Source organism: Stenotrophomonas sp. SMYL41, assembly GCF_036319965.1.
GTDB classification, from domain to species: Bacteria; Pseudomonadota; Gammaproteobacteria; order Xanthomonadales; family Xanthomonadaceae; genus Stenotrophomonas; species Stenotrophomonas maltophilia_R.
Genome location: NZ_JAWIRX010000004.1, coordinates 164,650 through 331,609, shown reverse-complemented (window position 1 = coordinate 331,609; position 166,960 = coordinate 164,650). Strand labels below are relative to the sequence as shown.

Below are 166,960 nucleotides of genomic sequence, written 5' to 3'. Positions count from 1 at the left end.
GGCAACATCACCATCGGTGGCAAGCAGACGTCGGCGGCTGAGCTGGGCATCAATACCGACGCCAGTGGAGCGCATCGTGCGCTGGAGGCATTGCCGGATGCGAGCAAGCTGCTGGCGGACCAGCAGGCGATGGCGGCTGCGGCGGGGACGGTGATGGCCACCAGCCAGCAGATTGCCTGGGACGTTCAAGCCTATCAGAGCAAGAAGGCAACCCAGGCATACTACGATGGCCTGTCAACCGACGATAAAAAAGCATTTAATGCACTTAGCGCAGCGCAACGCGATAAGGTGCTGACGGCAAACAGCCAGGCCTACAACGATGCGAAGAAATGGGGTGATGGCGGTGAGTACGGCCGTGCCCTGAGCGCGGTGACCAGCGCGTTGGTCGGTGGTGTTGAAGGGCAGGGGCTGGGTCAGCTGGGCTCCAACGCGCTGGCGCCGTATGCGGCTGAACTGATCGGCAAGACGTTTGACCCGAACAAGCAGAGTGCTGCGCCTAGCGAGGCCATGCAGATGCTGTCGCACGCGCTGCTGGGCGCGCTGTTGGCAGAGGCCAATGGTGGGTCGGCGGGCAGTGGGGCGTTGGCGGCCGGTGGTGGTGAGTTGGCTGCCAAGGTCCTGACGGACAGTTTGTTCGGCGGCAACCCGGCGAATCTCAGCCCGCAGCAAAGGGAGGCGGTTCTGGCGCTTTCACAAGCGGTGGGAGCGCTGGCCGGTGGGCTGTCGGGGCAGGATCTGGCTGGGATCACGTTGAATGCGGGGATTGCCAAGAATTCGGTTGAGAACAACTTCCTTACAGAGGACCAGGCTCGTGTACTGAAGCAGCAGCTCGACGAGTGCGGCGGCGACACGTCATGCCAGAAGGCGGTGCGCGACGTTGCCAAGCAATTGTCGGAGAGAATGGATTACGAGCTGCTCTCGGTGTGCACTGCGAACTCAGCGAGCCCCGCGTGTCAGGCGTTTGTCAATGCGGCCGTCTCCTACAAGTATGGCTCGTGGCCCGGAGAGCTTGGCCTGTTCGATGATCTCGGCCGCAGTAGCGAGGCGCTTTCTTCGTTTGCCCACTCCATGAATGGACGTGCCTATCGTGAGCTGATATTTGAGAACGGGGGGATCCAGCCGGTCTATATCCTGCCCCAAGAACACACTGTAGCTGCACTGGCGGAGTGGACCGGGAATCTTGACAGGACGATTGATCAGTACGGCCTCTTCTCGAAGGAATCGTCAGCTGAGCTGGGGCTTGGACTTGCGAAGGTACTGCTTCGAAAATATGGCGCTGTTACCATAATCGAAGGGAGCGGAGGCTTCGGGAAGGGGGCGAAGGCGGGCAGTTCCGAAGCACTGCCGCGAGCGACGTCTGGGCCAGTCTATGCAACGAATAAGGAGGCGACTGCCGCTGCCACGGCTTTGGGCTTTAGGCGTGTAAAGGAGACTGCTCACGATGGTGAGCTTGTCTTTACTAATGGAAAGATATTTATTTCAAGGGATGTGGATGGCCATAATGGTGGTGCTTGGAAGGCAGCGAAATCGGTGAAGGCGCTAGGTAGCCGAGATGCCCGGCTTGGTACGTTTGATTCCAGTTTGAAAAGGATAGGGGGGTGAACTTTGAGTGGGTCTTCTTGGGTAGTTCGTGGTAAGACAATCAAGGATTTAATTGAGGAGCTTATGACTTTTGAGGATCAAGGTATGTATGTAGAGATTTCAGTTGATGGTGGTGATACCGTTCGGCCGATAAGCTTGGTTGGGAAAGATGGAGGGAAGTGCGTGCTGTTCTATTTCGGTGATGACGCTTAGTGCTAGGTATTTCCTCAGTATTTCTTTCTGGGCTGATTCTTGAGTGTCATTGCCTCTGACTGGTCTGCCGCCTCGACGCTGCTCAGAAAATGGTCTGTTGATCTGTGCTTCCGCCGCGCGTCGACGTATCGGGTGGACCGGAGACGTCGTGCTAAATGCGGTGTCGAACGGTGGCAATGGTCCATGGTGGCAATCTGTCCATGAACAGCACTCGCCTTCTGGTTTCCGAGCTGCGGGCGCTTGCCCCGATTGCTTTGCTATCGGGCGGGGGGACGGGGGCGATCCGTATGTACAGGTGTCGTCCGGCACCGCTGGGCGCGCTGTTGGCTGAGGCCAATGGTGGGTCGGCGGGGAGTGGGGCGTTGGCGGCCGGTGGTGGTGAGCTTGCGGCTAAAGTCCTGACGGACACGTTGTTCGGCGGTAACCCGGCGAATCTCAGCCCGCAGCAAAGGGAGGCGCTTCTGGCGCTTTCACAAGCGGTGGGAGCGCTGGCAGGTGGGCTGTCGGGGCAGGATCTGGCTGGGATCGCGTTGAATGCGGGGATTGCCAAGAATTCGGTTGAGAACAACTGGTTGAGCAGGCAGGAAATCGCACTCATGGAGTCCGAGCGGGCCGCGTGTGGTGGTAAGGGGGAGATGTCCAAGCCTGTAAGGACTCCGTGACACATGCGTATGACGAGCTGAACGCAGAGCGAGATCGTGAGCTGCTTGCGCACGGTGCCGCTGTTGAGCTGAGTATGCGGTCCTATCCAGCTACTTCAGAGGACGACTGGAAGCACGAGTGGGCGATTCGTGTCGATCGATACTGGGAACAGTACGGTGTTGCGGTTGAGGACAGGGTTGCTGGACCCACGCCGGGAGCGGACGCAGCATTTGCTTATCGTCAGCTTAAAAATGACGCTCTCGCTTCGGGTATGACAGCCGTCGGAGAGATCATGGACAAAGGTCTCGATCGATGGTTCATGGACAAGAGTCGGCGAAACCTCGAGGCAACTTTGGAGGGTCTCTCTTCGACGATGAGCTTGATGCGGGGCTATGTATCATCTCTTCACCCTGACATCTACATGCAGGGTGCTATCGATCAATCGTCGGTCATGACGAAGACCGAAGAGATGGCTGCTTACCTTGCGATCCTGTCACGAGGGGCAGATAAGGGATTGGGAGCATTGCGGGGCAGTTGGGGCATAAAAAGCCCCGGCATGGGCTCGGCCGTTTCTGGAACTAAGGGTGTAATCAAAGCGAGTGAGACCATTGGCCAGCCAGTTGAGGCTGTTATTGGTGGTCGAAAGAGGTTGTTACGGGTCGATATCGAGCCCAATGGTAAGCTTCAAATACAATCCGGCGGCGGTAAAGACTCAATCGTAGACTTCCGTCCAGACCTTTCATTGCCGCTAGCCCCGCAGATAGACAAGGCATTCAAACGGTTGCCGCAATCAGCGAGGGATCAGTTGGTTAAGAACGCCGAAAAGGGGCTGCGACGTCTTTAGGAAACGGGAAATATGTGATGGGAACTAAATACGTGGTTGTGCTGGTCGTTGGAAAGGGGCTTCCTGAGAGAAACTCCCTGGTCTATCAGGCTTGGGGTGAAGTTCCGGTTTCATACTTTCAAGATCATGAAAGTTTGAATGAAAGTAGTTTTCTTGATTTGAAGGTAAACAAGTGGGAAGTCAATGCTGAGTGGAGTCGGAAGTCGGAGGATGAGCCGTGGATCAGAATTGAAATATTGAGGGGTGGGGTAGTCACAGAGTACCTGGCGACCCAGGGGTTTTCATTGGTGGTAGGGGTAGGGGAGGCGTTGCTCAGTATTGAGATGGACGATGGTGGTGGTGAGATTGACGAGATTCTATTGGCCCATCTTGTGTCGGTTTTTATGCCGGGTAATAGAGTTTTCCGGTGGCGTGATGAGCTTTCTGAGATTGATGGTGAGTACATTTCACGTTTTCCCGCTCGGGAGGCGGTTCTTGAGCAACTACGCCGCTGTTGATGATTGCAGTCTGCGCGGGCTTGTTGAATCCGCCCAAACTGAACTGAATGTTCGCGCCGATAGTGTTGAGGCCGTGCTGCCTCGATTAATGCGCGCAGGTGTCATTCGGGACTATCGAGAATGCAGACGGCTTCGCCAGTGCAGTCAAGGCCAACCGCAGCTAGGGCGTTGGCCAGCAGAGCGGCTTGTTCGCTGACAATGGCGGCTACTGCATCGGTGCCGGCCACGTGAACCTGGTGGGCGGCGCGATTGCCAGCACCCATGCGGGCAACAGTGGACTGACTGCGGGCTCGCTGACGTTCGCTGACCTGCAGAACCACATGGACTACACGGCCAGCTCCGGCAGCATCAGTGGTGGTGCGGGCGGGGAGATGAACGGCTGGGACGCGAAAGAAGGCACAACTGCTCCGCGCGGTGGCCCAGGCATGTCGATGACGGAGAACGGCAGCGACAGCAGTTCAACGCTTGCGACGCTGACCGAAGGCAACATCACCATCGGTGGCAAGCAGACCACGGCGGCGGAGCTGGGTATCAATACCGATGCCAGTGCAGCGCATCGTGCGCTGGAGGCGATGCCTGATGCCACCAAGCTGCTGGCGGACCAGCAGGCGATGGCGGGAGCGATAGGGACGGTGGTGGCTACCAGCAGGCAGGTTGCCAATGACATCCAGACCCATCAGAGCAACAAGGCCACGCAGGACTATTACGACAGCCTTTCGCCCGAAGAGCAGGTTGCGTTCGACAAACTTGATGCCAAAGCGAGAGACAAGCGGCTGAGTGATAACAGCCAGGCCTACAAGGATGCGAAGAAGTGGGGCAGTGGTGGTGACTACAGCCGGGCACTGGATGCCGTGACTACCGCATTAGTGGGAAGTGCAGGCGGACAGGCTGTCGGCCAGCTTGCGTCCAATGCGCTTGCACCTTATGCAGCCTTCTTCATTGGTAGCACATTTGATCCGAACCATGGCAAGGACCCCAACGCAACCATGCAGTTGCTGTCGCATGCGCTCTTGGGCGCGGTGTTGGCCGAGGTCAATGGTGCCGGCGCAGGGGCAGGTGCGGCGGCCGCGGTAGGTGGTGAGGTGGCAGCCAAGTTCCTGACCGACACGCTATATGGGGGCAATGCGTCGAAGCTGAGCCCTCAGGAAAAGGAGACGATCCTGGCGCTGTCGCAGGCGGTGGGTGCGTTGGCCGGCGGATTGTCGGGGCAGGATCTGGCCGGGATAGCGTTGAATGCGGGAATAGAATTCGGCCGAGAACAACTTCCTGGGGCAGAACGATCACGCGCGAATGATTCACCTGCGCGAGAAGGCCAAGCGGCAAGGTGGGTTGGACAAGCAGGAATCCCTGGAGCTTGTACTGCTGGATGCAGGGGATCAGATGAGTGCAGGGCTGCTACGGAAGGCGTTGGCAGGCGAGAACCTGAGTGAGGTTCAAGCGGCTGACCTCGCGACCTACATCAGCCGATATGAGTCCCAGAACGGTCCTCTTGATCTGCCTGAGCTGCAAAAGCAGTTCCAGGAGCGCGCTGGAACGCTACGCCCGGGCGAATTGCAGGGAGTCAACCCGTCGCAGGTGTACGAGCGTCCATATGCTGGTCTGGGGGACGACCAGAAAGCGTACAAGGATGCCAATTACTCGTGGGTTGAGGATATTTTCTACCGCAAGAAGGGCGCGAATGAACGGCTGTTCGAGAACGCTCTGCGCAAGTCGGGCCTGGAGCCCAGTCGCACCGAGGACTTGCTCCCGTCGTCAATGCAGTTGCGGAATTACTTCGCAATCCAAGATGCACAGACGTCGAGTGCTATGGCCAGTATCGCCTTCGTGGCTGCGACCGTGGGAGACATGAGCGAGGACAACCGTCGTGCGTTGACGTTAACGATGGGGGGTATCGCAAATATCGCTGGGATAGCTATCTCAGGTAAGACGGGATTACTGCCGCAGACAGGCGGACTTGGCGTGACACGATCTCCTTCGAGAACGCGTGTAAGTGAGGCGCCTGCGACCAACGCATTGTCTGTAGAGCAGCCCAAAAATCAAGGCGGGGATTCGGGCGGAAGTAGTACGAAGAATTTCATTCCGCCAGGTCCAGTTCGCGTCAGTGATGCGCACGGCGTGGAAACAATTGGAGCGGGCACAAGATTTGGTGGCGGGAACAGGAATACTCTAAAATCAGTGTTGATGGGGGGGGTATGACATTGATGGTGACATCAGGGAGATAAATTCAGGCCAAGGGATTCTGCTGCCTGACGGTAATGTTGCCGTGTCTTCTGGTCGAGTATGGGGTGCGCATCCAGGGAGTGCCACCATGTTCCCACGGTCGGGGCCAGGTATCGTTCAACTCTCGCAGGCAGAGTTCCGTCTCTATAGAGATATGGTCCGTCAGAATGGTATGTCTTCATCTATTGAGAAGGCGTTGGATGGTATGATCTCAGTTGCTAACAATGGTGTTAGTTCGGAATCTCGTTCGAAACTGAATGAGCTATATAGGTCGCGAGATCTTGGTAAATGAGGGGCAGGGTGGAAGGTTTTGAATTTTCTGTGGGTCGAGTTGTTGAATTTTTGGAGTTGAAGCCAATTCTTGCAGCTAGGTTGGGCTTGGATGCGTCGTCGATTCTTACTGAAGATGATTATTGGGGGAGGTCGGATTCCTCTGCCTTTGCAGGGGTTTCTATTGAGTACGTGAACGGGGGGTTTCCGACATTTGCTAATGTTTATAGCGATGCGGAGTTCTATGGTGAAGCGCTAGGTGAATTGGCGGTAGGGCTCTCGGTCGATCTGGGTTCACCTATTCTTATAGGTGACTATATTAGTGAGATTGATGTTGCGTCAGGGCGTTTCATAGTGGTTCGGCCTGATGGTAAATTCGAGTTTGCTTATGAAGCCGAAGGCGGTGAAGTCGTGTTATTCGATCCGCCGAGGATAAATGATGTCGGCTAAATAGGGTGGCGTCGTCGAATATTTGAAAAGCTGGTCGCTATGCTTGCTTGTTGAGTGGTTAAAATTTTCTATGGACATAGTCTGTGGATTATTTGGGTCGGGTTGAAGTGGCTGCGCGGACCGGTATGTATTTATGTGCCGAGGCCGGCGCAGGCAGCAGCAAGAGACAGTAATGTCTGGCAGAACACCACGCTGACCGGCCAGAGCATCCCAGGGTGGCGGCAACGTCAACCTGACCAGCACGACGGACGACATCCACGTAGTGCAGGGCAACCTGAGCGCGGGCAACACGCTCAGCCTGGATTCGGCCGGGGACATCCTGCTGGCAGCGGGCAAGGCGCACGTGGCAGACCGCAGCAAGAGCAGCAATGCCGGCGCCGAAGTGGGCGTTGGCGTTGTCGTGGGCGCGCAGACGGGCGTGTATGTGTATGCCGAAGCCAGCGTGGGCAGCAGCAAGGCGAACTCGGACAGCAATACCTGGCAGAACACCACGCTGACCGGCCAGAACATCTCGCTGAAGGCCGAGGGTGACACCACGTTGCGCGGCGCGACCGCCACGGCCGACCGCATCGACGTCAAGACCGGCGGCACGCTGACCATCGAATCGCTGCAGGACATTGCCGAGAGCATGTCCAGGAACAGCCAGGTGGGTGGGCGCGTGCAGGTGGCCTTCGGCAACGCGTGGAACGCCGATGGCTATGTCAGTGCAGGCAAGGCCGAGGGCAGCTACCAGGGCGTGGGCCAGCAGAGTGGCTTGTTTGCCGGCAACGGTGGCTATCACGTGGATGCGGGACACGTGAACCTGATTGGCGGCGCGATTTCCAGCACCAACGCGGCCAACAGTGAACTGACTGCACAGACGCTGACCTTCAGCGACCTGTAGAACCAGATGGACTACTCGGCCAGCTCCGGCAGCATCAGCGGTGGTGCGGGCGGCACGATGAACGGCTGGGACGCGAAAGAAGGCACAACCGCTCCGCGCGGTGGCCCAGGCATGTCGATGACGGAGAACGGCAGCGACGGCAGTTCAACGTTTGCGACGCTGACCGAAGGCAACATCACCATCGGTGGCAAGCAGACGTCGGCGGCTGAGCTGGGCATCAATACCGACGCCAGTGGAGCGCATCGTGCGCTGGAGGCATTGCCGGATGCGAGCAAGCTGCTGGCGGACCAGCAGGCGATGGCGGCTGCGGCGGGGACGGTGATGGCCACCAGCCAGCAGATTGCCTGGGATATTGGCAGTGCAGATGCGAAGAAGATCACGGATAAATATCGGGAGCCGATGAGTCCCGAAGAGAGACGGGCGTTCGATGCGCTTCCTTCGGACGAGCAGTTCAAGCGCCTCGTCGCGTTCGATGCATCCTACCCCGATGCACTGGTGACCCAGCAGAAGTGGGCCCCTGATGGTGTCTATGGTCGCGCGCTCGGCGCAGTGACCAGCGCGTTGGTCGGTGGTGTTGAAGGGCAGGGGCTGGGTCAGCTGGGTTCCAGCGCGCTGGCGCCGTATGCGGCTGAACTGATCGGCAAGACGTTTGATCCGAACAAGCAGAGTGCTGTGCCTAGCGAGGCCATGCAGATGCTGTCGCACGCGCTGCTGGGCGCGCTGCTGGCTGAGGCCAATGGTGGCAAGGCGGGGAGCGGGGCGTTGGCGGCTGGTGGTGGTGAGTTGGCGGCGAAGGTCCTGGGCGACTACTACGCGCGCCAGAATGGAGGGCAGCTGAGTCCCGAGCAGGAACAGAAGATCAAAGTACTGGGGCAGGCCGTTGGAGCGATGGCTGGTGGAATCGGTGGGGATGGCGCGATGGGGGCGGCTTTGGGAGCCACCATTGCCAAGAACTCCGTCGAGAACAACTACCTGAATCATGCAGAGCGCATGCAGTTCCTGGACGCCATGCTGAGCTGCACGAAGAGCGGTGAACGCTGCGGCGAGAAGGAAGAACTCGCTGCGTTGTCCGACGCGAGGAATTCGGCCTTGATTGCCGCGTGCACGGGAGCGGCGAACTCGTCAGCGTGCCAGGCGGAGAAGTCCAAACTGGGAGACGCGTACTGGACGCTCGCACAGGGTGAATCCGTCTATACCCAATGGATCAAGGACAACGGGCTTGCCCTGGCTGAGGCGGCCCTGACGAAGGGGAATGGGGGCAAGATCGCGTCGGATCTGCTCACTCATACTTCTTCGATCGATGCTAAGTACAAGATCACCTGCGCCGCCGCCGGGCGATGCGATCCGTTCACTGCGGGTGCACTGGTCCTGGATGGACGAATGCAGGAGGCGATGACCAATTTCGCCATCAATCTGTTGTTTGACAAGGCTGGGGCTGCTGCGGGCGTTACGACCAACGCGGGCGGCATGGTGATGGACGTGGCCAAGATGAACCAGATCTATGCCACTGTGGAGAGTTTCAAGCAAGCCAAGCATGACTATGATCGTGCGCTGGAAATAGGTGGGTGGGGCCTCGTCAAGGAGAAGGGTATCGGCGCCTGGTCATCCATCACTGGCTACTTCGGAAATGGCTGGGATGCGGCGACCTACGAGCTCGGTCTGAACCAGAAGTGGAACCTTGCGGATGTTGCGGGCAACGGTTTCACCAAGGGCGATATGGGACTTGATGCAGCATTGGCCGTGGTCAGCCTGGGTGACATCACTGCAATCCGCGCTGCGGCCAAGGCGAGGACGCTGGCGGCGCTGGAGCGTGAGGCCGCATCTGGTGCTGGAAAACCGAAATCGCCTGTGGATATGGGTGAAAGACGCCCCAAGAACGACTATCTCAATGAAGTAGAGGCGTCAAAAACGCCCGCCGAACTGATCGAACAGCAAAGGGGGACGGCAGGCAGAACTGCGCCGGTAGATTATGAACACATTCTAGACGGGAACTTGAATGCGCGTGGTGATGGTGTTGGTGGTCATTATCTGCGATCAGATAATGTAAGGGTTGTTGAAGTGACCATGGGGCCGGATCGAAAGGGCATCACGCGGGGGATGGTCGAAATTCGTGATCCCGCAACTGGTAAGTGGGTGGCCAAGAGGGCCGAGACAACATTTTTCCCGAGAGAGTGGACCCGGCGCAGGGTGGAGATGGAGATCGAAAGCGCATTTGCGAAATCGTCAACGAAGTACAGGAATGGTCAGCCATATTGGGAGGGCACTTCTTCCAGTGGTGTTAAGATTGAAGGCTACTACACACGCCCGGATGGCGGAGCAGCCACGGCATATCCGGTTTATGGGGCTAAATAGAATGGTTATGGGTGCAATTTTGTTTCCTTATTGGAATGGTGATGAGTATGTTGTCTCGTCAGATGAGAGAATTGGTGATTCAGAGCCTGTCTTGTATGGTCAGGGGGATGGGGTCGGGGAGATTGCTGCATGGTTGGATGGTGACTTCGGTTTTCTTGGCACAGGCAGTGAGCGACGCGTTCGGAAATTATTCGAAACTGCGGCACCTGCTGCCAGTGGCGGAGAGTGCGTTCACTATGGGGAGGGGCATGCAGTCTTGCGCGTGGGGGACCTGTTCCTGATTTTTTCCAGATGGAATAAAAATAATGTTGCATTGTTGAAGCAGGCGCAGATTATCAGTGTCCTGGATATGTACTCTTCCTTCCGAGCAGTCAGCCCGCGAAAGAAGGATCGACCTCCAGCGGCGTTCGAGTTCGAGTATGAGGCTGAGGGTGAAGAGGCTGTCCGTCGATTCAAGGATGCAGGCGGGGATGTCTCCAGGCTTGAGGACGACTTCTGAGCATGACCTTCAGAAGTTCCTGTAGATCGCGGTTCGAGAGTGCCTTCTGGCAGAGGGGCCGTTGAGGCAATCACGTCAGCACATGGGAAGTGGACAAATGCGTGGCATATTGACGTGTTGAAGTGCGTGTATCTGTCCATCTGGTCGGCGTGCCTGATCGCGTGGCCGATTGTCTTCCTCAACTTCATATTTGGAATCAGATTCCGCTACTACCGCGACTGTCGAGATAAATAGTGCGCGAGTGAGTTCTTTGAATGCCAATAAGGCTAAGGATCAGATTTTGAAATTGAAGTTCCCTGTGAGAAGTGGGGTGCCATGAATTCGCATGAATTGATTGATATTGTCGAGGCGACTGAGTGGTACGTGTATTTGCTCAGTTTGGATGAGTGCTCGCCGCACGCGCTTTTGGGAGTGGGGGCGGTTAGTAACGATGCGAAATGGCAGTTTGCGGTTGATTTGATACTCAGGTGTCTTGTTTCAGGGGTGTGGATGTTCTCAGTCCCGAACATTCTTGATGAGCTTGGGTTGGCTAGTGATGAGGAGTTTTGTGCTCGACTGTCGCAGTTCGATCCGTTTGCGCTTTCCGAAGATGGGGAGAAGTATTGGCTTGATTCCTATATGGTTGGCTCCTCGGTATCCTCCAGCATGGTTTCAAGATGTTTGATTTCTGCAGAAGGGCCCGTGTTCGCGTCGGGATTTTTTGAGGAGATTGATAGATTGTTTTCTATGTCGGGAGTGGCGTGGCGTGAAGGTTCTCTTATATCGATTTCTTCTTGATTGAACTGGCGACAGCGGCTCTACCCTCTTGCCACGTTGACCGAGAGCAATGCCGCCATCGGAGGTAAACGGACGTCGGTGGCAGAGCTGGGTATCAATGCCGATACCATTGGAGTAAATTGCGCGCTGGATGTATAGAATTGTGGGCGTCGAGTTCAAATGATTTCTGACACGATCAGGAATGTTCTTCATTACTCTTATGGATGCTCCATGGGGGTTCTGTGGAGAAATATGAATATGGAGTTTGAGGGGGCGTTTGAGCGGCAGACGGAAGAGTTCTTTTCTATGCTTAGGATGCTGATGGAGGAAGGGAAGCTGAAACTTGCCTCGGACGGCGTCTTTGCCGATGGCGATATCGATGCGCAATTGGGTGTTCTGCGCCGTGCGTGGCCTAGCACAAGAGATCAGGAAGATCTCGATGAGGACGGACTTTGGTTTCTTACAGATGCTCCGTTTGGATTGGTTTGGATCGCGCCTGAGGGAGACGTCTGGACCTGATTTGAGCGTCTGCTTCATCGGGTGAGGCCTTCTGTTTGACTGGTGTGTTGGATTTCTGTCGAACCGCAGTGATCAAATCATCGCTGCATCGCCTTTGAATGCAGGCAGGCGTATCTCAATGGCCGGGATGCTACGTGGGAATCGGACTTGAGTGATTTCGTGGTGAGTTTGGATGGAAGATAATGAGAGTAAGGATTGAACCCACCTTCGGTGGCGCCGACGGTGAAGCAGTACAGCGCACAGATACAGCCTCCGATGGGCTGAGCGAGAAGGACGCACTGGCGATCGTGGTAGGCGACAGGTTCTCCACCTATCTCCACTACTGGAGGCTGTACGAAGCATGCGGCAGGGCGCCAAGGCGATGGAACTGGCCGGCATTCCTGTTCTCGTCACTCTGGTTCTTCTTCCGGCGCATGCATGCGTGGGGAGCGCTCTGGTTTATCCTTTCGCCGTTGATGATGACCACCTTCGCGCTGCTGGGGTTGCCATGGTTGTCCTTGCTCTCTTTCGTGGTGTTTCGCGTACTTGCAGGAATCCTGGCGAATCCGCTGTACCTGGCGCACTGTCGAAGGATTGTCCGCAAGGTTGATGCCGAGCATCGCGGGGCACATCGTCGGCACCTTGAACTGCAGAAGGCTGGCGGCGTCAGCTACACCGCTCTGGTGATCGCCTTGGCGGTAACGGCCTCACAGAACACCCTTATCAAACTGATCGTTGGTTCGATATCAGAGCCAACGCCCACGCAGTCCGCTGTGCACGTGGCGGCGAACCCGCCGTATCTGCCGGACCCGCAGATAGAGGAAGCGGAGCGGGTGGTGTACCAGGAGCAAATGCGTGCGATCGCAATGACGGCGTGGCCAGCGGGCGTTCCAACCGAGGGCAATGCCTGCATTGTCGAGCTGCGTCTGGCGCCCCCGGGGCGCGTGCTGGAGGCCACCGTTCTGGAGCCCTGCACGTTGAACGACGTCCAACGCGAGATGATGCTGGTCGAAATCAGGCGCACGGACTTCACGATCGAGGGGAAGATGCGGTTCTTCAACCGGCATACCCTCATTGGATTGTGATCGCTGACATCCGGCGAGGATGGTTTCGGAAATGGGGTCATGCAGGGAGATTATTGGTGAAAGAACAGCTCTTGACGATCGAGGAAGCCTATATGGCGATGTTCTACTTCCTCCAGATCGACTATTCCCGTGGCCCCAGCGATGAGATCGGGGGGCTGCTGGGTTCACTTGGCTGGAGTCTTAAGGAGGATCGAAGTCCCATGGATCCAGGCGCGTGGGAGGACTGGTTGGACGCGGTGAGAACGTCCATGGGGAACAGCGAGCAGGGCATAAAGGATATGAGCGCTACCTACACTGATCTGAAGCGGTAGTCGGATTATTGCGAGCTCCCATGGGTGAGGGGGGCAGGGGCAGTCCATATGAATCAGGAATTCTTCAGGACAGAAATGAAGCGGAAGACGAAAGCGGCCATGCCGAGTCATGAAACTGTCGGCTTCAGAATGATGGTTCGATAATGAGCATTTCGCTGTTTCTCGAAGCCGAAGCCGGCGCCGACCTGGATGCCGTGCTGCATGCCCTGGATTCGATCCAGGCCGAGTACTCCGACGGTACTGACGGTCTGCATGGGAATCTTCCAGTGTCCAACACCGGCTTCGGGTTCGGCATCGTCGACCCGCTGGAGGCGCTCGTAGCGGAAGGGATTGAAGCCGAGTGGCAGGTGGGCCTGCTCGGCTCGTTTCATTTCCGCGCGAGCGGGTTTGAAAGCGCCTGGGAGGAAATCTGCCGCTTCACAAAGCGCTACGCTGCGACGTGCGGGCACCGGTTTGTGCTCTCGTTCCAGTTCGAGAGCGTCTATGCGGCAAGGCTCGGGAAGGATCTGGTCTTCCCGGGGCCTGCTGCGCCGTAATGCCGGATAGCGGGGCGGCAGGCCCCGGTCTGATCCCATTCCGGCTACCCGTGGCGATATACCTTATGGATATAACGCCTTCGTGAGTCGTCTGATTTCACACCTGTCTGCACAGTTCCAGAGTTTTGGATCGATATAATAATATCGGCCCATAAAGTTTCCCCTGCCTGCGCCGCCATCGATCGTACGGCCATGATCAAGGGAATTGAGATGCTCGCCTTACGCAACCTCCGAGTGGGATCCCGGCTGGGTGCCGGGTTCGGTCTGCTGCTGCTGTTCATCCTGGCCATCGTCGGCCTGGTGCTGTACGGAAACCATCTGAAGTCCGCCCAGTTCGAGAAAGTGGTGGGCGTGAACATGGTCAAGATGCGGCTGTTGAACGACATGCTGGATACCAACAACGCGGTGTTGATGCACCGCCGGCTGATGGTGATCAAGCGCGGCGAAGAATTCGACAAGGATTATCAGAAGGCGCAGGAGCTGTCGCAGACCTACGACGGCATCTGGGCCAAGTACATCAAGATTCCGCGCGATGCCACCGGCGATGCCTTGGTGGCGAAAATCGACGCGGCACGCAAGGCGACCGACGCCTCGACCCAGCATCTGCACGAGCGCATGAAGGCGGGTGATTTCGACGGCGCGGCCAAGGAACTGCTCGCCGAGCATGGGCTGGCAACCGCATGGAACGAGGCGATCTCGACCCTGCTGCGGCACCAGGAAACCCTGACCGAACGCAGCCGTGAGGAATACCGCGCCACGGAAGCATGGACGGGAACCCTGTCCATCGCCTTCGGTGTGCTCAGCCTGATTCTCGGCGCACTGGCCGCGTGGGCGATCACCCGCAGCCTGACTCGTCCGCTGGAAGGGGCGGTGAAGCTGGCCGATGGCATCGCCAACGGTCGCTTGGACAACAGCATCGACGCGTCCGGCAACGATGAGGTGACGCAGCTGCTCAGGTCGATGCAGCGCATGCAGGCGCAGCTGCAGTCGGTGATGGCGGCGCAGGGCGAGTTGGCACGCCAGCACGATGCGGGCAGTCTCAGCTACCGCATGGACGAGAGTGCCTTCCCCGGCGACTACGGGCGCATGGTGCATGAGACCAATGCGCTGGTCGGTTCGCACGTGCAGGTGCAGAACCGGCTGATCGAGGTGATGAAGCATTACGCCCGCGGTGATCTGTCAGTGGACATGGATCCGCTACCGGGCGAGAAGGCGGCGATCACCCAGGCAATGGACGAGACCAAGACCAGCCTGTCGGCGATCAATGGTGAGATCCGCCGGCTGGCGACGGCAGCGGCGGCGGGGGACTTCAGCCTGCGCGGCGACGAAGACCGCTTCGCCTATGATTTCCGCGACATGGTGGCCGGGCTCAATCGCCTGATGCAGACCACCGACGACAACCTGGTGCAGGTGTCGACCCTGCTGCAGGCGATCTCGCGCGGAGACCTGACCGTGCGCATGCAGGGTGACTTCCACGGTGTGTTCGCCCGCATGCGCGATGACTGCAACGCCACTGTCGATCAGCTCAAGCAGATTGTCGGCCGCATCCAGTCCAGCGCATCCAGCATCAACCTGGCGGCAGGCGAGATCGCCTCGGGCAACACCGATCTGTCGCGGCGCACCGAGCAGCAGGCGGCGAACCTGGAAGAGACCGCGGCATCGATGGAGGAACTGACCTCCACCGTGAAACAGAATGCCGAGCATGCCCGCCAGGCCAACCAGCTCGCCATCGGCGCACATGGTGTTGCTTCGCAGGGCGGCGAGGTGGTCGGCCAGGTTGTCACCACCATGTCGGCCATCGAAGCCTCGTCGAAGAAGATCGCCGAGATCATCAGCGTCATCGACGGCATCGCCTTCCAGACCAACATCCTGGCCTTGAACGCGGCGGTGGAAGCCGCGCGTGCCGGTGAACAGGGCAGGGGCTTTGCGGTGGTGGCCAGTGAGGTGCGCACGCTGGCACAGCGCTCGGCCGGTGCGGCCAAGGAGATCAAGGGCCTGATCGAGGATTCGGTCGGCAAGGTCGCTGACGGCTCGGCGCTGGTCCGCCAGGCTGGCACCACGATGGGTGAGATCGTGGCGTCGGTGCAGCGCGTGACCGACATCATGGCCGATATCTCCGCCGCATCGCAGGAGCAGAGCTCGGGTATCGAGCAGGTGAACCAGGCGGTGGTGCAGATGGACGAGACCACGCAGCAGAATGCGGCGCTGGTGGAAGAGGCCAGTGCGGCGGCACGCTCGATGGAAGAGCAGGCCAACCTGCTGGCCGAGGCGGTTTCGGTGTTCCGCACGGGTGCGGCGACGGCAGCGGCGGTGGTACGCCCTGCATTGGCAGCGGTGGCTGCGACGGTCACCCCGGTGCGTCGGCCCGCTGTGCTCTCACACCGCATTGAACCGACACTGGCGGCCAACGCCGGTGGCTGGGAAGAGTTCTAGCAAGGCAGCACGCCGGTAGGGAGACGGCGCCCATCACGATGGCTGATCGTGATGGGCGCGGATTTTCTTCCTGAACGCGCGATGGCCAATGAGGCGGCGGACACGCGCATTTCACTTCCGGTTGCCAACCGCGGGAGGACACTTGCGCCATACCGGAACTCAGGAGATGGCCATGAAGACCTCGACCCGATTGCTTGTGCTGGGCACCCTGCTGGCGGCTTCGTCGGTGGCCGGCGCGCAGACCTATGGGCCGCGCGATGAGGGACGCAAGTTCAACGATGGCAGCCGCGTGGTCTGCAAGAACGTGGAAGTGCAGCGCAACTCGCGCGATCCGAACCGCATTGCCGGTACTGCGACCGGCGCGGTGATCGGCGGCCTGCTGGGCAACCAGGTGGGCGGCGGCAATGGCAAGAAGCTCGCTACCGTGGCAGGTGCTGTTGCCGGTGGTGCGGCCGGCCGCCAGATCCAGGGCAACAGCCAGCAGAAGAACGGCGACCGCGTGGTCGAGCGCCGCTGCGAACGTGTCTATCGCTGATCGATCGCCGGCAGCCCCGTTTTCCCCTTCCACACCGCAGTACTCGAACGCCGGCCCCGCGCCGGCGTTCTTCATTGCAGGAAAAGGGGACGGAGGGGATTAAGTCGCAATCCCCCAAACCGGCCGCTTACGACTTAATCCCCTCCGTCCCCTTTTCTGCGAGGAGGCGCCAGGTGGCGAGGCTGCCGTAGAGCAGCAGCAGGGCGGTGAGGGTGATCAGTTCATGGCCAACTTCGGCCAGGCTGGCGTCCATCTGGTTCAGGCGCACCATCAGGTTGATGCCTGAGGTGGTGGGTAGCAGCTGCGCCAGCCAGACCAGCGGTTGTGGCGTCATCACGGCCGGCCACGACAGGTTGGCCAAGAAGAACAGCGGGATCGAGGTGGCGATGATGTACTGGAAGGCGCGTTCGCGGGTGCGGAAAAAGCTGCCGACGAACAGGCCGAAGGCCACGGTGGCGGCGATGAACAAGGTGCCGCCCAGCAGCTGGCCCATCGGATTGCCGCCGCGCGGATAGTCCTGCACCCAGGCGGTGAATCCGGCGTAATAGAACAGGCCAAACAGGCCGATGAGGGCGAAGCCCAACGCCATGCCGGCCAGGGTCGGGAGGTCGAAGCGCAGGCGTCGGCCAAGTGCGAGACGACGGCCACCGAGCAGGACGCCGATACCCATCAGCAGCGTCTGGTGCACGATCAGCTCGGCCACGCCGGGCACGATGGCGCTGCCATAGCCTTCCTGGGTGTTGTACAGCGGGCGCTGCACCAGGGTGACCGGTGGTGCCTGCGGCGCGCCCATGAAGGCGGCCTGGCCGACTACCGCCTCACGCCCGAATGCGCCCAGTGCATCGGCCACGCTGCCCAGCACCCAACTGGCACGGCCCAGGTAGGCGCCGTTACCGAGCAGCACCAGCTTGGCCGGGTGGCCGCGCAGGATGTCGCGCTCCAGGTTGGCCGGGATCAGCACGATGCCTTCGGCGTGGCCGGCTTCCAGCTGCTGGCGGGCACTGTCGATGTCCGTCGGTTGCCCGACCACGCGCGCAACACGGAGTGCATCGAGCTTGCGCAGCAGCTCGCGGCTGGTCGCGCTGTGGTCTTCATCCACCACCAGCACCGGCAGGTTGCCGGCCACCTGGTGACGGTACGCGGCCGGGTAGAAGAACGAGTACAGGATCACCGCGCCGACCATCACCACGATCGCATAGCGGTCGCACAGCACCGCCATCAGGGTCTGCCGCAGGCTGCGCCAGAATGCGCTCATGCGTCGGCTCCTGCCGGTTGTGCGGCTTCGGGCGTGCGCGCGAAGGCGATCAGGCGCAGGCCGCCGATGCCACCGGCGATCACCGACATCAGCAGCAATGTGGCCAGCGGCCACACCGAAACCGGCAACGGCGAACCGATGAACTGCTGCTGGGTCTGCAGCTTGATGTAGGCGCTGAGCGGCAGCAGCTGATGCCAGATGCGGGTGAACAGAGGGCCGTCCAGCACCGGGAAGGTGGCGCTGGAGAACGCCAGTGCGGTGCCGATGCTGAGGCCGACTGCGGACAGCGCGGTACCCATGTCGCGGGTGACGCCGACGAAGAACAGCGCGTAGGCAGCCGTGGCCAGGTAGAACAGTGGCTGTGCAAGCAGCAGCAGGAGCACGCTGCCCGCCACGCCATCGCCGCGCAGCCAGGCCAGGTAGCCGATGCCGAGTGCGCCATACACCGAGAACAGCAGGATGTACGGTGCGACCTTGCCGGCAATCGCCGACCACGGCGTGCGGCCCAGCCAGGCGGGCAGGGTGCCGTCGCGGATCTCGCGGCCGAGGCTGCCGGCCACTGCCAGCGCCAGCACCAGCGACAGCACCGCAGGGAAGATCAGCGGCAGCAGGAACAGCTCGTAGCTGCGCGCCGGGTTGTAGAGGATGTCCGACTGCACCGCGATCGGTGCCGCGCGCAGCTTGGCCGGGCCGACCTGCAGGCCGATGCGCTCGCGCAGCAGGCGTGCGTTCCAGGCCGAGACCGCGTCGCCGATATCGCGCGCCGCGGACTGGCCGGTGGTCATGTAGGTGGCGTTGTAATAGGCGAACACCGTGCCCTGGCGCCCGCGCAGCGCCTGCCGGGTGACGTCGCGCGGCACCAACACGATGGCGAACACGTCCAGGCTGCGCAGCTGCGAACGTGCGTCTTCCAGGTCCACCGGCTGGCTGGCGACGCGCACGCCGGGGCTGGCGTCGAGCATGCGCAGCAGCAGGCGGCTGTCACTGCTGTGGTCGAGGTCGACCACGGCGATCGGAATGTCGCGCATCACCGAGGGCGTGAACATCCACGCCATCACCACCAGCATCAGCAGGGGCAGCAGGGTGACGAGAAGCAGGTCGGCGCGGTTGCCGCGCAGCGACCACAGCTCGCGCCGCCAGCTGGCGGCGAAGCCGCCGCGGCCAGGGCTCAGTGCTGGGGCCATGCGAACAGCACGCTCATGCCGGGGCGGAAGCCCTCGATGCGGCGTACCGGGCGCACCCGCACCTCGAAGCTGCGGACGTCGTAGCCGGACGACTGGCGGGTGGTACGCCAGGTTGCATAGTCGCCGGCCGGGTTGATGAAGTAGACCTCGAATTCGCCGTCCAGGCCGAGTGCCGGCACGCTGCCCTGCAGCTTGCTGCCGACCTTCAGGCCCTGCATCTGTGATTCGCGCAGGTTCATCGCCACCCACATGCGATCGATGTCGACCAGGGTGAACACCGGGTAGCCGGCCGGCACCAGTTCGCCCGGGTCGGCCATGCGCTTGTTGATCTCGCCAGCCACCGGCGCGCGCCCTTCCACTTCGATACGCGCGGCGTTGACCTCGGCCACCGCGCCCTGTGCCTGCTGCACCTGGCCCTGCGCGGCACGCTTGTCCTGCTCGCGTGCGCCGGCCAAGGCCATGTCGTACTGCGCGCGGGCGGCACGGGCCAGTTCGCGCGAACTGGTGGCCTGGGCATGTGCTTCATCGCGCTTCTGCCGGGTCATCACCCCTTCGTTGAACAGGTTCTGCACGCGCTGGTAGGTGGCTTCAGCCAGCGTCGCACCGGCTTCGGCCCGCTTCCAGTTCGCTTCGGCGGCGCGGATGTCCTCGCTGCGCGCGCCTTCGTCGGCCTTGTCGGCCACCGCCTGTGCGGCGGCCAATGCGCCGTGTGCCTGCTGTTCCTTGGCGGCCACTTCCGGGCTGTCGAGCAGGAACAGCACCTGCCCGGGCTGCACGCGGTCACCCTCGCGCACCTTCAGCTCGGCCACGCGCGCGGTGATCTTGGCGGCCACGTTGATCGTGTCCGCATCGGCCATGCCCTGGATCTGGTCGCCCGGGCTGCGCCAGGCCAGCCACAGGCCGAGCACCACCACGACCAGCAGCACCACTATCAGGATCGGTCCCAACCGGCGCTTGCCTGGGGGTGTCGTCGCATCGTCGTGCAGCACATCACTCATGGTCGATCACCTCGTCCGCACGCCGCCGGAACTCTTCGAAACGGTCCATCTGCCCACTGACCTCCAGCAACTGTGCCAGCGCAATATCGTATTGGTAGGCGGCCTGTGCGCGCTCGACGCGGGCGCCGCCGAGGCCGAGCCGCGCGTCGATCACATCCAGCGAGGTGGCCTGGCCTTCGCGGAACGCCAGCTCCTGCAGGCGCAGGTTTTCCTGTGCCTGGGCAATGCTGCTGTCGAGCAGCACGTACTGCTGGCGCGCGGTTTCCAGCTCGTTCCAGGCCTTGCGCACGCCCAGTGCGACCTGGTTCTCGGCCTCGCGCAGGCCCGCTTCGGCCTGGTCCTGCTGCGCACGCGCGGCGCTGATCTGCGCCGGCCGCGAGTTCGGCGACAGGAAGGTGTACTTCAGGCCGATGCCGAACGCCCAGTCCGGATCGGTCAGCATCTCGTCGCGGCGGCGGAAGTCGTACTGGCCGAAGGCGAAGATCTGCGGCTTCAGCTTGGCCTGCTGCACGCGCACGCCCTGTTCGGCCTGCGCCACCATCGCGCGCAGGCGTGCGATCTGCGGCTGGCGTGCCTGCGCGGTGCGCTCGAAGCTGGCCACCGGTTCCAGTGGCACGCGCTGCACGAACAGCGGTGACACCGGCTGCACCTCGCCGCCACTGCGCAGCAGCGTGGCCAACGCGGCCTTCAGCGTGGCCAGGTCGTTCACCGTCTTCTGGTATTCGCGCTCGGCCTTGTCACGGGCCACGGTGGCCTGCAGGCGCTGGGCGCGGGTGGCGAAGCCCTCGCGTTCCAGCTTCTCTGCGTCGGAGAGGTGGCGGTTGAGGCCATCGCGCACGTCGCGGCGCACGTCCACCGCTTGCTCGGCCAAGCGTTGGCCGAAATAGGCCTGGGCCAGCTGCACGGTCAACGATTGACGCTGGGCTTCGCGCTCGGCACTGGCCTGTTCGTGCGCGGCGCTGGCCGCACGTTGCGCGGCCGGAATCACGCCGCCGGTGTACAGCGGCAGCACCGCGGTCACCACCGGGCGGGTACGCCAGTCGCGTTCGGTGAACGACAGCGGCGAGTCGATGCCATAGGCCTCGGCCACCGGTGCCAGTGAACCCAGTGGCAGGGTGAGGGTCTTCTGGAACTGCAGTCGGCGCACTTCGCCGGTGATCTCCGGCAGGCGCAGCAGGCGGGTCGCGTCCTGCAGGTCCTGCTTGTTGCGCACGGCGGCGTCGGCGGCGGCCAGCGCATCGGAGACCTGCTCCAGGCGTTGCCGTGCCTGTTCCCAGTCCAATGCGGGTGCGTCGGTGTTGCTCTGCGCGGGCGCAGCGAATGGCAGGCAGGTTGCCAGCGCCAGCCCCAGCACGGCCTTCGCGCGGTGCGTCCTTGTACGTCGGCCGATCACGCCCATGCCGTCCCAGTGGTAATGAAGTGCGCAAACGGTAGTGCGCGCGGCGTGAAGCCCGGGTCTGCGATCATCGGTGTGTCCTCAACGAAGGGTGCCGCTGGCCGCAGTGCGCAGCGCCTGGGTGATGTGCTGCAGCGTGCTTGAGCGCACGGCGGCATGCTGCCAGTACAGCGGCACATCGAGCCAGCGACGGGGTTCCAGTACCACCACGCGTCCGGCGCGCACCGCGGGCGCGACCAGGGTTTCCGGGGCCATGCCCCAGCCGAGTCCGCACGCGGCGGCTTCGACGAAACCGGTGGAGGAGGGCAGGTAGTGTAACGGTGGCTGCAGCCGCGCGCGGGTCAGTCGCCGCACGAAACGCCACTGCAGTTCATCCTTGCGGTTGAACACCAGCATCGGCGCGCGCACCAGGGCCGCAGCCTGCATGCCGTCGCGGAAGTACTGGCGGGCGAAGCCGGGCGAGGCGATGGCGTGGTAGCGCATCGCGCCGAGTGGGTGCACGTTGCATCCCTTCACCGGTTGGCCTTCGGCAGTGACCGCGCCGAGCACGCTGCCATCGCGCAGCAGCTGCAGGGTGTGGTCCTGGTCGTCCATGCGCAGGTCGAACAGGTAACCGTGGCGCTGGTGCAGGTCGGCGATGGCCGGTACGAACCAGGTATCGAGCGAGTCGTCGTTGACCGCCAGCGGGATCGGCGTGCGCGCAGCGTCGCTGCCACGCTCGGGCAGCAGCTCGGCCAGCGCCTCGGCTTCCAGTGCCTGCATCGGTCGTACCCGCCGCAGCAGCGCTTCACCCGCCGCGGTCGGCCGGCACGGTGCCTGGCGCACTACCAGGACCTGCCCGAGCCTGTCCTCCAGCGCCTTGATCCGCTGCGACAGGGCCGACGGGCTGATCGACAGGCGGCGTGCCGCAGCCTCGAAGCTGCCTTCCTCCAGCACCGCGGCAAACGCGGCCAGTTGCGGATGTACCAGATCCATGCCGGAGCCTCTTCAGTTTTGCTGCACAGGATAAAGAAAAATCAGATTGTCTAAACAGGGGCGGCGGCCGCACCCTGCGCGTCCCCTTGCTGCCTGGCCTGTCCTGATGTGGATCGCCGCTACCGCCGCCGGCCTGTTCGCAGGTGCCGGCCTGATCATCGCCATCGGTGCGCAGAACGCCTTCGTGCTGCGCCAGGGCCTGCAGCAGCGCCATGTGGGCAGGGTGGTGCTGGCCTGTGCCGGCGCAGACATCGCGCTGATCCTGGCTGGCGTCGGCGGCATGGGCGCGCTGGTGCTGCAGTGGCCACTGCTGCTGCAGGTGCTGCGTTTCGGTGGCGCGGCGTTCCTGCTCTGGTACGGCCTGCAGGCCGGGCTGCGGGCGTGGCGCGGTGGCAGTGCGCTGTCTGCCGCCGAGGGGCAGGGCGGCACCGGACGCCAGGTACTGCTGACCTGCCTGGCCTTCACCCTGCTCAACCCGCATGTCTACCTGGATACCGTGGTGCTGCTGGGCAGCCTGTCCACGCGCTATCCCGGTGACCTGCGCTGGGCCTTCGCCGCCGGTGCCTGCGCCGCCAGCGTGGCCTGGTTCTGCACGCTGGGCTATGGCGCGCGCCTGTTGCAGCCGGTGTTCCGCAGGCCGGGCGCCTGGCGCGTGCTGGACGCCGGCGTGGCGATCTTCATGTTCTGCCTCGCCACGCTGCTGCTGTTGCGCCCGCTCTAGGCCGCGTCCATCGCGCACAACGGCGTTTCGCCGGGGCGCAGGGTCAGCACGCGCACGCCGCTGCGGGTAACTGCCACGGTGTGCTCGAACTGCGCCGACAGCTTGCCGTCGCGGGTGTAGACCGGCCATTCGTCCGGCTGTTGGCGGATGGCCGGCTTGCCTTGGTTGAGCATCGGCTCGATGGTGAACACCATGCCTTCTTCCAGCACCATGCCGGTGTTGGGATGGCCGTAGTGCAGGATCTGCGGTTCCTCGTGCATCTCCTGGCCGATGCCATGGCCGCAGTATTCCTTCACCACGCTATAACCCTGGCTGCGTGCATGGCGGGCGATGGCGTGGCCGATGTCGCCCAGGCGCGCGCCGGGGCGCACCGCAGCGATGCCTTTCCACATCGCCTGGTAGGTGGCCTGCACCAGCCTGCGCGCCGCGTAGTTGGCCTCGCCCACCAGGTAGGTGGTGCTGGAATCGGCGATGTAGCCGTTCTTCTCCAGGGTGATGTCGAGGTTGACGATCTGGCCGTTGCGCAGCACGTCGGTGGTGCTGGGTACGCCGTGGCAGATCACGTTGTCGATCGAGGTGTTGAGCACATACGGGAAGCCGTACTGCCCCTTGCTGGCCGGTCGCGCCTGCAACTCATCGACGATCATGCGTTCGACGAAATCGTTGATCTCCATGGTGCTGCGACCCTGCAGCGGTAGCCGGTCGAGTGCGGCGAACACCTGCGCCAGCAGGCGCCCGGATTCGGCCATCAGCGCGATCTCGTCGGGGCGCTTGATGATCGCCACGTCACGCCCGCCCGGGGGCCAGCGCCTGCGGCTGTACGCCGGCTGCCCGCAGTTCGCTGGCGACGATGTCCTGGAAGCTCAGCGTGGGGTTCATCTCGCACAGCATGCCGACCCGGATCCAGAAGTTGGCCTGGGCGTTGATCGAGCGGCTGGAGACGGTGCAGGCACGGCGCAGCTGGTCGTGCAGGGTGTCATCGATGTTGACGATGCCCATGGGCGGTCCTGGATCAGTGAGTATACGAAGCGTATATGTTTCGTATATCCAGCTCAAGGCCGCCCGGTTCAGCTGGCGTCGGTGGCGAAGCGCAGGCGGTTGCCGTCGGGGTCACGCAGCAGCATCTCGCGGCTGCCCCATTCGGTGTCATGCGGCGGCTGTTCGATGGGTACGCCCGCAGCGCTGAAGGCGCGATGCAGGGCGTCGACGTCCTCAACGATGAAGTACACCGCGCCGCCGACCTCGCAGTCGCCGCTGTGCTCGGTAAGGAAGATCGTCTGGCCGTCGCGCGTGAGCTGGGCGAACAGCGGGAAGCCAGGTTCGAAGCGGTGTTCCCAGTCGACCACGAAACCCAGCCCCTGCACGTAGAACGGTAGGGTGGTGTCGGCATGGCGCATGCGCAGTTGCGGGATGACGGTCTGGGGCATGACGAGAGCTCATGGGGCGGGCATCCAGTGTAGTGCCGGCTGTGGGCCGGCATCCTCGTGAGCCCGGGAACAGGAAGTTGCCGGGCCAATGGCCGGCACTACCGGAAGCGGTCAGCAGGCCGTCGGCACGGCGGCCATCGCCGCCAGCAGTTCACGGTTCACCTGCTGGTGCCGTGCCTGCCACACCGGCAGATCGTCGGCGCTGATGTCGGGCTGGCCATCCAGCGAGGACAGCCAGCGCTTGAAGCGGCTCCGGTAGTTGGCCAGCGACACTTCGCCGGTGATGTCACTGCCGACCAGGCCGCCGGCGCGCAGCGCTTCGATCACCACCAGTGCGTGTTCCAGCTGGAAGCGGCCCTGGTCCCAGTTGCTGCGGGCGACGTTCTCGGCGAACACGTCCTTGTCGATCGACAGGTAGGTCGGCTGTGGCGACTTCGCCTGCTCTGCGGCGAATGCGGCCACCAGCGCTTCGGGATGCTCGAAACGGCGGAAGGCGTGGCCCATGCCGAGGCGCTGACCCCAGCCCACGTCCACGTCCATGCACCAGTACGTCAACCGCCTGCCCATCAGCGGACGCCAGTGGTTCTCCCAGGCATGGCCGAGGCCGATGTCGCTGGAGGTGATGCCGAGCACGTGGATGTGCGAGATCTGCGGCAGCTTGCTGGCGGCGTTCACCCACGATCCGCAGTGCATGCCGAACGGGAAACGCATGTTGTCCGGATGGTTGTCCAGCACCACCAGCTGGAACGGTTCCTGCGCGCGCATGCGCTGCAGCAGCGGCAGGCTGAGGTGATGGAAGTCGCCACTTCCGAGCATCACCGTGCCGAGCTGGGCCGGCAGCGCTGCCAGCACTTCCGCCGCGAAACGGCCCAGCGTCGTATTGCTGCAGGCGAACCGCAGCGGATCGTGCCACTGCGGCAGGGCCAGGGTCTGCGCTTGGGGCAGCGGCAGCACGCCACCGTCCAGGTCCAGGATCAACGGGGAGCGCAATGGCATCGTTCAACCGCCTCCATCAGGTTCGCCCTGCAGATGCGGGGCCAGCTTGCGCAGGGCGGCGCGCAGCAGCGGCGAGCGTGCGTGGACCGCGTGCCGGGTGGAGGTGAAGCGGGCGCCCAGCTCGGCCTTGATCCGCGAGTCGGTCCAGCCGGCCACGTAGTGGCTCAGGCCGTGCTGCAGCGCGTACTCGAGGTTGTGCATCCAGCTGACCGCGTACAGGTTGTGCTCGCGCGACTGCGGATAAGCCAGGCCGATGTACTTGTCCACCAGCTTGCCGGCATGCACGTAGCACAGGTTCCAGCCGATCAGCTGGCCTTGGTTGCGGTACAGGAACATCCGTCCCTGGCCCAGGCTGTCGGCCAGCAGGTACTGGAAATAAGGCAGGTCGAGCTGGTCGAAATGCACGGCGCTCTGTGCGTACACGCCCAGGTACAGCGCATGCAGTTCGGCCTGCAGCTGCGGGTCGGCCAGGGCCGGATCACCGGTGGCGATGCACTCGACCTGCAGCTCGTCACGCGAGCGCAGCTTGCGCCGGATGTTCTTGCGGCGCGAGGACGACAGGCGTCCGAGATAGCCATCGAGTGAATCGAAATCGATCGCCACCCAGGCCAGCGGCATGCCTTCCAGTTCGACGAAGCCGCGTGCCAGCAGCGCCTGCAGGAAGGCACCGCTGTGTGCATTGGCGGCGTCGTCCAGCAGCGGCGAATCGATCGCCAGGTCCTTGACCACCAGCAGCCGGGTATCGCCGGTCGCGTGACGCGTCACGTCCTCGGCCAAAGCCTCTGGTGCGACGTGCGCGGGCAGCGGGGTGTACTCGGTGCTGGTGGCACCGACGAAGCGGGTCTTCCAGGTGATCCAGGGCCGCCACAGGCGCGACAGCGGCAGGCCAAGCAGCTTGCCGCGCAGGTCGTCATCCATCGTGGTGGTCAGGTCCAGCGGCGCACGGAAGGTCGGCAGGCCGCTGGGAAGGCGGCCCGCCTCGAACCCGTGCGGCGGGTGGGCCAGGAAGCCCTCCAGCAGCGCGGCCGGTTCCAGCGCGGTGCTGGACGCGCGTGACGTCATCTCCATCGGCACGGGAACCGGCAGCGCATCGACCTCAGCCCTTGGCCTTGGTCAGCGCCTGGTCGAGCAGGGTGATCGCCAGGTCGATCTCCTGGTAGCTGATGTCCAGCGACGGCGCGAAGGTGATCACGTTCTTGTACCAGCCACCCACGTCGAGTACGAGGCCCATGCGCTTGCCATCGTGCAGCAGGTCACCGGCCAGGCCGATGTCGACCATGCGGTCCAGCAGTTCCTTGTTCGGGGTGTAGCCGTCGGTCTGGCAGATCTCGGCGCGCAGGGCCAGGCCCAGGCCGTCGACGTCGCCGATTTCCGGGTGGCGCTTCTGCAGGCCACGCAGGCCGTCGAGGAAGTACGCGCCCTTTTCCGGCACGGTGCGCTCGTAATCCATTTCCTTGCCCAGCTTCAGCACTTCCAGGCCCATGCGGGTGCCCAGCGGGTTGGAGTTGAAGGTGGAGTGGGTGGAGCCCGGCGGGAACACGGTCGGGTTGATCAGCTCTTCGCGCGCCCACAGGCCCGACAGCGGGTTCAGGCCGTTGGTCAGCGCCTTGCCGAACACCAGCACGTCCGGGGTCACGCCGAAGTGCTCGATCGACCACAGCTTGCCGGTGCGCCAGAAGCCCATCTGGATCTCATCGACGACCATCAGGATGCCGTACTTGTCCAGCACGCGCTTGAGGCCGGTGAAGAAGTTGCGCGGCGGGATGACGTAGCCGCCGGTGCCCTGGATCGGCTCGACGTAGAACGCGGCGTATTCGGCCTGGCCGACCTTGGGATCCCACACGCCGTTGTATTCGCTTTCGAACAGGCGCTCGAACTGCCAGACGCAGTGGTCGGAGTACTCGTCCGGGGTCATGCCCTTCGGGCGACGGAAGGGGTACGGGAACGGAATGAACATCGCGCGCTCGCCGAAGTGGCCGTAGCGGCGGCGGTAGCGGTAGCTGGAGGTGATCGACGAGGCACCCAGGGTACGCCCGTGGTAGCCACCTTCGAAGGCGAACATCAGGCTCTTGCCGCCGCGGGCGTTGCGCACGATCTTCAGCGAGTCTTCAACGGCCTGCGCGCCGCCGACGTTGAAGTGCACGCGGCCGTCGAGGCCGAACTTTTCGTGCATGTCCACGGCAATGGTCTTGGCCAGCTGCACGCGGGTCGGGTGCAGGTACTGGCTGGCGACCTGCGGCAGGGTGTCGATCTGGTCCTTCAGCGCGTCGTTCAGGCGCTTGTTGCTGTAGCCGAAGTTGCAGGCCGAGTACCACATCTGCAGGTCGAGGTAGGGCACGCCCGCGCCGTCGAACATGTAGCTGCCTTCGCCACGCTGGAAGATCTTCGGCGGGTCGACGTAGTGGACGGTATCGCCGAAGGAGCTGTAGCGGGCTTCGTCTGCCAGCAGCTGCGCGTCGAGGGCAGCGGCGTCGGCGTTCTTGTCAAAAATGTTCATGCAGTTCGGTTCCGTGAAGGACGTTCGAAAGGGGGAAGGGGGGGGCGTGCTCAGGCGGTGGCCAGCAGCAGGGGCAGTCCGGCGGGCGGTGGGCTGGCGTCGAGGCGACGTGGCTGCAGCAGGCTGCCATCGAGCAAGCGCGGCAGCAGTGCGATTGCATCGTGGAAGGTGTCGATGGCGGCATGCTCGATGCCGGCGTTCGTGCAATGGGTGATGAGGCGACGCTTGGCGAACACGAAGTCGGCATCTTCGGACACGCAGAAGTCGGAACTGCCGTCGCCGATCATCAGCACGCGCGGTGCCTGGTTGGCACGTGCCTGCGCGGCGCAGGTGCACTTGCAGGTACCGCTGCGGCACCCTTCGGCCTGGTAGGGCGATTCCAGTTCCCAATGGTCTTCGCACCAGCGCAGGTGGTTGGCCACCACCGGCAACGGCGGCAGGCCGTGGTTGGCGAGGATGCGGTGGATCGCGTAGTCCAGGCCGTCGCTGACGATGCGCAGTGGCAGGCCCAGCTGCTCGGCGCGGGCGACGAAGGCAGCGAAGCCCGGGTCGATCTGTACCTGGTCCAGGTGTGCGTCGAGCGTGGCCGGGTCCAGTTCCAGCAGCCGAACCTGGCCCTGCATGCATTCACGCGAGCCGATCTTTCCCGACTTCCACTGGTCTTCCAGTTCCTGCCACCCCGGCTGGCCGTACTTCTCCAGCAGCGAGTCGATGACATCTTCGAGGCTGATGGTGCCGTCGAAGTCACACAGGATGCTCCAGTGCATGGCAGGTCCGTCGATGAGAAAGTCGTCCGGCACGGTGCCGGGGCAGGCTCAATGTAGGCAGGCAGCCTTTCTCGTTCCTTTCCTGTTGAAAGCCTGCACCGCAGGATGAGGAAAGTGTTCAGGAATCGAGTGCCCTGAACAGGCGCAATGCCCCGGAAATCGCGGTTTCAGGGCTGCGCTGCAGCCAGTGCGCGCAGGATCTGCGCGGTCTCTTCCTGGGTCTGCCAGGCGCTGTTGCCGAGGGTCAGCATGCGTGCAGCGAAGTCGCGCGCGTTCGGCATGTCGTCCTGCGGCACGATGCCACGCAGGTAGGCGTAGTCGGGCAGGGCATGGATGAACATGCGGCTGGCACCGAGGCCGCGCGGCCACAGTTCGTCCAACGCGGCATCGCGCGCGCGCTGGCTGGGCAGCAGCAGCATCAGCATCGGCCAGGTGCCGCCGGTGCCCGCCAGGCCATCGACCACCTCCACGGCCGGCAGCTGTGCCAGCTGCACACGCAGCTGCAATGCGCGCAGGCGCCCGGCCTGCAGGAACGCAGGCAGCCGCCGTGCAGCATGGGCGCCGATGTTCTGCCGCCATTGGCTGACCCGGTGCTGCGGGATGTCCAGCGGGAAGATGTCACCGACTGCTTCTTCCAGATCGCCACGCTGCAGTGCGCTACGCAGTGGATTGCCGTACACCAGCGACAGCAGCGAGGGGCGGTAGCAGGCGGCAAGGCCCAGCAGCTGCACGCTGCGAAGCAGCTCCCAGCGCAGGCTGAAACGCACCTGCTCGGCGGCATGTTCGGCCAGCGCGGCACGCAGCTCGTCATCGCGGCTGACCAGCAGGCCGCCTTCGTGCAGGCTCAGCCCCTTGCCGGCGGCCAGGCTGAAGAATCCGATATCGCCACGCAGGCCGACACTGCTGTTGCCGACCCGGGCGCCCAGCGCCTGCGCGGCATCTTCGATGACCCAGGCACCGGCGCCACGCGCGATGTCATTGGCCAGTTCGACATCGGCGATGCGCCCGCCCAGGTGCGTGGGCAGGATCGCCAACGTGCGTGCGTCGGCCAGGCGCGAGAGCTGTGCCGGATCAAAGTCGAAGTGGCCGCGGCGGGTATCACACAGTTGCACGCGCAGGCCGAGGCTGTGCACGGCAATCGGCACCAGCGGGCAGGTGTAGGCCGGCAGGATCACGGTATCGCGCTGGGGCGCACGCTTGCGCAAGGTGCGCAGCGCGATCAGCAGCGCGTGGGTGCCGGAACAGGTCAGCTGCAGCGGCGGTGTGCCGAGCTGGTGGGCCAGGATGTCGCGCAGGTCGCCGCCCCCCGGGAGGAAGTCGCTGGCCTGCATCGGCAGGCCGGCGGTCGGAGGCAGTTCGCGCGCGAACAGGTTCATCGCAGCCCGCTCACGAGGTGCTTTCGGCGGGGCTGTGCGGGTCATCCGCTTCGGCGCGGCCGAGGCAGACGATGCCGGCCACGATCAGTACCGCGCCCACCAGGTGGTGCAGGGTCAGTGGTTCGTTCAACAGCCACGCCGACAGCAGCAGCACGCTGATCACTTCCAGGTGCGAAGCCGCGAAAGCAGGGCCGATGGGTGCGTGGCGCAGCAGGCTCATCCAGGTGAAAAATGCACCGACGTAGCCAAGGATGGCACCGTACACCCAGGGCTGCGACAGCACGCGCAGCAGCCATGCCGTGTTGGCCTCGACCGGCAGCGCCGCATCACCGGCATACTTGAAGCACAGCTGGGCCAGCGTGTCGAAGGCCATCAGCAGAGGGAAGCCGATCACATACAGGCGCCTCATGAGCCGGCCCCCACCACCGCCACGCCCGCAGTGACCAGCAGCATGCCGGTTACCCGCAATGGCGTGAGTTTCTCGCGGAACAGGAAGCGGCCGGCGATCATCAGCGCCACGATGTTGATCGAGCCCAGCAGCACGCCCTTGGACAGCGGTACCAGTGACAGGAACGCGATCCAGGCGACGAACTCAAGTACATAGCAGGCGATGCCGATCCACAGCCAGGGGCGGCTGAGCATGTGTTTCCAGCGTTGCGATCCTTCGCCGTCCTGCGGGTCGCTGGCGGCGGCCTTGAAGGCGAGCTGGCCACCGGTATCGAGCACGACATTGGCCAGCCACAGCAGCGTGGCGAGTGCTCCCATTTCAGGCTACCGCCTTGAGGACGCCGCTGCGTTCACCGATTTCGGTGAAGAAGCGCGCGCTGCGGCGGATCACGTCGCGGCGTTCGCGGTCGATGGTGATCATGTGGTAGCTGTCTTCCAGTACCACCAGTTCCTTCGGGCCGCTGACCCGCGACATCACCAGCTCGGCGTTGCCCATGCTGGCCACGTCGTCTTCGCGGGCGTGCATCACCAGGCACGGTGCAGTGACCTGGTGCAGGTGGCGGCGGGTCCAGTTGCTCAGGGCGCGCATCTCGGCCAACGCGTGCCAGGGGTTGCCCGGAAGGCCGGCGGCAGCGCTGTCGCCGGACAGCATGGCGGCGCTGACCTGTGCGCGCAGGCGTTCGTCGCGCAGGCCGTACGGCGGTTCTTCCATGAACATGCGGTCGCGGCCGATGTTGAAGCGCTTGAACCACGGCAGCAGGAACGAGAAGCGGGCCACGGCGGGAATGTTCCAGCCGTCATAGCGGAAGGTGGCGCCGTAAACGCCGACGCCGGACACCCACTCGGGGCGGCGCGCGGCCAGCGCCAGCGACAGTACCGCACCCATCGACAGACCACCGACGAACAGCTGGTCGACCTTGCCACGCAGGCTCGCCGCCGCATCTTCCACACCCTGGTACCACTGTTCCCAGGTGGTCGCCAGCAGGTCATCCACGGTGCCGCAATGGCCGGGCAGCTGCACGCCGTGGACGGTGAAGCCGGCGTTGTTCAGGCCCTTTCCCAGCATGCGCATTTCCGCCGGGGTGCCGGTCAGGCCGTGGACCAGCAGCACGCCCTGCGGGCCACCGGGGAGGAAGAAGTCGTGCGATTCGGTCACCTGGCGGCTCCGGGACGGCAGTGGGGATGGTCAGGATCGCAAGCGCGATTTTCGCCAGCCTTTCAGCGCCCCGGTCCGGGTCAGGGGGCCTTCAGCAGCGGCAGCGTGATGGCAACCTTGAGGCCCCCGCCGGCACGATTGAGGAAGGTCAGGCGGCCGCCGAAGTGCTCCACCGCTTCGTGGGCGATGGCCAGGCCCAGGCCGGTGCCGCTGGCGGTGGTGCCGGGCGCGCGGAAGAAGCGCTCGCCCAGCCGCGGCATCACGTCCTCGGGTACGCCGGGTCCGTTGTCCTCCACATACAGCTCGACGTCATTGTCGTCCAGCGCGTGCACGCCGACCGTGACGGTCGCGCCGCGGCCGGCATAGCGCAGCGCATTGTCGATCAGGTTGTCCAGGGCCTCCTGCAGCTGGGCACCGTTGCCGAGCACGCGCAGCGGGCGAGGGCTGCCGCGGTAACCCAGATCAATGCCATCGCGGATGGCTTCGGGCACGCGCATCCGGACCCAGTGCGGCACCCGTTCGCACAGGTCCAGCGCTTCCACGGTTTCCGGGACGGTCTGCGCCCGGCTCAATGCCAGCAGCTGGGTGCTGACCCGCGCGGTGCGCTGGTTGAGCCGGCGGATGTGCTGCAGTGCTTCGCGCACCGTGTCCGGGTCACCATGCGCCAGCGCCTGATCCACGTGCAGGGCCATGCCGGCCAATGGCGAGCGCAGCTGGTGCGCGGCATCGGCGATGAAACGGTTCTGCAGCGTGATCATTTCCGCCTGGCGGGCAAACAGATCGTCGATGGTGCTGATCAGCGGCTGGATTTCCTCCGGTACGTCGGCATCGGAGATCGGCGCCAGTTCGCCGCGGCGCTGCGCCAGGCGGGTCCTCAGCGGGGTCAGGATGCGCAGGCCGTAGGTCACGCCGAACCAGACCAGGGCGGCGGTGCCCAGCGCCAGCATGGTCATCAGCGGAATGATGATCATCAGGATCTCGCGCGCACGCTGGCGGCGGTCGGCCATGCTTTCGGCCACGGTCACCGCCAGCTGGTCCTGCGGGTCGTTCATCGCCTGCGTGCAGACGGTGGCCATGCGCACCTGCTGGCCATTGAGGTTGCCGTCGTACAGCGCCGGATGCACACCGGTGCAGTCCTGCGAAGGGGCGTACGGGCTGAAGTCCGCGTTGCCGCTGAGCGTACCCATGCGGCTGCTGTCGACGTTGAAGTAGCGATGGCCGTCGGGGTCGTACTCGATCAGGAAGCGTGCCTGCGGAGACAGGTCGCTGGTCACCGGCATGGTGCTCAGCATCTGCGCGAACGAATGCGTGTCATCGATCAGGTTGCGGTCATGGATGCGGTTGGAATAGTCCAGCGCAACGTAATAGGCCAGGATCGTATTGAAGGTGAGCAGGCCCAGCATCGGCAACGCCAGGAAGGCGAGCAGGCGTCGGCGCAGGCTGGGGGGGCCACTGATCACGAGGCGCTTTCGTCCTGCGCGTCTTCCAGCATGTAGCCCAGCCCGCGCACGGTGCGGATGCCCATGCCACCGGGTTGCAGCTTGCGGCGCAGGCGGTGCAGGGCGATGTCCAGGCCGTTGTCGGTGAGGTCCTGGCCCCAGTCGCACAGTGCTTCCACCAGCTGCGCGCGCGAGACGATGCGCTCGGCGCGTACCGCCAGCGCCGACAGCAGGCCGAACTCGCGTGCGGTCAGTTCCAGCGGCTGGTCGTCGATCCATACGCGGTGCCCGGCCAGGTCCAGCCGCAGGCGGCCGATGCGCAGGTCCGGGTTGCCATTGCTGGTGACCCGGCGCAGCTGTGCGCGCACGCGTGCTTCGAATTCGTCCAGTGCGAACGGCTTCACCAGGTAGTCGTCGGCGCCGAGGTCGAGCACGCGCACGCGTTCGGCCAGGCCATCGCGGGCGGTCACCACCAGCACCGCCAGGCCATCACCGCGCTGGCGCAGGCGCTGCAGCACGTCGCGGCCGTCCAGCTGTGGCAGGCCCAGGTCCAGCACCAGCAATGCGTACTGGGTCGAGCCCAGTGCAGCGTCGGCGTGCGCACCGTTGTCGACGTGGTCAACCACGTGCCCCTGCCGGCGCAGCGAGGCGCACAGGCCGGAGGCGATATCCGGGTCGTCTTCAGCAATCAGAACGCGCATGCGCGGGGGGCTCCTGTGACGGTCAGGCCCACCGGAAGGACGGGGTGGGCCTCTCGGTTGCCGAGGGTAGCGGCAAACCGGCTGAAGGTGGAGCGCGGCGGCACCGCCGGCGGCCGTCGCGCTGTCCCGCCATTCAGTCCTGCAGGCCGGGCTTGCCTTGTGCCAGCGGCACCCGTGAGCCATCCAGCAGGCCACGGCTTAGCCTGCCTTCCTCGATGAACAGCAGTTCGCCGTTCTCGCCGTTCTTGATGCTGCTGTCGATGGCGATCACGTGGTCGCCATGGAAGCTGCTGACGTGGGGCATCGAGGTGTGGCCGACGACGATGCGCTTGAGCTGCAGGCGGTCAAGCACTGCCTGTACACCCGCCGCGTCGAGGCGTCCATCGAAGTAGCCGCGGTACCAGATCGGGCTGGTCTTGCCGTCATACAACGGCGCAGTGGCCGGGTCGGCCTTCACCTCGGCCTTGGGCAGGCCCAGTGACGCCTGGTAGGCCGCGTTGGTGCGCGCCGGGTCCAGCGCCAGTTCCACCGCCTCGGGCGAGATGCCGCCGTGCAGGAACAGGGTGTCGCCGATCTTCAGCAGCACCGGGCGGGTACGCAGCCACTGCCCGATCACCGAATCGGCACCGTACAGCTTCGGGTAGCTTTGGCCGAGCAGCTGGGCGCTGCGCAGGTACTTCGGGTTGACGTAGCGCAGGTCGTCGTACAGCACCATGGTCTCGTGGTTGCCGAGCACGAAGTGCACCGCGCCTCCGGCGGCTGCCGCCTGCTGCTGCAGGCCATACAGCAGCCAGAAGGCTTCGGTCACCTGCGGGCCACGATCGAACACATCGCCGGCAACGACCAGGGTGCTGGTGCCCAGCGCCCAGCGGTCCTGCGCATCGATCACCTTGTTGGCGCGCAGCAGGCGCACCAGCAGCCCGTACTGGCCGTGGATGTCGGACAGGGCGACGATGCGCGGCGTGGCCGGCAGTACGGAGATCGAAGGTGCATCCGGCGCGGCCACACGCACGGTGTGCCCGTAGCCGCAGCGTGGGGCGATATCGGTGCCTGCAGCCTGCGCGGCCAGCGTGTGCGACTCGACCTTGTCGTCGCAGATCCACTTGGCCTGCAACTGCGTGCCCTCGCGGAACACATAGGGACCATCGGCCTGCACGTGGCCGGCGGGCGCGACAACTTCGCGGGCCTGCATGGCTCCGGCGCCGCAGGCCAGCAGCGGCAGCAGCAGGGCGGTCATCAGGGAAGGGCGATAGCGCGGCATCGGCGGCGTCCGGCGGCGGAAACATCCGATGCTAACCGGCGCGGCCGGATCGTGGTGTGCGCGAATGGGCGGATCAGGCGCCGCGCCCGTCGTCCTTGAGCTTGCGCACGCGGGTCGCGGCGGCCTGCAGGGGCTGACCGTCGCGCCCGTGCGGTTGCATGTAGGGCAGCGGTCGCCGCGTGCTGGATTCGATCAGCTGCGAATGGGCTTCACCGGCCTCGAAGCGATGGCGCTCTCCCCACTGGCGCAGTGCGACCAGCAGCGGGAACAGTTCCTGGCCAGCGGCGGTGAGCACGTACTCCTGGTAGGCCGTTCCATCGGAGGCCGGCTGCAGCCGCAGGATGCCGGCCTCGACCAGCCGCCGCAGGCGGTCGCTGAGGATGTTGCGCGCCGCGCCGAGGCTGCGCTGGAAATCACCGAAGCGGGTGATGCCGTCGAACGCGTCGCGGATCACCAGCAATGCCCAGCGGTCACCGAGCAGATCGGCGCTGCGGGCGACGGGGCAGGGGCTGTCGGCGTGCATGCTGGGAATCTCCGAATGTGGTTGCAGTTTAAAACCAATGTCGGTAGCCTGCATCAAGTTTTAAATTGCAACCACATCATGAGTGCCACATCGCTTCCCCGCCCGCTGCAGGTCCTGCTTGCGGTTGCCGCCGGCGCCAGCGTCGCCAACGTTTATTACGCACAGCCACTGTTGGATCAGCTTGCATGTGCCTTTGCGCTGGACCGTGCCGTGGCCGGCGCGGTGCTGGCTGCTACCCAGGCCGGTAGCGTGCTGGCGTTGCTTGGCTTGCTGCCGCTGGCCGATCGTGGTGACCGGCGACGCCTGCTGCGGCTGCAGTTGATGGCGTTGGTGCTGGGCTTGCTGTGGTTGGCATCGGCACGCACGGCGGGCTGGCTGTTGTCGGGCATGCTGCTGGCCGGCCTGCTGGGCACGGCGCTGACCCAGGGCCTGATCGCCTACACCGCCATGCTGGCACCGCCCGAGCAGCGCGGTCGCGTGGTCGGTGTGGTGCAGGGCGGTGTGTTCATCGGCCTGCTGTTGGCGCGCGTGGTATCGGGTGCGGTCGCAGCCACCATCGGCTGGCGGGCGGTCTACCTGCTGTCGGCAGCGGTGATGGGGGCCTTGGCGTTACTGTTGTGGCGGCGCCTGCCGGCGGTGCCGGTACCGGTGCTACCACCGCGTTGGCGCGAACTGCTGGGTTCGATGCTGGGCATGCTGCGCCGGGACCGCACGCTGCGCGAGCGTGGGCCGCTGGCTCTGTTGTTGTTTGCTGGCCTCAACGTGTTCTGGGCGGCGGCGCCGCTGCCGTTGTCGGCGCCTCCTTTGCAGTGGTCCACCGCGGCCATCGGTGCGCTCGGCCTGGCCGGCGTAGTGGGCGCATTGATGGCGGCGCGGGTCGGGCACTGGATGGACCGCGGTTTCACTGGTCGGGTCAGCCTTGGCGCATTACTGCTGATGCTTGCCGCCTGGTGGCCGCTGCTGGGCCTGTCGCAGTCGCTGTCGTTGCTGCTGCTGGGCGTCATCGTGCTCGACCTCGGTGGGCAGGCACTGCACGTATCGAACCAGGCGCTGCTGCTGCGTGCACCGGCAGAACAGCATGGGCGCCTGGTGGCGCTGTACATGCTGTTCTATGCGGTGGGCAGTGGTGCTGGTGCGGCTGCCGGGCCCTGGATGCAGGCCCGGCATGGCTGGCCCGCGGTGTGCCTGCTGGGCGCCGGCATCGCGGCGCTGGCGTTGCTGTGGTGGGCGGGGGGGCGGGTGGTGGCGGTGACAGCAGCGGCTACCACCTGTATCGGTAGAGCCGGCTGTCGGTAGCGTCGGCATGCCGTCAACGCTGCAGTGCGCGCCGTCCCGGGGCTTCCTGCAGGTCCGCACTGGCCACCACCACGCGGTTGCGGCCGCTGCGCTTGGCCTCGTACATCGCCGCGTCGGCACGTGCCATCAGCCGCTCGTAGTCCGGGTGGCCATCGTGGCCGGCCACGCCGATGCTGGCGGTCAGTGACAGTACCTGGCCGTTGGCCAACGCCACCGGCGACTGCGCGATCTGCCGGCGCAGGCTTTCGGCGATCACCGCGGCCTGCGACTCGCTGGCCGCGACCAGCACCACCACGAACTCCTCGCCGCCATAGCGGAACAGGTAGTCGCTGCCGCGCGTGAGTTGGCCGAGCAGGCCGGCGACGTGCTGCAACGCGCGGTCGCCGGCATCGTGGCCGTGGCCGTCGTTGATCGCCTTGAAGTGATCCAGGTCGAGCAGCAGCAGCGAGAACGGTGTGCGGTTGCGCGTGGCCAGTTCGATCTCACGGCGTAGCACCGTTGGCAGGAAGCGGCGGTTGAGCAGGTTGGTCAGTGCATCGCTGCCGGCATCCAGTTCACCGATGCGCTCGAACAGCAGCGTCATCAGGGTGCGGATGGCGGCCAGGTCCTCGCGGATGGCCGGCAGCACCGCCAGTCGCTGCGCCGGGGCATCGTTGCTTGCTCGCTGCAGGTTGCTGTCGATGCGGGCCATCAGCTGGCCGACCTGCTGGGTCTCGCTGCTCTCGCCGAAACTGGGGATGCCCTTGTGGGTGAACCACAGGCCGAATTCCGAGGTGGCCAGGCTGGCGCTGTCGCTGGCCTGCACATGACCGGCCAACGCGTAGAGCAGGGCGTTCTCCCAGTCCAGCAGCAGTGCCCGCTGGCGCTCGCGCTCGGTGCCGACGTTCTGCACCAGTGAGAACAGCCGGTACGCAGCATCGGCACGGGTGGAGCGCTCGCGGGCATGGGTGTAGGCCAGGGTCATGCCTTCCATGGCGATGTCCATGATCGCGCTGAGGCAGTCGATGGCGGCGAACGCGGTAGCGCTGTCGGGCGCATCATCGCGCAGGCGCACGAACAGCTCGTGCTTGAGCACGCGCGCGCCACGGGTCACCAGATCGACCGGAATGCCGACCCGGGCATGCACATCGCCGATCAGCCGTTGCGAGGCGACGGTGGCGGCAATGCCGTTGGCATCGGTGGTCAGCAGCTGCACGAGCCAGCGCTGCATGGCTGGCTGCAGGCGCTGCTTGACCTGCTCATGGGACAGGAAACGGCGCGCGCGCGGGTCCTGCAGCAGGACGTCATAGAAGCGCTGGGCCAGTGTGGGGGGCGCGTCGTCGGCGGCCGCGTGCAACAGCGCAGTGGCGGCGGGGCCGGCCTGTTGCAGGCAGTGCTGCCAGGCCTCGGCCAGCGGCTGGCTGGCATCGTCCAGTTGGGGTGGTTCCACGTCGATCTCTGGCTGCGTACGACAAACCACGGGTATCGGCCGCGGTGGCGTGCGGTTGATGGCAGGTAAGCCGGCCAGTTTAAGCGCGATGCAGGGTTGCACGGTGCGCAAAGCACATCGGCGCCACTGCGGCAATGAGTGAACGCATTTGAGAATCACTCGCATTGATGGGAGAATGCGCGCACGGATCGGGCCGCAGGTGACTGCGGCGACGCTCCGACTCCCCCTCGTCGTTGCCTCAAGCCCTTTGCCAGAGGCCCCGTTGCCCTGCCAGAAGGTCCAGATCATGTCTCCTGCCGTTGTCCTTTCGCCGCGCCCGCTGGCGCTCGCCGTTGCCGCCCTGCTGGCGGGCAGCGCCCTGACCGCCCACGCCGAAACCGACGCCACCGATATCGACACGGTGCATGTCACTGCCTCGCAGATTGCCCGCCAGGCGTTGGGCACTTCGACCATCACCGCCGAGGACATTGCCAGGCGCCCGCCGGCCAACGACATCGCCGAACTGCTGCGCACCATGCCGGGCGTCAACCTCACCGGCAACAGCGCCTCGGGCCAGTACGGCAACAACCGCCAGATCGACCTGCGTGGCATGGGGCCGGAGAACACGCTGATCCTGGTCGATGGCAAGCGCATCGGTGCGCGGGATGCCGTGCGCATGGGCCGCAGCGGCGAACGCAATACGCGCGGCGATACCAACTGGGTGCCGGCGGAAATGATCGAGCGCATCGAAGTGCTGCGCGGCCCTGCAGCGGCGCGCTACGGCTCCGGTGCCTCCGGCGGCGTGGTCAACATCATCACCAAGCGCCCGACCGGCGACCTGACCGGTGCGGTCGACCTGTATGGGCTGGTGCCCGAGCACAGCGCCGAAGGCGGCAGCGAGCGCGTCGGCCTGCAGCTGAGCGGGCCAATGACCGACACCCTGTCGTTCCGCCTGTACGGCAATCTCAACAAGACCGACGCCGACTCACTGGACCTCAACCGCCAGTACGCGACCAACCCGAACGCGGTGCCGCCGGCTGGCCGCGAGGGCGTCAAGAACCGCGACGTCAACGCGCTGCTGCGCTGGGACGTGACCGCCGACCAGGTGGTGGAGTTCGAAGCCGGCACCAGCCGCCAGGGCAACATCTACGCCGGTGACCGCGCCGTCAGCACCACCGGTACCTCGACCGGAGTCGACCTGGCCGCCTTGGCCGAGGGCGAAGCGGAAACCAACCGCATGTACCGCAACACCGGCGTGATCACCCATCGCGGCCGCTGGGGGGACGTGACCTCGCGGGTAACGGCCGCAGTGGAAGCGGTGAACAACTCGCGCATCAACGAAGGCCTGGCCGGTGGCCCGGAGGGCAGCTTCAACGGCACCGACTGGTCGACCTCGCGCCTGCGCAACTACCAGCTGGATGGCGAAGTGAGTTTCCCGACCACGCTGGGGGGGGCCGAGAACATCTGGACGCTGGGCTTTGAATACCTCGACAGCCGCCTGACCGACCCGTATTCGATGAGCCAGTCCAGCAGCAGTGGCGGCGGCATCCCGGGGCTGTCGGCCGACCGTGCGCGCGGCAAGGCCGATGCGCAGACCACCGCCGTATTCGTGGAAGACAACATCTATCTGGGCGAGCGCTGGATCGTTACCCCGGGCCTGCGCTTCGACCACCACAGCCAGTTCGGCAACAACACCAGCCCCAGCCTCAATGCGCAGTTCCGCATCAACAGCGACTGGGTGGTGAAGGGCGGCATCGCGCGTGCGTTCAAGGCGCCGAACCTGTACCAGTCGAATCCGGACTATCTCTACTACACCCGTGGCAATGGTTGCCCGAATGCACTGCCGAGCCTCGGCGCCGGTTGCTACATGCGTGGCAACGCAGATCTGAAGGCGGAAACCAGCCTGAACAAGGAACTGGGCATCGAGTGGGCACCGCAGAGCGGCTGGCAGGCGTCGCTGACTTACTTCCACAACGACTACAAGGACAAGATCCAGGCCGGCTACGACCAGATCGGCCTGACTGCCGATGGCCGCGGCCGCATCTTCCGCTGGGAGAACGCGCCGAAGGCGATCGTGCAGGGGCTGGAAGGCAACCTGGTGATCCCGCTGCTGGGCGAGCAGGGCAACCGCCTGAAGTGGAGCAACAACTTCACCTACATGGTGGAGAACGAGAACAAGAGCACCGGCCAGCCGCTGTCGGTGATTCCGAAGTACACCGTCAACACGATGCTGGACTGGCAGGCCACCGACAAGCTGTCGCTGCTGCTGACCGGCACCTTCTATGGCAAGCAGAAGCCGGCCACCACCAACATCAACAACGATCCGCGCTGCACTGGCACGTGCGACCCGTCGATCGCGCTGCAGGATCGCGGTGCGTACAACATCTGGGGCGTGAGCGCGCGCTACAAGGTGACCGAGACGGTCAGCTTCGGCTTCGGCGTCAACAACCTGGCCGACAAGCGCCTGTTCCGCGAGGCCAACAGCAGCGATGCCGGCGCGGCGACCTACAACGAGCCGGGCCGCGCGTACTGGGCCAGCCTGCGCTTCGGGTTCTGACCGCACGCGGACGTCGATCCGCTGCGTTCGCCAGGCGCGGCCTGGCGCTACCGGCCACGCTCCGGTAGCGCCGGGCCATGTCCGGTGAGGGACCGCGTGGCCTGCAATGTTATAAACACCGTAATAGTCTCCCCCGCCAGCACGGCGTAGCCTGCACCGCATCGCAAAGGAGCTGTTGCCATGGGCCACGACCACGATCACCTGCCATCCGAGATCCGCCACGAGAAACCCTTGTGGTGGGCACTCGGCCTGACCTCCACCTTCCTCGTCGTCGAGGTGGTGGGCGCGTTCTGGACCAACAGCCTCGCACTGCTGTCAGACGCCGCGCACATGGCCACCGATGCGCTGGCGCTGATGATCGCGCTGGTCGCGGTGCGGCTGAGTCGGCGCCCGCCGGACGCACGCCGCACCTACGGCTATGCACGTCTGGAAGCGCTGGGCGCAATGATCAACGGCGCCATGCTGTTCGTGGTTGCCGCCTACATCCTGTGGGAGGCGGTCGGGCGCTTCCGCGAGCCGCAGGAGATCGCCTCCTCCGGCATGCTGGTGATCGCCGCCGCGGGCCTGGTCATCAACCTGATCGCGATGCGCCTGCTGCAGGCGGGCAGTGGCGAGAGCCTCAACGTGAAGGGCGCCTACCTGGAAGTGTGGGCGGACATGCTCGGCTCGGTGGCGGTGATTGCCGGTGCGTTGCTGATCAAGTGGACCGGCTGGAAGCCGATCGACCCGATCCTGGCGGTGCTGATTGGTTTGTGGGTACTGCCACGCACCTACGTGCTGATGCGTGAGGCGATCAACGTGCTGCTGGAAGGCGTGCCCAAGGGCATGGACGTGGCCAAGGTGCGCGACAGCCTGTCCGGCCATGCCGCCGTGCTGGACGTGCATGACCTGCACGTGTGGGCGCTGGCCTCCAGCACCCCGGCGCTGACCGCGCACATCGTGATGCGCGACGGCACCGATGCTGATGCGCTGCGTCGTGAGCTGGGCGGGCGCCTGCACGATGACTTCGGCATCGAGCACGTGACGCTGCAGATAGAGGCGGACCATTGCGGCGAAGCCTGTGGTGAGCCGGCGCCGGCCAAGGGCGGCGAGCACGAGGGCCATGAAGGCCACGACCATGGCGAGGACGCGCAGGGCCATCGCGGTCACGTGCATCGTTGATTGAATTTGAGGGTCGCGCCGGGTGGTGCCCGGCGTGGCTATTCGTCCCGCCGCGAGGCCAGCCGATCCGCCAGCCGGGTCGGCTCCGGCAGCCGGTAACCGCGCAGTGTGCGCTGTACCCAGTCCAGCGCGGTACCGGCACTGACCCGATGGCCGCCGGCCACGAACAGCGGCTTGCAGCGCACTTTGCTGCGCAGCACCCAGCCCAGTTGTTCATCGCCATCCAGCAGCGGCGTATGTGCACCGGCCTCGGCGCCCGGTTCGACGAACCGGCCCACCAGTTTCGACTTGGCCACGCCGATGCTTGGCAGGTCGGTGACCACGCCCAGATGCGCGGCCACGCCCAGCCTGCGCGGATGGCTGATGCCGTGGCCATCGACGAACACCAGGTCCGGCGTGCGCGGCAGCAGCGCCAGCGCGGCCAACAGCGCTGGCAACTCGCGGAAGCTGAGCAGGCCGGGGATGTAGGGCATCACCGTGGCGATGCGCGCGACTTCCTGAGCCACGGGCCGCAGCGTCTTCGCATCCAGCAGCACTGCCGCGGCACGGGTGACGGCGCCATTGTCCTCAAAGCCAACATCCAGCCCGGCCAGCCAGCGCACGTTGCGTGGCAGCCGGTCCTGGCGCTCCACGCGGCCAGCCAGCTGGATCTGCTGCGCGCGGGCAGCGGCGACGCTGCCTTCCCAGCGCCCGGGGTCGATCACCGTATTCATTGGTCACAGCATCGCATGCGCGGTGCCACGGCCCGGTGAGCGGCGGCCGGGGCTACAATGGCAGCCTGCCTTTCCTCGCGTTGGAGACCCTGCAGTGACCCGTAAACTCGTACTGTTGCGCCATGGCCAGAGCCAGTGGAACCTGGACAACCGCTTCACCGGCTGGGTCGATGTCGACCTGACCGAGCAGGGGCGCCGGGAAGCGGCCGCCGCCGGTCGGCTGATGCGCGAGGAAGGCCTGCAGTTCGACGTCGCCCACACCTCGGTGCTCAAGCGCGCCATCCACACCCTGCAGGGTGCGCTGGCCGAGCTGGAGCAGGACTGGCTGCCGGTGAACAAGTCCTGGCGCCTCAATGAACGCCATTACGGTGGCCTGCAGGGCCTGGACAAGGCCGAGACCGCTGCCAAGCATGGCGAGGAGCAGGTCAAGGTGTGGCGCCGTTCGTACGACATCCCGCCGCCGCCGATGGATCTGGAAGATCCGGGCCACCCGATCCATGACCGTCGCTACGCCGGCCTGGACCGCAACGCGCTGCCGGGTACCGAGTCGCTGGCGACCACGCTGGACCGCGTGCTGCCGTACTGGCACGACGCCATCGCGCCGCAGCTGAAGGACGGCAAGACCGTGCTGGTCACCGCCCACGGCAACTCGCTGCGCGCGCTGTACAAGTACCTCAACAACGTCTCGCGCGAGGAGATCCTCGAGCTGAACATCCCGACCGGCATTCCGCTGCTGTTTGAGCTGAACGACGATCTGACCGTGCAGTCGTTCCGCTACCTGGGCGACCCGGAAGCAGCGCGCAAGGCCGCTGAGGCTGTGGCCAACCAGGGCAAGGCGAAGTAAAGAAGCAGAAGGCCGGCGCAAGCCGGCCTTCCCTTTTGTGGAGTCGAGCCATGCTCGACTGACGCTGTCGCACCCCAGTAGAGCCACCCCCATGGGGGGCTGCAAAGGAACTTCGAACGGCTGTAGCGGCGGAACAGGTTGCCGCTCCAGGCTTCGGAGTCGTCCCGGCTCTGGCAGGACTCGTTGTGCACGGCGTAGCTGATGTAGTGATCCCAAACCAGCTCAAACTGCTGTGAGTGGGGCATTGCCTCTATCGCACGCACACCCTCGATTGAACGTCCATGGCCGAGGTCCACACGGTGAGGCTCTCCTGTCACCTGTCCCTCTTCGATCACCAGCCGCAGACAGTTGGCCTCCGGTTCGCCAATACCCGTCAGGAATAGATACTCGCAGGTGTCGATGGCCAGCAGCAGCGCAGCGTCGTCCATGGGCGCGAGATCCGGTGATCGTGAAGATAAGAATACCGGCATGCAGTTGGTTGGCGACTCCACGGGCTCGTGACCTTTGGCCGGTCCCCAGCTCCGTTCCCCCGGCTACCCTGTGAAATTACCCGCAGGAGAGCCTCATGAACGTCCGCAACCTGGTCCCGCTGGGCCTGACCATCGCCATCGCTGCCTCGCTGGCGGCCTGTGGCAAGAATGAAACCGCGCCGGCGGCCAGCGCCGACGCCAAGCCTGCCTTCGACCTGTCGCAGATCAAGACGCCGCTGATCTCGCTCAACAGCGCCGATCTGGATCCGGCCATTTCGGCCTGTACCGACCTCAATGGCTTCGTCAACAGCAAGTGGCTGAAGGCCAACCCGGTGCCGGGCGACCAGACCACCTGGGGCAGCTTCGAGATCCTGCGCGAGCGCTCGCTGGAAGTGCAGCACGTGCTGGTGCAGCAGGCCGCCGCCAGCCAGGCCAAGGCCGGCTCGGTGGAAGCCAAGATCGGTGACATCTGGAAGACCGGCAACGATGAAGCCAAGATCGAAGCCGCCGGCCTCGCTCCGCTGCAGCCGCAGCTGGACAAGATCACTGCGCTGAACGATACCGCCGCCATCACCCAGTACCTGCGCGACAGCCAGGCCGAGGGCAAGGGCGTGCTCTTCTCGCTGTTCGCCAATGCCGATTACAAGGATTCGGCCAACGTCATCGCCTACGTCGGCCAGGGTGGCCTCGGCCTGCCGGAGAAGGGCTACTACTTCGACGACGCCCAGGCCAAGATCCGCGACGCCTACGTGGCCTACATCGCACAGGTGCTGACCCTGTCCGGCGTGGACGCGGCGCAGGCCGCCGAGCAGGCCAAGGCCGTGATGGCCTTCGAAACCCGCCTGGCCAAGGCCTCGATGTCGCGCATCGAGATGCGTGACCCGGCCAAGCGCTACAACCCGCTCAGCGCGGCCGACGCCGACAAGCTGACCCCGAACTTCAGCTGGACCGCGCTGTTCGACACCCTGAAGGTGCCGGCCGCGCAGAAGTTCTCGCTGGCCCAGCCGGGCTTCTTCGGTGAAATGGACAAGATGCTGGCTGACGTGCCGGCTGCCACGTGGCAGGCCTACCTGCGCTTCCACACCATCGACGATGCTTCGCCGTACCTGAGCAGCCAGTTCGAGAAGGCCAACTTCGAGTTCTATGGCAAGACCTTGCGCGGCCAGCAGGAAATGCAGCCGCGCTGGAAGCGCGTGCTGGAGTCGGTCAACGGTGGCATGGGTGAGGCCCTGGGCCAGCTGTACGTCGACGCCGTGTTCCCGGCCGAATCCAAGGTGGCCATGCAGCACCTGGTGGAGAACCTCTCGGTGGCGCTGAAGGCGCGCCTGGAGCAGCTGCCGTGGATGGGCGAAGAAACCAAGAAGAAGGCGCTGGAAAAGTGGGCCAGCTTCACCCCGAAGATCGGTTACCCGGACAAGTGGCGTGACTGGGCAGGCCTGCAGACCAACGGCGACAGCTACCTGGGCAACATGCAGGCGGCGCGTGCGTTCAACTACCGCTACATGCTGGACAAGATCGGCAAGCCGGTGGACAAGACCGAGTGGGGCATGACCCCGCAGACCGTCAACGCGTACTACAACGCCACCAAGAACGAGATCGTGTTCCCGGCGGCAATCCTGCAGGCGCCGTTCTTCGACGCCAAGGCCGATCCGGCGCTAAACTACGGCGGCATCGGTGCGGTCATCGGCCACGAGATGATGCACGGCTACGACGACTCGGGCAGCCAGTTCGCCGCCAACGGCAACTTCGAAAACTGGTGGACCGACGCCGACCGCAAGGCTTTCACCGAGCGTACCGACCAGCTGGTCGCGCAGTTCGACGGCTATGAATCGGTGCCGGGCGTGTTCGTGAAGGGCAAGCTGACCCTGGGCGAGAACATCGGCGACCTGGGTGGCCTGACCGTGGCCTACGATGCGCTGCAGATGGCGCTGAAGGAAGATCCGAAGGCGAATGTCGAAGTCGATGGCCACAGCCAGGACCAGCGCTTCTTCATGAACTGGGCCACCGTGTGGCGCCGCAACTTCACCGATGGTGAGCTGCGCGTCCGCCTGAACACCGACCCGCATGCGCCGGCCAACTTCCGTGCCAACGGCGCGCCGTCGAACATGCCGTCCTATGCCGCTGCGTTCCAGTGCAAGGCCGGCGACGCGATGGTGCGCGCCGACGACAAGCGCGTGGTGATCTGGTAATCGATCGCACGTAATGCGTGATGCAGAAGGCCCGGCGAATGCCGGGCCTTTTGTTTGTGCCGCCGGTAGCACCGGGCCATGCCCGGTGGAAATCTCAGGCCAGCTCCGGCTCCCGCGCCAGCATGCGATGGAAGCGCTGCAACACGTAGGGGTCCACCAGCCCTCCAGATTGCGCTTCGATGATCCGCAACGCGGTTTCGCGTTCCATCGCGGCACGATACGGGCGCACGCTGGTCATCGCATCGTAGGCATCGGCAACGGTGACGATGCGCGCGCCCAGCGGGATGGATTCGCCGCGCAGCCCATCGGGATAACCGTTGCCATCGAAGGCTTCGTGGTGGGCGCGGATCAGCCGCGCGACCGGTGCCGCGTCGCTGCGGCCGGTGGTCAGGAAAATATGCTCGCCGCGCACCGGATGCTCGCGCATGATCGCGCGCTCCTCATCGGTGTGCCGACGCGGCGCCAACAGCACATCGTCGGGAATGCCGATCTTGCCGATGTCGTGGAAGCGCGCGGCCAGGCCGATCTGCGAACAGGCATCGTCATCGAGATCGCAGTGCGTGGCCAGGCGCTGCGCGAGTCGGCCGACGCGGTCGCAATGGTGGCGGGTGTAGGCGTCGCGCATCTGCAGCGACATCGAGAGGGCATCGATCAGGCAGGCCTGCGCGTGCAGCAGGTCGGGAGCGGGTACGGCGTCAGGAAGCATGGTCATCCGCCCGCACCGGGTGGGGACCGGTGCGGGGTGTTCAGGGGGCGATCAACCCGGGGCGAGGGTGGTCAGAAGAGCGCGGGCCGCATTGAAGCGGTCTTCCGGCAACGGCAACGGGTGCTTGATGCGCAGCTTGTCGGGCCCTTCCATGGCGTAGAGGTTCGGTTGTTTCTGGATCAGCTGGATCACCGCCATCGGGTCGATGTTCGGCTTGGACTCGAACACGATGCGGCCACCGTTCTCGCCCAGGTCCAGCTTGCGGATGCCGAGCGTGTTGGCCTTCAGCTTCAGCTCGGCGATGGCGAAGAGATGCTTGGCCGCATCCGGCAGCAGGCCGAAGCGGTCGATCATCTCCACCTGCAGCTCGCGCAGGGCATCGCTGTCGCGCGCGCTGGAAATGCGCTTGTACAGGGTCAGGCGGGTATGCACGTCCGGCAGGTAGTCTTCCGGTATCAGCGCCGGCACATGCAGTTCGACCTCGGCACCACGCACTTCTTCGCCCGCATCCAGGTCGGGCAGCTTGCCCTGCTTGATGCTGCGCACCGCGCGCTCCAGCAGCTCGGTGTACAGGCTGAAGCCGACCTCGGCCATCTGCCCGCTCTGGTCCTCGCCGAGCAGTTCACCTGCACCGCGGATCTCCAGATCGTGCGTGGCCAGCGTGAAGCCGGCGCCCAGCTCGTCCATCGAGGCGATCGCTTCCAGGCGCTTTTCCGCATCCGGGGTGATCGAACGGCGGTCGGGTGCCACCAGGTAGGCGTAGGCGCGGTGGTGCGAGCGACCGACGCGGCCACGCAGCTGGTGCAGCTGGGCCAGGCCGAAGCGGTCGGCGCGGTTGATGATGATGGTGTTGGCGTTGGGGATGTCGATGCCCGATTCGATGATCGTGGTCGACAGCAGCACGTTGAAGCGCTGCTTCTGGAAATCCAGCATCACCTTTTCCAGCTCGCGCTCGGGCATCTGCCCGTGGGCGATGCCGATGCGCGCCTCCGGCACCAGCTCGGACAGCTCGCGCTGCATGCGGCCGATGCTTTCCACGTCGTTGTGCAGGAAATACAGCTGGCCACCACGCGCGAGTTCGCGCTGGAACGCTTCGCGCAGCAGCGCGTTGTCCCACTGGGTGATGAAGGTCTGCACCGCCAGCCGGTTCGGCGGCGGCGTGGCGATGATCGACAGGTCGCGCAGGCCGGCCATGGCCATGTTCAGCGTGCGCGGAATCGGCGTGGCGGTCAGGGTCAGCAGGTGCACGTTGGCGCGCAGCGCCTTCAGCGCTTCCTTCTGGCGTACGCCGAAACGCTGCTCCTCGTCGACGATGACCATGCCCAGGTCCTTGAACTTCACGTCCGGCTGCAGCAGGCGATGGGTACCGACGATGACGTCGATGGTGCCGGCGGCGACCTTCTCCAGCTCGGCCTTGATTTCCTTGGTGGTCTTGAAGCGCGACAGCACCTCGACCTTCAGCGGGTAATCGGCGAAGCGGTCGCGGAAGTTGCGGTAATGCTGTTCGGCCAGCAGCGTGGTCGGCACCAGCACAGCCACCTGCTTGCCGGCACTGGCGGCGGCGAATGCAGCACGCACCGCCACCTCGGTCTTGCCGAAGCCGACGTCGCCGCAGACCACACGGTCCATCGGCTGGCTGCTGGCCAGGTCGCGCAGGGTGGCGTCGATCGCGGCCAGCTGGTCCGGCGTTTCCTCGAACGGGAAGCCGGCCGCGAACGGCTCGTACATCGCGCGGTCCACCTGCAGTGCCAGGCCGGCACGCGCCTGGCGGCGGGCCTGGATCTCCAGCAGCTCGGCGGCGACGTCGCGCACCTTCTCGGCGGCCTTGCGCTTGGCCTTGCTCCACTGCTCGCCACCGAGCGAATGCAGTGGTGCGGTTTCCGCCGAAGCGCCGGAGTAGCGGCTGATCAGGTGCAGCTGGGCGACCGGCACATACAGGCGGTCACCCTTGGCATATTCGATTTCAAGGAATTCGCCGGGCATGCCGCCGACGTCCATCGCGATCAGCCCGCGATAGCGGCCGACGCCATGGTCCTCGTGCACGATCGGTGCGCCCTCGGTCAGTTCACCGAGGTCGCGGATGATCGCTTCCGGCTCGCGGCCAGCGCGGCGCGTGCGACGGGTGCTGCCAGCGCGCTCGGGGAACAGCTGGCGCTCGGTCAGTACCGCGATGCGCGGATCGTCCAGCGCGAAGCCATCCTCCAGCGGCGCCACCGCGATCGCGAAGCGCGCATCGTCGGCGAGGAAGCTGGGCAGGTCGGCCACCACCGGCGGCTTCAGCTCGGCGGCCTGCAGCACTTCCAGCAACGCCTCGCGGCGGCCGGGCGAATCGGCGGCGATCAGCACCCGGCCCGGGTAGTGGCCGAGGAAGGATCTCAGCGCATCGCCGGCCGGTGCTTCGCGCGCGGCCACCGGCAGCGGCGGCAGCGGCTGGTCGCCCAGCGCGTGCGCGTCGGCGATGCGCGCGTGGTCGGCGGCCCATACCTCGATGCGCGGGGCATCGTTCAGCCGCTCGCGCAGCAGTTCCGGCGACAGGTACAGCGCCGACGGCGGCAGCAGCGGCCGTTCCACATCGTGGCGGCGCTGTTCGTAGCGCTCGCCGGTCTGCGCCCAGAACGCTTCGGCAGCCTCGCCGGCACCGGCGCAGACCACTGGCAGGCTGCCGTCGGGCAGGTAATCGAACAGGGTCGCGGTGCGTTCGAAGAACAGCGGCAGGTAGTACTCGACGCCGGCCGGCGCCAGCCCGGACTTCAGGTCCTGGTACAGCGCGCTGCGCCGGGTATCGACATCGAAGCGCTCGCGCAGCGTGGACAGCACGCGGGCGATGCTGGCCTCGTCCATCGGTACTTCGCGGCCCGGCAGCATGTGAACTGCCTCGACCTTGTCCAGCGAGCGCTGGCTTTCCGGGTCGAAGGCACGGATCGAGTCGATGTCCTCGTCCAGCAGCTCTACCCGCAGCGGCTCGTCGGCACCCATTGGGTACACGTCGAGCAGGCCACCGCGCACAGCGAAGTCACCCGGGTCCATCACCTGCGGCACGTTGCGGTAGCCGGCGCTTTCCAGGCGGCGCTTTTCGGCCTCCAGGTCCAGGCGCTGGCCGACTTTCAGGTCGAAGCTGCCACCGATCACGTAGCTGCGCGGGGCCAGCTGCTGCAGCAGGGTCTGCACCGGCACGATCACCAGGCCGCGCTTCAGCGTGGGCAGGCGGTGCAGGGCGGACAGGCGCTGCGAAATGATGTCCGGATGCGGGCTGAAGCGGTCGTAGGGCAGGGTTTCCCAGTCCGGGAAGGCGACCACCGGCAGGGCCGGATCGCCACCGAGCAGGGTATGCAGGTCGGCTTCGAGCTGGTTGGCGCCGTGGTTGTCACGGGCGATCACCAGCAGGGGCGCGTCGTGCGCACGCGCGGCCTGGGCCAGGTACCAGGCCAGGGCGGTCGGCGATGCGGGGGCGCGCCACCAGGCGCGGAGCTGGCCGGCGCGCGGCAGCGGCGGGGCGGGGTATGAGGTACGCGACATGGACCCCGGATTTTAGCAGAAGCCCGATCGAAGCCCGGCAGGTCGTGGCGGCCGCTGGCCGGCGGCCTCATGCGCCGTTGGGCCGGCGGAATGCCGGCCAGCGGCCGGCACTACAGGAATGCATCGCCGGGCATGTCCCGGCGCTATCGTCAGTTGTCCAGCTCCAGCACCATCCGTACCAGGCCCTCGGCACCGGTCGGGTGCGGCACCGGCTTGAAACCCAGCGACGCGGCCAGCTGCTTCATCGGCTCGTTCTCGGCGGCAACGTCGCCATACAGGCGGTCCAGGTACTTGCCGCGGCCCCACTTCACCAGCTTGCGCATCAGCTGCCGGCCCAGGCCCTGGCCAATGAGGAAACGGCTGATCAGGATCGCGTACTCGGCTTCACGGGTGCCGGGGATGATCGAGGCCCGGGCGACCGCGCCGACCACCGCCTCACCAGCGGGCAGGGATTCGGCGGCGACCAGGGTGATCTCGGTCTTGGGATTGGGGTGGGTCAGGCGCTGGGTGGTTTCCGGCGACAGCTCGGTCACCGCCTGCAGGAAACGATCACGGATTTCTTCCGGCCCGAACAGGCTGAACGCCGCTTGCAGCGGTGCGCCGTCTTCCGGGCGGATGGGGCGGATCAGCAGCTCGTGGCCGCTGGGAGCCTTGAAGATCTCATGCCAGGGCGGCATGCGGTTGCGAGTGGCCATACCGGGTGATTCCTTGGTGGTCCATCGATTGTGGCATCACCGGGGCTGCATTCCGTGAACGAAAGGCTCACGGCGGTACAGCCTCGTGAAGGCCGTCATTCGGGGGCTTTGAGCCAATCCAGGCGGGTGCTGGCCCCCGGTTCGCCCAGGTGCTGGCGCAGCGCCGGCAGGGCCGGGCCGACCACCCGGTCGAACTGCCAGGGCGGGTTGAGCAGCAGCATGCCGCTGCCGTTGAGCCGCAGCGGCGAGTCGTCCGGGCGCACCAGGAACTCGATCGTCATTGCCGATTTCACCGGCAGGGCGGTGGCCTTGCGCAGGAAGTGCAGGATGGTGCGGCGCTGCTTGATCGGGAACCAGACCGCGCAGGTGGCCTGCGGCCAGCGTGCCAGGGTTTCGGCAAGCGCGGCCAGGACGGCCTGGTATTCGGCGTCCTGGGCCTCGTAGGGCGGGTCGATCAGCACCAGGCCGCGGCCGATCTTGCTGCCGTTGAACTTCGGCGGCAGCAGCGAGCGCAGCAACGCGTAGCCATCGCCCGGGCGCACATCGACGCGGCTGTCATGGGCGAACAGGGCCTTCAGCGTGGCCGTTTCGGCCTCCTGCAGCTCACAGACCGCCATGCGGTCCTGCGCGCGCATCGCCTGCGCGCTCAGCAGCGGCGAGCCCGGGTAGTTGGTCAGCGCGCCCACCGGGTTGTCGGCCTGCACCGCCTTCAGGTAGCGCTCGACCACCTCCGGCAGCTTGGGCTGGGCCATCAGCCGCATGATTCCGGATTCGGCCTCCAGGGTCTTGCGGCTCTCTTCGCTGGCCAGCAGGTAGCGGCCGGCACCGCCGTGGGTGTCGAGCACGAAGAACGGGCTGTCCTTGCGCTTGAAGCTGTCGATCAGGGCCAGCTGCACGATGTGCTTGAGCACATCGGCGTGGTTGCCGGCATGGAAGGCGTGGCGATAGTTCATGGGCGGCAGTGTACGGGGCGGCGGCCGCAGCGGCTATGCTGCGCGCCATGACAGCTCCCGTTGCCCATGTCCTGGTGGTCGAGGACGAAGCCGCCATCGCCGAAACCGTGCTCTATGCGCTGCGCAGCGAAGGCTATGCCGCCAGCCACTGCCTGCTGGGCGGCGAGGCCCTGCAACGGCTGCAGGCCGGCGATATCGACGTGGTGGTGCTGGACGTGGGCCTGCCGGACCTGGGCGGTTTCGAGGTCTGCCGGCGGCTGCGCGCGCAGCCCGGGCCGGCGGCGCAGTTGCCGGTGATCTTCCTGACCGCCCGCAACGATGAAGTGGACCGCGTGCTTGGCCTGGAACTGGGCGCCGACGATTACATGACCAAGCCTTTCTCGCCGCGCGAGCTGGTGGCGCGGGTGCGTGCACGCCTGCGCCGTGCGGCACCGGTCGTCGCGGCGCCCAGCGCGGATGCCGGCTGGCAGGAACATGGTGCGTTCGCCATCGACCGCGAAGGCCGGCGCATCCGCTTCCGTGGCCAGGCACTGGACCTGACTCGTTACGAGTACGCGTTGCTGGAGGCATTGCTGCAGCGGCCGGGGGCGATTCTCAGCCGTGCCCAGCTGATGGATCGCGGCTGGGACAGCAGTGCCGACAGTGCCGACCGCACCGTCGATACCCATGTAAAGACGCTGCGTGCCAAGCTGCGTGCGGCCGGTGCCAGCGATGACCCGATCCGCACCCACCGTGGCCTCGGCTACGCGCTGGAGGTCTAGCTGATGCGCCTGGTACTGAAGCTGTTCCTCGGCTTCTTCCTGATCACCGGCATCGCCGCGTTCTTCGTGATGCGCGTGTTCGTCAACGAGGTGAAGCCGGGTGTGCGCCAGGCGATGGAATCGACCCTGGTCGATGCGGCCAACGTGCTGGCCGAGATGGCCGCCGCCGACGTCAAGGACGGCACCATCCGCAGCGGCAGCTTCACCCGCAACCTGGCCAAGGCGCGGCAGCGCGACCTGAAGGCGATGGTCTGGCGTTTTCCCAAGCGCTCGCTGGATTACCGGGTGACCATCACCGATGCCAAGGGCATCGTCATCTACGACTCGCTGGGCCGCGACCTGGGGCGTGACAATTCGCGCTGGAACGATGTCTACCGCACCCTGCGTGGCGAGTACGGCGCCCGCTCCAGCCCGGAAGTGCCAGGCGAAGAAGGCGATACGGTGATGCATGTGGCGGCGCCGGTGTACGACCCGGCCGATGGGCGCACCCTGATCGGCGTGCTCAGCCTGGCCCAGCCCAACCGCAGCATCGATCCGTTCATCGCCGCCAGCCAGCGCGCCATCATCGAGCGCGGCGCCTGGTTGATCGGGCTGTCGGCGCTGGTCGGCGTGCTGGTGACGATGTGGCTCACCACCGGCCTCGGCCAGCTCAGCCGCTATGCACGCGCGGTCAGCGCCGGCGAACCGGTGCCACCGCCACGGCGCCGCCGCGATGAGATCGGTGACCTCGGCCAGGCGCTGGAAACCATGCGCCGCAAGCTGGAAGGCAAGGCCTACGTTGAACAGTACGTACAGTCGCTGACGCACGAAATGAAGAGCCCGCTGGCGGCGATCCGCGGTGCCGCCGAGCTGCTGCAGGAGCCGCTGCCCGAGGCCGACCGCGTGCACTTCGCGCGCAGCATCGTCGATCAACAGGAGCGGCTGACCGAGACCATCGACAAACTGCTGGCGCTGGCCGACGTGGAACAGCACGGCTGGCTGCAGACCCGCGATCCGATCGCGCTGCCCACCTTGCTGGCCGACGCGGCAGCGGCGGCGCAGGTGCGTGCGCAGGCGGCCGGCGTGCAGGTCCTCATCGGCAGCGTGCCCGACCTGCGCGTGCAGGGGGATGCCTACCTGCTGCGGCAGGCGTTGCACAACCTGATCGACAACGCGATTGCTTTCTCACCGCCCGGCGCGGACATCGCGCTGCAGGCCGAGGTGGACGGGCAGGGCGTGCGCCTGCAGGTAGCGGATCGTGGTGCCGGCATTCCCGACTACGCGCGAGAACGGGTGTTCGAACGCTTCTATTCGCTGGCCCGCCCCGGCAGCGGCCGGCGCAGTTCCGGCCTGGGCCTGCCGTTCGTGCAGGAGGTCGCGCGCCTGCATGATGGTCGCGCCAGCCTCGACGCCCGCGATGGCGGCGGTACCGTGGCCAGCCTGTGGCTGCCGTTGGCAGTGCCGGGCCAGCGTCCGCGCCGCTGACTTCACACTCGCTTCAAATTCGCCACAAACCCTGCTCACCCCAGCGGTCCATCTTGCAGCCCTCTCCAACGAGGATGGACCATGAAATCCCTGAAGATGCTGCTGCGGTTCGCCATTGTCGGCGGGCTGATCCTGTTGCTGCTGGTGCCGCTGATGATGATCCGCGGGGTCATCACCGAGCGCAGCCAGTACCGCGACGAGGCCTTTGCCCGGGTGGCCGACAGCCGTGCCGGCACGCAGCAGCTGGTGGGCCCGGTACGGGTGGTGCCGTGGGTGGAACGCAAGGAAGTTGAACTGGTCGACCCGCTGGGCGTCAAGAAGACCGAGGTGCAGGTCACCGAGGGCCACTGGCTGCAGATGCCGGCGTCGCTGGAGGTGGGCGGCGAGATGCTGCCGAGCCAGCGCGAAGTCGGCTTGTTCAAGGTGCCGGTATACAGCTGGAACGGGCAGATGAAGGCGACCTTCGCCGCAGACGACTATCCGGTGAAGTCCGGCCGCAGTTACGGCCAGCCGTATGTGGCGGTGGGTGTGTCCGATGTGCGTGGCCTGGTCGGTACGCCGAACCTGCGCGTGGATGGCAAGCAGCTGCGGTTGCTGCCGGGCGTTGGTGCGGCCAGCGAGGTGGGGCGAGGCCTGCATGCGCCGGTGGCCGGTTTCGCTGCGGAACAGGGCGGCACGCTGGCTGCCAGCACCGTTGAACTCGAGCTGCGCCTGGACGGCAGCCGCATGCTGTCGGTGGTGCCGGTGGGCGATGACACCCGCATTGCGCTGCGTTCGAGCTGGCCGCACCCGTCGTTCAGCGGCGCCTTCCTGCCCAACGAGCGCCGCGTCGATGCACAGGGTTTCGATGCACGCTGGGCCGTGTCCTCGCTGGCCTCCGACGCACAGCGCCAGCTGCGCAGCGAGGGGCCGATCGATTCGCAGGCGGTGACGGTGTCGCTGGTTGATCCGGTCGATGCCTACACCCAGGCCGACCGTGCCTCGAAGTACGGCGTGTTGTTCGTGGTGCTGACCTTCGTCGGCTTCATCCTGTTCGAACTGATCAAGTCGTTGCGCATCCATCCGCTGCAGTACCTGATGGTCGGCCTTGCACTGGCGATCTTCTTCCTGCTGCTGATCAGCCTGTCCGAGCACATCGCGTTCTGGAAGGCCTACCTGGCCTCGGCGCTGGCCTGTATCGGCCTGCAGGCGGTGTACCTGGCCAACGTGCTGGGCCACTGGAAGCGCGGCCTCGGCTTCGCGGCGCTGCTGACTGTGCTCTACGGCGCGCTGTATGGCCTGCTGGTGTCGGAGAACAACGCGCTGCTGATGGGGTCGCTGCTGCTGTTCGTGATCCTGGCGCTGGCGATGTGGGTAACCCGCCGGGTGGACTGGTACGCGCTTGGCGCGGAACTGAAGTAAGGAGCACGCCATGAGCTGGCGCCAGGGCTTGCGGCAACGGGCACGGCAGGGCATTCCGGCCCTGCTGGAAGTGGATGCACTGCTGCAGGCACATGGCGTGCTGGCGGCCCTGCCGGGGGCACGGATCGCCCCCGGCCTGGTCCGCTTCCAGCTGGCGGCGGTGACCTGCGAGGGATTGCAGGGCAACGGGCTGGACTGGTTGCAGGGCGCGCGGCAGGGACGCGGCGCGCTGGCTGGGCGGGTGCCGCGCTACCGGCCATGGAAGGCCGGGGCGGAGGCACTGGCCGAGATCGGCATCGGTGGCCTGCCTGATGACTGGCCTGCACATGCGGCGGTGTACGGCTGCAGCAGCATCGACCGGCGGCACTGGTTGCTGCTGCTGCCGGAACGGGCGCAGTTGTGGCTGGGGTGGAGTGGGTGAGGTGGCGTGGCAGGTGCGAACCAACCACTCGCCTGTGGGTGCGAACCTTGGTTCGCACGCTTCCGCGCCGCCCATGACCGATGGGACGGTATCGGCGCGCCCCTGCTGGCTAGACTCGATGGGTTGATGAGCAGGCCGGAAGGCAGGGGTGCGATGTGATGAAGTGGGGCATGTTGGCGGTAGCGCTGGCGATGGGTGGCAATGCAGGCGCGCAGCAGCGCGAGACGGTGGACCTGGACATGGTCAGCCGCATCCGCCAGGAGGCCTTCCACCGGTCGCAGGTGATGGATACCTTCAGCTATCTCACCGAGCGCATCGGCCCGCGGCTGACCAACTCGCCGGCGATGGGCCGCGCCAACGCGTGGACCCGTGGCAAGTTCAACGAATGGAAGCTGGACAACGTCCACGACGAAGCCTTCGATGACTTCGGTCGTGGCTGGGAGTTCACCTCGGCCAGCGTGGAGATGCTGGGTGACCGGGTGCAGCCGCTTCACGCGCTGCCCAAGGCCTGGACGCCGGGTACCAACGGGCCGGTCGAAGGCGAACTGGTGCAGGTCGAGATCAAGAAGCCCGAGGACATCGAGAAGTACCGCGGCAAGCTGCGCGGCAAGATCCTGCTGCTGGGCGAGGCGCGCGAGTACAAGCGCGGCACCGAGGCGGATTCGCATCGCCACGATGCCACCTCGCTGGAAGGTCTGCAGGAGTTCACCCTGCCCAAGGACAAGGACGCCACTGCCGAACATGCCAAGCGGGTAAAGGAGTACCAGGAGCGCCAGCAACTGGCGGCCAAGGTCAATGCGTTCTTCGTGGAAGAGGGCGCGCTGGCCTCGATCAGCATCAGCAGCTGGGACAACGGCATCATCCGCGTTGCCGGTGGCGGTTCACGCAAGGCCGGTGAGTCGGTGGGCATTCCCGAGCTGGCGATGATCAGCGAGCACTTCAACCCGCTGGTGCGTGCGTTGGAGTCCAAGCAGGCGGTGCGCCTGCGCGTGGATGTGGCCGCGCGCTTCACCGACGAGGCCGACCAGCCGGGTTACAACACGCTGGCCGAGATCCGTGGCAGCAGCAAGCCTGATGAAGTGGTGATGATCGGTGCGCACCTGGATTCCTGGCACAGCGGTACCGGTGCGGCCGACAACGCGGCTGGCGTGGCGGTGATGATGGAGGCGATGCGCATCCTCAAGGCTACCGGTGCCAAGCCCAAGCGCACCATCCGCGTGGCGTTGTGGAGCGGCGAGGAGCAGGGCCTGGTCGGCTCGCAGTCCTATGTGGCCAAGCACTTCGGTCGTTTCCCGGAACCCACCGACCCGGCGCAGAAGGCGCTGCCGGCCTCGCTGCGCGAGCCAACCGGCGCGTTGCAGAAGACCCGCGATTACAGCAAGTTCCAGGTCTACTTCAACATGGACAACGGCTCCGGCCGATTCCGTGGCATCTATGCGCAGGAGAACCTGGCGGCGATGCCGATCTTCGAAGCCTGGCTGGCCCCGTTCCATGACGTCGGCGCTACCACCGTGGCGACCCGCAACACCGGCAGCACCGACCACATCAGCTTCGACCGCATCGGCCTGCCGGGCTTCCAGTTCATCCAGGACCGGCTGGACTACTTCACCAACGTCCACCACAGCCACCTGGACACCTGGGACCACGCGGAACCGGAAGACCTGAAGCAGGCCGCCGCCGTCGTCGCCTCCTTTGCCTACAACGCCGCGATGCGCGAGCAGTCCTTCCCGCGCAAGGTAGAACCGTAAAAGGGGACGGAGGGGATTAAGTCGTATCTCCCCTCCGTTTCCCGGTTGCAGGACCAGCGGCTGGGCAATCGCGACTTAATCCCCTCCGTCCCCTTTTTCCGTCGGGGGCGGAGGGCTGGTAAAATCGGGGGATTCCCGTTCCTCGAGCCGTCCATGACCTGCCGCACCCGCTTCGCCCCCAGTCCCACCGGCTACCTGCACATCGGTGGTGCCCGCACTGCGCTGTACTGCTGGCTGGAGGCCCGCCACCGTGGCGGCGAGTTCGTGCTGCGCATCGAGGACACCGACCGCGAACGCAGCACCCAGGGCGCGATCGACGCCATCCTGGAAGCGATGGAGTGGCTGGGGCTGGACTACGACGAGGGTCCCATCTACCAGACCGACCGTGTCGCCCGTTACCAGGAAGTGGCCGAGCAGCTGATCGCCGACGGCAAGGCGTACTACGCCTATGAAACCCGCGAAGAGCTGGACGCAATGCGTGAGGCTGCCATGGCCAGGCAGGAGAAGCCGCGTTACAACGGCGCGGCGCGCGAGCTGGGCCTGCCGTACAAGGACGACCCGAACCGCGTCATCCGCTTCAAGAATCCGCTGGAAGGCACGGTGGTGTTCGACGACCTGATCAAGGGCCGCATCGAGATCGCCAACAGCGAGCTGGATGACATGGTCATCTTCCGCCCGGACGGCTACCCCACCTACAACTTCGCGGTGGTGGTCGACGACTGGGACATGGGCATCACCGAGGTCATCCGCGGCGACGACCATATCAACAACACCCCGCGCCAGATCAACCTGTACGAAGGCATCGGCGCGCCGGTGCCGAAGTTCGGCCACATGCCGATGATCCTGGACGAGCAGGGCGCCAAGCTGTCCAAGCGCACCGGCGCAGCCGACGTGATGCAGTACAAGGACGCCGGCTACCTGCCCGACGCGCTGCTGAGCTACCTGGCCCGCCTCGGCTGGTCGCACGGCGACCAGGAGCTGTTCAGCCGCCAGGAGCTGATCGACCTGTTCGACGTGAAGGACTGCAACTCCAAGGCCTCGCGCCTGGACATGGCCAAGCTGGGCTGGGTCAACCAGCACTTCCTGAAGACCGAGGACGTGGCCGCGATCGTGCCGCACCTGGTCTACCAGCTGCAGAAGCTGGGCCTGGACGTGGCCGCCGGCCCCGCCCCGGAGGACGTGGTGGTCGCCCTGCGTGAGCGCGTGCAGACCCTGAAGGAAATGGCCGAGAAGGCGGTGGTCTGGTACCAGCCGTTGACCGAGTACGACGAAGCGGCGGTGGCCAAGCACTTCAAGGCCGGCGCCGAGGTGGCGCTGGGCAAGGCCCGCGAGCTGCTGGCAGCCCTGCCGGAATGGACCGCCGAATCGGTGGGCGTGGCCCTGCACGACGCGGCTGCGGCGCTGGAGATCGGCATGGGCAAGGTGGCCCAGCCGTTGCGCGTGGCCATCACTGGCACCCAGGTCAGTCCTGACATTTCCCATACCGTTTACCTGGCCGGCCGCGAGCAGGCCTTGAAACGCATTGATGTGGCCATCACCAAGGTAGCAACGGCCTGAGGCATCCTTGCCAGGCCCGAACCGGAGAACACGCATGCCCGCCAAGACCGCCACTGCCTGTACCGCCCCGCACCACCACGTCCACGACGCGTCGGATTTCGTGGCGGTGGTCGAGCGTGTCTCGCGCGAACGCGGGCTGCGCCTGACCCCGATCCGCGCCAATGTGCTGAAGCTGATCGCCGAGGCCGGCAAGCCGGTCAAGGCCTACGAGCTGCTGGAATGGGTTCGCAACGGCAAGGGCGTGGGCGCTGATGCCCCGCCCACCGTGTACCGCGCGCTGGACTTCCTGATGGCCAATGGCTTCGTGCACAAGCTGGAGTCGGTGAATGCGTTCGTGGCCTGCCACCATCCCAGCAGCGCCGCGCACTCGGTGCCGTTCCTGATCTGCAACAGCTGCCACAGCGCGGTGGAACTGGAAGACCGCGAGATCGTCACCCAGCTGGAAAAGCGCGCCAAGGAGCTGGGCTTCCAGCCGCAGGCACAGACCCTGGAAGTGCACGGCCTCTGCGCGCGCTGCGCAGGCTGAGGACGGGCGGGAGCGGGGTCAGATTCCTTTGCCATTGGCAAAGGAATCTGACCCCGTTTCATATCGGCGCAACCGGGCGTGCACCCTAATCCATCGGCTTGGTCGCAGTATCCACGCGCGCGATCACCGACATGCCCGGCCGTAGCCTTGCCGCCAGTTTCTGGCCGGGATCAATCGAGATCCGCACCGGTAGCCGCTGCACCACCTTGGTGAAGTTGCCGCTGGCATTGTCCGGGCGCAGTACGCTGAACTCCGACCCGGTGGCCGGTGCGATCTCTTCCACGCGGCCCCGCAGCACCTGGCCCTGGAACGCGTCCACCGAGAACGTGGCCGGCTGGCCGATCGCCATGCCCCAGGTCTGGCCTTCCTTGTAGTTGGCCACCACCCACAGCGCGTCAGGCACCAGGAACAGCAGCTGCGAACCGGCGGCGACGTACTGGCCCACGCGCACGCTGGCTTCGCTGATCTGGCCGTCGCGCGGTGCGTGGATCACCGTGTTGGCCAGGTCGATGCGCGCCAGTTCCAGCTGTGCCTGCGCGCTTTCGACCTGCGCCTCCAGGCTCTTGCGCGCGACCCGGGTCGACACCAGCGTTTCCTCGGCGATGCGGATCTGCGCCTGCGACTGCTGCACGCTGGCCTGTGCCGATGCCTGGGTGGTGCGGAACTTGTCGCGATCATTGATCGACACCAGCTGCTGCGCGGCCAGCTCCTCGTAGCGCTTGGCCTCGTTGCGCGAGCGCTGCAGCTCGGCCTGGCCGGCCGACAGCGTGGCCTGCGCGGAGGCGATCTGTGCGCGGTTCTGCGCCTGCGACTGGTCCGAGTTGGCCAGTGCCGCGCGTGCGCTGTCCAGCGTCGCCTGCGCCTGGGCCACACGCTGGGCATAGATGCGGTCATCGATGCGCAGCAGCGGCTCGCCCTGCTTCACATACTGGAAGTCCTTCACCAGCACTTCGGTGACGTAGCCGTTCACCTGTGGTGCCATCACCGTGATCTGCCCGCGCACATAGGCGTTGTCGGTCACCGTTACGGTGCTGGTGAACGGCCACAGGTGCCAGGCGCGCAGGATCAGCGCGATGCCCAGCAAGGCCACCACCACCATCACCACTACGCTGCGTGCGCTGGGCTTGAGGTACTTCGGCGCGACCGCGGGTTCTACCGGCGTTGGCGTGGGGGCCGCGTCGGTCGGAGGCGGCGGGGAAACGTTGTCGGCGTCGTCGGAGCGGGGCGGGACGGGAGGCATGGGGGGACTCAACGGGACGCGGCCGGCGTGGCCGCAGAGGGAAGGGTGGGATGGCGCTTGCGCCATTGCTTGAGCACAGCGGTGCGCAGCGAAAGCAGCAGCAACCAGCACAGGAAGCCGATCGCCAGCCAGCCGCTCAGGGTGAACACATCATTGAAGCCGCGCACGTTGGCTTCGCGGCGCGCGGTCTGCGCCAGCTGCGCGCTGCCCTGCGCGCTGCGCAGCACCGGGTCGGTGATCTGTGCACTGTAGAGCTGCTGCTGGATACGCAGGCGTTGTGCCACCACCGGGTCGGCCGGGTCGAGCTGGCTGGTCAATGCGCTGGAGTACAACTGCTCGCGATGCAGCTGGAAGGTGCCCAGCACCGCCGAGCCGGCCAGGCCGCCCAGCGTCTGCGTGATCGACAGCGTCACCAGGAAGGTGATCATGTGATCCACGCCCTGCTTCAGCGCGGCGGAAATGCCGAGCATGATCAACGGGCCCATGAACATGCCGGCGCCGACAGACGCCAGGAACTGGCTGACGTAGAAGTCGTGCGGCCGGTCCATGCTTGTGCGGTGCTGGTCGAAGAAGGCGGCAGCGCCGAGCAGCAGGATTGCCATCAACAGCTGCGCGATCAGCCGTTTCGGACCGAAGGTCAGCGAGGCACCGGCGATGCCAACGATCACCCCGGCCAGGATCACCACGAACAGCGGGCGCATCTGGTCCGGCCCCATGCCCAACGTGCGCATCAGGTTGACCACGCCGTAGGACTGCTCGGTGGTCAGGAAGCGGATCAGGAACGCGCCGACGATGAAGTGCAGCACCGGCAGCTTCGACAGCCAGCGGATCTGCAACAGCGGATTGCGCCGGTAGTGTTCGATGATGAAAGCGGTGGTGGACAGCGCGATCGAAGTGACCAGCGCCCAGCCCAGCCACGGTGTGTTGAGCCACCAGCGCGTGTAGCCCTGCGCCAGCACGATCACCAGCAGCGCGACGGCCGGCGCGAGCAGGGCGAAGGTGAGGAAGTCCAGCGGCTCGAAGGCCTTCACCTGGATGCCCGGCGGCAGCTTCAGCACCACCACCGCCGCGAACGCGCACAGGGCGAGGCCGGCTTCGAACGAATACAGCTGGTGCCACTGGCCGGTATCGACCAGCGTCGGCGAGACGATCCAGGCGATCGGCACCGCCAGCTGCGAGAGGCCCACGCCCACCACCAGCAGGTTGCCGGTGAACCGCCGTGGCAGCGCCTGCAGCATGTACAGCGTGCCCAGCGTTGAACAGGCCGCGCCAGCAAAGCCGCTGGCAGCACGGGTCAGCATCGTGGTCTCGAAGCTGCCGACGAACAGGTGCAGCACCGCCAGCGCCGCGTACAGGCCCAGGCCGATCTCGGCGAACAGGCGGATGCCGTATTGCTGGCGGAACTTGAAGGCCAGCAGGTTGGCGGTGACATTCACCATCGCATACGCGGCCACCAGCCAGCTGCCCTGGGTCGGGGTCAGGGCCAGCTGGCCCTGCAGGAACGGCAGGTTGGCGGTGACCAGCGCGTTGCCGAGGCCGCCGGTGATCGCCACCAGCAGCGACACCAGGGCATACGCCAACCGACGGTGCGGTGGGTGCCAGGGCATCGATGCCGAACCGGGCATGGTCGGCTTCTCGTGCTCCTCCCAATCCGGAACCGGCTTCAGATACGGCTGGACCATCAGCGGGCCTCGCTGGTTGCTCCCTGGAGACCCCCGCGCAGCAGCTGCAGGGCACGCCCGGCCAACTGGGCACGCTCGTCGCGGGTCTTGCCGCGCAGGGCCGCGCCCAGCATGCCCGAGATCAGTGAAATATCCGTCTTTTCCAGATCAGCCCGGCACAGGCCTGCCGCTTTGGCGCGGGCGATCGGCACTTCCAGCAGGTCGCGCACGGTTTCGCGCGCGGTACGCATGGCTGGCACATCCGAATCGACGGCGCGCCAGTAATCGGCCAGCGCCGGTGAATCGATGATGCGCTGGGCCATGCCCTCGAAAACTTCGAACAGGGCATCGTCGCGGTCGCCGAGCTGTTCAACCTGGCGCCGGATGCGGTCGACCGTGCGTTGCAGCAGCGCCTGGATCAGCGCGGTGCGGTCGGGGAAGTTGCGGTACAGGGTGGCGCGGCCCACCTGGGCGCGTTCGACCACCAGGTCCAGCGGGGCGGTGACGCCATGTTGGCCGAACACATGGTCGGCGGCGTCGAGGATGAGGGCACGGCGGGCAGCGGCATCGGCACGTTGGGCAGTCATGGAATTATTTTCGGACAAAAGTGTCCGTTTGGCGAGACATCGGGTGACGGGATTGTCCGGTTGTTGTCGTACGCACATCTTTGTGATGGGTGTGTGATGGCATCGGTTGAAATGAAAACGGGGGCCCGAAGGCCCCCGCTGCTGGGTACGTGTGGAAGGAGTGGCAGGTAGACCCACGTCCTGCGTGGATGCAGGAGGGGCCGGGCCCTTTCCAGTGGGAAAGGGATCCGACCCTGCCGTGAGCGATCAGAAGAACGCGCGGATGCCGAATGCGACACCACGGCCCGGCAGCGGCGAGTAGTCGCGCAGCAGCGAGGTATGCGGGCGCACTTCGCGGTTGGTCAGGTTGCTGCCATCCAGGAACACCTCGTAGCTGTTGCTCGCGTTGCGATCCCAGCGGTAGGCCAGATGCGCGTCGACCAGGGTGTAGCCATCGCTCGGGGCTTCGTTCTGGGCGACATCCTTCTGGCGGCTGTAACGCACCGCACCGACCGAGGCGCGCCAGCCATCCTTCGACCAGCGCAGGTCGGCACCGACACGGGCCGGAGCGATGCGCGGCAGGTAGCCGGTGTTGGCCAGCTCCACCGTGTAGTTGTGGTTGTGGTCGCCATGCGGCACGGCAATGTCCAGGTCGCGGCTGCCGCTGCCATCCAGCTTGGCCTTCACGTAGTCGCCGAACAGGCGCAGATCCCAGTCACCGGCGCCACCCTCGAACAGGTGCACCAGTGCTTCAGCCTCGGCACCGCGGAACACCGCGTCCTGCTGGGTCCAGGCGCGGACCGGCAGGCCCTCGGTGACGCCGGTGTCGGCCAGGTAGATGAAGTCCTTGAACCTGGTCTGGTAGATCGACGCGGAGAAGTCCAGGCGCTCGCTGTGGGTGTGGATACCCAGTTCCACGCGCTGGCCGCGCTCGGTCTTCAGGTTGGTGTCGCCGATTTCCAACGAGCGGGTGGCGATGTGCGCGCCAGCGGCGTACAGCTCTTCGTTGGTCGGTGCACGCTCGGAGCTGTCCACGCCGATGCGCAGGTCAACGGCATCGTTGAGCTTCCAGATACCGGCGGCAGACAGATTGGTGGCGCCGAACGTGCGGCGGCGGTAGTCGCCGGTCGGGTCCAGCTTGACCTGGTCGTGGCGGCCGCCGAGTTCCAGCTTGAAGGGGCCGAACTGCTTTTCCTGCAGCACGAACAGGCCGATGTTCTTCGTGCCGGTATCCGGTACGAACGCCTCTTCGCCCTTGGCACCGAAATCGCTGTTGCCGAACTGCAGGCCGAAGGCACCGTCCCAGCCGCCGATCTGCTGCTGCACGGCTTCCAGGCGCGCTTCGATGCCACGGTTGGTGAAGCGGGTGGACGGCGTGCCGGCCTCCAGCTCCACGTGCTCATAGTCGGTGTAGGCCACGCGTGCGTTGATGTTCTTCAGGAACGAGACCGGGTTGTAGATGCCGGCCTTGGTCTCGAAGCGGTTCTGCACCATGTCGATGCGCACGTCATGCTCGTCGCCGCCTTCCTCTTCATCGCCATGGTCGTGATCGTGATCGTGGTCATGGCCATGATCATCACCGTCGGCGTGCACGTGTGCACCATTGGGAATGCCGTAGTTGGTGCGGTAGGTGCTGGCCGACACACCGAAGTAGCCGCCTTCGCCCAGCCACGTTGCGCCGACGCCGCCGGCGCGGGTGCGGATCGAGCTGTTGTCCAGACGGCCCCGGCGCGGTTCTTCGCCCTCTGCCGCATCGTGATCATGGTCGTGATCGTGCTCATGATGATCTTCAAGGCTGTCGATCACCGCGTACCCGGGAATGCGGTAGTCGTCGCCGTTGCGGACCAGGCCATCCACATGCAGCACGACATTGCCGCTGACGCCGTCGAGGCGGAACATGCCGCTGCGCTCATTGTTCACCGAATTGCCGCGCAGCTCGGCGCGGCCGCTGAGTGGGCGCTCCGGCAGCTCGCGCGCGATGCGGCCATCGACCACATTGACCGCACCACCAATGGCGCCGCTGCCGAACAGCAGCGTGGCCGGACCCTTCAGCACTTCGATCTGGTCGGCCAGGAACGGCTCGATGCTGGTGGCGTGGTCGGCGCTGACCGTGGAGGCGTCCATGTTGCCCATGCCGTTGGACAGCACGGCCACGCGCGGGCCTTCCTGGCCGCGGATGATCGGGCGGCCGACGCCGGGGCCGAAGAAGGTGCTCTGCACGCCGGGCAGCTTGGCCACGGTATCGCCGAGGGTGCCGGCCTTCTGCTCGTCCAGGCGCTCACCGGCCAGCACGTCCACCGGGCGCGCCAGCGATTCGGCATCGCCCTGCAGCGGCGATGCGGTGACCTGCACCGACGACAGCTCGGTCAGGTGGCGGTCACGATGGGAGGTGTCCTGGCCGGCTGCAAGGGCGACGGATGGCAGCAGGGTGGCCAGGGCCAGTGCCAGGGAATGCGGCTTGAGCCGTGGGGTGTGGGCGGGCATGGACGGGTCCTTTGTTATAATGTATCAATCACGGGGCGCACGAATCCCGTCGATGGGACAGGGGGAGGGAAACCGTGCGGGTCGGAGAGGGATGTTATATTATTCCATAACGATTCGCCGACCCTGCTGGAAGTCATGTCCCTGTCCTCACGCCTGCGCCACCTGCTCGACCGTTTCGGTGCCACTGGTTCGATGCTGTGCGCCGTGCATTGCGCGGTGATCCCCGTGCTGCTGGCGGCGGCGCCGTCGCTGGGGCTGTCGTTCTGGCTGAGCGATGGCGTGGAACAGGCGCTGGTGGTGTTCGTGACCCTGCTTGGGCTGTTCAGCCTGGTGTGGGGCTACCGCCGTCACGGTGCGCTGCGCGCGCTGGGCTTCCTGATCCCCGGCCTAGTCGCGTTGTGGGCCGGTGTGCTGTACGACCCGCTGCATCACAACGCGGTGCCCCATGCGGTGGTGATGACCATCGGCGGCCTGCTGGTGGGCGTTGCCCATCTGGTCAACCTGCGCCTCAACCACGGCCACGTGCACGACGCCAGCTGCGCGCACTAGGTGCGCCGTGGTAGGATTTCCGATCGTGCGCGGGGGCGCCCAGCAAGGCGGCCCCGCCGAACCCGTGTCAGTACGGGGTAACCAGATTTCACACTTGAGGAGTTGAAGACATGGGTAAGGGTGACCGCAAGACCGCCAAGGGCAAGCGCTACAACGCCAGCTACGGCAACGCCCGTTCGCACACCGTGAGCAAGGTCGCCGTAGGCGCCGCCGCCCCGGTTGCCAAGAAGACCGTGGCCAAGGCTCCGGCGAAGAAGGCTGTGGCGAAGAAGACCGTCGCCAAGGCCTGATCGGGCTGACCGACCGGTCCAAGGAAAACGCGGCGCGTGGCGCCGCGTTTTTTTATGCCTGTCCGGCGCGCCGAGCGTGGGCCTGGCTCTACAAACGGATCAGCGCAGCGTCTTCTTCAGCGTCTCCGCATTGCCGTCGTTCGGCGCGGCCGGCACCTGCAGCAGGTGGGCCAGCAGCGGGTAGACGTCGACATTGTCGAATCCGTCGATCACCAGGCCCTGGCGGAACGACGGGCCGCTGGCCACGAATACTGCGCGCATCGACGGCAGGGCATTGTCATAACCGTGCGAGCCCCGGTCCTGATGGATGCGCTTGGCCAGCTTCTGCTGGTGCAGTGCGTCCCAGCCTTCATCCATGTTGCAGATGATGGCCGGAATGCGCGGATGGGTGCCGTAGTGCAAGCGAGCCGGCAGGTTTTCCTTCTTCCAGCACTCGTAGTGCGCGTGGCGGCCGAGCAGGGCACGTTCAGCCTCCGCCTCACGACCGGGCACTGGCGCGAAGCCCACCGACTGGCCTTGGCTGACAGTGCGTGCGATGGCCGGATCGACCATCGATTCGATGGAAATCACCTGGTTTTCCGGCACCGATGCCATGCCATGGTCGGAGACCACGATCACGTTGGTGGTGGCGGCCAGGCCGCGTTGCTGCAGCCCATCGAGCACCTGGCCGACGATAAGATCGGCGCGTGCGATCGCGTCGGCGTACTGCTTCGACTCGGGGCCATGGTTGTGCCCCGCCTTGTCCACGTGCTCCATGTACAGCGTGGTCAGGCGGGGGGCGTCGGCGTCGGTCTGTGCAAGCCAGTCCAGCACGATGCCCGCGCGTTGTTCCAGCGGTTCCTTGCCGTCGTAAACGCGCCACTGGCTCGGGCGCACGCCGCGGATTTCCGATTCGCTGCCCGGCCACGACGTAGTGGCGGTGCGCACCCCCGCGTTTTCCGCGCCGACCCAGATGGGTTCGCCGCCCCACCAGCGGCTGTCGGTCACCGCCTCACGGTTGCTCAGTTCGAACCGGCCGAGGGCGGCGTCGTCCATGCTGTTATTGACGATGCCGTGGTGGTCCGGACGCAGGCCGGTCACGATCGTGTAGTGGTTGGGGAAGGTCAGGGAAGGATAGGACGGCGTCATCCAGCGGGCGCGCACGCCGCCGTCGATCATCCGCTGCAGGTTCGGGGTCAGCCCACGGTCCAGCGCATCGGCGCGCAGGCCGTCGATGGAGATCAGCAGCAACTTCGGTGGTGCAGCCGCAGCGACGGACGTGGGAACGGAGGCGGTAGGGGCGGGCGCAGTGGTGCAGGCAGCCAATGGCAGCAGCAGCGCCAGCGCGCAGGTCAGGCGTACGGAAGTCATCTGCTTATGATAATCCGCTGCAATGACCAAGCCGAGACACTTTGCGCCGAAGGGCGCAGCGTGTCCGCGCGTTTTTCCTGATCCCCGCGCCTGTCCGCGCGCGCCCTTCATCAAGAAGGGGCTTTTCCCCGGACATGTTCCTGATGCTTCCATCCACGCATGGCGTGGACCCACCACGCCATCCCACGGAATGGTGCTGTTGTTTCGGCTGTTGTCGTTGCTGTTGCCTCTGCGGGTGCCGGGCGCCGCCCGGCCGGCCCTCTCAGGCGAACAGCGGGGCCTGGCGTTGTTCCAGCCGCAGCAGCGCAGCCTTGGTTTCCAGGCCGCCACCGAAGCCGGTCAGCGCGCCGTTGCTGCCGATCACGCGATGGCAGGGCAGGATGATCGGCAACGGATTGCGGCCGTTGGCTGCACCTACCGCGCGGGTTGCACTGGGTTGCCCCAGGTGCTGGGCCAGCTGCAGGTAGCTCCAGGTCTGGCCGAACGGAATCAGCGCCAGCGCCTGCCAGACGCGCAGCTGGAATGGCGTGCCACGGGGTACCAGCTCCAATTCAAAGTGGCTGCGCTCACCGTGCAGGAACTGCAGCAGCTGTTCGCGCGCCTGCGGCAATGCATCCGGTGCGTAGTGCCAGCCATCGCGCCCGCGCGCGGGGTGGCGGTTCTCGGGGAACAGCACATGCGAAAGACCATGCTCGTCACCGGCGATGGTCAACACGCCGATCGGGCTGTCGAAACGATCGAACAACAGGGTCATGTCGGTTCTCCAACGAAAGTGCCGGACAGGTGCCACAGGTGCAGCACGGCATAGGCGCGCCACGGGCGCCACGGTTGCGAGCGCGCTTCGGTTGCACGTTCGTTCAGGCGCTGGCCCTGCGCGTGGCCGAGGACTTGCTGCAGCACAAGATCGCCGGCCGGGAAGGCGTCGGGCTGGCCGAGTCCGCGCAGGGCGATGTACTGCGCGGTCCATGGGCCGATGCCGGGCAGTGCAACGCAGCGGGCAACAAATTCTTCCAGCGCCTGGCCGGGCCCGAAGTCGAGCTGGCCGTTGGCGCAGGCGGTGGCCAATGCACGCACGGTGGCGGCGCGGCTGCGCGGCAGGCCGATCGCTTCCAGGGGCGCCTCGGCCAATACCTCGGGTGCCGGGAACTGGCGATCGAAGTCGGACGGCATGCCCGGCAGGTGCGCGCCATAGGCATCGACCAGCCGTCGCGCGAAGGTGGTGGCTGCGGCAACAGTGACCTGCTGGCCGAGCACGGCGCGCACGCCGACCTCGAAGCCATCCCAGCCACCGGGCACGCGCAGCCCCGGGCGCTCGGCGATGCCACGCGCGAGCAATGGTTCTTCATGCAGCGCGGCGTGGACCTGCTGCAGGTCGGCATCCAGATCGAATACGCGACGCACGCGGCGCACGATGTCCGGGATCAGGCGCGGATCCACCGCGCCCAGCTGCAGGCGAAGCTCCGGTCGCTTCGGGTCCGCAGTGACGCGCAGCAGGGTGGGGCGCTCCGGCGTACCGAGCACGCGCTGGTAGCTGTCCTCGCCGATCAGTTCGATGCCGGGCAGGCTGCGCTTGCGCAGGAAAGCCAGCATGCGCGGGAAGTCCAGCGGTGGCCGGTAGCCCAGGCGCAGCACCAGGCCGCCATCGTCGGCGGCCAGCGGTTGATGCTGGCGGCGCAGTGCGGTGGGCGCCATGCCGCAGCCCTGCAGGAACGCGGTATTGAAACGGCGCAGGCTGTTGTAGCCGGCGGCCAGTGCGACGTCGGTCACCGCGAGGGTGGTTTCAGTCAGCAGCTGCTTGGCCAGCAGCAGGCGATGGGTGGCATGGATCTGCCCGGGCGTCGCGCCCAGGTGCTCGACGAACAGACGCTGCAGCTGGCGCGCACTGAGACCAAGCTTCGTTGCAAGAGCGGCTACCGGCTGCTCCTGCAGGAAGCCGCCGTGGATCAAGGCCAGGGCGCGCTGCACGGTCTGCCCGGCCAGTGCCTGTTGTGCCTGGGGTGCCAGTTCCGGGCGGCAGCGCAGGCACGGGCGATAGCCGGCGGCGGCGGCAGCGGCGGCGGTCGGGTAGTAGGTGATGTTGCGCGGCTTGGGTGGCGGCGCCGGGCACACCGGACGGCAATAGATGCCAGTGCTGCGCACGGCGGTGAAGAACACGCCGTCGAAGCGTGCGTCGCGGGCCAGGCGGGCGCGGTCACAGGCGGCGGTGTCGAGGGCGAGGGCGGTGTCCATGGCGCCAGTCTAGGCGGGTGCGGGTGGCAATACTCGCCACATTCGGACATGGATGCTGGAGAGGGTACTGGCAGGGCTTGCAGCCCTGCACCCGCAACGTCAACGTCACCGTCAACGTCTCAATCAAAAGCTGGCAGTCCGTGGGATGGCGGGGCGGTGTGGGCTGGCAGGACACGCCGTAAACCCGTCCATGGGGGCTCGATGGCGCCATCCATGGCGCCAACGGTCCTGCCAGCCCACATCGCCCCCACCTCTGACAGTTGGTCGCTGCAGTTGGTGGGTGCCGACCGTTGGTCGGCACGCTCTGGTGCTGGTGGGTGTCGTCCTTGGTCGACACGCTTCCCCATGGGTCAGAAGGGGTTCAGTGCCACGCGCTGAATGCGCGGCCTGGACGGGTAGACTGTGGGCCTTGCTCCCATCAATCCCGGTTGCCCGATGTCCGCCAAATTCCGCTGGTTGCCCCTGTTGTGCCTGGCCCTGGCGGGCTGCAGTCAGCTGGAGAATCCGGGCAATGTGACCGCTGCCGACAAGGCGGCGCGGGCGCCGGCCAGTGATGGCGAGAACATGGTCTCAATCAATGCCGCCGACGCGCCACCGCCGCCGGCACCGCCGCGCAGCCGGGCGGATCGGCCATGGCCGCAGGCGCAGCTGGAAAATGGTCGTGCGTGGATCAGCTGCAGCACGGAATATGCGGGCGATGCCGGCGACGGTGTCGAGCTGGAAGGCCTGCAGCGCGAGCAGATCAGCCAGGCCCTGGCACCGTGCGCCGAGCGTGGCCTGATGCGCGTGCGTTACGCCGGCAAGATCAACCCGGGCTTCGCCGAAATGATGTGGCGGCTGGCGGTGGTCGCCGATGAACAGAAGATCCACAAGCGCATCCTCGATCTGGATTCCAGCGGTGGCCAGGTGGAATCGGCGATCGTTGCCGGTGACAGCATCGGTGAATCGGGCTGGACCATCTGGGTGCGCGAGGGCGCGATCTGCCACAGCGCCTGCGTGTTCGTGCTGGCCGCAGGTGACAATCGACTGCTGTCGGGCAAGGTCGGCATCCACCGCATGATGCGCATCAGCTCCAAGGCCACTTCGCGCGCCGAGCTCAACCGCGAGCTGCACGAGGTCTACGACAACGTGAAGGACTACCTGCAGCGCAATGGCGTGGCGGTGGGCGTGGCCGATCTGATGATGACCGTGCCGAACCGCAGCCTGCGCCTGCTGACGCCGGACGAGTTGCGCCAGTACGGCCTGGATGGCACCAACGCGGTGCAGGACGATCTGGAACGGATCAAGCAGATGCGTGCCTGCGGTGATGATTTCGTGCAGCGCAAGGACGCTTTCCTGATCGCTTTCGACCAGCAGTGCAAGCGCGAAGGCGCCGATATGGAAGCGATCAACAGCTGCGGCCAGGCCCTGAAGCAGCGCTACGGTTTCCCGGATGCGGTGTGCCCGGAAGAAAGCCCGCTGTCGGAGATCGATGTGGCGACGCTGCCACCGGCTCCGTCCGAGCCGCCGCCGGTGGCCGAGCAGGCGCCGGCAGACACCGGCACGCCTTCTGCGCAGGCCGATGCCGCAGCGGTGGAAAGCAGCCCCAACGCGCGCTGACGAACGGCTCACGGCGCTGGCGTAGACTGCGGTTCTTTCCCTAGAACCGGCGGTGTCCATGAAGCGCGTGCTCCTGCTGCTGTCCCTGCTGCCCGTAACCGCATTGGCGCAGGCACCTGCCCCGGCCACGCCTGCACCGGCCCCGGCACGCCCGGCCCCCGCCTCGCCGGCGGCCGCGAAGCCCGCTACCGCCGGTACCCCCGCGTTGACCGCTGCACAGCAGGCCCAGGTGCAGAAGCAGGATGCGGAAATGGGCGCGGCCGCAATGAAGGCAGCGCAGCTGGTCGATGCCAACCGCGCCGGCGAATTGTGGGATGGCGCTTCGGCCGTCGCGCGCCGTGCGGTACCGAAGGCGGCCTTCGTCAGTCAGCTGGCCACCGAGCGCACGCGCCTGGGGGCACTTGCCGGGCGTGGCCAACCAACCATCACCCGGGTCAAGTACAGCGCCGGTGCCGCAGTGCCGGAAGGGCTGTACATCAACGTCAGCTTCCCGACCCGCTTCGCCAACAGTGCACAACCGGTACGCGAGCTGGTTTCGTTCCGTTTCGACGAGGACCAGGTGTGGCGCCTGGCCGGTTACAGCCTGCGTGCGTCGGCCCCCTGAGGAGAAGAACGATGGCAACTGAACTGACGATGCTGGCCTGGTCGGTGCTGCTGGGCTTCGCCTATATCTTCGCCACCTCCACCGTGGTCACCCGCGAGCGCGGGATGAAGTGGAATGCCTCGGCGCGTGATGGCGAGGCCAAGCCGCTCAGTCCACTGGCCGGTCGCCTGCAGCGGGCCCAGTCCAACTTCCTGGAAACCTTCCCGTTCTTCGCCGCCGCCGCCATCGCAGTGGTCGTGGCCGGGCGCAGCAACGACACCACAGCGCTGGCCGCGCAGGCCTACTTCTGGGCGCGCGTGGCCTATCTGCCACTGTATGCCGCAGGCGTGCCCTATGTGCGCAGCCTGGTATGGCTGGTGTCGCTGCTGTCGATCCTGGCGCTGGTGTTCGCGTTGTTGTGATCCGGGCCTGATCCAGATCAAGGCCGGTCAGGTGCGTGGCGCTATGCTGGCCCGGACTGAATCAACGGCAGGAGGCGCGCATGCGCAGGATGGACGTGGTGGTGGTCGGCGCCGGACCGGCAGGCCTGTGCTTCGCGCGCGCGCTGGCCGGCAGCGGGTTGCAGGTCGGGCTGGTCGAAGTTCAGCCGCGCCAGGCCCTGGCCGAGGCCGCCTTCGATGGCCGCGAGATCGCGCTGACCCATGCCTCGCGGCAGAGCATGGAACAGCTGGGGTTGTGGCAGCGCCTGCCGCAGGCAGAAGTCGCTGAGCTGCGCGATGCCAAGGTGATGAACGGCGGCTCGCCATTCGCGCTGACCTTCGCCAGCAGCCAGGTCGATGGCCAGCCACTGGGTTGGCTGGTGCCCAATCATCTGATCCGCCGCGCTGCCTGGGATGCCGTGCAGGGCCAGGACGGCCTGGAACTGTTCGACGGGCGCAAGGTGCTGGGCGTGCAGGATGCGCAGGGCCACGTGGTCAAGCTCGATGACGGCAGCCAACTGCACGCGCGGCTGCTGGTGGCTGCCGACAGCCGCTTCTCCGCCACCCGCCGCATGCTCGGCATCGGTGCGCAGATGCGCGACTTCGGCAAGTCGATGCTGGTGTGCCGCATGCAGGTCGAGCGCGACCATCATCACACCGCGTGGGAGTGGTTCGGCTACGGCCGCACGATGGCGCTGCTGCCGCTCAACGAGGGCCAGGCATCGGCGGTGATCACGCTGCCGCCGCGGCAGATCGAAGAACTGCTGGCGATGGACGAGGTGGCCTTCGGTGAAGCCATCAGTGCCTGCTTCGAGCACCGCCTGGGCCGGATGCAGCCGGTGGCCACGCCGCAGGCGTATCCGCTGGTGGGGGTGTACGCGCATCGTTTCGTCGGCGAGCGTTCGGCGCTGATCGGCGATGCCGCAGTGGGCATGCATCCGGTCACGGCGCATGGCTTCAATCTGGGCCTGGCCAGCGCACAGCGGCTGGCGCAGGGCATCGTCGCGCAACAGCGCCGTGGCGCCGACATTGCCGCCGCCGGCATGCTGGCCAGCTACCAGCGCGGTCATCGGCTGGCGTCGCGTCCGTTGTACGAAGCCACCAATGCGATCGCCAGCCTGTATACCGACGACCGCCGCCCGGCGCGCCTGCTGCGCGCGGCCGGCCTGCGCCTGGCGCAGGGCGTGGCACCGTTCAGGCAGCTGATTGCCTCGCACCTGACCCAGCGCGTGGCCTGAACAGCTTCAGATCAGCCGGCAGCCAGCACGCGGATCTGGCTGTCGGCGAATTCGACCACCTGGCCTGCGCGGATCTTGCAGGCCTTGCGCAGTTCGACTTCGCCGTCGACCCGCACCTGCCCCTCGCTGATGACCATCTTGGCCTCGCCGCCACTGGTGACCAGGTCGGCCAGCTTGAGCAGCTGCTTGAGTTCGACGTAGTCACCGTCGAGGTCGAATTCGAGAATCTGCATGGAGCGGGGTTCCTGGGAAGAGGGCAGGCCAGCGGCCGGACCGGAAAGAGGGCGCGTATTGTGCGCCAGCACGGGGCAGGACGGCACGCGCACGGAAAGCTGTATGCGTTGTTCAGGATCAATGCGGTATCATTCCGCTCTGAGCGAGTGAAATCTCCTCCGACCGAGCAGCGCCAGGGCACGCGATAAGAAGGGCGCCCAAAGCGCGGACCATCCCTTTTTTATCGCACTGCCAGGAAGACGGCAGTGCCTTCGGAGTTCCCCATGTCCCAAGATTCCCAAGCGCCGCTGCAGTTTGCGCAGCTCGGCCTGTCCGAGCCCGTGATGCAGGCGGTCACCGCCATTGGCTACGAAACTCCGTCGCCGATCCAGGCCGCCACCATCCCGGCGATGCTGGAAGGCCGCGACGTGCTGGGCCAGGCGCAGACCGGTACCGGCAAGACCGCTGCGTTTGCGCTGCCGGTACTGTCCAACATCGACCTGCAGCAGATCAAGCCCCAGGCTCTGATCCTGGCGCCGACCCGCGAACTGGCCATCCAGGTCGCCGAGGCGTTCCAGTCCTATTCGTCGAAGATCCCGGGCTTCCGCGTGCTCCCGGTGTACGGTGGCCAGCCCTACGGCCAGCAGCTGTCGGCGCTGCGCCGTGGCGTGCACATCGTGGTCGGTACTCCCGGCCGCGTGATCGATCACCTGGACCGCAGCACCCTGGACCTGTCCGAGCTGAAGACGCTGGTGCTGGACGAAGCCGATGAAATGCTGCGCATGGGCTTCATCGACGACGTCGAAGCCGTGCTGAAGAAGCTGCCGGAGCAGCGCCAGGTAGCCCTGTTCTCGGCCACCATGCCGCCGCAGATCCGCCGCATCGCGCAGACCTACCTGCAGGACCCGGTGGAAGTGACCATCGCGGCCAAGACCACCACCTCGGCCAACATCCGCCAGCGCTACTGGTGGGTGAGCGGCATGCACAAGCTGGACGCGCTGACCCGCATCCTGGAAGTCGAGCCGTTCGACGCGATGATCATCTTCGCGCGCACCAAGGCCGGCACCGAAGAACTGGCCAGCAAGCTGCAGGCCCGTGGCCTGGCCGCTGCCGCCATCAACGGCGACATGCAGCAGGCCCAGCGTGAGCGCACCATCGCCATGCTGAAGGAAGGCAAGCTGGACATCCTGGTTGCCACCGACGTGGCCGCCCGCGGCCTGGACGTGGAGCGCATCAGCCACGTGCTGAACTACGACATCCCGTACGACACCGAAAGCTACGTGCACCGCATCGGCCGTACCGGCCGTGCCGGCCGCAGCGGCGAGGCGATCCTGTTCGCCACCCCGCGCGAGAAGGGCATGCTGCGCCAGATCGAGCGCGCCACCCGCCAGCCGATCGAAGAGATGCAGCTGCCGAGCGTGGAAGCGGTCAACGACACCCGCATCAACAAGTTCACCTCGCGCATCAGCGAAACCCTTGGCGCTGGCGGCCTGGATTTCTACCGCCAGCTGCTGGAGCGTTTCGAGAGCGAGCAGAACGTGCCGGCCATTGAAGTGGCTGCCGCACTGGCCAAGATGCTGCAGGGTGACACCCCGTTCCTGCTGCAGCCGCCGGTGCGTGCCCCGCGTGAAGAGCGCGCACCGCGCGAACGCTTCGACCGTGGTGACCGCCCGGAACGTGGCGATCGCTTCGACCGCAACGAGCGTGGTCCGCGCTTCGAGCGTGGCCCGCGCCGCGATGACGCCGAAGGTGGTTTCGAGCAGCGTCCGCGCCGCGAGGTTCCGCCGCGTGGTGCGCCGGAGCAGGGCATGGAGACCTACCGCATTTCGGTTGGCCACCAGCACGGCGTGAAGCCGGCCAACATCGTCGGCGCCATCGCCAACGAAGCCGGCCTGGAAAGCCGCTTCATCGGCCGCATCGACATCCACGATGACTTCTCGCTGCTGGACCTGCCGGCACAGATGCCGCCGGACGTGCTGTCGCACCTGCAGAAGGTCTGGGTGTCGGGCCAGCAGTTGCAGATGCGTGCGCTGGCCCCGGGTGAAGACACCAACCCGGCCCCGCGTCCGTTCAAGCCGCGCTTCGACAAGCGTGGTCCGGGCGGCCCGGGTGGCCCGCGTCGCGGTGGCCCGGGCGGTCCAGGTGGCCACGGTGGCGACCGCGGCGGTGACCGCGACAGCCGCCCGCCGCGTCGCGATGGCTTCAAGCCGCGCGGCCCGCGCAGCTACTGATCCGCACCCGCAGCCGTCCAGAACAACGCCAGCCTCCGGGCTGGCGAGAAAAAGGGGACGGAGGGGATTAAGTCGTATATGGCAGGCCATGCGCTTATGCCGGAAACGACTTAATCCCCTCCGTCCCCTTTTTCGCATGGCCCACACATTGCCGGTCATAGGCTGGGCCGGTTCCAGGGAGGTTGTCACCGCAGCACATTCGGGGGGATCCGGGATGGGTAGAAGTGGCACGGACCAGCAGAGCCGGCGGGTGCCGATGACCCGTGGGCTGGGATTGCGCTTTGCGTTGTTGACGGGCATGGCGATCGGGTTGGTTGCGCTGTCCGCATTGATCCAGGAACTGCAGGCGGCCTCCACCGCCTGGATTGCCGGCCAGGGCTACTGGTCACGGGGGCAGCAGGATGCGACCGCTGCGCTCAGCCGCTATCTTGCGCGCGGCGATGCGCAGGACCTGGACGATGCACGCAGGGCGCTGCAGGTGCCATTGGGTGATCTGCAGGCGCGGCTGGCGCTGGAACAGGGCGAGCCGGACGAAGCCAAAGCCAGGCAGGGATTCCTGCAGGGCGGCAATGCGCGCGCCGATATCCCGCGGCTGGTGTTCTCGTTCCGCTATGCACGCGACATCGGTGCCTTCCGCGAGGCGACCGCGCTGTGGCGGAAGACCGACGGTGACCTGATGGCCGTGCAGCGCCTGATCGATGAGTTGCAGCTGCGGCATGACGGTGGCCCGGTGCCGATCGCCGTACGTGACCAATACCTGCAACAGCTGCGCGACCTCGACCGGCGGATGCAGGTACAGAGCCAGGCGTTCTCGCAGGCGCTGTTGCGGATGGCGACGCTGGTGAGGCTGGCCACGTTGATGGTTGCGGGCCTGTCGGTGCTGGCGATCAGCCTGATGGCGGTCGCGCTGGCGCGGCGCGTGGGCAAGGATCTGACAGAACACGAGAGCCGTTTCCGCGCTGCGTTCTACCAGGCCAACGTTGGCATGCTCAAGCTCGATGCCGAAGGCAAGGTGGTCGAGGCCAACCAGGCGATGGCCGATATCCTCGATCACCGTCGTGACATGCTGCTGCAGCTGTCGCTGGGGGACCTGCTGATGGATGGCGAGCTGGTCATCGATGGGGTGGGGCGCATCGATTGGGACCGCCAGCTGCGACCGAGCGAACTGCGCTTCCGCCGTCGCGACGGCAGCCTGGTCTGGGGCCGCTGGAGTGGCACCGGCGTGCGCAGCACCGGCGGTGGCCTGTCGGTGTTCGCAATCATCGAGGACGTCAGCCAGAACCATGCATTGGCGCGCGAGATCGAGCACCACGCCAGCCATGATCCGCTGACCGGCCTGATCAACCGCCGGGAGATCGAGCGGCTGCTGGAACGCGCGCTGTTGCAGGTGCGCAGCGAGGGCGGCACGCACGCGCTGTGCTACATCAACCTGGACCATTTCAAGCTGGTCAACGACAGCTTCGGCCACGCCGCCGGCGACCAGATGCTGCGCAGCTTCGCCGACTACCTGGTGGCGGCAGTGCGCGATGGCGACTGGGTGGGCCGGCTGGGTGCGGACGAGTTCGCGGTGTTCCTTGCCCATGCCGGGCAGGACGAGGCCAAGCGCGTGCTGCAGCGGGTGATCCGCCACTTGGGCCAGGCCACGTTCCCGGTCAGCGAGGGCAGCCCGCAGTTGAGCTGCAGCATCGGCGTGGTCGAGGTCAGCGCCGAGGCACCGGATGTGAACTGGCTGATGAGCGCCGCCGACAGCGCCTGCTATGCGGCCAAGCAGGCCGGGCGCAACCGCGTGCACTGCTTCAACGAAAACCGCATGGCGCTGGAGGAACGGCGCCGGGAAGCCGAACGCCTGCAGGGCGTCAGCCTGGCCATGGCCGAGAACCGCATGGTGCTGTATGCGCAGCGCATTGCCCGCGTTGGCGATCCCGCGTACCTGCACTATGAGGTGCTGGTGCGCATGCGCGGCAGCGATGGCAGCCTGCACCTGCCGGGCCAGTTCATGCCGGCGGTGGAGCGTTATGGCATGGCCGTGGCGCTGGACCGGCATGTGCTGGGCCTGCTGTTCCGGCATCTGCAGGTGTGCCCGGCGCACGTCCGGCAGCTGGGCCTGTGCAACGTCAACGTCTCGGCGCAGTCGATCGCCGAGCCAGGCTTCCTCGCCTTCGTCTGCGACCTGCTGGAGCGCAACCGCGCAGTGGCCTCCAAGCTGTGCTTCGAAATCACCGAGACCGCTGCGATCAGCAACCTCAGCCAGGCGCGTGCCTTCATCGATGCGGTGAAGGCGCGTGGCTGCCGGATGGCGTTGGACGATTTCGGCTCCGGACTGTCCTCGTTTGGCTACCTGCGCCAGCTGCCGGCCGACATCCTGAAGATCGACGGTGCCTTCGTGCGCGACATGGATACCGATCCGGTCAGCCACGCCACCGTGCGCGCGATCAGTGAACTGGGGCGCGAACTGCAGATGGAGGTGGTGGCCGAATGGGTGGAGACCGCCGAAGTCGCCGCCGCGCTGACCCGGCTCGGCGTGCAGGGCCTGCAGGGCTATGCGGTCGAGCGGCCGCAGCCGCTGGAACGGATGACCCTGAGTGACCTGAGGCCGGTCCGCCTGGTGGCGGTGAAGGGGCCTCCGGCGGCTGGCTGAACGCCTGTCGGCGACTTTGGTCTACACGTGCGCTGCAGCCGCGGCTGCGATAATGCCCGGCAGGGGCGACGCGCAGCGGGCGCGGGCGTAAGCAGGAACAGGACGTGGCGTGGGCGGCAGGCAGTGGCAGTACGGAACAGGAGCGGTGCTGGTCGTGCTGCTGGTGTGGTTGGCAACGCCGTGGCCGCTGTGGGCCGCTGTGGCCGAAGCCGGGCGCGATTACCTGCTGGTCGGTGCAGCCACCGATGAACCCACCCCGCATCGCGGCTGCACGCCGGAGATGCTGCAGGGGCCACGGCAGCAGGTGCAGGTGGCCGCGCCCGCCGGCGGCTGGTCGGGCCAGCCGCAGGCACTGGACGTGTTCAATGTGTTCGCTGGCGAAGTGCGCGTGCAGCATGGGGATCGCGAAATCTGCGGCAACATGCATGATGCCCGTACCCGTGATTCACGGTTCCGCGCAGGCATCGGCCTGGTCGCGGTACCGCCGGCGGGCAGCCATGAACCATTCCTGGTGTCATGGCAGACGCCGCTGAAGGCGCGCTGGGTACCGACCCTGCGGTTGGGGGCGCCCAGCCCCGCACAGCAGAACGATACCGCTCGCCTGCTGGTGCGTGCGGCCTGCATCGCCGTGGCGATCGCATTGGCGTTGTCGGCGCTGATGGCCTTCCTCACTACCCGCGACCGCAGCTTCCTGGTCTACATCGCCGGTACCACCGTGCTGGTGCTGTGGCAGGCCATCCTTGGTGGCCTCAGCGGCTACCCGGAGCCGTGGCTGCCGGTGGGCGAGCGCGGTGCCTGGTGGCTGCTGGCATTGACCGCCGCGTCCCAGGCATTGGTGCTGCCGGCGCTGTGGCGTCTGAACGGCGGGGACCGCCTGCTGCCGCGTTCGCGCCCGGTGCAACTGCTGGCGCTATGGGGATTGCTGGTGCTGGCCGCATGGGTGCCCTGGCTGCAGTGGGACAGCCTGGGCTGGGTGGCGCAGGGCCTGCAGGTGTCCTACCTGCTGGGCTGTGGCCTGGCATTGATGGTCGGGGTGTGGGCGCGGCTGCGCGGTGACCGCTGGGCGCAGGCCGGGTTGGCGGCGCTGGCGCCGATGCTGGTGTTGATCCTGGCTGACGCCTGCCGCGCTGCGTGGTTGCTGGAGTACCGCGTGGAGGCGCTGCAGCTGTCGGTGACCTGGCTGCTGATGATGGCCGCCTATGCGCTGAACCAGCGGCTGGGCCGCCTGCGCCAGCAGCGCGATGAGCTGCGCCAGCTGGCCGAAACCGATGGCCTGACCGGGCTGCCCAACCGCCGTGCCGGGCTGCAGCAGCTGGCACGGCAGCTGGAACGGGTCGAACGCGAAGGTGGTCCGCTGGTGATCGGCTTCCTCGACATCGACCTGTTCAAGGACATCAATGACCGCCATGGCCACGCCGTAGGCGACCAGGTGCTGGTGGCGGTGGCACGTGCACTGCGTGCGGCGGTGCGCAGCCAGGACCAGGTGGTGCGGATGGGCGGCGAGGAGTTCCTGCTGCTGATGCCGGGCATGCCGCGCGAGGCGGCGTCGGCACGCCTGGATCGCCTGCGCCAGCACATCACCGAAGCGGGCCGGGCGCTGCAGGTGCCGGGCCTGGAGGTGACCGCCAGCATCGGCCTGGCGCAGTGGCGGCCGGGCGAGGACGACCTGGCTGCGCTGTTGCGCCGGGCTGACCACGCCATGTACGTGGCCAAGCGTGCGGGCCGCGACCGGGTGTTCGACGGTGAAGAACTCGATCCGCCGGCCCCGGCATGAAGCGCAGCGGGCGGCGATGCCGGATAATGGACCGATGACCACCCGACTCAACAAACATATCGCCGACACCGGCTTCTGCTCCCGCCGCGAGGCCGATCGCCTGATCGCTGCCCGCCGGGTCACCGTCAACGGCCATCCGGCCGGCACCGGCGCGGTGGTGGGCGAGGAAGACCAGGTGCTGGTCGACGGCCAGCCGCTGCGCGCGCGCGTGGCCCGCAAGCCTGGTGCCCGTCGCCACGTCTACATCGCGCTGAACAAGCCGGTCGGCGTCACCTGCACGACCGAGACGTCGGTCAAGGGCAACATCGTCGATTTCGTCGGCCACGAACAGCGCATTTTCCCGATCGGCCGCCTGGACAAGGAATCGGAGGGGCTGATCCTGATGACCAGCAACGGCGACATCGTCAACCAGATCCTGCGTGCCGAGAACGGCCACCAGAAGGAATACCTGGTGGCGGTGAACAAGCCGGTCACCGATGAATTCCTGCGCGGCATGGCCCGTGGCGTTCGCATCCACGACCAGATGACGCTGCCGTGCAAGACCTCGCGCATCGCCAAGTTCGGTTTCCGCATCACGCTGCAGCAGGGCCTGAACCGGCAGATCCGCCTGATGGCGGCTGAGTTCGGCTATCGGGTGACCCAGCTGCGCCGCGTGCGCATCGACAACATCAAGATTGGCGCGCTGAAGCCAGGCCAGTGGCGCAACCTGACCGAGCAGGAACTGCAGGGCCTGCTGCCGAAGCAGCTGGACTGGTAAACCGATAGGTGCAGAGCCGAGCATGGACCCGGTTCTGCATCAGCTAGACTCCGAAGTGACCTGCCGGAACCTGACGCTGCATGATCAAGCCCGACAAGCCTGCCAACGAAGCTCTTCGGCTCGAGGCGCTGTACCGCTACCGGATCCTTGATTCGCAGCGCGAGAAGTCATTCGACGACCTGGTGGCGATCGCCAGGGCGGTCTGCGGTACCTCGATGGCGGCGGTGACCCTGATCGACGTCGAACGGCAGTGGTTCAAATCGATCCAGGGTATCGACGCGGCGGAGAACCTGCGCAGCGAATCGATGTGTGGCCACGCCATCCTGCAGCCGCAGGAAATCATGGTGGTGGAGGATGCATTGCAGGACATCCGCTTCCACGACAACCCGGTGGTGACCGGCGACCCGCACATCCGCTTCTATGCCGGTGCACCCTTGATCAGTTCCGATGGCCTGCCACTGGGCACGCTGTGCGTATTCGATGCGCAACCGCAGCGCCTGCCCAGCGACAAGGCCGAAGCGCTGGCCGCGCTGTCGCGGCAGGTGATGCTGGTGATGGAACTGCGCCGCTTCGCGCTCGACATCCAGAAACACATGCTGGAGCGTGATGACTACGAGCGCCTGCTGTCGGAGTACCAGGACGTGCTGCTGGCGCAGAATGCCGACCTGGCCGAGCAGAGCCGCACCGATGCATTGACCGGCCTGCCGAACCGTCGCGCGATGGCGGCAGCGCTGGAAGAGGCGATGGCGGAGATCGATGGGCAACCTGGACTGGCCTGTGTCGCGCTGCTGGACATCGACCATTTCAAGCACATCAACGACTTCCAGGGCCACGCCACCGGCGACCGGGTGCTGGCCGAGCTGGGCGTGCTGCTGCGCTCGCACTTTGCCGGCCGTGGCATGGCCGCGCGCTATGGCGGCGAAGAGTTCGTGGCGGTGATGCCGGGCACCGACCTGCACACGGCCGAACTGCAGTGCGAGTTCCTGCGCCTGGCTGTGGCAGCCCTTCCGCTGGGATTTCCGGTCACGATCAGTATTGGTGTGGCCCAGCACCAGCCGGGTGAAAGCGTGGATGACACGCTGGCGCGCGCCGACAAGGCGCTGTACCGCGCCAAGGGCAATGGCCGCAACCGGGTGGAACGGGCGGGCTGAGCCCTGCATGCAGTAGATCCACGCCATGCGTGGATGCTTTTGCCGATTGGGTAACGCCGTGTCGCGGCCTGTGCGATTGCGCCCGGCGAATATGCCGTTCCTGTTCCAACGGACACAACCATGCTGCAGACCCTGGCCATCGCCCACTATCGCTCACTGCATGGGCTGGTACTGCCGCTGCAGCAGTTGAACGTAGTCACCGGCGACAACGGCAGTGGCAAGTCCAGCCTGTACCGCGCGCTGCGCCTGCTGGCGGAGACCGCACAGGGCGGCGTCGCGGCGGTACTGGCCCGCGAAGGCGGCCTCGCTTCGGCGCTGTGGGCGGGCCCGGAAAAAATGGACCGCCGGGTCACTGCCGGCGAAATCCCATTGCAGGGCGGCCCCCGACAGGAATCGGTGGGACTGAAGCTGGGCTTCACCACCGACGAATTCGGCTACGCCATCGATCTGGGCTACCCGCCGCCCAGCCGCTCCGCCTTCGCGCTGGACCCGCAGATCAAGGCCGAGGCGATCTGGGCGGGCCCGTTCCTGCGCAGCGCCAACCTGCTGGTCGACCGGCGCGGGGCGATGGTGCGGCAACGCCATGGGCGTGGCTGGGATCTGGTCGACGATCGCTTGTCACTGTTCGACAGCCTGTTCACCCAGGTGGGCGACCCGCAGCGCATGCCGGAAACCATCGCGCTGCGAGAGTACATCCGTCGCTGGCGCTTCTACGATCATTTCCGAAGTGATGCCGATGCTCCGGCGCGACAGCCGGCAATGGCCACACGCACGCCGGTGCTGCATCACGATGGTCGCGATCTGGCCGCAGCGTGGGTGACCATTCTCGAGATCGGAGATCCGGGCGCACTGGCGCGCAGTGTCGACGATGCGTTCCCGGGTGCCACGGTCAGCTTCGAGCCGCTGGATGGCCGGTTGGCATTGCGCTTCCACCAGCCGGGGCTGCTGCGGCCATTGTCGATGGCCGAACTCTCCGACGGCACGCTGCGCTTCCTGCTGCTGGCCGCTGCGCTGCACACGCCGCGTCCGCCGCCGCTGCTGGTGCTCAACGAGCCGGAGACCAGCCTGCATCCAGACCTGCTGCCGGCACTGGCGCGGCTGATCATCGCGGCCAGTGCACGCAGCCAGGTATGGGTGGTGTCACATGCCAGCCGACTGATCGCGGCGCTGGAACAGGCACCGGGTTGCCATTCGCTGCACCTGCACAAGGAACGGGGCCGCACATTGCTCAGCGGGCAGGGCCTGCTGGATGCCCCGGCATGGCATTGGCCGCAGCGTTGATACGGCGATCCACGCCCGATAGATCCACGCCATGCGTGGATGCACTCAATCGGCGATGTTGCGCGCCTCGGCCGTACCGAGGATCTCCGGGTGCTGCATCGGCTTGCGACGGTTCAGCAGTGGATGCAGGAATACGGCACCGACGATGATCGCCACGCCCAGGTAGAACCATGGGGTGACTTCGTGCTGCTCGCGCAGCAGCACCACCGCCAGCACCACCGCATAGACCGGCTCCAGGTTGGTCACCAGCTGCACCGTGTAGGCGCTCAGATGGCGCAGTGCGACCAGGGCCAGGGCGAACGGCAGCAGCGTGCAGAACCCGGCCAGCACCAGCAGCAGGATGCCGTCGTGCAGGTCCGGGACCACCCACAGCGGGCTGGCCAGCGCTGGCAGCAGGTACGGCATCAGCGGTGCCAGCAGGGTCAGGGTGAGGGTGCCCGCACCCAGTTCCAGTGCGGTGACCGTGAGCGGATCCGCATGGCTGACCATGCGCTTGTTGAGCGAGCCGAATACCGCCACCAGCAGCGCCGAGATCGCACCGATCAACACACCCAGGCGCATGCCATCGGGCACGCCACCGACCACCAGTGCGACACCCGGCAGCACGGCCAGGCCGAAGGCGAGTTCACGCAGCTGGAACGGCCGCTTGGCCACCCAGGGTTCGATGATCGAGGTGAACACTGGCGCCAGCGCGATGCAGGTGGCGGCTACCGAGGCATTGGCCAGCTTCACCGCACCGTAGAACGTCAGCCAGTGCAGCGCGACCAACGCGCCGATGCCGGCGTAGCCCGCCACCAGCCGCAGGGGCAGCGTGCGCAATCCACGCCAGACCCGCGGCAGCAGGGCCAGCATCGCCGTCACCAGCAGCATGCGCCACCACACCAGCGGCAGCGCCGGCAGGGTGATCAGCTTGCCGAGGATGGCGGTGACGCCCCACAGCAGGACACAGAAATGGATCTGCCACAGCGCTTTGCGGGTGTCGGGTGTGCTCATCGGCCTATTGTGAGGCAAGGCGATGACCGCAGCGCTATCCGCGTGAGGAATTGCTGGCCCCATCTACCCGCCGCTGCAGGGCCATCGCCGCGGCCGGGTTGCGTGCCTTGCCCGCGCCGATGCACAGCAGGTAGACCTCGCGCGGCTCTGACGGTGCCGGCCCGGACAGGCAGGGCAGGTCGTCCACCGGTTCGCCGCGTGACCAGTGGAGCGCGCGTTCGGCCCAGCGCTGCTGCACGGGTGCCGGCAAGCCCTCGTTCAAGCGGGCCTGGCTGCGCTTGATCCTGGCGTAGACGAAGCCGGCACTGACATCACCGTGCAGGGGCGCCTCGTCGCTGTCCTCGATCACCAGCGCGACATTGTGTCGGCGCGCGGCAGCGACCAGCGCCGGGCCATGTGCCTCGGCGTTGCGCACCTCCAGCGCGTGCTGCAGCGGAACGCCCTCCAGCTGATGCGGCAATTGCCCCATCAGAGCCCCGAGCGCTTCAGCATCGGCGGGGTGGCGCGGATCGAACTGCCACAGCAACGGGCCGAGCCGGTCACCGAGCGCGAGTGCCGCCTCAAGGAACGGTGCGGCGGCCTCCACCGTGCTGGACAGGTCGCGGCGCTGCACCAGGTAGCGCGGCGCCTTCATCGAGAAGCGGAAACCGTCGGGTGTCTGTGCGGCCCATTGTGCGCACTGGGCCGCCGTTGGCGTGCGATAGAACGTGCCGTTGATCTCGATGCAGCGCAGGGCGCGGCTGGCGTGGGCCAGTTCCTCGCGCTGCGGCAGGCCCGCTGGATAGAACACACCGCCGCGCCATTCGGGAAACACCCAGCCGCCGATGCCGCAGCGGATCGCCGCCTGGCTGGCAGTTGCGGTCATTGGCCGTGGTCCGCGCGCCACGGATCGTAGCTGCCGAACCACCACAGGTAGCCTTCCGGATCGGCGCAGGCATAGCCACGGCCGCCGTAGGCCTGGTCGGCGATGTCGATGACGATGCGCGCGCCGGCAGACTTGGCCCGGGCATAGTGCGCATCGACATCGGTGACGATCACGCAGGCACTCTGGGTCTGGCGTCCGCCGACCTCGTCCGGCATCACCGCCAGCTTGGACCATTCGCCACTACTGCTGCTCGAACCAAGCATGATCATGCCGTTGCCATATGTCAGCTGCGCATGGAACACGGTATCGCCGTCGGCATACACCGCCTGGACGTGAAAACCGAAGGCGCGCTGCAGCCAGTCGATGGCGGCCTGCGCGTCGCGGTAGCGCAGGCACGGAATGATGGTGGAGCCGCTGCTGGGTTGACCGTTCCCGCCCATGACACCCCTCCTATGGCACAGGGCAGGGTGCGCCGCGGACCGTTACCATCCCGCGAAACCCCGGTGACGGCCTGCACACGGCCGCTACCCCTGTTCGGAGATCGTGCTGGATGAAACCCTGGATCGGAGGTGCCGTGCTGTTGGCGTGCACGACCATGGCGAGCGCGGCGACCCCGCCGCCGCTGCAGGACCTGGATGCGACCGTCGAGCGCGTGCGCGCGCAGTTCGACGTGCCCGGCATCGCCGTGGCCGTGGTCAAGGACGGCCAGGTGGTGCTGGAGCGTGGCTGGGGCGTGCGCGAGCAGGGCAAGCCGGAGACGGTGCAGGCCGATACGCTGTTCGCGATCGCCTCCAACACCAAGGCGTTCACGGCTACCTCGCTGAACCTGCTGGCCGAGGACGGCAAGCTGAAGATGGACGACAAGGTGATCGATCACCTGCCGTCGTTCCGCATGTCCGATCCGTTCGTGACCGGGCAGATGACCATTCGTGACCTGTTGTCGCATCGCAGCGGGCTGAGCCTGGGCGCCGGTGACCTGCTGTTCTGGCCGACCACCTCCTACAGCAACGCCGAAGTGGTGCAGCGGCTGGGCAAGGTGCCGCTGAAGGGCGGTTTCCGCGAGAGCTACGCCTACGACAACATCCTGTACGCGGTCGCCCAGCAGGTGATCGAGCATGTCTCCGGCATGAGCTACCAGCAGTTCCTGCAGACCCGCATCTTCGACAAGGTGGGCATGGCCGGTACGCGCTACAACGCCGACCACCTCAAGCCCGGTGACAAGGCAGCGGTCGGCCACGCCAAGTACGATTTCAAGGACCTGCGCACCGTCGCGCCGTTGACCTGGTCGAACAATGCCGGCGCCGGTGGCATCTACTCCAGTGCGCACGACATGGCGCGCTGGATGCAGGTGCAGCTGGCCGAAGGCAAGCTGGCCGACGGCACTGTGCTGTTCAGTGAAAAGAGCCAGCAGCAGATGTGGCGGATGATCACCCCGCAGTCGATCCCGGCGCCGAGCGTGCCGGAGCTGGCACCGGCGCGGGCCAACTTTGCCGGCTACGGCGAAGGCTGGAGCCTGAGCGACTACCGTGGGCAGAAACTGGTCTGGCATACCGGTGGCTGGCCGGGCATGGTTTCGCGGCTGACCCTGGTGCCGGGCGAGAAGCTGGGCGTGGTGGTGCTGACCAACCAGGAAGTGGGCGCGGCGTTCAACGCGATCACCCTGAGCGTGCTGGATGCCTATCTGGGTGGCGAGAAGCACGACTGGGTGGACGCCTATGCCAAGGCCGTGGCCAAGGGCCAGGGCAAGGCCGACGAAGCCTGGGCCAAGCACCAGAGCGCGCGCGACAAGGGCAGCAAGCCATCGCTGGCACTGGCCGGCTACACCGGCACGTTCCGCGACCGCTGGTATGGCGACATGCAGGTCAGTGCCGAGGGCAGGGGCCTGCGCCTGCGCTTCATGAAGACTGCGCAGCTGAGCGGCCGCCTGGAGCACTGGCAGCACGATACCTTCATCGTGCGCTGGGATGACCGCTCGCTCAACGCCGATGCGTTCGTGAACTTCAGCCTGGACCCGGACGGCAAGGTGCGCGAGGTGCGCATGCAGCCGATCTCCGACCTGACCGATTTCAGCTTCGATTTCCAGGACCTGCTGTTCACCCCGGTCAAGGAGTGAGGGTAGTGCCGGCCGGCGGCCGGCACGACCGGAGCCGCGGCGATCATCGGCTGGCGTACACATCCGGCGTGGGATACTTCGCCGCTTGCAAGAGGCGAGGGAGTGCGATGTTCCGTTGGTTTGAATCCCTGATCCCGGTGTTCCCGCCCGTGGATGGACGCATGCCACCGCGCAAGGTGCTGCCGTTCTACCTGCACTACCTGCGCCCGGTGTGGCCGGTGCTGCTGGCGACCCTGATCGCTGGCCTGCTGCTGGCGCTGGTGGAAGTGGCGATGTTCGATTACCTGGGCCGCATCGTCGACATGGTCGCCGAGCAGCCGGGGGCCGATTTCTTCAAGCGCCACGCCAATGACCTGGGCTGGATGCTGTTCATCACGGTCATCGCGCGGCCGATCCTGGTCGGCCTGCACAACCTGCTGGTCAACCAGGCCATCGTGCCCGGACTGAGCAACCGCTCGCGCTGGCTGATGCACAACTACGTGGTGCGGCAGAGCCTGAGCTTCTTCCAGAACGACTTTGCCGGCAGCGTCGCCAACCGGGTGATGCAGACCGGTACATCGCTGCGCGAATCGGCCGTACAGATGGTCGATTCGCTCTGGTACATCGTGGTCTATACCGGCACCGCGCTGTACCTGTTCGCGCAGGCCGACTGGCGGCTGATGGTGCCGCTGATCCTGTGGCTGCTGGCCTATGCGGTGATCATGGTCTACTTCGTGCCGCGCGCGAAGGAACGGGCCTGGATCGCTTCCGAGGCACGTTCCAAGGCGATGGGCCGCATTGTCGATGGCTACACCAACATTCCCACGCTGAAGCTGTTCGCCCATGGCGGACGCGAGCAGGCCTACGTTGCCGAATCGATCCAGGAACTGGCGGTCAAGCACCGCGCGCAGACCCGGGTCACCACCGGCATGGACCTGACCATCGCCATCGTCAACGGCTTCCTGATCGCCGGTACCTGCGGGCTGGCGCTGTGGCTGTGGAATGGTGGCCACATCACCGTCGGCGCGATCACCCTGGCCACCGGCCTGGTGATCCGCATCCACAACATGTCCGGCTGGATCATGTGGACCATCAACGGCATCTTCGAGGACATCGGTACGGTGCAGGACGGCATCACCACCATCGCCCAGCCGCTGACCGTGCAGGACCGCGAGGATGCAGTGCCATTGCAGGTGACCCGTGGTGGCGTGCATTTCCAGGACATCCACTTCCACTATGGCAAGAAGGGCGGCGTGATCGCCGGCCTCGACCTGGTGGTGAAGCCCGGCGAGAAGATCGGCCTGGTGGGTCCTTCCGGTGCCGGCAAGTCGACCCTGGTCAACGTGCTGCTGCGCCTGTACGACCTGGAAAGCGGCCGCATCCTGATCGACGACCAGGACATTGCGTACGTCACCCAGGAAAGCCTGCGCCAGCAGATCGGCGTGGTCACCCAGGACACTTCGCTGCTGCATCGCTCGATCCGCGACAACCTGCTGTACGGCCGTCCCGACGCGACCGATGAGCAGTTGCGCGCAGCCGTAGCCAAGGCGCGTGCCGAAGCCTTCATCGATACGCTGGTGGACGGGCAGGGGCGTCGTGGCTACGACGCGCATGTCGGCGAGCGCGGCGTGAAGCTGTCCGGCGGCCAGCGCCAGCGCATCGCCATTGCCCGCGTACTGCTGAAGGACGCACCGATCCTGGTGCTGGACGAGGCGACCTCGGCGCTGGATTCGGAAGTGGAAGCGGCGATCCAGGACAGCCTGGACGAGCTGATGGGCGGCAAGACGGTGATCGCGATCGCGCACCGGTTGTCGACCATCGCGCGCATGGACCGGTTGGTGGTGATGGACCAGGGCCGCATCGTCGAGACCGGCACCCACGCCGAGCTGATTGCGGCCGGTGGCCTGTACGCGCGGTTGTGGGCGCGGCAGACCGGTGGTTTTGTGGCTGCCGATCAGTGATTGCGCTGCTGTTGGCGCTCAGCCTGGCGACCACGGCCGCAACTGCGGCGCCGGCACCCATGCAAGGCGACCAGCTCGAACAGGTGGTCCTGCTCAGCCGCCACAACCTGCGCGCGCCGGTGGTGGCATCGGGTGCGCTGGCCAATGCCACGCCAGAGCGCTGGCCAGGCTGGGACGTCGCCTCAGGCGAGCTGACCGCCAAGGGCGGCGTGCTGGAGGTCTACATGGGCCGCTACATCGGCCAGTGGCTGCGGCAGGCGCAGCTGCTGCCGCCGTCGGATTGCCCGCAGCCGGGTGACTTCCACGCCCACGCCAACAGCCTGCAGCGCACCCAGGCCACCGCGCAGTTCTTCGTTGCCGGTGCCTTCCCGGGCTGCCATGTTGCAATCGAGCAGCGCATGCCGCTGGGCACGATGGACCCGCTGTTCAATCCGGTGATCCACCGCGATGACGCGGCCTTCCGCGCACGTGCGGTGTCGGCGATGCAACAGGCACGGGCCGCATCGGATCTGGCACCGGCGTTGGCGGTGGTGGAGGCGATCACCCGCTATCCGCAGTCGGCGGCATGCATGGGGCGCAGCGACTGCCATCTAATGCTGGCCGACACGACCTTCAGTGCGGAACCGGGCAAGGAGCCACGCGCGTCCGGTTCGCTGGCCCTGGCCAGTGGACTGGTCGATGCCTTGTTGATGGAGCACTACCAGGGAAGCAGTACTTCGCGCGAAGGGTGGGGCCGCTTGAACACGGAAGGCCAATGGCAGGCGTTGGCGCAGATCCGCAACCGCTACCAGGACATCCTGTTCGGAACGCCCGAGGTGGCGCGGGACGTGGCCGCGCCGCTTCTGGCAAGAATAAACGCGCTGTTCGAAGATCCGGCGTCACCGAAGGTGAGCCTGCTGGTCGGCCACGATTCCAACATCGGTTCGGTGCTGGCGGCGTTGGGAATCAGCGACTACAGCCTGCCGGGCCAGTACGAGAAGACGCCGATCGGCGGCCTGCTGCAGTTCGAGCGCTGGCGTGATCGCCACAGCGGTGAGGAAAGGATCCGCCTGGCCTACGTCTACCCGACCACCGCGCAGCTGCGCGATGTGCTGCCTCTGACCAACGCGCAGCCGGCGGGCCGCGTCGCGCTTCGTGTGCCGGGGTGCGCGGCACAGGGCTGCACCGTCGCCGAGTTCCAACGTCTGCTGCATCCGGCAGCCCGCTGAGGTACGCCGCTAACGCAGCGGCGCGCGCACGATGCCATGCGTGGCCATCAGCGTAAGATCGCCGCCCAGCCGTGGCGAGTGGAACGGGCCGCGCGCATGCGCGACATCGAACAGGCCGCCATCCGGTGATCGCAACCGGTAGAACTCGACCCAGCCGCTGGCCTGCAGGGGCAGCTGTGCAACGCCGGTGTGTTCGTTGAACCATGCAGGGTCCTTGCTGCCTTCGATGACGCGGCGGGCAAGGCGGTCGATAGCGTGATCCCTGCTGGCGTACCAGTCCTGGCCGCGCAGCCGCGCCAGCTCAGCCATCATCACCAGCGGCGCCAATGCGTAATCGTGGTAGTGCAGGGCACGTTGCCCGCGCGCCATTTCCAGCGGCAGGCTGCCATCGTCCTGAATGTCATCGATGCCCTTCTGGAAGGCGGCGTGGCCGGCCTGCCACAAGGTCTCGTCACTCGTGGCCAGGCCGGTGGCCAGCACGCCCAGGCCGCCCCAGTAGTAGTGGTTGTTGCGGCGCCGTTTCGGATTGTCCCAATACGCCAGATTGGCCCGTGCCAGCTTCTGCAACCAGAGGTCGATGCGCTCGCGCTGCCGGGTATCAGCCTGGTCATGCACCTTCAGGTAGGCCATCGCTACCGCATCGAGCATCCACTGCCGCATGTAGAACGACTGGTTGTTGTTGACCCGGACCATCTGCCCGAGCATGGCGCCATCGTCGGCCCACGCACCCAGCCAGCTCAGGGTGCACTGTGCCGCTGCCGGGTCACCGTCGCGCAGGTAGTCGTCGCTCATGCGCGCCACGTCGGCGGCATAGCGGTCAAGAGGCGCGGTGGCGTCCTTGTTCTGCTGGTGCAGTACCGGGTCGATCACCGAACCGGCCTTGTCGGTGTAGTAGCCCACGGCCCGGATGTCGGGTTGCCCGGCCGGCGGCGACGGGCAGGCGGCGAAGGCCGTAGCGGCGGCCATTGCAGAGGAGAGCAAGCCAAGAACTAACACCAGGTGGCGCATTGGAGTCTGCGGGAACAGGGAGATGATGCGAACAATGCGCCCGCAGATGTTGTCCATGTGTGAGGCGGAGTAGGCCGAGCGGCGGGTATTCGGGACGGGCAGGCAGGAGTCAGCGAGCGGCAGGCGTCACGCCGCATTGAAATGCATGCCCTCACTGGCGCAATCCATGCTCCTGATTCAGCTACCCTCATGCCATCAATCCAGCGCGAGGTGCGGCTTGTGAGAATCACGGATTTTCTCGTAATGAACGGTGATGGTGACCGGATTCAGGCTGATCCGCATGGCAACAACGTGGCCTTCAACTGCTTCGATTGCGAGCACCCGATAGTGGCGGTCGCACTGGAGAACCAGAGAGGCAATGATGAAGAGCATCCAGCGGTCTGCCGCGGCTGTGGTGCAGAGTACTTTTTGGATCCACGGCAGGGTTCGAGCAAAATGTATATCCACATGCTCTGACTTGGGCAGCGCCGGAGAAAAAATGGCCCGGGTTTCCCCGGGCCATTCTGTTTTCAACTCACACCGGCTCAATCACTCGATCGGCTGGTCCAGCATCAGCTGGCGTGCGAAACGCACCGGCGGGGCGCCGTAGGACAGCACCTGGTCGTGGTACGCCTTCAGGTTGAATTTGTCGCCCAGCTTGTCCTGCACCGCCTTGCGGGTGTCGAAGTGTTCCTGCGCGCCGACGAAGTAGGTCGGCAGCTGCGCCGAGGTCAGCTGCGCGCGCACCCACTTGCCGGCGGCTTCGCTTTCCTGCTGGAACGCGTCGTGGGTCATCAGGTGCATCGCCTTCTCGCGATCCCAGTTGTCCACGTGCACGCCCTGGTCGAGGATCGCGTTGGAGATCGTGCGCAGGTAGAACTTCAGCTGCACCAGGTGGAACAGCGGGTCGTTGTTGAGGTAACCCTGCTCCTGCATCATGCGCTCGGTGTAGACCGCCCAGCCTTCGGCGAACAGGCCCGAACGCAGCACCGCACGCAGGGTGGAGGGGAACTTGGCCGAGTGCCAGCCTTCCAGGTAGTGGCCCGGGGTGCCCTCGTGGATGCTCAGCAGGTGGATCATGCGCGAGTTGTATTCACGCAGGAACGAGTCGACCTGCTTCTCGCTCCAGTTGTCCGGAATCGGCGACACGGCATAGAAGGTCTTCAGGTTCTTGTCCAGCGGGCCCGGCGAATCGCAGTAGGCCACGGCCACGCCACGCTGGAATTCCGGCATCAGGATGATGTCCACCGGCGCGTCGGGCAGCGTCATCAGATCATGCTCGCGCACGAATGCGGTGGACTGCTCCAGCGCGGCCTTGGCATCATCGACCACCTTGTCGCGTGCCGGCTTGTCGGCGTAGGCCAGTTCCAGCGCGGCCTCGATCGCCTTCTGCTGCTGCTCGTCGGTCGGCTGGGCCGGCATTTCCGGCGCACCCGGCTTGTCCTTCAGCACGGTCTGCGCGATGCCGTACATGTCTTCGCGCACGCGCTTGAGTTCGGCGCGGGCACGCTCACCGATCTCCTGGCGCGACAGCGAGGAGCTCAGTGCGAACTTCAGTTTCTGGTCGTATTTTTCCGCACCGATGCGGAAATCACCCTTGGCATTCGGCACCAGGGTCTTGTCCAGCCAGGCCTGCTGTTCGTCCACCGCCTTCTTCAGGCCGTCGATGGCGGCCTGCAGGCGCTGCTGGTCGGCCTGCGGCAGTTCACCGATGTGCGGGGTGATGAAGGTATCGACGATGCTGAGGATGCCCTTGTTCTGCTTGGCCACCGTCTCGGCATGGATCTTCGGCACGCGGGCCGGATCCAGGTTCTCGCGGGCCTGGGCGAAGATCGCCGGCAGCTTTTCCATGCGTGCGGTGGCCGACTTCAGGCGCTCCGGCAGCGGCGCGAACTCGCGCGCCATCAGGCCGTAGATCGCGCTACCGGCGATGCCGTTGTACAGCTGCGGGTCCCACTTGCCGGACTGCAGCACTTCGGCGTTCCAGATTTCCGACTGCAGCTGGTTGCGCAGGATCGCCGCGTCCACCTGGTTTTCGCGGCCGAGCTTGGCCACGTCGATCTTGTCCAGCTCGCCCAGCAGTGCCTTGTAGGCGGCCACGGTCTTCTGCTGGCCGGCGGCGCTCAGGTCGTCCAGCTCGCTGTCGTAGCGGTGGTCACCGATCTGGGTGGCGCTGACCGGGGACAGCTGCATCCAGGTGTCCAGGGCGCGCTTGGACAGGTCGGCGAAGGCGGCATCGACCGCCGCCTCACCGGCCTGCTGGCTGGCGGCCGGGGTGGAACCGTTGGTCGGGGCGTCGGCCGGCTGGCAACCGGCCAGGGCGGCGACCAGGGCGAGGGCAAGAAGATGCGGGCGCATCGGCGTTCCTGTACAGGGTCAAACCCCGAGCATAGGGCCCCGGGGCTGCTTTGTCCCCGTGCCATAGGATTACCATGGTGGCAGACAAGGACTCTCCAGCGGAGCGCAGGACATGGAATACCAGGGAAGCTGCCATTGCGGCAGGATCGCATTCACCGTACAGGCCGGGGCGCCGATCAGCGACGTCATCGACTGCAACTGCTCGATGTGCCGCCGCCGCGGCAGCCTGCTGTGGTTCGCGCCGCGTGAGGCGTTCCAGCTGACGACCGATCCGGCGGACGTGGCCACCTATCATTTCAACAAGGCCCACATCGATCATCACCATTGCCGTGAGTGCGGCGTTGCGCCGTACAGCGAAGGGGTGGACCCGCGCACAGGTACGCCGATGGTGGCGGTGAACGTGCGCTGCGTGCCGCAGGTGGATCTGGGCACGTTGGCGGTGATGTCCTATGACGGAGCCGCACTGTGAGGCCGGTGCGTGCGTGGACGCGTGTGGTGACGATGCCGGTACTGCTGCTGGCGCTGGCGGCCTGTGCCAAGCACGGCGATGCGGCGGCCGATGCAGGCGCCACTGCCGCCGAGGCTGCCGTCGCATCACCGGAAGGTGCCTTCCTGGCCTATGAACATGACGTGCAGGTACAGCTGGAGGCGGCGCAGATCGCACCGCGCATCCAGCAGGTGGCACAGGCCTGCCAGAGCGCGAAGTTCGGTGACTGCGCGGTGCTGCAGGTCGACCAGCGCAGTGGCGAGCAGCCCAGCGGCGAGGTCAGGGTACGCATCGCGCCGAAGGGCACCGAGCCGCTGATCGCGATGGCCGGTGAAGGTGGAAAACTGCAGTCGCGCAACACGCGTGCCGAAGATCTCGCGCAAGCCGTGGCCGATACGGCACTGACCAAGGCGCGGCTGGAGAAGGAACATGCGCGGCTGCTGTCCTACCAGGACCGCAAGGACCTGAAGATCGAGGACCTGATGGCGATCACCACGCGCCTGTCGGAGATCGAAGCGGGCGTCGAGCAGGCCAACAAGGATGCCGCCCAGCAGCGCCGGCGCATCGATACCCAGCTGGTGACGATCCACTTCGATACCACGTCCGGCCAGCGCAGCCGCAGCGAGATCGGTGAGGCGCTGAGCGAATCGGGCAGCATCCTCAGCACCAGCATTGCGTTCCTGATCCGCGCTGCGGCCGCGCTGCTGCCGGTGGCGGTGCTGGCCCTGATCGTGGCATGGGGTGCGCGGGCGTGGTGGCGTCGCCGCCGCCGCAAGCTGCCGCCCACCCTCTGAGGCAATGGTTGATGCCGGCAGCCCGCCGGCATCAGCCCTCGTCAGTCTCGTACTCGACGAACACATCCAGCTCCAGCGCCAGCTCCTGCACCGCATCGCGCACCTTCTGCGCGGTGCTTTCATTGCCGACTTCCACTTCCAGTTCGTGGATGCCCGGGCCGATGTCATCGGACAGCCCGGCCGAACTGGAATCGTCGTCGTCCATGTGTGGCATCAGGTCGTCGGTTTCCTCGACATGTTCGATGCCATCCAGGCCGAGCAGCAGATCGCTGATCGCACGGGCGTCGTCTTCGGTTCCGGTGATGCGCAGTCGCAGCATGGCCATGGCATAGGTACGTTGTGGGTTCGCCAGCAGCCTAGCCAGCGTGAAGCAAAGAACGGGTGAGGGCGCAGTCAGCCGTGCGTGGCCGGGCGCCCGAGCAGGCTGTCCGGCAATGCGGGAATCGGCGTGCGTTCGACCTGCGTCTGCTCCAGCAACCAGTCGATGAACAGGCGCGCGGCGTGGCTCGGCGGTTGCCCTTCGGCATGCACCACGTGATACGCATAGCGCGCTTTCAGCGCCGGGCCGGGCAGGCGTACCACCTCGTAGCGCTGCAGGTAGGGCTGGGCGATGTGGGTGCGTGCCAGCACCGCGCCCATGCCGTACACCGCCGCGCGCATCGCATCGGTACTGTCGGCGAAGGTGTGCATCGGCGGCAGCGGCGACGGCGGGCGCACGCCGGCATGACGGAACCAGTCGCGCCAGCCCTGCGGCGACAGATCGGTCAGCAGCGGGAGGTCGGCGATGCGCGCCGGGTCGACCAGCGTTTCCACCCCGGCCAGTGCCGGTGAGGCGACCGGAAACAGGTAGTCATCCATCAGGTGCTGCGCACGCAGGCCCGGCCATTGGCCCAGGCCGTAGCGGATGCCGACCTCCGGCCCGTTATCGTCGTAGCGGTCCAGGCCGCTGCCGGTGTGCAGCTCGATGCGGATGTGCGGATGGGCCTGGGTGAAGCGTGGCAACCGCGGCAGCAGCCAGCAGTACGACAGCGAGCGCAGCGTGGTGATCCGCAACGGCACGCTGTCCGCATCCGGGTGCAGATGGTGGGCGACCGCCGCGACATCGGTGAAGGCTGCACTGGCCGCATCGGCCAGCTGCCGCCCCTCGGCGGTCAGGCGCACGCCGCGGGCATGGCGCAGGAACAGCCGGGTCTCCAACACCTCCTCCAGGCGGCGCACGTGATGGCTGACCGCGCTGGCGGTCAGGTGCAGTTCCTGTGCGGCCTGGGCGAAGTTCTGGTGGCGCGCGGCGACAGCGAACACGGCCAGCGCGGGGAGCAGGGAAGGGCGTAGCTGCATGTCCAGCCTCAAACCATATTTGTGGCTGGCAGCGATACTACGCGCTTGTGCGGCAGGCGTCTGCACCTGATCCTGTCTGCCTTGCGAGGATCAGACGATGGACGGAGGCAGGACATGAATGCGGTCCCACAGGCGGCCGAGCGCGACTGGCGCACACCGCTGGAGTTGACCCTGCTGGGCGCCATCTGGGGCTGCTCGTTCCTGTTCATGCGGGTGGCGGTGCCGTCGTTCGGCCCGTTCGCGCTGGTCGAGGTACGGCTGGTGCTGGGCGCGCTGGTGCTGCTGCCATTCCTGTGGCGCGCTCGCGCGCAGTTCCCACCGCGGCGCTGGCTGTGGCTGGCACCGATCGGCCTGATCAACTCGGCGCTGCCGTTCGTGCTGTTCGCTTATGCGGCGGAGCGGGCCCCTGCTGCGATCGGCGCGATCTGCAATGCGATGACCGTGTTGTTCGCTGCGCTGATCGCATTCCTGTTCTTTGGCGAGAAGATCGGCATGCGCCGCGCTGGCGCGTTGCTGGTCGGCTTTGCCGGCGTGGTCGTGCTGGCCACGGCCAAGGTGTCGGGCCTGAGCATCGGCACCGCGGTGCTGGCCGGTGCGGCGGCCTCGCTGCTGTACGGCCTGGGCGTCAACCTGGTGAAGCGGCACATGACCGGCCTGCCGTCGGCGGCGGCGGCTGCGGCAACGCTGTCGTGTGCCTCGCTGTGGATGCTGCCGATGGCGGTCAGCCATTGGCCGCAGGCGGCGATTCCGGCCAAGGCCTGGGGCGCGGCGATTGCCTTGGGCGTGGCCTGCACCGGGCTGGCGTTCCTGATGTTCTATCGCCTGATCGGGCGTATCGGACCGTCGCGCGCGTCGACGGTGACCTACCTGATTCCGCTGTTCGGTGCGGCGTTTGCGTGGTTGTTCCTGGGTGAGCCGGTGACGCTGCAGATGCTGATTGCCGGTGCGTTGATTCTGGGTAGTGTGGCGGTGAGTCAGAAGGGCTGATGCGTTGGCGTTTTGCGCGTGGCGCGTGCTGAAGGTGCTTCATCGTTCATGGGCGTTACTTTTCTTTGTACGCAAAGAAAAGTAACCAAAAGAAACGTTCCGCCGGTCACGAGCCGATGCGCGTTGCGCATCGGTGCCCTGCGCTCCTCGGCCCGTCGAGGGACGGCGCGGGAACTCGCTGCGCTCAGACACCCGCGCCTCTTCGCCCTCGCCGGACCTGCGGTGCTCGGCTCGCTCAAGGCGGACCCAGATCAAAGGCCACAGCTGCACCCAGTAGATCCACGTCATGCGTGGATGCTTTTGCGGTTGATCTTGACCTTCCAGTCCGCCTTGAGCGAGCCGAGCATCGCAGGGGAATCAGGGGCGAAGAGGCGCCGATGTTTGAGCGCAGCGAGTTCGGCGCCGTCCCCTGATTCACCGAGAAGCGCAGGGGACCGGCGTGCGAAGCACGGCGGCTCGCGACCTGGCGGCGCGTTTCTTTTGGTTACTTTTCTTTTCGCGCGAAAAGAAAAGTGACGCCCATGAACGATGAAGCACCTTCAGCACGCGCCACGCGCAGAACCCGCAACGGCGTTACTTCACCGGCACCGGAACATTGCAAAGATCGATGTGCCCCGCCGGGCGCTTGTAGAAATCATCCACGCGATTGCGCCGCGCCTCCACCGTATCGGCAAAGGTCTTTGAATCGGTGCGCAGCGCCTGGATCGGCGTGCGTTCGGCCGCCGGAATGTCGCTGGCACGGCGGATCGAGACGATCGGCGTGCGCAGCTTCGGGTCGGTATAGAAGCCCATCGGCGCCGGGCCGCGCGGGGTTGTGCTGAGCAGTTCCATGCCCTTCAGCACACGGCCGACCAGGGTGATGTTGCGGTCCAGCTGGCGCGGTGACTGCCCCGTCACCACGTACAGTTCGGCGCCGATGCTGCTGTCTTCCTCGTTGCTGCGGCCCGCGCCCAGCATGCCGTAGCAATGCGCCAGCCAGGCCTTGCCGGCCTGCGGGTCCTGGCCGACCGGGAAGCCGTCGACGAAACCGGTCTGCGCCGCCCAGCCATCGCGATCCGGCAGCACGCTGACCTTCAGGCCAGCGCTGGCGCGCTCGAACTCGGCCGGCAGCTTGCGCGCGGCACTGCCGAACGGCTTGGCCTTGGCCGCATCATCGGCGTCGGCATCGCCAAACTGCACCACGAAGTTGTCCTGCGAACGGTAGATGCTGGTGCCGTCCCAGAAGTGCTCGTGGGCGAAGGTCTGGATGTTGGCGACATGGCGCGGGGCGAACTGCGGCGCCAGCTCGATGATCACCCGCCCGGCCGGCAGGTCCATGTACAGCAGGTTGGCCGGGTCCGGCGTGCGCCAGTCGCTGGCCGCCGACGCATCGAGGATCTGCTGCGGGCTGCGGTAGGGCGTGGCCGCACTGGCCATGGCGGGAAGCAGGCAGGACAGGGCGAGGGCAGTCAGGGCAAGGCGACGACGGTGCGGCATGGGAACCCCCGGAACATGAACGAGGCTTCGATTCTGCGCGAGCCGCCCAGCGACGCCAACTGGCACGATGACTAACGACACATTCGCTATACCGAACTTCGCACTACTGTGGACTTCAACGTAGTGGAGGGCCGGTCATGTCCGAGGACGATGTCCAGCTGAAGAAGTTCCAGAAGGAGCTCAGCGCCGGAACGGTGTCGCTGGCCCTGCTGGCAGTGCTGGCCCGGGCCGGCGAGCCGCTGTACGGGTACCTGATCGCCAAGGAGCTGGAACGGGTGGGCGAGGGCGTGCTGAGCGGCAAGCAGAGCGCGCTGTACCCGGTGCTGCGCAACCTGGAGGGCGCCGGCTTGCTGGAAAGCCACGTAGAGCCGTCCAGCAGCGGGCCGCCGCGACGCTACTACCGCATCAACGAACGTGGCCGCGACGTGCTGGCGCAGTGGCGCCAGGCCTGGCAGGCCACCCGCGATTCCGTCGATTCCGTGTTGGAGGGGGTACCGCAATGAACGTCCCGAACCCGGCAGGCGCAGGCCTGCCCAGCACCATCCCGCAGTACCTGGCGCAGCTGCGTGCGGCGCTGGAAGGTGCCGACCCGGCGATGGTGCAGGACGCGCTGTACGACGCCGAGGAATACCTGCGCTCGGAGCTGGCGGCGCAGCCCGGCCGCAGCGAGGCCGAGGTGATCGCCGACGTTGCCGGCAGCTACGGTGCGCCGGACGAAGTGGCCGAGATCTACCGCGAGACCGAAGTGACGGTGAATCGCGCGCTGCGCGCGCCACGTGCGGATACCACGCCGGTGCTGCGTGCTGCGGCGGAAGCCAGTGGCGTGGAGCCGGCCGCGCCGCCGCCGGCGCCGGTGCAGCGCTCCCTGCTGGCGCGCTTCTTTGGCGTGGTGACCGACCCGCACACCTACGGTGCGCTGTTCTACATGCTGCTGTCGCTGGCCACCGGCATCTTCTTCTTCACCTGGGTGGTGACCGGCCTGTCTTTGTCGCTGGGCCTGTTGATCCTGATCATCGGCATTCCGCTGACCGTGCTGTTCTTCGGCTCGGTGCGCGGGCTGGCGCTGCTGGAAGGGCGGCTGGTGGAAGCGCTGCTGGGCGAGCGCATGCCGCGCCGCCCGCGCTACACCGACCGCAGCCGCACGTGGCTGCAGCGCATCGGCGACATGTTCACCGATGGCCGCACCTGGCTGACCCTGCTGTATTTCGTGCTGATGCTGCCGTTGGGCATCATCTACTTCACCATCGCGGTGACGTTGCTGTCGCTGTCGCTGAGCCTGATCTGGGCGCCGGTCGCAGCGATCTTCAGTGGTGACATTCCGGGCGTGTACGTCGACGGCGTGAACGTGCTGCCGATGGCGGCCTCGCCGCTGGTGGCGATCGTGGTTGCCGCCGTGGGCGCGTTGCTGCTGCTGCTGACGATGCACCTGGCACGCGGCATCGGCAAACTGCACGGGCTGATCGCCAAGAACCTGCTGGTGCGGTTGTAAGCGGTCAGGGGTCGGATCCCTGTTCGCAGAACAGGGCTCTGACCCCGGATCCGATCGTGCTGGGGTCAGAGCCCTTTCCGTTGGAAAGGGATCCGACCCCGGGTCGGACGGGGCATTACCCCGCCTTTCGCCGCAACGGGGTGACGTTGCTCTTCTTCTTCGTGGCCTTCGCCGCCGGTGCTTCGGCATGCGCGGCGAAGAAATCGCGCACCTTGGGATACACCACTTCGCGCCAGCGACGGCCGCTGAAGATGCCGTAGTGGCCGGCGCCTTCGACGATGAAATGCTCGCGCTGGTCAGCCGCGATACCGGTGCACAGCGCCTGCGCGGCTTCGGTCTGGCCGAGGCCGGCGATGTCGTCCAGCTCGCCTTCGATGCTCAGCAGCGCGGTATCGCGGATCGCCGACGGATCGACCTTCTCGCCGTTGACCACCCACTCGCCACGCGGCAGCAGGAAGTCCTGGAACACCACGCGGATGGTATCGAGGTAGTACTTGGCCGGCATGTCCAGCACCGCGTTGTACTCGTCGTAGAAGCGACGGTGCGCGTCGGCGTCTTCCAGGTCGCCCTTGACCAGGTCGGTGTAGAAATCCCAGTGCGAGCTGAAGTGGCGGCTCGGGTTCATCGACAGGAACCCGGCGTGCTGCAGGAAGCCTGGGTACACGCGGCGGCCGACGCCGGGATAGCTGGCCGGCACGGTGTGGATGACGTTGTTCTCGAACCACGACAGCGGGTTCTGCGTAGCCAGGTTGTTCACTGCGGTCGGGCTGCAGCGTGCATCGATCGGGCCACCCATCATCACCAGCGTGCGCGGCGTCGGTTCGCCACGGCTGGCCATCAGCGAAACCGCAGCCAGTACCGGCACGGTCGGCTGGCACACGCTCACCACATGCAGGCGCTCCACACCAAGGTGGCGGATGAACTCCTGGATGTAGGCGATGTAATCGTCCAGGCCGAATTCGCCTTCGCTGGACGGCACCATGCGCGCGTCGACCCAGTCGGTGACGTACACGCGGTGGTCGCGCAGCAGGGTGCGCACGGTATCGCGCAGCAGCGTGGCGTGGTGGCCGGACAGCGGTGCCACCACCAGCACGAACGGCTGGTTGAGCATGGTGTGCAGCTGGTCGGCTTCATTGCTGTGGCGCTTGAAGCGCAGCAGTTTGCAGAACGGCTTGCTCACTTCCTCGTGCACGACGATCGGCACGCGTTCGCCATCGACGTCGATTTCGTTGATGCCCCACTCGGGCTTCTCGTAATCCTTGCCGATGCGATGGAACAGCTCGTTGACCGCGGCCAGGCGATCGGCACCCGGCATCTGCGACCACCAGTGGCCCGGGTTGGCGAAGAACTTGGCGTTGGCCTGGGCCTGGTGCACCCAGGGGGCGAGCAGGTTGCGGGTCAGTTCGTGCAGTTGATAGAGCATGACGACCGAATATGTATGGTCATATGTTGCCGCGCAGCATATCCCATCCAGGCGTCCCGCAGGTTAAGTCGGCTGAAAATAATGAATCCGGATTCACATCCGTTCCAGCGCTGCGGCCTCGCCGGCCAGGGACGGGCCCAGCCACAGGTGCGAACCGACCGACTGCAGGCCCTGTCGGGTCAATTCACGCCGGTACCAGCGGGCCGGGCGGGCCTGGAAACCCTCGTGGTCGCCCTCGAACGCATCCTCGGCGGCGAAGGTCTCCAGGAAGGCCATGCCGCCGGTCAGCTCCGCCACGCCGGCCAGTCCGGCACGCAGCTCGCGATCGGGCACGTAGTGCATTACGTCCGAACACACCAGCAGGTCGACCGGGGCACAGGGCCGCAGCCAGGCGAAATCGCCAAAGCGGGCCAGGTGCAGGTTGCGGGTCCTGCCGTAGCGGCGCACAGCGTACTCGCTGCTGTCGAAGCCCAGGTATTCGACCTTCGGACGCAGCTTCAGCAGCGGTGCGCGCCAAGCGCCTTCACCGCAGCCGATATCCAGCACGCTGCGGATCGGCCGCTCCAGGTAGTACTCGGCACTGGCCACGGCCAACGCGACCTTGCGCGCCAGGCGGGCGCTGCCGCCGATGTCGGCACGGCGGTACCAACGTTGGAAGTAGGCGGCGTCGTAGGTCTTGTCCATGGGGCGGTGCGCGGTCGGGGAAAACGGCGCCTATCGTAAGGTGTTGCGGCGCGCCATGCGTCGATGTGTCGCGGCGCGCGTGCCTGCGGCCACCTTGCCATGGCGTGCGAGAATGGCCGCCAACCTACGCCAGCCGCCGGAGCAAGCGCATGCAGAGCTACTACTGGGTCAAGACCTTCCACATCGTGTTCGTGGTGGCGTGGATGGCCACGGTGTTCTACCTGCCGCGCATCCTGGTGAACCTGGCCGAGACCGCAGGCCAGCCGGCGGTGACCGAGCGCCTGCAGCTGATGGGCCTGCGCCTGTACCGCTTCGGCCACTCGATGTTCGGCCTGGCATTCCTGCTCGGGCTGGTGCTGTGGCTGGGCTACAAGGTCATCCCGGATTTCCCGACCATGGTCGCCGCGGGCGGTGCCGGGTGGTTGCACGCCAAGCTGGGCCTGGTGGTGGTGCTTCTGGCCTACTTCATCTGGATCGGCCGCCTGCTGAAGGGCGTGGCCAAGGGCAGGGCGCTGCCGTCGTCGCGCGCGCTGCGCTGGATCAACGAGATCCCGCTGCTGGCGTTCATCCCGATCGTGTGGCTGGTGTTGGCCAAGCCGTTCTGAGATCCCGCGCGCTCGAACATGTCACTTTCTTGCTCGTGCAAGAAAGTAACCAAAGAACACGCCGCCGAACGCGAGCCGGTGCTGAGCACCGGTTCCCTGCGCTTCTCGGTGAATCAGGGGACGGCGCCGAACTCGCTGCGCTCAGACACCGGCGCCTCTTCGCCCCTGATTCCCCTGCGATGCTCGGCTCACTCATGGCGGACCCGAACGTCAACGGCCGCAGCTGCACCCAGTAGATTCATGCCATGCGTAGATGCTGTGCGAGGCGCAGACAAAAAAAGCCGGGCATCTGCCCGGCTCTTTTTTGTCCGACGTCAGGTAGCGATCAGGCCGCTTCGTACGTGCCGTAGCTGCGCAGGCGGATGTACCGCTGTTCCAGCAGCTGTTCGGTGGACAGCTTTTCCAGCGCGTCCAGTTCGTTCAGCAGCACCGCCTTCAGGCGCTTGGCCATCTGCGTGGGGTTGCGGTGGGCGCCACCGGTGGGCTCGCGCACGACCTTGTCGACCAGGCCCAGGCTCTTCAGGCGTGGCGCGGTCAGGCCCAGCTGCTCGGCGGCATCCTTGGCCTTGCCGGCGTCCTTCCACAGGATCGAGGCGCAGCCTTCCGGGGTGATGGTCGAGTACACCGCGTACTCCAGCATCACGGTGCGGTCGCCCACGCCCAGCGCCAGCGCGCCACCGGAGCCGCCTTCACCGATCACGGTGCAGATGATCGGCACCTTCAGTTCGGCCATCTCGATCAGGTTGCGCGCGATCGCTTCGGACTGGCCGCGCGATTCGGCATCGATGCCCGGCCAGGCGCCGGCGGTGTCGATCAGGGTCAGCACCGGCAGGCCGAAGCGTTCGGCCATCTTCATCAGGCGCAGCGCCTTGCGGTAGCCCTCCGGCTTGGGCATGCCGAAATTGCGCTTGATCTTTTCCTTGGTGTCACGGCCCTTCTGGTGGCCGATCACCATCACCGCGCGGCCATTGATGCGGGCCAGGCCGCCCATGATGGCCTTGTCGTCAGCGAAGGCACGGTCACCGGCCAGCTCCTGGAACTCATCGCAGATGATACGGATGTAGTCGGCGGTGTACGGGCGCGACGGGTGACGGGCCAGCTGCAGCACCTGCCACGAGGTCAGGTTGCGGAAGATCTGCGCGGTGCGCATGCGCAGCTTGTCCTGCAGCGCGTGCACTTCCGCCTCGACATTGACCGCCGGCCCGGCACTGGCGTTGCGCAGTTCCTGGATCTTGGCTTCCAGGTCGGCGATGGGTTGCTCGAAGTCGAGGTAGTTCGGATTCATCGGAAGCCGTCGTGTAAAGAAGAGGGGAATTCTAGCCGAATGCGTGCAAACCACCCGTACGCCTTCGTCTGGAAGGCGACGGTAGCGCAGCCGGGCGGGGGGCGCCAGTCAGCTCAGGGCACCACCAGGGCACTGCGGCCCATCAGCTGGCTGCGCTGGGAAACGAAGTCGTTGTAGGCCTCGTTGGCCTCACGGCCCAGCCCGCTGCCCAGGGTGGCGGTGGCCGAGGTGAAGGCCATCTGCGCGGCGAAGTCCTGCTTGCGCAGGGCCTTCTGTTCATCGGCGGTGGTGGCCTTCAGCCAGCGCGCATACACCTCGCGCAGCCGCGCGGCATGCGCCTCGAAGGCCGGCACCAGCGCCGGCAGGCTGGCCGGGGCCGGTTCCAGGCTGAACACCGGGGCCACGTAGCCGGCCGGCTGCTCGCGCTTGAAGGCGCCGGGCTCGCCCATGCCTTCTTCCACGTAGGCGATGAAATCCGGCGCGGTGAACACCTTGGCCACGATCTGGCCGCCGCTGGAATCGACGTGGGCGACCACCTTTTCCTTCGGGAACGGTTCGCGCACGCCGTAGGTCCAGGTCTTGTCGATGAACAGTTCGTGGCTCTTCTCGAACGGGCCTTCGAAGTCGACGCCGCCCAGCTCGATGCCGGCCTTGCCGGTGCCGAAGTTCTTCAGCTTGCTCTCGTCGGTGACATAGATCTCGCGGGCGATCACGTACTCGCTCAGGGTCGGGTTGATCAGGCCGCCACGACCGTCGACGTAGACGATGAAGCGCACATCGCCGAGCTTGTCGGTGTGCAGGCGATGCTCGCCCACGGCCAGCGAGAGCGGGCGCGAGCCCTGCGCGGCGACCGGCAGGTCCTGGCCATCGATGCTCAGTGCCAGCGGCGTGTCGGTCGGGTTGTCGATCTGGAACTCGACCTTCGAGGGCGAACAGGCGGCCAGGGCCAGCGCGGCAGCGAACGGGAACAGCAGGGTCTTCATCGGCAATCGTCCTTGATACATGGAACGGGAAAGCAGGGGTTTCGGCAAAACCAGGGAGCAGGCCTCAGCTGGCCCATGGCGGGCTGTAGCGCACCTTCAGCGTGCGCACGGCCGGGTCGGCACGCAGCGCCTCCATCAGCTTGGAATCGATGCGCACCGCGCTCTGCCCGGACACATCAAGCATGCCGGCGACGCCACCATGCGGGCCCTTCAGCAGCAGGTCCAGGCGCAGCGGCGTTCGCCCAGGGCGATGGCGGTCGAGCAGGGCATCGATGCGTTCCCAGACCGGGCGCTGCTGGCGCAGGTCCAGGCGCAGCGACAGCCGCGTGGCATAGTTGGCGCAGACTTCGTCGAAATCCCAGCACTGGCGGATGCGCAGCGCGAAGCCGCCGTTGAACTCGTCCTCGCGCAGGCCGCCCTTGACCACCAGGATGCGGTCCTTGGTCATCAGGTGGCCGAACTCGGCCATCGCGTCGGAGAATGCGCTGCACTCGACGCGGCCGCGGCCGTCCTCGAGCTGGATGAAGATCTGGCTCTCACCCTTGCGGCGCACGCCGACCACCTGGCCGGCCAGCACGGTCTGCACTTCCGGGCGCCAGCGCTTCTCGCCGCCACCACCGCCACCACTGTTGGCGCTCCAGATCTTCTCCACCGAACCCAGATCGTTGCCGACCAGGTCGCGTACATCATCGCGCCAGGGATCGAACGGGTGGCCGCTGAGGTAGAAGCCCAGCGTGTCGCGCTCGCCGTTCAGGCGCTGCAGCAGCGGCCATTCCTCGGCTTCGGGCAGGTCCAGCTGGATCGAGGCCGCGCTCGGGTCAGGGCCGCCGAACAGCGAGTTCTGGCCGGAGGCGCGCTCACGCGCCATCTGGTCGGTGGCCTTGATCACCTCCGGCAGCTGCAGCATCAGCGAGGCGCGGTTGCGCCCGAGTTCGTCCAGTGCGCCGCAGTTGATCATCGCTTCCAGCGTGCGGCGGTTGAGCTTGGCCGAACCGACGCGGGTGCAGAAGTCGAGGAGGTCCTTGTACTCGCCGCCCCTCAGGCGCTCGTCCACCACCGCTTCGCAGGCACCCTGGCCGACGCCCTTGATCGCGCCCAGGCCGTACTGGATGGTGTCAGGCGTCACCGCCTCGAACATGAAGGCCGACTGGTTCACCTTCGGCGGCAGCACGGTCAGGCCCAGATTGCGCACCTCGTCGAGGAAGCCGACCACCTTGTCGGTGTTGTCCAGGTCCGAGGACAGCGTGGCTGCCATGAACTCGGCCGGATAGTGGCGCTTCAGCCAAGCGGTCTGGTAGCTGACCAGTGCGTATGCAGCGGCGTGCGACTTGTTGAAACCGTAGCCGGCGAACTTCTCCATCAGGTCGAAGATGGCATCGGCCTTGGCCTCGTCCACGCCGTCCTTGGCTGCGCCTTCGCGGAAGATCTCGCGGTGCTTGGCCATTTCGGCAGGCACCTTCTTGCCCATCGCGCGGCGCAGCAGGTCGGCGCCGCCCAGCGAGTAGCCGCCGACGATCTGCGCCATCTGCATCACCTGCTCCTGGTACACCATGATGCCGTAGGTGTCCTTCAGGATGGCTTCGGTGCGCGGATCGGGATAGATGATTTCTTCCTGGCCGTGCTTACGCGCGTTGAACGAAGGAATCAGGTCCATCGGGCCGGGGCGGTACAGCGACACCAGCGCGATCAGGTCTTCGAAACGATCGGGGCGCGCGTCCTTCAGCAGGCGGCGCATGCCCGAGGATTCGAACTGGAACACCGCGCCGGTGTTGCCGTTGGCGAAGATGTCCTTGTAGGTGGGCGTGTCGTCCAGCGGGATCGCGGCGATGTCCACCGGCGGGATGCCGGCGCGCTCGTGGCGCTTGTTGATCGCCTTCACCGCCCAGTCGATGATGGTCAGCGTGCGCAGGCCCAGGAAGTCGAACTTCACCAGGCCCACTTCTTCCACGTCGTTCTTGTCGAACTGGGTGACCGGGTTCTTGCCGAGGCCGTTCTCGTCGTGTTCGGCGTACAGCGGGCAGAACTCGCTCAGCGGCTCGGGACCGATCACCACGCCACCGGCATGCTTGCCGGCGTTGCGGGTCAGGTCTTCCAGCTGCAGCGCCAGATCGATCAGGTCGCGGACATCGTCCTCGGTCTCGTAGCGCTGGATCAGTTCGGCCGAGGCCATTTCCGAGCTCGGGCCTTCCTTGCCCTTGCCCAGCGCATCCTTCAGGTGGATGCCGAGGATGTTCGGGATCAGCTTGGAGACGCCGTCGACCAGGCCGTACGGGAAACCGAGCACGCGGCCGGAGTCGCGCACCACCGCCTTGGCCGCCATGGTGCCGTAGGTGATGATCTGGCTGACGCGCTCGCGCCCGTACTTTCGCGCGACGTAGTCGATCACTTCGTCGCGGCGGTCCATGCAGAAGTCGATGTCGAAGTCGGGCATCGACACGCGTTCCGGATTCAGGAAGCGCTCGAACAGCAGGTTGTACGGCAGCGGGTCCAGATCGGTGATCTTCAGCGCCCACGCCACCAGCGAACCGGCACCCGAACCACGGCCGGGGCCGATCGGAATGCCCTGGTTCTTGCCCCACTGGATGAAGTCGGCCACGATCAGGAAGTAGCCTGGGAAGCCCATCTTGATGATGGTGTTGAGCTCGAATTCCAGGCGCTCGAAGTACTCCTCACGGGTCTTGCCCGGCGCCAGCGGATTCTTCTGCAGGCGCTCTTCCAGGCCGTCGCGCGACATCTTCTGGATCCAGGTGTCCAGGGTCTCGTCGTCCGGCACCGGGTAGTTGGGCAGGAAGTAGGTGCCCAGCCGCATCTCGATGTTGCAGCGCTCGGCCAGCGCCAGCGTGTTGTCGATTGCATCGGGAATGTCGGCGAACAGCGCGCACATCTCCTCGGCCGACTTCAGGTACTGCTGGTCGCTGTATTCGCGCGGGCGCTTGGGGTCGTCCAGCACGCGGCCGGTGGAAATGCAGACACGCGCTTCGTGCGCGCTGAAATCCGACGGTGACAGGAAGCGCACGTCATTGCTGGCCACCACCGGCAGGCCACGCTGGCCGGCGGCCATCAGCGCGAACTGATTGAAGGTTTCCTCGCCCTCGCGGCCGGTGCGGGTCAGCTCCAGGTGCAGGCCATCGCCGAACACGCGCTGCCAGTCGGCCAGCTGCTGCTCGGCCAGCTCATGCTTGCCGTCCAGCGCCAGGCGCCCGGCCAGGCTCTGCCGGCCGGCCAGCGCGAACAGGTTGGCGTTGCCGGCTTTCAGCCAGTCCGGGTGCACTGCCACGCCGCCCTCCGGGCGATGGCCTTCCATCCAGGCGCGGGTCAGCAGCCGCGACAGGCTCAGGTAGCCCTCGCGATCGCGGCACAGCAGGGTCATCCGCCAGGGATCCTGGCCTTCCTCGGCGATCAGCACGTCAGCGCCGGCGATCGGCTTGATGCCCACGCCTTCGGCGGCCTTGTAGAACTTGACCAGGGCGAACAGGTTGTTGAGGTCGGTCACCGCCAGCGCGGGCAGGCCGAGTTCGACCGAGCGCGACAGCAGGTTGGCCTGCTTGGCCTTCTTCGGGTCCGCCTGGTCGGGCTTGGCCGGCACGCGGATGGTCGAGTCCGCCAGCGAGAACTCGGTGTGGACGTGGAGATGTACGAAGCGGGAGTTGGACATGCCGGACCAGGTTGGAGCGCGCGGGCCCCGGGTGCTGACGGAAGATCGTCGCCGGGGTCGGGATGCGCTGGAGTGCCCGGTCAGGGTAGCGAGGGCAGGGGGAGGCGACAAGCTCTTGACGGCACGCGATATCGCATTCGCGCTATCGCTTCCCACGGTTCGCAGGCGAACCGCGGGCCCTGTCTCAGCACGCTTCCACGCCCCCGCGCCCTTGGCGCGTCCCCTGACTCAGGGGGACTGTTGCCCCGCTGGGTTGCGGCAGCCGTTCAGGCGATTCAGGCCACCGCGATGGCGGGGGCCGCTGCCTGCGCCGCTTCGAGGCATTCACGCACCGGGGCGAAGCTGCGCCGGTGTTCCACGCAGGGGCCATGTTCGCGCAGTGCGGCCAGGTGGGCGGGGGTGCCGTAGCCCTTGTGCTGCTCGAAGCCGTACTGCGGATGGCGGGAGTGGATGTCCAGCATGTAGCGGTCGCGCGAGACCTTGGCCAGGATCGAGGCGGCCATGATCGCCCGGTCGATGCCGTCGCCGCCGACCAGGGCCTGTGCCGGCAGCACCAGACCCTTGGGCACCACGTTGCCATCGATGCGGGCGAAACCGGCCACGTGCGCGACCGCTGCAACGACGTCACGCATGCCCTGCAGGGTGGCCTGGTAGATGTTCAGGCGATCGATCGTGTCCACGTCCACCAGCACCACATGCCAGGCCAGGGCGCGCTCGATGATGCGGTCATGCAACTGCTCGCGGCGGGCCGCCGTCAGCTGCTTGGAGTCATCCAGGCCGTTGATGCGTGGCCGGGACGGGTCGAACACCACCGCCGCGACCGCTACAGGCCCGGCCAGTGGGCCACGCCCGGCCTCGTCGACACCGGCAACCAGGCGTTCCGGCTCGACTACTGCCGTGCCGTCGAACAGGGCCAGGCTGGCCGCTGCGGCGTGGCGGCGGTTCATGCCTGCGCCTGGTCGCGCATCAGCAGCTCGCCAACGGCATCGGCGGCACGCGCCGAGGCGTTGCGGCGCAGGCGCTCGTGCAGGCGCACGTACGTGTCCTGCAGGTCGATCACCCGCTGCGGATGGTCGAACCATTGCTGGATGGCCGCGGCCAGCCTGTCCGGCGTGCAGTCGTGCTGCATCAGCTCCGGCGCCAGGTCCTGGCCGGCCAGGATGTTGGGCAGGGCGAAGCGGTCGACCTTGATCAGGCCAAGCGCCTTGACCAGTCGGTAGGTCAGTTCATTGACGCGGTAACCGACCACCATCGGCCGCTTCACCAGCATGGCTTCCAGGGTCGCAGTGCCGGAGGCCAGCACCACCACGTCGGCGGCGATCATCGCGTTGCGCGCCTGGCCATCAAGCACATGCGAGTAGGCCACCGGCAACGCGGAGCGCGACAGCTGTTCTTCGATCAGCTGCCTGCACGCCGGGTTGGCGGCAGGCACCACCACATGCAGGCCCGGAATGCGTTCGGAAACCTGCCAGGCGGCTTCGAAGAAGGGTTCGCCCAGGCGCGAGATCTCGCCCAGGCGGCTGCCCGGCAACACCGCCAGCACCTTGGCCGAGGCCGGCAGCCCGAGCGCGGCGCGTGCGTCCTCGCGGTTGCCCTGCAGCGGAATGTCATCGGCCATCGGGTGGCCGACGAAGCGCGCGTCGATGCCGTGCCTGGCATAGATCGGCGGTTCCATCGGGAACAGGCACAGCACCAGGTCGGCGCTGCTGCCGATTTTCTCGGCGCGCTTCTCGCGCCAGGCCCAGACCGAAGGGCTGACGTAATGCACGGTGCGCACGCCACGCTGCTTCAGCCAGCGCTCGATGCCCAGGTTGAAGTCGGGCGCATCGATGCCGATGAACACGTCCGGTTGCCATTCCAGGGCGCGCTGGCGGAACGCCGAGCGCAGCTTGAGCAGCCGCGGCAGGTGGCGCAGCACTTCGGTCAGGCCCATCACCGCCAGCTCGCTGGCATCGTGCCAGGTCTGGCAGCCGGCGCTGCGCATGGCATCGCCACCGATGCCGGCGAATTCGGCATTCGGGAAGCGTGCCTTCAGTTCACGCACCAGGCCCGCACCGAGCAGGTCTCCGGAGGCCTCGCCGGCCACCAGTGCGATCCGTAACGGGCGCTCGCTGAGCACCCGCTGCGCGGGAACGCTGCCGGCCATCGAGGCCAGCGGGATCACCGCGGCGCCGGCCGGCGCCTGGCCGGTCGTGCTGCTCATCGCAGCAAAGGCCTCTCGGCGTGCTCGATGAAGTCCAGCATGGCCTTCACGTCATCGCTGTCACGCGCCTGTTCGGTCAGCTGCACCTTGGCTTCGGCCAGCGGCAGGCCCGCCACGTACAGCGTGCGGTAGGCACGCTTGATGGCGGAAATGCGCTCGGCGTCGAAGCCGCGGCGCTTCAGGCCTTCGCTGTTGATGCCACGCGGGCGGCCCAGCGAGTCGGTGCCGACCATGGTGAACGGAGGCACGTCGCCGTTGGTCAGCGCGCCCATGCCGAGGAAGGCATGCGCGCCGATGCGGCAGAACTGGTGGGCACCGGCGAAGCCGCTGATGATCACGTAATCGCCCACGGTCACGTGGCCGGCCAGGGTGGTGTTGTTGGAGAACACGCAGAAGTTGCCGACATGGCAGTCATGCGCCACGTGCGTGTAGGCCAGCATCCAGTTGTCGTCGCCGATGGTGGTGATGCCGCCGCCGCCGCCGGTGCCGCGGTTCAGGGTGACGAATTCACGGAACACGTTGCGGTCGCCGATCACCAGTTCGGTGCGCTCCCCTGCATACTTCTTGTCCTGCGGTTCGCCACCGACCGCGGCGTGGCCGATGAAGCGGTTGTCGCGGCCGATCTTCGTCGGGCCGTGGATGCTGCAATGAGGGCCGACCACCGTGCCAGCACCGATTTCCACATCGGCCCCGATCAGGGTGAACGCGCCCACCTGGACGTCATCGGCCAGGCGCGCGGCCGGATCGATGACGGCGGTGGGGTGGATCCGCGGTGCGTTGTCAGTCATTCCTGCCTCCAGTGGATCAGCCCTTGGCGCCGGCACACATGACTTCGGCCGAGGCAACGACTTCGCCGTTGACCTTGGCTTCGCCGTAGTACCAGCCCATGTTGCGGATCAGGCGCTTCATCTGCACATCCAGCATCAACACGTCGCCGGGAACGACCTGCTTGTTGAAGCGGGCATTTTCCACCTTGACCATGTAGAACAGCTTGGACTGCGAGTCGCGGCCGAGCGTGAGCTGGGTCATCACGCCACCGGCCTGCGCTAGCGCTTCGATGATCAGCACGCCAGGCATGATCGGGCGGCCCGGGAAGTGGCCCTGGAAGAAGGGCTCGTTGATGCTGACGTTCTTCTGCGCAAGGATGCGCTTGGCCTCGACGTCGAGTTCAAGCACCCGGTCCACCAGCAGGAACGGGTAGCGGTGCGGGAGCAGTTCCTGGATCTGGCAGACGTCGATCGGAAGCTGCAGCGAATCGTTCATTCTTTCTCCTTGCCAGCAGCCAGGACGCGGCGAGCCAGTGCGTCCAGCTGCTTGAAGCGCGCGGCGTTCTTGCGCCACGTGCGGTTGTCGGTCAACGGGGTACCGGACGAGTACTCGCCCGGCTCATGGATGGAGTTGCGGACCACCGACTTGCCGGTGATCACGACCTTGTCGCAGATTTCAAGGTGGCCGACCACGCCGACGTGGCCGCCGAGCAGGCAGTAGCGGCCGATCCTGGCACTGCCGGCGATGCCGGTACACCCGGCGATGGCCGAGTGCGCGCCGATCTGCACGTTGTGCGCGATCTGCACCAGGTTGTCCAGGCGCACGTCTTCGTCCAGCACGGTGTCTTCCAGCGCACCGCGGTCGACGCAGGTGTTGGCGCCGATCTCGCAGTCATCGCCGATGCGCACGCCGCCGAGCTGCGGCACCTTGATCCACTTGCCAGCGTCCATGGCCAGGCCGAAGCCATCGGCGCCGAGTACGGCACCGGGATGCACGCGGACGCGCTTGCCGAGCTTGACCCGGGTGACCAGGGTGACCCGCGCGATCAGCTCGCAGCCGCTGCCCAGGCTGCAGTCTTCGCCGATCACGCTGCCGGTGCCGATGATGCAGTTCTCGCCGACCACGCTGCGTGCGCCGATGGAGACGAACGGACCGATATGGGCGCTGGCGGCGACCTGTGCGCTGGGATCGATGACGGCGCTGGGGTGGATGCCCGGCGGCCGCGTCGGCGCGATGTCGAACAGCGCGGCGATCTTGGCGAAGGTGGTGTACGGGTCCTTGGCCACGAGCGCGGCGCCGGGGGCGGCCTCGGCGTCGTCGGCACGCAGCACCACCAGCGAGGCCTGGCTGTCGGCCAGCTGGGCGCGGTAGCGCGGGTTGGCGAGGAAGGTCAGCTGGCCTGGGCCGGCATGGGCGAGGGTGGCCACGCCATGGATGGCGGTGGCGGGGTCGCCATGGACCTGCAGGCCGAACTGCTCGGCGAGTTGCTGGGCGGTGTAGGTGGGAGTATTCACGGCGGGAGTTTAACGTGTGACGGCATTGCGGTCATGCGGGGCGGTCATGCAGCCAACGGCAGGGCCCCTCGCGGCCGGCAGAGCCAGTCCCATGGGCTGGGTCGGACGGGGCGGGGCTGCGGGGGACGGCGCAAGTACGTCCATGTAGCCTTGGTCGCCGCATCCATGCGGCTCACACCCCCGCAGCCCCGCCCCGTCCGACCTCTGGCGGCGTGGCGCGAGTGCCAGCCACGGAAAAACAGAAAAGATCAAAAGCAGAGCGGGCGCTTCCGGCATACGAACCAAATGAAAACGCCGGGCAATGCCCGGCGCTTCGCACCCCGTCTGGTGGAGAGCCCCCCTTTGTTAAGGGGGGCGCGCCGCTGGGAATCGCAGGAGCGATTCCCAACGTTGCCATGCAACGGCCCGAAGGGCGCATGCCATGGATGGCATGCGTAACGGCGCGGGGGATAGGTGAAATGCGGGGGCAATTCACCGGAGGTGGATCAGTTCTGAGGAACAGAGTTCCTCAGAACTGGCCACCGAACGTGAATTGCAGGCGTTCGATCTTGTCATCGTCTTCCTTCTTCAGCGGGAAGGCGTAGCTGATCGAGATCGGGCCGACCGGGGCGCGCCACAGCAGGGCCACACCGGTGGACACGCGCAGCTCGTTGGCCTTGAAGTTGTCCACGCCGGTATACACGTTGCCGAAGTCGACGAAGGCCGACACGCGCGCCGACGGGCTGTCGAACAGGCGCGGGAAGTAGGCTTCGACCGAACCGACGGTCTTCAGCGAACCACCCAGCGGCTGGCCTTCCGGATAACCGGTGGTGACTTCGCGCGGGCCGAGGGTGTTGTCCTCGAAGCCGCGCACCGAGTTGGTACCGCCGGCGTAGAAGTTCTCGAAGAACGGCAGGCCGCTGGCGGTGATGGTGCGGGTGGTGCCATCCGGATTGGTCAGCGTGCGGGTGTAGTCGTTGCCGTAGGCATCGCCGTAGCCGATTTCCGCGCGGGTGTTGATCACCAGCGACGGCATGATCGGCCAGTACTTGCTGATCTGGTAGTTCAGCTTGTAGTACTCGATGGTCGAACCTGGCAGCGTGGTCTCCAGGCCGATGCGCTGGTAGGTACCGCGGGTCGGCATGAAGTAGTCGTTGCGCGAGTCGCGCGCCCAGCCCAGCTCGGTGCGCCAGGCGTGGAAGGTGCGCTTACCGACCGCGTTGATGTAGTCGATGATCGACTGCGGGGTCGAGCCCTGGTAGGTGGTGATCTGGTTGCTGTCGATGCCGAACATCAGCGAGACGGTATCGGTCTCGGTCAGCGGCACGCCGAACACCACCTGCGCCGAACCATTGGTGCTGTTGTACTGCGCGGTGTTGAAGTCGGAGTAGTCCAGTTCGCGCCAGGACAGGTTGTAGCCCAGCGAAACGCCGTCATCGGTGAAGTACGGGTTGGTGTAGCTGAAGCCGTAGCGCTGCAGGTAGCTGCTGCGCGAGGCTTCGACCGACACGCGGTTGCCGCCGCCGAGGAAGTTGTTCTGCGACAGCTGCACCGAGGTGGTCATGCCGTAGGACTGCGAATAGCCCAGGCCGAACACGAAGCTGCCCGAGGTGGTTTCCTTGACGTTGTAGACGACGTCGACCTGGTCGTTGCTGCCGCTGACCGCCGGGGTCTCCACTTCCACCGATTCGAAGTAGCCCAGGCGCTGCAGGCGGATCTTGGAGCGGTCGATCGCGGCCTGCGAGTACCAGCTGTTCTCGAACTGGCGCAGCTCGCGACGCATCACTTCGTCGGAAGTGCGGGTATTGCCGCGGAACAGGATGCGACGCACCGATACGCGCGGGCCGGGCACGACCTGCATGTTGATGGCGACGGTCTGCTCGGCGCGGTTGGTGGTCGGGATCGGGTTCACCTTGGCGAACGCGTAGCCGATGTTGGACAGCGAATTGGTGATGGTGTCCGAACTGAATTCCAGCAGGGCACGCGAGAACGTGTCGCCGGACTTCTGGATCACCATGCGCTCGACGTCCTCCTGCGGGAGGATGGTGTCGCCGCTGACCTTGATCTCGGAAATCTTGTACTGCGCACCCTCGGTCACGCCCGCGGTCAGGAACATGTCGCGCTTGTCGGGGCTGATCGAGACCTGGGTGGAATCGATGCTGAAATCGACGTAGCCGCGGTCCAGGTACCAGGAGTTGAGCTTTTCCAGGTCGCCGGACAGCTTTTCCTTGGAGTACTGGTCGTCACGGCGGTACCACGAGGCCCAGTTGTGCTCCTTGGACTCCCAGGTCTCCAGGATGTCCTTGCTCTCGAACTTCTCGGTGCCGACCAGGTTGACGTGGCGGATCTTGGCCGCCTTGCCTTCCTTGATGGCGATGGCGATGTCCACGCGATTGCGGTCCAGCGGGCTCACCGTCGGAGTGATGTCGACGTTGTACTTGCCGCGGTCGTTGTACTGGCGGCGCAGTTCCTGGGTCACGCGGTCCAGGCTCAGGCGATCGAAGGTGCCGCCCTCGGTCAGGCCGATGTCGGACAGGCCCTTGAGCAGCTGGTCGGACTTGATGTCCTTGTTGCCGGTCACGGTCAGCTTGTTGATCGCCGGGCGTTCCTTGACGGTCACTACCAGGATGGTGCCCTGGCGGTCCAGCTGCACGTCTTCGAAGAAGCCGGTCTTGTACAGGGCGCGGATCGTCTCGCCGACCTTGTTGTCGGTGACCGTCTCGCCACGTTCCACCGGCAGGTAGGTGAACACCGTGCCCGAGCTGATGCGCTGCAGGCCATCGACGCGGATGTCGCTGACAGTGAAGGGCTCGGCTGCCTGGGCCAGGGCGGGAGCGCCGGTGACGGCGGCGAGGGCGAGGGCCAGCAGGCGGCGATTGGGGAGTCGCGTCATGTCACGTCCGGTAGGAAGGTCGATTTCATTGGTGCGGGATGCCGACGCTGTAGACGGCAACAACGTGGAAAAGTTCATCGCGGGACCAGGCCGAGGATGTCGTTGTAGAACGCCAACCCCATCAGCCCGGCCAGCAACGCCAGGCCGATGTATTGGCCGGCGGCGATGGCACGCTCGCTCAGCGGGCTGCCCTTGACCAACTCGATAAGGTAATACAGCAGGTGCCCGCCGTCCAAGATCGGGATCGGCAGCAGGTTGATGATGCACAGGCTGAGCGACAGCAGGGCAAGGAACTGCAGGAACCAGTCCAGGCCACGCTTGGCCGAGACATTGGCCACGCGGGCGATGGTGACCGGCCCGGATACGTTCTGCAGCGAGGCCTTGCCGGTGATGATGCGGCCCATCATGCCCAGCGAGTCGGCCGCCAGGCGCCCGGTCTCGCGCACCGCCACGGTCACTGCATCCAGCGGCCCGTAGCGCAGCAGGGTGTCGTAGGCGGGGCTGTAGGTGGTGGGGAAGCCGACGCCGATCTGCCAGACCGGGTTGCCCTTGCCGTCCTTGCCCTGGCGCGGGGTGACTTCCAGCGCCAGGCGCTCTCCGCCTCGCATGACCTCGATCATGCCCGGGCCACCGGCGCGGCCCAGCGCCTGGATCTCGCCGATCACCTGGTCGACGCTGTCGATGCGCTGGCCATCGATGGCCACGATCAGGTCGCCCGGCTGCAGTTGCCCGGCCACCACGGAGTCTGCGGTGAGCGAGTCGACCCGCGCCGGTTGCAACCACGATTGCCAGTACAGGCCGGCCAGGATCGGCACCCGCCGTTCATCGAAACCGGCCGGCAGCTGTGACAGCGGCAGGGTGCGCACGCGCACCTGGTCGGCCGGATCCAGTACTTCCAGCTTCACGTCACGGCGGTCCATGGCAGCGGCGGTCAGCGCCATGCTGGCCTCACCGAGGGTGGCCACCGCGCGCTCGTCCACGCGCAGCACGCGGTCGCCGCTGGCCAGGCCGGCGCTGGCGGCGATGCCGCTGGCGCTGCCGATGGTAGGCGAGTAATCCTGCTTGCCGATCACGAACATCGCCCACAGCAGCAAGATGCACAGGAGCAGGTTGGCGATCGGGCCGGCGGCGACGATGGCGATGCGCTGCCAGACGGTCTTGTGGTTGAAGGCCTGGCCGCGCTCGTGCGGGTGGACTTCGACCTCGCGTTCGTCGAGGAACTTCACGTAGCCACCCAGCGGGATGGCGGCAATGGCGAACTCGGTACCGTGCCTGTCGCGGCGCGACCACAGCGGCCGGCCGAAGCCGACCGAGAAACGCAGGATCTTGACCCCGCACAGGCGCCCGACCCAGTAATGCCCGAACTCGTGGAACGTGACCAGCAGCCCGAGGCTGACAATCATCCACCAGACCGATCCGATGAAGTCAGTCATGCAGGCTCACAGTGGCGGGCAGGGGCGGCGTCGTCATGCTGGGCGAGGCGGTCGTTCAGGCGGCGTCGATGGCGTTCAGGGTCAGCTGGCGTGCCCGCTGGTCGGCGGACAACAGGACTTCCAGTGTATCGGCTGCTTGCGTCGGCAGTGTTGAAAGAGCGTTAGCAACCAGCTCCGGGATTGTCAGGAAACCGATCCGGCCCTGAAGAAACGCTGAAACCGCCTCCTCGTTGGCGGCGTTCAGCACTGCCGGCGCGGTGCCGCCGGCCTGCATCGCCTGCCAAGCCAGGGCCAGGCAGGGGAAGGCGTCGGTGTCGGGGGCCTCGAAATCCAGGCGGCCCTGGGCCAGCAGGTCCAGCCCGGCCACGCCCGATTCGATGCGCTGCGGCCAGCCCAGGCCAACGGCCAGGGTGGTGCGCATGTCCGGCAGGCCCATCTGTGCCAGGGTCGAACCATCGACGAACTCGACCAGCGAATGCACCAGGCTCTGCGGGTGCACCAGCACTTCGATGCGGTCACCGGGCACGGCGAACAGGTGGTGGGCCTCGATCACTTCCAGGCCCTTGTTCATCAACGTCGCCGAATCGACCGAGATCTTCGGTCCCATCGACCACTTCGGGTGGGCAACGGCCTGCGCCGGGGTCACCTGGGCCAGCTCAGCGCGGCTGCGGCCACGGAACGGGCCGCCGGAGGCGGTCAGCAGGATCCGGCGCACCCCGGCGCCATCGACGCTGGCGTCGCGCGAGCGCAGGCACTGGAAGATGGCGCTGTGTTCGCTGTCGATCGGGATGATTTCGGCCCCGGCACGTTCGGCGGTGCGGGTCAGCAGTTCGCCGGCCAGCACCAGCGATTCCTTGTTGGCCAGCAGGATGCGCTTGCCGGCGGCAGCCGCGGCCAGGGTCGAGGACAGGCCGGCCGCGCCGACGATGGCCGCGACCACGGTATCGCAGGCGTCGCTGGCGGCCAGCTGGTCCAGCGCGGCCTGGCCGGCATGGGCCTCGGTGGCCAGGCCGGCCTCGCGCAGGCCGTCGCGCAGTTCGGCGAACAGCGATGCGTCGGCGATCACCGCGTGCGCCGGCTTGTGCTGGCGGCACAACGCCAGCAGCGCCTGCACCTGGCGCCCGGCGGCGAGCACGGTGGCCTGGTAGCGCTGCGGGTGGCGGGCGATCACGTCCAGCGTGGAGGCACCGATCGAGCCGGTAGCGCCGAATACGGCGACCCGACGCAGGTCTGCAGCAGCATTCATGGTCAGAACCCGAAGATTTCCTTGCCCAGCGCGAACACCGGTACGGCGGCCAGGACGCCGTCGACCCGGTCGAGCACACCGCCATGGCCCGGGATCAGGTGGCCCGAGTCCTTGGCGCCGGCGTGGCGCTTGATCAGGCTCTCGAACAGGTCGCCCAGCACCGAGGCGAACACGGCCACCACCGCGGTGATCAGCAACCCCGGCAGGTGTGCGGTATCGAGACCGGCCAGCCAGCCCAGGCCGAGGGCCACCGCGACACCGGCCAGCAGGCCGCCGAACAGGCCTTCCCAGGTCTTGTTGGGGCTGATCCGCGGGGCCAGCTTGTGCTTGCCGAAATGGCGGCCGGCGAAATAGGCGCCCGAGTCGGCCGCCCACACCAGTGCCAGCGCAGCCAGCAGCCACAGGTGGCCCTGCCTGCCCGGCGGATCGCCACCGGCATGGATCAGTACCAGTGCGGCCCAGGCCGGGACGATGGCCAGGGTACCGGCCAGCATCTTCAGGATCCGCGAGGGCGCCGACGGTTGTGCGCCGAAGTTGAAGAAACGCAGCCAGACCAGTGCGGCCAGCCACCAGGCAACGCCGGCCAGGGTGGTTATCTGGAACAGCACCAACGTACTGCCATCGGCCCAGACCAGCAGCACCATCAGCAGCAGGTTCAGCACCAGCAGCACGGTGCGCGCCAGGGTGTCTTCGATACCGGCCAGCTTCAGCCATTCCCACAGGCCGATCAGCAGCACCGCGGCGGCGGCGGCGGCCAGCCATTGCGTGGGCAGCAGCAGGATCGCAGCAATGGCAACCGGCGCCATGATCAGCGCGGCAAGGACTCGGGTCTTGGTCATGGGCTGGAAGTCTCGGTGGCCAGTGCGGCGATCTGGGCGCTGGTCAGGCCGAAACGACGTTCGCGGCCGGCATAGGCGTCCAGCGCCTGCTGCAGCTGCCCGGCATCGAAGTCCGGCCACAGGGCCTCGGTGAACCACAGCTCGGTATAGGCCAGCTGCCACAGCAGGAAGTTGCTGATGCGGGTGTCGCCGCCGGTGCGGATGAACAGATCCGGCGGCGGCAGGTCGGCCAGGGCCACCTGGCTGCCCAGCAGCGATTCGTCGATCTGCTCGGGCAACAGGCGACCGGCTGCCACCTCGGCGGCCAGGGCGCGCGCGGCGCGGGCAATGTCCTGGCGGCCGCCATAGCTGGCGGCGATCGACAGGGTCAGGGTGGTGTTGTCGGCGGTGCGCTGCTCGGCCAGCTGCATGCGGCTGACCAGCCCGGCGCCGAAGCGCTCGCGTTCGCCGATGAAGCGCACGCGCACGCCGCGCCGGTGCAGCTCGTCCACTTCGCGGTCGAGCGCGCCGAGGAAGAGCTTCATCAACGCATCCACTTCCTCCTGCGGCCGGCCCCAGTTCTCGCTGGAGAAGGCGAACAGGGTCAGCGCTGGAATGCCCAGTTCAAGGCAGCGCTCGATGGTGCGGTTGACCGCGCGCGCGCCGGCACGGTGGCCGATCACGCGCGGGCGACGGCGCTGCTGTGCCCAGCGCCCATTGCCGTCCATGATGATGGCAATGTGGCGGGGCAGGGCGGCCGGCAACGGAGGCGGGGCTGAAGGCATCGACTTCAGACCGAAAGCAGTTCTTTTTCCTTGTCGGCAACGACCTTGTCGACGTCCTTGATGTTGGCGTCGGTCAGCTTCTGGATGTCGTCTTCGCCGCGCTTCTTTTCGTCTTCGCTGATCGCCTTGTCCTTGACCAGCTTGGCGATTTCCTTGTTCGCGTCCTGACGGATGTTGCGGATCGCGATCTTGGCGCCTTCACCTTCCTTCTGCACCTGCTTGGCCAGCTCCTTGCGGCGCTCTTCGGTCGGCGGCGGCATGTTGATGCGGATCGCGGTGCCGAGGGTGTTCGGGGTGAACTCGGCGTTGTAGAGACCCTTTTCGATCTCCTTGATCATGCTCTTGTCGAACGGGGTGACCAGCAGCGAGTGCGCGTCGGCGTTGGAGATCGACGCAACCTGGTTCAGCGGGGTGCTGGCGTTGCCATAGGCACTGACCGTCACGCGGTCCAGCAGGGCCGGCGTGGCACGCCCGGTCCGGATGGAAGTGAGGGTGTGCTTCAGAGCGTCGATGCTCTTGGCCATGCGCGTCTGCGCGTTGTTCTTGATGTCGTTGAGCATCGCCCGGTCCTGGATGTATCTGGAATCGGGCGATTATAGGCGAATACGGGACGCTGCCGGGCCTGAATCGGCCCGGACGTCGCTTTGCGCTCAGCCTCAGGCCGGGTCGCGGCCCTGGACCAGGGTGCCGATGTTCGCGCCGTTGAGGATCTTCAGCAGTTCGCCGGGCTGGCCCATGTCGAACACGCGCATCGGCAGGTCGCTGTCGCGGGCCAGTGCGAAGGCCGCGGTGTCCATCACTTCCAGGCCGCGGCGGATCACTTCGTCGTAGCTCAGGCTGTCGAAGCGGACCGCATCGCTGTGCTTGTTCGGGTCCTTGTCGTACACGCCATCGACCTTGGTGGCCTTCAGCAGCAGGTCGGCGCCGATCTCGATCGCGCGCAGGGCGGCGCCGGAATCGGTGGTGAAGAACGGGCTGCCGACGCCGGCAGCGAAGATCACCAAGCGGCCCTTTTCCAGGTGGCGGATGGCGCGGCGGCGGATGTAGTCCTCGCACACGTCGTTGATCTTGATCGCGCTCATCACGCGCGCCTTGGCGCCCAGCTTCTCCAGGGCGTCCTGCATGGCCAGGGCGTTGATGACCGTGGCCAGCATGCCCATCTGGTCGCCGGTGACCCGGTCCATGCCGCCAGCGGCCAGGCCGGCGCCGCGGAAGATGTTGCCGCCACCGATCACCAGCGCCACTTCGGCACCGGCCTGCTGGGCTTCGATGACTTCACGGGCCAGGCGATTGATGACTTTCGGGTCGATGCCGTAGTCCTCGTCTCCCATCAGCGCCTCCCCGGACAGTTTCAGAAGGATGCGGCGATAGGCGAGCTTGGACATGGGGACCTCGGGTGCGTGGAAATCGCGGGCGATTCTACGCGCATGCGGCGTCGTGCCAAAGTGTTTTGTGCACTGCGGCGCAGAATCCGGCGGTTCGCCCGGGTCAACGGGCGTCCCGTTCAGCCCAGCTCGGCGCTGGCGGTGGCCGACAGCTCGTCGTGGCCGAGGGCACCCGGTGAGCGGGCGATCACCCGGTTGCGGCCCAGGTTCTTGGAGCGGTAGAGCACATCGTCGGCCGCACGCAGCAGGTCCTGTACGTCGGCGAAGCGCTCGTAGCCGCCTTGGGTGGCCACGCCTGCGGAGAAGGTGACGAACAGCGGCCCGCCTTCCAGTTCGGCCATCGGCGTGGCGACGATGTTGGCCAGCACCCGGCGGATCACGTCCAGGGCCACCGATTCACTGGTATTGGGCAGTAGCGCGACGAATTCCTCGCCGCCGAAACGGGCGACGGTGTCGCTGTTGCGCAGCTGTCCCTGCAGCTTGCCGGCGAAGGCGCGCAGCACCTCGTCGCCGGTCAGGTGGCCGTGGGCATCGTTGATCTTCTTGAAGTCATCCAGGTCGATGAAGGCCACCGACAGCGGCCAGCCCTGGCGGCCGGCGCGCAGGAATTCCTGCTCCAGCACCGCTTCCAGCTGGCGTCGGTTGAGCACGCCGGTCAACGCGTCGCGATGGGCCTGGTCGGCGAGGCGCTTGGCGCGCGCTTCGAACTCGTCGGCGCGGCGGCGTGCCTGGTCGGCATCCTGCAGTTCGCGCAGGTTGCGCAGGGTGGCCAGCTCCTGCGCGTGATCGATCAGCTCGCGCACCCGCGATGGTGAATTGAGGCCGGCATCGAACAGGCTGGCGATGTCCGGCAGGGCCTCGCTGATGCGGGCCAGTACCTGGTCGAAGCGCGCGCTGTCCAGTTCCAGGCGGTCGTGCACCTGCTGCAGGGCGCGCTCGCGCGCGGCATCGGCGTCGGCATCCAGCCAGATGTCGGCCACGGCGCCGGACAGCTGCACGCAGGCCTGGAACGGCGATTCGGCGGTGTCCTCGTCCTCGCTGTGGCTGATGCTCTCGACCAGGTAGCGCGGCAGGCCCCATTGCTCGGCCACCCATGCGCCGACCTCGGCGTGGCTGCAGCCCAGTTCTTCGCGCTCGCGGGCGACCAGGTCGATGTTGTCGCGTGCCTCGCGCAACAGCGGCAGGTAGCGTTCCGACTCGGCCTGGGCCAGGCACAGCACGCCCAGGTCCTGCAGCAGGCCGGCCAGCATCAGTTCCTCCAGCCGGCGCAGGCCGCGCGCCTGGCCCAGCTGGCTGGCGGCCAGGGCGCTGAGGATGCTGCGCTTCCACGCGCGCTGGCGCAGGTCCTGGTCGGCGCCGGCGCCGCCGGTCAGGCCCTGGGTGACGGTGAAGCCGAGGGCGAGGCTGATCGTGGCGTTCAGGCCCAGCATGGTCAGCGCCTGGCCGAGGTTCTCGATGCGGCGGCGGCTGGCGTACAGCGGCGAATTGGCGATGCGCAGCATGCGAGCGCTCAGCGCCATGTCGATGGCGATGATGTCGGCGGCGGTGGCGATGTCCGCTTCCGGGTCCTGGGCCAGTTCGATGATGCGCAGGGCAATACCGGGTGGCGAAGGCAGGTTGCGGCAGAGCGCCAGGGCAGCTGTCAGCTCGGGAGGCATGTCGGGTCGTTCAATTCCATTGGGACAAGAATACCTAGGAATGCATCACAGTCCGCGATTTTCGTTCCTGCTAGGTGACTGTGGATTCCCTGCGCCGAGTATCGGCTTGATTCGCGCGCAACGCAAAGCGCCTGGGTGTCGCTGTGCGCACCAACGGACGCTGTGCGCACCCACGGTGCGCACCCACAGGCCCACCGGCATAAAAAAAGAGCCGCGGTTTCCCGCGGCTCCTTCTGGTCGCTTCACAGCCGGGGGCTGGAATCAGACCTGCATCGCCTTGGCAACTTCGGCGGCGTAGTCTTCCACCACCTTCTCGATGCCTTCGCCGACGACCAGCAGCTTGAAGCCTGCCACATCGGCGCCAGCGGCCTTGACGACCTGCTCGACGCTGGTGTCGCCCAGCACGTAGGTCTGGCCGTACAGGGTCACGTCGCTGACGATCTTGTTGATCTTGCCAGCCATGATCTTTTCCAGGATTTCAGCCGGCTTGGCCTTGTCCTTGTCGGACATCTTGGCCAGCTCGATTTCCTTTTCCTTGGCGATGTACTCGGCCGGCACGTCGGCCGCCTTGTTGTGCGGCGGCTTCAGCGCAGCCACGTGCATCGCCAGGCCGCGGGCCAGTTCGACGTCGCCGCCGATCAGGTCGACCAGCACGCCAACCTTGCCGTTGGTGTGGACGTAGGCACCGATGTTGCCGGTGGTGTCGACCTTCACCATGCGGCGGATCTGGATGTTCTCACCCAGGGTCTGCACGGCGGTGGCGCGGGCTTCCTCGACGGTACGGCCGTCGGCCAGCTTCGCGGCCTTCACGGCTTCGACGTCGGTGGCGCCCGATGCCAGGGCGGCAGCGGCGACGGCGTCGACGAAGGTCTTGAAGTTGACGTCGTTGGCAACGAAGTCGGTTTCCGAGTTGATCTCGATCAGCACGGCCTTGCCGCCGTCCTGGGCCAGGCCCACGCGGCCTTCAGCGGCCACACGGTCAGCCTTCTTGTCGGCCTTGGCAGCGCCGGACTTGCGCATGGCTTCAGCAGCAGCGTCGATGTCGCCGTTGGCTTCGGTGAGAGCCTTCTTGCACTCCATCATGCCGGCGCCGGTGCGCTCGCGCAGTTCCTTGACCAGGGAAGCAGTGATTTCCACGGGATTACCTCACGAAAGAAAGGGGTTGGGCCGGCATGGTGGCCGGCCCGTGTGACACGGTCCTGTCACGCGCCAAGGGCTGCGCGCAGGGAGGGTGGACGCCGGGCGTCCACCCCGGGGCCTGGATCAGGCCTGGGCGTCGTCGCCCTTCTTGGCAGCCTTCTTGGCCGGAGCGCGGCGGGCCGGCTTCTCTTCGCCTTCAGCAGCGGCTTCAGCGAACTCTTCCTCGCGCACCGAAGCGGCGTGCGGAGCAGCAGCCTTGCCTTCCAGCACGGCGTCGGCAGCGGCGCGGGCGTACAGCTGCACAGCGCGGATGGCGTCGTCGTTGCCCGGGATGGCGTAGTCCACCAGTTCCGGGTTGTAGTTGGTGTCGACCACGGCGATGACCGGGATGCCCAGCTTCTTGGCTTCCTTGATCGCGATGTCTTCGTGGCCGATGTCGATCACGAAGATGGCGTCCGGCAGGCGGTTCATGTCCTTGATGCCGCCCAGCGAGGCTTCCAGCTTGTCGCGCTCGCGACGCAGGCCCAGCACTTCGTGCTTGACCAGCTTCTCGAAGGTGCCGTCGGTTTCACCGGCTTCCAGTTCCTTCAGGCGGGCAACCGACTGCTTGACGGTGCGGAAGTTGGTCAGGGTGCCGCCCAGCCAACGCTGGTTCATGAACGGCATGCCGCAACGCTCGGCTTCTTCCTTGATGGTTTCGCGGGCGCTGCGCTTGGTGCCCAGGAACAGGACGGTGCCGCGCTTCTGGGCAACCGACGAGATGAAGTTCATCGCGTCGTTGAACAGCGGGACGGTCTTTTCCAGGTTGATGATGTGGATCTTGCCGCGGGCGCCGAAGATGTACGGAGCCATCTTCGGGTTCCAGTAGCGGGTCTGGTGGCCGAAGTGGACGCCGGCTTCCAGCATCTGACGCATGGTGACCTGGGGCATTGCAATACTCCTGATATGGAACCAGCGATTCCGCCCGCGGGATTAGGTATGCGGGACGCGTGGAAACGCGATCGGTTCCGGGGTTGGGCTTCCCTGTTGCCTCCGTGGCCGAACTCCTTGCGGAGCACCCCGGCACGGATGGGGGCAGCAGGTGTGGATTCACCGGTGACGTCCGGTGTGGACGGGTTCCCGCGCACGCAGGCAGCAGGAATCCGGTCGATTATAGCCCGCTGCGAGCACTCGCTGCAATTGCCGGGTCCGGCGCGGTCAGTTCGACCACGCGGCCGTCCTGCAGGCGGGCCTGGAAATGGCCGTCGGCGTAGCCTCCGGCCCGCGCCGGCAAGGGCCACAGGCGCTGCCGGCCCGGCAGCACGTAACCAGCCAGGCCGGCAATCACCGGGTGGCGCTGCCCCCCGGCATCGATGAACACCAGATCGGCCAGCTGCGCATGGCCATTGCCGGCATTGTAGAGCCACAACCGGGGCGGTTGTCCGGCCTCCGCCTGCAGTTTCACCTGGAGGGCGGCGGCCAGCGGTGCAGGCGGATCAAGGAACACCGGCAGCGAGTAGCGGATGGCGGATGCGGCTTGCGGGCCGGGCGTCGGGCTGATCACCAGCCGGTAGGCCTGCTGCGTGGCGACGGGCGCCGGACGCAACCGGACCACCCGCAGCCGTTGCCGCTGCCCCGCGCCGATCTGCAGCCGGCCCGGGCTGAGCGCGACCCCGTCTGCGGGCAGCAACCGTTCACCCGCGCCCTGCTGCTCCCAACGGTACAGCCGCGCCTCGCCGCTCCAGGCCGCCGCCTCCGGATTGCGCAGCCACAGCTCGCCATCGGCCTGGGTGGCCGGCAGCCGCAGCCGGGTGCTGGACAGTTCCAGCGCCGCTAGGGTGTGCGCCGGCACCGCCAGCGCGAGCGCGAGACAGAGCCGGCGCAGCATCAGTAGGTCACCGTCACCGTGCGCTGTGCGGCCTCGTCCGCCGACAGTGCCGGCGACAACGCCTGGACCTGCGGCGGCACCGTTTCGGCGGCATCGCTGCGTTGCTGGGGCGGTGGCGCGGCGCGCGGGTCGGTGATCTGCAGGGTGATGGCCAGGCCAGCCTGCGCGGGCGCATCGGCCGCCTGCGCGGATGCGATGCACGATGACGCGGCGCAGGCCAGCGCGAGGAGGGAACGCAGGTGCATCATGGGCCGGTGGAAGGAGACGCTGGCGGTATCGGCCGCTGCGGTCCGATCTGAAGCACGCCAGGGCGCAGGCCGGCCGCTCAGTAGGTGATGGTGACCGTGACGGTGTCGGTGTAGGCGCCGGGCGGCGTGAGCGTTGCGCTGGTGGGGGCGACCCGTCCGTAGATGGTCAGGGTCTGCGCCGATCCGGTGCCGGTGCCGGGCACGGTGCTGGTGTTGAGCACGTTGCCCCAGCGCACGGTGCGCGCGGCGTCCTGGTACAGCTCGTACGGGACGGTAGCGCCGGTGCTGCCGATGCGCATGCGCCGGTTGCCGCTGCCATCGGCATTGCTGCCGTTGTTCAGTCCCACCTGGAAGGGGCTGCGGTTGACGCAGGTCAGGCTGAACACGGCGGTGCGGTCGATGTTGGCCGTCACCGCGCCGGTGCTGATGCCGAAATCCATCGGTGCAGTCACATAGGTGCCACAGGCCGGGTTGACCGTGGCGTTGGCAACCACCGACATCGTCGCCGTGACCAGGCCGGAATTGCCGGTCACGGCGGGCGGGGCGGTCGTGCAGTTGGCCGGGTAGGCCGGGGTGCCCAGCACCGGCTCGTTGTAGGCGTACTGGAAGGTGGCGGCCAGGGTGCTGGTGAAGGTGCCGGCCGACAGCACCTGGTTGGCGGGGTAGCGGCCATACAGGGTGACCGTGCCGGTGCCGGAGCCGCCCAGCGCGGGAACCGAGTACTGCATCTGGTACATGGCCCACGCGGGGCTGCTGGCGCTGCTGCTGCCAATCACGGTGGTACGGGTGGAATTGCTGTAGATCTGATAGTTGAGGCGGTCGCCGAAGGTATTGGCGAACGTGCGCGAGGGGGTGATGGTGGTGCCGCCGGTGCCGGCCGGCAGGCCCACGCAGAAGGTCACCCGGACATTGGCCAGCAGCGCGACCGCACCGGTGGTGCAGTTGATGGTGAAGGTGGTGGTGGTATCGACCTGGCCGTTGGACACCGGGCCGAACGACAGCGTGGGGCTGGTCAGCGAGCAGCTGGTGGCAGCCTGGGCCGGCAGTGCGAGGCTGCCCAGCCACAGCGCCAGCAACAGGCCGAGCACGCGGGTCATGGCTGCGGCTCCGGCAGGCAGCGCACCGGTGCAAGCCGACGCACGCCCGCCTCGGGCCGTTGTACCTGCACCCGGCAGCGGCCATGTTCGCTGTCGATGAGCAGCGTGGCCGCATCGGCGCTGAACTCCAGCCATGCCTGGCCATCGTGGCCCACCACGGTCGGCGTCACCCCGTCGCCCTGCACCCGGGCACCCAGCGGCAGCGGCTGGCCCTGGGCGTCGAGCAGGGTGGCCAGCGCGCCGCGCGACTGGCGCAGGGTGAAGTCCACGCGCATGCCTGCGCCCTGGCGCGGCGTGGCCAGGGTCTCCACCTGGTCGGCGCGCAGGTCGGCCGGCAGGCCCAGGGTGTCGATGGTCAGGCGGTTGCGCTGCCACGACAGCAGCGGGGTGACCAGCAGCAGGCCCTTGGCATCGGTCACGCCGATCGGCCGGTTCTCAAGCAGGACCGGCACGCCGGGGCGCCCGGTGGACACCACTGCGAACGCGTCCGGGACCTCGCGGGCGGCGAACACGCTGCCGGCCATCCAGACCAGGCTGCCGCTGGCATTGGCATAGGCGAAGGTCTGGCCACTGTCGCGGGAGACGCCGGCCGAGTAGCGGCCATGGGTGCCCAGCGCGCCGATTTCGGCCAGTCCGCCACCATCATCGCGGGCCTGCAGCCGCCAGCCCGGGCCGCCGCGGCCGCCGTCGCCGGGCACCGGCCGCATCACCTCGGCGCTGGCGTAGTGGCGGTCGCCATTGCGCTGGGCCGATACGCTGGCCTGGCGGTCTTCGCCCAGGCGGGTGCCCAGCGACAGGTAGACGCTGCGATTGCGGCGCCGGTCGATGTCCTGGGTGGCAGACAGGTAGGCGTTCCAGCGGCCGAAGGCGCGCGACCAGAACAGGCTGAGGTAGCGGCTGCGGCTGAACGGCAGTGCCTGCGGCGGCGCCGGTTGTGGGGCGTCGAGCAGCGGCTGCGGCTGGTCCAGGCGCAGGTAGCTGATGCTGAACGACCCCAGCTGCTGCAGGTCGACGCCGAACGAGGCCTGCTCGCTGATCCGTGGCGGCACGCTGTCCTGCAGGCTGCCGAGGTCGCGGTAGTCGCCGTGGGTGCGGCGGCTGGCGAGATTGACGTTGAAGCGGCGGTTGTTCCAGTTGTAGCCCAGCCCGTACTGGCGCCCGCTGCGCGGTCCGTCGCGGCTTTCGCTCCAGTTGGCACTGAGCACGCCGGCCTGACCGAGCAGCCAGGCGCCACCGAGGCCGGCATTGACGATTCCGCCGCCACCTTCGGCGTGGGCCTCGGCGGTGAAGCGGTTGCTCACGCCGCGGCGCAGGGTGGCGCTGGCCACGGTATCGGTGTCATAGCGGAACGAGCGGATGCCATAGTCACGGCGCAGGCGGCCAACGCCGGCCGACCAGTCCGACAGGCCTGCGGCGAGCAGCTGCTGGGTGCCGTAGAAGGCGAAATCCAGGGTCTGCATGCGGCCGAAGGCATCGGTGACCACGACCTGGGCGCTGCCGGTGCCGCTGATGCCGGGTTGCGCCGCCAGCTGGAACGGCCCCACCGGGACCTGGCCGCTGTACTGGCGCAGGCCGTCGATGTACAGCTCCACGCTGGACGGCACCACCGCTTCGCCAAGGAAGGCCGGCGTCGGTGTCAGGACACGGTAGGGTTGCAGGCCATAGTTGCGGCCGATCTGCACGCCGGCCATGCGCGCCGGGCGCGTCCACTCCAGGAAGCCACTGTAGAAGTCGCCCACGGTCAGGCTCAGGGCCTGATCGGGCAGGTCCAGCCGCCAGCTGGTGTCCAGCCGTACCGACTCCTGCCGCCAGCCTTCGCCGGGCAGCTGGTAGCTGCGCATCATCGCCGTGTTGCGCAGGCTGCCGTTGCCGAAGCCGAACACGCGCAGGTCACTGTTGAGGCTGACATTGCCCAGGCCGTTGCTGTGGCTGGCGTAGAGGTCGTAGTTGAGCGCCATGCCGGGCGATGCCTGGGCGACGGCGTCGGCTTCCGCGGTCCTGCCCAGCTGCGTGACCGGCAGCTGCAGCTGCTGCAGCGGCACCTGCAGATCCAGGACCTGCAGGCTGGCGTCGTAGTGCACCACCAGCTGCGCGATCTGGTCCAGGTAGACCGGCGCGTCGCCCTGCACCGGGAAGCCGAGCTGGCGCAGGGTCGCCGCCGGCGCCTGCAGACGCCCGGCCAGTTCATGGAACAGCAGCAGGCCACGCCGCGCCTGGTTCAGCGTGGTGTCCAGGTACAGTGCCTGCGGCGCGGTCAGCGGGGTCGGCGCCGGCAGCGATGCCTCGGCGGCGATATCGGCGCCCGGCGCGCTCAGGGCACGGCTGGCCGCGTGCGCGGAGACGGAAGCCAGGCCGGTGCAGCAGGCCAGCACGCAGGCCTCAGCGAGCCGGCGGCGTTGCAGGCAGGGGCGTAAGCTGCGACCCACCATTGATCCTCGCGCTGAAGGTGCCGCTGGCCAGGCCTGCCGGCGCCTGCGGCAGGGTCCAGCGCATGGTCTGCCCGGGCAGCACATAGCCGACCAGACCCGGCAGCAGGGGGGTGCTGCGCCCGCCGATGGCTACGGCGAGGTCGGCAATCTGGGCCTGGCCGTTGCCACGGTTGTGCACTTCCAGCGTGGCCGGGCCGGCATCTGCCGCGAGCAGCCGCGCCTGCAGCTGCGGCGCCGGTGCATCGCCTTCGGGCTGCACGAACAGGGGAATCGAGTAGCGCAGCACGAACTGCATGCCCTGCCGTGCCGGGTCGTAGGCCGGTATCTCATCGACGATCACCCGGAACGCCTGCTGCCCGGCCGCTGGGCCCGGGTCGGTACGGACCAGTCGTATCAGCTGGCGCTGGCCGGCGGCCAGCGACTGCATCGGGGGGCTGGGCAGCAGCGCATCGCTGGGTTCCAGCTGGTCGCGGCCGTCGACCTGTTGCCAGCGGTAGATGCGGACCTGCACCTGCACCGGCTCGGTACCGCTGTTGCTGATCCACAGCGCCTCGGCGTTCTGGCCGGGGCGCAGCTCGAACTGGGTCGGCGAAACCTGCAGGCTGGCGGCCAGGCAGACGGCCGGCAGCAACGCGAACGCGCTCAACGCCAGCCGCAGCAACCGGCGCACAGGGGGCAGTGGCATCGGCACGCCCTCAGTAGGTGATGGTGGCGGTGATGGTGTCCTGGTAGGAACCGGGTGCGGCGTTGTTGACGCTGGGGTTGGCCACCTGCCCGTAGACCTGGTAGACCTGGTTGGCGCCGGTGCCGGTGCCGGCCACCGTGTTGGTGCCGGTGGTCGCGCCCCAGACCGTGTTGTGTCCGGAGTCCTGGTAGAGCTGGTAGCCGACGAAGTTGTTGGCGGTCACCGCCGAATCGGTATTGCGCATGCGCCGGGTGGTGACGTCGCCGGCCGTGGCCGGGTTGAGGCCGGCATTGAGCGCGATGGTGTAGGGCGTGGTGACGCTGCACTGCGCGGTGACCGTGCCCTGCGCGTTCAGCGGCGTGGTCGAGCTGGAATCGGCATTGCCGAAGTTGACGTTGGTGGCCGATGCCGCGGTGATCGTGCAGGCCTTGTTGATGGTCAGCAGCACGTTGAAGGTGACGGTATCGGCGGCGGAGGCGGGGCCTGCCACCAGCAGGGCCAGGGCCCAGGCCAGCGGGGAACGAACGGCGGATCGCATGGACAACCTCCCTGACCCGAAGGTCCGTTGAACAGAGCGAAGACAGCGCATTCAGCGCCGCATTTACGTCGGTGACCCCAGCTTAGGCAGCGCAAGTGTCTGTATTTCGTGAGAAAGAGGGAATCTAAAGGGTGGAGGTCATCACGCTTTCACTTTCCTTGCCGGAAGCGCGCATGGCCCGCAACGCCAGTTGGGTGGCGTTCGTTCAGATTGCGGCCGGATCGGCGATAATGGGTGCCATGAGCGTGAATCTGAAAACCCCGCAGGAAATCGAGATGATGCGTATCGCCGGCCGCCTGGCCAGCGAAGTGCTCGACATCGTCACCCCCCACGTCAAGCCCGGTGTCACCACCGAGGAACTGGACCGCATCTGCCACGACCACATCGTGAACGTGCAGGGCGCCATTCCGGCCAACGTCGGCTACCGCGGCTTCCCCAAGACCGTGTGCACCTCGGTCAACAATGTCATCTGCCACGGCATCCCCAGCGAAGGGAAGGTGCTCAAGGATGGCGACATCATCAACATCGACGTCACCGTCATCAAGGACGGCTGGCATGGCGATACCAGCCGGATGTACTTCGTCGGCACCCCGTCGGTGATGGCACGCCGCCTGGTGGAAACCACCTACGAGGCCATGTGGCGCGGCATCCGCGCGGTGCGCCCGGGCGCCACCCTGGGCGACATCGGCCATGCCATCCAGAGCTATGCCGAAGGCGAGCGTTTCAGCGTGGTGCGCGAGTACTGCGGCCACGGCATCGGCAAGGTCTACCACGACGAGCCGCAGGTAGTGCACTACGGCCGCCCGGGCCAGGGCCTGGTGCTGCAGCCGGGCATGACCTTCACCATCGAGCCGATGATCAACGAGGGCACCCGCTACAACAAGGTGCTGCCGGATGGCTGGACCGTGGTGACCAAGGACCGCAAGCTGTCGGCGCAGTGGGAGCACATGATCGCGGTCACCGAGACCGGCGTGGACGTGCTGACCCTGTCGCCAGGCGAGTCGCAGGTCTCCTGAAGATGCTGCCGGCGAGTTCGCTGCTGGACACGCCGGCCGCGTCGCTGAACGACCCGGACTGGGCTGCTGCCGCGCGCCAGGCGCTGCAGCAGGCCGACGCGCGCCTGTATCGCCGCTTCGACCAGGGCGACAACATCGAGCGCCTGCTGGCGCTGCGCGCGCGCGCCGCCGACCACCTGATCCGCTTGGCGTGGCAGCGCTGCCTGCCGGCCGACAGCGGCCTGTCGCTGTTCGCGGTCGGTGGCTATGGCCGCGGCGAACTGTTCCCGTGTTCTGACATCGACCTGCTGGTGTTCGGCGATCCGCCGGCGCAGCTGGCTCATGAGGCGGCACTGGCACGCCTGTTCGCACTGCTGTGGGACTGTGGGCTGGCGGTCAGCCATGCGGTGCGTTCGGCACCGCAGTGCCGCGAGGCGGCGGCTGACCAGACCGTGCTGACCGCACTGATCGAGGCGCGCCCGATCCTGGCCGATGATGCCGCGCGCCGCGCGCTGCGCGAGGCCATCGACGACCGTGAGCTGTGGCCGGCGCGCACCTTTTTCCTGGCCAAACTGGAAGAGATGCGCAACCGCCACCAGCGCTTTGGCGATACCGCCGACAACCTGGAGCCGGACCTGAAGGATGGCCCGGGCGGCCTGCGCGATCTCAATACGCTGGGCTGGATGGCGCTGCGTGCATTTGGCGTGCGCGACCTGGATGCACTGGTCGGGCTGGGCCATCTGGGCGCTGACGAAGCTGCGGCGTTGAAGCGCGAACGTGCAGTGCTGGCGCGGTTGCGCTTCGGCCTGCATCTGGTCGCGCGTCGTCCGGAAGAGCGCCTGCGTTTCGATTACCAGAAGACCCTGGCCGCGCGCCTGGGCTTCGAAGACGATGCCGAGAACCTCGGCGTCGAGAAAATGATGCAGGGCTTCTACCGCGCCGCGCTGGTGGTGCGCCGGATCAGCGACCGCCTGCTGCAGCGCTTCGAGGAACAGTTCGATGGCGAGGCCCAGCCGGAACCGTTGACCGTGGGTTTTTCCCTGCGCCGTGGCTACCTGGCTGCCAACGAGGCCGACTGGCCGCGTGGCGACATCGGCCAGGTGTTTGCACTGTTTTCCAGTTGGGCCAACAACCCGCAGGTGCGCGGCCTGCACTCGCTGACCGCGCGTGCGCTGGCCGAGTCGCTGCCGCTGCTGCCGGCCCATGACCAGGCCGACACCGATGCGCGCGAGCAGTTCCTGGGCCTGCTGCGCGGCCAGCGTCCGGTTGATACGCTTTCGCGCATGGCGCGGCTGGGCGTGCTTGGCCAGTGGATTCCCGCCTTCGCCCAGGTCAGCGGGCGCATGCAGTTCGACCTGTTCCATGTCTACACGGTCGACCAGCACACGCTGATGGTCCTGCGCAACATCGGCCAGTTTGCCAGCAGCCGCGCCGACGAACGCTTTTCGATCGCGCACGAAGTGTGGCCGCGCCTGCGCAAGCCGGAGCTGCTGCTGCTGGCCGGCCTGTTCCATGACATCGCCAAGGGCCGTGGTGGCGATCACTCGGAGCTGGGGGCGGTGGACGCGCGTGCGTTCTGCCAGGCGCATGCGCTCAGTGGCACCGATACCGAGCTGGTGGCATGGCTGGTCGAACAGCACCTGCGCATGTCGGTGACCGCGCAGAAGCAGGACATCGCCGATCCGGTGGTGATCCATCGCTTCGCCACCCTGGTCGGCAGCCGCGACCGCCTGGACTACCTGTACCTGCTGACCTGTGCCGATATCGCCGGCACCAGCCCGAAACTGTGGAATGCCTGGAAGGATCGACTGCTGGCCGATCTGTACTTCGCCACCCGGCGCGCGCTGCGCGAGGGCCTGGAGCACCCGGTACCGGCTGCCGAGCGCGTGGCCGAGGCGCGTGACAGCGTACGCGCGCTGGTGCGCGAGCAGGGCTACGACGATGCCACCATCGACCGTCAGTTCGCGGTGATGCCTGATGAGGGCTTCATCCGCCTGCGCCCGGAGCAGCTGGCCTGGCAGGCCGCCGCACTGGTACCGGTGAAGCAGGGCCAGGCGCTGGTGAAGGTACGCCGGATCAGCGTCGACGACCCGGCGCTGGAAGTGTTCGTGCATTCGCCCGACCGCGACGGCCTGTTCGCCGCGATCGTGATGACCTTGGACCGCAAGGGCTACGGCATCCATCGCGCACGCGTGCTGGACGGTCCGGCCGACACCATCTTCGATACCTTCGAGGTGAACCCGGCCGACACCTTCGCCGACGGCAGCAGCGCCAACCTGGAAACGGCCCTGCGCGAGGCACTCAGCGGTGACCTGTCGCGCCTGCGGCCGTCACGCCGGGTGGTGCCGCGGCAGCTGCGGCACTTCCGCTTCGCCCCGCGCATCGAGTTCCGCGATGAGCCGGGCGCAACCCGATTCGCCCTGGTCGCACCCGACCGCCCCGGCCTGCTGGCCGACGTGGCGTTCGTGCTGCGCAACCAGGGCCTGCGCGTGCATGATGCGCGCATTGCCACGTTCGGCGAACGCGCCGAAGACACCTTCGTGATCAGTGACGAACACGACCTCCCCCTGACTGAACCTGCCCGGCAGCAGCTGCATGACGCGATGCTGGCCTGCCTGGACCCTGATCGAAACGCCGGAGACCCCGCCTGATGGCCACCAAGCCCGCCAAGAAGACCGCCGCGACCCCGAAGAGCGCAGCGGCCCGGAAACCTGCTGCCGCCGCACCGGCCGCGAAGAAGACCCCTGCGCCGAAGAAGGCCGCTGCAGTGAAGGCCCCGGCGAAGAAAACGGCTGCAGTGAAGCGTGCTGTGAAGAAGCCGGCGCCGGCCAGGAGCGCCGAAGCGGTCCGCGCCGAAACCATCGCGCGCAAATCGCTGCGCAAGCCGTCGGCACCGGGCGTGGAAGAGCTGAAGTTCGGCATCGAGAGCGCCTTCGAGCGCCGTGCCACCTTGACCCTGCACGAGCTGGAAGGCTCGACCAAGCCGCTGGTCAATCGCGTGATCGATGGCCTGGAGAGTGGTGAGTTCCGCGTCGCCGAGCCGGATGGCCAAGGCGGCTGGAAGGTCAACGAGTGGCTGAAGAAGGCGGTGCTGCTGTACTTCCGCGTCAATGACATGGCGGTGGTCGACGCCCGTCCGGCGCCGTTCTGGGACAAGGTCGAGTCGCGCTTCGCAGGCTATGACGAAGCGAAGTTCCGTCGTGGCGGCGTGCGCGTGGTGCCGGGCGCGATCGCCCGCCGCGGTACCTACTTCGGCAAGGACGTGGTGCTGATGCCGAGCTTCACCAACATCGGCGCCTACGTCGGCGAAGGTACCATGGTCGACACCTGGGCCACCGTCGGTTCCTGCGCGCAGATCGGCCAGCACTGCCACCTGTCCGGCGGCGCCGGCATCGGCGGCGTGCTGGAACCGCTGCAGGCCAGCCCGACCATCATCGAGGACCACTGCTTCATCGGCGCGCGCTCCGAAGTGGTGGAGGGCGTGGTGGTCGGCCACCACAGCGTGATCGGCATGGGCGTGTTCCTCAGCCAGAGCACCCGCATCTACAACCGTGCCACCGGCGAGATCACCTACGGCTACATCCCGCCGTACAGCGTGGTGGTGTCCGGCTCGCTGCCGAGCAAGGACGGCACCCACTCGTTGTATTGCGCGGTGATCGTCAAGCAGGTCGATGCCAAGACCCGCAGCAAGACCAGCGTCAACGACCTGCTGCGCGGCCTGGCCGACTGAAGATGGCGGCACCGGCGGATCTGGCGCAGTCCGCGATCTACCAGCATCCGTCCGGCACCGTGCTCGGTCGGATGCTGCCGCGCCTGCTGCACGCTCCGCGCTGGACCCGGTTGCGCCGCGGGTTGTTGCGGCGCTGGCCGATGCCGGGGCTGGTCAGCGATGTGGTGGACGTGGTCTACGTGAGCTGGTGGGTCGACGTGCGCCACGCGCCGACGCCACCACCGGGCCATCATTACGTGGTCCATGCCGGACGCACGCCTTACACCATCCTCAGCTACCAGCACGGGCACTTCGGGCCCGCGCTGGCGGGGCTGCTGCGCTCCCTGATGCCGTCTCCCAGGCAGAGCAACTGGCGCTGGTACCTGCGTCGTGACGACGATCCGGACGGGACGCCGGTGGTGCTGTTCGATCGCAACGTGATGGACCAGCTGGCCTTCGTCGCCGGCGCGCGCGCCTTCAGCGATGCCATGCAGCCACACCTGCCTGTGCGCTTCGCGCATGTGCTGGATGCCGAAGGCAGTGGCTATACGCGGATCGAGGGCGGGCAGGGCAGTGCGCCAGCACTTCACCTGCAGTGGCAGGCTGCTGCAGGCTGGGACGCGGGGGCGTGGACGGCTTCCTTCGGCGGCCATCAAACCCTGCTGCGCTTCCTGACCTGCCAGGACGAGGCCATCGCCCGTACCTGCGACCAGCGCTGGGCCAGCACCCGCATCGCGCTGCCGGTGGACATCGCGCAGCTGCAACCGCTGCAGCTGGAAGGCGAGCTGCATTGCCCGCGGTTGCAGGCGATGGGCGTGAACCTGGCCGATGGACTGGCGTTCCGCCTGCCAGCGGTTCCGTTCCGGGTCGTGTCAGAGCGCCTGTTGTGAGATTCTGGCTGTCTGTTTTCCAGCATCACAGATGGCCATGAGCACCACTGTCTACGGTTTGAAGAACTGCGATACCTGCAAGAAGGCGACCAAGTGGCTGGACCGCTTCGACGTGCCGTACACCTTCGTCGACTACCGCGACAACACGCCCAGCCCGGAAACGCTGCTGGCGTGGGCGGCGCAGCTGGGTGGCCTGGCCGCGATGGTCAACAAGTCCTCCACCACCTGGCGGCAGCTGCCGGACAACCGCAAGGCCGCCGACTCCGAGGCCGAATGGAAGCTGCTGCTGCGCGAGTACCCGCAACTGATCAAGCGCCCGCTGGTGGTTACCGCCGACGGCACGGTCAGCCAGGGTTTCAGTGACAACGGCTTCAAGGCCCGTTTCGGCGTGGGTGACGCATGAGCGCGGTCCTGGACCTGACCTGCGAGCTGATCGCACGGCCCTCGGTGACGCCGGAGGATGCCGGTTGCCAGGCGCTGCTGGCAGCCCGCCTGCAGCAGGCCGGGTTCCAGTGCGACCACCTGCGGCTGGGTGAGGTCGACAACCTGTGGGCGACCCACGGCCAGGGCGCGCCGGTACTGGTGTTGCTGGGCCATACCGACGTGGTGCCGGCGGGCCCGCGCGAGGCCTGGACCAGCGACCCGTTCGCGCCGCAGATCCGTGATGGCGTGCTGTACGGCCGTGGTACCGCCGACATGAAGGGCAGCGTAGCGGCGTTCGTGGTGGCCGCCGAGCAGTTCGTCGCCGCACATCCCGATCACCCCGGCACGCTGGCGGTGCTGCTGACCAGCGACGAGGAGGGCGATGCCATCGATGGCGTGCGCCACGTCGCACGGCTGTTCGCCGAGCGCGGCCAGCGCATCGACTGGTGCATCACCGGCGAGCCGTCGTCGACCGCGACGCTGGGTGACCTGCTGCGCGTAGGTCGCCGTGGCAGCCTGTCGGCCAAGCTGCGCGTGCAGGGCGTGCAGGGCCACGTGGCGTATCCGGAGAAGGCACGCAACCCGATCCACCAGGCGGCGCCAGCCTTGGCCGAGCTGAGCGCACGGCGCTGGGATGACGGCTACGAGAGTTTCCCGCCGACCAGCCTGCAGATCTCCAACATCCATGGCGGCACCGGTGCCAACAATGTGATTCCCGGCGAGCTGGAGGTGGATTTCAACATCCGCTACAACCCGCACTGGGATGCACCGAAGCTGGAAGCGGAGATCACCGCGCTGCTGGATCGGCATGGCCTGCAGTACACGCTGAAGTGGCATCGCAGCGGCGAGCCGTTCTACACCCCGGAAGGCACGTTGCGCGCCACCGCGCGTGCGGTGCTGGCCGAGCACATCGGCCGTGCGCCGGAAGAAAGCACCGGCGGCGGCACGTCCGATGCACGCTTCATCGCGCCGTTGGGCGCGCAGTGCATCGAAGTGGGGCCGGTCAACGCCAGCATCCACCAGGTGGACGAGAACGTGCGCGTGGACGATCTGGAGGCGTTGCCAGGGCTGTACCAGCGGCTGGTGGAACGGCTGCTGGCGTGAGGTTGGTGGGTGCCGACCGTTGGTCGGCACACCGCCCGCCGGCACTGCTCCCTGAAAGAATGAAGAACGGCGGCCTGATCGCTTTTTCCCAGTAGCTGGGCGCCGCCATGCAGAAGTGCTGAGCTTCGGCCCGGGCGAACCCGTGCTCACCGGCGTGCTGGTACAGCTGAAACGCATGCGCCGGATCACGCGGCAGCCCCACGACCTTCTCGAGCAGCGCGCCCAGGTCCACCTGCGCTTCGTGAAGTGGTTGCCAACGCAACGGTTGCGCCGTGCTGGAAACCGGGGTAGGGTCGTTTCCATGTCGATCCGCCTGGCCACCGCCGTCAACAACAACCGCAATAATCTGCGCGCGAATAATCGTGCGCGGCCGATGCGGGACTGCGCCCTGGGCAGATAGACAGCAACATACGCCCGGACACCAGAAAACCCGCATCGGTCGATGCGGGTTTTTTTGTGCCCGGGCGCAGCCCCACCCGGGCCTGGATGGCCGGTCGAACACCTCCCACCCGTGAAATCCCCCAACAGGAGCTCCCCCATGTGTTCGATCTTCGGAATCTTCGGCCTGCAGGCCGGTGACGATCTTCCCGCCCTGCGCCGCCATGCGCTGGAACTGTCGCAGCGCCAGCGCCACCGCGGCCCGGACTGGAGCGGCGTGTACCTCGACGAAGGTGCGCTGCTGGTCCACGAGCGGCTGGCCATCGTCGACCCGGCCGGTGGTTCGCAGCCGCTGCTGTCGGCCGATGGCCAGCTGGCGCTGGCGGTCAACGGCGAGATCTACAACCACCAGGCATTGAAGGCGGCGCTGACCACCGCCTACGACTTCCAGACCGGCTCGGACTGTGAGGTGATCAACGCGCTGTACCGCCAGGGTGGTTCGCCGGCGCAGTGGCTGGAACAGCTCAATGGCATCTTCGCCTTCGCGCTGTGGGACCGTGACAGCGGGCGCGTGCTGGTGGCGCGCGACCCGGTGGGCGTGGTGCCCTTGTACTGGGGCCACGATGCCCAGGGGCGCCTGCGCGTCGCGTCGGAAATGAAGGCGCTGGTCGATACCTGTGCCGACGTCGCGCAATTCCCGCCGGGCCACTATTTCGACAGTGCCAGTGGTGAGCTGGTGCGCTATTACCAGCAGCCGTGGCGCGACTATGCCGACGTGCAGGGCCGCCAGGCCGACCTGGCCGAGCTGCGCCAGGCGTTCGAGCATGCGGTGGAGCGCCAGCTGATGAGCGACGTGCCGTACGGCGTGCTGCTGTCCGGTGGCCTCGATTCGTCGCTGGTGGCGGCCGTTGCCGCGCGCTATGCGCGTCGCCGCATCGAGGATGGCGGGCAGACCGAAGCCTGGTGGCCGCGCCTGCACTCGTTCGCGATCGGCTTGAAGGGCTCGCCCGACCTGGCCGCCGCTGCGATCGCCGCCGAAGCGCTGGGCACCGTGCATCACGGTTTCGAGTACACCTTCGAGGAAGGCCTCGATGCGCTGCCGGAAGTGATCCGCCACATCGAGACCTACGACGTCACCACCATCCGCGCATCGACGCCGATGTTCCTGCTGGCGCGGCGGATCAAGGCGATGGGCGTGAAGATGGTGCTCTCGGGCGAAGGCAGCGACGAGATCTTCGGTGGCTACCTGTACTTCCACAAGGCACCGGATGCGCGTGAATTCCACGATGAGCTGGTGCGCAAGCTCGACGCTCTGCACAACTACGACTGCCTGCGCGCCAACAAGTCGATGATGGCCTGGGGCGTGGAGCCACGCGTGCCGTTCCTCGACCGGGAGTTCCTTGATGTGGCGATGCGCTTCGATGCCGCGCACAAGATGGTCGGTGCCGGCTTTGGTGGCCGCCGCATCGAGAAGGCGGTGCTGCGCGAGGCCTTCGACGGCTACCTGCCGGACAGCATCCTGTGGCGGCAGAAGGAGCAGTTCAGCGATGGCGTTGGCTACGGCTGGATCGATGGGCTGAAGGCGCATGCCGAAGCGCAGGTGAGCGATCGCGTACTGGCGGCGGCCGACAAGCGCTTCCCGCACAACCCGCCGCAGACCAAGGAGGCGTATTACTACCGCCACCTGTTCGAGCAGTTCTTCCCGAGCCGTGCGGCTGCCGAAACCGTGCCGGGCGGCAAGTCGATCGCCTGCTCGTCGCCGGCGGCGATTGCCTGGGATGCCAGCTTCGCCGCCGCTGCAGATCCGTCGGGTCGCGCGATCGCCGGCGTGCACGCGCAGGCACTGGCTTAAGCGCCGAAAAGGGGACGGAGGGGATCAAGTCGTTTGTGCCTCAAATGACTTGATCCCCTCCGTCCCCATTTTCGTATCATCGCTCCCTGCACATTGGGGAATGTTCATGGACGTACGGACCGGGGGCCAGGCGCCGCCGATCAAGTGGGGATGGCGCTACCTGGCCTGGGCCGGGGTGCCCTTGCTGGCCGGCGTGCTGCTGGCGCGGTATGCCGGGCCGGCGGCGCCTGAGGCGGTTGCCCGCGCCACGGCTGCGGCTGAAGGCCGCTGGGTGCAGCATCTGGCGTCACCGCTGGCCCTGTTCCTGCTGCAACTGCTGGTGCTGCTGCTGGTGGCAAAGGGCGCGGGCGCACTGCTCAAGCGCCTCGGCCAGCCTGCCGTGATCGGCGAGATGGCCGCTGGCCTGATGATGGGGCCGCTGGTGCTCGGCAGCCTGGTGCCGCAGCTGCATGGCGCCTTGTTCCCGGCCAGTTCTCTGGGGCCGCTGAGCATGCTCAGCCAGTTGGGCGTGCTGATGTTCCTGCTGGTGGCCGGTGCCGAGCTGGACCTGGCGGCGCTGCGTGGCCGCCGGCGCTTCGCCTTCACGGTCAGCCATGCCGGCATTGCAGTGCCGTTCGCGCTTGGCGTGGCGCTGGCCATCTGGCTGTATCCGCAACACGGTCCGCAGGGTGTGGGCTTTACCGCATTCGCGTTGTTCGTCGGCATCTCGATGAGCATTACCGCGTTTCCCGTGCTGCTGCGCATCCTTGCCGACCGCGGTATCACGCAGACGCCGCTGGGTCAGACCGCCATCGCTTGCGCGGCATTGGGCGATGCCACGGCATGGTGCCTGCTGGCATTGATCGTGGCGGCTGCGCAGGCCAGCGGCTGGTTGCCGGCCAGCCTGAACCTGCTGTGCGTGGTGGCGTTCGTGGCGTTGATGCTGGGGCTGGTGAAGCCATGGTTCGCGCGCCAGCAGATTGCGCCAGGCCGTGAGGGGCGCTGGCTGCTTGGCATCCTGCTGCTGTCGCTGGGCAGTGCGCTGGTCACCGAAATGCTGGGCATCCACGCGCTGTTCGGCGCGTTCGCCGCGGGCGTCGCGGTATCGTCCAACGCGAATCTGCGCGACCTGCTGATGGCCCGGGTCGAACCGTTCGCGGTGACCCTGCTGCTGCCGTTGTTCTTCGCCATGACCGGGCTGCGCATGCGCGCCGATGCGCTGCAGGCCAGCGACATCGTGTTGTGCGTGGTGGTGATCGTGGTGGCCGCGGCCGGCAAGCTGCTGGGTACCTTCAGCGCGGCGCGCAGTGCGGGCATGCCATCGCGCGAAGCGTGGCGGCTGGGGGCGCTGATGAACACCCGTGGCCTGATGGAGCTGATCGTGCTCAACCTGGGCTACGAACTGGGCCTGCTCGGCGACCGCCTGTTCGCGGTGCTGGTGATCATGGCGCTGGTGACCACGGCGATGACCGGGCCGCTGCTGGGCCTGATCGAGCGGCGTAGAGGCTGACCGTGCTGGCGCTACCTCGCCGGGACCAGCGTCATGGTGTGCTGCGCCTTGCCGGGCAGGAACGGCGTCGGGCGCCCATGCACCCAGTCTTCGTGGCCGGCGCCCCAGTACGGTGACAGCGGATGGCCGCTCTGGCCGCCGGGCATATGCACGATGCCGTCGGCCTCGTGGCCGGGCGAGACCACCATGCGTTCAGAGGCGCCGAAATTCGGCGTCTGCACGCGCGGCATGTCGCGGTCGCCGGGCAGGTGGTCGGCGGGCATGCACAGCCAGCGCTGGGTGATCCTGGGCAACGCCCGTGCAAGCGGGTGACAGAGCGCCGCAGTGTTGCGCTCCCCCCAGCTGCGCTGGGCCAGCGGGCCGTGCTTGGCCAGCTCGCTCTCGGTGCGGCGCGCTGCATCAAGCAGCAGCGCGTCCCAGCTGTCGAAAGCGGGTGGCAGCAGGTTGGCCGGGCGCTGTTCCAGCATCGGCCAGGCCACGCCTTCCAGCTGGGCCAGGCGCGGCTCCAGATAGGCATCGCCCAGCTGCGCATGGGCCGGCGCCAGCAGTGCATCGGATAGCGTCTCCATCACCTGCGCGCGGAACTCGCGCACCACCCGGTAGCTGACCGAGCTGGCCGAAGCCCGGCCGTCCCATTGGTGGCTGACGGACTTCAAGCGCTTCAGCGCAGGGTCGTCACTGGGTTCGATCGCGTCGTGCAGCAGGGCCCACCAGCGCTGCAGGAACACGGCGCGGTCATCGAGCTGGATCGCCAGCAGGTCGTGCTCATCGAAGCGGTCCTGGATCGCCAGCAGGTCGCGGATCTGCCGCGCCCGGGCACCGAGGTCATAGCCGCCGTTGCCGACGGTAGCCAGTGCCTCGCCGTCGAGGACGCGACCGTTGGCGGTCCACAGGCGATGGTTGGGGGGATCGATCAGTGCCGGCGAGGCATCGCTGCGGATTGGCCAGGGCGCGCAGTCCTGGTTGCTGGCCGCATTGAAGCCGGCCGGTGCACAGCCGGGGCCGCGGTCCGGACGGGCGCCGATCAGGCGCCAGGCGATGCGTCCGCTGCGATCGCCGACCACCAGGTTCTGCGCAGGGATGCCTGCCTCGTCGGCGAAGCGCAGCGCGCTGTCGAGGTCTCCTGCACGGGCCAGGTCACCAAAGTCCAGGCGCACCGCGCCGGGCAGGTGCGCGACCCAACGCAGGGCATCGCCGCTGCCATCGGCATGGGTGTGCAGGATCGGCCCCCAGGCGGTTTCGCGCACCGGGAACACCACGTCGGCCTGGCCGGCCACGGTGATGCGTTCTTCATGCACGGTCACGGCGGCATTGGCTGCTTCCGTACGGTAGTCCGCCGTGTCGATGTAACTGTTGGTGAAGCCCCAGGCAACGTGCCCGTTGCTGCCGACGATCACTGCCGGCAGGCCGGGCAGCGAGAAGCCGGTGACATCGACCTGGCCGCCAGCGGCCTGCGGGTCGGGGTAGCGCAGCCGCACGCGGAACCACAGGCCGGGGGCGCGCAGGCCCAGGTGCATGTCGTCGGCGATGATCGCGCGGCCGTCGGCGGTGAGCGCCCCGGCTACCGCGAAGTTGTTGCTGCCGACGGCATCGGCCTCTTCCTGCTCGGCGCCTGGTTTTTCCTTCAATGTGCGCAGGTCCAGCTGGCTGGCATCGGGCAGGGGGGGCGTTGCCGGTGGGTTCACCAAACAGCGGTGCATCCCATTCGGTGCCGTCGTGGGCGATCAGCGCGTACAGCGCAGGCGGCACCACCGCGCGGATGCGGCTGAGCGCAAGCTCGGTCTGGTTGCCCGGGTCCTGCAGGTCGGCGTACATGGCCAGCCCGGTCAGCACACTGTCGCTGGCCTGCCACGGGCGTGGTGACTGCCGCAGCAGCAGGTAAGCCCATGGACGCACCGAGAGATCTGCAAGGCCTTCGTTGACGCCGTCCACATAGGCGCGCACAACCGCACCGCTGCCGCCCAGCGCGGCGTCCAGATGCGCCTCGGTGCGCGCGCGCAGGCGGTGCACGCGCATGCGCTTGTCGGCGTCGATGGCCTTCGGCCCGAACAGCGCCGACAGCTCGCCGGCCGCGCTGCGGCGCATCAGGTCCATTTCGAAATAGCGTTCCTGCGCATGCACGCGGCCCAGCGCGCGCATCGCGTCGGCCTGGCTGCCGGCGGTGATGGTGACCACGCCCAGCGCATCGCGCTCGACGGTGACCGGCCTGGCCAGCCCGGGCAGTGCATGTTCGCCGTCGAGGTCGGCCAGGCTGCCGCGCAGCAGCAGCCACAGGACCAGTGCGGTGACCAGCATGATGGCGATCAACACGCCCACCACCCAACGCCATGTACGTCGCATCGCACGTCCTTTCCGAACTCGTGGGCGGATTGTAGCCGCAGGCGCAACTGCGACTGATTCCGATTAGATCACCGGATTCTGAAATGCGGCACCCTATGCCACATCGATTCACAGGAGCCCCCCATGAAAGGCAACCCGGACGTCATCGCCTGCCTGAAGGAACTGCTGCGCGGCGAGCTTGCTGCCCGCGACCAGTACTTCATCCACTCCCGCCGCTACGAGGACCAGGGCCTGTTCGCGCTTTACGAACGCCTGAACCACGAGATGGAAGAAGAGACCCAGCACGCCGATGCACTGCTGCGCCGCATCCTGTTCCTCGGCGGCGACCCGGACATGCGCCCGCATGCCACCGAGCCGGGCAAGACCGTGGAGGAGATGCTGCAGAAGGATCTCGACACTGAATACGCGGTTCGGAACAATCTCGCCGCCGGCATGAAGCTGTGCGAGGAGAAGGGGGACTACGTGAGCCGCGACATGCTGCTGGCGCAGCTGAAGGACACCGAGGAAGACCACGCCTGGTGGCTGGAGCAGCAGCTGGGCCTGATCAAGCGCATCGGCCTGGAGCTGTACCAGCTGAGCAAGATCGACGGCAACGGTGCCCCGGCGCACTGAGCCGACGTCCCCTTCTGTAGAGCCGGAGTCATGCTCGGCTGATCTTTAAAAGGCAGCCGACTGACAGTCGGCTCTACCAGAAGCAAAAAGCAGCCGACCAGCGGTCGGCTGTACCGGAAGCACAGCGTTCTGTCGCCCGCCAGCACCGGAGCACCGCCAGCCAGCCTTCGCCCGCCAGCCGCTCCACCGCCCGCCAGCCGACAACGAAAAAGCCGGGGAATGCCCCGGCTTTTTCGTGTCCTGCGTCAGGCGAGGCGTGTCAACCAGGGTTGACACCTGCCCTCATTCCACCGACAGCCCTTCCACCTTCTGCCAGCCGCGCGGCAGCAGGTGGCCGCGGGTCGCGCGCGCGCCGAGGTAGGCATCGAGCTCGTTGAACTTCAGGCCCATGGTGCGCTGGCCGGCGCGGACCTGCAGGGTCTGGCCCGGGCTGATCGCCACGATGGCGACCACGCGTTCGGTGGCGAGCTTGGCCTTCGGGATCTCGATGATCTTGTTGCCCTTGCCCTTGTCCAGTTCCGGCAGGTCGTTGGCGGCGATCGCCAGCAGGTTGCCCGAACTGGTCACCGCCACGATGCGGTCGGTGGCGACGTTGGCGACCACCGACGGGGCCAGCACCGACGAACCCGCCGATAGGTTCAGCATCGCCTTGCCGGCCTTGTTGCGGCCGATCAGGTTCTCGAAGCGGGTGACGAAGCCATAGCCGTGGGTGGAGGCCAGCACGAAGCGGGTATCCGGCTCGGCGCTGGCCAGGGTCACGAAGCTGGTGCCCGGCGCCGGCGAGAAGCGGCCGGTCAGCGGTTCACCGTTGCCACGCGCGGAGGGCAGGGTGTGCACCGGCGTCGAGTAGGCGCGGCCCTCGCTGTCGAGGAACGCAACCTGCTGGGTGCTGCGCGCGCGCACCGCGCCCTGCAGGGCGTCGCCGTCGCGGTAGGACAGGGCGGACGCATCGACGTCGTGGCCCTTGGCGGCACGGATCCAACCCTTCTCCGACAGCACCACCGTCATCGGCTCGCTCGGCACCAGCTCGGTCTCGTCGATGGCCTGCGCGGCCTGGCGCTGCACCAGCGGCGAACGCCGTGCGTCGCCGAACTTCTTGGCATCGGCGGTCAGTTCGTCGCGGATCAGCTTCTTCAGCTTGGCCTTGCTGTCGAGGATGCCGAGGATCTTCTCGCGTTCCTTGGCCAGCTCGTCCTGCTCGCCGCGGATCTTCATCTCTTCCAGGCGGGCCAGCTGCTTCAGCTTGGTTTCCAGGATGTACTCGGCCTGTTCCTCGGACAGGCCGAAGCGCGCGATCAGCGCCGCCTTCGGTTCGTCCTCGGTACGGATGATGTGGATCACCTCGTCCAGGTTGAGGAAGGCGACCAGCAGGCCTTCCAGCAGGTGCAGGCGGCGCTCGACCTTCTGCAGGCGGTGCTGCAGGCGGCGGGTGACGGTGTTGCTGCGGAAGGTCAGCCATTCGCTGAGCAGCATCTTCAGGTTCTTCACCTGCGGACGGCCGTCCAGCCCGATCACGTTGAGGTTGACGCGGTAGCTGCGTTCCATGTCCGTGGTCGCGAACAGGTGGCCCATCAGCTGCTCGGCGTCGACGCGGTTGGAGCGCGGCACCAGCACCACGCGCACCGGGTTGGCGTGGTCGGATTCATCGCGGATGTCCTCCAGCCACGGCAGCTTCTTGGCGCGCATCTGCGCGGCGATCTGCTCGATCACCTTCGACGGCGACACCTGGAACGGCAGCGCGGTGACCACGATGTTGTGCGCTTCCTTGGTGAAGGTGGCACGCGCACGCACGCTGCCGTTGCCGGTCTCGTAGATGTTCCGCAGGTCGTTGGCCGGGGTGATGATCTCGGCGCTGGACGGGTAGTCCGGGCCCTGCACGTGCTCGCACAGGTCGCGCACGCTGGCATCGGGGTTGTCCAGCAGGTGCAGCAGCGCGCTGACGATCTCGTTGAGATTGTGCGGCGGCACGTCGGTGGCCATGCCCACGGCGATGCCGGTGGTGCCGTTCAGCAGCAGGTGCGGCAGCCGCGCCGGCATCCAGGTCGGCTCCTGCAGGGTGCCGTCGAAGTTCGGTGCCCAGTCGGTGGTGCCCTGGCCCAGTTCGCCCAGCAGCACTTCGGCGATCGGGGTCAGCTTGGATTCGGTGTAACGCATCGCCGCGAACGACTTCGGGTCGTCGCTGGAGCCGAAGTTGCCCTGGCCCTCGATCAGCGGGTAGCGGTACGAGAACGGCTGGGCCATCAGCACCAGCGCCTCATAGCACGCGCTGTCGCCGTGCGGGTGGTACTTGCCGATGACGTCACCGACGGTGCGCGCGGACTTCTTCGGCTTGGACGCGGCATTCAGGCCCAGCTCGCTCATCGAATAGATGATGCGGCGCTGCACCGGCTTCAGGCCGTCGCCGATGAACGGCAGGGCACGGTCCAGGACCACGTACATCGAGTAGTCGAGGTAGGCGCGTTCGGCGTACTCGCGCAGCGGCAGTTGTTCGAATCCGTGGAACACGGGGCGGGCAAGTTCGGTCATGCGGCGTTGTTACCTATGTCGGGAGGCGGCGACGGCGGTCGCCGCTCGCAATCCTGTGATTATCCGGATGCGGCGGGGGATGCCAAGCCGCGCGCAGGATCCAGCCCGGTTTCCAGGCCGTGCCCGGCCCGTGCCAGGTAGCGCCCGGGTGGCAACCCGAAGTGGCGGCGGAACACGGTGACGAAGGCGCTGGCGCTGCTGAAGCCCAGCGCGTGGGCGATGTCGGCCACGCTGCGGCCGTCGGTGAGCTGTCGCAGGGCCTCGGAAAGGCGGGCCTGTTGCCGCCATTGGGCGAAGCTGAGCGTGGTCTCGTCGCGGAAGTGGCGGGTCAGGCTGCGCGGCGACAGGCCCGCCCAATGCGCCCATTCGGCCAGGCTGCGTTCGTCGGAGGGGTCGGCCAGCAGCTGAGAGGCGATCTTCAGCAGGCGCCGGTCGTGTGGCATCGGCAGGTGCATGCGCTGGCGTGGTGCGGTGCGGATCTCGTCCAGCAGCACGTCGATGATGTGCTGGCGCTCGGGCGTGGTGTCATAGCCCAGCGGCCATTCGCAGATGCGGTCGGCCAGTGCCTGCGCCAGCTTGGACAGGCCCAGTACGCAGGGATCGGCGGGCAGGGTGGCGCAGGCCGGCGCGGCCAGCGCCATGCCCCAGCCGCGCAGCGGGCCGTCGAGGGTGACCGTATGCGGCTCCAGCGGCGGCATCCAGCCGGCCGAGCCCGGTGCCAGCGACCACGTCCCATGCGAGGTGCGGGTGGTCAGCAGGCCACGTTCGACGCAGATCAGCTGGGCACGCTCGTGGTGGTGCCAGTCCACTTCACGGACCAGACCCAGCGGGCTGTCAAAGCGGAATGCGACGACCGGTGGCCCGTCATTGCGCTCGAACCAATCCAGGGCGTCATCACGCAACAGCCGCTTGGGAGGGGGGATTTCTGCCTTGTTCATCATGTCCGCTGGCTGAAATGTGTCATCCATTGGCTTAATTGTACTACCGGGCCACCTGAGCGGATCATTAAGGTAGGCGCCTTCACTGATCCAGCCCGCTGCTGCAACACAGCATTCGATGCCAGATCGAATATTTCCATTGAGAAATATTTTTTTTGGAAGAGAATGCTCCCCCATGATCTGTCCTGCAACCACTCCCCCCAGCTTCGGCCTGCTGCTGCGCCAGGTGCGCGACGGCCTGGTCCGGCAACTCGACGCGTCCATGGCTGAAGAAGATCTGGGTATCGGCTTCACCCACTACATCGGGCTGAAGGTGCTTTCCAACATGGCTCCGTGCACGGCCAACGAGCTGGCCCAGGCCATCGACCAGGTGCCCAGCGCGGTCACCCGCCTGCTGGACAAGCTGGAAGCGCTGGGTTGCGTCCGCCGCGAGCCGCATGCGCAGGACCGGCGTGCACTGCAGATCGTGCTGACCGACGAAGGCCGCGCGCTGTGGGCACGGCTGAAGCTGCGCGGCGACGCGGTGATGGATTACGCCCTGCGTGATCTTTCCGCCGACGAGCGCACGCTGCTGCTGTCTCTCCTTACCCGAATCCGCGATTCACTGACGACCCCATGAACCCGATCCCGCATTCCACTTTCCGCCGGTCCGGGCGCGCGCTGCTGGTGTCAGCGCTGGCCCTGGCCCTGGCCGCCTGCGCCAGCAGTCGTGGCCTCAACCCGCAGGGCCACGTGCTCGACGTGGACAGCCTGCACAGCGAACGCACCCTGGCCGACACCGACCTGAGCGCCACCGGCTTCCCGGCGCAGGACTGGTGGAAGGCGCTGGGCGATGCGCAGCTGGACGCGCTGGTTGCCGAAGGCCTGGCCGGCCACCCGAGCCTGGACGCCGCCGATGCGCGCCTGCGCCAGGCCCAGGCCCAGGTCGGTACCGCGCGTGCCGATCGCCTGCCCAGCCTGTCGGTGTCCGGTGGCTACACCGGCCTGCGCCTGCCCGAGTCGATGGCCGGCAGTGAGATGGGCGGCCATTATGCGGGCAGCAGCCAGGTTGCCTTCGATTTCAGCTATGGCGTGGACCTGTGGGGCGGCAAGCGCGCTGCCTGGGAAGCTGCGGTGGATGGCGCGCATGCCGCCACCGTCGAAGCCCAGGCCGCACGGCTGAGCCTGTCCACCGGCATTGCCCAGGCCTATGCCGATCTGGCTTACGCGTGGCAGCTCAACGACGTGGCCGAGGAAGAACTGAGCCGCTCGCAGAAGTCGCTGCAGTTGACCCGCCAGCGGCGCAGTGCCGGCATCGACAGCGACCTGCAGGTGCGCCAGGCCGAGGCCCGCGTGCCGGCCGCACAGCAGCAGGTGCTGGCCGCGCAGCAGCGCATCGACGCGGCCCGCACCGCGCTGGCCGCCCTGGTCGGCAAGGGGCCGGACCGGGGCCTGTCGATCCAGCGTCCGCAGCCGCTGAACCCGATGGCGCTGCAGCTGCCCGGCGTGCTGCCCAGCGAACTGCTGGGCCGTCGCCCCGACATCGTGGCCGCGCGCTGGCGCGTGGAAGCGGCCGACAAGCAGATCAAGGTCGCCAGGACCAAGTTCTACCCGAGCTTCAACCTGACCGCGCTGGCCGGCGTGGTCGCCCCGAACGTGGGTGACCTGCTGAAGAGCAGTTCGACCTTCGCCTACATCGGACCGGCGCTGAGCCTGCCGATCTTCGAAGGCGGCAAGCTGCGCGCCAACCTGGCCAACACGGATGCGCAGTACGACCTGGCGGTGGCCAACTACAACCAGACGGTGCTCGATGCACTGCGCGACGTGGCCGACCAGGTCAACGCGGTGCGCTCGCTGGCGCAGCAGGCGCACGCGCAGCAGCAGGCGGTGGACACCGCGCGTTCCGCCTTCGACCTGGCCCAGCAGCGCTACCGCGCCGGCATCGGCAGCTACCTGGACGTGCTGACCGCGCAGTCCACCCTGCTGCAGTCGCAGCAGCAGCTGGCCGGCCTGCAGTCGCAGCAGGTGCAGACCTCGGTGCGCCTGAGCAAGGCGCTGGGCGGTGGTTTCCAGCCCACTGACGCCGACCGCGCACCGATCGCCTCCCATTCCGATTCCTCGCATTCCTGAAGACTTCCGCCATGAGCCAGACCCAAGACACTGCGGCCCCGGCCGCCCCCAACCGCCGCGGCAACCTGCTGCGCGGCCTGTTCGTGATCGTCGTGCTGCTGCTTGCCGCACTGGCGTTGTGGTACTTCATGTTCGGCCGTTGGTTCGAAGAGACCGACGACGCCTACGTGCAGGGCAACCAGGTGCAGATCACCCCGCTGGTGGCCGGTACCGTGGTCGCCATCAACGCCGATGACGGCATGCGCGTGGAGCGTGGCCAGCTGCTGGTGCAGCTGGACCCGTCCGACACGTCGGTGGCGCTGCAGCAGGCCGAAGCCAACCTCGCCAAGACCGTGCGCCAGACCCGTGGCCTGTACCGCAGCGTGGAGGGCGCGCAGGCGGACTTGAACGCCCGCCAGGTGACCCTGAAGCGCGTGCGCGAAGATTTCGCCCGTCGCAAGGACCTGGCCGCCACCGGCGCCATCTCCAACGAAGAACTGGCCCACGCCCGTGACGAGCTGGCTGCCGCCGAAGCGGCCGTGGCCGGTTCGCGCGAGACCGTCGAGCGCAACCGCGCGCTGGTCGACGACACCGTGATCGCCACCCAGCCGGACGTGCAGGCCGCTGCCGCGCAGCTGCGCCAGGCATTCCTCAACAACGCCCGCGCCGGCATCGTCGCGCCGGTCACCGGCTACGTCGCCCGTCGTTCGGTGCAGGTCGGCCAGCGCGTGCAGCCGGGCAATGCGCTGATGGCCGTGGTGCCGACCGAGCAGATGTGGGTCGAGGCCAACTTCAAGGAAACCCAGTTGCGCCACATGCGCCTGGGCCAGGAAGTGGAGCTGAAGTCGGACCTGTACGCCGGTGACGTGAAGTACAAGGGCCGCATCCAGAGCCTGGGCCTGGGCACCGGCTCGGCGTTCTCGCTGCTGCCGGCGCAGAACGCCAGCGGCAACTGGATCAAGATCGTGCAGCGCGTGCCGGTCCGCATCGCCATCGATGCCAAGCAGCTGGCCGAGCACCCGCTGCGCATCGGCCTGTCGATGAAGGCCGAAGTGAGCCTGCGCGACCAGAAGGGCGAAGTGCTGCCGAGCACCCCGGCCAAGGGCACGGTGTTCGACACCGACGTGTATGCCAAGCAGCTGCATGATGCCGACGAGGTGATCCACACGATCATCCAGGGCAACCTGCCGCAGCAGGCGAAGGTGGGCTGAGGTCGCCATGTCCGCACAAGCTCCAGCCGCGCCCGGCGCTCCGGGCGCACCGGCGGCGCCGGCTGCGGCCTCCGGGTTCCTGCCGCCCAGCGTCGCCCTGTGCACCGTTGGCCTGGCGATGGCGTCTTTCATGCAGGTGCTCGACACCACCATCGCCAACGTCTCGCTGCCGACCATCGCCGGTAATCTCGGTGCCAGTTCGCAGCAGGCAACCTGGGTCATCACTTCCTTCGCGGTCAGCACGGCCATCGCGCTGCCGCTGACCGGCTGGCTCAGCCGCCGCTTCGGCGAACGCAAGCTGTTTGTGTGGGCCACGCTGGCCTTCGTCATCACCTCGCTGCTGTGCGGCCTGGCGCAGAGCATGGGCATGCTGGTGGTGTCGCGTGCGCTGCAGGGTTTCGTGGCCGGCCCGATGTACCCGATCACGCAGTCGCTGCTGGTCTCGATCTATCCGCGCGAGAAACGCGGGCAGGCATTGGCGCTGCTGGCGATGATCACGGTGGTTGCGCCGATCTGCGGCCCGATCCTCGGTGGCTGGATCACCGACAACTACAGCTGGGAATGGATCTTCCTGATCAACGTGCCGCTGGGCATCTTCGCCGCGCTGGTGGTGGGCAACCAGCTGAAGGGTCGCCCGGAGCAGATCGAGAAGCCGAAGATGGACTACGTCGGCCTGGTCACCCTGGTGATCGGTGTCGGCGCGCTGCAGCTGGTGCTCGATCTGGGAAATGACGAGGACTGGTTCTCGTCGATGAAGATCGTCGTGCTGGCCTGCGTGGCAGTGGTGACGCTGACGGTGTTCCTGATCTGGGAACTGACCGACAAGGATCCGATCGTCGACCTGAAGCTGTTCCGCCATCGCAACTTCCGCGCCGGTACGCTGGCGATGGTGGTGGCCTACGCGGCATTCTTCAGCGTGGCCCTGCTGATCCCGCAGTGGTTGCAACGGGACATGGGCTATACCGCGATCTGGGCAGGCCTGGCGACCGCGCCGATCGGCATCCTGCCGGTGATCATGACGCCGTTCGTGGGCAAGTACGCATCGCGCTTCGACATGCGCATGCTGGCCACGGTCGCGTTCATTGTGCTCTCCATGACCAGCTTCCTGCGGTCGAACTTCAACCTGCAGGTGGACTACATGCACGTGGCCGGCGTGCAGCTGATCATGGGCATCGGCGTCGCGCTGTTCTTCATGCCGGTGCTGCAGATCCTGCTGTCGGACCTGGACGGTCGCGAAATCGCGGCAGGCTCCGGCCTGGCCACGTTCCTGCGAACGCTGGGCGGCAGTTTCGCGGCGTCGCTGACAACCTGGCTGTGGGCGCGGCGCACCCAGGTGCACCATGCCGACCTGACCGAGCACATTTCGGCCTATCAGCCGGGCATGCAGGAGCAGGTGACGGCGATGGGGCAGGGTGACCTGCAACATGGCGCGGCGGTACTGAACAACATGATCAACCATCAGGCATCGCAGATGGGCTTCAACGACATCTTCTTCCTGCTGGGCTGGATCTTCCTGGCGATCATTGCGTTCCTGTGGCTGGCCAAGCCGCCGTTCGGCGCGGGGGCAGGTGCCGCCGCTGGTGGCGGGCACTGATCGATCTGCCACTGGGTAGCGCCGGGCCATGCCCGGCGGCGTTCCCGCCAGATGCATCCACGCATGGCGTGGATCTTATCTCTTGCCGATCTGGCACCTTGGGTGCCGAGAGCCCGGCGTGGGCGACCGTGTGGATCCAGGTCTTGCGACCGAGAAGTAGCTTGGGTCCCCACGCCGGATTCTCCCTGAACCGCCCGAACAGTTGGTTGAGTTGGCGCTCGAACTGATAAGACTGGGCAAGCGGGGGGGGGGCTCTCGACCCTGTCAGCCTAGCGGAGATCTGCCATGTTTGGGATCGGGATCGATGTGAGCAAAGCCACCCTGGATGTGGCTGTTCATGAAGAGCAGTTTCGTCAATTCAGCAACGACAAGCGCGGCTTTCTGCGCTTGATCCGATGGCTGAAGAAGTGGGCGATCAAGCAGGTCGTTCTTGAGGCGAGCGGGGGTTACGAGCGTGCTGCTTTGGATGCACTGTACGCTGCTGGCCTTCCCGTGGTGCGCATCAATCCGGCGCGTGCGCGGCGATTTGCGCAAGGCACGGGCCGGGCCGCTAAAACCGATCGGCTCGATGCCACGGTACTGGCGCAGATGGCCCATCTGTTGCCGCTGACCCGCTACGTACCGCCTGCACCCTGGCAACAGCGACTGGCTGAATTTGGGCAATGCCGCAGGCATCTGGTGCAGATGCGGGTCAGTGAGATGCAGCGCCTGCGGCGCTTGGCTGATCCGGACCTGATTGCAATAAAGCAACGCCATATAGCGCAGCTGTCTGACGACCTGAAGCAGTTGGATAAAGCCATTGCCGAGCAGCTTGAAGGACAGCCTGGCTGGAAGGACATCGGCTCTCTCAAAGGCGTCGGCCCCATCCTGATCAGCACACTGGCCTGCGAGCTGCCCGAACTGGGTCGCCTGGGAAGCAAAGCCATAGCGTCGCTGGTGGGGTTGGCCCCAATGAACCGCGAAAGTGGCACCTGGCAGGGCCAACGGCGCATCAGTGGTGGGCGCGCGGTGGTACGTGAAGCCCTCTACATGGCGGCGCTGACAGCCATCCGGTACGAGCCACGGCTGCGTGCGTTTTACGCTGGCCTGAAGGCCAAGGGCAAAGCGAGCAAGGTGGCACTGGTGGCGGTCATGCGCAAAATGCTGGTGATCCTCAATGCCCGCAAACGGGACGCCGAGGTGGCCCTCGGCAGCCCCTGACAAGACAGTTGCTACTGGAATGCAGAAACCCCGCCGGAAGGCGGGGTTTCTGTTTGGAGCGTTGTGCAATTCGGTAGATCCACGCCATGCGTGGATGAGCGTCGCCATCGCGTTGAATGGCAGGCCCCGGAAACGAAAAAACCCGCTTTCGCGGGTTTGATCATCTTGAGTCGTGGTGCCCAGGAGAGGACTCGAACCTCCACGGTTTTACCCGCTAGTACCTGAAACTAGTGCGTCTACCAATTCCGCCACCTGGGCGACTCAGGAGGTGAATTATGGGGAGCGACAGAAGATGTGTCAACAACATTTCACACTTTTTTCTGCGGCTGCACACCGAGGTGATGCAGCAGGCTGCGCATCGCCGGTGACAGCTGCGTCCACTCGGCAAAACACGCACACAGGCGACGTTGTGCCCACGCATCGGAGAGCGCCATGCCAACTGCATGCGAGCTGCGCCGATGCTGCCGGGCGATGGTCCGCGGCACGATGCCGACGCCGATGCCGTGGCCGACCATGATGCACACGCCTTCGAAGGTCTTCATGCGGATGCGCACATCCAGGCGTCGCCCGATGTCGCGCGCCTGGTCCTCGATGTAGGTCTGCAGAGCATTGCCATCGGCCAGGGCAACGAAGGTCTCGCCGGCAACCTCGGCAAAGGTCACGCTGCGCCGCGATGCGAGGCGGTGATCGGCCGGCAGCAGCAACACCAGCGGGTCTTCGGCGACCACGTGCTGCTGCAGGCCGGCGGCGTCGACCGCATCGCTGATGATGCCGGCCTCTGCCTGGCTGGCACTGATCGCGCGTACGACTTCGGGGCTGGTGCGCTCGATCAGTTCGACATGCAGGCGCGGGCGTTCGGCCAGCCACGGTGCGAGCCGCGCGGGCAGGTAGTTGGTCAGCGCGGCCGTGTTGGCATACAGGTGCAGGGTGCCGCGCGCGCCCTGCGCGAACGCCTGCAGTTCGCCGCGCAGCTGTGCCTGCTGCTGCAGGATCAGCCGTGCATGATGGGCGAGGGCGGCGCCGGCCTCGGTCAGGCTGACGCCGCGTGGGTGCCGGTTCAACAGCGGGGTGCCAGCATCGGCTTCGATCGTGCGCAGGCGTTCGCTGGCTGAACCCAATGCCAGGTTTGCCTGTGCCGCGCCGGCGGTGATGCTGCCGGCTTCGGCGATTGCCAGGAACAGGCGCAGGTCGGCGATGTCCATCCGCATGTCGTGCCTCATTGCTGATCCGGCGCCTTCGGGTCAGCCGAAGGCTCGGCCGGGAAGACCGCATTGTGCGCCGGGTGACGGCCCGATCCAATGAAGGCATGAATGAATCGATGTACTTCCATGTGCTGTTGGTGGTGGTGTTCGTGCTGGCCGGCGTGGTCAAGGGTGTGACAGGGATGGGGCTGCCGACCGTGGCGATGGGCCTGCTGGGTGGCGCACTGTCACCGGTGGCGGCGGCATCGATGCTGTTCATCCCGACCTTCGTCACCAATGCGTGGCAGCTGCTGTCCGGGCCGTCACTGGGCCACATCGTGCGGCGCCTGTGGCCGATGATGCTGGCCGTGGTGGTGGTGACGCTGGGGTCGGCGGCGCTGCTGGTGCGGGTCGATCGCACCTGGTCGCGCGTGGCGTTGGGCGTGGCGCTGGTGGTCTACGCGGCGTATGCGCTGCTCGCGCCGGTGTTCCGCGTACCGCAGCGGCGCGAGCGTTGGCTGGGGCCGCTGGTGGGTGCGCTGTCCGGTGTGGTGACGGGTGCGACGGGGGTGTTCGTGATGCCGGCGGTGCCGTACCTGCAGTCGCTGGGGTTGCAGCGCGAGGAGCTGGTACAGGCGCTCGGGCTGGCGTTCACCGTGTCGACGATTTCGCTGACCACCGGCCTGGTGCTGCACGGCGCGTTCGGCATCCAGCAGCTGGGGCTGAGTGCATTGGCGGTGCTGCCGGCGCTGCTGGGCATGTGGCTGGGCCAGGTGATCCGGCAGCGCATCAGTGCGCGCGTGTTCCGCGCCTGCTTCCTGGGGTTCCTGCTGCTGCTTGGCCTGGAGCTGGTGCTGCGGCCGCTGTTCTGATGCCGCATTCCAGGCATGAAAAAACCCGCTTTCGCGGGTTTTTCTCATTCTCGACGTGGTGCCCAGGAGAGGACTCGAACCTCCACGGTTTTACCCGCTAGTACCTGAAACTAGTGCGTCTACCAATTCCGCCACCTGGGCGTCGAGGAGCGAGATTATGGGGTGCCGTGACGGGGGTGTCAACACCTTTTCTGGATCCGGGGTCGGATCCCGTTTCGCGTGCGGAACGGGCTCTGACCCCAACCCACTCGCTTGGCGTCAGAGCCCTTTCCTGTGGAAAGGGATCCGACCCCGCTGTGGGATCTCAGGCAAAAAAAATCCCCGCCGAAGCGAGGAGTTTTTCCGATGGTGCCCAGGAGAGGACTCGAACCTCCACGGTTTTACCCGCTAGTACCTGAAACTAGTGCGTCTACCAATTCCGCCACCTGGGCGTTCCAGAGGCGCAATTGTGAAGATGAACCCGCAGGCTGTCAACGATTTCCTGAATATTTTTCACGCAGGACCTTCAAGACGGCCGCTGACCCGTTCTGCACGCCGTCAGCGGCTACCATGTAGGGCGATGACTACCAAAAAACCAAGCAAGGGCGGGAGCACGTCCCGCAGCCAGGGCCCGAAGAAAGGCGCCAAGACGGGCGCGGCCCGCACCCCCAAGCCAGGCAAGCCTTTGCCGGGCTGGTTCCCCGAATTGAATGAAGGCGGCGCCGCGCCGCGTGGCCGCAAGGCCCGCAATATGGATGCGCCGGGGCCTGCTCCGGGCCGCAAGCTGCCGCCGACCGGCAAGGTGATCGACGATCCCTATGCCGCACGCGAAGCCGAGAAATACGAACAACCCATCGCCAGCCGTGAGGCCATCCTGGCCCTGCTGGAGCGCTGCGAAGGGCCGCAGACCGCCGAGGAACTGGGCGCGCGCCTGGGCCTGACCGCACCAGACCGGGCTGAAGCGCTGTCGCGCCGGCTCGGCGCCATGGTCCGCGATGGCCAGCTGGTGCAGAACCGCCGGGGTGGTTTCGCTCCGATCCAGACGTTGAACCTGGTCACCGGCGTGGTGATCGCCAACCCCGAAGGGTTCGGCTTCCTGCGCCCGGTCGAAGGCGGCGACGACCTGTTCCTGCCACCGTATGAGATGCGCAAGGTGATGCACGGCGACAAGGTGCTGGCCCGCGTGACCGGGATCGATCACCGTGGCCGTCGCGAAGGCAGCATCGCCCGCGTGCTCGAACGCGGCATGACCCGCCTGATCGGCCGCTTCAGCATCGAGATGGGCATCAACTATGTGGTGCCCGACGACAAGCGGGTGCAGCGCAACGTGCAGGTGCCGCCGGACCAGACCGGTGGTGCACGCGACGGCCAGCTGGTGGTCTGCGAACTGACCCAGGCGCCGGACAGCCGCCGTCCGCCGATCGGCCGCATCATCGCCGTGCTCGGCGACAAGCTGACCGCGTCGCTGGTGGTGGAGACCGCCATCCACGGCCACGAACTGCCGTTCGAGTTCCCGCAGGAGGTGCTGGACGAAGCGGCTTCGGTGCCGCTGGTGGTCGAGCCGGCCATGATCGGCGACCGCGTCGACCTGCGCAGCACGCCGCTGGTCACCATCGACGGCGAAGATGCCAAGGACTTCGACGACGCGGTGTATTGCGAACCGAATGCCGAGGGTTTCCGCCTGGTGGTGGCCATCGCCGACGTGTCCAACTACGTCCGCCCCGGTACGCCGCTGGATGAAGAGGCGCAGAAGCGCGCCACCTCGGTGTACTTCCCGGGCTTCGTGGTGCCGATGTTGCCGGAGACCCTGTCCAATGGCATCTGCTCGCTGATGCCGAAGGTCGACCGCATGTGCTTCGTGTGCGACATGCAGATCGATCGCGATGGCCTGGTCACGCATTCGCGCTTCTACGAGGCGGTGATGAATTCGCATGCGCGCCTGACCTACACCCAGGTGTGGAAGGCGGTGGGCGAGGACGATGCCGATACCAAGGCCTGGATGGGCGACCTGCTGCCGCAGGTGCAGCGCCTGCACCAGTTGTACAAGGTGCTGTCCAAGGCACGTGCCAAGCGTGGCGCCATCGAGTTCGAAAGCAGTGAAGTGCGCTTCGTGCTGGACAACCGTGGTGAAGTCACCCAGGCCGGCATGCTGGTGCGCAACGACGCGCACAAGCTGATCGAGGAGTGCATGATCGCGGCCAATGTGGAGGCGGCCAGGTACCTGCTGTCGCGCCACGTGCCGGCCCCGTACCGCATCCACGAGAAGCCGCCGGAAACCAAGTACGCCGACCTGCTGGAATTCCTCAAGGAGTTCAAGCTGAGCCTGCCGCCGTGGTCGAAGGTGCGCCCGGGCGATTACACCAAGCTGCTGAAGAAGATCCGCGATCGTCCCGATGCAACGCTGCTGGAATCGGTGCTGCTGCGCAGCCAGAGCCTGGCCATCTACAGCCCGGAGAATCACGGCCACTTCGGTCTGGCGCTGGAGGCGTACGCGCACTTCACCTCGCCGATCCGCCGCTATCCCGACCTGCTGGTGCACCGCGCGATCAAGTACGCGTTGTCCGGCAAGCCGCTGGACAAGTTCACCTACAACGCGCGCGAAATGGCGGCCCTGGCGCTGCAGTGTTCCGAGCGCGAACGTCGTGCTGATGAGGCCGAGCGCGAAGTCGACGAGCGTTACCGCGCGGCATGGATGGAAAAGCACGTGGGCGGCCAGTTCGACGGTGTGATCAGCGGCGTCACCAGCTTTGGCCTGTTCGTGGAGCTGGATGAGTCGAAGGTGCAGGGGTTGGTCCATGTGACCCAGCTGCCGCAGGACTATTACAAGTTCGACGCCACCCGCAAGACGCTGACCGGTGAACGCCGCGGCAGCAGTTATCGGTTGGGCGACCGCGTGCGCATCCTGGTGCTGAAGGCCAGCATGGAAGAACGCAAGATCGACTTCCGCCTGGTCGAACACAAGGGCGAAGACGAGGGCGACGGTCTGCCCGCGCTGCCTGAGCGTGGCAAGCCGGCCAAGCGGACCAAGAAGCAGTATTGAAAGGCGTGCCGACCCACGGTCGGCACCCACTTCACCCGGTAGGTGCCAACCGTGGGTTGGCACGACGTTTCGGAGGAACGCACCATGCAGGGCCAACCCGAATTCAGCGGCGGCTGCCAGTGCGGTGCGATCCGCTTCCAGGTGCGCGGCGAGCTGACCCACAGTTCCATCTGCCATTGCCGGATGTGCCAGAAGGCGTTTGGTGCCTATTACGCACCGCTGGTGTCGGTGCGCGGCGTGCAGTTCAGCTGGACCCGCGGCCAGCCGCGTTATTTCCAGTCGTCCAACGTGGTGCGGCGTGGCTTCTGCGCCGACTGCGGCACCCCCCTGACCTACGAGGCGCCGGATGGCGTGGCGGTGGCCGCTGGCGCCTTCGACGAACCCGAACGCCTGCCGCCGACGATCCAGTACGGTGTGGAGCGCAAGGTGCCGTTTGTGGACAGCCTGTCGAGCCTGCCGGAACGGCGCACCGAGGAAGACGTCGCGGCGCTGGAATTCCTGGCCACGATCGTGTCCCACCAGCACCCCGACCACGACACTCCGCACTGGCCGCCGCGCAGCCGCTCCGCCGAAGGCTGAGCGGCGGGTGCGCCGGGCACGGCCCGGCGAGCGCGCAGCGCGGTCGGCGCCGATGCTCTACCATAGCCACCCCCTTTCCGGTCCCCGCCCGCATGAGCAAGAACAGCCAGTGGATTGTCGGCGTCAACGCCGTCGCCTCCTCCATCGAGAACGACGCCGAGAACGTCCGCGAAGTGCTGGTCGAGGCCGGTGCGAAGAACCCGCGCCTGACCGAGATCGAAGAAAACGCCCGCCGCAAGGGCATCGACGTGCGCAAGGTGAACAGCCAGGCGCTGGACGGTGTTGGCGGTTCGGTGCGCCACCAGGGCGTGGCCGCGCGCTATGCCGCCGCCCGCACCTACAGCGAGAACGAACTGGAAGGCCTGGTCGCAGCGGCGGAGGGCAAGGCCCTGCTGCTGGTGCTGGATGAAGTGCAGGATCCGCACAACCTCGGCGCCTGCCTGCGTTCGGCCGCTGCCGCCGGTGCGACCGCGGTGATCATCCCGAAGGACAAGTCGGCTACGGTGAATGCCACCGTGCGCAAGACCTCGGCCGGTGCTGCCGATCTCATCCCGGTGGTGGCGGTGACCAACCTGTCGCGCTGCCTGAAGGACCTGCAGAAGCAGGGTGTGTGGATCTACGGCCTGGCCGGCGAAGCCACCGCGTCGCTGTACCAGCTGGACCTGAAGGGCAACATCGCCCTGGTGCTGGGCGGCGAAGCCGATGGCCTGCGCCGCCTGACCCGCGAGAACTGCGATGGCCTGGTCAAGATCCCGATGCCGGGCGAGATCGAGAGCCTGAACGTCTCCGTCGCCGCCGGCGTCAGCCTGTTCGAGGCCGTGCGCCAGCGCGGTTGATCGGCAGCGCCATGTAATCGGGGCCGCAAACCTTGGTTGGCGCTCCCAAAGCCTTACCCCGCGCTGCCGCCCAGCGCTTTGAACAGGGTCACGTCGTTGTTCAGCTGGCCCTGGCGCACGCGCGCCAGCGACAGTTCGGCATCGCGCCGGGTCTGCTGTGCCTCCAGCCACGTGCGCAGGTCGGTCGCACCCACGCGGTAGCGCACTTCCTGCGCGCGCTCCACTTCCACCGCTTCGTCGTACGAGGCCTGCGAGGCCGCCACCTGGCGCGCCAGCTGCTCGCGTGCCGACAGCGCGTTGTCCACTTCCGAGAGCGCGGTGTACAGCGTCTTGCGGAAGTTGCTGGCGGCGATCTGGTAGGCGGTGCCGGCGATGTCGGTGTCCAGCTGCGCGCGCTGCAGGTTGAGGAAGGGCAGTGACAGGCCGGCGCCCAGCGTGGCCACCGGGTTGCGCAGCACATCGCCCAGCGAGGTCGCGCTGGAACCGAGGCTGCCGGTCAGGCTCAGTGCCGGGTAGTACTGGGTTGCAGTGACCTTGATGGTCTTCAGGCTGTTGCGCAGGCGCAGTTCGGCCGCGCGCAGGTCGGGGCGGCGGCCGAGCAGGTCGGCCGGCAGGCCTTCGGCAATGAAGGGGCTGCGTGCGCCCAGCAGGTCCTGCGGTTCGTCCTGCTGGGGCCAGGGCGTGCCGTCCAGCAGCACGGTCAGCGCATTGCGCACTTCCACCCGTTGCTGTTCCAGCGCGCTCTGCGAGGACCGCTGCGACTGCAGGTTCTGCAGTGCCTGGCGGACTTCCAGGCGCGATACCGCACCGGCGTCGAAGCGGGCCTGCACCAGTTCCCGGGTGCGCTCCAGCCGCTCCAGGTTGGCCTGGCCGGTGGCGATGGACTGGTTGAGGTAGGCCAGGTTCCAGTATTGGGTGATGGTGTCGCTGATCACCAGCAGGGCCGTGTTCTGCCGGTCTTCCTCGCTGGCCTGGGCTTCCCAGCGGGCGATGTCACGCTGCGCGCGCAGGCGCCCCCACAGGTCCACTTCCCAGCCCAGCGAGACGCCGGTGGAATAGCTGCGGCGCCAGTCGTCGGCCTGGTCGGTGGCGCGGCTGGCGCTGCCGCTGACACCGGACGACGACGGCTGCGGCCACAGCGCGTTGCCGGCCAGGCCGGCCTGCAGGCGTGAACGCTGCACGGCCAGGCCGGCGGCAGCCAGGTCGCTGTTGGCAGCCAGCGCCTGTGCCACCAGCCGGTCCAGGCGTTCATCGCCGAAGCCGGTCCACCAGGTGTCCTGGCGGATGTCGCGACCCGGGGTATCCAGGCTGCTGCGCGGGTCGTCGGCCGGTGCGTTGAGGGTGGCATCGCCACGCCCGTAGCGGGCCGCCACGTCGGGGGCGTGCACGGGATAGCGGCCGACCGATGCACAGCCGGACAGGGCGAGCAGAACGGCGCCCGCCAGCAGCTGGCGCGGGGATGCAGGGAAGGGCAGTCGGATCATCATCATCTTCATTCGCGGGCCAGGGCCTCCACCGGATCGAGCTGCGCGGCGTTGCGCGCGGGCAGGAAGCCGAACGCCACCCCGATCAGGGTCGAGCAGGCGAACGCGGCGACGATCGAGGCGGTGGAGAACAGCACCTGGAAGTCGCTGGCGAAGCGGCCGATCATCGAGCCCAGCAGCAGGGCCAGGCCGATGCCGAGCACGCCGCCGAGCAGGCACACCAGCACCGCTTCGATCAGGAACTGCTGGCGGATATCACTCTGCCGTGCACCCACGGCCATGCGCACGCCGATCTCGCGGGTGCGCTCGGTCACCGACACCAGCATGATGTTCATCACGCCGATGCCGCCCACCAGCAGCGCGATGGCGGCGATGGCGCCGATCAGCAGCGTCATCGTGCGCGTGGTCTGCTCGATGGTCTGCCGGATCTCGGCGCTGTTGCTGAGGAAGAAGTCCTCGGTGCCATGGCGCAGGGTCAGCAGGCGGGTGATCGCTTCCTGCGCGGCATCCATCGGCGTGGCGTCGTCCACGCGCACGGTGATGCTGGACACGTGGCTCTGGCCGAGCATGCGCGACATCACCGTGGTGTAGGGCACCCACACGCTGAGGCTGGTGCTGCCGCCGAAGCCGAAACTCTGGCGCTTGGCCACGCCGACCACGCGTGCCGGCACGTTGCCGAGCAGGATCACCTGGCCGACCGGATCGACATCGGGGAAGAACTGGGTCTGGGTGTTCTCATCGATCACCGCCACCTGGCCCAGGCCCTTCACTGCATCGCTGTCGAAGAAGCTGCCACTGAGCAGGGTCACGCCCTTGACCCGGAAGAACTGCTCGCCGACGCCGCTGACCTGGGCGGTGGAGGACTGGTTGCGGTAACGCGCGGTGACCGAGGTCGACACGCTGGGGGTGGCGCTGTCCACGTAGCTCTGCCTTGCCAGTGCATCGGCATCGCTGGCCTTCAGCGTCTGCACCCGCGCCGAGCGCATATCGCCGAAGCCGCGGCCGGGGTAGACATCGATGGTGTTGGTGCCGAGCGCGCTGATGTTCTGCAGGATCTGTTGCTGCGAGCCGTTGCCCAACGCCACCACCGAGACCACCGAGGCGATGCCGATGATGATGCCGAGCATGGTCAGGAAGGTACGCAGCCGATGTGCGTTCATCGCCAGCAGCGCCATGCGGAACGCTTCGGTGAAGCGGTCGCGCGCCGCCCGCCAGCTGTTGCCGCGGGCAACGCCGGTGCTGGCCTCGCGCTGCGCACGGTAGGTCGGTGCGTTCAGGTTGGCGCGGTCGGCGATGATCTCGCCGTCGCGGATCTCGATGATGCGCTGCGCGTGTTCGGCCACGCTCATGTCGTGGGTGACGATGATGATGGTGTGGCCTTCGGCGTGCAGTTCACCGAGGATCGCCATCACCTCCTCGCCGGACTTCGTGTCGAGCGCGCCGGTTGGTTCGTCGGCCAGGATCACCTCGCCACCGTTCATCAGCGCACGCGCGATCGACACGCGCTGCTGCTGGCCGCCGGACAGCTGGCCGGGCTTGTGGTGCATGCGGTCGCCCAGACCCAGCCGCTGCAGCAGCTGCTCGGCGCGGGCGTTGCGCACTGCGCCCGGGCTGCCGGCATACACTGCCGGCACCTCCACGTTGCCGCGTGCATCGAGGTCGCCCAGCAGGTGGTAGCGCTGGAAGATGAAGCCGAAATGCTCGCGTCGCAGTTCGGCCAGCTCGTCCGGTTCCATCTTCCCGGTTTCGCGGCCGGCCACCTGGTAGCTGCCGCGGGTGGGGCGGTCGAGGCAGCCGAGGATGTTCATCAGCGTCGACTTTCCCGAACCGGACTGGCCGACGATGGCCACCATCTCACCCGCATGGATGTCGAGATTGACGTCGCGCAGGACGGCGATCACATCGTCGCCGGCCGGGAACTCGCGTCGAAGGTCGCGCAGGCGCAGCAGAGGCGCCGCCGTGCTCATCGGCGTCCCATGCCCGGGCCGCCGACCCGCATCTGCATGCCGCCGCGGTTGCCGCCGCCGGCATTGGCACCGGCCGCACCGGCTTCGCCCACCACCACGCGCTCGCCTTCCTGCAAACCGGACAGGATCTCGGCCGAAGCGCCGTTGTTGATGCCCACGGTGACCTTGCGCGGCTGCGGCTGGCCGTTGTCATCCAGCACCCGCACCATGCGCTCGTCGCCACGGCGCTTCGGCCCCAGTGCCACCGCCGGCACCATCAGCACGCCCTTGGCCTGCTTGAGCAGCACCGACACCTGCGCGGTCATGTCGATGCGCAGCGTGCCATCCGGGTTCTCCACGTCGAACAGCGCGTTGTAGTAGACCGCGCTGCTGGAACTGGAGCTGGACGAGCTGCTCGAGCTGGACGAACTCTCGTTGGCGATCGAGGCCGGCGCCGGATTGATCTGGCGAAGCGTGGCGTGGTACTTGCGGTCCGGATCACCCAGCGTGGTGAAGTACACCGGCATGCCGGCCTTGATCTTGACCACGTCGGCCTCGGAAATCTCGGCATTGACCGTGACCACGTCCAGCCGCGCCAGCATGACGATGGTCGGTGCGGTCTGGTTGGCATTCACCGTGCGGCCTTCCTCGGCCACCACCGCCACCACGGTGCCGTCCATCGGCGCGGTGATGCGGGTGTAGGCCAGGTTGGCGCGGGCGGTGCCCAGTTCGGTTTCGCGGCCCTTGATCTGTGCCTCGTAGGACTGCAGCTGGGCACGGGCGGTCTTCAGCTGCGCTTCGGCGGCATCGTATTCCTGGCGCGAGGTGGCCTCGGCGGCCAGCATCTGCTGCTGGCGTGCGAATTCCAGTTCGGCCTGGCGCAGGGTAGCCTGCTGCACGGCGCGCTGGGCAGTGACCTGGTCCAGCGAGGCCTGCGCGTTGAGCACCTGGTTC

The 166,960-nt window shown here is 66.6% G+C and carries 143 protein-coding genes, 3 tRNA genes and 4 pseudogenes (1 of these 150 cut by a window edge); 70 read left to right on the top strand and 80 right to left on the bottom strand.

Going from position 1 to position 166,960, the window contains the following annotated elements:
• From V3B30_RS07375 to V3B30_RS07295, 17 genes and pseudogenes are all read left to right on the top strand, one after another.
• On the top strand, positions 1-1,602 hold a 1,602-nt coding region (locus tag V3B30_RS07375; protein WP_329809644.1), incomplete at its 5' end, for a toxin C-terminal domain-containing protein.
• A gap of 392 nt (positions 1,603-1,994) precedes the next feature.
• Positions 1,995-2,456, top strand: coding sequence for a VENN motif pre-toxin domain-containing protein (locus V3B30_RS07370; protein ID WP_262084563.1), 462 nt, complete (start codon positions 1,995-1,997; stop codon positions 2,454-2,456).
• Entirely contained in the window at positions 2,453-3,280 is an 828-nt protein-coding gene (locus tag V3B30_RS07365) for a hypothetical protein (protein WP_262084562.1), read from the top strand. Before V3B30_RS07370 ends, V3B30_RS07365 begins: the two co-directional genes overlap by 4 nt.
• Before the next feature lie 17 nt (positions 3,281-3,297).
• Complete coding sequence (locus V3B30_RS07360) at positions 3,298-3,777, top strand: hypothetical protein (RefSeq protein WP_262084561.1); 480 nt, start codon at positions 3,298-3,300, stop codon at positions 3,775-3,777.
• A 185-nt stretch (positions 3,778-3,962) separates the two neighbouring features.
• Positions 3,963-5,207 (top strand): VENN motif pre-toxin domain-containing protein, encoded by a 1,245-nt coding sequence (locus V3B30_RS07355; RefSeq protein WP_262084560.1) that lies wholly within the window; start codon positions 3,963-3,965, stop codon positions 5,205-5,207.
• Complete coding sequence (locus tag V3B30_RS07350; RefSeq protein ID WP_262084559.1) at positions 5,158-5,973, top strand: hypothetical protein; 816 nt, start codon at positions 5,158-5,160, stop codon at positions 5,971-5,973. Before V3B30_RS07355 ends, V3B30_RS07350 begins: the two co-directional genes overlap by 50 nt.
• Before the next feature lie 324 nt (positions 5,974-6,297).
• Positions 6,298-6,717 carry a hypothetical protein gene (locus V3B30_RS07345; RefSeq protein ID WP_262084558.1) on the top strand — a complete coding sequence of 140 codons (420 nt, stop codon included), beginning with the start codon at positions 6,298-6,300 and terminating at the stop codon, positions 6,715-6,717.
• 223 nt (positions 6,718-6,940) lie between these two features.
• Positions 6,941-7,600: pseudogene (locus V3B30_RS07340) on the top strand (hemagglutinin repeat-containing protein); the annotation flags it as partial.
• Positions 7,601-7,606: 6 nt separating this feature from the next.
• The gene (locus V3B30_RS07335; RefSeq protein ID WP_262084557.1) at positions 7,607-9,952 is read left to right on the top strand and encodes an EndoU domain-containing protein; all 2,346 of its coding nucleotides are present in this window, start codon (positions 7,607-7,609) and stop codon (positions 9,950-9,952) included.
• Between the two features lie 7 nt (positions 9,953-9,959).
• Positions 9,960-10,451 carry a hypothetical protein gene (locus tag V3B30_RS07330; protein ID WP_157804589.1) on the top strand — a complete coding sequence of 164 codons (492 nt, stop codon included), beginning with the start codon at positions 9,960-9,962 and terminating at the stop codon, positions 10,449-10,451.
• A gap of 315 nt (positions 10,452-10,766) precedes the next feature.
• Positions 10,767-11,228: a hypothetical protein gene (locus tag V3B30_RS07325; RefSeq protein WP_262084556.1), complete on the top strand. Its 462-nt coding sequence runs from the start codon at positions 10,767-10,769 to the stop codon at positions 11,226-11,228.
• Between the two features lie 231 nt (positions 11,229-11,459).
• Positions 11,460-11,726 (top strand): DUF596 domain-containing protein, encoded by a 267-nt coding sequence (locus V3B30_RS07320; protein ID WP_157804591.1) that lies wholly within the window; start codon positions 11,460-11,462, stop codon positions 11,724-11,726.
• A 182-nt stretch (positions 11,727-11,908) separates the two neighbouring features.
• Positions 11,909-12,790, top strand: coding sequence for a DUF2628 domain-containing protein (locus V3B30_RS07315; RefSeq protein ID WP_262084555.1), 882 nt, complete (start codon positions 11,909-11,911; stop codon positions 12,788-12,790).
• A 56-nt stretch (positions 12,791-12,846) separates the two neighbouring features.
• The gene (locus tag V3B30_RS07310; protein WP_100475167.1) at positions 12,847-13,101 is read left to right on the top strand and encodes a hypothetical protein; all 255 of its coding nucleotides are present in this window, start codon (positions 12,847-12,849) and stop codon (positions 13,099-13,101) included.
• Positions 13,102-13,244: 143 nt separating this feature from the next.
• The gene (locus tag V3B30_RS07305; RefSeq protein WP_100471681.1) at positions 13,245-13,637 is read left to right on the top strand and encodes a hypothetical protein; all 393 of its coding nucleotides are present in this window, start codon (positions 13,245-13,247) and stop codon (positions 13,635-13,637) included.
• Positions 13,638-13,847: 210 nt separating this feature from the next.
• Complete coding sequence (locus tag V3B30_RS07300) at positions 13,848-16,070, top strand: methyl-accepting chemotaxis protein (protein WP_262084554.1); 2,223 nt, start codon at positions 13,848-13,850, stop codon at positions 16,068-16,070.
• A gap of 166 nt (positions 16,071-16,236) precedes the next feature.
• Positions 16,237-16,605 (top strand): glycine zipper 2TM domain-containing protein, encoded by a 369-nt coding sequence (locus tag V3B30_RS07295; RefSeq protein WP_005415760.1) that lies wholly within the window; start codon positions 16,237-16,239, stop codon positions 16,603-16,605.
• 127 nt (positions 16,606-16,732) lie between these two features.
• Here V3B30_RS07295 and V3B30_RS07290 read toward each other — a convergent pair whose 3' ends face one another.
• From V3B30_RS07290 to V3B30_RS07270, 5 genes are all read right to left on the bottom strand, one after another.
• The gene (locus V3B30_RS07290) at positions 16,733-17,860 is read right to left on the bottom strand and encodes an ABC transporter permease (protein WP_262084553.1); all 1,128 of its coding nucleotides are present in this window, start codon (positions 17,858-17,860) and stop codon (positions 16,733-16,735) included.
• Positions 17,857-19,044, bottom strand: a complete 1,188-nt coding sequence (locus V3B30_RS07285; protein WP_262084552.1) for an ABC transporter permease — start codon at positions 19,042-19,044, stop codon at positions 17,857-17,859. Before V3B30_RS07285 ends, V3B30_RS07290 begins: the two co-directional genes overlap by 4 nt.
• A complete protein-coding gene (locus tag V3B30_RS07280) occupies positions 19,029-20,042 on the bottom strand; it encodes an efflux RND transporter periplasmic adaptor subunit (protein WP_262084551.1) in 1,014 nt (337 codons plus the stop codon). Before V3B30_RS07280 ends, V3B30_RS07285 begins: the two co-directional genes overlap by 16 nt.
• Positions 20,035-21,441, bottom strand: a complete 1,407-nt coding sequence (locus V3B30_RS07275) for a TolC family protein (RefSeq protein WP_100471686.1) — start codon at positions 21,439-21,441, stop codon at positions 20,035-20,037. The genes V3B30_RS07280 and V3B30_RS07275 overlap by 8 nt, the downstream gene beginning before the upstream one ends.
• A gap of 78 nt (positions 21,442-21,519) precedes the next feature.
• Entirely contained in the window at positions 21,520-22,413 is an 894-nt protein-coding gene (locus V3B30_RS07270) for a LysR family transcriptional regulator ArgP (protein WP_262084550.1), read from the bottom strand.
• A 106-nt stretch (positions 22,414-22,519) separates the two neighbouring features.
• Between V3B30_RS07270 and V3B30_RS07265 the strand changes: the two genes are divergently transcribed.
• A complete protein-coding gene (locus V3B30_RS07265; RefSeq protein ID WP_100471688.1) occupies positions 22,520-23,134 on the top strand; it encodes a LysE/ArgO family amino acid transporter in 615 nt (204 codons plus the stop codon).
• Here the strand turns inward: V3B30_RS07265 and map (V3B30_RS07260) are convergent.
• The 15 genes from map (V3B30_RS07260) to V3B30_RS07190 form a co-directional block, all read right to left on the bottom strand.
• On the bottom strand, positions 23,131-23,913 hold the full coding sequence (gene map, locus V3B30_RS07260; RefSeq protein WP_100475168.1) for a type I methionyl aminopeptidase: 783 nt from the start codon (positions 23,911-23,913) through the stop codon (positions 23,131-23,133). The two genes, V3B30_RS07265 and map (V3B30_RS07260), sit on opposite strands and share 4 nt — an antisense overlap.
• A gap of 7 nt (positions 23,914-23,920) precedes the next feature.
• Positions 23,921-24,133: a ParD-like family protein gene (locus V3B30_RS07255; RefSeq protein WP_006425741.1), complete on the bottom strand. Its 213-nt coding sequence runs from the start codon at positions 24,131-24,133 to the stop codon at positions 23,921-23,923.
• Between the two features lie 68 nt (positions 24,134-24,201).
• Positions 24,202-24,561 (bottom strand): VOC family protein, encoded by a 360-nt coding sequence (locus V3B30_RS07250; RefSeq protein ID WP_071228487.1) that lies wholly within the window; start codon positions 24,559-24,561, stop codon positions 24,202-24,204.
• 111 nt (positions 24,562-24,672) lie between these two features.
• The gene (locus tag V3B30_RS07245; protein WP_262084549.1) at positions 24,673-25,557 is read right to left on the bottom strand and encodes a hypothetical protein; all 885 of its coding nucleotides are present in this window, start codon (positions 25,555-25,557) and stop codon (positions 24,673-24,675) included.
• Between the two features lie 3 nt (positions 25,558-25,560).
• Complete coding sequence (locus V3B30_RS07240; protein ID WP_262084548.1) at positions 25,561-26,625, bottom strand: GNAT family N-acetyltransferase; 1,065 nt, start codon at positions 26,623-26,625, stop codon at positions 25,561-25,563.
• Positions 26,626-26,653: 28 nt separating this feature from the next.
• Positions 26,654-28,054: an aminotransferase class III-fold pyridoxal phosphate-dependent enzyme gene (locus tag V3B30_RS07235; protein ID WP_262084547.1), complete on the bottom strand. Its 1,401-nt coding sequence runs from the start codon at positions 28,052-28,054 to the stop codon at positions 26,654-26,656.
• Positions 28,055-28,104: 50 nt separating this feature from the next.
• Positions 28,105-28,821 (bottom strand): MtnX-like HAD-IB family phosphatase, encoded by a 717-nt coding sequence (locus V3B30_RS07230; RefSeq protein ID WP_100471693.1) that lies wholly within the window; start codon positions 28,819-28,821, stop codon positions 28,105-28,107.
• 167 nt (positions 28,822-28,988) lie between these two features.
• Positions 28,989-30,197, bottom strand: coding sequence for a DegT/DnrJ/EryC1/StrS family aminotransferase (locus tag V3B30_RS07225; RefSeq protein WP_262084546.1), 1,209 nt, complete (start codon positions 30,195-30,197; stop codon positions 28,989-28,991).
• Positions 30,198-30,207: 10 nt separating this feature from the next.
• Complete coding sequence (locus V3B30_RS07220) at positions 30,208-30,606, bottom strand: DMT family transporter (RefSeq protein ID WP_075674983.1); 399 nt, start codon at positions 30,604-30,606, stop codon at positions 30,208-30,210.
• Complete coding sequence (locus tag V3B30_RS07215) at positions 30,603-30,962, bottom strand: EamA family transporter (RefSeq protein WP_262084545.1); 360 nt, start codon at positions 30,960-30,962, stop codon at positions 30,603-30,605. The genes V3B30_RS07220 and V3B30_RS07215 overlap by 4 nt, the downstream gene beginning before the upstream one ends.
• A gap of 1 nt (position 30,963) precedes the next feature.
• On the bottom strand, positions 30,964-31,800 hold the full coding sequence (locus V3B30_RS07210) for an alpha/beta fold hydrolase (protein WP_100471695.1): 837 nt from the start codon (positions 31,798-31,800) through the stop codon (positions 30,964-30,966).
• An 80-nt stretch (positions 31,801-31,880) separates the two neighbouring features.
• Positions 31,881-33,260, bottom strand: coding sequence for a sensor histidine kinase (locus tag V3B30_RS07205; RefSeq protein ID WP_262084544.1), 1,380 nt, complete (start codon positions 33,258-33,260; stop codon positions 31,881-31,883).
• Positions 33,257-33,940 carry a response regulator gene (locus V3B30_RS07200; protein ID WP_100471697.1) on the bottom strand — a complete coding sequence of 228 codons (684 nt, stop codon included), beginning with the start codon at positions 33,938-33,940 and terminating at the stop codon, positions 33,257-33,259. The genes V3B30_RS07205 and V3B30_RS07200 overlap by 4 nt, the downstream gene beginning before the upstream one ends.
• Positions 33,941-34,073: 133 nt before the next feature.
• Positions 34,074-35,201, bottom strand: a complete 1,128-nt coding sequence (locus V3B30_RS07195) for a metallophosphoesterase (RefSeq protein WP_262084543.1) — start codon at positions 35,199-35,201, stop codon at positions 34,074-34,076.
• 73 nt (positions 35,202-35,274) lie between these two features.
• Positions 35,275-35,724 (bottom strand): helix-turn-helix domain-containing protein, encoded by a 450-nt coding sequence (locus tag V3B30_RS07190; RefSeq protein WP_262084542.1) that lies wholly within the window; start codon positions 35,722-35,724, stop codon positions 35,275-35,277.
• Positions 35,725-35,802: 78 nt separating this feature from the next.
• Here V3B30_RS07190 and V3B30_RS07185 point away from each other — a divergent pair, with 78 nt between their 5' ends.
• Positions 35,803-37,020 (top strand): MFS transporter, encoded by a 1,218-nt coding sequence (locus V3B30_RS07185; protein WP_262084541.1) that lies wholly within the window; start codon positions 35,803-35,805, stop codon positions 37,018-37,020.
• Positions 37,021-37,033: 13 nt separating this feature from the next.
• Here V3B30_RS07185 and V3B30_RS07180 read toward each other — a convergent pair whose 3' ends face one another.
• Positions 37,034-38,449: a GGDEF domain-containing protein gene (locus V3B30_RS07180; RefSeq protein ID WP_262084540.1), complete on the bottom strand. Its 1,416-nt coding sequence runs from the start codon at positions 38,447-38,449 to the stop codon at positions 37,034-37,036.
• A 286-nt stretch (positions 38,450-38,735) separates the two neighbouring features.
• On the opposite strand from V3B30_RS07180, the gene V3B30_RS07175 reads away from it, so the two are divergent.
• Complete coding sequence (locus V3B30_RS07175; protein ID WP_262084539.1) at positions 38,736-40,985, top strand: TonB-dependent siderophore receptor; 2,250 nt, start codon at positions 38,736-38,738, stop codon at positions 40,983-40,985.
• A 180-nt stretch (positions 40,986-41,165) separates the two neighbouring features.
• Positions 41,166-42,146 carry a cation diffusion facilitator family transporter gene (locus tag V3B30_RS07170; protein ID WP_262084538.1) on the top strand — a complete coding sequence of 327 codons (981 nt, stop codon included), beginning with the start codon at positions 41,166-41,168 and terminating at the stop codon, positions 42,144-42,146.
• Positions 42,147-42,184: 38 nt separating this feature from the next.
• On the opposite strand, the gene nfi is transcribed toward V3B30_RS07170, so the two are convergent.
• Positions 42,185-42,859, bottom strand: a complete 675-nt coding sequence (gene nfi, locus V3B30_RS07165) for a deoxyribonuclease V (protein WP_262084537.1) — start codon at positions 42,857-42,859, stop codon at positions 42,185-42,187.
• Positions 42,860-42,953: 94 nt separating this feature from the next.
• Between nfi and gpmA the strand changes: the two genes are divergently transcribed.
• Both gpmA and V3B30_RS07155 read left to right on the top strand, forming a co-directional pair.
• Positions 42,954-43,703 carry a 2,3-diphosphoglycerate-dependent phosphoglycerate mutase gene (gene gpmA / locus V3B30_RS07160; RefSeq protein ID WP_014036448.1) on the top strand — a complete coding sequence of 250 codons (750 nt, stop codon included), beginning with the start codon at positions 42,954-42,956 and terminating at the stop codon, positions 43,701-43,703.
• A gap of 565 nt (positions 43,704-44,268) precedes the next feature.
• Complete coding sequence (locus V3B30_RS07155) at positions 44,269-46,362, top strand: M13 family metallopeptidase (protein WP_262084536.1); 2,094 nt, start codon at positions 44,269-44,271, stop codon at positions 46,360-46,362.
• Positions 46,363-46,456: 94 nt separating this feature from the next.
• Here V3B30_RS07155 and V3B30_RS07150 read toward each other — a convergent pair whose 3' ends face one another.
• The 4 genes from V3B30_RS07150 to rlmJ form a co-directional block, all read right to left on the bottom strand.
• Entirely contained in the window at positions 46,457-47,074 is a 618-nt protein-coding gene (locus V3B30_RS07150; protein WP_262084535.1) for an HD domain-containing phosphohydrolase, read from the bottom strand.
• A gap of 45 nt (positions 47,075-47,119) precedes the next feature.
• Positions 47,120-50,584 carry a transcription-repair coupling factor gene (mfd, locus tag V3B30_RS07145; RefSeq protein ID WP_262084534.1) on the bottom strand — a complete coding sequence of 1,155 codons (3,465 nt, stop codon included), beginning with the start codon at positions 50,582-50,584 and terminating at the stop codon, positions 47,120-47,122.
• Between the two features lie 149 nt (positions 50,585-50,733).
• Positions 50,734-51,279, bottom strand: coding sequence for a GNAT family N-acetyltransferase (locus V3B30_RS07140; RefSeq protein ID WP_004150340.1), 546 nt, complete (start codon positions 51,277-51,279; stop codon positions 50,734-50,736).
• 95 nt (positions 51,280-51,374) lie between these two features.
• The gene (gene rlmJ / locus V3B30_RS07135) at positions 51,375-52,232 is read right to left on the bottom strand and encodes a 23S rRNA (adenine(2030)-N(6))-methyltransferase RlmJ (protein ID WP_049446337.1); all 858 of its coding nucleotides are present in this window, start codon (positions 52,230-52,232) and stop codon (positions 51,375-51,377) included.
• Between the two features lie 35 nt (positions 52,233-52,267).
• Here rlmJ and creB point away from each other — a divergent pair, with 35 nt between their 5' ends.
• From creB to V3B30_RS07100, 7 genes are all read left to right on the top strand, one after another.
• Complete coding sequence (gene creB, locus V3B30_RS07130) at positions 52,268-52,993, top strand: two-component system response regulator CreB (protein ID WP_262084533.1); 726 nt, start codon at positions 52,268-52,270, stop codon at positions 52,991-52,993.
• Between the two features lie 3 nt (positions 52,994-52,996).
• Complete coding sequence (creC, locus tag V3B30_RS07125) at positions 52,997-54,457, top strand: two-component system sensor histidine kinase CreC (RefSeq protein WP_262084532.1); 1,461 nt, start codon at positions 52,997-52,999, stop codon at positions 54,455-54,457.
• 81 nt (positions 54,458-54,538) lie between these two features.
• On the top strand, positions 54,539-55,858 hold the full coding sequence (gene creD / locus V3B30_RS07120; RefSeq protein ID WP_100471712.1) for a cell envelope integrity protein CreD: 1,320 nt from the start codon (positions 54,539-54,541) through the stop codon (positions 55,856-55,858).
• A gap of 10 nt (positions 55,859-55,868) precedes the next feature.
• Entirely contained in the window at positions 55,869-56,279 is a 411-nt protein-coding gene (locus tag V3B30_RS07115) for a hypothetical protein (RefSeq protein ID WP_100471713.1), read from the top strand.
• Positions 56,280-56,449: 170 nt separating this feature from the next.
• Positions 56,450-58,027 (top strand): M20/M25/M40 family metallo-hydrolase, encoded by a 1,578-nt coding sequence (locus tag V3B30_RS07110; protein WP_262084531.1) that lies wholly within the window; start codon positions 56,450-56,452, stop codon positions 58,025-58,027.
• 153 nt (positions 58,028-58,180) lie between these two features.
• Positions 58,181-59,584 carry a glutamate--tRNA ligase gene (gltX, locus tag V3B30_RS07105; protein ID WP_262084530.1) on the top strand — a complete coding sequence of 468 codons (1,404 nt, stop codon included), beginning with the start codon at positions 58,181-58,183 and terminating at the stop codon, positions 59,582-59,584.
• A 34-nt stretch (positions 59,585-59,618) separates the two neighbouring features.
• Positions 59,619-60,110 carry a Fur family transcriptional regulator gene (locus V3B30_RS07100; RefSeq protein WP_004150412.1) on the top strand — a complete coding sequence of 164 codons (492 nt, stop codon included), beginning with the start codon at positions 59,619-59,621 and terminating at the stop codon, positions 60,108-60,110.
• Positions 60,111-60,195: 85 nt separating this feature from the next.
• Here the strand turns inward: V3B30_RS07100 and V3B30_RS07095 are convergent, their stop codons facing one another.
• The 4 genes from V3B30_RS07095 to V3B30_RS07080 all read right to left on the bottom strand — a co-directional run bounded on the left by V3B30_RS07095 (position 60,196) and on the right by V3B30_RS07080 (position 66,061).
• Entirely contained in the window at positions 60,196-61,350 is a 1,155-nt protein-coding gene (locus V3B30_RS07095) for an HlyD family secretion protein (protein WP_262084529.1), read from the bottom strand.
• Between the two features lie 8 nt (positions 61,351-61,358).
• Positions 61,359-63,032 carry an MFS transporter gene (locus tag V3B30_RS07090; protein WP_262084528.1) on the bottom strand — a complete coding sequence of 558 codons (1,674 nt, stop codon included), beginning with the start codon at positions 63,030-63,032 and terminating at the stop codon, positions 61,359-61,361.
• Complete coding sequence (locus V3B30_RS07085; protein ID WP_100471717.1) at positions 63,032-63,598, bottom strand: TetR/AcrR family transcriptional regulator; 567 nt, start codon at positions 63,596-63,598, stop codon at positions 63,032-63,034. Before V3B30_RS07085 ends, V3B30_RS07090 begins: the two co-directional genes overlap by 1 nt.
• Before the next feature lie 246 nt (positions 63,599-63,844).
• Complete coding sequence (locus V3B30_RS07080) at positions 63,845-66,061, bottom strand: TonB-dependent receptor (RefSeq protein ID WP_262084527.1); 2,217 nt, start codon at positions 66,059-66,061, stop codon at positions 63,845-63,847.
• 135 nt (positions 66,062-66,196) lie between these two features.
• Here V3B30_RS07080 and V3B30_RS07075 point away from each other — a divergent pair, with 135 nt between their 5' ends.
• Together V3B30_RS07075 and V3B30_RS07070 are read left to right on the top strand one after the other, a co-directional pair.
• The gene (locus V3B30_RS07075; protein WP_008264835.1) at positions 66,197-66,610 is read left to right on the top strand and encodes a MerC domain-containing protein; all 414 of its coding nucleotides are present in this window, start codon (positions 66,197-66,199) and stop codon (positions 66,608-66,610) included.
• Positions 66,611-66,720: 110 nt separating this feature from the next.
• Entirely contained in the window at positions 66,721-66,900 is a 180-nt protein-coding gene (locus V3B30_RS07070) for a 30S ribosomal protein THX (protein ID WP_100471719.1), read from the top strand.
• A 99-nt stretch (positions 66,901-66,999) separates the two neighbouring features.
• Here the strand turns inward: V3B30_RS07070 and V3B30_RS07065 are convergent, their stop codons facing one another.
• From V3B30_RS07065 to V3B30_RS07055, 3 genes are all read right to left on the bottom strand, one after another.
• A complete protein-coding gene (locus V3B30_RS07065) occupies positions 67,000-68,250 on the bottom strand; it encodes an ectonucleotide pyrophosphatase/phosphodiesterase (RefSeq protein ID WP_100471720.1) in 1,251 nt (416 codons plus the stop codon).
• A gap of 262 nt (positions 68,251-68,512) precedes the next feature.
• A complete protein-coding gene (locus V3B30_RS07060; RefSeq protein WP_262084526.1) occupies positions 68,513-69,004 on the bottom strand; it encodes a methylated-DNA--[protein]-cysteine S-methyltransferase in 492 nt (163 codons plus the stop codon).
• Positions 69,001-70,479, bottom strand: coding sequence for an AlkA N-terminal domain-containing protein (locus V3B30_RS07055; RefSeq protein WP_329809643.1), 1,479 nt, complete (start codon positions 70,477-70,479; stop codon positions 69,001-69,003). The genes V3B30_RS07060 and V3B30_RS07055 overlap by 4 nt, the downstream gene beginning before the upstream one ends.
• 435 nt (positions 70,480-70,914) lie before the next feature.
• Here V3B30_RS07055 and V3B30_RS07050 point away from each other — a divergent pair, with 435 nt between their 5' ends.
• The 4 genes from V3B30_RS07050 to ubiM all read left to right on the top strand — a co-directional run bounded on the left by V3B30_RS07050 (position 70,915) and on the right by ubiM (position 74,339).
• Positions 70,915-72,078, top strand: a complete 1,164-nt coding sequence (locus tag V3B30_RS07050; RefSeq protein WP_100471723.1) for a hypothetical protein — start codon at positions 70,915-70,917, stop codon at positions 72,076-72,078.
• A 58-nt stretch (positions 72,079-72,136) separates the two neighbouring features.
• Positions 72,137-72,682, top strand: coding sequence for a DUF4019 domain-containing protein (locus tag V3B30_RS07045; protein ID WP_100471724.1), 546 nt, complete (start codon positions 72,137-72,139; stop codon positions 72,680-72,682).
• An 11-nt stretch (positions 72,683-72,693) separates the two neighbouring features.
• Positions 72,694-73,083, top strand: a complete 390-nt coding sequence (locus tag V3B30_RS07040; RefSeq protein WP_100471725.1) for an MAPEG family protein — start codon at positions 72,694-72,696, stop codon at positions 73,081-73,083.
• An 80-nt stretch (positions 73,084-73,163) separates the two neighbouring features.
• Positions 73,164-74,339: a 5-demethoxyubiquinol-8 5-hydroxylase UbiM gene (gene ubiM / locus V3B30_RS07035; RefSeq protein WP_262084524.1), complete on the top strand. Its 1,176-nt coding sequence runs from the start codon at positions 73,164-73,166 to the stop codon at positions 74,337-74,339.
• Positions 74,340-74,350: 11 nt separating this feature from the next.
• On the opposite strand, the gene V3B30_RS07030 is transcribed toward ubiM, so the two are convergent.
• On the bottom strand, positions 74,351-74,572 hold the full coding sequence (locus V3B30_RS07030; protein WP_014036469.1) for an RNA-binding S4 domain-containing protein: 222 nt from the start codon (positions 74,570-74,572) through the stop codon (positions 74,351-74,353).
• Positions 74,573-74,836: 264 nt separating this feature from the next.
• Here V3B30_RS07030 and V3B30_RS07025 point away from each other — a divergent pair, with 264 nt between their 5' ends.
• From V3B30_RS07025 to V3B30_RS07000, 6 genes are all read left to right on the top strand, one after another.
• Complete coding sequence (locus V3B30_RS07025) at positions 74,837-76,783, top strand: DEAD/DEAH box helicase (protein WP_100471727.1); 1,947 nt, start codon at positions 74,837-74,839, stop codon at positions 76,781-76,783.
• Between the two features lie 214 nt (positions 76,784-76,997).
• Positions 76,998-79,421, top strand: coding sequence for an EAL domain-containing protein (locus V3B30_RS07020; protein ID WP_262084523.1), 2,424 nt, complete (start codon positions 76,998-77,000; stop codon positions 79,419-79,421).
• Between the two features lie 109 nt (positions 79,422-79,530).
• Complete coding sequence (locus V3B30_RS07015) at positions 79,531-81,195, top strand: GGDEF domain-containing protein (RefSeq protein WP_262084522.1); 1,665 nt, start codon at positions 79,531-79,533, stop codon at positions 81,193-81,195.
• 34 nt (positions 81,196-81,229) lie between these two features.
• Positions 81,230-81,952, top strand: coding sequence for a pseudouridine synthase (locus tag V3B30_RS07010; protein ID WP_005408708.1), 723 nt, complete (start codon positions 81,230-81,232; stop codon positions 81,950-81,952).
• A gap of 80 nt (positions 81,953-82,032) precedes the next feature.
• The gene (locus V3B30_RS07005) at positions 82,033-83,103 is read left to right on the top strand and encodes a sensor domain-containing diguanylate cyclase (RefSeq protein ID WP_262084521.1); all 1,071 of its coding nucleotides are present in this window, start codon (positions 82,033-82,035) and stop codon (positions 83,101-83,103) included.
• 120 nt (positions 83,104-83,223) lie between these two features.
• A complete protein-coding gene (locus tag V3B30_RS07000) occupies positions 83,224-84,384 on the top strand; it encodes an AAA family ATPase (RefSeq protein ID WP_262084520.1) in 1,161 nt (386 codons plus the stop codon).
• A gap of 45 nt (positions 84,385-84,429) precedes the next feature.
• Here the strand turns inward: V3B30_RS07000 and V3B30_RS06995 are convergent, their stop codons facing one another.
• From V3B30_RS06995 to V3B30_RS06985, 3 genes are read right to left on the bottom strand one after another with little or no spacing between them, the layout of a single operon-like run.
• On the bottom strand, positions 84,430-85,377 hold the full coding sequence (locus V3B30_RS06995) for a DMT family transporter (RefSeq protein ID WP_100471731.1): 948 nt from the start codon (positions 85,375-85,377) through the stop codon (positions 84,430-84,432).
• Positions 85,378-85,411: 34 nt separating this feature from the next.
• Complete coding sequence (locus V3B30_RS06990) at positions 85,412-86,242, bottom strand: DUF72 domain-containing protein (protein WP_262084519.1); 831 nt, start codon at positions 86,240-86,242, stop codon at positions 85,412-85,414.
• Positions 86,239-86,682, bottom strand: coding sequence for a VOC family protein (locus V3B30_RS06985; protein ID WP_262084518.1), 444 nt, complete (start codon positions 86,680-86,682; stop codon positions 86,239-86,241). The genes V3B30_RS06990 and V3B30_RS06985 overlap by 4 nt, the downstream gene beginning before the upstream one ends.
• Before the next feature lie 110 nt (positions 86,683-86,792).
• Between V3B30_RS06985 and V3B30_RS06980 the strand changes: the two genes are divergently transcribed.
• The 3 genes from V3B30_RS06980 to agp all read left to right on the top strand — a co-directional run bounded on the left by V3B30_RS06980 (position 86,793) and on the right by agp (position 91,503).
• Positions 86,793-88,355 (top strand): serine hydrolase, encoded by a 1,563-nt coding sequence (locus tag V3B30_RS06980; protein WP_262084517.1) that lies wholly within the window; start codon positions 86,793-86,795, stop codon positions 88,353-88,355.
• A gap of 107 nt (positions 88,356-88,462) precedes the next feature.
• Entirely contained in the window at positions 88,463-90,295 is a 1,833-nt protein-coding gene (gene smrA / locus V3B30_RS06975) for a multidrug efflux ABC transporter SmrA (protein ID WP_060380982.1), read from the top strand.
• Positions 90,292-91,503 (top strand): bifunctional glucose-1-phosphatase/inositol phosphatase, encoded by a 1,212-nt coding sequence (agp, locus tag V3B30_RS06970; RefSeq protein ID WP_262084516.1) that lies wholly within the window; start codon positions 90,292-90,294, stop codon positions 91,501-91,503. Before smrA ends, agp begins: the two co-directional genes overlap by 4 nt.
• 9 nt (positions 91,504-91,512) lie before the next feature.
• Here the strand turns inward: agp and V3B30_RS06965 are convergent, their stop codons facing one another.
• The 3 genes from V3B30_RS06965 to V3B30_RS06955 form a co-directional block, all read right to left on the bottom strand.
• Positions 91,513-92,511 carry a polysaccharide lyase gene (locus V3B30_RS06965; protein ID WP_100475171.1) on the bottom strand — a complete coding sequence of 333 codons (999 nt, stop codon included), beginning with the start codon at positions 92,509-92,511 and terminating at the stop codon, positions 91,513-91,515.
• Positions 92,512-92,706: 195 nt separating this feature from the next.
• A complete protein-coding gene (locus V3B30_RS06960) occupies positions 92,707-93,024 on the bottom strand; it encodes a hypothetical protein (RefSeq protein WP_262084515.1) in 318 nt (105 codons plus the stop codon).
• A 15-nt stretch (positions 93,025-93,039) separates the two neighbouring features.
• Positions 93,040-94,848, bottom strand: a complete 1,809-nt coding sequence (locus V3B30_RS06955; protein WP_100471737.1) for a DUF885 domain-containing protein — start codon at positions 94,846-94,848, stop codon at positions 93,040-93,042.
• Between the two features lie 112 nt (positions 94,849-94,960).
• On the opposite strand from V3B30_RS06955, the gene V3B30_RS06950 reads away from it, so the two are divergent.
• Both V3B30_RS06950 and V3B30_RS06945 read left to right on the top strand, forming a co-directional pair.
• A complete protein-coding gene (locus tag V3B30_RS06950; RefSeq protein WP_262084514.1) occupies positions 94,961-95,317 on the top strand; it encodes a GFA family protein in 357 nt (118 codons plus the stop codon).
• A gap of 32 nt (positions 95,318-95,349) precedes the next feature.
• Complete coding sequence (locus V3B30_RS06945) at positions 95,350-96,129, top strand: DUF4349 domain-containing protein (RefSeq protein ID WP_262084678.1); 780 nt, start codon at positions 95,350-95,352, stop codon at positions 96,127-96,129.
• 31 nt (positions 96,130-96,160) lie between these two features.
• Here V3B30_RS06945 and V3B30_RS06940 read toward each other — a convergent pair whose 3' ends face one another.
• Together V3B30_RS06940 and V3B30_RS06935 are read right to left on the bottom strand one after the other, a co-directional pair.
• Complete coding sequence (locus V3B30_RS06940) at positions 96,161-96,454, bottom strand: hypothetical protein (protein WP_005415831.1); 294 nt, start codon at positions 96,452-96,454, stop codon at positions 96,161-96,163.
• Positions 96,455-96,522: 68 nt separating this feature from the next.
• Positions 96,523-97,467: a LysR substrate-binding domain-containing protein gene (locus tag V3B30_RS06935; RefSeq protein ID WP_329809642.1), complete on the bottom strand. Its 945-nt coding sequence runs from the start codon at positions 97,465-97,467 to the stop codon at positions 96,523-96,525.
• 114 nt (positions 97,468-97,581) lie between these two features.
• On the opposite strand from V3B30_RS06935, the gene V3B30_RS06930 reads away from it, so the two are divergent.
• Complete coding sequence (locus V3B30_RS06930; protein ID WP_049446277.1) at positions 97,582-98,454, top strand: DMT family transporter; 873 nt, start codon at positions 97,582-97,584, stop codon at positions 98,452-98,454.
• 39 nt (positions 98,455-98,493) lie between these two features.
• On the opposite strand, the gene V3B30_RS06925 is transcribed toward V3B30_RS06930, so the two are convergent.
• Both V3B30_RS06925 and V3B30_RS06920 read right to left on the bottom strand, forming a co-directional pair.
• Positions 98,494-98,742, bottom strand: a complete 249-nt coding sequence (locus V3B30_RS06925) for a hypothetical protein (protein WP_262084512.1) — start codon at positions 98,740-98,742, stop codon at positions 98,494-98,496.
• A 285-nt stretch (positions 98,743-99,027) separates the two neighbouring features.
• Positions 99,028-99,930 carry a peptidylprolyl isomerase gene (locus tag V3B30_RS06920; RefSeq protein WP_262084511.1) on the bottom strand — a complete coding sequence of 301 codons (903 nt, stop codon included), beginning with the start codon at positions 99,928-99,930 and terminating at the stop codon, positions 99,028-99,030.
• A gap of 137 nt (positions 99,931-100,067) precedes the next feature.
• Here V3B30_RS06920 and V3B30_RS06915 point away from each other — a divergent pair, with 137 nt between their 5' ends.
• Complete coding sequence (locus tag V3B30_RS06915) at positions 100,068-100,433, top strand: PadR family transcriptional regulator (protein ID WP_014036489.1); 366 nt, start codon at positions 100,068-100,070, stop codon at positions 100,431-100,433.
• Positions 100,430-101,419 (top strand): sensor domain-containing protein, encoded by a 990-nt coding sequence (locus V3B30_RS06910; protein ID WP_262084510.1) that lies wholly within the window; start codon positions 100,430-100,432, stop codon positions 101,417-101,419. The genes V3B30_RS06915 and V3B30_RS06910 overlap by 4 nt, the downstream gene beginning before the upstream one ends.
• Positions 101,420-101,534: 115 nt before the next feature.
• On the opposite strand, the gene phaZ is transcribed toward V3B30_RS06910, so the two are convergent.
• Complete coding sequence (gene phaZ / locus V3B30_RS06905; protein WP_262084509.1) at positions 101,535-102,842, bottom strand: polyhydroxyalkanoate depolymerase; 1,308 nt, start codon at positions 102,840-102,842, stop codon at positions 101,535-101,537.
• 93 nt (positions 102,843-102,935) lie between these two features.
• A complete protein-coding gene (locus V3B30_RS06900) occupies positions 102,936-103,526 on the bottom strand; it encodes a class I SAM-dependent methyltransferase (protein ID WP_100471744.1) in 591 nt (196 codons plus the stop codon).
• A 149-nt stretch (positions 103,527-103,675) separates the two neighbouring features.
• On the opposite strand from V3B30_RS06900, the gene V3B30_RS06895 reads away from it, so the two are divergent.
• Positions 103,676-104,131 carry a CopD family protein gene (locus V3B30_RS06895; RefSeq protein ID WP_012510503.1) on the top strand — a complete coding sequence of 152 codons (456 nt, stop codon included), beginning with the start codon at positions 103,676-103,678 and terminating at the stop codon, positions 104,129-104,131.
• Positions 104,132-104,456: 325 nt separating this feature from the next.
• Here the strand turns inward: V3B30_RS06895 and V3B30_RS06890 are convergent, their stop codons facing one another.
• The 24 genes and pseudogenes from V3B30_RS06890 to V3B30_RS06775 all read right to left on the bottom strand — a co-directional run bounded on the left by V3B30_RS06890 (position 104,457) and on the right by V3B30_RS06775 (position 132,740).
• Positions 104,457-105,416, bottom strand: coding sequence for an acetyl-CoA carboxylase carboxyltransferase subunit alpha (locus V3B30_RS06890; RefSeq protein ID WP_262084508.1), 960 nt, complete (start codon positions 105,414-105,416; stop codon positions 104,457-104,459).
• A gap of 113 nt (positions 105,417-105,529) precedes the next feature.
• Positions 105,530-106,399 carry a hypothetical protein gene (locus V3B30_RS06885; RefSeq protein WP_262084507.1) on the bottom strand — a complete coding sequence of 290 codons (870 nt, stop codon included), beginning with the start codon at positions 106,397-106,399 and terminating at the stop codon, positions 105,530-105,532.
• A gap of 64 nt (positions 106,400-106,463) precedes the next feature.
• Entirely contained in the window at positions 106,464-110,054 is a 3,591-nt protein-coding gene (gene dnaE, locus V3B30_RS06880) for a DNA polymerase III subunit alpha (RefSeq protein WP_100471747.1), read from the bottom strand.
• Between the two features lie 275 nt (positions 110,055-110,329).
• Entirely contained in the window at positions 110,330-111,001 is a 672-nt protein-coding gene (locus V3B30_RS06875) for a ribonuclease HII (protein WP_100471748.1), read from the bottom strand.
• A pseudogene (gene lpxB, locus V3B30_RS06870) lies at positions 110,998-112,161 on the bottom strand (lipid-A-disaccharide synthase); the annotation flags it as partial. The gene V3B30_RS06875 and the pseudogene lpxB, both read right to left, overlap by 4 nt.
• 92 nt (positions 112,162-112,253) lie before the next feature.
• Positions 112,254-113,045 carry an acyl-ACP--UDP-N-acetylglucosamine O-acyltransferase gene (gene lpxA / locus V3B30_RS06865; RefSeq protein ID WP_197614917.1) on the bottom strand — a complete coding sequence of 264 codons (792 nt, stop codon included), beginning with the start codon at positions 113,043-113,045 and terminating at the stop codon, positions 112,254-112,256.
• Between the two features lie 16 nt (positions 113,046-113,061).
• Positions 113,062-113,520: a 3-hydroxyacyl-ACP dehydratase FabZ gene (gene fabZ / locus V3B30_RS06860; RefSeq protein WP_100471751.1), complete on the bottom strand. Its 459-nt coding sequence runs from the start codon at positions 113,518-113,520 to the stop codon at positions 113,062-113,064.
• Positions 113,517-114,539, bottom strand: a complete 1,023-nt coding sequence (lpxD, locus tag V3B30_RS06855) for a UDP-3-O-(3-hydroxymyristoyl)glucosamine N-acyltransferase (RefSeq protein ID WP_100471752.1) — start codon at positions 114,537-114,539, stop codon at positions 113,517-113,519. Before lpxD ends, fabZ begins: the two co-directional genes overlap by 4 nt.
• A 508-nt stretch (positions 114,540-115,047) precedes the next feature.
• The gene (gene bamA, locus V3B30_RS06850) at positions 115,048-117,411 is read right to left on the bottom strand and encodes an outer membrane protein assembly factor BamA (RefSeq protein ID WP_262084506.1); all 2,364 of its coding nucleotides are present in this window, start codon (positions 117,409-117,411) and stop codon (positions 115,048-115,050) included.
• A 74-nt stretch (positions 117,412-117,485) separates the two neighbouring features.
• A complete protein-coding gene (gene rseP / locus V3B30_RS06845; RefSeq protein WP_100471754.1) occupies positions 117,486-118,844 on the bottom strand; it encodes an RIP metalloprotease RseP in 1,359 nt (452 codons plus the stop codon).
• 55 nt (positions 118,845-118,899) lie between these two features.
• The gene (locus V3B30_RS06840; RefSeq protein WP_100471755.1) at positions 118,900-120,090 is read right to left on the bottom strand and encodes a 1-deoxy-D-xylulose-5-phosphate reductoisomerase; all 1,191 of its coding nucleotides are present in this window, start codon (positions 120,088-120,090) and stop codon (positions 118,900-118,902) included.
• Between the two features lie 2 nt (positions 120,091-120,092).
• The gene (locus V3B30_RS06835; RefSeq protein ID WP_100471756.1) at positions 120,093-120,929 is read right to left on the bottom strand and encodes a phosphatidate cytidylyltransferase; all 837 of its coding nucleotides are present in this window, start codon (positions 120,927-120,929) and stop codon (positions 120,093-120,095) included.
• The gene (uppS, locus tag V3B30_RS06830) at positions 120,926-121,693 is read right to left on the bottom strand and encodes a polyprenyl diphosphate synthase (RefSeq protein ID WP_100471757.1); all 768 of its coding nucleotides are present in this window, start codon (positions 121,691-121,693) and stop codon (positions 120,926-120,928) included. The genes V3B30_RS06835 and uppS overlap by 4 nt, the downstream gene beginning before the upstream one ends.
• A 5-nt stretch (positions 121,694-121,698) precedes the next feature.
• Positions 121,699-122,253, bottom strand: a complete 555-nt coding sequence (frr, locus tag V3B30_RS06825) for a ribosome recycling factor (protein WP_014036506.1) — start codon at positions 122,251-122,253, stop codon at positions 121,699-121,701.
• 96 nt (positions 122,254-122,349) lie between these two features.
• A complete protein-coding gene (gene pyrH, locus V3B30_RS06820; RefSeq protein ID WP_014646500.1) occupies positions 122,350-123,078 on the bottom strand; it encodes a UMP kinase in 729 nt (242 codons plus the stop codon).
• Positions 123,079-123,197: 119 nt separating this feature from the next.
• Positions 123,198-124,736, bottom strand: coding sequence for a GGDEF domain-containing protein (locus tag V3B30_RS06815; RefSeq protein WP_262084505.1), 1,539 nt, complete (start codon positions 124,734-124,736; stop codon positions 123,198-123,200).
• Positions 124,737-124,997: 261 nt separating this feature from the next.
• Complete coding sequence (gene tsf / locus V3B30_RS06810) at positions 124,998-125,873, bottom strand: translation elongation factor Ts (protein WP_100471759.1); 876 nt, start codon at positions 125,871-125,873, stop codon at positions 124,998-125,000.
• 126 nt (positions 125,874-125,999) lie between these two features.
• A complete protein-coding gene (gene rpsB, locus V3B30_RS06805) occupies positions 126,000-126,806 on the bottom strand; it encodes a 30S ribosomal protein S2 (RefSeq protein WP_005408748.1) in 807 nt (268 codons plus the stop codon).
• Between the two features lie 220 nt (positions 126,807-127,026).
• On the bottom strand, positions 127,027-127,743 hold the full coding sequence (locus tag V3B30_RS06800; protein ID WP_262084504.1) for a fimbria/pilus periplasmic chaperone: 717 nt from the start codon (positions 127,741-127,743) through the stop codon (positions 127,027-127,029).
• Positions 127,743-127,988 carry a hypothetical protein gene (locus V3B30_RS06795; RefSeq protein ID WP_262226468.1) on the bottom strand — a complete coding sequence of 82 codons (246 nt, stop codon included), beginning with the start codon at positions 127,986-127,988 and terminating at the stop codon, positions 127,743-127,745. The genes V3B30_RS06800 and V3B30_RS06795 overlap by 1 nt, the downstream gene beginning before the upstream one ends.
• An 80-nt stretch (positions 127,989-128,068) precedes the next feature.
• Positions 128,069-129,088: a spore coat U domain-containing protein gene (locus V3B30_RS06790; protein WP_262084503.1), complete on the bottom strand. Its 1,020-nt coding sequence runs from the start codon at positions 129,086-129,088 to the stop codon at positions 128,069-128,071.
• Positions 129,085-131,517, bottom strand: coding sequence for a fimbria/pilus outer membrane usher protein (locus V3B30_RS06785; RefSeq protein ID WP_262084502.1), 2,433 nt, complete (start codon positions 131,515-131,517; stop codon positions 129,085-129,087). Before V3B30_RS06785 ends, V3B30_RS06790 begins: the two co-directional genes overlap by 4 nt.
• Complete coding sequence (locus V3B30_RS06780) at positions 131,468-132,202, bottom strand: molecular chaperone (protein ID WP_262084501.1); 735 nt, start codon at positions 132,200-132,202, stop codon at positions 131,468-131,470. The genes V3B30_RS06785 and V3B30_RS06780 overlap by 50 nt, the downstream gene beginning before the upstream one ends.
• Before the next feature lie 10 nt (positions 132,203-132,212).
• On the bottom strand, positions 132,213-132,740 hold the full coding sequence (locus V3B30_RS06775) for a spore coat U domain-containing protein (RefSeq protein ID WP_100471765.1): 528 nt from the start codon (positions 132,738-132,740) through the stop codon (positions 132,213-132,215).
• Between the two features lie 173 nt (positions 132,741-132,913).
• Between V3B30_RS06775 and map (V3B30_RS06770) the strand changes: the two genes are divergently transcribed.
• From map (V3B30_RS06770) to V3B30_RS06730, 9 genes are all read left to right on the top strand, one after another.
• Complete coding sequence (gene map, locus V3B30_RS06770) at positions 132,914-133,756, top strand: type I methionyl aminopeptidase (RefSeq protein ID WP_087922002.1); 843 nt, start codon at positions 132,914-132,916, stop codon at positions 133,754-133,756.
• A gap of 2 nt (positions 133,757-133,758) precedes the next feature.
• Positions 133,759-136,386 carry a [protein-PII] uridylyltransferase gene (locus V3B30_RS06765; RefSeq protein ID WP_262084500.1) on the top strand — a complete coding sequence of 876 codons (2,628 nt, stop codon included), beginning with the start codon at positions 133,759-133,761 and terminating at the stop codon, positions 136,384-136,386.
• Positions 136,386-137,465 (top strand): 2,3,4,5-tetrahydropyridine-2,6-dicarboxylate N-succinyltransferase, encoded by a 1,080-nt coding sequence (dapD, locus tag V3B30_RS06760; protein ID WP_100471767.1) that lies wholly within the window; start codon positions 136,386-136,388, stop codon positions 137,463-137,465. The genes V3B30_RS06765 and dapD overlap by 1 nt, the downstream gene beginning before the upstream one ends.
• Positions 137,466-137,467: 2 nt before the next feature.
• Positions 137,468-138,334, top strand: a complete 867-nt coding sequence (locus V3B30_RS06755) for a hypothetical protein (RefSeq protein ID WP_262084499.1) — start codon at positions 137,468-137,470, stop codon at positions 138,332-138,334.
• Positions 138,335-138,365: 31 nt separating this feature from the next.
• A complete protein-coding gene (locus V3B30_RS06750) occupies positions 138,366-138,737 on the top strand; it encodes an arsenate reductase (protein WP_262084498.1) in 372 nt (123 codons plus the stop codon).
• Positions 138,734-139,861, top strand: coding sequence for a succinyl-diaminopimelate desuccinylase (gene dapE, locus V3B30_RS06745; protein ID WP_262084497.1), 1,128 nt, complete (start codon positions 138,734-138,736; stop codon positions 139,859-139,861). The genes V3B30_RS06750 and dapE overlap by 4 nt, the downstream gene beginning before the upstream one ends.
• A gap of 115 nt (positions 139,862-139,976) precedes the next feature.
• Positions 139,977-140,261: a hypothetical protein gene (locus V3B30_RS06740; protein WP_262084496.1), complete on the top strand. Its 285-nt coding sequence runs from the start codon at positions 139,977-139,979 to the stop codon at positions 140,259-140,261.
• Positions 140,262-140,399: 138 nt separating this feature from the next.
• On the top strand, positions 140,400-142,091 hold the full coding sequence (gene asnB, locus V3B30_RS06735; protein ID WP_262084495.1) for an asparagine synthase B: 1,692 nt from the start codon (positions 140,400-140,402) through the stop codon (positions 142,089-142,091).
• Positions 142,092-142,191: 100 nt separating this feature from the next.
• The gene (locus tag V3B30_RS06730; protein ID WP_262084494.1) at positions 142,192-143,580 is read left to right on the top strand and encodes a cation:proton antiporter; all 1,389 of its coding nucleotides are present in this window, start codon (positions 142,192-142,194) and stop codon (positions 143,578-143,580) included.
• An 11-nt stretch (positions 143,581-143,591) separates the two neighbouring features.
• On the opposite strand, the pseudogene V3B30_RS06725 reads toward V3B30_RS06730, so the two are convergent.
• Positions 143,592-145,920, bottom strand: a pseudogene (locus tag V3B30_RS06725) (penicillin acylase family protein).
• Positions 145,921-146,043: 123 nt separating this feature from the next.
• Here V3B30_RS06725 and bfr point away from each other — a divergent pair.
• Positions 146,044-146,532: a bacterioferritin gene (gene bfr, locus V3B30_RS06720; RefSeq protein WP_004151115.1), complete on the top strand. Its 489-nt coding sequence runs from the start codon at positions 146,044-146,046 to the stop codon at positions 146,530-146,532.
• A 282-nt stretch (positions 146,533-146,814) separates the two neighbouring features.
• On the opposite strand, the gene parC is transcribed toward bfr, so the two are convergent.
• Complete coding sequence (gene parC, locus V3B30_RS06715) at positions 146,815-149,058, bottom strand: DNA topoisomerase IV subunit A (RefSeq protein ID WP_100471773.1); 2,244 nt, start codon at positions 149,056-149,058, stop codon at positions 146,815-146,817.
• A gap of 59 nt (positions 149,059-149,117) precedes the next feature.
• Positions 149,118-149,999 carry a helix-turn-helix transcriptional regulator gene (locus V3B30_RS06710; RefSeq protein ID WP_202908116.1) on the bottom strand — a complete coding sequence of 294 codons (882 nt, stop codon included), beginning with the start codon at positions 149,997-149,999 and terminating at the stop codon, positions 149,118-149,120.
• A gap of 172 nt (positions 150,000-150,171) precedes the next feature.
• On the opposite strand from V3B30_RS06710, the gene emrR reads away from it, so the two are divergent.
• From emrR to V3B30_RS06685, 5 genes are all read left to right on the top strand, one after another.
• Positions 150,172-150,615 (top strand): multidrug efflux system transcriptional regulator EmrR, encoded by a 444-nt coding sequence (emrR, locus tag V3B30_RS06705; RefSeq protein ID WP_005415875.1) that lies wholly within the window; start codon positions 150,172-150,174, stop codon positions 150,613-150,615.
• Positions 150,612-152,105: a multidrug efflux transporter outer membrane subunit EmrC gene (gene emrC, locus V3B30_RS06700; protein ID WP_262084493.1), complete on the top strand. Its 1,494-nt coding sequence runs from the start codon at positions 150,612-150,614 to the stop codon at positions 152,103-152,105. Before emrR ends, emrC begins: the two co-directional genes overlap by 4 nt.
• Before the next feature lie 11 nt (positions 152,106-152,116).
• Entirely contained in the window at positions 152,117-153,295 is a 1,179-nt protein-coding gene (gene emrA / locus V3B30_RS06695; RefSeq protein ID WP_099551083.1) for a multidrug efflux MFS transporter periplasmic adaptor subunit EmrA, read from the top strand.
• Between the two features lie 7 nt (positions 153,296-153,302).
• Complete coding sequence (gene emrB / locus V3B30_RS06690) at positions 153,303-154,889, top strand: multidrug efflux MFS transporter permease subunit EmrB (RefSeq protein WP_100471776.1); 1,587 nt, start codon at positions 153,303-153,305, stop codon at positions 154,887-154,889.
• Positions 154,890-155,174: 285 nt separating this feature from the next.
• The gene (locus V3B30_RS06685) at positions 155,175-156,089 is read left to right on the top strand and encodes an IS110 family transposase (protein WP_100473616.1); all 915 of its coding nucleotides are present in this window, start codon (positions 155,175-155,177) and stop codon (positions 156,087-156,089) included.
• Positions 156,090-156,262: 173 nt separating this feature from the next.
• On the opposite strand, the gene V3B30_RS06680 is transcribed toward V3B30_RS06685, so the two are convergent.
• Together V3B30_RS06680 and V3B30_RS06675 are read right to left on the bottom strand one after the other, a co-directional pair.
• Positions 156,263-156,347 (bottom strand) — tRNA-Leu (locus V3B30_RS06680).
• A gap of 50 nt (positions 156,348-156,397) precedes the next feature.
• Positions 156,398-157,297 carry a LysR family transcriptional regulator gene (locus tag V3B30_RS06675; protein ID WP_262084676.1) on the bottom strand — a complete coding sequence of 300 codons (900 nt, stop codon included), beginning with the start codon at positions 157,295-157,297 and terminating at the stop codon, positions 156,398-156,400.
• A gap of 98 nt (positions 157,298-157,395) precedes the next feature.
• Here V3B30_RS06675 and V3B30_RS06670 point away from each other — a divergent pair, with 98 nt between their 5' ends.
• Entirely contained in the window at positions 157,396-158,142 is a 747-nt protein-coding gene (locus tag V3B30_RS06670) for a sulfite exporter TauE/SafE family protein (RefSeq protein WP_262084492.1), read from the top strand.
• A 56-nt stretch (positions 158,143-158,198) separates the two neighbouring features.
• Here V3B30_RS06670 and V3B30_RS06665 read toward each other — a convergent pair.
• Both V3B30_RS06665 and V3B30_RS06660 read right to left on the bottom strand, forming a co-directional pair.
• Positions 158,199-158,283 (bottom strand) — tRNA-Leu (locus tag V3B30_RS06665).
• Between the two features lie 205 nt (positions 158,284-158,488).
• Positions 158,489-158,573: transfer RNA gene (locus V3B30_RS06660), tRNA-Leu, on the bottom strand.
• A 359-nt stretch (positions 158,574-158,932) separates the two neighbouring features.
• Between V3B30_RS06660 and rnr the strand changes: the two are divergent.
• From rnr to rlmB, 3 genes and pseudogenes are all read left to right on the top strand, one after another.
• Positions 158,933-161,161: pseudogene (gene rnr / locus V3B30_RS06655) on the top strand (ribonuclease R); the annotation flags it as partial.
• A gap of 84 nt (positions 161,162-161,245) precedes the next feature.
• Positions 161,246-161,740 carry a GFA family protein gene (locus tag V3B30_RS06650; protein WP_262084491.1) on the top strand — a complete coding sequence of 165 codons (495 nt, stop codon included), beginning with the start codon at positions 161,246-161,248 and terminating at the stop codon, positions 161,738-161,740.
• A 92-nt stretch (positions 161,741-161,832) separates the two neighbouring features.
• On the top strand, positions 161,833-162,576 hold the full coding sequence (gene rlmB / locus V3B30_RS06645) for a 23S rRNA (guanosine(2251)-2'-O)-methyltransferase RlmB (protein WP_100471781.1): 744 nt from the start codon (positions 161,833-161,835) through the stop codon (positions 162,574-162,576).
• A 53-nt stretch (positions 162,577-162,629) separates the two neighbouring features.
• On the opposite strand, the gene V3B30_RS06640 is transcribed toward rlmB, so the two are convergent.
• The 3 genes in view from V3B30_RS06640 to V3B30_RS06630 are tightly spaced (each overlapping or abutting the next) and all read right to left on the bottom strand, a layout consistent with a single transcriptional unit that may run on beyond the window.
• Positions 162,630-164,072 carry a TolC family protein gene (locus V3B30_RS06640; RefSeq protein ID WP_262084490.1) on the bottom strand — a complete coding sequence of 481 codons (1,443 nt, stop codon included), beginning with the start codon at positions 164,070-164,072 and terminating at the stop codon, positions 162,630-162,632.
• Positions 164,069-166,027: a MacB family efflux pump subunit gene (locus tag V3B30_RS06635; RefSeq protein WP_262084489.1), complete on the bottom strand. Its 1,959-nt coding sequence runs from the start codon at positions 166,025-166,027 to the stop codon at positions 164,069-164,071. Before V3B30_RS06635 ends, V3B30_RS06640 begins: the two co-directional genes overlap by 4 nt.
• On the bottom strand, positions 166,024-166,960 hold the 3' portion of the coding sequence (locus V3B30_RS06630; protein ID WP_262084488.1) for an efflux RND transporter periplasmic adaptor subunit. 305 nt of this gene lie beyond the right edge of the window; the window shows 937 of its 1,242 coding nt (coding positions 306-1,242); the start codon falls outside the window, past its right edge — the gene reads right to left on this strand; the stop codon is at positions 166,024-166,026. Before V3B30_RS06630 ends, V3B30_RS06635 begins: the two co-directional genes overlap by 4 nt.

What these genes read in the sequence shown, in the direction of transcription:
- V3B30_RS07085 (WP_100471717.1), bottom strand. Translation starts at nt 63,598, where the DNA reads ATGACTGCCCAACGTGCCGATGCCGCTGCCCGCCGTGCCCTCATCCTC.
- V3B30_RS07305 (WP_100471681.1), top strand. Translation starts at nt 13,245, where the DNA reads ATGAGCATTTCGCTGTTTCTCGAAGCCGAAGCCGGCGCCGACCTGGAT.
- V3B30_RS06710 (WP_202908116.1), bottom strand. Translation starts at nt 149,999, where the DNA reads ATGATGAACAAGGCAGAAATCCCCCCTCCCAAGCGGCTGTTGCGTGAT.
- V3B30_RS07115 (WP_100471713.1), top strand. Translation starts at nt 55,869, where the DNA reads ATGAGCTGGCGCCAGGGCTTGCGGCAACGGGCACGGCAGGGCATTCCG.
- creC (WP_262084532.1), top strand. Translation starts at nt 52,997, where the DNA reads ATGCGCCTGGTACTGAAGCTGTTCCTCGGCTTCTTCCTGATCACCGGC.
- V3B30_RS06885 (WP_262084507.1), bottom strand. Translation starts at nt 106,399, where the DNA reads ATGAAGACCCTGCTGTTCCCGTTCGCTGCCGCGCTGGCCCTGGCCGCC.
- V3B30_RS07040 (WP_100471725.1), top strand. Translation starts at nt 72,694, where the DNA reads ATGGCAACTGAACTGACGATGCTGGCCTGGTCGGTGCTGCTGGGCTTC.
- V3B30_RS06955 (WP_100471737.1), bottom strand. Translation starts at nt 94,848, where the DNA reads ATGCGCCCGCATCTTCTTGCCCTCGCCCTGGTCGCCGCCCTGGCCGGT.
- dnaE (WP_100471747.1), bottom strand. Translation starts at nt 110,054, where the DNA reads ATGTCCAACTCCCGCTTCGTACATCTCCACGTCCACACCGAGTTCTCG.
- V3B30_RS06935 (WP_329809642.1), bottom strand. Translation starts at nt 97,467, where the DNA reads ATGCAGCTACGCCCTTCCCTGCTCCCCGCGCTGGCCGTGTTCGCTGTC.
- smrA (WP_060380982.1), top strand. Translation starts at nt 88,463, where the DNA reads ATGTTCCGTTGGTTTGAATCCCTGATCCCGGTGTTCCCGCCCGTGGAT.
- V3B30_RS07290 (WP_262084553.1), bottom strand. Translation starts at nt 17,860, where the DNA reads ATGAGCGCATTCTGGCGCAGCCTGCGGCAGACCCTGATGGCGGTGCTG.
- V3B30_RS07215 (WP_262084545.1), bottom strand. Translation starts at nt 30,962, where the DNA reads ATGGGAGCACTCGCCACGCTGCTGTGGCTGGCCAATGTCGTGCTCGAT.
- V3B30_RS07255 (WP_006425741.1), bottom strand. Translation starts at nt 24,133, where the DNA reads ATGGGCATCGTCAACATCGATGACACCCTGCACGACCAGCTGCGCCGT.
- V3B30_RS07350 (WP_262084559.1), top strand. Translation starts at nt 5,158, where the DNA reads ATGAGTGCAGGGCTGCTACGGAAGGCGTTGGCAGGCGAGAACCTGAGT.
- uppS (WP_100471757.1), bottom strand. Translation starts at nt 121,693, where the DNA reads ATGCCTTCAGCCCCGCCTCCGTTGCCGGCCGCCCTGCCCCGCCACATT.
- V3B30_RS07175 (WP_262084539.1), top strand. Translation starts at nt 38,736, where the DNA reads ATGTCTCCTGCCGTTGTCCTTTCGCCGCGCCCGCTGGCGCTCGCCGTT.
- V3B30_RS06785 (WP_262084502.1), bottom strand. Translation starts at nt 131,517, where the DNA reads ATGGTGGGTCGCAGCTTACGCCCCTGCCTGCAACGCCGCCGGCTCGCT.
- dapD (WP_100471767.1), top strand. Translation starts at nt 136,386, where the DNA reads ATGGCCACCAAGCCCGCCAAGAAGACCGCCGCGACCCCGAAGAGCGCA.
- V3B30_RS06650 (WP_262084491.1), top strand. Translation starts at nt 161,246, where the DNA reads ATGCAGGGCCAACCCGAATTCAGCGGCGGCTGCCAGTGCGGTGCGATC.
- V3B30_RS06915 (WP_014036489.1), top strand. Translation starts at nt 100,068, where the DNA reads ATGTCCGAGGACGATGTCCAGCTGAAGAAGTTCCAGAAGGAGCTCAGC.
- V3B30_RS06965 (WP_100475171.1), bottom strand. Translation starts at nt 92,511, where the DNA reads ATGCGCCACCTGGTGTTAGTTCTTGGCTTGCTCTCCTCTGCAATGGCC.
- V3B30_RS06780 (WP_262084501.1), bottom strand. Translation starts at nt 132,202, where the DNA reads ATGCCACTGCCCCCTGTGCGCCGGTTGCTGCGGCTGGCGTTGAGCGCG.
- fabZ (WP_100471751.1), bottom strand. Translation starts at nt 113,520, where the DNA reads ATGAACGATTCGCTGCAGCTTCCGATCGACGTCTGCCAGATCCAGGAA.
- bfr (WP_004151115.1), top strand. Translation starts at nt 146,044, where the DNA reads ATGAAAGGCAACCCGGACGTCATCGCCTGCCTGAAGGAACTGCTGCGC.
- V3B30_RS07300 (WP_262084554.1), top strand. Translation starts at nt 13,848, where the DNA reads ATGCTCGCCTTACGCAACCTCCGAGTGGGATCCCGGCTGGGTGCCGGG.
- V3B30_RS07270 (WP_262084550.1), bottom strand. Translation starts at nt 22,413, where the DNA reads ATGGATCTGGTACATCCGCAACTGGCCGCGTTTGCCGCGGTGCTGGAG.
- rpsB (WP_005408748.1), bottom strand. Translation starts at nt 126,806, where the DNA reads ATGCCCCAGGTCACCATGCGTCAGATGCTGGAAGCCGGCGTCCACTTC.
- V3B30_RS07050 (WP_100471723.1), top strand. Translation starts at nt 70,915, where the DNA reads ATGTCCGCCAAATTCCGCTGGTTGCCCCTGTTGTGCCTGGCCCTGGCG.
- V3B30_RS06790 (WP_262084503.1), bottom strand. Translation starts at nt 129,088, where the DNA reads ATGACCCGCGTGCTCGGCCTGTTGCTGGCGCTGTGGCTGGGCAGCCTC.
- V3B30_RS07185 (WP_262084541.1), top strand. Translation starts at nt 35,803, where the DNA reads ATGAGTGCCACATCGCTTCCCCGCCCGCTGCAGGTCCTGCTTGCGGTT.
- V3B30_RS06635 (WP_262084489.1), bottom strand. Translation starts at nt 166,027, where the DNA reads ATGAGCACGGCGGCGCCTCTGCTGCGCCTGCGCGACCTTCGACGCGAG.
- V3B30_RS07155 (WP_262084536.1), top strand. Translation starts at nt 44,269, where the DNA reads ATGAACGTCCGCAACCTGGTCCCGCTGGGCCTGACCATCGCCATCGCT.
- V3B30_RS07330 (WP_157804589.1), top strand. Translation starts at nt 9,960, where the DNA reads ATGGGTGCAATTTTGTTTCCTTATTGGAATGGTGATGAGTATGTTGTC.
- asnB (WP_262084495.1), top strand. Translation starts at nt 140,400, where the DNA reads ATGTGTTCGATCTTCGGAATCTTCGGCCTGCAGGCCGGTGACGATCTT.
- V3B30_RS06840 (WP_100471755.1), bottom strand. Translation starts at nt 120,090, where the DNA reads ATGAATGCTGCTGCAGACCTGCGTCGGGTCGCCGTATTCGGCGCTACC.
- V3B30_RS06875 (WP_100471748.1), bottom strand. Translation starts at nt 111,001, where the DNA reads ATGAACCGCCGCCACGCCGCAGCGGCCAGCCTGGCCCTGTTCGACGGC.
- V3B30_RS07110 (WP_262084531.1), top strand. Translation starts at nt 56,450, where the DNA reads ATGTTGGCGGTAGCGCTGGCGATGGGTGGCAATGCAGGCGCGCAGCAG.
- V3B30_RS07095 (WP_262084529.1), bottom strand. Translation starts at nt 61,350, where the DNA reads ATGCCTCCCGTCCCGCCCCGCTCCGACGACGCCGACAACGTTTCCCCG.
- V3B30_RS07295 (WP_005415760.1), top strand. Translation starts at nt 16,237, where the DNA reads ATGGCCATGAAGACCTCGACCCGATTGCTTGTGCTGGGCACCCTGCTG.
- V3B30_RS06940 (WP_005415831.1), bottom strand. Translation starts at nt 96,454, where the DNA reads ATGGCCATGCTGCGACTGCGCATCACCGGAACCGAAGACGACGCCCGT.
- V3B30_RS07190 (WP_262084542.1), bottom strand. Translation starts at nt 35,724, where the DNA reads ATGCACGCCGACAGCCCCTGCCCCGTCGCCCGCAGCGCCGATCTGCTC.
- V3B30_RS06640 (WP_262084490.1), bottom strand. Translation starts at nt 164,072, where the DNA reads ATGAAGATGATGATGATCCGACTGCCCTTCCCTGCATCCCCGCGCCAG.
- V3B30_RS06685 (WP_100473616.1), top strand. Translation starts at nt 155,175, where the DNA reads ATGTTTGGGATCGGGATCGATGTGAGCAAAGCCACCCTGGATGTGGCT.
- creD (WP_100471712.1), top strand. Translation starts at nt 54,539, where the DNA reads ATGAAATCCCTGAAGATGCTGCTGCGGTTCGCCATTGTCGGCGGGCTG.
- V3B30_RS07055 (WP_329809643.1), bottom strand. Translation starts at nt 70,479, where the DNA reads ATGGACACCGCCCTCGCCCTCGACACCGCCGCCTGTGACCGCGCCCGC.
- V3B30_RS06980 (WP_262084517.1), top strand. Translation starts at nt 86,793, where the DNA reads ATGAAACCCTGGATCGGAGGTGCCGTGCTGTTGGCGTGCACGACCATG.
- V3B30_RS07075 (WP_008264835.1), top strand. Translation starts at nt 66,197, where the DNA reads ATGTCCCTGTCCTCACGCCTGCGCCACCTGCTCGACCGTTTCGGTGCC.
- V3B30_RS06800 (WP_262084504.1), bottom strand. Translation starts at nt 127,743, where the DNA reads ATGCTGCGCCGGCTCTGTCTCGCGCTCGCGCTGGCGGTGCCGGCGCAC.
- V3B30_RS06815 (WP_262084505.1), bottom strand. Translation starts at nt 124,736, where the DNA reads ATGCCTCCCGAGCTGACAGCTGCCCTGGCGCTCTGCCGCAACCTGCCT.
- V3B30_RS07045 (WP_100471724.1), top strand. Translation starts at nt 72,137, where the DNA reads ATGAAGCGCGTGCTCCTGCTGCTGTCCCTGCTGCCCGTAACCGCATTG.
- V3B30_RS06730 (WP_262084494.1), top strand. Translation starts at nt 142,192, where the DNA reads ATGTTCATGGACGTACGGACCGGGGGCCAGGCGCCGCCGATCAAGTGG.
- V3B30_RS07245 (WP_262084549.1), bottom strand. Translation starts at nt 25,557, where the DNA reads ATGCCATTGCGCTCCCCGTTGATCCTGGACCTGGACGGTGGCGTGCTG.
- frr (WP_014036506.1), bottom strand. Translation starts at nt 122,253, where the DNA reads ATGCTCAACGACATCAAGAACAACGCGCAGACGCGCATGGCCAAGAGC.
- emrA (WP_099551083.1), top strand. Translation starts at nt 152,117, where the DNA reads ATGAGCCAGACCCAAGACACTGCGGCCCCGGCCGCCCCCAACCGCCGC.
- V3B30_RS07235 (WP_262084547.1), bottom strand. Translation starts at nt 28,054, where the DNA reads ATGAACATTTTTGACAAGAACGCCGACGCCGCTGCCCTCGACGCGCAG.
- V3B30_RS07060 (WP_262084526.1), bottom strand. Translation starts at nt 69,004, where the DNA reads ATGACCCTGTTGTTCGATCGTTTCGACAGCCCGATCGGCGTGTTGACC.
- V3B30_RS07315 (WP_262084555.1), top strand. Translation starts at nt 11,909, where the DNA reads ATGAGAGTAAGGATTGAACCCACCTTCGGTGGCGCCGACGGTGAAGCA.
- V3B30_RS07020 (WP_262084523.1), top strand. Translation starts at nt 76,998, where the DNA reads ATGGGTAGAAGTGGCACGGACCAGCAGAGCCGGCGGGTGCCGATGACC.
- V3B30_RS06925 (WP_262084512.1), bottom strand. Translation starts at nt 98,742, where the DNA reads ATGACGTGGATCTACTGGGTGCAGCTGTGGCCTTTGATCTGGGTCCGC.
- emrR (WP_005415875.1), top strand. Translation starts at nt 150,172, where the DNA reads ATGATCTGTCCTGCAACCACTCCCCCCAGCTTCGGCCTGCTGCTGCGC.
- rseP (WP_100471754.1), bottom strand. Translation starts at nt 118,844, where the DNA reads ATGACTGACTTCATCGGATCGGTCTGGTGGATGATTGTCAGCCTCGGG.
- V3B30_RS07230 (WP_100471693.1), bottom strand. Translation starts at nt 28,821, where the DNA reads ATGCACTGGAGCATCCTGTGTGACTTCGACGGCACCATCAGCCTCGAA.
- V3B30_RS07225 (WP_262084546.1), bottom strand. Translation starts at nt 30,197, where the DNA reads ATGAACCTGTTCGCGCGCGAACTGCCTCCGACCGCCGGCCTGCCGATG.
- emrB (WP_100471776.1), top strand. Translation starts at nt 153,303, where the DNA reads ATGTCCGCACAAGCTCCAGCCGCGCCCGGCGCTCCGGGCGCACCGGCG.
- V3B30_RS06910 (WP_262084510.1), top strand. Translation starts at nt 100,430, where the DNA reads ATGAACGTCCCGAACCCGGCAGGCGCAGGCCTGCCCAGCACCATCCCG.
- bamA (WP_262084506.1), bottom strand. Translation starts at nt 117,411, where the DNA reads ATGACGCGACTCCCCAATCGCCGCCTGCTGGCCCTCGCCCTCGCCGCC.
- V3B30_RS07195 (WP_262084543.1), bottom strand. Translation starts at nt 35,201, where the DNA reads ATGCCGCGCTATCGCCCTTCCCTGATGACCGCCCTGCTGCTGCCGCTG.
- V3B30_RS06755 (WP_262084499.1), top strand. Translation starts at nt 137,468, where the DNA reads ATGGCGGCACCGGCGGATCTGGCGCAGTCCGCGATCTACCAGCATCCG.
- V3B30_RS07100 (WP_004150412.1), top strand. Translation starts at nt 59,619, where the DNA reads ATGCCCGCCAAGACCGCCACTGCCTGTACCGCCCCGCACCACCACGTC.
- V3B30_RS07070 (WP_100471719.1), top strand. Translation starts at nt 66,721, where the DNA reads ATGGGTAAGGGTGACCGCAAGACCGCCAAGGGCAAGCGCTACAACGCC.
- V3B30_RS07140 (WP_004150340.1), bottom strand. Translation starts at nt 51,279, where the DNA reads ATGGCCACTCGCAACCGCATGCCGCCCTGGCATGAGATCTTCAAGGCT.
- V3B30_RS07250 (WP_071228487.1), bottom strand. Translation starts at nt 24,561, where the DNA reads ATGCCCCAGACCGTCATCCCGCAACTGCGCATGCGCCATGCCGACACC.
- V3B30_RS07285 (WP_262084552.1), bottom strand. Translation starts at nt 19,044, where the DNA reads ATGGCCCCAGCACTGAGCCCTGGCCGCGGCGGCTTCGCCGCCAGCTGG.
- V3B30_RS06990 (WP_262084519.1), bottom strand. Translation starts at nt 86,242, where the DNA reads ATGACCGCAACTGCCAGCCAGGCGGCGATCCGCTGCGGCATCGGCGGC.
- V3B30_RS06775 (WP_100471765.1), bottom strand. Translation starts at nt 132,740, where the DNA reads ATGCGATCCGCCGTTCGTTCCCCGCTGGCCTGGGCCCTGGCCCTGCTG.
- V3B30_RS06890 (WP_262084508.1), bottom strand. Translation starts at nt 105,416, where the DNA reads ATGAATCCGAACTACCTCGACTTCGAGCAACCCATCGCCGACCTGGAA.
- V3B30_RS07000 (WP_262084520.1), top strand. Translation starts at nt 83,224, where the DNA reads ATGCTGCAGACCCTGGCCATCGCCCACTATCGCTCACTGCATGGGCTG.
- V3B30_RS07280 (WP_262084551.1), bottom strand. Translation starts at nt 20,042, where the DNA reads ATGAGTGATGTGCTGCACGACGATGCGACGACACCCCCAGGCAAGCGC.
- V3B30_RS07150 (WP_262084535.1), bottom strand. Translation starts at nt 47,074, where the DNA reads ATGACCATGCTTCCTGACGCCGTACCCGCTCCCGACCTGCTGCACGCG.
- V3B30_RS07170 (WP_262084538.1), top strand. Translation starts at nt 41,166, where the DNA reads ATGGGCCACGACCACGATCACCTGCCATCCGAGATCCGCCACGAGAAA.
- V3B30_RS06765 (WP_262084500.1), top strand. Translation starts at nt 133,759, where the DNA reads ATGCTGCCGGCGAGTTCGCTGCTGGACACGCCGGCCGCGTCGCTGAAC.
- V3B30_RS07335 (WP_262084557.1), top strand. Translation starts at nt 7,607, where the DNA reads ATGGACTACTCGGCCAGCTCCGGCAGCATCAGCGGTGGTGCGGGCGGC.
- nfi (WP_262084537.1), bottom strand. Translation starts at nt 42,859, where the DNA reads ATGAATACGGTGATCGACCCCGGGCGCTGGGAAGGCAGCGTCGCCGCT.
- V3B30_RS07065 (WP_100471720.1), bottom strand. Translation starts at nt 68,250, where the DNA reads ATGACTTCCGTACGCCTGACCTGCGCGCTGGCGCTGCTGCTGCCATTG.
- V3B30_RS07005 (WP_262084521.1), top strand. Translation starts at nt 82,033, where the DNA reads ATGATCAAGCCCGACAAGCCTGCCAACGAAGCTCTTCGGCTCGAGGCG.
- V3B30_RS06985 (WP_262084518.1), bottom strand. Translation starts at nt 86,682, where the DNA reads ATGGGCGGGAACGGTCAACCCAGCAGCGGCTCCACCATCATTCCGTGC.
- V3B30_RS07025 (WP_100471727.1), top strand. Translation starts at nt 74,837, where the DNA reads ATGTCCCAAGATTCCCAAGCGCCGCTGCAGTTTGCGCAGCTCGGCCTG.
- V3B30_RS07200 (WP_100471697.1), bottom strand. Translation starts at nt 33,940, where the DNA reads ATGCGCGTTCTGATTGCTGAAGACGACCCGGATATCGCCTCCGGCCTG.
- ubiM (WP_262084524.1), top strand. Translation starts at nt 73,164, where the DNA reads ATGCGCAGGATGGACGTGGTGGTGGTCGGCGCCGGACCGGCAGGCCTG.
- V3B30_RS07220 (WP_075674983.1), bottom strand. Translation starts at nt 30,606, where the DNA reads ATGAGGCGCCTGTATGTGATCGGCTTCCCTCTGCTGATGGCCTTCGAC.
- V3B30_RS06670 (WP_262084492.1), top strand. Translation starts at nt 157,396, where the DNA reads ATGAATGAATCGATGTACTTCCATGTGCTGTTGGTGGTGGTGTTCGTG.
- rlmJ (WP_049446337.1), bottom strand. Translation starts at nt 52,232, where the DNA reads ATGAACTATCGCCACGCCTTCCATGCCGGCAACCACGCCGATGTGCTC.
- phaZ (WP_262084509.1), bottom strand. Translation starts at nt 102,842, where the DNA reads ATGCTCTATCAACTGCACGAACTGACCCGCAACCTGCTCGCCCCCTGG.
- V3B30_RS06895 (WP_012510503.1), top strand. Translation starts at nt 103,676, where the DNA reads ATGCAGAGCTACTACTGGGTCAAGACCTTCCACATCGTGTTCGTGGTG.
- V3B30_RS06835 (WP_100471756.1), bottom strand. Translation starts at nt 120,929, where the DNA reads ATGACCAAGACCCGAGTCCTTGCCGCGCTGATCATGGCGCCGGTTGCC.
- V3B30_RS06900 (WP_100471744.1), bottom strand. Translation starts at nt 103,526, where the DNA reads ATGGACAAGACCTACGACGCCGCCTACTTCCAACGTTGGTACCGCCGT.
- V3B30_RS07325 (WP_262084556.1), top strand. Translation starts at nt 10,767, where the DNA reads ATGAATTCGCATGAATTGATTGATATTGTCGAGGCGACTGAGTGGTAC.
- V3B30_RS06945 (WP_262084678.1), top strand. Translation starts at nt 95,350, where the DNA reads ATGCCGGTACTGCTGCTGGCGCTGGCGGCCTGTGCCAAGCACGGCGAT.
- V3B30_RS06950 (WP_262084514.1), top strand. Translation starts at nt 94,961, where the DNA reads ATGGAATACCAGGGAAGCTGCCATTGCGGCAGGATCGCATTCACCGTA.
- V3B30_RS06920 (WP_262084511.1), bottom strand. Translation starts at nt 99,930, where the DNA reads ATGCCGCACCGTCGTCGCCTTGCCCTGACTGCCCTCGCCCTGTCCTGC.
- creB (WP_262084533.1), top strand. Translation starts at nt 52,268, where the DNA reads ATGCTGCGCGCCATGACAGCTCCCGTTGCCCATGTCCTGGTGGTCGAG.
- pyrH (WP_014646500.1), bottom strand. Translation starts at nt 123,078, where the DNA reads ATGTCCAAGCTCGCCTATCGCCGCATCCTTCTGAAACTGTCCGGGGAG.
- parC (WP_100471773.1), bottom strand. Translation starts at nt 149,058, where the DNA reads ATGACCGAACTTGCCCGCCCCGTGTTCCACGGATTCGAACAACTGCCG.
- V3B30_RS07360 (WP_262084561.1), top strand. Translation starts at nt 3,298, where the DNA reads ATGGGAACTAAATACGTGGTTGTGCTGGTCGTTGGAAAGGGGCTTCCT.
- dapE (WP_262084497.1), top strand. Translation starts at nt 138,734, where the DNA reads ATGAGCGCGGTCCTGGACCTGACCTGCGAGCTGATCGCACGGCCCTCG.
- gltX (WP_262084530.1), top strand. Translation starts at nt 58,181, where the DNA reads ATGACCTGCCGCACCCGCTTCGCCCCCAGTCCCACCGGCTACCTGCAC.
- V3B30_RS07275 (WP_100471686.1), bottom strand. Translation starts at nt 21,441, where the DNA reads ATGGGCGTGATCGGCCGACGTACAAGGACGCACCGCGCGAAGGCCGTG.
- V3B30_RS06995 (WP_100471731.1), bottom strand. Translation starts at nt 85,377, where the DNA reads ATGAGCACACCCGACACCCGCAAAGCGCTGTGGCAGATCCATTTCTGT.
- V3B30_RS07240 (WP_262084548.1), bottom strand. Translation starts at nt 26,625, where the DNA reads ATGGAGATGACGTCACGCGCGTCCAGCACCGCGCTGGAACCGGCCGCG.
- V3B30_RS07030 (WP_014036469.1), bottom strand. Translation starts at nt 74,572, where the DNA reads ATGCAGATTCTCGAATTCGACCTCGACGGTGACTACGTCGAACTCAAG.
- V3B30_RS07010 (WP_005408708.1), top strand. Translation starts at nt 81,230, where the DNA reads ATGACCACCCGACTCAACAAACATATCGCCGACACCGGCTTCTGCTCC.
- emrC (WP_262084493.1), top strand. Translation starts at nt 150,612, where the DNA reads ATGAACCCGATCCCGCATTCCACTTTCCGCCGGTCCGGGCGCGCGCTG.
- rlmB (WP_100471781.1), top strand. Translation starts at nt 161,833, where the DNA reads ATGAGCAAGAACAGCCAGTGGATTGTCGGCGTCAACGCCGTCGCCTCC.
- V3B30_RS07320 (WP_157804591.1), top strand. Translation starts at nt 11,460, where the DNA reads ATGAATATGGAGTTTGAGGGGGCGTTTGAGCGGCAGACGGAAGAGTTC.
- V3B30_RS06750 (WP_262084498.1), top strand. Translation starts at nt 138,366, where the DNA reads ATGGCCATGAGCACCACTGTCTACGGTTTGAAGAACTGCGATACCTGC.
- V3B30_RS07090 (WP_262084528.1), bottom strand. Translation starts at nt 63,032, where the DNA reads ATGGTCCAGCCGTATCTGAAGCCGGTTCCGGATTGGGAGGAGCACGAG.
- V3B30_RS06795 (WP_262226468.1), bottom strand. Translation starts at nt 127,988, where the DNA reads ATGCACCTGCGTTCCCTCCTCGCGCTGGCCTGCGCCGCGTCATCGTGC.
- V3B30_RS07265 (WP_100471688.1), top strand. Translation starts at nt 22,520, where the DNA reads ATGTGGATCGCCGCTACCGCCGCCGGCCTGTTCGCAGGTGCCGGCCTG.
- lpxA (WP_197614917.1), bottom strand. Translation starts at nt 113,045, where the DNA reads ATGACTGACAACGCACCGCGGATCCACCCCACCGCCGTCATCGATCCG.
- V3B30_RS07080 (WP_262084527.1), bottom strand. Translation starts at nt 66,061, where the DNA reads ATGCCCGCCCACACCCCACGGCTCAAGCCGCATTCCCTGGCACTGGCC.
- V3B30_RS06675 (WP_262084676.1), bottom strand. Translation starts at nt 157,297, where the DNA reads ATGCGGATGGACATCGCCGACCTGCGCCTGTTCCTGGCAATCGCCGAA.
- V3B30_RS06930 (WP_049446277.1), top strand. Translation starts at nt 97,582, where the DNA reads ATGAATGCGGTCCCACAGGCGGCCGAGCGCGACTGGCGCACACCGCTG.
- map (WP_087922002.1), top strand. Translation starts at nt 132,914, where the DNA reads ATGGCCCGCAACGCCAGTTGGGTGGCGTTCGTTCAGATTGCGGCCGGA.
- V3B30_RS07370 (WP_262084563.1), top strand. Translation starts at nt 1,995, where the DNA reads ATGAACAGCACTCGCCTTCTGGTTTCCGAGCTGCGGGCGCTTGCCCCG.
- mfd (WP_262084534.1), bottom strand. Translation starts at nt 50,584, where the DNA reads ATGTCGCGTACCTCATACCCCGCCCCGCCGCTGCCGCGCGCCGGCCAG.